Here is a 230,686-nt window from a genome sequence, read left to right as displayed (position 1 = left end):
TCAGACCTGCATGATATCCTTTTCCTTGGCCTCCAACGCCTCGTCGATCGCCTTGACGTGCGCGTCGGTCAGATCCTGGATCTCCTGCTCGTAGACGTGGCGGTCGTCCTGGCTCAGGTCGCCGTCCTTCTCCGCCTTCTTCAGCAGGTCCATGCCGTCGCGGCGCACGTTGCGCACCGCCACCCGGGCGTTCTCGGCATAATTCGCCGCGATGCGGCTGAGCTCCTTGCGGCGCTCCTCCGACAGATCGGGCAGCGGGATGCGGACGAGCTGGCCGTCGGATTGCGGATTCAGGCCGAGGTCGCTGTCGCGAATCGCTTTCTCCACCGCCTTGGTCATGCCGCGGTCCCAGACCTGGACCGACAGCATCCGGGGCTCCGGAACGCTAACCGTGCCGACCTGGTTGATCGGCATTCTGGCGCCGTAGGCCTCGACCATGATCGGATCCAGAAGGCTGACCGACGCCCGGCCGGTCCGCAATCCGCCGAACTCGCTTTTCAGCGAGGTGACGGCGCCGTCCATGCGGCGCTGGATATCGTCGAGATCGGGTTCCGCCATCGTCTGCTACTCCGTAATGATCGTATACCGGCCCCTGCCATGGACCACTTCGGCGAACGCACCGTTATTGTGAATGGAAAAGACCAGGATCGGAATCTCGTTCTCGCGGGCGAGAGAGATCGCCGAGGCATCCATCACCTTAAGGTCGCGCGTCAGTACGTCCATATAGCTTAACCGCTCGTAGCGGGTCGCCGTCGGGACCTTCATCGGGTCGGCATCGTAGACGCCGTCCACCTTGGTGGCCTTCAGAAGCGCGTCGCAGCCCATTTCCGATGCCCGCAGGGCGGCGGCGGTATCGGTCGTGAAGAACGGGTTGCCCGTGCCGGCGGCGAAGATCACCACCCGGCCCTTTTCCATGTGGCGCATGGCGCGCCGGCGGATATAGGGCTCGCAGACCGCCGCGATGGGCAGGGCCGACAGGACCCGGGTCTGGATCTCGCGGCGTTCCAGGGCGCTCTGCATGGCCAGCGAGTTCATCACCGTGGCCAGCATGCCCATGTAATCCCCGGTGGCCCGCTCCATGCCGGCGGCCGCCGCGGAAATGCCGCGGAAGATGTTGCCGCCGCCGATGACGAGGCAGACTTCCGTTCCGGCCTTGGAGACCGACTCGATCTCTCCGGCCACGCGATCGACCATTTCCGGGTCGATACCGTAGGAGAGGCCCCCCATGAGGGCCTCCCCCGAGATTTTCAGCAGGACGCGTTTGTAAGTGGGACCCTCGCCGCCGGTCTCGCCTCCGGCCGTTTCCCCGCTTCCGTCCTCCGCCATGCGTCTCTCCTTGCCGCTATGGCGTTGGGATTAATGGGCGAGCGTGGCGGCAACCTCGGCAGCGAAGTCGCTTTCCTCGCGCTCGATCCCCTCGCCCAGCTGCACGCGGGAGAACGCGGTCAGCTTCACCGGCGCGCCGACGGACTTGGCGGCGTTCTCGACGACCTTGGAGATGCGCGTCTCGCCGTCCACCACGAAGGTCTGCTCGAGCAGAACGACTTCCTGGTAGAACTTGCGCAGGCGGCCGTCGATCATCTTGGCGATGATCTCGTCGGTCTTGCCGCTGTCGCGGGCCTGCTCGACCAGCACCGCACGCTCACGCTCGATGGCGGCCGGATCCAGGTCGTCGGTCGACAGGCTCTGCGGCGCCGCGGCGGCCACATGCATGGCGATCTGCTTGCCCAGCTCGTTGAGCTTGTCCTTGTCGCCGGTGGACTCGAGCGCGACCAGGACGCCGATCTTGCCCAGGCCCGGCACGACCGCGTTGTGGACATACGGGACCACCACGCCGTCGGAGACCGACAGAACCTGCGCCCGGCGCAGGGACATGTTCTCGCCGATGGTCGCGATGTTGTGGGTCAGCTGCTCCTCGACGGTGCGACCGGTTCCCGGATAGGCGACGGTCTTCAGGGTCGCGATATCCTCGCCGTGCTCCAGGGCCATCTTCGTCACGGTCTCGACGAAGTTCTGGAAGGTATCGTTGCGCGCCACGAAGTCGGTCTCGGAGTTCACCTCCATCACCGCACCCTTGGTGCCGGCGACGGCGGTACCGACCAGACCCTCGGCCGCCACTCGGCCGGACTTCTTCGCCGCAGCGGCCAGGCCCTTCGTCCGGAGCCAGTCCACCGCCGCGTCCAGGTCGCCGTTGGTTTCGGTGAGCGCCTTCTTGCAGTCCATCATCCCTGCGCCGGACTTCTCGCGCAGTTCTTTCACCAGAGCAGCCGTGACAGCCATGGTTTGATCCTCGTCGCTGGTAAGGTTCCACGGCGGCGACCCGTTCGGCCGCCGCCTCGACTATGCCGTTGTCTTGCTTCCGCGCCGGACAAGCCGGGCGGTCGTCACCGGATCAGGCGCCGGCCTGCTGCTCGGCCGGTGCGGCGGCCGGGGCTTCCGCTTCGGCCGCCAGGGCCGGCTCGATCGGCGCCTCGACGCTCTCGCCCACATCGCCGCCCGAGGCCATCGCCTCGGCCTGGATGCCGCCGATGACCGCACCGGTCAGCAGCTCGGCATACAGCGCGATGGCGCGCATGGCGTCGTCGTTGCCCGGGATCGGGTAGGTCACGCCGTCCGGATCGCAGTTGCTGTCGAGGATCGCCACAACCGGGATGCCCAGGGTGTTGGCTTCCTGAATGGCCAGGGATTCCTTGTTGGTGTCGATCACCACCATGATGTCCGGCAGGCCGCCCATTTCCTTGATGCCGCCCAGCGCGCGCTCCAGCTTGTCGCGCTCGCGGGTCAGGCCCAGGGTCTCCTTCTTGGTCAGGCCGCCGACGCCAGCGTCCAGACGCTCTTCCAACTCCCGCAGGCGGCGGATCGAGTTGGAGATGGTCTTCCAGTTGGTCAGCATGCCGCCGAGCCAGCGGTGGTTCACGTAGTACTGGCCGGACTTCTTCGCCGCCTCGGCGACCATGTCGGCCGCCTGGCGCTTGGTGCCGACGAACAGCACGCGGCCGTTATTGGCGACCACGTCGCGCACGGCCTCCAGGGCGCGGTGCAGCAGTGGAACGGTCTGGCGCAGGTCCAGGATGTGGACGTTGTTGCGCACGCCGAAGATGTACGGCTCCATCTTCGGGTTCCAGCGACGGGTGTGGTGGCCGAAGTGGACACCAGCCTCGAGCAGCTGGCGCATGGTAAACGAAGGGACGGTCATGTCTTTCCTCGGGTTTTCCGGTTCAACCTCCACGAGCGATAGCCAAGACACGGTCTCGGCACCGGAGCGTGCCGTCCGATCCGGCAGAAACCGGGGTCGGGGGAACGCGTGCTCGTGTGCGGATTTAAGCGGGCGTCTCTCTACAGGCTGCAGACCGGTTTTGCAAGGACGCAGCGCGGCTCTTTTCCTGGCGGCGTCGCTTGCGGCGGGCGTCTTCCACCCCGGCTCTGCCGCCCGCGCCGAGCCTTTGGGCGACCGGATCGCCGAGGCCCTGTGCTACCCGCCCAGCGCCGAGACCCTGGACCTCACCGCCGGGGACCGCAAGCGGCTGCTCTCCGCCCCGCCGCTGGAGGGTGCCTACCGCGACATCCAGGGCAGCGAGGCCCGCGCCTGGTTCGAGGTGCTGCCCGACGGCAGCGCCCGGTGCCGCACGCCCGCCAACTCGACGATGACGGTGTATTTCTGCGCCGCCGTGAGCCTGGACGAAACCGGCCTGCGGCGGGCGCGGCGCCGGCTATGTAAATCACCGTAAATAAAGTATCTAAGGTGCCGGTTGGGGCCGGGTCGAGGGGATCGCCGGAATGCAGGAGGTGATGATCGCGCAAGCGCTCTCCGGGGAGCGCATGCAGTCGCCGATTGTGCGCGATGCCTATGCCTATTGGGCCGGCAAGCGGCGGGGCTGCCTGCTGCCCGCCCGTGCCGATATCGATCCGGTCGACATCCCCCGGCTCCTGCCCCATGTCTCGCTGGTCGAGCGCGAGGCCGCGACCGGCCGCTACCGCTATCGTCTGTTCGGCTCCGCCCTGGTGGAGATCCTGGGCCGGGAGCCGACCGGGAAATATCTGGACGAGATCTATCCGGACTTCGAGTCGAGCGAGAGCCGGCGGTATCGCGACCAGGTCTTCGAGATGGGCAAGCCGAGCCACCGGATCGGCAGGCCGTCCCTACGCTTCCCGAAGGATTTCGTCTCCGTCGAGCGGCTGTATCTCCCGCTGGCCGAGGACGGCCGGCGGGTCAACATGGTGATGGGCGTGCTGGTGTCCAGCATGGACACGCTGGACGACTGAGCGCGCCGCTCCATCGCCCAGAAGAGCCCCTACGACGGCGCAGTCCAGGTGGTGTCCGGATCCAGCGGATAGACCGGGCGCGGCAGGCCCTTCCAGTCGAAATTCGCCAGATTCGGCGAGGTCAGGCCCGGCACGTCCACCTCGATGATCCGCTCCGGCGGGAACAGGTGCTGGAAGCCCGCGCGGAAATGCCCGCGCGACTTCACCACGATCGAGCGCGCGCCGACCACGTCCAGCCCGAGTTCCTCGATGAAATCGGTGGAGAGGCACTGCTGGCGCTTGGTGATGACGATCAGGGTGATGCCGTCCAGCGCCAGGATCGCGGTGTCGCCCAGGCTGACGCTCTTGCCCTCGACCATGCCGTAGCGGCCGACGAACTCGCCGTCATGCAGGCGCACCACGCGGGCGTCCCATTCCAGCGGATCGGAATAGTTCGCGGTCTCCTCGGTATTCATTTTCGCCCGAAAGGTACCGCCCTCGCCGGCGGCTTGAGCCTGCTTCACCAGAGCCGGGTCGTAGAACACCGCGAAGACCGCGCCGTGGACGCCGGCCTCCAGGAAGGCCTTCAGGATGTAGGTGGTGTTGCCGCGTCCGCCGCCACCGGGATTGTCGGCCGGATCGGCGAAGAGGAGCGACGGCAAGACTTCGTCCGCCCCGACCGCCTTGGCCTTCGCCACCGCATCGTTCAGCGGCATCATGTTGGTCTGATAGCGCTCATGCTCGGCCCAGCCGGCCTTGGCCAGCTCGATCGCCAGCGCCTTGGCGTGGGCCGGATCGTTGCGGGTGGTCACGATCACCGTCATGCCGTTCTTCGGGGTGTCGGCGAAGGCGAAGCCGGAGACGATGGAGATGTTCATCACCCGGTCGTCCAGCTTGGTCTGGCCGAGCCGGATCAGGTCGCCATAGGGATGGCCCTCGGCGGTGAGCTGGGTGACCGACGGGGCGACCAGCGGCAGACGCACGCGATAGGCGGTCGGCTTGACCCCGGTGGTCAGCATCTCGTCCATGAGGATCGCCGCCTCGGCGCCGCGCTCGTAGATGTCCACATGCGGGTTCTCGCGGTAGCCGATCAGGATGTCCGCACTGTCCATCATCACCTCGGAGATGTTGCAGTGCAGGTCCAGGGTCGCCACCACGGCCACGTCCGGCCCGACGCAGCGCCGCACCAGGGCGAAGACCTCGCCGTCGGGATCGTGAGTATGGGTCGCAGTCGCCCCGCCATGCTCGGCGATGTAGACGCCGTCGAGCTTTCCGGCGGCTTTCAGGCCTTCCTCGAACTCGGCGAGCAGCTCGTTGAAGAAGCCCTCCTCCACCGGCCCCGCCGGCTGCGAGGCGGCATGGGTGATCGGCACCGGCTCCCAGCCGTCCGCCCCGTATTTATCGTCCATGACCGCGTAGAAGCCACGCACGCCGTTATAGAGCGGCGATGGCTCCTTGCGCGCCAGCTCGGTGATCTCCGCCCCCCGGTAATAGCCGCGCTGCTCGAAGTCCCAGCGCTTGCAGGGCGGCGCGAAGGCGTTGCTTTCCAGCGAGAATCCGAGAATGGCGATACGTTTCATGGTGGGCCCTTGGGTACGTGAGGTTTATCCCGACCTCATCACCGAAACGCCGCCAGGGCAATCCACGGAAACCGCCTAAAGATCCTTCACGTAGTCGATCCCCGGCAGTGCCTTCACCGCGCCGCGCAGGCGGCTCGACACCTGGTAAGCCTCCGGCAGCTTGATGCGGACGTCGCCGCGGGCGGTCGGGACCACCACGTGGATGCGGCCGCGGCCCCTGCCCTCGTTCTGGATCAGGCTCTTCAGCGTCTCCAGGGGCGAGGTGTCGTGCAGGAAGATCTCCAGCCCGGCGGCGGTGCGCTCCACCGCCTTGTCCAGCGGCTCCACCGAGGAGGCCAGCAGGCGCAGGTTGTCGTCCTCGATCCTCGCGTCGGCGCGGACCAGCAGCGGCTCGCCCGAATCCAGCAGATCCCGGGACGCGGCCAGCACCTCGGAGAACATGGTGACCTCGAACACGCCGGTGCGGTCGGTGAGCTGGGCGAAGGCGAAGCGGTTGCCGGACTTGGAGGTCCGGATCTGCCGGCCGACCACAATGCCGGCCAGCACCAGCCGTGTCTGTCCGCCCTTGCGCGCCGCCGCCGCCTGGGCCTCGGTGGAGGAGACCACCTCCAGCCGCGCCAGGCTCTCGGCATAGGCGTCGAGCGGATGGGCGGAGAGGTAGAAGCCGAGGGCGTCGAACTCCTCCTTCAGCCGGTCCATCTGCGGCCATTCCGGACGGCGCTTCAGTCGGATGTCCTGTTCCTGCGGAGTGCCGCCGTCGACGGCGAAGAGGCTCACCTGGTTGGACTTGCGCTCGCTCGCCGCGAGGCTGACGTGACGCACGACTGTCTCAAGGCTTTCAAATAGTTCCGCGCGGTTCTTATGAAGTTGATCGAAGGCACCGGCGCGGACCAGATTCTCCAGCAGACGTTTGTTGACCTGGGTCGGGTCGGCCCGGTCGGCGAAGTCGGACAGGCTCTTGAACGGGCCGTCCGCCTCGCGCATCTCCACCAGCGCGTCCATGGCCGAGCCGCCGACATTCTTCACGGCGGCAAGGGCATAGCGGATGCCGTAGCGGCCGTCCTCCAGCTTCTCGACCGCGAAATCGCGGCGCGACTTGTTGATGTCCGGCGGCAGGAGTTCGATCTTAAGCTTCTGCAATTCCTGACGGAACACGTTCAGCTTGTCGGTGTTCCCCATGTCATAGGTCATCGACGCGGCCAGGAACTCGACCGGGTAGTTCGCCTTCAGATAGGCGGTGTGATAGCTGACCAGGGCATAGGCGGCGGCGTGGGACTTGTTGAAGCCGTAACCGGCGAAGGCGGCGATCTGGTCGAAGATGCCGCTGGCCTGACCCTTATCCACGCCCTGCTCGACGGCGCCGTTCACGAATTTCTCGCGCTGGGCGTCCATCTCCTCCTTGATCTTCTTACCCATGGCCCGGCGCAGCAGGTCGGCGCCGCCCAGCGTGTAGCCCGAGAGCCGCTGGGCCGCCTGCTGCACCTGCTCCTGGTAAATCATGATGCCGAAGGTCTCCTTCAGCACCGGCTCCAGAACCGGGTGCATGTAGTCCGGCTGCTCCTCGCCGTGCTTGCAGGCGATGTATTTCGGGATGTTGGCCATCGGGCCCGGCCGGTACAGGGCCACGAGCGCGATGATGTCCTCGAAGCGGTCAGGGCGCAGGCGGCGCAGCACGTCGCGCATGCCCGAACTTTCCAACTGGAACACGCCGGTGCTCTCGCCCTTGGCCAGCATGGCGTAGGTCGGCCCGTCGTCGAGCGGCACCTGGGACAGGTCGATCTCGATCCCCCGCTCCTTCAGGTGATCGACGGCCCGCTGCAGCACGGTCAGCGTCTTCAGGCCCAGGAAGTCGAACTTCACCAGCCCCGCCTGCTCGACCCATTTCATGTTGAACTGGGTGACCGGCATGTCGGAGCGCGGGTCGCGGTAGAGCGGCACCAGATGGTCGAGCGGCCGGTCGCCGATCACCACGCCGGCGGCGTGGGTCGAGGAGTTTCTGTACAGCCCCTCCAGCTTGAGCGCGGTCTTGATCAGGTTGGCGACGTTTTCGTCGGCGTCGCGCTGCGCCCGCAGCTCCTGCTCGGTCTGCAGCGCCTGTTCCAGGGTGACCGGATTGGCCGGATTGTTCGGCACCAGCTTGCAGATCCGGTCGACCTGGCCGTAGGGCATTTCCAGGACCCGGCCGACGTCGCGCAGGGCGGCACGGGCCTGGAGCTTACCGAAGGTGATGATCTGGGCGACCCGGTCGCGGCCGTATTTCTCCTGCACGTAGCGGATCACCTCGTCGCGGCGGTCCTGGCAGAAGTCGATGTCGAAGTCGGGCATGGACACGCGTTCGGGGTTCAGGAAGCGCTCGAACAGCAGCCCCCAGCGCAGCGGGTCCAGATCGGTGATCAGCAGCGAATACGCGACGAGCGAGCCGGCACCCGATCCGCGGCCCGGCCCGACCGGGATGTTCTTGGCCTTCGCCCATTTGATGAAGTCCGACACGATCAGGAAGTAGCCGGGGAAGCCCATCTGCTCGATGATCCCGAGCTCCATCGCCAGCCGCTCGCGATACGGCTTCGCCGCCTCCTCGCGGGCCGCCGCGTCCATCTCGGGGGTATAGACATGCGCGGCGAGCCGGCCTTCCAGCCCCCCCTCGGCCTGGGCGCGCAGTTCCTCGGCCTCGGTGCGGCCGCCCTCGGTGTCGAAGCGCGGTAGAATCGGCGCCAGCTTCTCCGGCATCACCGCGCAGCGCCGGGCAATGACGAGAGTGTTGTCGAGCGCCTCCGGCAGGTCGGCGAACAGCTCGCGCATTTCCTCCGCCGTCTTGAAGCGGTGATGCGGGGTCACGCGCCAGCGCTTGGGATTGCCGATGGTCGTGCTCTGGGCGATGCACAGCAGCACGTCCTGGGGCTCGTGCATGCCCGGATCGGCGAAGAACACGTCGTTGGTCGCCACCAGCGGCAGATCGCGGGCATAGGCGAGGTCGATCAGCGGTCCCTCGATCCGGTTCTCGTCCTCCAGGAAGTGGCGCTGCAGCTCGATATAGAGCCGCCCCGGGAACAGGGCCTCCAGCCGCGTCAGCATGGCCTCCGCGTCGGTGCGGCGCCCCTCCAGCAGCAACCGGCCCAGGCCGCCCTTCAGGCCGCCCGTGAGGGCGATCAGGCCGTCGGTGCGCCCCTCCATGTCGTCCAGGGAGATCTGCGGCGCCTCCTCCCCCGTGCCGTCGAGGAAGGCCCGGCTGACCAGGCTCATCAGGTTGCGGTAGCCGGCCTCGTTCTGGGCGATCAGCGGGAGCTGGTCCGGCAGCACGTCGCGGCCGCCGACGACCCGCAGGCCGCGCTGTTCGGTGTCGACCGGCCGGCGGATGTTGAGCTGCACGCCGACGATCGGCTGCACCCCCTCGCCCGACGCCGTCACCGCGAATTCCAGCGCGCCGAACATGTTGCCGCTGTCGGTCATGGCGACGGCGGGCATGTTGTTCTGCTTTGCCAGCTTCACGAGCTGCTTGGCGTGAATCGCCCCTTCCGCCAGGGAATAGGCGGAATGCACACGGAGATGGACGAAATCGGCGTGGGTCATGCGGGGGCCTCCGGAGGGAACACCGATCTTCCCATACCGCCCGGCGCGGTGTCACGGCGAACGTCGAAACCGACGGCGGACGGGTCCGCCGGGATCCCGCCACCGCACAACCGGGCTCGGGAATCGCCGGAGGCCCGCAGGCCTAACCCCTTGCTGCCGCGGCGTTGTACGCTCGCTCAGTCTGTCGAGAATATAGTTAAAATACGCGCTAAATCACTATAATTGAATTGATTTTTTGACGAGTCAGGCGGCCAAGTTAAGACAGTTTTAAGTCTGTTCGGGCAAGGTACACGTCCTGACTAGGGAGGTGTTTGCCGACATGTCCGTCGCAGAGCAATTGGAACCGTCCACCACACCGAACGATATCCAGTCGGTTTTTCGCGCCCATGTCGCGTACCTGCGCGGCGAGCCGGGCGGGCGCCGCTGCATGATCAAGTCGGCGAAGCTGGACGGCCGCGACCTGGCAGGGCTCAACCTGCACCAGGCGACCCTGTTCGGCTCGACCATGACGCGGGCGTCCCTGGAGGACACGGACCTCTCCCAGGCCGACCTGTTCGCGTGCGATTTCTCCGCCGCCAACCTGCGCAATGCCTGCCTGAACAAGGCCGACCTGCGCGGCGCGAATTTCACCCTGGCCAACCTGACGGGTGCGAAACTGCGCGCGGCCGATCTGCGGCCCGGCCACATCCTGCAATGGGGCGAGGAGGTCAAGCGCAACGCCAGCCTCGCCGACGCCACGCTCGACGGCGCGGACCTGTCCGAGGCCAACATCTCCGAAGCCAATATGGCCATGGCCAGCGCCAAGGGCGCGGTGTTCCACGACGTGGTGCTGCACGCTGTCAATCTGGCGGGCGCGGATCTGTCCGGCGCGGACCTGACCGGCTGCAACCTGAAGAACGCCAACCTGACCGGAACGAACCTGGACGGCGCGGATCTGTCCGGGGCCAACCTGACCGACGCCAACCTGCGCAATGTCGACCTGTCGAAGGCGAATATCGAGACCGCGAACATGATGGGCGCGATCCACCGCGACAGTCAGCGGCCGTTGCCCGGCGAGATCGAGGTCATGCTGCGCGAGCACAGCAAGTGGATCGCCAGCAACGGCGCCATGGGCTCCCGCGCCAACTTCAAGGATTTCGATCTGGAGGAGCTGGACTTCTCGAGCTGCGACGTGCGCGGCGTCTGCTTCGACGGCGCCAATCTTCGGGGTGCCGCCTTCGTGCGATCCGAGCTTTTCCTCAGCTCGTTCCAGGGCGCCAACCTGGAGGAGACCGATTTCTCCTTCGCCCGCGCCTCGGGCACCAACTTCGCCGGCGCCGTGATGGCCGGTGCGGTCTTCATCAGCACGCGGGTGGAAGACGCCGAGATCATCGGCCCCGAGGGCATCAAGACCGGCCGCAGCCTGTTCGCACGGTTTCGGGGCGCGAAGCTGAATGGCGTCAACTTTGCCGGATGCGTGTTCGACGGCGCCGACTTCTCCGATGCCGACCTGACCGGGGCGAAACTCGAATTCGCCAAGATCAAGCGGGCCAACGGCCTCGGCTGAGCCCGCTCAGAGCGTCCGCTCGACCAGGCGCCCGTCGCGGAGTTCCACCACCCGGTCCATCTGGGCCGCCAGATCCAGGTTATGGGTGGCGATCAGCGCGGACAGGCCCGTCCCCTTCACGATGTGGGTGAGCTGGGCAAACACGTCCGCCGCCGTCTGGGGATCCAGATTTCCGGTGGGCTCGTCCGCCAGAAGAACGCGCGGCACATTGGCGATGCCGCGGACGATCGCCACCCGCTGCTGCTCGCCGCCCGACAGCCGGGCCGGACGATGGCTCGCCCGCTCGCTCAGCCCCACCATGTTCAGAAGCTGATCCGCCCGCTCCCGCGCCTCGCGCCTGGACAGGCCGGCGATCATCTGCGGGATCATGACGTTCTCGCGGGCCGAGAACTCGGGCAGCAGGTGATGGAACTGGTAGACGAAACCGATCGTGCGCTGGCGGAAGCGGGTGCGCTCGCTGTCGCCGAGCTCGGCGCAGTTGCGCCCGCCGACGATCACCTTGCCGCTGGTCGGCTGCTCCAGAAGGCCGGCGATGTGCAGCAGGGTCGACTTGCCCGCACCCGAGGGGCCGACCAGGGCGACCATCTGACCCTCGTTCAGGGTGAGATCGATGCCGCGCAGCACCCGCAGGGACTGGTCGCCCATGCCGAAGACACGGGTCACCCCTTCCAGTACCAGCGCCTTGCCGTCCTTGGACTGGGGACGAGGCGACGACGGCGGCGGCATCAGCGGCTCATTCATAGCGCAGGGCCTCGACCGGATCGACGCGGGCCGCGCGCCACGCCGGGTAGATCGTCGCGGCGAAGCTGAGGCCCAGGGCCATGGCGATCACCAGGATCACCTCGGTCGGATCCATCTTGGCCGGCACGTTGGTCAGGAAGTAGACCTCCGGCGGGAAGACCGAGGTGCCGAACAGGGCTTCCACCCAGTCCTGGATCGCTTCGATGTTCAGGATGAACACCAGCCCCAGGGCGGCGCCGACGAGGGTTCCGAGCACGCCGATGCTGGCGCCGGTCATGAAGAAGATCCGGGTGATCATGCCGCGCGACGCGCCCATGGTCCGCAGCACGGCGATGTCCCTGCCCTTGTCCTTCACCAGCATGATCATCGAGCTGATGATGTTGAAGGCGGCGACCAGGATGATCAGCGTCAGGATCAGGAACATGACGTTGCGTTCGACCTGCAACGCGTTGAAGAAGCTGCTGTTCTGCTGCTGCCAGTCGCGGAAATACACTTCCGCCGGCAGCGCCTGGACCATGTTCAGCCGGACCTCCTTGAGGGAATCCGGATCGACGGTGAAGATCTCCAGCGCGTTCACCGAATCGCCCTTCTGGAAGAACACCTGGGCGGCCTCTAGCGGCATGTAGACGAAGCTGTTGTCGTATTCGTACATCCCGACCTCGAACAGCGCGACGACCTGATAGGCCTTCATGCGCGGCACGCTGCCGACGACGGTGACGGCGGAGCTCGGGGAGATCAGGGTGACCCGGTCGTCGAGTCGCAGCCCCATCCGATTGGCCAGCCGGGTGCCCAACACCACCGCGTCCTTGCCCTCGAAATCATCGAGGCTCCCGGCGGTGATGTTGTCGGCGATCAGCGGCTTGGCCTTGAGGTCGCTGGGCCGCATGCCGCGCACGGCACCGCCCGAGGCGACGCCGTTGGCGGTCAGCATCGCCTGGCCTTCGACCTGGGGCGTGACGCTGAACACGCCCGGCACGGAGGCCGCCTCGACCACGAGCTGGTCGTAGTTCTCGATGGAGCCGTCCACGGCATAGATCCCGGCATGGCCGTTCAGACCCAGGATCCGGCCGATCAGCTCGGCCCGGAACCCGTTCATAACGCTCATGACGATGATCAGGGTCGCGACCCCGAGCCCGATACCGAGAAGGGAGAACCCGGCGATGACCGAGATGAATCCCTCCTGGCGGCGCGCCCGCAGATAGCGCATCGCCACCATTCGCTCGAAAGCCCCGAAAATCATGCCCGCCCTCTGTGTGAGGCGCGCACTGTCGGCGCCATATGCGGCGAGATCGTGGCGCGCGCCATGGTCTCCGGGCCTCCGCTCAGCCGGCGAACCGGTTCAGCGCGGCCTCCGGCGACATCTCCTCGCGCTCGCCCGACTTGCGGTTCTTAACCTCGACCACGCCGTTGGCGAGTCCGCGCGGCCCGACGACGATCTGCCAGGGCAGTCCGATCAGGTCCATGGTGGCCAGCTTGGCGCCCGGCCGGTCGTTGCTGTCGTCCATCAGCACCTCGACCCCGGCCTTGCCGAGCTTGGCATACAGGTCTTCGGTGGCGGCGTCGCAGGCGGCGTCGCCGACCTTCAGGTTGACCAGGCCGATGTGGAACGGTGCCACCTCTTCCGGCCAGACGATGCCGTTCTCGTCGTGGCACGCCTCGATGATGCCGCCGACCAGACGGGAGACGCCGACGCCGTAGGAGCCCATATGGACCACGGTGTCCTTGCCGTCCGGTCCCGCCACCTTGGCGCCCATCGGATCGGAATACTTGGTGCCGAAATAGAAGATGTGGCCGACCTCGATGCCGCGGGTGTTCACCAGATCCGCCGCTTCGACCGGACAGGCGGCCGCATCGTGCTTCTCGTCGGTGGCGGCATAGCGCGCCAGGCAGGCGTCGACGATCGGCTGCAGGTCTCCCTCGTAGTCGACATCGGCCGGCACCGCGTCGGTGGTCAGCCAGTCCTTATGGCAGAACACCTCGCTCTCGCCGGTCTCGGCCAGGATGATGAACTCGTGGCTCATGTCGCCGCCGATCGGGCCGCTGTCGGCCGCCATCGGGATCGCCTTCAGGCCGAGCCGGTCGAACGTGCGCAGATAGGCGACGAACTGGCGATTGTAATTGGCCTTGGCCGTCTCGAGATCCAGGTCGAAGGAATAGGCGTCCTTCATCAGGAACTCGCGGCCGCGCATCACGCCGAAACGGGGACGCACCTCATCGCGGAACTTCCACTGGATGTGATAGAGCCGGCCCGGCAGCTCCTTGTAGCTGCGCACATGGGTGCGGAAGATGTCGGTGATCTGCTCCTCGTTGGTCGGCCCGTAGAGCATGTCGCGCTCGTGCCGGTCGGTGATGCGGAGCATCTCCTTGCCGTAATCGTCGTAACGGCCGCTTTCGCGCCACAGGTCCGCTGGCTGGATGGTCGGCATGAGGACCTCGTTCCAGCCCGCGGCGTTCTGCTCCTCGCGCACGATCTGCTCGATCCGCTTCAGCACCTTGAAGCCGAGCGGGAGCCAGGAATAGATGCCGGCGCTGGACTGCTGCATCATTCCCGCCCGCAGCATGAGGCGGTGCGACACGATCTCCGCCTCGCGGGGCGTGTCCTTCATGGTCGGCAGGAAATAGCGGGACAGGCGCATCGAGTTCCTCGGCTACAACAGGTGACGCGCCGGCCGGCGCGGATCCGCGCGTCCCTGGCAACAGAGCCCAGGGCGCGATGCGGCGCACTCTAGAAAAGCGCCCAAGCCCTGTCCAAGAGAAAACCGGCCAAAGGGCTCTCGCCCGGCCGGGTCTCGGAAAGTGTCAGGCAACTGGCAGACTGGAAGAGGCCTGAACGGCCGGAAAGTCTCAGACGCCGCGCAGGCCGAAATTCAGCAGCGAGATCCAGAACCGCTCGAGATCGCGGTAGGACGTGCTGGCGACCTTAAGGTTGCCCGCCTCGACCGGCACGCCCGGCAGCGCCTTGGCATGGCGCTCGAACATGGCGTCGATCTCCTTGCACAGCGCCAGGCCCTTGTCGGACAGACGCACGCGGATCGAACGGCGGTCATGGGTGGAGCGCTCCTGCACCAGATAGCCGTTCTCGACCATCTTGCGCACGTTGTACGACACGTTGGAGCCCAGGTAGTAGCCGCGGTTCGTGAGTTCGCCGACCGTCAGCTCTTCGTCGCTGATATTGAACAGGATCAGCGCCTGAATGTTATTGATGTCCTCGACGCCGATACGATCCAGCTCGGTCTTCACCACTTCCAGAAACTGGCGGTGAAGACGTTCGATCAGCTTGATCGCATCCAAATACTCGCGGCGAAGGTCCGTCACATCATCCGTCATTGTCATCGCCATAATCCCGCCGCTACTCGCCCCTGCAACCGGTACCATCGGAGACGCGCATCCACCAACGGGTCTAGACCAACACGTCTACACACGCAACTCGTTTCAGTTAATTAGAAATCACCATCGCCCCGGATCATGTTGATGATGCCCGAGAAATCGACATCGGCGTTGCCCCGGTCGACAAAGTCCCGGAACAATTGCAGGGCTTCCGCACCGAGCGGAGTCTGGGCATGCACCTGCTCGGCCGCGTCCTGAGACAGGCCCAGATCCTTGAGCATCATCGCCGCCGAGAACCCCGGCTTGAAGCCACGGTTGGACGCCGCGGTCTCGACGAGGCCCGGCACCGGACAGTAGGTGGTCATGGCCCAGCTCTGACCGGAGGATTTGGCGCTGATGGCGAACAGCTTGGCGGTGTCCAAGCCCAGCTTTTCCGCCATTGCGAAGGCCTCGCACTGGCCGATCATGTTGATCGCCAGCATCATGTTGTTGCAGACCTTGGCGGCCTGGCCGGTGCCGCTGTCGCCGGTCAGCACGATGGTCTTGCCCATCGCCTCAAGGATCGGCTTGGCCCGCTCGAACGCCGCTTCGGATCCGCCGACCATGAAGGTCAGGGTCCCGGCCTCGGCCCCGGTCGTGCCGCCGGAGACCGGCGCGTCGATCATCTCCAGCCCCTTTTCGGCGGCCTGCCCGGCGACCTCGCGGGCGGTCGCCACATCGATCGTCGAGCAATCGATAAGCAGCGTCCCCTCCGCTACCTTTGCGAGAATCGACTCGCCGTAGACGGCCTTCACCTGGGGGCCGGCGGGGAGCATCGTGACGACCACCTCCACCGACTCGGCACATTCCGCCGCCGAACCCGCGATCTCTCCGCCCGAGTCCTTGAGGGCGTTCATCTGATCCGATGACAGATCGAAGCCGCGCACCGCGTGCCCCGCCTTGACCAGATTGATGGCCATGGGCAGGCCCATGTTGCCGAGCCCGATGAAACCGATCGTCGCCATGTCGTCCCTCCCAAGGACCCAAGTGTTCTTGTCGCTACTGCGTGCCGGCCATGCTCAAGGCTCCCCGGCGCGCGGTCAAGCCAGGGACCAGTCCCCTTGCGCGGGCGCTTTGAAATGCGCCGCCACGATGTCGTCTCCGACCTCCGCCAGGGTGGCCGGCTGCCATTTCGGATCGTGGTCCTTGTCGACCAGCACCGATCGGATGCCCTCGTAATAATCGTGCCCGGCCATGCAGGCCTGGGACAGCCGGTATTCCAGCAGCAGCACGTCGGCGAGGTTCGAGGCCTCCCGGCCGCGGCGCATCAGTTCCAGGCTGATCTTCAGGCTGGTCGGCGACTTGTGCAGCAGGCTGTCGCGGGTCTCGATGGCGAAGTCGGATCCGTCCGCCGACAGGGCGTCGATGATCTCCTCGACGGAGTTCGGCTTGAAGCACGCGTCGATCAGCGCCCGGTGCGGCGCCAGCGGGTCCTCGCCGGCCGGCTCCGACAGCCGCTCCAGCACGTCGTTCACCGCGGTACGGCCCTGGGCGCCGATGGCCAGGGCGGAGGCGAGTTGGGCCTCGAACCCTTCCAGGCGGCTCGACGGAACGTAGTGCGTGGCGATGCCCAGCGCGCAGGCGCCGGCAGCATCCAGACGCGCCCCGGTCAGCGCCAGATAGGTTCCGGTCTCGCCCGGCAGGCGCGGCAGGAACCAGCCGCCGCCCACATCCGGGAACAGGCCGATCGCCGTCTCCGGCATGGCGAACATCAGCCGCTCGGTGGCGATGCGGTGCGAGCCGTGGATCGACACCCCGACGCCGCCGCCCATGGTCACGCCGTCCAGCAGCGCCACGAAGGGCTTTGAGAAGGCGTGGATCTGGTGGTTCAGCCGGTACTCGTCGAAGAAGAACCACTTGGAGAGTTCCGACGGCTCGCCGCCGTTGTCTTCCTTCACCGACCGCCACACCGCGCGGACGTCGCCGCCGGCGCAGAACGCCTTCTCGCCCTCGCCCTTGATCACCACGGCGCCGATGGCGTCGTCATGCTCCCAGTCCTCGAGCTTGGCCGCCATCTCCTTGACCATGCCATGGGTCAGGGCGTTCAGCGCCTTGGGACGGGTCATCTCGACGGTCGCGAGGCCGCCATCGGTGGAAAACTTGATCTCGTCGCTCACGTCCGTCTCCGGCAGGGGTCAGATATGGGTGGTCTCAATTGGCCAGCAGCTTGCGGGCGATGATGACCCGCATGATCTCGTTGGTCCCTTCCAGGATCCGATGCACGCGCAGGTCCCGCAGCAGCCGCTCGATCGGGTAGTCCTTCAGGTACCCGTAACCGCCATGAAGCTGCAATGCCTCGTCGACGATGCGGTAGCCGATATCGGTGGCGAAGCGCTTGGCCATGGCGGCGTGCTGGGTGGCCTCGGGAGATTTCGCGTCGAGACTCGCCGCGGCCCGGTGCACCATCAGCCGGGCGGCCTCCAGCTCGGTCGCCATGTCGGCGAGGCGGAACTGGGTCGCCTGGAAGTCGGCGATCGCCTGGCCGAAGGCCTTGCGGTCCTTCACGTAAGCCAGGGAAGCGTCCAGCGCCGCCCGCGCGCCGCCCAGCGAACAGGCGGCGATGTTGATTCGCCCGCCGTCCAGTCCGGCCATGGCGATGCGGAACCCCTGCCCCTCGGCCCCGACCAGATTCTCCGCCGGCACCTTGCAGTCGTCGAAATTGACCATGGCGGTCGGCTGGCTGTTCCAGCCGAGCTTCTTCTCGTTCTCGCCGAACGAAAGTCCCGGCGTGTCCTTCTCCACCAGAATGCAGGAGATGCCCTTGGGTCCCTCCTCGCCGGTACGGCACATCACGGCATAGACGTCGCTGGTGCCGCCGCCGGAGATGAAGGCCTTGCCGCCGTTCAGCACGTAGTGGGAATTGCCGACCTTCTCCGCCCGGGTCTTCAGCGCCGCCGCGTCGGACCCGGCCCCCGGCTCGGTCAGGCAGTAGCTGGCGATCTGCTCCATGGACGCGAGCTTCGGCAAGAAGCGCTGGCGGATCTCATCGCTGCCGTAGCTGTCGACCATCCAGGCGACCATGTTGTGGATCGACAGGAATGCCGCGGTGGACACGCAGCCGGCCGACAGTTCCTCGAAGGCGATCGCCGCGTCGAGCCGGCCGAGCCCCGAGCCGCCGACATCGTCGCGCACATAGATCGCGCCGAGGCCCAACTCCGCCAGTTCCTTCAGCACATCGACCGGGAAATGGGCCTTTTCGTCCCATTCGGCCGCGTTCGGCGCCAGCCGCTCGGCGGCAAAGGAGCGGGCCATATCCTGGATCGCGCGCTGCTCTTCGCTGAGTTGGAAGTCCATCTGAGTCCCTCCTGCGGGGTTGCGCCGGGGTTGTTTCCGAGCGGCTGTCGGGCCGGGCATGCGGTGCGTGGCTTACCGACCGGGGCGGCGCGGGATATTCTGAACCGCGCCGCGGCAAGTCAACGGTGCCCCAAGGTCAACCGGGCGTCGGCGCCGTTGCATCGCTAGATGGGACGCTTACACTCAGGCGCAACAACAAGACGAACGAGGACGCCATGCCCTTCAACGGCCGCCCCAAGACCCTGATCGCGCCGTCCACCGGCTATCCGACCACCCGCCTGCGCCGGCCGCGCCAGGCCGACTGGTCGCGCCGGATGGTGGCGGAGAACGCGCTGAGTGTGAACGACCTGATCTGGCCGGTCTTCGTCCATGCCGGCGACCAACCGCGGATTCCCGTGGAGAGCATGCCGGGCGTGATGCGCTATTCCGTGTCGGAGCTGGCCGAGGTGGCACGCGAGGCGGCCGATCTCGGCATCCCGGTCATGGGCGTGTTCCCCTATGTGGAAGGCGAGCTGAAGGACGCCCAGGGCAGCTACGCCGTGGCCGACAACAACGTGGTCTGCCAGGCGGTCGAGGCGGTGAAGAACGCCGTGCCGACCCTCGGCGTGATGTGCGACGCCGCCCTCGACCCGTTCACCAGCCACGGCCATGACGGGCTGCTGGAGGACGGCTCCATCCTGAACGACGAGACGGTGGAGATCCTGGTCCGCCAGTCGGTGCTGCAGGCCAGTGCCGGCTGCGACATCATCTCGCCGTCGGACATGATGGACGGCCGGGTCGGCGCGATCCGCAAGGGGCTCGACGAGGCCGGGTTCCAGAACGTGCTGATCATGTCCTACGCGGCGAAGTACGCCTCGGGCTTCTACGCGCCGTTCCGCGCGGCGGTGGGGTCGGCCTCGACCCTGGGCTCGGCGTCGAAATCGACCTACCAGATGGATCCGGCCAATTCCGACGAGGCCCTGCGCGAGGTGGCGCTGGACATCGCCGAGGGTGCGGACATGGTGATGGTGAAGCCGGGCATGCCCTATCTCGACATCGTGCGCCGGGTGAAGGACACGTTCGGGGTGCCGACCTACGCCTATCAGGTATCGGGAGAGTATTCGATGATCATGGCCGCGGCCGAGCGCGGCTGGATCGACGGCGAGCGGGCGATGATGGAGAGCCTGATGGGCTTCAAGCGCGCCGGCGCCGACGGGATTCTCACCTACTTCGCCGTCGAGGCGGCCAAGCGGCTGAAATAGGGGGGAGCGCTCTCCCCCTTTCCTCCCTCACCTCACTCCCCGGCCTTGTGCCGGGGCAAGGTGTCAGCAGGCGTGGTTCAGGGGAGAAACCTTCGACGCCCGTCCGGTCCCCCGCCTCGCCCCGGCACAAGGCCGGGGAGTGTTCTTGTGTTAGGTTCAGAGACCCGCAAGAAACCGCACGGCCTCCGCATCCGACCAGACGCCCTGCTGCCCGTGGAAGCCCACATGGCCGCCGTGGCGGGTCAGGGTGGCGTGCACCGCGGGGCAGCGCTCCCAATCCACCGCGCGATACATCTCCGGCGGGATCCACGGATCGTCCAGGGCGTGGATCACCCGGGTCGGCACTGCGATCCGCGCCAGGAAGCCGCTCGCCGAATTCCGCGCGTAATAGTCCGCCGCATCGGCGAACCCGTTGCGCGGCGCGGTGAACGCGTCGTCGAAGGCGATCACCGACCGAACCGCCGCCAGCCGCGCCCGATCGCTCTGCGCCAGCCCGCCCGGGACCGCCGCCATCTCCGCCCGCATCGCGGCCAGCAGATGGCGGTGATAGACGGTGTTGCGGCGCGCGGTGAAATGCCGGGCCGTGGCCGCCAAGTCGATCGGCGCGGAGATCGCCACCGCGCCCCGCACCCGCTTCCCGGCTCCGAACTCCGCCACGGCCTTGAGCAGCATGTTCGCGCCCAGGGACCAGCCGACCAGGGTCACCCCCTCCGCCGCGATGCCGTCCGGCCCCTGGAGCCGGTCGATCACCGCCGCAAGGTCGGCGCTGCGGCCGGAATGGTACTGCTGACGGCAGAGCGGCCGGCTCGTGCCGGCGCCGCGCAGGTTGAGGCGCAGGGTGACGAACCCCGCCTCCAGGAAAGACCGCGCCGAGCGCCGCACATAGGTGCTCTCCGCCGAACCGGTGAGACCGTGGATCAGCACCACCAGAGGCAGCCCGTCCACCGGACGTGCCGGCCGGTCGAGAACTCCGGTCAGGGTATCGCCGGTCCCGTCCGGCATCTCGAAGCGCTGCGCCTCGGTATGCGCCGCCGGTACCGGCTCGCTACCGCCGACGATCACATCCCGCAGGGTCTGAAGATCCCCACCGATCCAGGGAAAACGCTGGCGGAACGGCTGGACGCCGATCTCAACCGGCATCGGCGAGGTCGTCCTCCTCGTCTTTCTCGTCGAACGAGCGCAGCCAGTCGTGGACGACCTTGATCTGCTCCTCGGTCATCAGCGACGGCGCATGGCCGACGCCGGGAAACTCCACGACCTCGGCCTTTGGGCCGGACCGCGTCATCCGCTCGGCGGTCTCGCGGGTCAGGATCTCGGAGTGCTCGCCGCGCAGCACCAGGGTCGGGCAGCGCACGTTGTCCCAGATGTCCCAAAGCTTCACGTCGGGCATGTCCTCGGTGAACACGTCGCCGATGGCCGGATCGTAATGCAGCGCGTAGGTGCCGTTCTCCTGGCGGATCGCAGAATGCAGGGTCAGGTCGGACCAGGCGAGGTCGTCGGGGATCCCGAAATCCGCATAGACCTCCTTGAAGTAGGCGGCCGCCTCCTGGAGGTTCTTGAAGCGTGGGTCCTCGCCCACATGGGTGCCCAGCCGGCTCAGCGCCTCGCCGGAGATCACCGGCCCCACATCGTTGAGGATCAGCCGGCGGATCGGCGACTCCTCGCGGGCGGCCAGCATCATGCCGATGATCCCGCCCATGGAGGTGCCGATGAAGTCGCATTCCTCCAGGCCGCGATACTGGAAGAACGCATCCATGTGCTTCAGGTAGGTGGTGTAGTTGTACTCGGTCTTGTCGGCCAGCCAGCCGGATCGGCCACGGCCGGCGATGTCGACCTCGACCACCCGGTAATCCTTGGCCATGGCGATGGCCAGCCGGTCGAAGTCCCGGCCGTTGCGGGTCAGACCGTGGACGCAGACCACCACACGCTCGCGCGAGCGCTCGCCGAAATCCTGGAATGCGAGCCAGACCGTGCCGTTGTGGTCGGTGAAGGGAAAGCTGCCAGCGCTAGGACGCATGGTCGGAAACCCAATAGACTTTAAGATCGTTAGGCAGTGTCCGGCGGTTCGTCGCCGAGTTCAACCTGCGCGTCGGCGAAGAAGCCGTTAAATCGTGTCGCAAGGGCCGCTCCATAGGCTCCGATCTGACCAACCTCGATCCAATCGCCCTCCGCCACGTCCGCCGGTAGCCGGAACGGGGTGGGCAGAAGGTCGTTGCCGTCGCAGGTCGGACCGAAGATCGTGAAGTCCTGCATCGGCGCATCGCTGGGCCCGCCGTTGATACCGTCCGGCCGGATCAGTCGTGCCGGTAAACGCACCCGCGACCAGTACGGTTCCGACAGATTGCCGTAGACGCCGTCGTTCAGATAGAGCCGGTCGCCCTTGCGCAGATGCACCTGGCACAGCATCGAGCAGCCGTCGGCCACCAGCGCGCGGCCGGGCTCGCACAGCAGGGCGACATCCTCGTCGATCCCCGCCTCGCGTCGTCCCTCGACGATCTCGGTGACGAAATCCTCCAGCGGCGGCACCGGCTGGCCGGCATAGGCGACGGGAAAACCGCCGCCCACGTCGATCTCGCGCACATCCGCCTTGGTGCCGCGCCATACCTCGGCGATGACGGCGAAGGCGGTGCGGAAGGCGCGCGGGTTCAGGCATTGCGAGCCGATATGGAAGGCGATGCCGGCCTGCAGCCCCTCCTCCGCCACCCGGTCGAGGATCTCCACCGCCTCGGCCTGGGTGGCGCCGAACTTGATCGACAGCTCGAACGCCGCCCCGCCACCGGGGGTGGCGACGCGCACGAAGATCTTCAGGTCGCGGCGCCGGGCGACCTGCAGCACCTTCTCCAGCTCGGCCATGGAATCGACGCAGTAGGTCGACACATCGTAGACCCGGTCGGCGGCCAGGATGGCGGCACGGCTCTTCACCGGGTGCATGAACAGGGCGTCGGCATCGGGCAGCCGCTCCCGCACCGCGGCGATCTCGGTCAGGGAGGCGGTGTCGAAGGCGGTCACCCCGGCCTCGGCCAGCCAGCCGAGCACACGCGGCTCGATATTGCACTTCACCGCGTAGACGACCTTGCCCGGAAAGGTCGCCACAAAATGCCGGGCGACGGCCCGGACCTTGTGCGGCCGGAAGCAATAGACCGGATAGCTCGGCCGCAGGGCGGCGGCCAGGGCGGTCGCATCGCTGAAGCGGCGGCGGCTGCGGGCCTCCGGTGCGGGTGTGTCGGCCATGATCGGCTCCTGTTGCGTCATCTTGCCCGCCACACAAACCGATAAGACTATCGATCAGCATACACGAACTTGGGATTCCTTCAGGGACATCGTCCCCAACATGAAACCGATGGGCGGCTGAAACGTTCCCTTGTCAGCTTTCACCCAATCAGGAGCATCCACGATGTCTCAAGCGAGTCAATCGGCCCAAGCCGCTAAGGCGTCCGAAGCAAATGTCGAGGAGCAGCTCCGCGTGCTGCGAGAGGACCTCAAAGGGCTGACCGACGCCGTCTCCTCCCTTGCCACCCACGGCTCCGCGGCCGTGCGGGACGGCGTACGCCAGAAGGCGTACGAGACCGCCGACCGCGCCCGCGCCGCCGCCGGCGAGGTCCGCGACCAGGCCGAGGAAGCCCACGAGAAGGTCAACGGCGTGATCGTCGCCAACCCGACCACCTCCGTTCTGGCGGCCTTCGGCGTCGGCATGCTGCTCGGCATGTGGTCGCGCCGCTAGGCGGTTCCCGATGCTCTCCGGGCTCACAGCCATCGCCCGCGCCGAAGCCGCTCTGGCTTTTCGGCGCGGGCTCATCGCGTTTGCGGGCACGACTCTGCTGCTGGGAGCCGCCGGTCTCGGCCTCTCGGCGGCGGTGATCGAAACCGCCAACCATGTCGGTCTGGCGGCGTCTCTGGGGATCTGGGCCGCGGTGACGTTTATCGTCGCCGTGGGCGTGCTGATGATCGCCACCAGCCGGCGACGCTACGTCCACCCGACCGCGACCGGCACGGCGTGGCGGAACGTGGCGGGCACACCCCCGCCGACCGGTGCGGGCCCCGTCCCGGGCTCCGCCTCCTCCGCTGCCGTACAGGACGCCTATCGTCTGGGCGAGCAGCTCGGCAGCTCGGTATCGCCGCTGCTGCTGATCGGCGGTCTGGTCGCCATCGGCATCCTCACCGGCCGACGCCGCTAGAGATCGGTCGCTCCCCGGACCACGGGCCGCCACCACGTCTCGACCCCGATATCTGACAGAAACGCCCCCCGGTCACTGCGTGGCCGGGGGTTCTTTCGTTGGGTCGCCTCGAACGAGGTTACGGTTCCGCACGGACCGGACGCTTTCCCGTACAGAATTCTTCCCGTCGGGGGAGCGGCGGCGAGAGTTCTTCTCCCACCACCGCTCACCCCCTGCCGGATCAGTCGTCGACCTCGTCGGAGTTCAGGTCCTCCTCGACCTCCTCGGTCTCGCGCCAGCGGCGCAGGGCCGACAGCACGATGACAGCGGACGGCACCGCCAGCACGCCGCCGATCGTTCCCCACATCCAGGCGCCGAACAGGACCGCCAGGATGATCACGACCGGGCTGGTGTAGAATCGGCTGCTCATGACCATGGGAATGACGACGTTCTCCTCCACCGCATTGACGGCGAAGACGATCGCCGGCGGCAGGAAGCACATCTGCAGCGTGTCGAAGGTGGCCAGGCCGCCGACGAAGGACATCACGGCGATCAGGAACGGGCCGATGAACGGCACGAAGTTGGCCACGGCGATGGCGCCGCCCCATGTGGCCGGCGCGGGCATGCCGATGGCCCAGAAACTCAGCGCGGTCACCAGGCCCACGCCCGAGGAGATGGCGATCTGGATGAGAAAATAGCTGCCCACGTTGCGCCGGATTTCCCGGGCGATCTGGGCCATCCGATAGCGTTCCTTGTAGGTGGCGAAGAAGGCGATGCCGCTGCGCAGCAGCCAGCGCCGCTCGCGCAGGAAGAAGAACGAGACGATCGCGGTGGTCAGGATCTGGATGACGGCGAACGGCGCGCCGCCGAGAACCTGACTGAGATAACTGCCGTCGGTATCGACCACGATTCTCTGCTGGTCGCCATTGGACAGATGCGCGGCCTCGCCGACCTTTTCCGTCGCCTTCTTCACCTCGTCGATCGTGTTGCTGATCGGGAACAGCTTGCGTTCCGCCTGCTCCGCCAGATCGGCAAGCCTGTCCTGCCAGTTATCGGCGGCCGGGATCAGGATCCACAGCGCCGCCGCCACCACGCCGGCGGCGAGCACCATGGAGATCAGAGCGGCGAACCCCCGGCCCAGGCCCACGCTGCGCTCCAGGAAGCGGGTGATCGGGCTCAGCGCGATGGCAAGCACCGCACTGCCCAGGACAGGTGCCAGAAACGGCTCGGCCTCGCGGAAGAAGAAGACGGTGGCCACAGCGGCCAGCAGCCACAGCGGCACGAGCAGGCGGCGGTCTCCCACGACCGAACTGATCGCATGACCGAAATGTTCCTGAACAGCCTTCGGGGTGGGCGGGTTGGTATCTGGCAATGGCGGCTCCAATGTCCTGTCGGACGGGTGAGCCAACGGGCGCCCTCCGAGTGAATGATCGATCAGGGCGCCCCAAGCCGCTAGCATGCGGCCTGGACCCCGCCCATGAGAGGCAACGCAAAATGACGATGACGGTTCTCCTAGCCCTCCATATTGTTGCCGCGACCGTCTGGGTCGGCGGTATGTTCTTCGCCTACGTGGTCTTGCGACCGGCGGTCGGCGGCATCGAGCCGGCACCCGAACGCCCCCGGCTCTGGCGCCGGGTGTTCGACCGGTTCTTCCTGTTCGTGTCGATCAGCGTGCTCACCCTGCTGGCGACGGGATACGCGATGCTGTTTGTCGTCCTGGGCGGGTTCGCCAATGCCGGCATCCACATTCACATCATGAACGGTGTCGGCCTCCTGATGATGCTGATGTACGGCCATCTGCGCTTCGCCGTCTGGCCGAAGTTCCGCAACGCGGTCGATGCCGGCGATTTCGAGCAGGCCGGAACGCGGCTCGTCCTGATCCGCAAGATCGTCCACGTGAACCTTGGCCTTGGCATGATCACCATGATCGTGGCCGCGACGGGGCGGTACTGGCCGTAAGATATCCACTCTCCGGGACCACAACTGCGGTCTCGGAGCGCTTCTGCACCAGCTGTTCGAAAAAACAGATCGTTTTTCGAATCCGTTCTATAATCCGACCATGGATCGGATGAACTATCACCATCTCAGGTACTTCCACGAAGTCGCGACGGTCGGAAACCTGACCCAGGCGGCGAGCCGTCTGAACGTGTCCCAATCGGCTCTGTCGACCCAGATCCGCCAGTTGGAGGAACGGCTGGGCCATCCGCTGTTCGAGCGGGTCGGCCGTCGGCTGGTCCTCACGGAGGCCGGCGGCATCGCCCTCGACCACGCCAGCCGGATCTTCCAGGCGGGCGACGAACTCGTCGCCGCCCTCGAGCAGCGCGACGGTGCCGTGCGTCCCCTGCGCCTGGGCGCCCAATCGACGCTGTCGCGCAACTTCCAGCTCCGCTTCCTGCGCCCGATCGTCGCCGCGGGCGAGATCGACCTGATCCTGTCCTCCGGCAACAACGCGGCGCTGCTGGAGGCCCTGCAGGCCCTGGCGCTGGATATCGTGCTGACAACCCAGGCCCCGCCGGCGGACCGGTTCGCCGATCTCGTGGCCCATCGGATCGCCGGACAGCCGGTCGGCCTGTACGCCGTGCCCGGACGGCTGCAGCATGCCAGCCTGAGGGACGTCCTGGCGCGGGAACCGATGATCCTGCCGACCGAAAGCTCGGTGCGGACCGGATTCGACAGTCTCGTCTCCCGCCTCGCGGTGACGCCGAGGATCGCCGCCGAGGTGGACGACATGGCGATGGTCCGCCTGCTCGCCCGCGAGGGCGTCGGCGTCGCCGCGGCCCCCGCCGTGGTGCTGGCAGACGAGATCGAGCAGGGCATCGTGCGCCCTGCGCCCTTCCCGCTCGACATCACCGAGAGCTTCTACGCGATCGTTGCCCGGCGCAGCTTTCCCCACCCGTCGATCGCCCCGCTGCTCGCCGCGACCGAGGCCGGCGGGAAGCTGGCCGAGACCGGCGGCAGCGATTGAGTCGGGCCGCCGCCCCTGGCAGAGGGCGGGTCCAAATGCTATGTCCGTACCCATGCGGCGGCGAGCCGACCCTCACTCCCACTTCCCATGGATTGCCCGATGGCCCTAGAGCAGCCGAAATCCGTTGATGCCACCCTCGAGCTTCTGGGCGCCGGCAGATATGTCGCCGACCGGTCGCTCGCCACGGCTCTGCACCTGGCGCTGAGCCTGGGCCGGCCGCTGTTCCTGGAGGGCGAGGCCGGCGTCGGCAAGACCGAGATCGCCAAGGTGCTGAGCGAGACCCTCGGGCGAAAGCTGATTCGCCTGCAGTGCTACGAAGGCCTCGACGTCTCCTCCGCCGTCTACGAATGGAACTACGCCCGCCAGATGGTGGAGATCCGCCTGGCCGAGGCCGCCGGCGGTGCGGACCGCGATGCCCTGGCCAAGGACATCTTCGACGAGCGCTTCCTGATCAAGCGTCCGATCCTCCAGGCCCTGGAGGAAGACGAAGCCGGCGCGCCGGTCCTACTGATCGACGAGCTGGACCGCACCGACGAGCCGTTCGAGGCCTTCCTGCTGGAGGTGCTGTCCGACTTCCAGGTGACGATCCCCGAACTCGGCCCGCAGGTCGCCAAGACCCCGCCGATCGTGATCATCACCTCCAACCGGACCCGCGAGATCCACGACGCGCTGAAGCGCCGCTGCTTCTACTACTGGGTCGACTATCCCTCGGCCGCCCGCGAGCTGGAGATCCTCAAGGTGAAGGCGCCGGGCGCGCCGGAAGACCTGTCCAAGCAGGTCGTCGCCTTCGTCCACGAGCTGCGCAAGCTCGACCTGTTCAAGGTGCCGGGCGTGGCCGAGACCATCGACTGGGTGCATGCGCTGGTGCAGCTCGACCATCTGGCGCTGAGCCCGGAGGCGATCGAGAACTCCCTGGGCGTCCTGCTGAAGTACCAGGACGACATCGCCAAGATCCAGGGTCACGAAGCGACCCGCATCCTGAACCAGATCAAGGCCGAGCTGGCGGGTGCGGCGGCGGTCGCGTAAGGGGCCGGACATGCCCGACGATCTGAGCCCGCCCGACTATTCCCTCCCCGATGCCGGGGCCGAGGGCGGCGGCAAGCTGATCCAGAACATCATGCATTTCGGCCGCACCCTGCGCGCGGCCGGCCTGCCCGTGGGACCCGGCAAGGTGCTGGACGCGGTCGAGGCGGTGCGCGTGGCCGGCATCACCAACCGGCGCGACTTCTACTGGACCCTGCACGCGGTCTTCGTGAACCGCCGCGACCAGCGCGAGATCTTCGACCAGGCGTTCCACGTGTTCTGGCGCAATCCGCGCCTGCTGGAGCGCATGCTGCAGATGATCCTGCCCGAGTTCCGCGGCGATGCCGACGAGGACAAGGAGAAGGGCCAGGAGATGAACCGGCGCCTGGCCGAGGCGCTGAAATCCGAGAACCCCGGCAATGCGGACCCGCAGGAGCCGGAGGAAGAGGAGATCGAGCTCGACGCGGCGATGACCTGGTCGGACCGGGAACTGCTGCGCGAGATGGATTTCGAGAAGATGACGGCGGAGGAAATCCTGCGCGCCAAGCAGGTGATCCGCGACATGCGCCTGCCCATCGCCGAGATCAAGACCCGCCGTTTCCGCCCCTCCCCGCACGGCCTGCGCCTCGACCTGCGCCGCACCATGTCGGCAACCATGCGCTCGGGCGGCGACGAGATCGCCCTGCAGCGCCGCAAGCAGCGCACACGCCGGCCGCCGCTGGTGGTGCTGTGCGACATCTCCGGCTCCATGAGCCGCTACTCGCGGATGCTGCTGCATTTCATGCACGCCATCACCAACGACCGCGACCGGGTGCACACCTTCCTGTTCGGCACACGGCTGACCAACGTCACCCGCTACCTGAAGCACACGGATGTGGACGAGGCGCTGGTCCAGGTCGGCGACGTGGTCAACGACTGGTCCGGCGGTACCCGCATCGGCCACTGCCTGCACGAGTTCAACCGGTTCTGGGGCCGCCGGGTGCTGACCCAGGGCGCCATTGTCGTGCTGATCACCGACGGGCTCGACCGGGAGGTCGGCGCCGGACTGGCCGGGGAAATGGACCGACTCCATAAGTCGTGCAGACGGCTGATTTGGCTCAATCCCTTGTTGCGCTACGACGGTTTCGCCCCCAAATCTCAGGGTGTGCGGGCTATCCTTCCCCATGTCGACGACTTCCGGCCGGTGCATTCTCTCGATAGCCTGGAGCAACTGGCGGAAGCCATCGGCCGGCCGTCCCTGCGCCGGCGCGAGGGGATGGACGACTGGCTCGCCAACCTGCGCCGGGTCGAAGAAGAGGTTCGACAGTCTCAATCTCACTAGATCCGGGCGCATCTGACCGTGGAGGGCGTGGAGCCATGACCGATCCGACACCGTTCGCCAGCATCGACGACGTATTGGGCACCGCCGAAGGGTGGCTGTCCGAAGGCCGCAAGGTGGCGCTCGCCACCGTGGTGAAGACCTGGGGCAGCTCGCCCCGACCCGTGGGCTCGCGCCTGGTGATCGACGGCGACGGCGCCATGGTCGGCTCCGTCTCCGGCGGCTGCATCGAGGGCGCGGTCATCAAGGAGGCCTTCGAGATTATGGAAGGCGGCGATGCGCGGCTGATGGATTTCGGCGTCAGCGACGAGCAGGCCTGGGATGTGGGCCTCGCCTGCGGCGGCAACGTCCAGGTCTGGGTCGAGCGGATGGAGGCCTGAGCCATGCGCGCCGACATATTCTCCAAGCTGCAGACCGCCCGCCGCTCGAAGACCCCGGTGACCCTGGTCGACGGCCTCGACGGCAAGACCCAGGCCCTGGTCTATGCCGACAAGGTGGACGGCGATCTGCCGGACGCCGTCGTGAAGGAAGCCCGCGACCGGCTGCGCGACAACAAGAGCGGCGTGGCAGAGCTGGGCAATACCCGCTGGTTCTTCGACTGCCACAACCCGCCGCTGCGGCTGATCGTCGTCGGTGCGGTGCATATCACCCAGACCCTGGTGCCGATGGCCTCTATTGCCGGCTACGAGGTCATCGTGGTCGATCCGCGCGCCAGCTTCGCCACGGCGGAACGCTTTCCCGGCGTCACCCTGATGGACGACTGGCCTGACGAGGCGATGGAAGCCCTGAAGCCGGACAACCGCACGGCCATCGTGACGCTGACCCACGACCCGAAGCTGGACGACCCGGCCCTAGAGGTCGCACTCAAGTCGGACGCCTTTTACATCACCTGTCTGGGCTCCCGACGTACCCATGCCAAGCGGGTCGAGCGGCTGAAGGAGATGGGATTCGACAACGCCACCATCGGCCGGATCCACGCCCCCGCCGGGCTGGATATCGGCGCCGTCTCGCCGGCCGAGATCGCCATCTCGGTGCTGGCCGAGCTGACCGCCGTGCTGCACGCCAAGCCGATCGTGGCGGCCGCCGCCTGACCTCGGCGCTTTTGGAGAGCATCGACCGTGATATTCGGTGACACCCCGCTGGAGCAGGCCGAGGGGGCCGTGCTGGCCCATTCCCGCCGCCTGGAGAAGCGCAGCCTGAAGAAAGGCCGCGTGCTCGACGCCGACGACGTCGCCCTGCTGCGCGAGGCCGGCTTCACCAGCGTGATCGCCGCCCGGCTGGAAGACGGCGACGTGGCCGAGGATGCCGCCGCCGACCGGCTGGTTGCCGCCCTGGCCGGCGAGGGCACGACCGTCAGCGCCGCCTTCACCGGCCGCGCCAATCTCTATGCCAAGACCGCCGGCGTCGTGCTCTACGACCCGGTGCGGCTCGAAGCCTTCAACCTGGTGGACGAGGCGATCACCCTGGCCCTGGTGCCGCCCTATCAGGCGGTGGAGGAAGGCCAGATGATCGGCACCCTGAAGATCATCTCCTTCGCCGTCGCCGGCGACCGGGTGCTGCTGACCGAGGAGATCGGCCGCCGCGACCAGCCGATGGTCCGTCTGAAGCCCTACGAGTCGACGCCGGTGGGGCTGGTGCAGTCCCGCCTGCCCGGCACCAAGGAGAGCGTGCTCGACAGCACCATGGAGGTCACCCGGGCGCGGCTGCACGGCATGGCCAGCGAGATCTGCCACGAGGTGCGCTGCGACCACGCCACCGAGGCCCTGGCCAAGGCGATCGACGAGACGATGAACAAGGGCGCCCGGCTGGTCCTGGTCTCCGGCGCCTCCGCCGTGGTCGACCGGCGCGATGTGGTCCCCGCCGCCATCGAGCAGGCCGGCGGGATCGTCGAGCATTTCGGCATGCCGGTGGATCCAGGCAACCTGATGCTGATCGGCCGGATCGGCGACGTGCCTGTGGTCGGCCTGCCCGGCTGCGCCCGCTCGCCCAAGCTGAACGGCTTCGACTGGGTGCTGCAGCGGCTGATCGCCGACGTGCCCGTGGGCCGGGCCGAGATCGGCCGGATGGGGGTCGGCGGTTTGCTGAAGGACATTCCGACCCGGCCGATGCCGCGCTCGCGCCGGCGCTCCAGCAGCGGCGAGGGCGACACCGCGACGGCGCGGGCGCCGAAGATCGCCGCCATCGTGCTCGCCGCCGGCCAGTCCCGGCGGATGGGGGCGGAGAACAAGCTGCTGGCCGAGTTGGACGGCAAGCCCCTGGTGCGTCACGTGGCCGAGGCGGTCGCCGGGTCCAAGGCGGCGTCGATGACCGTGGTGCTGGGCCACGAGGCCGACACGGTGCGGGCGTGCCTTGCCGACCTGAAGCCGTCCTACGCCTACAACCCGGATTATGCCGAGGGGCTGTCCACCTCCATGAAGACCGGTCTCAACGCGGTCGGCGAGGATCTGGACGGGGTCATCATCTGCCTCGGCGACATGCCGATGGTCAGCACCGCCATCATCGACCGGATGATCGCCGCCTTCGACCCGGTGGAGGGCCGTGCCATCGTCGTGCCGACCCGGCGCGGCAAGCGCGGCAATCCGGTGTTGTTCGCCAAGCGGTTCTTCGAGGAGATGGCCCGGGTGTCCGGCGATGTCGGCGCACGCCACCTGATCGGCAATCACGAGGACCTGATGGTGGAGATCGAGGTCGACGACGAGTCGGTGCTGACCGATATCGACACGCCGGAAGCGCTGGCGAAGGCCCGGGGAACGACCGGAGAGGCCGGGGAATGAGCGACGCGCTGTATCAGGACGAGATCGTCGCCCTGGCCCGGTCCGGCCGCGCCCTGCCCCGGCTGGAGGCGCCGACCGTCACCGCCCGGGTCGACAACCCGGTCTGCGGCGACCGCATCACGGTGGACCTGACCCTGGAGGGCGGCACGGTGACGGCCGTCGGCGCCAAGGTGCAGGGCTGCGCCCTGTGCCAGGCGTCGATTGCGATGATCGCCGACAACGTAATCGGCCAGGATGCCGGCGCCCTGCCCGACGTGGCCAAGGCGGTGGAGGCCTATCTGGCCGGCGGATCGGAAACCCTTCCCTGGACGGCGCTCTCGGCCTTCTCTCCGGTGCGGGCGGCAAAGTCGCGCTGGGAATGCGTGATGCTCCCCTTCCGCGCGGCGAACAAAGCGCTGGCGGAGAAGGGTTGAGCGGGGTTCGCTTCCGTTTTCTCCTCCTACCCCCAACCGACGTCCTGGACGGCCCGCAGGGTCGATCCAGGATCGTGTTCGGGCGCCCTTCATAGGGTCCTGGATCGTCCCTGCGGGCCGTCCAGGAAGTCGGATATTTTTTAGAGAAAGCTAAACCCGTCCGGGCCTTAACCCAGGATATCCAGCGTGGACTCGAACAGCTCGTCGGCGGTCCTGATCGTGGCCAGGTTCGCCTCGAACTGCTTCTGCGCGGCGATCTGGTCGACCACCTCGTTCTCCAGGGAGACGTTCGGCCGGTTCACCAGGCCCTCGCCATCGGCGTCCGGCGCGTCCGGATCGTAGCGCTGGACCGAGGTCGGATCGACGAGCTGCTGGGTCGAGCGCACGCCGCCGGTGGTCGTCGTGCTGTCCACGCTCCGCTGCGGACGGAACAGCGGGTTGCCCGCCGCATCCACGGATGCGGTGGAGCCGTTCGGCGCCGAAACGCTCTCCAGATTCGCGACATTGGCCGCCGAATTGTCGAACCGCCGGGTTGCCGCCGTGGCACCGCTGAGCGCGCTGTAGATGCCGTTGGTGATCGCCATGTCCGTATCCTACCAGCCGGAAGCCTGTCACGCTACCGTACCGGCGGTTTAGATCGGGTTAACGCCGGCACCGGAGCCCGGTCGGAAAGATCGTCAGACCCGGTGCGGCCCGCTATCATGGCGCCAGCCTTCTCCCTCCCACGGCACGCGGAGCGCCGGACACATGCCCCTGGCGAGGATCTTCCTCATCCTTCTGGCGGTTCTCGCCGCCCTGCCCGCCCTCGGCGCGCGCGAGGCGCAGGCCCAGCGCATCCAGTGGTACGTGGAGGTGATCGAGGACCCGCTCGCCACCCGGCCGATCCTGGAGGCGCGGATCCTGACCCGCGACGGCTACCGTTTCAAGCTGATGCGGATGAAGGACAACTCGATCTGGGGACAGTTCTCCCTGCCGCGCTCGTCCCAGGCGCAGCTCACCCCCGACCACCTGCCGACCTACCGTATCGACGAGAACGATCCGATCGACCTGGAAGAGCTGAAGGCGCTGGAGGTGAGCAGCGAGCCGACCCTGTACCGAGTGGGCGGACGGGACGTGCAGTTCATCATCTGGGGCGATGCACGCGAGGGCTTCATTCCGCCGGTCCTGCGCCAGATGATGCTGGGCGAGACCATCCACGTGACCTACTTCACCCTGCTCGGCGAGCGCCAGACGGCGGAGCTGACCCTGAACCGCGCGAACCAGGCGATCGCCCAGTTCCTGCGGGTCCGGGCGCTCAATCCGGAGAAGGATTCCGTCGAGGACCAGACCGAGAGCTTCTCACTGATCGCCCGGCGGTTCTCCGAGCTGTGCGACGACCTGCGGTTCAGCGGGACCGAGACCGACTACACCGCCTGCCGCAATACGTTCTACACCTGCTCCGAGGCGCCGGAGCAGACGGCGGACAGCTTCAAGGAGTGTCTGGGTTTCGATCCCACGATGCTGGAACCCCGGGATCCGGCAGCGACGGAAGAAGCCGAGAAGAAGACGCAGTAGCGTCTCCGATCGGCGTTCGTTCTCTCCCCCACTCCCCTTCTCTCCCCATTACCGACTTCCTGGACGGTCCCGAAGGGCCGATCCAGGACCCTGGGACGGGCGCCCGAACACGATCCTGGATCGGCCCTTCGGGACCGTCCAGGAAGTCGGATGGGGGGAAGGGAGAAAAAAGGACGCGCCTGTCCGTCAGACCGAGATGGAGACGAGCTGCGGGGCCGGAGTGCGGTTGTCGAACCCGGTGGAGGCCCGGCTGACCAGCCCCGCGAGATCGTAGGGTGAGGATTGACGCGGCCCCACGGGCGCGTCGTCGTCCCCGTCCGTGCCGCCAGAGAATCCGAAAGCCGGAGTGGTGTCGCCCTGCGACGACGGTCCCGACGCGGCGCCCAGACCCTGGGTCTGGCCCGACTGTTCCGAGGCAACGCCGTCCGCGCCCTCGGCGGCAGCCGCGCCACCGACGTCCGGCGTGGCGTCGACGGTCCGGCTTTCCGTCGCCGGCTCGGCCGTCCCCTCCTCGCCCTCTCCGGTCTGCTCGGCGCGGCGCTCGGCGGAGATCTCAGCCTGGGCCTGGCGTTCCAGGGCCGAGGCCGCGGAGGCGACCGACTTGTCCTGCCCCGAGGGGTCGGCCGGCGCCAGGGCGGCGGCGCGAATCTGCCGGGCCTTCTGCAGGGTCGCTTCCGGGTCGCCCTTCACCGGCGAGGTGTCGATGGAGACGGAACCTCCGACCGCATACTGCCGGCCGTCCGGCCCGCGCTGATAGGTGTAGGTCGGCGACCCTGCATGTGCGCCGCCGGCCGCCGCATGCGCCGCCTCGTGCCGGCGCACTTCCTGGTCGCGCTGCTGAAGCTCGCGGACGACCTTCTGCTCTTCCTCGGAAAGCTGGTTGGCGCCGGCCGCATCCTGTCCGGCGGAGGACTGCGCGGCGATCTCGGCCGCCTGGGCCGGACTGTCGGCGCTGGCCGCGGTCGCGGTCTGCGACTGCTGGTCGGCCTGCAGCCCGAAGGCAACCGCCAGGGTGAACGGTCCGCCGCCGATCAGCGGCCGGCCAGGTCGCAGCGGTTCGGCGCGGCCGTCGGCGCCCTGCGCACCGGAAGGGCCGGCGCTGGATCCGGCGATGCGCGCGCCGGTCGTCCCCCGTCCCGGGTCGGTGCCCTGACCGGTCCCGCCCGTCACCCGCGCGGAATCGTCATCGCGCGACCGCGAACCGATGCCCGAAGGCGGTCCGAGGGGCGGCAAGTTCCCGGTTCCGATGGGGGTAAGAGGGGCGGTCGAGGTCATTCTGACCAGGCACTCCACAGTTTACGGCCGACCTTCGCGGCCTGACTTACTCCGAATTTGACCCACTCTCCCACGGAACTCATAGCACGACGGGGCGGAAGATGCGAGAACACCGTTCCTCGCGCCCAGCTCCGGCGACTTCCCATCCTGCACGGCTGCATGACCGCTCTCAGATACATCGCCCCGCCGATCTTCGTGCTGCTGTGGAGTTCCGCCTTCGTCGGCGCCAAGTTCGGCCTGCCCCATGCGGAGCCGATGACGTTTCTGGCGATCCGATTCGCCTTCGTCACCCTGCTGTTCGTGCTGATCGCCCGGGCTCTGTCGGCCCCCTGGCCGTCGAGCTGGCGCCAGACCGGGCATATCGCGGTGGTCGGTGCGCTGGTCCAGGGCGTCTATCTCGGCGGCGTGTTCGTGGCGATCCATCGCGGCGTGCCGGCGGGCCTCGCCTCGCTGATCGTCGGGCTGCAGCCGATCCTGACCGCCGTGCTGGCCGGCCGCCTGCTGGGCGAGCGGACCTCCGCGCGGCAATGGGTCGGGCTCGCCCTGGGCCTCGCCGGCGTCGCCATGGTGCTGGAGGAGCGGCTGCACGCGGCGCATATCGACCCGATCGGCTTGGCGACCTGCATCGCCGGCCTGATCGCGATCAGCGTCGGCACCCTCCATCAGAAGCGCTACGCCAGCACCATGCACGTGGCATCGGGCAGCGCCATCCAGAACCTGACGGCGGCCGGGCTCACCATCCTCGGCGCCCTGGCCTTCGAGACGATGGAGGTGGAGTGGGTCCCCTCCTTCACCCTGTCGCTGGCCTGGCTGAGCGTGGTGGTGTCGATCGGCGCCTTCTCCCTGCTCATGGTGATGATCCGCCTGGGCGAGGCGGTGAAGGTGGTCAGCCTGTTCTACATGGTGCCGCCCACCACCGCCGTGCTCGCCTGGCTCGCCTTCGACGAACGGATCGGTCTGCTGGGGGCCGCCGGCATCGCCGTGACCGCCATCGGCGTCGCCCTGGTGGTGCGGCCGGCGGCACGGACTGATCCGACCAAGAGCACTGGTCGAACCTGAAATCGGCGTTAAGTTAGGCGTCCACCCTCGCCCAAAAGGCATCATGTCAGACAAACCGCTTCCCCCGCCGATCTGGATCCTGATCGTGGCGACCGCCACGGGTCCGCTCGCGCTGAACATCTTCGTGCCCTCGATGCCGGGTCTGGTGGACGTGTTCCAGACCGACTACGCGATGGTGCAGCTGGCGCTGACCTCCTACCTGGTGGCGGTCGGCGTGGCGCAGCTCGTCTACGGTCCGATCTCCGACCGGTTCGGCCGGCGTCCGGCGCTGCTCGGCGGATTGATGGTCTATGCCGTCGCCAATATCGCCTGCATGTTCGCCTGGTCGATCGAGAGCCTGATCCTCGCCCGGGTGCTGCAGGCCATCGGCGGCTGCGCCGGGATGGTGCTGGGGCGCGCCATCGTGCGCGACGTGTACGACCGCGACCGGGCGGCCAGCGCCATCGCCATCATCACCATGGCCATGGCCGTCGCACCGGCCATGGGCCCCGCCATCGGCGGCCTCATCGATGCCCAGTTCGGCTGGCAGGCGACCTTCGTGGTGCCGCTGATCGTCGGGCTGGTGGTGTTCTGCGGCGCCTGGTTCCGGCTGAACGAAACCAATGTACGGCCGATCCCGAGCATCGACGTGACCGCCATGCTGCGGAACTACGGCAGCCTGCTGCGCTCGCGCGCCTATATCGGCTACGCAGCCAACACCGCCATGTCCGTCGGTGCCTTCTTCTCCTTCATCGCCGGCGCGCCCTACGTGATGATCGAGGTGCTGCACCAGGGGCCCGAGGTCTACGGCTTCTATTTCGTGCTGATCTCGATCGGCTACATGACGGGCAATTTCCTGGCGAGCCGCCTGTCGAGCAAGCTCGGCGTCGACCGGATGATCCCGCTGGGCGTGGGTGTATCGCTGGTCGGCTCGGTGACCGGCTTCGCCCTGATGATGATGGGGCTGGTGACCCCGATGGTGGTGTTCCTGCCCATGTGCGTGGTCGCCATCGGCAACGGGCTGAGCCAGCCGAACGGCATCTCCGGCGCGGTCAGCGTGAACCCGTCCATCGCCGGAGCGGCCTCCGGGCTGATGGGCTTCGGCCAGATGGTGATCGGCGCCTGCTTCACCGTCGCGGTGGGCTACTTCCAGAGCGACCACGACCATGCGGCCATGTCGACCATGATCCTGTTCGCAACGGTGTGCTCGTTGCTGTTCTTCATCCTGGCCCGCACGGCGCCGCGCAAGGAATGACGGCGGCGCCACCCGACGATCTGGAGGCCCTGGCGGCGCATATCGCGGCCCGGCTGACGGCGGCGGCGGAGACCCGCCGGGGCGCTTGGCGCACGCCGGTGCTGGCGACGTCGACGCCCCATGGGCCGAGCGCCCGGGTGGTGGTCGTCCGCTCGGTCGAGGCCGCGCGGCGGCGGCTGGAGATCTACACCGACGCCCGCTCCGCCAAGCCCGGCGAGATCGCCGCGGATCCCCGGGTGGCGCTGACCTTCTGGGACGACGCGGCCGCCGAGCAGCTCCGCATGACGGGCAGCGCCGGGGCGGTCGAGGATGCGGGCGCGGTCGCGGCGCGCTGGCGCGCGATCGGCCCGTCGGGGCAGGCGCTCTACGGCGGGGATCCGGAGCGGTTAGTGGTGCTGGAGATGCGCTGGGACGCCTGGGACTGGCTGTGGATCGGCGCCGAGCCGCACCGGCGGGCGCGATTCACCTGGGCACCGGACGGGACCCACCGCGCGGATTGGGTCGATCCCTGAATAGGATGCCGGAACACTCTCTCCTTTCCGACTTCCCGGATCGTCCTCCGGACCCGATCCGGAGGACGATCCGGGACCCTGTGATCGACGCTGGTGCACGGTCCTGGATCGCCCCCGGCCAGCGGCCGCGGGCGTCCAGGAAGTCGGTAAATATTCCGAGCCCCCCTACCCGGCCGCGTCGGACAGTTTCGCCAGGCGGAAGGCCCGTTGGCCTTTGACCGCCCGGTGGTTCGGCATGACCAGGATGCAGTCGTCATAGGGCGTGACGATCTCCTCGCCGCCATCCACGGCAACGACCGTGCCCGCCTTGGCGAACCGCTCCAGCCCCTTGAAGTACTCGGCGAAGAAGAAGTCGTCGGTGCGGATCGCATAGCCGTGAGTCACGTCGGCCATGGTCACCTGGGTGACCGGCGCGGTGCGGCGGTGCGCGGCGAGGGTCTCGGCGTCGATCATGTCGAGGGCGTGCAGGTATTCCAGCGCCGTGTCGATCGCCACGTCGGCGCTCGATGCCGCCCAGTGCTGGCCGCACTCGACCAGGCAGGCGATCCGGTCGGAGGCCGGGTCGTTGAACGGCGCGTATTCGATCAGCCGCAGCCCGTCCACATGGCCGGAGCCGCAGGCGATCATCGCCGGATAGCCGATCTCGCGGGTGAAGCGGCGCTCCTTCTCCAGCCCGTGGATCAGCATGATCGGATCGGAATAGGTGCCCATGGAATGGATGTCGAGCAGCCGCTCGACCCGGTCGTAGAGCGGCCGCAGCTCGCGGGCCCGGCGCAGTTCGACCGAGCTGTCCGGACCGTTCAGGCGCTCCTGGGTCCAGACCCGGTTCATGTCCTCGTCGACGAAGCGGGTCTTGGCCGGCTCCGCGGGATCGAAGCGCAGATAGGCCTCGGGATTGACGAAGGCGACGGTGAGCTTGCCGCGGGTCGGCCGGATGTCCTGCTTCATGAGGTAATCCAGCGCGATCGCCCCGCACAGCTCGTTGCCGTGGATGACCGCGTTGATCATCGCGTCGGGACCCGGCTTACCGGAGTCGAAGGTATGGACGTAGTCGATGCCGGTATTGCCGTTCCGGTGGGCGGAAATATCGGGAGCCTCCAGCTCCACCGGATAGGCGTTCGTCGCGGACATAGGGGCCTCCTGGGATTGGGGCGCCAGTCTGCGTCGGCCCGCCGGGCCAGGTAAACACCGATAATACCGGCTCAGAAAACGAAGATGTCCAGGCTGTTCAGGGAGGTCGCCGAATAGTTCGACAGGGTCACCGTGTTGCCGGCACCAAGGTCGATCACCACGTCGGCGCCGATCTGACTGGCCCGGGCGATCACATCAGCGGCCGACCCGATGCCGCTGCCGTTGACGTTCGACTGCACGGCCACGTAATCGACCAGATAGGTGAAGTCCGTGATCGTGTCGTTGCCGCTGTTGCCGGTGAAATAGAACCGGTCGTAGCCGTCGCCGCCGGACAGTACGTCGTTGCCGATATTGCCGTAGATCGTATCGTTGCCGTCATTGCCGAAGATCGAATCGTTGTCCTGACCGCCGAAGATCTTGTCGGCGCCGGCCCCGCCGACCAGAAAATCGCCGCCGTGGTTGCCGTAGATCATGTCGGCGCCCTGGCCGCCGGAGATCGTGTCCGATCCCTCGCGATAGGCCAGCGTGGTGCCCGAGCCGTAGGTCTGGGTCGCGCCGCCGTTCTGGCCGCCGTAGATCGTGTCGTCGCCGTCGCCGGCCAGCACCAGGTCGGTGCCGATATTGCCATAGAGCAGGTCGCTGCCGGCGCCGCCGCTGAGCGTGTCCTCGCCGTTGCCGGCCATCACACCGTCATTGCCCGCACCGAGCAGGAACAGATCGCTGCCGCCGTTGCCGATGAAGTAGTTGATGCCCGAATCGCCGGTAAAGGTCTCCGCCCCGTCACCGCCCCAGGTGACGTTGCCGATCGAGCCGGCGGAACTGGTGCCGTACAGGTAGCGCACGGCTATCACGTCGAGCCAGCCAAGGTTGGAGGCGTAGGTGGCCGTGCCGTCGTAATAGGACATCACCGTCGTATCGGTGTTGTCGATCGATCCCGGCAGGAACGGTCCCTCCGAGCCGGCGCTGTAATTGCCGGGATGCTTCAGCCCCAGGGCATGGCCGACCTCGTGCAGCATGGTGAGATAGCCATAGCTGCCGGCCGTGGGGTTGAGGTTGTAGGAGAAGTTGTTGGCGATCAGCACGTCGCCGCCGATCTCGTTGGTGGACGGGTAATAGGCGTAGCCGGACGACCCGGACTGGCTGTTCGCGCCGAACCGGATCTGGCCGCCGGCGCCGGCGTCGGAGACCTCCACGAAGGAGATGTTCGCCACTGCCGACCACGCTGCCAGCGCACTGCGCGCGGCGGTCTCCATGGCGGCGTTGAACACGGAGAAGGTCGGATCCGATCCGTGATAGCTCGGCAGGCTGGTCATGAAGGAGTAGGTCACCGTGGTGCCGACCCCCATCATGCCGATGCCCCATTTGCTGGAGGTTCCGACGACGACGGCGTCCAGGTTGCCGTCGCCGGAGCTTTCCGCCGTTCCGAGCGTCTGCCGGCCGTCGGTGGACAGCGCCGCGCCCTCCATCGACGCGGCGGCGCTGCCACTGCTGTGGCCGAAACATCCGCAGGAACCGCAGGAACAGGCGGCCGGGATCTGGGAAGGCGCATAGGCGTTCATGGATTACTCCGTTTTTCCTGTCCGGCCGTGGCCGACGGCAGGTGCAGACAGCCGCCACGGTGCAATGACCCGCTCGGCAAGCTCCGCCCTGAGCGCTTCTCCGACTATCTCGGGAGCGGTTACCAAACCCTTAGCCGGGACCAGTACCGGCGGCGCGCCGAACAGCTGACCGTCGGTCATGTCCTTGCGCAGAAGGTCGATGTCGATGGCGAGCAGCGGGCCGTTCGGCCCCTCCATCGGATAGCCGTTGACCAGAACCGTGATCGCGGCGGGATCCGACAGGCCTCCGGTGCCGAGCTCGATCTCCCGCCCCGCGAGCCCGCTGAGCACGTCCCGCGCGACCGTGCACAGGGCCGTCCGCTGATCGGCGTCGAGCGGCCGGCCGCAGAACAGCACCAGGCGGTCGACCCCGCTGAAGAACGGCTGCGGAGACAGGGCCAGAGCCTCGGGACACGCCGCGAGCAGCGTGGATGCGACGGCCGCTATCGAAAGGGACAGCAATGGCCGTTTTTTGGCCGGCCATCGAGCCGTGTCTGTCATCGCCTCGACCCCATCGTCGCGCCGCCCGCCGATCGCCCATGCCATCGTCAGAGCATAATAATACTCTAGGGTAAGGTGCCTTTGAGGGAAATACGGATGATCTGTGAGACTTTGCACAATCGCCATCGACGGCGGCCGGAAACTCGGCGCCGGATCGGCTGAACGGAGATTGTGCTTGGAAAGCCTTTGGCGACCCCTACGGGATTCGAACCCGTGTTGCCGCCGTGAGAGGGCGGTGTCCTAGGCCTCTAGACGAAGGGGTCGCAGAGGAGAGCGGGTTGATATCAATCCGCCGACAGCTTTGCAAGCGCGTTCGCAACCCTGGTCGAAAAATCGGCGGCTGCGAAGCGCCTGTAGAATGGCGACCCCTACGGGATTCGAACCCGTGTCGCCGCCGTGAAAGGGCGGTGTCCTAGGCCTCTAGACGAAGGGGTCATCCGAGGAGGGTGGAGATACAGGCCCCCGATCCTGAAATCAAGCCCGAACCGCACCGAGGGGACACTCCTTTTCGCCGCCGGCCGAAATGGCAAATCGTCAATCGCTACCGCCTGTTGGGAACCCGCCCGGAACAGCGCCGTTGCTGGCTGGCGTGGGGCGCGGGCCTGTCCCCCGCTCCACGCACCAGTGACGTCCCTTCCCACCCCCCGAGGGAGACACCCCATGTCCATGAAGACCCTTGAAGACCTGTTCAAGCACTTCCTGCGTGACATGTATTACGCCGAGAAGCAGGTCCTGAAGACGCTGCCGAAGATGGCCCGCAAGGCCGGTTCCGACGACCTGCGCGCCGCCTTCGAGGACCACCGCGAGGAAACCGAGGAGCAGATCGAGAATCTGGAGAAGATCTTCGAGATGCTCGACCTGAAGCCGCGCGGCGTCACCTGCGACGCCATTCTGGGCATTCTCGACGAAGGCAAGGAGATCATGGAGGAGGCCGAAGAGCCCCAGGCCCGCGATGCGGGCATGATCGCCGGCGCCCAGGCGGTCGAGCATTACGAGATCAACCGCTACGGCACCATGATCGCCTGGGCCAAGCAGTTGGGCATGGCCGACGCCGCGGCGCTGCTCAAGGCCAATCTCGACCAGGAGACCGCCGCCGACAAGAAGCTGACTACACTCGCGGTCGGCAACCTGAACCGGAAGGCCGCCTGATCCCGTTTCGGGTCAGGCCCGTTCCCAATAAACGGGCCGCCGGAAACCGGCGGCCCGCACGGTCGAGATGTCTGCTCAGGTGATCGCGATCGGCGAGCCGGCCGAGCCCGTGGCGCCTTTCACCGGCATCGGCGCGAAGACATAAACGAACCGGTATTTTCCGTCGGCGATCAGCTCGTCGAAGAACAGGTTCTCGTGGTTGAAGATGCCGTTCTTGGTGATCAGTTCGGCATGCACCGGGAAGGCGAGGTTCGGATCGGGGTTCGGAACGACCTCGGTCGGCCAGGTATCGGCGCCGGTGATGGCGATCTCCTTGCCGATGAGCCAGCGCGCGACTTCCAGGCCGATGCCCGGGCAGCCTGAATTGAAGCGGTCGTTGTTCTTCATCCACAGCGAGCCCCAGCCCGTGTTGAAGAACACCGCGTCGCCCGACTTGATGTCCGCCTCCGACATGCCCTGCTTGGACAGCGCACCCTGCACGTCGGCCATGGTGATCTCGTACCCGGCATCCTTCATTTCTCCGAGGGAGCCGTGCACGTCGATCAGATGGGCCGGGGTGAAGAATGGCTTCACGTTCTCCACGCCCAGCTTGCCGAGCCCGTAGGACCCGCTGACGATGCTGCCGTCGAAGCCGTTGTAGTATTTCTGGTCCTTCTTGTTCGCGGCGTCGCCGGTCACCAGACCGATATGGCCGAGCCCGTCGAACTGGGTGCCCACCTGCCCGATCTCGGTCGCCAGGAACTCGTCGTTGTAGATCAGGTTGTTGCCGCCGAACGGGCCGCCGGTCGGCGCGCCGGGAATGCGCACCGCGAAGACCCGGGCACCGAACATCGGCATGCCCGCCTCGTAGGTCCGGCCGATCTTGTAGACCTTGCCGTCCTTGATCTTGGAGGCGGCCTCCAGGGTCTTTTCCGGGGTCATCCAGTTCGACGCGCCGGCCTGATCCTCGGCCCCCCAGCGCGACGGCCACCAAGGCTCGGTCGACGGCGTCTGCGCCTGGGCGAGCTGGTCGGAGCCGCCGCTGCCGACGAACGCCGCGCCGCCGGCCGCGGCACCGATCGCGGCGGTCTTCATGAAGTCCCGTCTGCTCGGCGACTGCGGATCCGTCCCGTCGCCCGCCTCGAACTTGCTCTTGCGCATCCCCGTCTCCTCCCGAATGAACCGGTGTTCTTGTTTCCGTTGACGGCCCTGCCTTCGGCCATAGGTAGAATGGTGACGACCAGTGCGACAAAGTGTCAAGCTGGGGTGATCACAAGAGCGGCTCAAGCCGCCTCCGGATCAACGACTCGGCTTGGGAGGGCCTTCCTCAAAATGTCTCTGTTCGAACTGGACAGGTCTGCCGACAGGATTCCCGTCTCCGTCCTGACGGGATTCCTGGGGAGCGGCAAGACCACCCTGCTGAACGCGCTGCTCCAGGACCCGGCGCTCGCAGATACCGCGGTCATCGTGAACGAATTCGGCGAGGTCGGCCTCGATCACCTGCTCATGGAGTCGGTGGACGGCGAGATGACCGTGATGGCGTCGGGCTGCATCTGCTGCACCATCCGCTCCGACCTGGAGACCACCCTGCGGGATCTGCTGGCCCGCGCCCGGGCCGGCACCGTGCCCCGGTTCCGCCGGGTCGTGGTCGAGACAACCGGCCTGGCGGATCCGGCACCCATCGTGCAGATGCTGCTGAACAATCCGCTGGTGTCCGGCTTCTTCCGGCTGGACGCCGTGGTCACCACCGTCGACGCGATCCACGGCACCGCACAGCTCGACGCCCAGCCCGAGGCGGTGAAGCAGGTGGCCATGGCCGACCGGCTGATCGTGACCAAGACCGACCTCGCCGCGCCGGAGACGGCGAAGGCGCTGGAGCGCCGGCTGGCCGCCCTCAATCCGACGGCCGCCCGGATCCGCGCGGTCAGCGGCGCGGTGGAAGCCGCCCGGCTGTTCGATGCCGGATGGTTCGACCCGCTCACCAAGACGCCCGACGTGCAGCGCTGGCTGCGCGACGAGGCGCTGGCTGCGGACGGGGCCCATGGCGATCATCACCACCATCACGACACCAACCGGCATGACGGCGGCATCGTCGCCTTCGCCCTCACCTTCTCCGAACCGCTCACTTGGAGCCGGGTCAACCTGTGGCTGGCCGCCCTGCGCGAGCAGCACGGCGACCGGCTGCTGCGGGTGAAGGGGATTCTGAACCTGGACGACGAAACGACGCCGGTGGTGATCCACGGGGTGCATCACGTGTTCCACTCCCCTGCCCGGCTGGCCGACTGGCCCGACGGGGACCGGCGCTCGCGCATCGTCTTCATCACCCGCGGGCTCAACGAGGCGACGGTGCGCAGCTTCTGGGAGGATGTGTCGGCGGCGGCGTGAGAGGTACCCCAAGCTTCACCACCAAAATCGACTTCCTGGACGCCTCCGGATCTCGATCCGGGGGCGGTCCAGGACCCTGTGCCCGGCGACGGAGCACAGACCTGGATCACCTCGGGCTGCGGCCGCGGCGCCAGGAAGTCGGATTGAGAAAGGCTCAGTAGGCCGGCGCGGCGTCGTCGATGACGAGCTGGACGTTGTCACCGCCGCGGAAATCGTCGAGCCGCAGATGGCCGGCCACATGGATCGGCAACTGCCCGGCCTGCAGAAGGCCGGGGCCGAGATCGCCGGTCATGGCGCGGAAGGCGATCGCGTTCACCCGGCCGCCGTCGCCGCCCGACAGGGTGCACCGCACGTGGTTCTCGCCGACCACGCCGCTGGACACCACCTTCGCCCCCGACAGCACGAAGCGCGGCTCGGAATTGCCGGTGCCGAACGGGCCGACGCGGGAGACCGAGCGCACCAGATCCGCCGTCGCCCCCCGCGGCGACAGCGCCCCGTCGACCGACAGCTCCGCCACCAGGGGCATGCCCGCCAGCGCCGCGCTGACCCGCTCCGACAGGAAGGCGCGGAAAGCGTCGATCCGGTCGGCGGCGACGGTAAAGCCGGCCGCCATGGCATGGCCCCCGCCCTTCTCCAGCACCCCGGCCTGATGGGCGGCGATGACGGCAGCGCCCAGGTCGACCCCCGGCACCGAGCGGCCGGACCCCTTGCCGACTCCCGCCTCGTCCACCCCGACGACGCAGGCCGGACGGTTGAACCGGTCCTTCAGGCGGCTGGCGACGATGCCGACCACCCCCGGATGCCAGCCCTGTCCCGAGACCACCAACACCGGCGCGTCGCCGGCGGCCTCCGCCTGGGCGATGGCACTGTCCAGCACCTCGGCCTCGATGGCCCGGCGCTCGTCGTTGTAGCGGTCGAGCTCGCCGGCGATCTGCCGCGCCTCGGCAGGGTCGTCGGTGGAGAGCAGTCGGGCGCCGAGATCGGCCCGGCCGACCCGGCCACCGGCATTGATCCGCGGCCCCAGAACGAAGCCCAGATGATAGGGATCGGGCTTGCGGTCGAGCCCGGCCACATCGGCCAGCGCCGCCAGGCCGACCGTCGACCGCCCGGCCATGACCTTCAACCCTTGGGCGATGAAGGCCCGGTTCAATCCGGTGAGCGGGACCACGTCGCAGACGGTGCCGAGCGCGGTGAGGTCGAGGATCCCCCGCAGGTCCGGCTCCGCCTTCCCGGCGAACCAGCCCCTGGCCCGCAGCGTCCGGTTGACGGCGACCAGGGTGACGAAGGTCACGCCGCAGGCTGCCAGATGGCCGAAGCCCGGCTCTTCGTCCAGGCGGTTCGGATTGACCACGGCGACGGCGGCCGGCAAGTCCGGCTCGGCGATATGGTGGTCGACGACGATGACGTCGATCCCGGCGGCCCTGGCCTGCCCCAGGGTCTCGATCGCCAGGATCCCGCAGTCGAGGCACACCACCACGCCGGCACCCTGGGCGACCAGCCCCTGGATCGCCGGCAGGTTCGGACCGTAGCCCTCGTCGATGCGGTCGGGGATGTGCAGGACGACGCGGGCGCCCGCCGCCTGGAAATACCGGGCCATGCTGGCCGCCGACGTGGCGCCGTCCACGTCGTAATCGGCGAACAGGCCGATGGTCTGGCCGGACATGACCGCATGGGCCAGCCGCTCGGCGGCGGCATCCATGTCGCGGAAGCGGCTGGGATCGGGCAGTTCGGCGCGCAGGGTCGGCTCCAGGAACCGCTCCACCGCATCCAGGTCGATGCCGCGCTGGGCCATGATGCGGCCGACGATCTCCGGCACGGCGAAGCGCTGGGAGATGGCCAGGCCGAGCCGGTCCACCTCCACACCGCTGCCGCCGCGCAGCGTCCAGCGCCGCGCGGTCATCGATCGTTCTATGCCGAGGAACGCGGCGGCTTGCGGCACGCGTCCTGCCCCCTGTTCCGGTTGGCGCCCTGCCCCGGTCGAGCCGTCAGTCGACCGACGGCTTGCGGGTGAAGTCGTGGGTCGCTTCCACCGTGCGCACCGTGCCGGTCTTCGACCGCATGATGATCGAGTGGGTGGTGGCACCGCCGGCATAGCGGCGCACGCCGCGCAGCATGGCGCCGTTGGTCACGCCGGTGGCCGCGAACATGACGTCGCCGCCGGCCAGGCCCATGATGTCGTACTTCTTGTCGAGATCGGTGATGCCCCAGCGCTTGGCGCGGCCCTTCTCGTCGTCGTTGCGGAACAGCAGACGGCCCTGGATCTGGCCGCCGATGCAGCGCAGGGCCGCGGCCGCCAGCACGCCTTCCGGCGCGCCGCCCGAGCCCATGTAGATGTCGACGCCGCTGGTCGGCTGCGAGGTGGCGATGACGCCGGACACGTCGCCGTCGGAGATCAGCATGATCCGGGCGCCGGCATCGCGCACCTGGGCGATCAGGTCGGCGTGACGCGGACGGTCGAGGATGCAGGCGACGATGTCGGCGACGTCGACACCCTTCTCCTTGGCCAGGTTCTTCAGGTTCTCCTCGACGCTGTTGTCCAGGTCGACGATGCCCTGGGGCAGACCGCCGCCGACGGCGATCTTGTCCATGTAGACGTCCGGCGCGTTCAGGAAGCCGCCTTCCGACGCCAGCGCGATCACGGCGAGCGCGTTCTGGCCGCCCTTGGCGGTGATGGTGGTGCCTTCCAGCGGATCGAGCGCGATGTCGATCTTGGTGCCGCCGCGGCCGACCTTCTCGCCGATATAGAGCATCGGCGCCTCGTCGCGCTCACCCTCGCCGATGACGACGGTGCCGTCGATCTCGAGGTTGTTCAGCGCGGTGCGCATGGCGTCGACCGCTGCCTGATCGGCCATCTTCTCGTCGCCCCGGCCCATGAGCCGGGAGGCCGCCAGCGCCGCCGCCTCGGTGACCCGCACGGCCTCCAGGGCGAGGTTGCGGTCCATGGTGAAGACTTCGGCGGTGTCAGACATTCTTTTTTCTCCCGGTATTTCCTGGCTGCGCCCGGCCGGAAACGTCCGTCGGTGCGCGATCAATCCCGTTGCGCCGGGTTCTTAACCGATCCGGGGCGGGTTCGCGAGTGCCTTATGGGCCGTCACAGGTCGACGATGCGGATCATCGCCGGCGGTTCCTGCACCGCGTCGAGCCTGGCGATCTCCGCCAGGGCCTTGCGCATGGCGGCCTCATCCACCTCGTGGGTGGTCAGCGCCACCGGCACCTTCTCCAGCGGATCGCGGCCGCGCTGGACCATCGATTCCAGGGAGATGTTCTGGTCGCGCATGATCGCCGTCACATCCGCCAGCACGCCGGGCCGGTCGATCACCATCAGCCGCACGTAGTAGCCGCCGCGCATTGATTCCCACGGCGCTTCCCGGTTGGCGGTCAGGTCGTCGGCCGGCACGCCGAACACCGGCGCGCCGCGGCCCGAGGCGATGTCGACGATATCGCCGATCACCGCCGACGCGGTCGGCCCGGCGCCGGCACCCCGGCCGTAATGCAGGGTGGTGCCGACGGCGTCGCCCTCGGCCACGACGGCGTTGAACACACCTTCCACTTGGGCGATCGGCGCCGCCTTGGCCACCATGCAGGGATGCACCCGCTGGCGGATGCCTTCCGGCGTGCGCTCGGCGATGCCCAGCAGCTTGATGCGGTAGCCGAACTCCTCGGCATAGGCGATGTCGAGCGCGGAGATCGAGCGGATGCCTTCGGTATGGACGGCGTCGAAATCGACCGCGTGGCCGAAGGCGAGCGCCGACAGCAGCGACAGCTTGTGGGCGGCGTCGATGCCGTCCACGTCGAAGGTCGGGTCGGCCTCGGCGTAGCCCAGCTCCTGGGCCTCGGCGAGCACGTCGTCGAACGCCCGGCCGCTCTCGCGCATGGCCGTCAGGATGTAGTTGCAGGTCCCGTTGAGGATGCCGTAGACGCGGCTGACCTCGTTGACCACCAGCCCCTCGCGCAGGGCGCGGATGATCGGGATGCCGCCGGCCACCGCCGCCTCGTAAGCCAGGGTCACGCCAGCCGTCTCCGCCTTGCGGGCGAGGTCGGAGCCGTGATGGGCGAGCAGCGCCTTGTTCGCCGTGACCACCGACTTGCCCGCCGCCATGGCGGTTTCCACGAGGGTCTTGGCCACTCCGTCGGAGCCGCCGATCAGCTCGCAGACCACGTCCACGTCGTCGCGGGTCGCCAGCGCCAGGGGATCGTCGGCCCAGGCGATGCCGGACAGGTCCAGCCCCCGGTCCTTGTCCTTGCTGCGGGCGGAGACCGCCACCACCTCGACCGGCCGGCCGGCATGGGACGCGATCACGTCCCGCCGCTTCGCCAGCAGGCGCACCGTCTCCGCGCCAACCGTTCCCAATCCCGCAACGGCCACCCGCAGCGCCTCGCCCATCTTCTCACCCATCAGATTAGATAATGTCTACAGCGTATTGATATTGCTGGATTGATTTGCTCAGTACTGGAACAGGATCTCGGCCCGGCGGTTGCCCGCCTCGCCCGAGGGCATGCTCTCGTAATACAGCGGCTGGCTGGCGCTCATCGCCTCCACCAGCACCCGCTCCCGCGGGACGCCGGCGGCGATCAGGGCGTCGGCCACGGTCTGTGCCCGGTCCATGGATTCCTGGAAGTTCACCAGCTCGTGGGACGCCAGCGCCATCTCCGCGGTCCGCGACGAGGCATGGCCGATCACCCGGATGAAGGCGTCCGTCTCCTGCGCAGCGGACGCGATCGAGCGGACCATGTCCAGGTCGTCGGCGTTCAGCGCCGCCGAGCCATGAGCGAAGTTCACGGTGCCCACGAGATAGGCCGGACCGGTGAAACCCATCTGATACTGGTCGAGCGCCGGACCGTCGACGATCACCGAGGGCGACTGGTCGACGGCGCTATCGGCCGTCGGCATGGGCGCCGACGGCGGCGCCGAAGCCTGCTGCTGATAGCTGGGAGCCGAGGGGACGGGCGACGGAGCCGTCGGCGCGGTCGCCGAGGGTGCTGCAGCCGACGTCGTTGCAGCCGACGGGGCGGACGCGACAGGGGCCGGCGCCTCGCCCGGCCGGCGGACGGTCTCGTGGGCGATGTCGCCGTCGGCGGTCCGATGCACGGTGCGGGTCTCGATCAGGGTCCGGGTGATCTCCGGCCCGTCCTCGGACTTGGCACTCGGCGGCGGCGTCACCCGGGCGGTGGGCTGGTTGCCGGCGGAATCGAGGCTGCGCCCGGTCGCGGCGGGCGCCGGCGTGCCGGTCGCCTCGGCGCGGGTGCCGGCACCGGACGCGGTGGCGGCCATGCGCGGCTCGGCGGCAAGCGCCCGGGTCGGCGCGCTCTGGTTCTCGACGACCGTGGACTGGATGTCGCTCACCCGGCCGGAGGTGGCCGGCGTCACGCTCTTGGAGTCCGGGGCCGGCCGGCGCGGCCAGAGGCCCGAATTCTCGCCGCTGGCAGGAGCCGGAGCGGGTTCGGGCGCGCGGGTGGCCGGTGCCGCCGGGGCCGGAACCGGCGCGGGCGTGGCGACGGTCGGCGCTGCGGGCGGCGGCGTGCTCTTCATGACCGCCGCCTGGTTCGGCGCCGGCGCGGTGTCGGGCGCCCTGACCGTCGGGCTCGGCGGCGGCGAGGCCGGCAGGGACGCGGTCTGCTGACCGGAACCGCTGCGGGATGTCGGCGGCGCGGCCGGGGCCGAGACGTCGGTACTGTCGGTGTAGCGGGCGCTGTCGCGGTCGGCGACCAGACCCTGCTGGATCGCCGCACGCTCCTCCGCCGTCGTGGTGGGGGTCGGACGCTGCGGCACGCTGGCGAGGTTCGGGAACGGCTTGTCGGCGCTGGACGCATCGGCGGGGGCCGAGGCCTGCGGCTCGTCGTCGGACAACCAGCCGCCCACGGTGTCGGTGGTGCCCTCGTACCACTCCACCGGGTTCAGCGCGTCCGGCACCGACGAACACCCGGACAGCGCCAGGGCGGCGGCCAGGCCGATGAGCGGCGACGCCGGAAGCCGACGCCGTGTCGCGCCGCGCGTCCCCACGAATCCGGAACCGATCTTTTTCGTGGTTTCGACCATGCTTCTCTCCCCCATCGCTGCCGCCGACCCTCGTTTCAGGCCGGCGGAGTTTACGTGGCCTAGCGTCTCAACACCAGCACTGCAAGGGCCTAGAACCACAGGCGTTTCCCAGGCCCGATCCGATGGATCCCCCGTAAGGCCGACCCGCTCCCCATGCCCGCGGAGAGGTTTAATCCCATTCGCCACGTCGGGATAGGGGGCGGCTTGCCAGCAATACCGGTCCGACGCCCGGGCTTCGCATTGGCCACAGCCCCACCGTTTCTGGTAAAAGTCGCAGTGAGCGCCCCCGCTTTCCGACGACCGGAACGAAAGCAGTCTCCATGACCGACAGCAGCGACAAGAAGATCTCGGCCCCCGATCCGGTCGAGATTTCCCAGGCCATGACCCATATCGCCGAGCGCAGCCAGCGGCTGGTGATGGAGTTCCTGGAGCATCAGGATCCCAACGCCCTGGGCCTCTCCGATCCGCTGAACATCGGCAAGGCGTTCACGGACATGACGTCGAAAATGATGGCCGACCCGGCGAAGATCATGAAGGCGCAGATGGATCTGTGGCAGTCCTATATGGCGCTGTGGCAGACCACCACCTCGCGCATGCTCGGCGGCACCGCCGGGCCCGTGATCGATGCCAACGGCGACCGCCGGTTCAAGGACGCCGCCTGGAACGAGAACGTCGTCTTCGACTACATCAAGCAGAGCTACCTGCTGACCGCCGAATGGATGCAGCGCACGGTCCACGAGGTCGAGGGGCTGGACGACAAGACCCGGCGCAAGGTCGATTTTTACACCAAGCAGTTCGCCGACGCCGTCGCCCCCTCGAACTTCGTGATGACCAATCCCGAGGTGCTGCGCGAGACCATCGAAAGCGGCGGCGAGAACCTGCTGAAGGGCCTGGAGAACCTGCTCGAGGATCTGGAGCGGGGCAAGGGCAAGCTGTCGATCAAGATGGTTGACGAGGACGCCTTCAAGGTCGGCGAGAACGTCGCCACCACCCCGGGCAAGGTGGTGTTCCAGAACGACCTGATGCAGCTCATCCAGTACAGCCCGACGACCGAGACGGTGCACCGACGGCCGCTGCTGATCGTGCCGCCGTGGATCAACAAGTTCTACATCCTGGACCTGCGCGAGAAGAACTCGTTCATCAAATGGGCGGTCGGCCAGGGCATCACCGTGTTCGTGGTCTCCTGGGTGAACCCGGATGCCCACCTCGCGGCCAAGACCTTCGAGGATTACATGCTGGAGGGCCCGTTGGCGGCCCTGGACGCCATCGAGAAGGCGACAGGCGAGCGTGAGGTCAACGCCATCGGCTACTGCATCGGCGGCACGCTGATGGCCAGCACGCTGGCCTACATGACCGCCAAGAAGGACGACCGGATCAAATCCATCACCTTCTTCACCACCATGGTGGACTTCACCGAAGCCGGCGAGCTGTCGGTCTTCATCGACGAGGAGCAGCTCGGCGCCCTGGAAGACCGGATGAACAAGGACGGCTATCTCGACGGCCGGGCCATGGCGACGACCTTCAACATGCTGCGGGCCAACGACCTGATCTGGTCCTTCGTGGTCAACAACTACCTGATGGGCAAGGAGCCCTTCCCGTTCGACCTGCTGTACTGGAACTCCGACAGCACCCGCATGCCGGCGGCGATGCACAGCTTCTACCTGCGCCGGATGTATCAGGAGAACAAGCTGGTCGAACCGGGCGGCATCACGCTCTGCGGCGTGCCGATCGACCTCACCACGGTCAAGCTGCCGACCTTCATGCTGTCCACCCGCGAGGACCATATCGCGCCGTGGAAATCGACCTATGCGGCGACCCAGCTCTACAAGGGACCGGTCAAGTTCGTGCTCGCCATGTCGGGGCATATCGCCGGGGTCGTGAACCCGCCCACGGACAAGCCGAAATACGGCTACTGGACCAAGACCGGCCGGGCGCCGAAGGATCCGGAGAAGTGGCTGGCCGGCGCCACCGCCCATGAAGGCTCCTGGTGGCCGGAATGGAAGGCCTGGCTGGACAAGCATGGCGGCGGCCAAGTGCCCGCTCGGGTGCCCGGCGACGGCAAGCTGAAGGCGCTGGAAGACGCGCCGGGCAGCTATGTCGCGGTGAAGGCCGGGGACTGATCCGGCCGCGATGACGACGACGCAGATCTTCGCCCGCCGGGCGCGGCTGGAGCATGGCTGGGCCGCGAACGCGACCCTGCGCGTCGAGAACGGTCGGATATCGCAGATCGTCCGCGACAGCGCGCCGGCGGCCGAGGCGCGACGGGTCGACACCCTGCTCCCGGCCCTGGGCAACCTGCACAGCCACGCCTTCCAGCGCGCCATGGCCGGGATGACCGAGCGGCGGCGGGCGGGCCAGGACAGTTTCTGGACCTGGCGGACCCTCATGTACGCCTTCCTGGAGCGCATCACGCCGGAGCAGGTCGAGGTGATCGCCGCCCAGGTCTATCTGGAGATGCTGGAGGCGGGATACGCGAGCGTCGGGGAGTTCCACTACCTGCATCACCAGCCAGACGGCACGCCCTTCGCCGATCTGGCGGAAATGAGCGGCCGGATCGCGGCGGCGGCGGACCGGACCGGGATCGGCCTGACCCTGCTGCCGGTGCTGTACACCTATGGCGCCGCCGGACAGCAGCCGGTGGCCGGCGGCCAGCGCCGCTTCGCCAACGATCCGGAGCGCTATGCCCGGCTGGTGGAGGCGGCGAAAGCGGCGACCGTCCCCCTGCCCGCCGATACGGTGGTGGGCATCGCCCCGCACTCCTTGCGCGCCACGGCCCCGGACGAGCTTGCCGCCACGGTGGCCACCCATCCGGACGGCCCGGTGCATATCCACATCGCCGAGCAGACGGCGGAGATCGACCAGATCGAAGGCTGGCTGGGGTCCCGGCCGGTCGCCTGGCTGCTGGACAACCAGCCGGTCGACAGCCGCTGGTGCCTGATCCACGCCACCCACATGATTCCGGAAGAGACGGAAGGTGCCGCGCGCTCCGGCGCGGTGGCCGGCCTGTGTCCGATCACCGAGGCCAATCTGGGCGACGGCATTTTCGACGGGCCGCGCTATCTGGCGGCGGGCGGGGCCTTCGGCGTCGGCTCCGACAGCAACGTCCGCATCGCGCTGGGCGAGGAACTGCGGATGCTGGAATACTCCCAGCGGCTGCGCGACCGAGCCCGCAACGTGCTCGTCCCAGGAGAGGGATCGGTCGGCGAGACCCTGTATCTCGGGGCGGCGACTGGCGGAGCGACGGCGCTCGGCCGCGACGCCGGATCGATCCGCGAGGGCGCGCTGGCGGATCTGGTGGCGATCGACACGTCGGACCCGACCCTCTGCACCCTCACCGACGGGCAGCTGCTCGACGGTCTCTGCTTCGCCGCCGGCGACAGGGTGGTCACCGATGTCTGGTCGGCCGGCCGGCACGTGGTCAGCGGCGGCCGGCATCCCAGGCGCGACGAGATCCGCGCCGCCTACGCCCGGGCAGTGTCCGACCTGCTCACCGGGTGACCGAGACCGGCTGCAAATCCTCGTCCAGCGGGAAGATCGGCCGTCGCACGGTCTCGAAGTTCAGCATCGAATAGTCCGAGGTGCAGACCCCGACCCCGGCGCATTCCACCGTCTCGGCGGCGAGGTCGCGGAAGCCGGCGCGCCAGTGGATGCGGCTCTTCAGCATCAGATACTTCTTCGCCGTGGGATCGATGCCCAGCGAGGTGAAGGCGGCGGTGTCGTTCGGCTCCTGCTGGGTCGAGGTGACGACGATCTCCACCTTCCCGGTGTCGAGCACCACGGTCGGTCCCATCGAATTCATCACGCCCCGGCTCATCGGCCCGACATTGCGGAACCGGCCGTCGGAGATCAGCTTCACCCGGCCGCTCACCTCCAGCGGCTCGCCGGTGCGGCCGATGGAGGGCATGTCGGTCTTGCCGCCGAGCGACACCGTCACCTCGTTGCCGATACCGGCGGCGATCATCGTCTCCACCGCGGCCGGATCGCAGATTGCGAAGGCGGCCACGTCCTCCAGCCCCGCGTCCAGGATGCCCTTCAGCACCGCCATTGTGTCCATCGACCCGCCGGAGGCCGCGTTGTCGTAGTGGTCCAGCAGCACGATCGGCCCGTCGGCCTTCAGCTCCTGCGCCCGCTTGAGCGACTCCTCCAGCGGCTCGATCTCGTAGACGAAGGCCCGGCGCTCCTTCCAGGCGAGGTCGAGCAACTCGTCGACCATGCGCTGGGCTGCTTCCGGATCGTTGTCCGTCACAACCACCGCGCTGACCCCGGCCAGCCGGATATCGGCGTGCGGGAAGCCGGTGAAGAAGCTGGCGCAGAGCGCACCCTGGCCTTCCATCTTCTGCGCCAGTTCCTGGATCTGCTTGTTCGGGAAGTCGTGGGTGCCCTGGCGCATCACGTGGGGCAGCATCGGCCGGTTGCCCCAGGCCATGGTCGGCTTCGCCGCCCCGCGCAGCATGGCCAGGATCGGCAGCGCGGTGCGCCGGCCGGTCTCGTAGATGTCCACATGCGGATAGGTCTGGTAGCCGGCGACCACGTCGGCATTCTCGACGATGGCCGGATACATGTTGGTGTGCATGTCCAGGGTGACGCCGATGGGCGTGTCCGGCGCCAGCTCGCGCACCCGGGCGACCAGCGGCCCCTCCCCGTCCTCGAGGCTCTCGGTGACCATGGCGCCGTGCAGGTGCAGCAGGATCGCGTCCGGCTTCTCGGCGCCGACGGCGGCGCAGATCTTGTCGGTCATGTAGTCGTAGGCGGCATCCTCGACCGGCCCGCTCGGCCAGGCCCCGGCGGCCAGCGCCAGCACGAAGTCGAGCCCTTCGGCCTCGCACAGCTCGATATAGGCGCCCAGCGCCGAGCCGGTGCCCTTGAACGCCTTCACCGCGTCCGCCCCCTCCAGCGGCAATCCCGTGCTGCTGCCCCGGCAGAAGCGGCTCAACGGGGTGGGCACCGTGGAGAAGGTGTTGGTCTCGTGCTGCATCATGGCCATCAGGATCTTCATCGCCGCCTCCTCCGCGCGTTCGGTTACGGGAAGCCTAGCGTGCGCAGGGATCGGGGAGCCAGATGGCGAATGCGGAGCGCGCCCTACAGCGGCCAGAACAGCAGCAGCGCGCCCGCCACCATAAGCCCGGCCCGCAGCGCGTAGTGTCGCGGGGCGATCACCGCGAAGGACACCGCCGTCAGGCCGAGGCCGATCTTCACCGCCGCCAGGATCGCCCAGACCGGGTCGGTCGCCAGGGCGATCAGGTCCGGATTGGCGATCATCGCCAGCGGGATCAGGTACAGCCCGATGCCCAGCGCCATGGCGTGGCCGGCGACCTTCAGCCAGTTCTCCTCCACCATGCCGGCGGCGATGAACACCGCACCGCAGACCGGCGGGGTGATGGTGCTGAGCAGGGCGAACCAGAACACGAACAGATGCGCCTGCAGCGGTGTGAGGCCGAGCTCGGTCAGGGCCGGTCCCGCCACCGAGACGCAGATCACATAGGCAGCCGTCGTCGGCACCTCCATGCCCAGGACCAGACAGGCGAGTGCAGTCAGGATCAGCGCCGGCCACAGGGCGCCGCCGGAGCCGGACAGGATCAGCGAGGTGATCTTCACCCCCAGCCCGGTGATGCCGAGCACGCCGATGATGATCGACGCGCACAGGATGATGGAGGCGATGGTGGCGATCTGCTTGCCCGCCCCCATGCAGGTCTGCTCGATCCGGTCGACGGTGCGGCGCCAGTCGAAACTCAGCCTGCCGTCCACCAGCAGGAGCAGCGCGCCGGCCAGGATCGCCAGGCAGGCGGCGTATTGCGGCGTGTAGCCGGCGCCGAACATGCCCCAGAGCAGGACGGTGAACGGCACCAGGAAGAAGGCCGAGGTGATCAGCACGTCGCGGGTCGCCGGGCGCGCGTCGGCGGCCAGGCCGCGCAGATCGTGCCGCAGAGAGAAGCCGTCGATCCCGACCCAGACGGCGACGAAATACAGGATCGCCGGCAGCAGGGCGGCGGCCATGATCGAGGTGTAGGGCGTGCCGGTCAGCTCGACCATCACGAAGGCCCCCGCCCCCATCAGCGGCGGCATGATCTGCCCGCCGGAAGACGCCACGGCTTCCACTGCCGCCGCCAGCGAGCGCGGATACCCGAGCTTCAGCATGGTCGGCAGGGTGATCGCGCCGGTGGAGGCGACATTGGCGGAGGCCGATCCGGAGATCGAGCCGAACAGCGCCGACGAGATGACCGAGACCTTGGCGGCACCGGCCCGCAGCCGGCCGGCCGCGGCGGCGGCCACGTTCATGAACCCCTGCCCCGCCTCGCCGGCGTTCAGCACCGCGCCGAAGATCACGAAGATGGCGACGATGTTCACCGACACGGCGGTCAGGCTGCCCCACAACCCGCCCTCGGCGATGGTGAGCGTGCCCAGGAAACTGTTCAGCGGCGTGCCCGGATGGCCGAACTCGCCGGGGATATGCTCGCCGAACAGGCCGTAGAGCAGCGCCAGGGACGCCACCAGCGGCAGCGGCCAGCCGATGGACCGCCGGGCCATTTCCAGCACCACCACGAGCAGCGTGACGGCGACGGCGAACTGGAAATCGCCGTCGAGGAATCCGTACTGGTCCGACAGGGCGTCGGCATTCACCGCCAGCCAGAGGCAGGCCGCCAGCCCCGCCGCGCCCAGCACCACGCCGCTGACCCGCTCCGCCCGGGTGCGGGCGACGAACAGCATCGCCCACGGCAGCGCCAGCGCCATGTGCAGCGGCCGGCTGACCAGGTTCGGCACCAGACCGGAGAAGATCAGCCAGAGGTGAAACGCGATCGAGGCGGCGCCGAGGGCGCTCCAGATCAGGCGGGCGGTGGGGGTCATACGGTGTCTCGAATACGAAACCGGCCCGAACGGGGATCGTTCGGGCCGGTCGGATCAGGAGGGACGGATCACATCTGCGCGTCGGTCAGCGCGAAGCCCTTCTCCTTGTAGAACTTCACAGCACCCGGGTGGATCTTGCCGGCGATATTGGCCATCAGATCCTGGTTCACGCCGTTCCACCAGGCCGCGTCCTTGCCCATCTTCTCCTTCTGCTCCCAGAAGGTCTTGGTGAGCTGGTAGGCGGTCTCGTCGTCCATGTCGGTCGTGGTATAGGCGACCACCGGCAGCGAGGTGGTGACGATGTCGCTGTCCTGGCCGGCATAGGTGCCCGCCGGAATCACCAGCTTGGAGCGCTTGGTCTGGGCGATCTGGTCGTCGGTCAGCGACAGCACGGTCACGCCGGTGCCGGCAGCGGCCTCGATCACGTTCGGCGCCGGGTAGGAACCGGCGGTCACGAAGCCGTCGATCTGTCCGTTCTTCAGCGCCGGCACGGCGTTGGACAGCTCGACGTCGGCGAGCGTCACCTTGCCTTCCAGGCCGAACAGCTTCAGGTACTTCTCGCCTTCGGTGGCGCCGAAGGAGCCCTTACCCAGCAGGATGGTCTTGCCGGCTAGGTCCTCCAGGCTCGACACGCCGGCATCGGCGCGCATGACGAAATGCATGGTGAGCGACGGGATCGGGAACAGGGCGCGGATCTCGTCGAAGCGCGGGTTGCCCTTGCCCTCGAACATCGCCTTGCCGCCCTGGGCCAGGCCGACCAGGGCCGGCGGGGTGGTGAAGACGTAGTTGCCCTTGCGGCCCATGACCTCCATCACGTTCTGGACGGAGCCCTGGCTCTCCTCGACGGTGACGATGACGGCGCCGTCGGTCCCGGCCTTCATGGCCTCGGCGATCTGCACGCCCATCTGGTAGTAGGACGAGCTGGACTTGGCGGATTTATAGGTCACGCGGGTCTCGGCCGAGGCGGCGGTGGCCGACACGGCGAGAACGAGGCCGGCCACGGCCAGCGATTTCACGAACTTCATGGCGTTCTCCCGAACTGACGAAGGCGACCGGCATTCTGGGCCGACCGATTGGTATCGGAAGTCCTACACGAGGCGTGCGGCGGCGAAAAGCTGTCAGGAGCGAGCGCCTGGCAACGCTTCGGGCCGGGCCGAACCGATGCCGCCTCCTTCCCTGTAGGGTCCCTGGCTCACAGAGAGAGGACGGCCCCCGATGGGAAAGACTGAGATGGAGCCTGCTGCATTGACCTTCGCCGATCTGACGACGGGCTGCGCGGTCGCGATCGAGATCGTCGCCAAGGACGGCGAGGAGGAGGCCGTCGGCCAGGCGCTGGAGGCCCTGATTGCCCCGTCCATGGCGGAACCGGGTATGAAGCTCTTCCTACCGTGCCGGTCGCCGACCGACCCGAAGAGCTTCTTCATCTTCGAGCTGTATCAGGATGAGACCGGCCGGGCGGCGCACGAGGCGACCACCCATTTCGCGGCCTTCGTCGAGACGACCCTGCCGCGCATCGCGGCCCGCAGGCTGGTCCCGTACATGCCCTTCATCACGTCCGGGGCCTAGGGGAAGTCGCCTATCACAAATGCGGCCCACCCCCGCGCCTTGAGAGACACGGGGGTGGGTCCTGATCCTTAGTCTATTCGGCTCCTCAGGCGGAGCGGGCCATCCCGCGGATTTCTCCGACGACCGCTTCCACCGTGGTGCGCAGGGTGGACGACAGCCGGTCGAGCTCGCCGCCCAGGGCCGAGACCTCCTCGGTCGCTTCGGCGCCGCGACGGGAGCCCTCGGCCACCTCGCGCAGTTTCCGGCCGACCTCCTGGGACGCGCCGGCGACCTGCTGGACGCTGCCGGCGATCTCGCCGAGGGCGGCGTTCTGCTCCTCGACGGCGCTGGCGATCGACGTCGCGGTCTCGCGCACCCGGCCGATGATTTCGTTGATGCGGGAGATCGCGGTGACGGTCTCGCGGATCATCGCCTGGTTGTTGGCGATCTGGCCGGAGATCTCCTCGGTGGCCTTGGCGGTCTGGGTCGCCAGGCTCTTCACTTCCGAGGCGACAACGGCAAAACCCTTGCCGGCATCGCCGGCCCGGGCCGCCTCGATCGTGGCGTTGAGGGCCAGCAGGTTGGTCTGCTCGGCAATCTCGGTGATCAGGCCGACGACCTGGCCGATCTTGTCGGCGGAGTCCGACAGCCGCGCCACCTGCTCCGCCGCCGCCGAGGCGGTCTCGCCGGCCTCGCCGACCACTTCGGTCGACATCGTCACCTGACGGCTGATCTCGGCCGCCGTGGAGCTCATCTCGTCGGAAGCGGCCGCCACCGACTGCATGTTGGCGGAGGTCTGCTCGGTTGCCGCCGCCACGTCCTGGCTCATGGTCCGTGCGTTGTCGGTCACCCCACGCAGGGTGGAGATCCGGCCGGTCATGCCGCTCACGCCCTTGCCCAGATCCTGAACGATGACGGAGACCTTGGCGTCCAGTCCGTCGGCCAGCTCGGCCAGCAGGGTCGCCCGCTTGGTCACGGCCTCCCGCTCCATTTCGGCCTGGCGGCGCTCGGCCGCGTCCTTCTGGATAGCGTTCTCGCGGAACACCTCGACCGTGCGGGCCATGGCGCCGATCTCGTCGCGGCGATCGGTGCCCGGCACCTCGACCTTGAGGTCGCCGCCGGCCAGCGCCGTCATCGACCGGCCGAGGCCACCGATGGCGCGGCGCAGATCGACCACGGTGAAGCCGGTGAGCAGCAGGGCGACGGCGAGCACCGCGGCGCTGACGAGACCGAGTTGGATCGCCTGCTCGATAAAGGCGGCGTTCAGGTCGTCGGCATAGGCGCCGGAGCCGAAGAACATGTCGCCGCGCGGGAACCCTACGGCATAGCTCAGCTTCAGCACGTCGCCGTCTACCCCAGGCTTCGGCCAATAATACTCGACCACCGCGTCGCCATCGGCCCGGATGCTGTCGATCATCTCCTTGATGATGTGCGTGCCGTTCTTGTCCTTCACGCCCATGAGCGACTTGCCTTCGATGCCCGGATTGATCGGGTGGATCAGGCCGATGCCGTCCATCGAATAGGCGAACAGGTAGTCCTCGCCGTTGAAGCGCACGCCGCTGATGAAGCCACGCAGCAACGCGAAGGCCTCATCCTCGGTGATCTCGCCCGCATCCGCTTTCGCATAGACGCTTTCGGCAAAGGATTTTGTTGAGTCGACCACCGCCTTGACCATCTCGATACGGTCCTGACGGAGCTGCTGATAGCTGTTGTAGAGGGACATGGCGGACAGGCCGAGCACGGCCAGCGCCGTCACACCGGCGAGCGCGGTGAGCTTGGCCGCGACGGATAGACGCGACAGAAAACGGGTCATCGAGAAGGTCTCCAGCAAGGAAGGTTTTGCTGGAACGTAATGAATGCACCGTAAACAAAGAGTAAAAACGGTTTATTTTCAGTATTTTATCTAAATTTTTAACCAATTTCTGCCGGACGGCCGGTCACTCCGAGGCGCATCAGGTCGAGCACATGGTGCAACGTCTCGGCGACATGCAGGCACTTCTCGTGCATCTCCTCGGTCGGATCGAGCAGGTCCGGCACCATGACCGTCATCATCCCCGCCGCATGGGCCGCACGCACGCCGTTATGGGAATCCTCCAGCGCCAGGCAGTCGGTCGGATCGATGCCGAGCCGGGCGGCCGCGGTAAGGAACGGATCGGGATTGGGCTTCGGGCGCGGGTAGTCCCCCTTGGTCACGATGGCGTCGAACCGCTCCTCCATGCCGCGCGGCCCGAGATAGCGGGTCACCGCCTCCCGGGGCGAGGATGTGGCGATCGCCCGGGGAATGCGCATCTCGTCCAGATGGTCGAGCAGTTCCGCCACCCCCGCCTTCAGAATGGTGCTCACATCCAGGGAGTCGTGAAACCGCAGCCAGCAGGCGTCGAACATGCCCTGGGCGTCGAAATCGGGGCCGAAATGGGCCTTCAAAGCAGCCAGGGCGGAGGCATTCGGCACGCCGATAAGCTGCTGGAAGACCGGCATCGGGACCTCGTGCCCGCGCTCGGCGGCAACGGCGAAGAACACGTCGCGGAAGCCGGTCTCGGTATCGACCAGCAGGCCGTCCATGTCGAACACGACGGCGCGAATCTCTCGGGGAAAAGCCATGCCCTCGTGTAGCGGGATTCCCCCGTCCGCGAAAGCGGGTTTGCGCCCTGGGTCATCCCCAATCACCGGCTTTCCGGACCTGGGAACGAACATCCCACTTTCTCAGCCGCGCACGAGCGCCCAATGAATTGCCCCAATTTTGGGCAGCCTTTTGTGCATTGCAAAAATATGAAGCACGAATAAGTAGATTTTTTGTACGGCCATTACGCCAAACCATATGAAATACCTCACTAATTCTTCCGATCTCGACACCCGTCACAGTGGCACAGCTCTTGCGCTTGTTCCCCGTTGTCGCGGGCGTCTGCCCGCCCAAAGAGGGGCTTCATCGATGAAAATGACGAAGATGTTGAGGGGATCGGCGCTCGGGCTGGCAGCCGGTCTGCTGCTGTCCACGGCCGTTCAGGCGCAGGAAACGATCAAGGTCGGCATTCTGCACTCGCTGTCGGGCACCATGGCGATCAGCGAGACCACGCTGAAGGACGCCATGCTGATGCTGATCGAGCAGCAGAACGCCAAGGGCGGTCTTCTGGGCAAGAAGCTCGAGCCTGTGGTGGTGGATCCGGCGTCCGACTGGCCGCTGTTCGCCGAGAAGGCCCGCGAGCTGATCACCGGCTCCAAGGTCGCCGCCGTGTTCGGCTGCTGGACCTCGGTGTCGCGCAAGTCCGTGCTGCCGGTGTTCGAGGAGCTGAACAGCATCCTGTTCTATCCGGTGCAGTACGAGGGCGAGGAGAGCCAGCGCAACGTGTTCTACACCGGTGCGGCGCCGAACCAGCAGGCGATCCCGGCCGTCGACTACCTGGCGCAGACCGAGGGCGTGGAGCGCTGGGTGCTCGCCGGCACCGACTACGTCTATCCGCGCACGACCAACAAGATCCTCGAGACCTACCTGCTCGACAAGGGCGTGAAGCCCGAGGACATCATGATCAACTACACGCCGTTCGGTCATTCCGACTGGCAGACCATCGTCGCCGAGATCAAGGCGTTCGGGTCGGCCGGCAAGAAGACCGCGGTGGTGTCGACGATCAACGGCGACGCCAACGTGCCGTTCTACAAGGAACTGGCCAACCAGGGCATCAAGGCCGAGGACATCCCGGTCGTGGCCTTCTCGGTCGGCGAAGAGGAACTGGCCGGCATCGACACCGGCCCGCTGGTCGGTCACCTGGCCGCGTGGAACTACTTCATGTCCGCCGCGACCCCGGAGAACGACGAGTTCATCGCCGCCTGGCACAAGTTCATCGGCGACGAGAAGCGGGTGACCAACGACCCGATGGAGGCCCATTACATCGGCTTCAACATGTGGATCAAGGCGGTCGAGAAGGCCGGCACCACCGACGCGGATGCGGTCATCGACAGCATCGTCGGTGTGGCCGTGCCGAACCTGACCGGCGGCTACTCGGCGATGATGCCGAACCACCACATCACCAAGCCGGTGCTGATCGGCGAGATCCAGGCCGACGGCCAGTTCGAGACCGTCTTCGAGACCCCGGGTCTGGTGGTCGGCGATGCGTGGTCCGACTTCCTGCCGGACTCCAAGCCGCTGATCTCCGATTGGCGCAAGCCGATGAGCTGCGGCAACTTCAACACCACCACCGGCAAGTGCGGCGGCAAGGGCAATTGACCCTGCCCTCATGACACCGGGAGCTCCGCCGAACCCTCGGCGGGGCTCCTCCCGGCCCTCCCCGCCTCAGCCAAGCGAGTACCCCGCGAGATGGCACGCCCTCTCCTTCTGATCCTGCAGCGGATCGCGCTTGTGCTTGTCCTGGCGACCGCCGCCATCGGCGCGCCAGCACAAGCCCAATCCGGATCCCCCCAGGACGTCTCGATCCGCGATCTGGTCTCCCGGCTCGCCGGTGCCGATTTCGACGAGACCGAGCGCGTGGTGGCCGACCTGGCCGCCACCGGCGACGCCAAGCTCGCTCCCCTGCTGGAAGCGCTGGGCAACGGCGATCTGTATTTCCGCCCCGCCGACAAGGCGGTGTTCATCGCCACCCGCGGCGGCTCCGGCTACCTGCTGACCGACCCGCTGACCGGCACCTCGGCCGGCGAGGTCGGACGGCGCGAGGTCACCAAGATCCGGGTGAACAACAGCCTGCGCCGGGCCGTGCGCGCCGCCATCGGCACCCTCACCCTGCGCAGCCCCGACGCCTCCATCCGCATCTCCGCCGCCCAGTCGGTGCTCAAGAGCCGCGATCCCGAAGCGATCGAACCGCTGACCGACGCCATCGCCGCCGAGCAGAACGACAGCGTGCGCACCGTCATGGAACGCGCCCGCGCCGCCGCCATACTGAACAGCGATGCTCCCGACGCGGTCAAGATCGAGGCGGTGCAGACCATCGCCAAGAAAAGCGACCAGGAAGCCCGATCCATCCTGCTGTCCGCCTCCAACGGCGCCAGCGAGGCGCTCGGCTCCGCCATCGCCGACGCGGTGCGCAAGGTCGAAGCCGACCTCGCCCTGTGGTCTGCCGCGCAGAATGTTTGGTACGGGCTGTCGCTCGGCTCGGTGCTGCTGCTGGCCGCCATCGGGCTCGCCATCACCTTCGGCGTGATGGGCGTCATCAACATGGCCCATGGCGAGATGGTCATGATCGGCGCCTACGTGACCTTCGTGGTGCAGGAGATCATCCGCAACCACGCCCCCTACCTGTTCGACGTCTCCCTGCTGATCGCCCTGCCGGTGGCCTTCGCCATCGCCGGAGCGGTGGGCATGGCGATCGAGCGCGGCATCATCCGCTTCCTCTACGGCCGGCCGCTGGAGACCCTGCTGGCCACCTGGGGCCTGTCACTGATCCTGCAGCAGGTGGTGCGCAGCCTGTTCGGCCCGACCAATCAGGAGGTCGGCGCGCCGAGCTGGATGAGCGGCGCCTTCGAGCTGGGCGGCCTGACCCTCACCTACGGCCGGGTCTGGATCATCGTCTTCGCGCTGGCGGTCTTCGCCGTCCTGGTGCTGGTGCTGCGCCACACCTCCTTCGGGCTGCAGATGCGCGCCGTCACCCAGAACCGGCGCATGGCCAGCTCCATGGGTATCCGCACCAACTGGACCGACGCCCTTACCTTCGGCCTCGGCTCCGGCATCGCCGGGGTGGCGGGCGTGGCGCTGTCGCAGATCGACAACGTGAGCCCGAACCTGGGCCAGTCCTACATCATCGACAGCTTCCTGGTGGTGGTGTTCGGCGGGGTCGGCAATCTCTGGGGCACCCTGGTGGGCGCCCTCTCGTTGGGTGTGCTGAACAAGTTCCTGGAGCCCTATGCCGGCGCGGTGCTCGGCAAGATCCTGGTGCTGGTGTTCATCATCCTGTTCATCCAGAAGCGCCCGCGCGGGTTGTTCGCGCTCAAGGGCCGGGCGGTGGAATCATGATAACCGGCCGTTTCCTGCGCCTGACCGGCACGTCCGGGCTGATCCTGCTGGTCTGCCTGCTGACCGCGGCGATCTACGTGCCGGTCGCCAACCTGTTCATCGAGCCCGGCTCGCCGTTCCATGTGAACACCGCCTCAGTGGTGGTGTTCGGCAAGTATCTCTGCTTCGCCATGCTGGCCCTGTCGATCGATCTGGTCTGGGGGTATTGCGGGATCCTGTCACTCGGCCACGGCGCGTTCTTCGCGCTCGGCGGCTACGCCATGGGCATGCATCTGATGCGCGAGATCGGGCCGCGCGGCGTCTACGGCAACCCGATCCTGCCGGATTTCATGGTGTTCCTGAACTGGGAGTCCCTGCCCTGGTTCTGGCACGGCTTCGACATGTTCTGGTTCGCCATGGTGATGGTGCTGCTGGTGCCGGGGCTGCTGGCCTTCGTCTTCGGCTTCCTCGCGTTCCGCTCACGGGTGACCGGCGTCTATCTCTCGATCATCACCCAGGCCATGACCTTCGCCCTGATGCTCGCCTTCTTCCGCAACGAGATGGGCTTCGGCGGCAATAACGGGCTGACCGACTTCAAGGACGTGCTCGGCTTCGACCTGCAGGCCGACAGCACCCGCATCGGGCTCTACCTGCTCTCCATCGCCGCCCTGGCGGTCATGCTCCTGATCTGCCGGGCCATCGTCCTGTCGCGGCTGGGCAAGGTTCTGATCGCCGTGCGCGACGCCGAGAGCCGCACCCGCTTCATCGGCTACCGGGTGGAGCACTACAAGCTGTTCGTCTTTACCGTCTCGGCGATGATGGCCGGGGTGGCCGGCGCCCTCTACGTGCCCCAGGTCGGCATCATCAACCCGGGCGAATTCGCCCCGGCTAACTCCATCGAGGCCGTCATCTGGGTCGCCGTCGGCGGCCGCGGCACCCTGGTGGGCGCCGTGATCGGAGGCATCGGCGTCAACCTCGCCAAGAGCTACTTCACCGGCGCCCTGCCCGAGATCTGGCTGTTCGCGCTGGGCGGTCTGTTCGTGGTCGTCACCCTGTTCATGCCGAAGGGCATCCTCGGCCTGATCTCTCAGTGGCGCCGTCGTCAGCCTCCGCCCGAACCCGCGGCCGAGACCGGTCCAACCACCTCCACCGGGGCGGAGGAACGGGCATGAACACGCTGCACAAGGAACTGACCCGCACCGTCCTGTATCTCGACGGGATCAGCGTGTCCTTCGACGGGTTCAAGGCGCTGAACGACCTGTCCTTCGTGGTCGAGCCGGGCGAGATGCGGGCCATCATCGGCCCGAACGGCGCCGGCAAGACCACCATGATGGACGTGATCACTGGCAAGACCCGCCCGGATGTCGGCACCGCCCTGTTCGCCGGCCATCACGACCTCACCAAGCTGGACGAGGCCGACATCGCCCAGCTCGGCATCGGCCGCAAGTTCCAGCGCCCGACCGTGTTCGAGAGCCACACGGTGAGGGACAACATCGTGCTGGCGCTGGCCGGCAAGCGCAGCGTGTTCGACACCCTGTTCGCCCGCGCCACCGAGGAGGAGGCCGACAAGATCGACCGGGTGCTCGACACCATCCGCCTCGCCGACCGCGCCGGGATGATGGCCGCCGACCTCAGCCACGGGCAGAAGCAGTGGCTGGAGATCGGCATGCTGCTGGCCCAGGACCCGTCCCTCCTGCTGGTGGACGAGCCGGTCGCCGGCATGACCGATGCGGAGACGGTGCAGACCGCGACCCTGCTGAAGGAAATCGCCAGGGACCACTCTGTGGTGGTGGTCGAGCACGACATGAGCTTCGTGCAGGATCTGGGCGTGATGGTCACCGTGCTGCACGAGGGCTCGGTCCTGGCGGAAGGCTCGCTCGACCATGTGAGCGCCGACGAGCGCGTCATCGACGTCTATCTCGGCCGGTGAGGAACGCATCATGCTGACGATCAAGGACCTCACCCTGCATTACGGCGCCGCCCAGATCCTCTGGGGCATCGACCTGCAGGCGGAAATCGGCAAGGTGACCTGCGTGCTCGGCCGCAACGGCGTGGGCAAGACCAGCCTGCTGCGCGGCATCGTCGGGCATCATCCGGTGAGCGGCGGCACCCTGGCCTGGGACGCCACCGACCTGACCGCCCTGCCGTCCTTCGAACGGGCGCGGTCCGGCATCGCCTATGTGCCCCAGGGCCGCGAGATCTTCCCGCTGCTGACGGTGAAGGAGAACCTGCACACGGGCTACGCCTGCCTGCCCTCCTCCGAGCGCAAGGTGCCGGACGAGATCTTCGAGCTGTTCCCGGTGCTGAAGTCCATGCTGGACCGGCGCGGCGGCGACCTGTCCGGCGGCCAGCAGCAGCAGCTCGCCATCGCCCGGGCGCTGGTGACGAAGCCGAAGCTGCTGATCCTCGACGAGCCGACCGAGGGCATCCAGCCGTCGATCATCAAGGATATCGGCCGGGCCATCGAAATCCTGCGCGACCGGGGCGAAATGGCGATCCTGCTGGTCGAGCAGTATCTCGACTTCGCCAAGGCGCTGGCCGACACAGTGCTGGTGATGAGCCGCGGCCGGGTGGTGTTCCACGGCCGCCCCGACGGTCCGGACAGCGGCGAGATCGACCGGCTGATGGGGCTGACATAGGGCGGGACGGATTTGTAGCGCGCCTCTCTCACCCGCCAGAAAAATCATTTCCCGGACCTGTTCCGGGATCCACGGTTCCGTCTCCCCAGCGCCCTGCGATTTTGCCGGCCGGTCACAGACCCTCTACCCTCCCGCCATGCTGCACCGACTGAAACACTGGGCCCGGCGGATCAAGCGGGATGCCGTCACCCTGTACCTCGCCGCCCGCGATCCGTGCACGCCCTGGTACGCCAAGGCGCTCGCCGCCGTGGTGGTGGCCTATGCCCTGTCGCCAATCGACCTGATCCCGGATTTCATTCCGGTGCTGGGCTATCTCGACGACATCGTGATCGTCCCGCTCGGACTGCTGCTCGTCCTGCGGATGATCCCGCCCGAGGTGATCGAGGAGTGCCGAGCCCGCGCGGAGGACATGACGGAGCGACCGACCAGCCGGACGGCAGCCGTGGTGGTGGTGCTGATCTGGGTGGCGCTGGCGATCTGGGCGGGCTGGGCGGTCTATGGCGCCTATGCGGTGACGGCGGGGGCTTAGGAGCGGCCTCTTCAGCCTCCCAATGAGACACTTCCCGGCCTTGTGCCGGGATCCACCGCTCCGCCGGCACGGGCGCCGGAGAGAGATATCCTCTTTCACGCCTCGCTCACCGGTAGGCCCCGGCACAAGACCGGGGAGTGAGTGGGAGCGAGAATGGAGGGCAGCTCGCCCCCTACCCTTTCCCCTCGCCCAACGACACAAGCCGTTCCAGCAGCGAGTCCCGCGTGACCATGCCAACGGTCTCGTCCCCGTCGCGGACCAGCACTGGGTTTGGATCGCGCAGGATGCACCCCATGACGTCCTCGATTTCGGCGTCGCGGTCGACGGTCACCTCGGAGACCGCCCCCGAGACCGGCACCATCACGTCTCCCGCGGTCAGCACGCCGAGCGGATTCATGTTGTGCACGAACTCCGCCACGTAATCATTTGCGGGATTTGAATAAATATCCCGCGGCGTTCCGCATTGGACGATCCGCCCGCCGTCCATGATGGCGATCCGATCGCCCAGCTTGAACGCCTCGTCCAGGTCGTGGCTGACGAAGACGATCGTGCGCTGCAGACTCTTCTGCAGGTCGAGCAACTCGTTCTGCAGGTGGGTGCGGATCAGCGGGTCCAGGGCTGAGAACGGCTCGTCCATCAGCAGGATCGGCGCCTTGGTCGCGAAGGCCCGGGCGAGGCCGACCCGCTGCTGCATGCCGCCGGACAGCTCGGCCACCTTGCGGTCGGCCCAGTCGGACAGGCCCACCAGCGCCAGCTGCTCGGTCACCTGCTCTGCCCGCTCAGCGGCACCCATGCCGGCCAGCTCCAGGCCGAGGCCCACATTCTCGGCCACGCTGCGCCAGGGCAGCAGGCCGAACTGCTGGAACACCATGGCGACCCGCTGCTGCCGCAGCCGGCGCAGGGTCGCCGGATCGGCCTCGGAGATGTTCACCATCCCGTCGCCGTCATTGACCATCACGCAGCCGCGGGTCACCGGGTTCAACGCGTTCACCGCCCGCAGCAGGGTCGACTTGCCGGAGCCGGACAGGCCCATCAGCACCAGGATCTCGCCCTCGGCCACGGTCAGGGAGCAGTCGTGCACGCCGAGGACCTGGCCGGTCTCGGCCTGGATCTCGCCGCGCGTCTGGCCGGCATCCATCAGCGGCAGCGCGGTCTGCGGCGTGTCGCCGAAGACGATGGAGACGTTCCGGAATTCGACGGCGGTGCTCTCTCCGGTATTCATTCCCCCGCTCATTCTTTCGTCACCCGAAGCATCCGGTCGAGCATGATGGCGACCACCACGATGATGAAGCCGCTCTCGAAGCCGAGCGCGGTGTTGACCTGGTTCAGCGCCCGGACCACCGGCACGCCGAGCCCGTCGGCCCCCACCAGGGCGGCGATCACGACCATGGACAGGGACAGCATGATGGTCTGGTTCAGCCCGGCCATGATCTGCGGGAAGGCGTAGGGCAGTTCCACCTTCCACAGCTTCTGCGACGGCGTGGCGCCGAACGCCTCCGCCGCCTCCAGCAGGTGGGTCGGGGTCGAGACCACGCCGAGATGGGTCAGCCGGATCGGGGCCGGCAGCACGAAGATCACCGTGGCGATCAGCCCCGGGACCATGCCGATGCCGAAGAACACGATGGCCGGGATCAGGTAGACGAAGGTCGGCAGGGTCTGCATCAGGTCGAGCACCGGCCGCAGCACCCGGTAGAGGCGCGGACGGTGGGCGACGGCGATGCCGATCGGCACCCCGATGCCCATGCACACCACGCAGGCCGACAGGACCAGGGTCAGAGACTCCGTGGTCTCCTCCCAATAGCCCTGGTTCAGGATGAACAGGAAGCCGAGCACGATGAAGGCGGCGGTCTTCCAGTTGCGCTGCAGCGCGTAGGTCAGCCCGGCGAAGATCGCGATGATCACCAGCGGGTGCGGCCCCTGCAGCACCGTCAGGATCGCGTCGATCATCCATTCGAGCGCGTCCGACAGGGTCCAGAAGAACCAGCCGCCGTTGGTCTGCAGCCAGTCGAACAGCTCCCCCGCCGTCCGGCCGACCGGGATCTTGGTCTCGGTCAACCACTCCATGTCCTACCCCCGCCCGTTGGAGCGGGAGGGGCGCGGTGCCCCTCCCCCATACCCGCTGTCGCTCAGAGCCCGAGCGCCGATTTCACCGCCGCCTTGGCGTCGCCGCCATCCTTGGTGGTCACGCCGTCGAGCCAGCCCATGACCACATCCGGATTGGCCTTCATCCAGGCGGTCGCCGCCTTGTCGGGCGCGGTGCCGTCATCCAGGATCGCGCCCATGATCTCGTTCTCCATGGCGAGCGAGAACTTCAGGTTCTTCAGCAGCGCGCCGACATTCTTGCACTCGTCCACATAGCCGGCGCGGGTATTGGTGTAGACGGTCGCCCCGCCCAGATCCGGGCCGAAATAGTCGTCGCCGCCGGTCAGGTAGGTCAGGTCGAAATTGGCGTTCATCGGGTGCGGCTCCCAGCCGAGGAAGACCACCGGCTCGCCGCGCTGATCGGCCCGCTTCACCTGGGCCAGCATGCCCTGCTCGGAGCTCTCCTTGACGTCGAAGCCCTTCAGGCCGAAGGCGTCCTTCTCGATCATGTCGAGGATCAGGCGGTTGCCGTCATTGCCCGGCTCGATGCCGTAGATCGTCTCGTCCAGGGCGTCGGCATGCTTGGCGATGTCGGCGAAGCTCTTGATGCCGAGCTTGGCGCCGGCGGCGTTGGTCGCCAGGGTGTATTTCGCCCCTTCCAGGTTCTCGCGCACGGTGTCGACGGTGCCCTTCTCGCGATACGGCGCGATGTCCCCTTCCATGGTCGGCATCCAATTGCCGAGGAACACGTCGATATCGCCCTGGGCCATGGAGGTGTACGTCACCGGCACGGACAGGACCTTGATGTCGGTCTCGTAGCCCAGCGCCTGCAGCACCTCGGTGGTGGCGGCGGTGGTGGCGGTGATGTCGGTCCAGCCCACATCGGAGAAGGTGACGGTCTCGCAGCTCGCGTAAGCGGTGCCGGCGGAAAGGCTCAACGCCAGGGCAAGCGCGGCGGTTCTGGTTTTCATCGCGAAAACTCTCCCGTTTCTGTTCGATGGCTTGGATCGCCCGCCGGTTGCGGACGATCATGGCGCCTATCACAGCACAGATCCGGGAGAGGTCAACCGAAGCGCCTGAACGGCCGTTCAGCGGGGCGCCTCAGTCCTGCGCGTCCAACTGCCGGTAGCGGACCAGGGCGGCCTGGGCGAGACGGCCGAGCGAACTCACCAACGGCATCGGCTCGATCTCCATCTTCGGCAGGCCGAGCGCGTCGTCCGGCTTGCCCTGGGTCCAGTCGGCCAGCTCCTTGCCCATGGCCACGCCCAGCGCCATGCCGCGGCCGTTATAGGCGATCGGCGTGATGGCGCCCGGCCCAATCGAATGCACCCGCGGCAGCCGGTTCGGCGTCATGGCGATGCGGCCGTTCCAGACATATTCCAGCCGCCGGTCACGTACCTGCGGGAAGGCATTGCCGATCCGCTCGGCGATCCAGGGGCGGATGCGGGCATCCATGTTCAGCGGCAGGGCCAGGGTCGCACCGGTGACCAGCCGCCCCGCCCGGTCCTTGCGGAACGGATAGAGGTCGCGGCGGGTGTCCGAGGAGGAGATGTCGCTGGGGATCACGCTGGCGGCGATGTCCGACGGCATCGGATGGGTGGAGACCTGGTAGTTGATGATCCGCACCAGGGTCTTGGCCAGCGCCGGGATCAGCGCGCCGGTATAGGCGTTGGTGGCGATCACCAGCCGGTCGGCGGTCACCTGCCCCTGCGGCGTGGTCACCCGCCATTCCGTGCCCTCGCGGGTGACGGTCAGCGCCGGCGAGCCGGTGAACACCTTGGCCCCCTGCGCCATCGCCGCCTTGGCGAGGCCCTGGGCCAGGGCCAGCGGGTTCACATGGCCGCCCGAATGCATGAACAGCGCGCCGTGATAGATGTCGGTGCCGAGCTTGTCCGCGATCTGGCCGGCATCGAGCAGGTCGGACCGCGCCTGGCGCCGGGTCCATTCGCCGTAGCGCTTCTCCAGCAGCTTCATGCGCGAGGCCCGGTGCGCCGGCTGGGCCCAGCCGTTCTGCACCGCATCGCAGTCGATGGCGTATTTTCGGATCAAATCGAAGGTCAGGGACGCGCTGTCCCGCAGGAAGGCGACCATCCGCTCGCCCGCATCGGCGCCGAACTTCGCCACCAGCGCGTCGGGATCGCCGGCGGCCAAGGTCGGGATGATGTGCCCGCTGTTGCGCCCGGAGCCTCCGAAGCCGGCCCGGGCCGCCTCCAGCACCACCGCGGAGATGCCGCGCTCGGCCATGTGCAACGCCGCCGACAGGCCGGTGACGCCGCCGCCGACGATGACCACATCGGCCTTCACCGAGTCCCGCAGTTCCGAGGTCTGCGGCGGTGGCGGAGCGGTGGCCGCCCACAGGGACGGCGCGTGGGCGGGCAGGCTCTTCGATGTGGAGTCCGACACTATTCCCCCGGCTGCGGCCTCGGTTGCGCGGTCGGGCCGCCGCCGTCGGTGCGCCTGTCGAACATCTCGATCACCCGCCCGACGACGCCACGCGGCATGTAGATGATGAACAGCACCAGCATCGCCCCGTAGATCATGACGTCCAGGCCGTGGACGTCATGGCCCACAGTCTGACGCAGCCCTTCGGTCAGGAGCAACGTGATAACCGCACCGACGGTGGGGCCGAGCTGCACGAACATGCCGCCGGCGATGGCCGCGAACACGATCTGCAGCGAGATCGCGATGCCCGAGGTGGTCTCCGGGTTGATGTAGAGCTGGTACTGGCCGTAGACCGCGCCGCCCACCGCCGTCATCGCCGCCGAGATCATGGTGACGATGAGCTTGGTGCGGGTGACGTGAACGCCGACCGAGGCGGCCGCGTCCTCCTCCTGGCTGATCGCCTCCATGGCGTACCGGATCATCGAGCGGTCCACCATGCGCCAGACCAGCAGGCCGATCACCCAGACCGCGACGACGATGTAGAACCAGGTCACCTTGTCGGAGAACTGCATGGCGATGAACGAATTCGGCGTATCCGCCGAGATCACGCTGTTCGGGGTGACGCCAAGCGAGCCGCCGGTGTAGTCGCGCAGGGCCACGATCAGCAGCCGCGCCACCTCCGACAGGGCCAGGGTGACCAGGGCGAAATAGTGCCCGGTGATGCGGAAGCGGAAGCACGGGAAGCCGATCATGAAGCCGACCGCGGCCGAGACCACGACGGCGACCGGAATGCCGATCCAGGGGGTGATGCCGGCATGGTTCCACAGCATGGTCACCCCGTAGGCGCCGATGCCCATGAAGGCGCCGTGGCCGAGCGACACAAGCCCGAACCGGCCCATCACCGACCAGCCGGTATAGATGAAACCCCAGAGCAGGATCGAGATGGCGATGTGCAGGACGTAGTCGCTGAAGCCCAGCGTCGGGATGCTGAGGATGGCGAGGAATCCGACCGCCTTGATGATCATGGGAATGTTCATGCCCGCCCCCTCAGTTCTTCGATCCGAGAATGCCCTGCGGGCGGATGAACATCATGACGATGAAGAAGGCGAAGGCGATCACGTAGCCCCACTCGATCTCGGCATAGAAGCCTCCCAGCGCGATGAACTCGGCAAAGATGAAGGCGGCGATGAACCCGCCGATCATGTTGCCGAGCCCGCCCATGACGCAGACCATGAAGGTGATCGGCCCGAAGGTCAGCCCGATCGCCGGGTGGATGTCGTAGAGCAGCACCAGCAGGCACGCCCCGAGCCCGGCGAGCCCGCCGCCCAAGGCCGAGGTCACCAGATAGATCTTGCCCGGGCTCACCCCCATCAGCGGCATTACGTCCCGATCCTGGCTGATCGCCCGGATCGCGGTGCCGAGATAGGTGCGTTTCAGGAACAGCCAGAGGCCGACCACCGCCACCAGACTGATCACGAAGGCCAGCAGGCGGGTGATCGGGATATACATGTCCCCGGCCTCGATGCTGCCGAAGGTGACGCCCAGGTTGCGGAACTCGACGGAGAAGGCGAGCGTGGCGAAGCCCTGCAGGAAAAACAGCACGCCGCCGGTCACCAGAAGCTGGTTGATCGGTTCGGTATGCAGGATCGGCCGGATGATGAAGTGGTGCAGGATCGCCCCCAGCAGCGCCACCACCAGGATCCCGGCGATCATCGCCAGCGGCAGCGGCACGCCGTAATCGCTGTACAGGAAGTAGATCGTGTACATGCCGAGCATGATCAGCTCGGCGTAGCAGATCCACACCACGTCGATGACGCCGAAGATGATGTTGAGCCCGAGGGACAGCAGGGCCAGGACACCGCCGAACAGCAGGCCCTGGATGACGGTCTCCCAGAAGAACGGGTCGGTGAGCGGGAAATCCACGGCGCTTCTCCTTCAGAGACCGATATAGGCGCGGCGGACATCGTCGTTTTCCAGGAGGTCCTGGGACGATCCGCTCATCTTGATCTGGCCGACCTCGAGCAGGTAGGCGCGGTCCACGACCTTCAGAACCTGCTGGATGTTCTGCTCGACGATCAGCACGGTGTAGCCCTCCTGCCGGATGCGCCGGACCAGGTCGAACACCTGCTGCACGATCACCGGCGCCAGACCGGCCGACGGCTCGTCCAGCAGCAGCAGCTTCGGTCCCGACATCAGCCCGCGGCCGATGGCGCACATCTGCTGCTCGCCGCCGGACATGGTCCCGGCGAGCTGGTGCCGCCGCTCCTTCATGCGCGGGAACAGCTCGTAGACATAGGCGAGCCGGTCCTCGAAATGCGATCGGGCCGACGCGATGAAGCCGCCCATCTTCAGGTTCTCCTCGACCGTCAGCCGGGGGAACAGGCGCCGGTGTTCCGGCACATGGGCGATGCCCATCTCGATGATCCGGTGCGCCGGCACATCGTTCAGCGACACCCCCTCCATGGCGATCTCGCCGCCGTTCAGGTCGATGACCTTGGAGATCACCCGCAGCAGCGAGGTCTTGCCCGCGCCATTGGGGCCGATCACCGCCACCGCCTCGCCGGCCCGGACCTCCAGACTGACGTCGAACAGCGCCTGGAAAGTGCCGTAACCGGCGGAAACGTTCTTCAATTCAAGCATACGCCGTCCCCCGTCACGCGCCGACTGTCTCGCCGGTCGCCTGCCCGGCGACCTGCGTCTGCACGGCTTCCGCATCGGAGCCGAGATAGACCTCGACCACCTTGGGATCGTGCGCCACCTCGTGCGGCAGTCCGGCGGCGATGATCTCGCCATGGTCCAGCACGATGCAGCGGTCCACGACGCGCATCAGCACGCCCATGATGTGTTCCACCCAGATGATGGTGATGCCCCGCTGCTCGCGGATATGGCTGAGCATGTCCGCGGCCTGCTCCATCTCCTTCTCGTCGAGGCCGCCCAGGCTCTCGTCGGCGAGGAGAAGGCGCGGTTGGGTGGCCAGCGCCCGGGCCAACTCGAGCTTCTTCAAGCCCGCTGCCCCCAGCCCGTCGACCCGGGCGCGGCCGTCCACCGGGAGCTGCGTGAGTTCCAGCGCGTCCTCGGCCCGGCGCCACGCCTCCTCGCGGGAGATCGAGCCGTCGGAGCCGAAATACGCGGCGAGCGCCACGTTCTCCAGGATCGTCAGTTTCCGGAAGGGGCGCGGGATCTGGTAGGTGCGCCCCACCCCCTTGTGACAGACCTGGGTGGGGGCGAGACCCGTGATGTCCCGCCCCTCCAGGGTGATGGTGCCGGCGGTCGGCGGAAGCGCCCCGGCGATCAGGTTGAAGGTGGTGCTCTTGCCCGAGCCGTTCGGTCCGATCAGGCCGAGGATCTCCCCCTCGCCCAGATCGAACGCGACCTCGTTGACGGCGGTGAAGCCGCCGAACTTCTTGGTCAGGCCGCGGACCTGCAACATCTCTCCCATCGCCGAACCTCTTGTGCTGACGTGACCGGTATCTGAACGCTTAAGTCTGCGTCAGCGCGCGTAGGTGTGGCCGTCCGGGAGCGGAAGCACCGGATCCATGGTCTGGATCGGGGTCGGCCAGACGATCTTCGTCGCGCCGTCCACGTACTGCATGACCACCGGCGAGGAGCGCTCGTTCTGGCCGGCCATCTGATGGCCCGGCGGGTTGAACTTCACGCCATAGCCCTGGACCGTGCCGCCCACCGGGATGTCGGTGTCGAGCGCGGCCTTGCGCAGGGCTTCCGGATCGTACCCGCCATACTGCTTGATGGCGCGCGGCAGCACGTCGCTGAAGAAGATCCAGGCCTGGTTGAAGCCCATGGAGGTGTGCGGCGGCACTTCGGTGGCGCCGGTCTTCTCCTTGTAGCGCTTCACCATCTCGGCCGTCAGATCGCCGAGGCCGGGGGCCAGGGTCTTCGGGTCGAGAAGCTGTGCGGCCACCGGATCCGTGTTGTAGATGTAGTTGGCGTCCTCGCCGAAGGCCTCGGTCAGCTTGTCGATCTGGCCGTAGCCGGCGCCGTGGCCGATCAGCGCCTTCCACTTCAGGCCCTGCTCCTTGGCCTGACGCAGGAACAGCGTGATGTCCGGGTTGTATCCGGTGTGCAGGATGACGTCGGCCCGGGCCCGGCGCAGCTTGGTGATCAGGCTGGACAGGTCGGGGGCGGTGGCGGAGTAGCCCTCCTTCAGGGTCACGTCCATGCCGTAGCCCTTGCAGGTCTCCTCGTTGCCCGACGCGACGCCGGACCCATAGGGGCCGTCCTCATAGATGATCGCGACCTTGAGGTCCGACGGCTTCATGCCGAGCTTCTTCTCGGCGTACTCGTTCAGGAAGGTGCAGGACGCCCAGCCGAACTGGTCGGAGTGGACCTGGCCTCGGAACACGTATTTCAGGTTCTTGTCCTTGAACACCGCCGACGACACGCAGACGTTCGCCCACATGAACTTCTGCTGCGCGTCGACCTTCTGGGCCATCGGCACGCAATGCGCCGAGGAGAACACGCCCATGATCAGGTCGACCTTCTCCTGGTCGAGCAGACGGGTGGCTTCGTTGATCGCGACCTCGGCCTTGGACTGGGCGTCCGCCACGATGGTCTCGATCTTGTGGCCCTCAACGCCCCCCTGTTCGTTGATGAGCTCCACGGCGATCTCGTTGCCGACGGCGGCGGCCGTCGACCCGCCGGCCGCGAACGGCCCGGTGAAGTCGTAGATCACGCCGATCCGGATCGGATCGGCCGCCTGTGCCGTCGCCGGCATCAGGGAGAGGATCGGGAGGGCGAGTGCGGCCGCGCCAAGCGCGGACATCGCCGCCCGACGGGCGACCTTGGTTGAATTCATGACGTTTCCTCCGGCTCTTATGAGCATGCACGTCCGGTGAGCCCGGATCGCTGATTGGACGCCAAGTGTCGAAACGGCGGCTGTTGAGAGTCAAGATGGTAAACCGGCGTCAATCACCCGGTTTGCATGCGCAGCCGTTCGCGGAGTGCACGCGCGTCTCCGCGACCACCCTTTCCAAGCTGGCAATTCCAAGCGGCGGCCGCATGGTCTAGGAAGGAGCCTCGTTCAACAGGGAGGAACACAATGACCGACATTCCGGGGACCGACATTCCGGCGACGATGACGGCGATCGAGATCGAAGGCGCGGGCGGTCCGCCCGAGGTGCTGAAGCCGACCACCCGCGACGTGCCCGCCCCCCAGGCCGGCGAGGTTCTCGTGAAGGTCGCCTATGCCGGCGTGAACCGGCCGGACTGCATCCAGCGTTCGGGCGGCTATCCGCCGCCGCCGGGTGCCTCCGACATTCCGGGCCTGGAAATCGCCGGCGAGGTGGTGTCGATCGCTCCGGACGTGACCCGCTGGAAGGTGGGCGACAAGGTCTGCGCCCTGGTGCCGGGCGGCGGCTATGCCGAGTACTGCACGGCGGCCTCGGATACCTGCTCGCCGATCCCCGAGGGCTATTCCCTGGAGGAGGCCGCGGCGATCCCGGAGAACTACTACACGGTCTGGACCAACGTGTTCGAGCGCGGCCGCCTGCAGAAGGGCGAGACCATCCTCATTCACGGCGGCTCGTCCGGAATCGGCACGACGGCGATCCAGCTCGCCCATCATTTCGGCGCGACGGTCTACGCCACCGCCGGCTCGGCCGAGAAGTGCAAGGTCTGCACCGATCTGGGCGCCGACCAGGCGATCAACTACCGCGAGGAGGATTTCCAGGCGGTGATGAAGGAGGCCGGCGGCGCCGACGTGATCCTCGACATGGTCGGCGGGCCGTACATCCAGAAGAACGTGGACAGCCTGAAGCTGGAGGGCCGGCTGGTGCAGATCGCCTTCCTGCAGCCGCCCCAGGTCGACGGCTTCAACTTCCTGAAGGTGATGACCAACCGGCTGACGATCACCGGCTCGACCCTGCGGCCGCGCACGGTGGCCCAGAAGGCGGCGATCGCCCGTCAGCTCGAAGAGAAGGTCTGGCCGCTGCTGGCCGCCCGCACGGTGAAGCCGATCATGTACAAGACCTTCCCGCTGAAGCAGGCGGCCGAGGCGCATGCGCTGATGGAATCGAGCCAGCATATCGGCAAGATCATGCTGAAGGCATAACGGGGGAGATGGCCATGGCCGAAGAGGTAACGCTGGAGCAGCTCAGGGCGGCGGTGAACATGCGGGCCTCCGCCTATGGCCACATCTTCGACGTGCTCAAGGAGAAATTCGGCGCCGAGGAGGCGGTCGAACTCCTCGGCGAGGCGACCCGCCGGCTGGGCACCGACATGGGCGCGCATTTCACGGCGTACGGGCCGGCCGATACGGTCGGCCTGTGCGACGCCTTCCTGGGCGGTATCCCCGGCCGCGACGCGATGTTCGCGCCCGAGGTGATCGAACGCAGCGACGCGCGGATCGAGATCCAGTTCCACCGGTGTCCGCTGAAGGATTTCTGGGTCGCCGACGGGCGGTCGGAAGAGGATGTGGAACGGCTCTGCCGGGCGGCGGGCCGGATCGATAGCGGCCTGTTCGAGACCGCCGGCTTCGTCTTCAAAGGCCGCACCTGGCAGCCGGGCCAGGACGGCTGCTGCCGCCTGATCGTGGAGCCGGGGACGGAGGGGTGAGAGTTCGGCCCGCTGGAGCGTTCGAGACAGTCCGCCGACGCTCCAGCACGCTGCCGCCGAGGTGCCGGATCAAGCCCGGGATGACGACTTTGCGGGCTGGGAACTTACCCTTCTCCTCTCACACTCCCCGGATTTATTCCGGGGCGAGCGGCAAGGAGTGAGCGGAAAGAGTCGCTCAAGGCCGTCCTTGGAAGCGATCCCAGGCGTGGCCCCGGAATAAATCCGGGGAGTGATCAGAGGTAAGGGGAGAGGAAGCCCCCCTACCGCTGCGGCACCAGGTCGAACAGGGTGTCCGCCCCCAAACCATACCGCGCGCTGGAGAAGCGGCGGGCCTCGTCCATCGTCTCCACCTCGTCCAGCAGAAAACCCTGGCGGCCGGAGCCCAGGATGATCGGCGCCACCATCACATGCAGCCGGTCGAGACACCCGGCCCGCAGGAAATGCGACAGGGTCGCCGCCCCGCCCTCGACCAGCACCACGTCATGGCCGATGGCCGACAGGCTGTCGAGCACACCGCAGGGATCGACGATGCCGCTCTCGTCCGGCTCGCAGGGCAGGTCGACACCGGTCACCATGGTCGGCGCCTCGTCGTCGGTGAACAGCTTGCGGTCCTGCGGCACGCTGCCGTTGCCGGACAGCACCACCCGGGTCGGGTTCTCGCCGGCGCAGCGCCGAACGGTCAGCGACGGATCGTCCGCCCGCAGGGTCCCCGACCCGATGATCACCACATCGACCAGCGCCCGCAGCCGATGCAGGTGGTCGAGCGCCTCCGGTCCGTTGACGTAATGGGAATGGCCGCGTGCCGTGGCGATGCGGCCATCCAGGGTCTGGCCGCTCTGGGCGATCGCCACCCGGCCACGCGCCGCCGCCTCCACCAGGTCGAGCAGCGCCGGCGCGCCGGGAATGTCGGAGCCCTCCTCGCGCATCCGGCCGATCTCGGCGATCAGCGGCCGGGCGTCGCCCTCCAGCCGCCGGACCTGCCGGGCATGCAGCATGGTCTCGCGGATCGTCTCCCAGGTAATGCTCACGCCAGTCCCCCGAACCCTGCCAGATCGTCCAGTACCGCCGCGAGCCGGCCGGCCATCGCGTCGATGATGCGGTGGCCCAGCTCCGCCGAGGCGGCCGCCGCGTTGCCGGTCACCCCGGCCGGGTTGAGGTCCTGGGCCATCCAGCCGAGACCCGTCGCCCCCTCCCCCTCCAGCGCGGCGAAGCCCTTTTCCCACGCCTGGGCGCTGGAGGCAAAGTCGGCCGCCGCCGCCTGTCGCACCAGCTCGGGCGCCGTGGCGAGCATCATGGAGGTCTCCAGCATGCCGCCATGCAGGCCGTAACGTTCCTCGTCGGGGCCGAGCTCGACCGCATCGCCCAGCAGCCGGAAGGTCGTCGCCCGCACCACCGTCATGCCATGGGCGACCCGCAACCGCGTGGCGACCACGTCGACCAGCCCGGTCTGGCCGCCATGACCGTTCAGGATCACCAGCTTGCGCAGCCCCGCGCGGGCGACCGAGGCGCCGATGGCGGTCCAGGCGGCGATCACCGTCTCCGCCTCCAGGGACAGGGTGCCGGGAAAGGCCAGATGCTCCGGGCTGAGACCGACGCGCTGGGTCGGCAGGCGCAGCACGGTGGCGACCGTCGACCCTTTCGCGCGCGCGGCGGCAACCACCGCGTCGGTCAGGATCGCGTCGGTGCCGAGCGGCAGGTGCGGGCCATGCTGCTCCACCGCCGCCACCGGCAGCAACGCTACCGCATGCTCCGGCACGCCGCCGGCCAGGTCGGCGGTGGTCAGATGTTCCCAGTCGATCCAGGTCGGGGTCTGAAGGTCCATCCCCAGAACCAACGCCAGCGGGACGCCGGCGTCAACTCTCCGGCTTCAGCGGCACGGGGACCCGGTTGGCCAGCGCCGGCGCCACGGGGCCGCCGGACGGCAGGATCTCCACGATGTCCTGCTCCACCGGCGCCAGGGCGGCGGCGATTTCCGCCGGGGTGTCGAACTCCTCCGGCACCGCGCAGAGCCGCCAGCGCTGCAGCGCCCGGCCGAGGCGCGGCGCCGCCGAGCCGACGGCGAAGGGAACGGCGAGCAGCCAGGCGAGCACGATGGGTGCGGCCCAAGGCAGCATCGACGGAGCATGGAGCGCCAGACCCGTCGCCATGGCGAGACCGATCAGGGTCTGCGGCCACAGGGTCGACAGCGCCTGGCCCCAGCGCACCTCGCGCGGGTCGCGCATCTGGGCGTTCCAGGTGATCCGCCGGCCGATCTTCAGCCCGCCGATGAAGATGGTCTGGGCCACCGCCACCACCGGGGCGACCAACATGCCGAACACCAGTTCGACCATCGCGCCGGCCAGGATGCGCATCCCGCCGCCGTAGAGCCGCCGCTTGGCAGCCGACAGCAGGATGTCGAGCACGCCCATGATCTTCGGCGCGAAGGTGATGGTCATCATGGTGGCGAACAGGGCGACGCCCTCACCCCACTGCACCGCCGACCACAGGGCCTCAGAAAAGGCCACGTCGCTGGCCGGAGCGAAGCCGCCGGCGAACAAGCGGGTCATACCCAGCGCGATGAAGCCGAGCCACATGGGCGCGGACAGGTACATCAGGATGGCGAGCGCGAGCTGCACCCGGCCGAGCGGCCGCCAGACCGGCCAGCCGATCAGCTTGAAATACTGCAGGTTGCCCTGGCACCAGCGCAGGTCGCGCTTGATGAAGTCGAGCAGGCTCGGCGGGTTCTCCTCGTAGGAGCCGCCTTCCACCGGCAGCACCCGCACCTCGTAGCCGGCCGCGCGCATCAGCGCCGCCTCGACCTGGTCGTGGCTGAGGATCTCGCCGCCCAGCGGCGGGGTGCCCGGCAGGCGCGGCAGATGGCAATGGGCGCGGAACGGCGCCAGCCGAAGGATCGCGTTGTGACCCCAATAGGGTCCGCTGTCGGCCTGCCACCAGGCGCTGCCGGTGGTGTAGGCGCGCATGCCGTGGCGCATGCCGAACTGGAAGATCCGGGCGAAGGCGCTGGAGGACGGCAGCCCGACCGCCAGGGTCTGCAGGATGCCGAGCGACGGGTTGCGCTGCATCAGCCGGACCAGCCGCAGAATCGCCTCGCCGGTCATCAGGCTGTCGGCGTCGAGCACGATCATATGCTCGAACCGGTCGCCCCAGGTGGCGCAGAATTCCTCGATATTGCCGACCTTCTGGCGGGTGTTGTCGGTGCGCCGGCGATAGTGGATGCGGGCCGGCCGGGCCGAGACCGCCTGCCAGGCGGCGAAGCGGCGCTCCTCCTCGGCGGCGATGGCGGGATCGGTGGTGTCGGACAGCAGGAATATCTCGAAGGCCTCGTCCTGGCCGGTGCGGGTCAGCGAGGTCTCGACCACGCGCAGGTGACGGAACACCCGGCCCGGATCCTCGTTGAACACCGGCATGACGATGGCGGTCGGCGCGGTGACGGCGGAGGTGTCGTCCTCCAGCCCGTCCAGCGGCAGGACCGACGACAGCCAGTCCCGGCGCAGATGGATCAGCGCGACGCCGATCACCGCGTTCCATAGACCGATGATCACCCAGGGCAGCGTGCCGGCGTATAGCGCCAGCATGGCGACGTCCAGACCGTCGATGCCGTCGGCACCGAGCAGCCGGGTCATCCAGGCGAACAGTCCCAGGGAGGTGACGGCGACCAGCGCCATAAACACCGCGCGCCTGCGGGCCACCGCCCGCACCTGCCGGTTGACGGGCCGCTGCTGCGCGGCCACGCCGAAGTCACTCACCGTCATTCCGACCTTCCGAACCGAGAGGGTATCCGTGTCTCACATCGAGCCGGCGTCATCGCCGGGATTGCGCCGCACAATATGTGACGACGGCGCTGCCGTTCCATAGGCATGAGCGGCCGCTGACTTAATCGTGAGGTCGGACGACCCGGCGGCGTTCACGAACCCGTGGGCCAGCCATTACGGGGGTTTGATTGGTCTTGATCCGGCCAAACCCCTATTTCTTATCCAGACCGATCCCGCCGTTCCCCGAGGGACCTCAGATGAGCCTTCCCGGCCGCACCCCGCGCGACCCCCGCCTGGACTTCTTCCGCGGCATCGCGATGCTGATCATCTTCATCGCGCATGTACCGGAAAACCTGTGGGCGAACTACATTCCGGCGCGGTTCGGGTGGTCGGACGCGACCGAGATGTTCGTGTTCTGCTCCGGCTTCGCGGCGGCGCTGGCTTTCGGCTCGACCTTCACCAAGGCGAACTTCGCCTACGGCACGATGCGGATCGGCTATCGGGTCTGGCAGATCTACGTCGCCCATATCGCGATGTTCATCTTCATCGCCACCCTGGTCCTGGCGATGACCGCCTGGCTGGACGGCGGGACGGACTATGTCGCCCAGCTCAATCTCCACTGGTTCTTCGACAATCCGGGACAGGCGCTGCTCGGGCTGTTCACCCTGACCTATGTGCCGAACTATTTCGACATCCTGCCAATGTATATCGGCGCGCTGGTCCTGGTGCCGGCGGTCATGGCGCTCGCCCGCGTCCATCCCTGGGCGGCGATGGGGTTCGTGGCGGCGGTCTACGCCAGCGTGCACATCTTCGGGCTGTCGCTGCCGGGCCATCCCGAGGATGCCTCGGTGCGCTGGTTCTTCGACCCGCTGGCTTGGCAGCTTCTGTTCTTCACCGGCTTCGCCTTCGCGCTCGGCTGGATCCCGGCCCCGCGGATCTCGCGCCCCTGGGTGATCGCCGCGGCCGCCTTCGTGCTGCTCTCCGCCCCGGCGGCGAACTGGGAGATCGCCAAGGATTTCGAGGTCCTGCGCTGGGTACGCGAGGTGATCTGGGACCTGCAGGAGAAGACCGATTTCGGCCTGCTGCGCTACGTCCACTTCCTGGCGCTCGCCTATCTCGCCATCGCCATCGTCAATCCGCGGATCGAGCTGCTGCGCGGCGACTGGGCCAAGCCCATCGTCACCGTTGGCCAGAACTCCCTGGCGGTGTTCCTGCTCTCCATGGGTCTGTCGCGGGTGGCGGGCATGGTGCTGGACCAGATCGGCCGCGCGCCGCCGGCCGTCGCCCTGGTCAATGTCGCCGGCCTGGCGATCATCGTCGGGTTCGCCTATTGGTGCACGATGCTGAAGAAACAGCCCTGGCGGAAACTGGCCGCCGACCACGACGCGCGGGCGGCACAGGCGGCACCGGCGCGCCGTCCGCGGCCGGAGGTTCAGGCGCCGGCGGCGAACCGGACCTATACCGCGCCCGCCGAGTGAGCCGAAATCTTCCTCTCCTGGTGGCGGCGCTGGCCTGGCTCCTGGCCGTGGCGCCGGCCGCCGCCGGCACGCTCGACCGCCACGCGATCCCGAGCCCGATCCTCGGCCAGTCCATCGATGTCCGGGTCTATCGACCGGCGAATGCGGCCGGGCCGCTGCCGGTGGTCTATCTGCTGCACGGCTATGGCGGCGGGGCGGAGGATTGGACCGGCGGCGGGGACGCGCAGGCCACCGCCGAGGCGGTCTTCGCCGCACCGGACGCGGTGCCGATGCTGCTGGTCATGCCGGGGGTCGGCAATTCCTGGTATGTGGAGTCGGAAAAATACGGGGCGTGGAGCAGCGCCCTGGTGCAGGACCTGATCCCGGCCATCGACCGGCTCTACGAGACCCGGACCGACCGGTCCCAGCGCTTCGTTGCCGGACTGTCCATGGGCGGGTACGGCGCGCTTCGTCTGGCGACGCACTACCCGGCGCTGTTCCGGGCCGCGGCCGCCTTCAGCCCGGCGGTGTTCGAGGACGTGGCGTCAGCCGCCGACTTCCCCGAGTTCCAGCTCCGGTTCTTCGCCGACGCCTTCGGCGAGCCCTTCGAAGCCGCCCGCTTCAATCGGGCCAACGTCTTCGCGCCGCTGAAGGCGATCCCGCCGGAGCTGGCGGTCGATTTCTACATCATGACCGGCGACCATGACGCTCTGGGTCTCTGGGACGGCGCGCTGAAGTTCTTCAGGGCCGCCCGCGGTGCCGGTCATGCGGTGGAACTGCGGGTGCGCGACGGCGACCACGAGTGGCGCCTGTGGCGCGAGGAACTGGCGCCGGCTCTGCACTGGTTCGCCGGTCTCTCCCGGAGCGCCGATCGCCGCTGACGCCGATCGAACGTCCCTCAGAGGTTTCCCAGCAGGTCCAGTTCCTGGGCGTCCTCCAGCGACCAGTCGTCGCCGATGGCATCCAGCATCTCGTCCATGTCGGCTGACAGGATGGCCGCTTCCGCAAGATCGGTCGGAGCAAGGCCGTAATCGTCGGAAAACTTCGGCACGTGACGCATCTTTCCATCCTCCGTTGCGAGGGCGACACCGCCCTCAATTACTGAGAAGCAATCCTTGTGCCAGGAACGCCGGTCGGGCCGGTGGGTTCCCGGGTTAGTTAACGATCTTCCACTGGCCGTTCGGACGGCGGCAGGCGGTGCCGACCATGGTGGTGGTCTCGCCGTTCACGTAGCTCTGGCCGGTGTAGTCGCGGCAGTACTCGTTGCCGCCGACCGCGAAGCTGTCCTGGGCGGTGAAGGCGAAATGCTGGCCGTATTCCGGGCTGATCCAGGACACGGTCTGTCCGTTGCGGGCCGTCTCCAGCGCATACTGGGCGCAGGCCGCGTCGGCCGGCACGACCCGGTCGATATAGGACTCGTTGGCCAGCACGCCGATCAGCACGCCGCCGGCGGTCGCCGACATGTTGCGGGCTCCCTGGCCCACCGGCGTGTTGGCGAGATCGCCATTGGCCGAGCCGAGAATCTGGCCGACCAGCGGCGCGTTGTTGTCGAGCAACGGGCGGTTACAGGTCAGGCTCGCCTGATCGGCGGACGGAACCAGCACGGCCGACGGCGGAACATAGGCAACCGTCTCCTGCTGCTGGGCCTGCCAGCGATAGGTCGGGGAAGGAAGCAGCGGATCGGCCGCGGCGGTCTGGGCCATCGCCAGGGACAGAACGGTCGCAAAAGAAGCGCCGGTGAGCGTCGTCTTGGTGGTCATGGACATAGCCGTCTCCCTCGTCACGCTTGGGTGTCACACTGTTCAGCGCGGCGCGGAGGAAGAGACCTGCGTGGGTCGGGTGGGTTCCGTGCCGCCACACCACTGATGTGAGGAGCCGGCTGTGATATGGCTGTGACCGGCCGGGGGTAAATGCGGGCCCGGCGGGGGCGAAAGGGGGGCGGAATGCGCTCGACCACCATGATTCAGATCGTCGGGTGTCACGCCGAGGGCGAGGTCGGCGACGTCATCACCGGCGGCGTGGCACCGCCGCCCGGCGACACCCTGTGGGAGCAGTCGCGCTTCATCGCCGCCGACGAGACATTGCGCAACCTGGTGCTGAACGAGCCGCGCGGCGGCGTCTTCCGCCATGTGAACCTGCTGGTCCCGCCCAAGGATCCGCGCGCCGCCATGGGCTTCATCATCATGGAGCCGGCCGACACCCCGCCGATGTCCGGCTCCAACAGCCTGTGCGTCGCCACCGTGCTGCTGGAGACCGGCATCCTGCCCATGTCCGAGCCGGAAACGGTGATAACTCTGGAGGCGCCGGGCGGGCTGGTGCAGGCGACCGCGACCTGCCGCGACGGCAAGGTGGAGCGGGTGCGGATGCGCAACCTGCCCTCCTTCGCCGACAAGCTGGATGCCGCCCTGGAGGTGGAGGGCGTCGGCACGCTGACCGTCGACACCGCCTTCGGCGGCGACAGTTTCGTCATCGTGTCGGCCGAGGCGCTCGGCTTCGCCCTCACCCCGGACGAGGCGCGGGACATCGCCGTACTGGGCACGAAGATCATCGCGGCCGCCGACGAGCAGCTCGGATTCGCCCATCCCGACCTGCCGGACTGGCGTCACTTCTCCTTCTGCCAGGTCGCCGCCGCCCCGCGCCCGGACGGCGACGGTCTGATCGGCCGCAACGCGGTGGCGATCCGGCCGGGCAAGATCGACCGCTCGCCCTGCGGCACCGGCTGCTCCGCCCGCATGGCGGTGCTGTATGCCAGGGGCCAACTCGCGGTGGGACAGCGCTTCACCGGGACCTCGTTGATCGACAGCCGGTTCGACTGCCGCATCGAGGCGGTGGAGGAACGGGCTGGCCGGACCTGGATCACCCCGAGCCTCGAGGGGCGCGCCTGGCTCACCGATACGCGCCAGATCCTGCTCGATCCGACCGACCCCTGGCAGGCCGGCTACCGGCTCAGCGATACCTGGCCGGGCGCGAAAGGTTGATCCGGCGTCGTTTCTTGCTACCTCTAAACGGCACCTCCCGCCCGGCGTGTGGCTGCCCTCACACCTGCGACCCAAAGCTAGACACACGGTAGGCATGTCCGATTCCAATGAGGTTGTGTCCCTGATCGACGCGGTCATGGTCGAAGGCGAGACCTGCGCCACCATCGCCCGTGCCGACCGGGCGGCGCTGATGGTCGACGGCGAGGAGTATTTCGGCGCCCTGCGCAACGCCATGCTCCAGGCCAGACGCACCATCGTCATGGTCGGCTGGGATCTCGACAGCCAGATGGACCTGGCCCCGCAGCTTCACGACGGCTCGGGCGAGGATCCGGATGGCGTGCCGACGAAGCTGAAGCCGCTGCTGGAGTTCCTGACCGGACGCAACCCGGAGCTGGAGGTCTGGCTGCTGCTCTGGGACTTCACCCCGCTCTTCGTGCGCGACCGCGAGGCGTTGCCGATGGTCAATCTGGGGCTGACCACCTCGGCGCGCATCCATGTGCACCTGGACGACGCCCTGCCGTTCGGCGCCTGCCATCACCAGAAGCTGGTGGTGATCGACGACGCGTTGGGCTTCTGCGGCGGGCTGGACGTCACCCGCGAGCGCTGGGACACCAGCGAACACATCCCCGACGATCCCCGCCGCGTCTCGCCCAAGGGCGGGCTCTACACCCCGTTCCACGACACCCACATGGCGGTGACCGGCCCGGCGGCCCGCGCGCTCGGCGATCTGACCGCGCGCCGCTGGAAGGCCGTCGATCCGGACGGCATCCACCGGGTGGAGACGCCGGAGCCGATCTGGCCCGAGGGGCTGGAGCCGCATTTCACCGATATCGACGTGGCGCTCTCCCTCACCGAGCCGTCGCTGAACGACAGCCCGGCGCTGCGGCAGATCGAGACCCTGTACTGCCGGGCGATCCTGCAGGCCGAGGAGCTGGTCTTCATCGAGAACCAGTTCCTCACCGCCCCGAAGATCGCCGAGGCACTGACCCGCCGCCTGCAGGAACGGCCGGACCTGGAAGCGGTGATCGTGACCCCCGCCGTGCAGAACACCTGGCTGGAGACCAAGTCCATGGGCGGCGGCCGGCGCATGTTCCGCGCCCAGCTCGAGGAAGCGGGTGTGCTCGACCGGGTGACCCTGGTCGCCCCGGTGACCCGCGCCCAGGACGGCAAGCGCGCCTCGGTCATGGTCCATTCCAAGCTGATGATCGTCGACGACCGGTTCCTCACCGTCGGATCGGCCAACCTGAACCGCCGCTCCATGCGCTTCGACACCGAGGCCAACCTGCACCTGATCGGCGACACCGGGGAGCGCCGCGCGGTGATCGCCGGCCTGCGCCACCGGCTGCTGGGCGAGCATCTGGGGATGGAGCCGGCGGTCCTGGCGGAGCGCGCGGCCGACGCCAAGAGCCTGGGCGACCTGCTGCGCGCCGAGGCCGAGCGGTTCCGCGCCGGTACCGGCAAGGACCGCAGCCTGCTGCCGATCAAGGAGCCGGCGGCGTTCGAGCTCGATCCGGCGACCTCGGTGCTGCTGGACGTGGCCGACCCGGAGAGCCAGCTCAAGTCGGACGTGCTCGGCTTCCTCAACGTGGACTCGGTGCCCGCCTTCAGGCCGCGGCTGCAGAAGCTGGTGCTCGGCGTCACCATTCTCTGTCTGATCGTGCTGGCGGCCGTGTGGACCATGACCCCGCTGGCCGAGTTCGCCAATGTCGACCGGCTCGGCCCGCTGTTCGAGCGTCTGACCGGAAGCGTCTGGACGCCGCTGCTGGTCGCCGCCGTCTACGCCGTCGCCAGCCTGACCATGTTCCCGATCACCCTGCTGCTGGTGCTGACCGCGATCAGCTTCGAGCCGGTGGTGGCGATGCTCTACGCGGTGTTCGGCACCACCCTGGGGGCGATCCTGACCTACGGGCTCGGCCGCTGGGGCGGGCGCCGGCTGGTCCACCGGCTGATGGGGCACCGGCTCAAGGCGCTGTCCGGCAAGGTCGGCCGCCAGGGCATCGTCGCGGTGCTCGCCCTGCGCATGACGCCGATCGCGCCGTTCACCCTGATCAACATCCTGGCCGGCGCCACCCATATCCGCCCCTGGGACTTCGTGATCGGCACCGCGCTCGGCCTGCTGCCCAGCGTCATCGCCCTGACGGCGGTGGGCGAGAGCCTGTGGCAGCTCATCGCCGAGCCGACCGTCGCCAAGGTGGCGATCCTGATCGGCGTCGTGCTCGGCTGGCTCGCCCTCAGCATCGCCCTGCAGCGGCTGGTGAACGCCTTCCACTCCGACGATTCAGACGACGACTAGCCTGCCGATGCCCCTCACCGTCGCGACCTACAACATCCACGACGCGGTCGGCACGGACGGGATCCGGGACATCGACCGGGTCGCCCGGACCATCGCCGAGATCGGCGCCGGGATCGTCGCCCTGCAGGAGGTTTCCGGCCCGGGCGACGGCGGCACCGGCCGTCCCGACCATTTCGCCGCCCTCGCCGCCGCCTTCGACGGCCATGCGGTGGAAGGTCCGGCCCTGCAGGACGGCGACCGGCGCTACGGCAACATGCTGCTGTCGCGCTGGCCGGTCTCCGACTGGGTGGTCGCCGATCTCGCCCATCCCGAACGGGAACCGCGCAACGCGATCATGGCGACGGTCGCAACGCCCGACGGCCCGCTGCGGGTGGTGGCCAGCCATTTCGGCCTGGACCGCCGCGAGCGCCGGGCCCAGGCCGAGCTGATCGCCGCCCTGGCGGCCCAGGAAGGCGACCTGCCGACGGTCATCCTCGGCGACTTCAACGACTGGCTGCCGTTCTCGCCGGTGGTGCGGCTGCTGAGCCGCTCGCTCGGCCGGCATATCGGCGCGGTCCGGCGAATCCCGACCTTCCCCAGCCGCCTGCCGCTGCTGGCGCTGGACCGCATTCTGGTGAACGAGCGGGCGCGGCTGTGCCGGGTGTGGGTCCCCGCCACCCCGCTGGCCCGCACCGCCTCCGACCACCGCCCGCTGGTGGCGGAGGTGGAGATCGCCGCCGCGCAGACCTGATCGCGCGCCCTCACCCGATCCCGGCGACCACCGTCTCGGTGGACAGGACCTTGCCATAGGACATGGCGAGCGGGGCCATGATCGCCGCGTGCACGTCGGCGGCGGCCACGGTCCGCCCGTCGAAGACCTGGTCCTTGGCGCCACAGGCATCCGACGCCACGGTCACCGCATAGCCGAAATCGGCCGCCGCCCGCGCCCCGGCATCGATGCACATCTGGCTCATGGCGCCGCAGATCACGACATCGGTTACGCCCGCCGCATCCAAGGTCTCCTTAAGCGCCGTATCGCGGAAGCTGTTGGCCTTGTGCTTGACGATCACCGGCTCGCCGTCCGCCGGCGCGACGGAGGGATGGATCTCCGCACCCGGCGTGCCGGCGACGAAGAACGGCGCGGAGGCCGATTGCATCTCGTGGCGGACATGGACGACCGGCAGGCCGGCCTCCCGGAACCGGGCGAGCAGCAGGGCGGCGTTGGCCGCGACGGCGTCCATCTCGGCCACCGGCCAGCGGCCGTCGGCGAAATAGTCGTTCTGGATATCGATCAGGATTAGAGCGGTCTTGGACATGGAGGTCTCCTTTCAACGCCGGAAAGCCTGCCGGAGCACCGGCCCCGATAGAATTGGCGAAAAAGACATTCTCTATGCCATATTCGCCAAACCATGAGCGCCGACCCCGCCATCCGCATCGCTATCGTCGCCTATCCCGGCGCCCAGGAAGCGGCGGTTCTCGGCCTGGCCGACCTGTTCACGGTCGCCAACCAATACGTCCGGCAGGCCGGACGCCGGCCGTTCTCCGTCGACCGGCTCGAAGCCGACGGTCTCGACGCGTCCGCCCCACCCGACTCCGTCATTCTCCCGCCCAACCTCAGCGGCAAACGCGGCGCCGACGCTCCGCAGATGCACGCCTGGCTGCGCGACTGCCGGGCGGCCGGAACGGTCGTCTGCTCGGCCTGCGCCGGTGCGTTCTGGCTCGGCCATGCCGGGTTGCTGGAGGGGCGCGCGGCGACCACCCACTGGGCCCTGGAGGGGGAGTTCCGGGCGGCCTTCCCCGGGGTCGAGCTGCTGCCGGATCAGCTCCTCGTGGACGGCCATGACATCGTCACCGCCGGCGGGGTGATGGCCTGGATCGATCTCGGCCTGCACCTGGTGCAGCGCTGGCTCGGCCCGGAGATCATGTCGGCGACGGCGCGGCATCTGCTGGTCGACCCGGCGGGCCGCGAGCAGCGCAACTACCGTACCTTCCGCCCGGTCCTGTCCCATGGCGACGCGCCGGTGCTGGCGGTCCAGCACTGGCTGGAGGCGCGGGTCCGGGAGGATCTGACCGTCGGCGATATGGCGGCACAGGCGGGGCTCACCGGCCGCACCTTCCTGCGCCGGTTCCGCAGCGCCACCGGCCTGGCGCCGCTCGCCTATCTGCAGAACCTGCGGATCGAGAAGGCGCGGGGTCTGCTGGAGCGCACACGGCTGCCGGTGGACGAGATCGCCTGGCAGGTCGGGTATGCGGATGTGTCGGCCTTCACCCGCCTGTTCCGAACCCTGACCGGCCTGCCGCCCGGCACCTACCGGCGGCGGTTCCGGACGGAGACAGGTGTCTGACTCACCCCATCCCGTCATCCCGAATTCGTTTCGGGACCTTATGGGCGGTGGGCAAAGGTAAGGTCCCGAAACGAGTTCGGGATGACGGGGTGGGTCGGTCCGGAAGCTAAACCCGCTCCAGCCGCACGTGCGGCTCCGGCGGCAGGGTCACCGTGATCGCATCCCCGGGCCGGATCTCGCCGCCTGCAAGCACGATCCCCATGACCCCGGCCTTCAGGATCGGGCTGCCGTCTTCCGCCCGGTCCAGCACAGCCTTCAGCAGGCCGCTCTGGAACTTCTCGATCTGACTGCACGGGTTGCGCAGGCCGGTGATCTCCACCTCCGCCTCGGCCCCGATCCGCAGCACGGTGCCGCGCGGCAGGGACAGCAGGTCGAGGCCTCGGGTCGTCACGTTCTCGCCCATCGCCCCCGGCGCCACGTCGAAGCCCTTGGCCACCAGCTCGTCATGCAGCTCGCCCGGGATCAGATGCACCTGGCGCAGGTTCGGCTGGGTCGGATCGGCCCGCACCCGCGAGCGGTGCTTCACCGTCACCCCGCGGTGGGCATCGCCCTCCACCCCCTCGCCTGCAATCAGCCGGATCGCGTCCAGGGTCTGTTTGGAAAACCGGTGGCGGCGGTCGGCGGCCACATGGGTGACGGTCGCGGAGAGATCATGGGTCATGGATTTCCTGTCGCATGGCCCGGACACCTCGACAAGCCGCCGAGAAGTCCACAAGATCGCCGGGTTGTCTAAGCGCCCCCCTCTCCAACCTTCCCGGAGCCGTCCCCATGCGCCTGCTCGTTGCCATGATGAAGCACGAGACGAACACCTTCTCCCCCGTGGTCACCGACCTGGACCGGTTCATGGCCTGGGGCGGGTATGTCGGCGAGGAGGCGTACAAGGCCTATAAGGGTACCGGCATGCCGTTCGGCGCCTATCTCGACATCGCCGAGGCCGCCGGCCACGAGGTGGTGACACCGGTGGCCGCCGAGGCCATGCCGTCCGGTCCGGTCAAGGCCGAAGCCTACGATTTCCTCACCGGCAAGATTCTGGACGCGGTGCGCGAGGGCGTGGACGCCTGCCTGCTCGACCTGCACGGCGCCATGGTGGCCGAGACCACCGACGATGGCGAAGGCACCCTGCTGGAGAACATCCGCAAGATCGCGCCGGGCATTCCGATCGCGGTGACCTACGACCTGCACACCAACCTGACCCAGAAGATGGTCGACAACTGCACCTGCCTGATCGGCTACAAGACCTATCCGCACATCGACATGGTCGAGGTCGGCAGCCAGATCGCCCATGTGCTCATGCGCACCATCGCCGGCGAGGTGACACCGGTCATGGCCTGGGGTCAGCCCGCCCTGCTCGCCCAGACCCTGCGGATGGGCCATGACGACGAGCCGATGAAGACCCTGCTGGCGCTGGCCCGCGAGGCCGAGGAGGATCCCAAGGTGCTGGCCGCCACCGTGTTCGGCGGCTTCCCGCTGGCCGATTTCCAGGATGCCGGCTCCAGCGTCGTCGTCGTCACCGACGGCGACCAGGCGCTCGCCGACAAGTGGCGCGACCGGCTGGTGAAGGAGATGTGGCAGCGGCGCGAGGAGTTCGTCTACCAGCACGAGCCGCTGGTGGACGCCGTCGCCCGCGCCAAGGAATTCGACACCCTGAAGACCGACGGCGGGCCGACCCTGCTGCTCGACCATGCCGACAATACCGGCTCCGGCGGCACCCAGGACGTCATGACCGTGATCGAAGAGGTGCTGAACCAGGGGCTGGAGGATGTGGCGGTCGCCGCCGTCTACGATCCCGAGGCGGTGAAGCAGATGCAGAAGGTCGGCATCGGCGCCAAGGTGACCCTGAAGCTCGGCGGCAAGACCGACATGCCGTCGATCGGCTTGAAGGGCCGGCCGCTGGAGGTGACCGGGACGGTGAAGACCCTGACCGACGGCCGCTGGACCGTGCGCGGACCGATGTATACCGGCGTGCAGGTCTCCATGGGCCACAGCGCCGTGCTCGACACCGGCAAGGTGGAGATCGTCGTCACCTCCAACCACCACGAACCCTGGGACGTGGGGGTGTTCACCTCGGTCGGCATCCAGCCGCAGCACAAGCGCTACCTGCTGCTGAAGTCGCGGATCCACTACCGGGCGGGCTTCGGGAACCTCGGCAAGGCGACGATCACCCTCGACGGCGAGGGCGTGACCACCTCGGACAACTCGATCCTGGACTTCAAGAAGGTCCGCCGCCCGATCTACCCGCTCGACCGGGTCAACGAGCCCTGAGGGAACCACGACCGGCCCTTCGACCCGCCCCGGCGGGGCCGCTCAGGGCGGGGTCCTTTAATACCTCAACCAATGACCGTCATCCCGGACGCCCCCGGACCTAATCCGGGGGCGTCCGGGACCTCGCTTCTGAGGCTTGGGCCAGGTCCCGGCCGACCTCCGGGTCGAGCCCGGAGATCGCCGGGATGACGGTTATTGGTAGAGGTTTTAAAGGGCCTCACCCCGAGCAGTCCGGACCTTGGTCCGGGACAGGGCATGTCGACGGGTCGCCCGCCTACGCCCCAAGCAGGGTCCCCTTGATGGTGCGCGAGTGGCCGCGGAACTCCGCCACCACGCGGCCGGTCTGGTCGGCGACGGTGACGTCGTAGATCCCGCTGCGGCCGGCCACTGCCCGTTCCACCGCAGTCGCGGTCAGCCGGTCGCCGGCGGCGGCCGGGGCCAGGTAGGTGATGCTGCAGTGCTGGGCCACGCTGCGCTGGTTGCTGCCGTTGCAGGCATAGGCGAAGGCGGAATCCGCCAGGGCGAAGATGAAGCCGCCATGGGCGGTGCCGTGGCCGTTGGTCATCTCCTCGCGCACCGTCATCGACATCACCGCCTCGCCCGGGCCCACCCGGTCCAGCGCGATGCCCATCTCCCGCGAGGCGCGATCGTCGGCCCACAGCGCAGCGGCGCAGGCCTCGGCCAGCTCCTGGGGTGGCGTGTCGTCGGTGATGTCCATGTGTGCTCTCTCCCGGGCCGTCGCTGCCCGGATGATGAGCGCTGGGCGGGGGAAGGTGAAGAGGCAAGCGTGGCGACGCGGCGGCCCTTCGACACGCCCCGGCGCAACGCCGGGGCTGCTCAGGGCGAGGTCACCCAAATTACAGAGAGGTCACCAAAATTACAGATACGACCGCGCCCTGAGCAGCGGTGGTCCCGGAGTTATCCGGGGCCGGCGCGTGTCGAAGGGCCGGAAGACAGGACGCGACGCGTGCTACTCCTGCACGTTGGGGAAGCCCTCGATCGGGCCCAGGCCCTTGGTGTCGCGGGCGACCACCGGCGGGGAGGCCATGTAGACCGCCACCAGCCGCGCGACGGCGACCAGGCTGTCGATATGCACCCGCTCCCAGCCGTGGCTGCCGTCCAGGCCGAAGGCGATCAGCGCGGTGCGAATGTCGTTGCCGGCCTCGATCGCCGAGGCGGCATCGCAGCGGTAATGCTTGAAGACGTCGCGGCTGTGCTCGATCCCGTGCCGCTCCGCCAGACCGATCAGCCCGTGGGACAGGTGATAGTCGAACGGCCCGGTCATATCGCCCATGGCGATGGTCACGCCGTATTCCGACGAGTTCTGGCCCGGCGCCACGGTGGCGTTGTCTACCGACAGCAGCTCCGAGACGTCGCCATGGAGGATCGACGACGCGCCGGAGCCGGTCTCCTCGGAGATGGTGAACAGGAAGTGGCAGTCCACCGGCAGCGGTAGCTCCTCGGCCAGCACCGCCTCCAGCGCGGCGAACATGGCGGCGACCCCGGCCTTGTCGTCCAGATGGCGGCTGTTGATGAAGCCGGCCGCCGTGACCTCCGGCTGCGGGTCGACCGACACCATGTCGCCCACATTGAACCGTGCGCCGACCAGGTCGCCATAGGAGGACACCCGCTCGTCCAGCCGGATCTCCAGGTTCTCCCAGTCCGAGGGCTGGGTGTCGATCTGGGTGTCGTAGGTGTGGCCCGAGGCCTTCAGCGGCAGGATCGTGCCGCGGCGCGGCCCCACATCGGTGAAGACCGTGACCCGCGCGCCCTCGGCGAAGCGGGCGGCCCAGGTGCCGACCGGGCGCACCGACAAGCGGCCGTTCTCCTTCAGCGCGGTGACCTGGGCGCCGAGGGTGTCCAGGTGCGAGACCACCGCCCGGTCCGGGCTGTAGACCTTGCCCGGCAGGTTCACGCGGATCGCGCCGCGCCGGGTGATCTCGTAGGAGACGCCCAGATCCTTCAGCAGACCGCAGACATGATGCACGATCGTGTCCGTATAGCCGGTCGGGCTCGGGATGCCCTGAAGCTCGAGCAGCAGTTCGATGATCCGCTCGCCGTCGATCCGCCGCATGACGCGGGATATCGGATCGGGGGTCTCGACGCTGCGAAGATGGCCATGGTCAGCCGGTGGCATTGCGGGGTTCCTTCATTTCGAGAAATCGGTCGGTGGTCTGCGGGAACAGCAGATCGACGAACGCCTCCGCCGTGGGCTGGGGCTCGTGATTGGCCAGACCCGGCCGCTCGTTCGCTTCGATGATCACGTAGTCCTCGCCGGAGACGTCGGGTACCAGCAGGTCGAAGCCGACAACCGGGATGTCGAGGATGCGCGCACCCTCCTCCGCCACCTCGCGCAGATGCGGGTTGAGCTGGTCGGTGACGTCGTGGATCGTGCCGCCGGTATGCAGGTTGGCGGTCTTGCGCACGGCCAGCGACGTGCCCTTGGGCAGGATCACGTCGAAATCGTACCCGGCCGCCTTCACGCAGCGCTCGGTCTCTGAATCCACCGGGATCCGGCTCTCGCCGCCGGTGGCCGAGGCGCGACGCCGGCTCTGCCGGTCGATCAGGCTGCGCACGTCGCTGACCCCGTCGCCGACGACGGTGGCCGGAATCCGAACGGCGGCGGCGATCACCTTGAAGCCGATGACGATGATGCGCAGGTCGGCGCCCTCGCAGAACTCCTCCAGCAGCACGCGGTCGCAGACGATCTCCGCATCCTCGATGGCGCGGACCATGTCGACCGGATCGCTGATGTCGACCGAGATGCCCCGCCCCTGCTCGCCGCGCGCCGGCTTCACGACGATGCGGCCGTATTTCCGCAGGAAGGCGCGGGCGTCGGTCTCGTCGTCGACCTCGTGCTGGGCCGGGACCCGCAAGCCGTGGCGTGCCAGCAGCCGGTGGGTCAGCGCCTTGTCGTCGCAGCGGCTGAGCGCCACCGCGCTGGTCAGCTCCGACAGGGATTCCCGGCAGGACACCCGGCGCCCGCCATGGGACAGGGCGAACAGGCCGCCCTCCGCATCCTCGATCTCGACGGTTACGCCGCGGCGCCGGGCCTCGTTGATCAGGATCCGGGCATAGGGGTTCAGCTTCGCCTCGGGCATCGGCGCGCTGTAGAGCTTCTCGTTGATCGGGTTCTTGTACTTCAGGCTGAACAGCGGAATGCGCTGAAAGCCCAGCTTCTCGTAGAGCTTAATCGCCGGGGCGTTGTCATGCATGACCGACAGGTCGATATGTGCGAGACCCCGGGTCTGGAACGTCTCGATCAGATGGCGCAACAGCACCTCGCCGACACCTGGCAGCGGCGCCTGGGGATCAACCGCCAGGCACCACAGACTGGAGCCGCCCTCCGGATCGTCGTAGACCCGCTCATGGTCGACACCTGTGATGGTGCCGACGACCTGATCGGTCGTCTCATCGACCGCCACCAGATGGACGATCCGCCGCGAGCCGCGGTGGGCGAGCAGGAAATCCCGCCCCACCGGCACCATGCCGACCTTGGCATAGATCCGGTTCACCGCCTCCGCATCGGCCGCAGAGCGCAGGCGGCGGACATAGACGCCCACCAGCCGGTCGGTGCGCGGGCGGTAATGCTCGAACTCCAGCCGGAAGGTGTGCGACGGGTCGAGGAAGAAGGCCTCCGGCGCCTGGGCCAGGACCACATGCGGATTGTTGACGTTTATGGTGATGTCGCGCTCGTCCGGCGCTTCCTGCCGCATGACATCGGCCAGCCCTTCGGCGGTCTCGAACGTCTCCGCGAAGATGAGCCGGCCCCAGCCGACATTCACCACCGCATTCGGCTGTCCCCGATCCTGCGGCGGCCCGTCGCCCGGAAGGCGCGGCCAGCCCCGACGCGAACGGCCGCGCGCCCGGGCGCGGCGCTGCTTGAATTCACGCTGTGCGCGGTCCTTCATCCCGATCATTCCTCCGGGTCTTCTAAAGTCCGTTGGCCTGCAGCCACGCTTCCAGAAGCGTGACCTGCCAAAGCTTGGAGCCGCCGAGCGGGGTGATCTGGTCCTCGGGACGCTCCAGCAACTGGTCAACGTAGCCCCGGTCGAACAGTTCCCGCTCCCGCGCCTTGCGGCTGTCCAGCACGCCGCGCACATAGTCCAGCGTGTCGCCCTGGATGTACTTGAGCGCCGGCACCGGGAAATAGCCCTTCGGCCGGTCGATCACCTCCGACGGGACGATCTTGCGGGCCGCCTCCTTCAGGATGTGCTTGCCGCCATGGCCGGCCTTCAGCTCCGGCGGGACCTTGGCGGCCAATTCGACCAACTCGTGGTCGAGGAACGGCACGCGCGCCTCCAGGCTCCAGGCCATGGTCATATTGTCGACGCGCTTCACCGGGTCGTCCACCAGCATCACCGTGGTGTCGAGGCGCAGCGCCTTGTCGACCGCGCTGGACGCGCCCGGCTTGTCGAACATCTCCTCGATGAACTGGCCGGCATGGTCGCCGTTGCGGTAGCGCGGATGGACGGCCTCCAGGAACTCCTCATGGGTGCGGTCGCGGAACAGCCGCGCGTAGTCGGCGGCACCGGTCCCCTTCTCCATCAGCGGCGGATACCAGTGATAGCCGCCGAACACCTCGTCCGCGCCCTGGCCGGACTGGACCACCTTCACGTTCTTGGCGACCTCCTGGGACAGCAGGTAGAAGCCGATGCAGTCGTGGCTGACCATCGGCTCCGACATGGCGGCGATGCAGCCCGGCAGGCTCGGCAGCAGCCGCTCGCGGCTGTTCACCTGGATCTTGTGGTGGCGGGTGCCGAACTTCTCGGCGATCACGTCGGAATAGCGGAACTCGTCGCCCTGCTCGTTGCCGACGGTCTCGAAACCGACGCTGAACGTGTCGAGATTGCCGCCGGTCTGCTCGGCCACCAGGGCGGTGATCATCGAGCTGTCGACGCCGCCGGACAGCAGCACGCCAACCGGCACGTCGGCGACCAGCCGGCGCTGCACCGCCACGCGCAGGGCGTCGAGCACCCGGTCGCGCCACTCGTCCTCGGAGACGCGGGCCTCGTCGTCCGGGGTGCCGTAGACCGGCTCCCAGTAGCGGCGCTGGGTCTGCTTGCCGTCGGCGGTGACCGTCATCGTGGTCGCCGGCGGCAGCTTGCGAACGCCCGACACGATCGTGTAGGGCGACGGCACCACGGCGTGGAAGTTCATGTAGTGGTTCAGCGCCACCGGATCGATCTCGGTATCGACCCCGCCGGCCGCCAGAACGGCCTGCATGTTGGAGGCGAAACGCAGGCCGCCCTCGATCGGCGCGATATACATCGGCTTGATGCCCAGCCGGTCGCGCGCCAGGGTCAGGGTGCGCTCGCCGCGGTCCCAGATGGCGAAGGCGAACATGCCGTGGAACCGCTCCACGCAGGCCTCGCCCCAGGCGTGGAACGCCTTCAGGATCACCTCGGTATCGCCGTCGCTGTAGAACTTGTAGCCCTTGGCTTCCAGCTCCGGGCGCAGTTCCTTGTAGTTGTAGATCGCGCCGTTGAACACGATCGTCAGCCCCAGGGCCGGGTCGTGCATGGGCTGCTGCGCGCGGTCGGACAGGTCGATGATCGACAGTCGCCGGTGCGCCAGTCCGATACCGCTCTGAACGTAGGTGCCTTGAGCATCAGGTCCGCGGGCCGCCATGGCATCGGCCATGGAGGACAGACCATCGAACGTAACAAAGCCTCCGTCGAACTTTAGCTCGCCGGCTAAACCGCACATAAGCGCCTCTCTATAATGTCGCGTTTCCGACAAGATGACGTTTGGAAAATAAATTTCAAGGGTAGGGTCTTTGGGTAGACGGGGACCACCCACGTCCTATATCGAAGGGAACCGATAAAATTTTTGCGCGTATCCGACGGTGTCCAGCGACGCCGATGAGCGGAGCGCTAACCATTTGGGGAAGGCATCATGGTCCACATGAAGATCGCACGTACCCTGGCGAGTCTGGCGTTGGGCGCCGGCGCGGTTTTCGGCGCGCAACTGGCCGCCGCACCGGGCGCCTCCGCCCAGGCGCTGTCGATTTCCTGCGGCGCCATCGGCGTCGAGCTGGAGCTCTGCAAGTCCGGGGTGGACGCCTGGTCCAAGGACAGGGGTGTGGAGGTGGAGATCGTCTCCACCCCGAATTCCTCCACCGAGCGTCTGGCGCTGTATCAGCAGATCCTGGCCGCCCAGGGCGACGATATCGACATCCTGCAGGTCGACGTGGTCTGGCCCGGCGTGCTCGCCCCGCATCTGGTGGACCTGAGTTCCGTGAACGCGGATGCCGGCAAGGGCCATTTCGAGGCGCTGATCGAGAACAACACGGTCGACGGCAAGCTGCTCGCCCTGCCCTGGTGGACCGATGCGGGCGTGCTCTACTACCGCGCCGATCTTCTGGAAAAACACGGTTTCGAGCCGCCCACCACCTGGGCGCAGATGACCGAGGCCGCCAAGACGATCATGGAGAAGGAGCGCGCGGCGGGCGACGACGACCTCTGGGGCTATGTCTGGCAGGGCAAGTCCTACGAAGGCCTGACCTGCGACGCGCTGGAATGGGTCGACAGCTTCGGCGGCGGCGCCATCGTCGATGCCGAGGGCGAGGTCACGATCAACAATCCCAACGCCGTCGCGGCGCTGGAGACCGCCGCCGCCTGGGTCGGGGACATAACGCCCCAGGGCGTGCTGAACTACGACGAAGAAGCCTCGCGCGGCGTGTTCCAGTCGGGCAACGCGGTGTTCATGCGCAACTGGCCCTATGCCTGGGCGCTGGCCCAGGGCGACGACAGCCCGATCAAGGGCAAGGTCGGCGTGGTCGCCCTGCCCAAGGGCGGCGAGGACGGCGGCCATACCGGTACGCTCGGCGGCTGGAACCTGGCGGTATCCAAGTATTCCAAGAACCCGGAGCTGGCGGTCGATCTCGCCATGTTCCTGACCAGCCAGGCCCAGCAGAAGCAGCGGGCGATCTCGTCGTCCTACAACCCGACCTATCCCGATCTGTACGAGGACGAGGAGGTGCTGGCCGCCAACCCGTTCTTCGGGACGCTGGAGGAAACCTTCACCAATGCCGTGGCCCGGCCCTCGGCCATCGTCGGCGACAAGTACAACCGGGTGTCGTCGCAGTTCTGGTCGGCGGTCCACGGCGTGCTCTCGGGCGAGCAGGAGGCCGGTCCGGCCCTGGCCGAGCTGGAGCACGGCCTGAACCGGCTCAGCCGGCGCGGCCGCTGGTAACGACGGCTCCGGCGGCGTGATGGCAGAAGCGAAGACCTCCTCGCACCGCAGGCGCCGGGTGCGCACGGCCTGGCTGTTCCTGTCGCCCATGTTGGCGGGATTGCTGGTGGTGGCGATCTGGCCGCTGGCGCGCACCGTGTTCTACGCCTTCACCGACGCCTCGCTCTCCGCCCCCGGCGACTACGCCTTCCTCGGCTTCGAGAATTTCGCGGTCGAGGACGGCGGCTACTGGTACGGGCTGCTTACCGATCCGCTGTGGTGGAACGCGGTCTGGAACACCCTGATCTTCGCGGCCGGATCGGTCGCCATCGAGGTGGTGCTGGGGGTGATCCTCGCCCTGGTGATGAATGCCGAGTTCCCCGGCCGCGCCCTGTTCCGCGCCGCCGTGCTGATCCCCTGGGCGATCCCCACGGTGGTCTCCGCCAAGATGTGGGCATGGATGCTGCACGACCAGTTCGGCGTGGTGAACCACACGCTGATGACGCTCGGCCTCATCTCTACGCCGATCGCCTGGCTGGCCGACCCCGATCTCACCATGCTGTCGGTCATCCTGGTGGACGCCTGGAAGACCACGCCCTTCGTGGCTCTGCTGGTCCTGGCGGCGCTGCAGATGCTGCCCAAGGACTGCTACGAGGCCGCCCGGGTCGACGGGGTGCATCCGCTGAAGGTGTTCTTCGGCGTCACCCTGCCGCTGATCCGCCCGGCCCTGACCGTGGCGATCATCTTCCGCCTGCTGGACGCGCTGCGGGTGTTCGACGTGGTCTACATCATGACCGGCAACGCCGAGTCGACCATGACCATGTCGGTCTATGCCCGCCAGCAGCTCGTGGATTTCCAGGATGTGGGCTACGGCTCCGCCGCCTCGACCCTGCTGTTCATGGTCATCGCCTTCATGACCGCGCTGTACCTGACGGCCATGCGGGCCGATGTGATGAAGGAGGGCCGCTGATGGCCCGCCGCCGAACCTCGCTCGCCACGAAGATCGGCTTCTGGCTGCTGCTGGCGGTGCTGCTGGTAATCCTGCTGTTCCCGTTCTACTACGCGGTCATCACCTCGTTTAAGTCCGGCTCGTCCATCTTCGAGGTCGACTACCTACCGGCTGAGCTGTCCGTCGGCAACTACACCTCGATCTTCGCCGAGCAGCCGTTCGGCCGGAACATCCTCAACTCGCTGATCGTCTCGGTCGCGGTGGTCGCGATCTCGCTGTTCCTGGGACTGACCGCCGCGCTGGCGCTCGGCCGGTTCCGCTTCAAGGGCCGGCGGATGATGCTGCTGGCGGTGCTCAGCGTGTCCATGTTCCCGCAGGTCGCCGTGCTGTCCGGCATGTTCGAGCTGATCCGGGTGCTCGGCCTGTTCAACAATGCGGGCGGGCTGATCCTGTCCTATCTGATCTTCACCCTGCCCTTCACCGTCTGGGTGCTGACCAGCTTCATCCGCGACCTGCCGGCGGAGGTCGAGGAAGCGGCGATCATGGACGGGGCCAAACCCTGGACCCTGCTGACCCGGATCTTCCTGCCGATGATGTGGCCGGCCATGGTCACCACCGGCCTGCTCGCCTTCATCGTCGCCTGGAACGAGTTCCTGTTCGCCCTCACCTTCACGCTCAGCAACGACCAGCGCACCGTGCCGGTCGCGATCGCGCTGATCACCGGCGGCAGCGAGTTCGAGGTGCCCTGGGGCCGGATCATGGCCGCCTCCGTCATCGTCACCGTGCCGCTGATCGCACTGGTGCTGATCTTCCAGCGCCGCATCGTGTCCGGTCTCACCGCCGGCGCCGTGAAAGGATAAGCCATGGCAACCGTCACCCTGAGCGGCCTGCGCAAGAGCTTCGGCGATACCGAAGTGATCAAGGGCATCGACCTGGAGATCGAGGACGGCAAGTTCTGCGTGCTGGTCGGCCCGTCCGGCTGCGGCAAGTCCACCCTGCTGCGGATGATCGCCGGGCTGGAGGACATCGACGCGGGCGAGCTTTCCATCGGCGGCGAGGTAATGAACGACATCGCGCCGGCCGAGCGCGTCGTGTCCATGGTGTTCCAGAGCTACGCGCTCTACCCGCACATGACGGTCTATCAGAACATGAGCTTCGGGCTGAAGCTGGCCAAGACCGCCGACGATACGGTCGAGGAGCGGGTCCGCAACGCGGCGGAGATCCTGCAGATCACCGATCTGCTCGACCGCAAGCCGAAGGCGCTCTCCGGCGGCCAGCGCCAGCGCGTCGCGATCGGCCGGGCCATCGTGCGCGATCCGAAGGTCTTCCTGTTCGACGAGCCGCTGTCCAACTTGGACGCCGCCCTGCGGGTGCAGATGCGCCTGGAGATCAGCCGCCTGCACCGCCGCCTCGGCACGACCATGATCCACGTCACCCACGATCAGGTGGAGGCGATGACGCTGGCGGATCAGATCGTGGTCCTGAATCAGGGTGTGGTCGCCCAGGCCGGCACCCCGCGGGATCTGTACGACCGGCCCGCCAACACCTTCGTCGCGGGCTTCATCGGCTCTCCCGCCATGAACCTGCTGGACGCGCGGGTCGAGGGCGGATCGGTCGTGCTGGAGTGCACGGAGGCGCGGATCGACGGCGTCGAGGCGGCGCAGCGAACGGACGGCCCGGTGACGCTGGGCTTCCGGCCGGAGCATGTGGAGCTGCGCGAGGACGGCGACGGCCTGCCCTTCGAAGTGGAAGTGATGGAGGACCTGGGCGACACCTGCGTCCTGCACGGGGTGCTCGCCGGTGGCCCGCAGGCGACGGTCCGCGTGCCGGCCGAGGTGGCCCTGCCCTCGCGGGGTGACAGACTCAGCGTGATGCCGGGAGACGGCCGCTGTCACCTTTTCGAGCGCGAGAGCGGGGAGAGGATTTAGCGCGAGCGCCGGCCCTTCGACACGTCCCCCGGCGTGATGCCGGGGTCCTGCTCAGGGCGAGGTCAAGCAGCAACCATCGTCCCGAATTCGGTTCGGGATCTCCTCGGCCGCATTCGACAGCCCGAAGGTCCCGAAACGAGTTCGGGACGACAGGTATTGTGTTGATGACCTCGCCCTGAGCAGCCCCCTGTCCCGGATTTAATCCGGGATTGATCCAGGGGGCGTGTCGAAGGGCCTCCATCACAGCGTCCATCACTCCCCGGATTTAGTCCGGGGCGATCGGATGGAGCCGTGCCGGGCCTGCCAGGGTTCGCGCATCTGACGTCTCACCCCGGAATGAATCCGGGGAGTGAAGAGAGCGGGAGGCGGGAGAGCGGGCCACCGGATTCTCCCCTCATTCGTCATCCCGAACTTGTTTCGGGATGACGGAGAAGAGGGATTTAGAGAGCAGCCCCTTAAGGCCGAACCGCGCGCTCCAGCACCGCCACGAAGAACCCGTCGGTGCCCTCGCGATGGGGAGACAGCGTCAGATAAGGCCCGGTCGCCGGGCACGGTGCCTCGCCGATCGTCTGCGCCCACACGCCCGCCACCGGGAGCACCGAGAACCGGTCGCTCTCCGCCAGGAAGCCCTCCACCACGTCCTCGTTCTCCGCCCGCAGGACGGAGCAGGTCACGTAGATCACCCGGCCGCCCGGCTTCACCAGGCTCGCGGCGCGCTCCAGGATCGACCGCTGGGTCTTGGTCAGCTCCGCCAGGTCCTGCTCGCCGTAGCGCCACTTGGCGTCCGGGTTGCGCCGCCAGGTGCCCGTCCCGGAGCACGGCGCGTCGACCAGCACCCGGTCGGCCTTGCCGGCCATCCGCTTCACCGACTTGTCGCCCTCGGCCAGGACCTTGCGCTCGGCATTGTGGATGCCCGCCCGGCGCAGCCGCACCGCCGCCCGGTCGAGCCGGCCCTTGGAGACGTCGAACAGCACCAGCCGGCCCTTGTTCTCCATCCCCGCCGCCAGCGCCAGGGCCTTGCCCCCGGCCCCGGCGCAGTAATCGACAACCAGCATCCCCGGCCCGGCGCCGACCAGCAGGGCCGCGAGCTGGGAGCCCTCGTCCTGCACCTCGATCGCGCCCGACTTGAACGTCGCCATGGCGTCCACCGGGCGGCGACGATCGAGCCGCAGCCCGAACGGCGACAGCGCCGTCGGCACCGCCGGCACCTGCTCGGATGCCAGCGCGGCGATCACCGCCTCGCGGCTCATCCCGGCCAAGGGGTTCACCCGCAGATCGAACGGCGCCTCATGGCCGAGCGCCCCCACGGCGGGGCCGACCTCGGCGCCGAAGCGCGCCTCCATATGCGGCCAGAGCCAGTTCGGACATTCGGCGTGCACCGCATCCGGCATCTCGGGGCTGTCGAGATCGCCGCCGACGATCTTGCGCAGCGCCTCGCTCTCGGACTTCGCCAGAGTGCCCGGTGCATGGCGCGAGCCGTCGAACATCTCGGCGATGCCGGCGACGTCCTGGCGGTCGTGCAGCACCAGATCCGCCAGTACCCGTCCCCGGGCGTCCCGGCCGATGCCCTTGCCCGCCTTCTTGATCCACCAGTCCAGCCGGGCGCGGCGTCGGAAGATGCCCCAGACCCGGGCGGCGATGGCCGAGCGGTCGCCGCCGCCGATGAACCGCCGGTCGCGGACATAGCGGTCCAGCACGCGGTCGGCAGGGCGATCGGTTGCGTCGATCGCTTCGAGAATCTCGATTGCTGCCGCCAGGCGGCCCGCGGGTTTCATGGCGCTACGCTTTCCGGCCTACATGCCCGGCCGGTAGTTCGGCGCCTCGCGGGTGATGGTGACGTCGTGCACATGGCTCTCCCGCAGGCCGGCGTTGGAGATCCGCAGGAACTTGGCGTTGGCCTGCATGTCCTGGATCGAAGCGCTGCCGGTATAGCCCATGGCCGCCCGCAGGCCGCCGACGAGCTGGTGGACCACGGCGCCGACCGGGCCCTTGTAGGGCACCTGACCCTCGATGCCTTCCGGCACCAGCTTCAGGGTGTCGCTGACCTCCTCCTGGAAATAGCGGTCGGCCGAACCGCGGGCCATCGCCCCCATGGAGCCCATGCCGCGATACGCCTTATAGGAGCGGCCCTGGTACAGGTAGACCTCGCCCGGGCTCTCGTCGGTGCCGGCCAGCAGCGAGCCGATCATGGCGCAGTCGGCGCCGGCGGCGATCGCCTTGGCCAGGTCGCCGGAATACTTGATGCCGCCATCGGCGATGCAGGGCACGCCCGCCTCGCGGCAGACCTTGGAGGCGTCGACGATGGCGGTGAGCTGCGGCACGCCGACGCCGGCGACCATGCGGGTGGTGCAGATCGAGCCCGGGCCGATGCCGACCTTCACCGCGTCGGCACCGGCGTCGATCAGCGCCTGCGCACCCTCGGCGGTGGCGACGTTGCCGGCGATGATCTGGGTGTAATTGGCCCGCTTGCGGATCTCCTGCACCGCGCCCAGCACGCCCTCGCTATGGCCGTGGGCGGTGTCGATCACCACGATGTCCACCCCGGCATCGATCAGCGCCTCGGCCCGGGCGATGCCCTCGGTGCCGACACCGGTCGCCGCCGCGACGCGCAGGCGGCCCTTGTCGTCCTTGGCGGCGTTCGGGTGGTTGTGCGCCTTCTCCATGTCCTTGACGGTGATCAGGCCGATGCAGCGCTTGTCGCCGTCGACCACCAGCAGCTTCTCGATGCGGTGCTTGTGCAGCAGCGCCCGCGCCTCGCCCGGCCGCACGTCGTCGCCGACGGTGATCAGGCGCTTGGTCATGAGCTCCTTGATCGGCTGGCTCTCGTCGGTGGCGAAGCGCACGTCGCGGTGGGTCAGGATGCCGACCAGCTTGCCGGTGCGGGTCTGCACCACCGGCACGCCGTTGATGCCGTGCCGCTTCATCAGGTCGAGCGCCTCGGCCAGGGTGGCCTCCGGGTGGATGGTCACCGGGTTGATGACCATGCCGGCCTCGAACTTCTTGACCGCCCGGACCTCGTTGGCCTGGGCTTCGATGTCGAGATTCTTGTGCACCACGCCGATGCCGCCGGCCTGGGCCATGGCGATGGCCAGCCTGTGCTCGGTCACGGTATCCATCGCGCTGGAGAGCAGCGGGATGCCGAGTTCGATGGTGCGGGTGACCCGGGTTCGGGTGTCGACCTTTGCCGGAAGGACATTCGAGCGGGCGGGTTCGAGAAGTACGTCGTCGAAAGTCAGCGCGTCGCGGATGTCCATGGTGCCTCCGGTTGGTCGGTGGCGGCGCAATATACACTGCGGCACTCACATGCCAAGCGGCATAATCCGGGCGGGCGGAATGGACGCACCCCCCGCCTCCCCGGCAGGGCGCGGAGCCGCCTCAACCCTCCTCGGAGGCCTCTCCGTCGGGTGCCGCATCCGGGTCGCCGTGGCCCTTCGGCCGGCCGCGGAAGCCGGTGGCGATGACATAGGTCTCCGCCGACTCGGATCGGCTCGACGGCGGCTTGAAGTGGCGCACGGTCCGGAACGCCTGGCGCATCGGGTTCAGCAGATCGCGCTCGCTGCCGCCCAGGAACACCTTGGCGACGAACACCCCGTCGGGTGCCAGGACCTCGAAGGCGAAGTCGAGCGCCAGCTCGGCCAGCATGACGATACGGATATGGTCGGTCTTCTTATGGCCGGTCGACGAGGCCGCCATGTCGGACAGCACCACGTCCACCGGACCGCCCAGCGTCGCCTTCAGCAGGTCGGGCGCCGACGCCTCGGTGAAATCGGCCAGCAGCAGTTCGGCCCCGGCGATCGGGTCCAGCGGCAGGATGTCGAGCCCGACCACCTGGCCCCGTTGCGGCGCGCCCACCCGCTGCACGGCGATCTGGGTCCAGCCGCCGGGGGCGCAGCCCAGGTCGACCACCCGCTGACCCTTTTTCAGGAGTTTGAAGCGGTCGTCGATCTCGATCAGCTTGAACGCGGCGCGCGACCGGTAGCCCAGACGCTTGGACTCGGCCACATAGGGGTCGTTCAGCTGGCGCTGCAGCCAGCGCTGGGACGACGGCGTGCGCCCGCGGGCGGTGCGCAGCTTGACCGTGGCCTGACGGCTGCCGGATCCCCGGCGGTCGCCGCCTCCCGAACTCTTGTTCGCCATGTTCCGTCGCCGCTCCCTGCAAGCCTGCGGGGGTCAGGACGCCCCCGCGATCAGTCCGAACAGGATGCCCTCGCGCACCCCCCGATCGGCAACCCTCATCCGCGTCACCGGCCATTGGCGGCAGATCGCCTCCAGGATGGCGCATCCGGCCACCACCAGATCGGCACGCTCGCGGCCGATGCAGGGATGGGCGGCGCGCCCCTCGAAACTCTGGTCCGCCAGCCGCCGGCCGATGGCCAGGGTGTCTGCCACATTCAGGAACAGCCCGTCCACCCGGTCGCGCACGTAGCGCGGCAGGTTCAGATGCACCCCGGCCAGGGTCGTCACGGTGCCGGAGGTGCCGACCACCTGGACCCGGCCCGCCTCCACCTCCGCGGCGATGGCATGTTCGCGCTCATAGGCGCGCAGCCAGATCGCCACGTCCTCGATCATCCGTTCGTAGACGCCGGGCCCGTAGCGGTCGCCGCCATAGGTCTCCGCCAGGGTCACCACGCCGATCGGGATCGAGGTCACCGCCGCCGGCTCGACGCCGAGCCGTCCGCGCGACCAGGCGAGTTCCGTCGAGCCGCCGCCGATATCGAAGACCAGGGAGCCCGGCACCCGCGGATCGAGCAGCGGCGCGCAGCCGGCCAGCGCGAGGCCGGCCTCCTCCGTGGTGGAGATCACCTCCAGGGCGATGCCGGTCTCCTGCTCCACCCGGCGCAGGAATTCCGGCCCGTTGCGGGCCCGCCGGCAGGCCTCGGTGGCGACCGCCCGGAACCGGGTGACCCGGCGCCGGCGGATCTTCGCGCCGCACACCTTCAGCGCCTCCAGCGTGCGTTCGATGGCCCCGTCCGCCAGCTGTCCGGAGGCCCCCACGCCCTCGCCCAGTCGGACGATCCGCGAGAACGCGTCGATCACCCGGAAGCCGCCGCGATCGGTGGGCCGCGCCACCAGGAGACGGCAATTGTTGGTGCCGAGGTCCAGGGCGGCGAGGATGTCGCCTCCCTTGGCGATCCCGTGGGCGTTCCCCGATCCGCTGCGCCCCGCGTAGCCCGAAGCGGCGCCCTCGCTCCGCCCCTGTGCATTGCCGGGTCGGTCGGCCAGCCCGTCGACCGGACCGGCGTCGATGCGGGTCTCCGAGCCTGGCGACGCGCCGTTTTCCCCGCCTGCGGTCCGTTCCCGGCCGATGCCGTCGGCGGCGCCGTCCGCGCATGCGTTCTGTCGGCGCGTGGCCGGCCCTGTGGTGCCGTCGCCGATCCCGTCCCGTAAAGCTGCACCCGTCGCCCGGTCGTCCCACGACCGCTGCAGCGAATCACGCGGGCGGGAACGGCCGGCACGATGCGTACCGGTCTCCATTCCCTGACGTCCTTCCCTGTTCGTCGCGCCGGTGTTGTGTGCCCCGGGCGCTTTGTTCCCCGCCAGTCTAGCCGCCCGCCCCCTCCGCCACCAGCCTTACGGCAGGCCGCCGGCGACGGCCGGCATTCGGGCGCCGATCAGGCGCCCTGCGGATGGCGCGAAACCGGCGGCAAACGGCGGATGACGAGGCGTTTCAAAATCTGCGCTTCAAGGGTTTGCATCCTGGGCCCGGGCTGTGTTAGAAGCGCCGCTCACCGCGAGGGAGCGCCTTGGTCCACGGACACGAGGCAATCCCGGTCCTGCTGGGGGATCGTCTAGCGGTAGGACTACGGACTCTGACTCCGTCAACCCTGGTTCGAATCCAGGTCCCCCAGCCATTCTTCCTCTGACAGGTCGGTCTCTGTGTAACGTCTTCGGGCGAGCGGGGAATTGCGCCCTCGTTTCCGTCAGTTACGGTAACGGGCAAAGTTTAACCGTAAGTCGGAGACCGTCGAGGTGACGGTTTCCAGGCGGCCAGAACCCAAAAGTCTCTCGTCGCCATTTTCGGGGTTACGATTGTATTTTAGATAAATATCGCTGCTGCGTGCAAAGCGTCCAGGGACGGCCGGCGACTAGCTCACGAACCCGAGCATAACCTTCTGCTCGGCCCAGGAGTTTGGAAGAGCTGCACACTGAAGCAGCCGCTTTGACGTTAGGGACTCAGACTGCTCTCCCCGAACGACCGCTTCTGCGATCACAGGCGCGAGGAACGCAAACCGAACGACAGCAGAGAAGTATGGCCGGCTGACCCCTTATCGGTCAGCCATGGCCTGGATCGATTCCAATTCGCCATCGAGAAGCATCGCGCGATACCGACAGGCCCGTTGGAGCAACCGTATAAGAACCGGATCTTGGACAGAGATGTCCACCGCTGCCCTCGCCACTCGTATCCGCCCTCGACCACCAGGACATCGTGGGTCTCACCACCCCAAGCGCGAACAAGGCGCGAGCCGGGCTTCACGATGAGGAAGGGTCTTCGTTCGGGCGCACCTCCTGACGTATCTGCCGAGCTGGCGGTTGGTTGCGATACAGGCGTTTCCACTCTGCTCGCAACGCGGAGACCTCCATGCCCGTTAGGGCATGAAGGCGCTCGCTCAGGTCATCCCGGTTCATCGTCAAGCCGCCCCTCCGGCGACCCGGTAAACCCTACGGTCGTCAATCGTCGTTAGCTTGGCGTCGATCCCCCGCTGCCGGAGACGGGTCAGGGCTGCTCGGACTGTGTGAGGCTGCCATCCGGTTGTCTCGGTCAACTCGCCGATCGTGGCGCCCCGAGGTGTTGAGACCGCGGTCGCGATCGCCCCCAGCTTACCGGCAATCGGCTTTTCCGAAGCCGCGCGGATGGACGCCGCACTCACCGACGGCTCGAGCGCGGAGGGCTTATTGGACTTCGGGATCGACGTCCGACGTTTGCGCGTTTTGGTCGCCGGAGACGGTGTCGTCATTTCACCGGCGATCGCAACGCTGGCATCGGAAACAGCGTCGATGAGGGTGGTGACAGCGTTCTTCGTCTTGCGGGGCATGTTGGGTCCTCCAAATAGGCGTCACGCGGATCGCGACGCTCCCACCACCGCAAGCCCGGAGTTTCACCGAGCTTCAGCGATCAGGCGGGCTGGAGGCCCCTGGTCCTGTCAGAACACAGCAATGCTTGCCACGCTAAGACAGTCCAGTTCGATCTTCGCGGACCCCAGCGAATGACCATAAAGTCAGTCATCATCCCCGCTGGGCGCTGGAAGCTCAGGTCGCAATTGGTTGATTCTGGGTAGCCTGGCGAGGAAGTCTGCTCATGTCCGGCGTCGACCCAAAGCGGACATTGGCGATCTACGAGTCGCAGGCCCCATAGCGGACGTTAGGCTTCCGTTGAGTAGTGCCCCAAACTCCGCCGAAAATTCTTTCTCCGTATTGCAACTGATGCCATTGATCACCCTTACGGCTGTTTCGTCGAAGAACTATGTGATCTTCATCCAATTGGTTCTCCAATGAGAATAGCAGGATATTTCCCATTCGGACGCGATCGCCTGAAGACCGACCCAGGGGGATGGCTAGTAGCGCTCTGCAATACAGGAGGAGACGTCGAACAGCGTTGATGTTATTGCATGGCTATAATACGACTCTGATAATAGAGATTCGAGATGAATGTTCCGCATCAGTTTATATTTATGGAACGACCTTTCTATGGGCCCAACCTCGCCGTATCTGGAGTGATTGGCTTGGCCCCTGATACATCTTTGCTTGGTCACCTTAAACCGGTGTGCGTACGGAGCAGGTTGCCCAACTTCGTTGAAAACCTAATATTTACTCTGCCAGAGCCAGCACGTCGCGGCGACGTTGAACAGAATTTTTTCATCCACAGTACGTTCTTTATTATGACTGAAGATATATTGAATTTCTTCATTGAACTGGCGAACTGCAGCCTCGACATTCAGAAAGTGACCACTCTTCGCTACGATGGGACGCGCACGCACAGCACTTACTATGCAATTTGCCCAACGACAGTAGTAGATTGCATAGACCCAGACCGATCTCTATTTGGCCGATTTCATCCAGATATAAGCAAGAAAGAACCATTTTCCGAGGGAATTACTCAATATACTCTTGACCCCATATTATCTGAAGAATTTTCGAACTCTAGCAACAATACATACATTTCATATCCAAGATTATATCAAGGCGTCAGCACAGTACACATCCTCGATGAAAAAATTCCTCGGGACACACAAATATTTCAACCAAAACATTGGCCCGGAGTAATTATAGCAACAAAAGCGTTCGCGAATAAATTAGAATCAATATGTAAAGGCGGAACTCCAGGGTGCTATTTTTGGGCGCTAGACCTAGAGGATTTAAATAAATCGCACGCGCAATATTTACATGATTTTCGATAACGGTTGTGTCGTTCGACCCATAGCGGACGCTCGCCCTTACTGGCGCCCCGCCTCAAAGCGGTCATAGGAATGGCGTTCGCACTGAGAGGAATCTGACTCATTCTTGGAAGAGATTGCGGGGCTCAGGTCACCCAGCTTGTCGCGGGTGATCGCGCCCGGCACCCGGATCGCTAGGCCCGGCCCCGGGAACGGGTGGCGGCTGGCGTCGTCGTGCGACTTGATGGTCACCGACGGACCGCCGGCGAACGACACGCTCTCGATCACGTCCGAGTACCGGATGCCCTCGGCGCGCGGCTCCTGCGCCGCAAAGGCCCCGGCCTCGGTCCGCTTCGACGCCTCTCAGCCCGGATGGAGCCCCGGCGCCTCCTGCCCCGTGCGCGCCACGTAATCCGTATACCCGCCGCCGAACTGATGCACGCCCTCGGGCGTCAGTTCCAGCACCCGGTTCGACAGCGCCGCCAGGAAATGGCGATCGTGGCTGACGAACAGCATGGTGCCCTCGAATTCCGACAATGCCGCGACCAGCATGTCCTTGGTCGCCATGTCCAGGTGGTTCGTCGGCTCGTCCAGCACCAGGAAGTTAGGCGGGTCGAACAGCATCATCGCCATCACGAGGCGCGCCTTCTCGCCGCCGGAGAGCACCCGGCAGGTCTTCTCGACATCGTCGCCGGAGAAGCCGAAGCAACCGGCGAGCGTGCGCAGCGCCCCCTGCCCCGCCAGCGGAAACGCCGTCTCCAGCGTCTCGAAGATCGTGTCGTCGCCGTCCAGCAGGTCCATGGAGTGCTGCGCGAAATAGCCCAGGCGAACGCTGGCGCCGAGCGCCACGCTGCCCCGGTCCGGGGCGATCTCGCCCGCCGCCATCTTCAGCAGCGTCGACTTGCCCGCGCCGTTCGCGCCCAGCACGCACCACCGTTCCTTGCGCCGCACCTGGAAATCCAGTCCGGCATAGATCGGCTGGCTGCCATAGCCCTTGTGCACGTCCCTGAAGCTGGCCACGTCGTCGCCGGAGCGCGGGGGCACGCGGAAATCGAACTGCACGGACTGGCGGCGCCGGGGCGGTTCCACCCGTTCGATCTTGTCCAGCTTCTTCACCCGGCTCTGCACTTGCGCTGCATGCGAGGCCCGCGCCTTGAAGCGCTCGATGAACTTGATCTCCTTGGCCAGCATCGCCTGCTGGCGCTCGAACTGCGCCTGGCGCTGCTTCTCGTTCAGCGCGCGCTGCTGGTCGTAGAAATCGTAGTTGCCGGAATAGGTGGTAAGCGTGCCGCCGTCGATCTCCACGATCTTGCCGACGATGCGGTTCATGAACGCGCGGTCGTGCGAGGTCATCAGCAGTGCGCCGTCGTAGGCCTTCAGGAAGGCTTCCAGCCAGATCAGGCTCTCCAGGTCCAGATGGTTGCTCGGCTCGTCCAACAGCATCCCGTCGGGCCGCATGAGCAGGATGCGGGCGAGTGCCACGCGCATCTTCCAACCGCCCGAGAGCAGGCCGACATCGCCGTCCATGCGCTCCTGGCTGAAGCTCGGCCCGGCCAGCACCTCGCGCGCGCGGGCGTCCAGCGCATAGCCGTCCAGCTCCTGGAACCGGGTCTGCACCTCGCCATAGCGCTCGACGATCGCGTCCATTTCGCCGGCCCGGTCGGGATCGACCATCGCGGCCTCCAGCGCGGCCATCTCGGCCGACAGCGCGCTGACCGGGCCGACGCCGTCCATCACCGCGGCGACGGCGCTCTGGCCCGCCATCTCGCCGACATCCTGGCTGAAATAGCCGATGGTCATGCCGGTCTCGACCGTCACCTGACCGTCGTCCGGCTTCTCCTCGCCGGCGATCATGCGGAACAGCGTGGTCTTGCCTGCGCCGTTCGGCCCGACCAGCCCGACCTTCTCCCCCTTCTGCAGGCCCATCGAGGCGGCGACGAACAGGATCCGATGGCCGTTCTGCTTGACGATATTGTCGAGACGAATCATGAGGCCTGCGCTGCAAAGAGTGGGTGCCGGGGCGGGGTTATAGACGGCGGGCCGCCCGCGCGTCGTCGCAAATTTGCCGTGCCAGGGCAAAGCGGGTGCGGTCTGGCGAGTGCCTTCAGCCGGTCGAACCGTCAGAAGACCGCATCGGACTGATCGCGAGACGGTTCAAGGTCGCACAACAGGACGACGAGATCCGCCATGGCAAAGTAGGAGGCAGGCTGGCTGGAGGCGACCCAAAGCGGTATCTCAACTCCGTTGCACTCTGAGCGGTCACTTGAGCTCGATCGGAAGACTTCAAATCCAAATCCAAATCAAAACTAACGGCTAAAGGAGGACATCACGGAGAGCGGGCGAGATCCGGCGTATCCCACCGTGACAGCACCGATCATCCATTGATGAGCCGCTGCTTGAAGGTCGTTAATCAGCGACACTGTTAAATTATTTTAGCTCGAATCCCATGTTTCGGGGAATTTTGGAGATTATCGTCCGTCGTCACTCGGATTTCGAAACTCAACGTCTTCTGCTGAAACACTCTAAAACTATGTTTTTCCAGGGATACTTCATCGAGAACCCAAACCGTCCGAATGATTATTTCGAGACAATTTGAAATCACAGATTTTTCAAATGCAAGCCCACAGAAGCTCGGGCACCATCGCTCTCGGTGGAGGAGTCCAATCAGCCGGCCGCGGCCATCCGCGGCGGTCGGTGATCCTGTAGGGAACACGCGATCATGGACACTCCAGCCGCTCGTTCCGGCCGACAGACGGCCAGGGGCCTTCGCCCGAGTGGAGACAACCATCCCGCGCCGACCCGGTTGCGGGACGTGGCGGCGGAGACCACGGTCGGTGCGGTCGTCGTCATCGACGACCGGGTGCCGGAATCCGAGGCGATCCTCGCGGCTCTGACAGTCCCGGCGCGGGTCGTGCGGGTTCCCGCCAAGGCCGACGGTCTGGACCTGATCCAGGCGGCGGCGCAGGCCGCGCCGGGCCGGCGGCTCGTGGTGATCTGCCACGGCCGGCCGGGCGCACTTTTCCTGGGGAGCCGCCTGCTGACCGCCCGCACGCTCTCCGTGCGTCGGGACACGCTGGCGGCGATCGGGGCGGCGCTGGCCGGCGCGGCGATCGAGCTCTACGCCTGTTCGGTGGCCGAAGGGGAGACCGGCCGGGCCTTCGTGGCGGCGCTGGACGCCGCGACCGGCAGCCCGGTGGCGGCGGCGCGCGGCCCGGTCGGCGGCGCCGTCCTCGGCGGGTTCTGGACGCTCGACCATGGCCGCCCGGCGACCAAACCCCAAGTTCATCCCCAGGCGCTCGACGCCGCCGCGCTGGCCGCCCTGCCGGTGCTTCTCGCGACCATCAACTGGAACGTCGGCACGGGCGACTGGAACACCGCCGGCAGCTGGAACCCGGTGGCCGTGCCGGGCAGCGCGGATGTCGCCATCATCGACAACGGCGGCACCGCGCAGCTCACGGGGGCCGCCCCGAATACGGGTAACATCATCGTCGGCGATTCCGGCACGGGGACGCTGCAGGTGACGGGCGGCGGCTCCGTGACGAGTTCCGGCAGGCTGGGGATCGGCGTCGACGCCGGCAGCTCGGGGACCGTGCTGGTGGACGGCGCGGGCTCCTCCATGACCTTCCAATCATCCGCGGGGAACAACCTCGTGTCGTCCAGCGGCACCGGATCGCTGACCATCTCGAACGGCGCCACCGCCACCTTCTCGGACAACATAATTGTCGGCAACTCGGCCACGGGCAACGGGACGCTGACCGTCTCCGGCGGCGGCCGGCTCATCAACTCCGCAAACCTAGCGCTCGGGTCGTTGGCGAGCACCGGGACGCTGAATATCGGCAGCGGCGGTGCCGCCGGCATCGTCAACGTGGGCCAGATAGTCGGCCAGTCTGGCACGGCCACCGTCAACTTCAACCACACCGATACCGGCCACGTCTTCAGCAGCGACGGCACCGGCAGCGGCACGGCGGTTGCCATCACCGGCACCACGGCGGTGAACCAGACCGGCACCGGCACCACCATCCTGATCGCCACCAACACCTATACCGGCGGCACGACGCTCAGCGCCGGCACCCTGCAGGTCGGCAATGGCGGCACGGCGGGCTCGATCACCGGCAACGTCACCAACAACGCCACGCTGGCCTTCAACCGCTCCGACGCGATGACCTTCTCCGGCGTGGTCTCCGGCACCGGCAACCTGACCAAGGCCGGGGCCGGCACCCTGACCCTGTCCGGGACCAACACCTACAGCGGCACCACAACGGTCACCGGCGGCACCGTCTCGGTCGCCGGCGACGGCAATCTCGGCGCGGGGGCGGTCACCCTGAACGGCGGCGGCCTGGCGGTGACCGGCTCCACCACCATCGACAACGCGGTCGCGGTCGGCTCGGGCAACGGCAGCCTCGCCCTGTCGGCCGACGCGACCTTCTCCGGGGTGATCTCCGGCACCGGCGGGCTGACCAAGACCGGGACCGGCGTGCTGACACTCTCCGGCACCAACACCCATACCGGCACCACCACGATCAGTGCCGGAACCGTGCGGCTCGCGAACGGCAACGCCATCGCCGACACCGCCACCGTCAACGTGGCGGCCGGCGCCACCCTCGACCTGAACGGCACCAACGAGACCATCGGCACCCTGACCGGGTCCGGTACCGTGACCCTGGGGGCCGCGTCCCTCACCCTGACCAACGCGGCGGCCAGCAGCTTCACCGGCACCCTGACAGGGACCGGCACCTTCACCGTCGCCTCCGGCGTCACCCTGCGCGGCACCGGCACCTACTCCACCCCGGTGGAGGTACAGAACGGCGCCACCATCGCCCCCGGCAACAGTCCGGGCACGATCGCCACCGGCAACCTGACCCTGGCGTCGGGCTCGACGGCCTCCATGGAGATCGACGGCACCACCGCCGGCACCGGCTACGACCAGATCAGCGTCACCGGGACGGTCACCATCAACGGCGCCACGCTCACCACCACCTTCGGCTACACCTCGTCCACCGGGCACAGCTACGTGCTGATCGCCAATGACGGGGCCGACGCGGTGACCGGCACATTCAGCGGCCTGGCCGAGGCGGCCACCTTCACCAGTGGGACGCGCCAATACCGGATCAGCTATGCCAGCGGCGACGGTAACGACGTCACCCTGACCGATATCGGCGCCGCGCCGTCCGGCGGCGGCGGGAGCAGTGGCGGCGGGGGCAGCGGCGCCGCCGCCCAGGCGTCATCCGGCAACGACACGCTCACCGGCAGCGCGCTGTCCGAGACGCTCTCCGGCGGCGCCGGCGACGACGTGCTCCGCGGCGCGGCCGGGCTCGACCTGCTCTACGGCAATACCGGCGCCGATACCCTGTCGGGCGGGGCAGACGGCGACACCCTGTACGGCGGCCAGGGCGCCGACCTGCTCTACGGCAACCAGGCCGACGATGGGCTGTTCGGCAACAACGGTGTCGACATCCTGTTCGGCGGTCAGGGCGACGACGTGCTCTACGGCAACCTCGACGCCGACCGGCTCATCGGCAATATCGGCGCCGACACGCTCTATGGCGGCCAGGGCGCCGATACCCTGTCCGGCGGTGCCGGGGATGACTGGCTGGCCGGCGGGCTCGGCGCCGACCGGCTGGTCTTCGAGGCGGCCGGCGGCGCGGACACGGTGAGCGGCTTCTCGGCGGCCGAGGGCGATGTGATCCAGATCGCCGCCGGGCTCAACGGCACCGCCATCGCCAGCGCCGCCGACCTGCTCAGCCGGCTCTCCGCCGACGCGTCGGGCAACACCCTGATCGACCTGGGCGCCGGCAACACCGTCACCCTGATCGGCGCCGACCCCTCCGCCGCCACCGCCGACTGGTTCCTCGTCGGTTGACACGCCGATCAAAACCTTCGCAGGGCATTCCGTGGCAAACCGCTTTGTCAGAGCCCTATGAGGCGTCCGACCCATAGCGGGGTTCGAAGTCATTGATCTGCCAACCCCAAAGCGGTCGTACGTGCCAGACTCACCTCCAAGTCGGAGCAATTTTCCAGCATTCAGCCAAAAAATCAGGCCTTACTCTTGCGTTATGACGCCGCGCACCGTCCGGGAGCGGATCACCAGGATCACCACCAGAAGGGCCGCGGCCAGACAGCCGAGCGAAACCGGGTTGGTCACGAAGACCGTCAGCGACCCTTCCGACGCGGTCAGGGCCTGGCGGACCGCCTCCTCGAAGGGCGGGGTGATGATGAAGGAGATCAGCAGCGGCGTGACGGGGATCTTCGCCCGGTTGAACAGGAAGCCGAGCACGCCGGCCAGCAGCATCACGATCACGTCGATGAAGTTGTTGCGCACCACGTAGCTGCCGGCCACGCAGGTCAGCGAGACCAGCGGCAGCAGATAGACCTTGGGCAGGCGCAGCACCAGGGAGAGCGGCCGCGTCGCCACCAGGCCGATCAGCAGCATCAGCAGGGTCGACATGCAGAGCACGATGTAGATCGTGTACACTACGTCCGGGTTGGTGACGAACAGCAGCGGCCCCGGCGTCACCCCCAGCATCACCATGGCGCCCAGCAGGATCGCCGTCACCGCGTCGCCCGGAATGCCGAGCGCCAGGGTCGGAATGAAGGTGGCCCCGCCGACCGCGTTGTTGGAACTTTCCGGCGCCGCGATGCCGCGGATGTCGCCCTCGCCGAACCGCCCGGACTTGCCGGCCGCCCGCTTGGAATCCGCATAGGCCAGGAAGGCGGCGATGGTGGAGCCGATGCCCGGCAGCAACCCGATGAACGAGCCGATCAGCGAGCCCCGCACCATCGGCATGGCGATCTGCCGGATATCGGCCAGGCGGATGCGGTTCTTCTCGCGATCCTCGCCGCCGACCTCGATGCGCTGGACGTCCTGCTTGAAGCCGCCGACCGCCTGCTCGATGACCTCGGCGAGCGCGAACAGGCCGACCAGCAGCGGAATATAGGTCAGTCCGTCCAGCAGCTCGGTCATGCCGTAGGTGAAGCGCGGGGTTCCGATCATCGGGTCGCTGCCCACCGTGGCCAGCACCATGCCCACCGCGGCCGAGAACAGGCCCTTGGTCATCGACGGGCCGGAGATCGTGCCGATGATGGTGAAGGTGAAGAGCAGGATCGACGCCATCTCGACCGGGCCGAAGCGCAACGCGAAATTCGCCAGGACCGGTGCCACGGTGATCAGCAGCACGATGCTGAACACCGAGCCGAAGGTGGAGGCGATGAGGGAGATGCGCAGCGCCTTGGTCGCCATGCCCGCCCGCGCCATCGGGAAGCCGTCGAATACCGTGGCCGCCGAGGCCGGGGTGCCCGGGGCGCTGAGCAGGATCGCCGACACGCTGCCGCCATAGACCCCGGCGCCGTACAGGCTGACCAGCATGGCCAGCGCGATCTCCGTCGGCATGAAGATGGCGATCGGCACCGCCAGGGCCACGGCGATGCTGACCGTCAGCCCCGGAATGGCGCCGATGATCATGCCCGCGACGACGCAGCACACCAGGGTCAGGAGGACCGCCGGCTGCATCTGGGCGGCCAGGGCGTTCAGCAGGATGTCCATGTCGTCCTCATCGCGTGCGGTCTGTCAGGAGGCGGCGTGCCGGGGGCCGGCCAGGGCCGGCACCCCGACCGAGGCGGCGGCCTGCGCCAATTCGTCGAGCACGTTCGCCGCCAGAGCGATGCCGTCGGCCAATGCCGCGGCGGCCTGCGCCGCTTCCGGCTCGCCGGGCAGCCGGATGGCGGACACCCCCTCGGCCAGCGGGCTGTCGCGCATCTCGGCGATGAGCCTGTCCATGCGCGCCGGAAAGGCGCCGCCGCCGGGAAGCGACTGCGGGGCGATGACCAGGAAGAAATGGCCGACATCCTGCGGTGTCTCGAAGTCGGAATAGAGGTTGCCGAGGCTGCCGGCAAAGCGCCCGCCGGACAGCACCCCGGACAGGATCTCCACCATCAGGGCAAGCCCGGAACCCTTGGCACCGGCCATCGGCAGCACCACCCCCTTCTCCGCCGTGGCGGCGTCGGTCGTCGGCCGGCCGTCGCTGTCCAGCGCCCAGCCGGCTGGGACCTGTTCTCCCCGTTTCGCCGCCTCCACGATCTTGCCGCGCGCGACCACGGAGGTGGCCATGTCCAGCAGGATCGCCGGCGCCCCCTCCCCGCCGCCCGCGGGTGCGCCGAAGGAGATCGGGTTGGTGCCGATCACCGCCCCCCGTCCGCCATGCACCGCCATGGAGGGCGGCGCGTTGGTCAGCGCGACCGCGAGACAGCCATTCGCCAGCGCCCGCTCCACATAGTAGGAGCCGGAGCCGTTGTGATTGCTATGGGCGACCGCGGCGACGCAGACGCCCTGCTCCCGCGCGGTCTCGATGGCGGCGTCCACCGCCCGCAGGCTGACCACCGGCCCGGGACCGTTGTCGCCGTCGACGGCGAGCAGCCCGGGGGCGGGTCTACAGATGGCGATGGAAGGCCGGGCCTTCACCGCCCCGCGGCGGATCCGTTCCAGATAGATCGGAATGCGCGTCAGCCCGTGCGAGGCATGGCCGCGCAGGTCGGCATGGATCAGCACGTCGGTGACCGTGGCCGCGTCCTCGGGGCTGAGGCCGCCGGCGGCGAAGACCTGTTCGGAGAACGCCCGTACCCGGGCGACCGGGAAGCGGGAGGCGCTCATCGCCGGGCCCCTGCGGCGGCACCGTTCAGCCGATCGTACAGCAGGCCCAGCGCGGCGCTGTCCAGCCCGCCCATGCCGTCAGCGCACAGCGCCTGCATCATCTGCTGGGCGAGGGTCGTGGCGGGCTGCGCCAGCCCGGAATGCCGCCCGACCGAGCAGGCGATCCCCAGATCCTTGTTCATCAGTTCGGCACGGAACCCGCCCTCGAGAGCACCGTCGAGGTAGCGCAGGGCATGGGCCTCCAGCACCCCGCTGCGGGCGGCACCGCTGGACAGGACCTCGCGCATCTGCCGGGGATCGACCCCGGCGGCGCGGACCAGGGCGATCGCCTCGCACACCCCCATGAGGTTCACCGCCACCATGAGCTGGTTGGCGGCCTTCACCGCCTGGCCGGAGCCGAGCGGTCCGAGATGATGGATGTGCCGGCCCATGGCCTCCAGAACCGGCCGCGCCCGCTCGATATCGGCGCTCTCGCCGCCGGTCATGATCGTCAGCGTACCCTCGGCGGCCCCCTTCGCACCGCCGCTGACCGGCGCGTCGACGATGCGCGCTCCGACCGCCGCCAGAACGGGAGCGAGGTCGCGGGCCTCGGCCGGGGCGATCGTGCTGCAATCGATCAGCAGCCCGTCGGTCCAGGGCCCGGCGGCGAGACCGTCAGGCCCCTCGACGACGCTGCGCAAGGCCGAGGCGTCCGGCAGACAGGTGACGACGATCTTGGCCAGACCCGCCAGGGCACGCGGATGTTCGCAGATCGTGGCGCCGGCGGCGCGGAACGCTCCGGCCGTGTCGGCGCGACGCACCACCGCGGCAAGCTCGAAGCCGGCCTTCAGGACGTTGCGGGCCATCCCGCCGCCCATCACTCCAAGGCCGATGAAGCCAATCGTTTCAGGCATCGCGTTGCTTTCTGAGGGTGCCGTCGCCGCCCTGGGACGACCGGGAAGCGGGCGGCTAGTTGAGGAAGGGTGCCGTGGGCAGGGGAACCATCAGGACCTTGCGCAGCAGCAGGTCGATGCCGACCGGCGCAGCGACGGCGATCGCCGCCGAGAGCACCGGGCGACCGGCGCGGAAGCAGGCGAAGGTCGCCGCCAGGAACAGGATCGCGGCGATCATGAACCCGATCTCGCGCAGGCCGAGGACGAAGGCCACGAGCAGCGCCATGAACAGCAGCGCGCGGCCCGGACCGGTCCTGTCCTCCGCCGGCCCGCTCCCGCCAGCGCCGGGCGCCACCGTCAGCATCACGCTGAACAGCAGCATCAGGGCGCCGGAGAAGTAGGGCACGAAGGTCGGGCCGACCGTGTAGAACTGGGCCCCGCCGCCGGTGAAGCGGTTCTCCTCCACTCCCGGTACCATCACCGCGAGGAAGACGGCGGAGGCGAGGCAGCCGACGATGCCGGCGATGCGGGTCCCGTTCATGGTCCTGGCCTCAGCTTCCCAGAGCCGCCGCGATCGAGGCGGACATGGACTGCATGGCCTTCTCGAAATCGGCGCCGTTCAGGTAGCCCGGGACGATCTTCGCCCGGCCGGCCAGGCTGGCGAAGGTCTCGCTCTCCATCGCCTTCTTGAAGCGCTCGTGCAGGTAGGCAACCACCTCGTCCGGCGTCGCCGCCGGCGCGACCAGGCCCTTCATGTTCTCCAGGTTCACGTTGTAGCCGAGCTCGCTCAGCGACTTCACGTCCGGGAGCTGTGCCGCCCGGTCGGAGGTGGTGGCCAGCGCGTTGACGTTGCCCGCCTCGCTCTGGGTCTGGGCATCGGCCGGGGTGAGGATCGTCATGTCCACATGGCCGCCCAGCAGGGCCGCCAGCGCCGGCGCGCCACCCTTGTAGGGGACGTGGGTCATCTTGATGCCCGCGTCCTTCTCCAGGACGAGGAAGGAGGAATGCAGAATACTGGCGGGGCCCGACGACCCGTAGGTCAGGGTGCCCGGCGCGATTTTCGCCTGCTCGACCACCTTGTCGATGCTGTCGAGACCGCTGCCCTTCTTGGTGACGATGACCATGTGCTCGCGGTTGACCCGGATGACGCCGCGGAACTGGTCGAGCTTGTAGTTGGTCTTCAGGTGGTTCGGCACCGAGGTGCTCTCGCTCCCGCCGGCGACCAGCAGGGTGTAGCCGTCGGGCTCCGCATTGGCGACCAGTTCGGCCGCGAGCGTGCCGGATGCGCCGGGGCGGTTCACCACCACCAGCGGCACCGGGAAGAATTCCTGGGCGGCCGACGCGATCAGCCGCGCGGTGGCGTCGGTGCCGCCGCCGGGGGCGAAGCCGACGACGATCTGGATCGGCCGTTCGGGCGTCCACTCGGCCTGGGCCGGGACGGCCAGGGCGACGGCCATCACCGCGGCACTGGCTGCCATGATCATTGTCTTGATACGCATCGATTTTCCTCCCTTGTATCACCGTCGCTCTTGGTGGCGCGGCGTCGTGAAGCGGCCGATCGGTGTCGCCGCGTGTGGACGGAGGAAATCGCCCCCGTCGAGAGCTCTGATCCGCGCGTCTGCTCCGGTCCCGGCCACCGCGCGCCGTTAGTCGGTGAAGCCGTTGGCGCGCAGGGTCGCGTCGACCCAGCTCCGGTCCCAGGTGCCGGCCTCGATATCCTTCAGAATGGCGGCCTCCTTGGCCTGCTGGGCCTGGGCGGCGGCGAGCAGCGCCTGTGCGCCGTCGGCCGGAATGGCCAGCACCCCGTCCATGTCGCCGACGACGATGTCGCCGGGATTGACCACCATGCCGCCGACCGAAATCGGCACGTTGATCTCGCCCGGACCGTCCTTGTACGGCCCGCGATGGGACACGCCGGCGGCGTAGACCGGAAAGCTGCCGGCCGACAGGGCGTCGAGGTCGCGCGCCGCACCGTCGACCACCATGCCGACCACGCCCCGGCTGCGGGCGTAGGACACCAGGAGTTCGCCGATGATCGCGTTGGTCAGGTCGCCACCGGCATCGACCACGATCACGTCCCCCTCGCGGGCCAGGTCGGCCGCCTTGTGGACCATCAGGTTGTCGCCGGGCCGGGCGCGCACGGTCAGCGCGTTGCCGGCCATGCCGCCGGATCGGTGCAGCGGCCGCAGACCGGCACCGCCGGCGAACATGCGGCCCATGTTGTCGCTGATGATCGCGGTCGGAATGCGCGAGAACGCGTCGACGAGGGTGCGGTCTGCCCGCCCGCAGTCGCGGACGATGCGGTAGCCCAACTTCATGAGGTCCTCCCAGGGACAAGGCGGTGTTCTTATCGTTGGGGAAACGCTAGGAGGTTGCCGGGCTATAGGTCCAATATATAATTTGACCTCTTATGATATCGAAATTGATATTATTGGTGGCGGGATTTGAAGGGACAGGGCGATGACGACCGTGCGGCTGCTCCGGGATTTCGTCGCCGTGGCCACCGACCTGCATTTCACCCGCGCGGCGGAACGGTTGCGGGTCCCCCAACCTGCGCTGAGCCGTAACATCCGGTTGTTGGAGGAGCAGTTGGAGGTGCGGCTGCTCGAGCGCACCCAGCGCAGCGTGAAGCTGACCACCGCAGGGCGCCTCTATCTGGATCGGGCTCTGCGGATCCTGGAGGAACTGGACCGCGCCGGGGTCGACGCGCGCCGGGCCAGCCTCGGCCATGCCGGGCGACTCAGCATCGGGTTCATCCACTCCTCGACCTACAGCGTGACCCCGATCATCCTGCAGCATTACCGCGCGCGGTATCCGGACGTAGAGCTGGTACTGAACGAGTTCACGATCTGGGACCAGATCCCGGCGCTGATCGACAACGTGATCGACGTGGGCATCCTGCGCCCGCCGGTGGACGACCCGCGGCTGGACACGATGGTGGTCCGCGACGAACGGTTCCTGATCGTGGTGCCGGTGCATCATCGGTTGTCCGGGGCCGGGTCGGCCTCGGTGCGGGATCTGCGGGCCGACGACTGGGTGTTCTTCTCGCAGCAGCGCAGCCCGTTGTTCCACTCCCGCATCACCGCCATGTGCGAGCGGGTCGGGTTCGCGCCGCGGGTCAAGCAGTATGCCACGCAGATCCACACGGTTCTCGGCCTGGTGCGCGCCGGGATCGGCATCGCCGTCATCCCCTCGGTGGCGCGCAATCTGATGATCCCGGATGTGGATTTCCTGGAGATCGAGGAACAGCCGGCGCCGGTTCAGGTGGCGCTGGCCTGGCGCCGCGACGATCAGTCCCAAATCGTACAGGCCTTCCGCGAGATCATTGCAGACCTCATCACCGGAGCACTGACACAAGAAAACTAGCGTCTGGTTGCGACGCTCGCCTCAGAAGAAGCCGAAATGGGTCTCCGTCAGGTCGGAGGTGTGGACACCGACCAGGCGGACGTAGTGGCCGCCCAGGTCGATCTCGACATCGCCATCGGCATTGTCGCTGGCCCGGGCGATGACGTCGGCCGCACTGGTGATGGCCTGGCCGTTGACGTTGGCCTGGATCATCAGCCGGTCGCCCTCGGCGACGTTGAAGTCGGCGACCACGTCGAAGCCGTTCAGGTCCTCGATATAGATCCGGTCGGCTCCGGCACCGGTATAGATCCAGTCGATGCCCTCGCCGCCGTAGAACGCGTCGTCCCCGGTGCCGCCCTCCAGCACGTCGAACGACCCGTCGTTGGTCCCGTCCTCGCTGGAGCGCCCGCCAGACAGGGTGTCGTCCCCCGCACCGCCGATCAGCGTGTCGGCCCCGTCGCCGCCCGACAGGGCGTCGTTGCCCGCACCGCCATACAGGGTGTCCTGGCCCTTGTTGCCGTTGAGCACGTCGTTACCGAGATTGCCGTACAGCAGGTCCTGGTGCTGGCCGCCATACAGGGTATCTGAGTCCTGACCGCCATAGAGCGTGTCGTAGCCCGCGTTGCCGTAGACCAAGTCGGCCGCCTGGTTGCCGTAGACGACATCCTGGTCCTGACCGCCATAGACCGTGTCCTCCTCGGTGCCCCCGAACACCCGGTCGTTGCTCTGGTTCCCGTAGAGGATGTCCTTGCCGCTGCCGGACCCGATGGTGTCGGCCCCGGCCCCGCCGAACAGGGTGTCGTCGCCGACGCCCAGCGAGATGAACTGGCTGCTCTCGTCGCCGGTGACGTAGTTGTCCCCGGCGCCGCCGGTGACCGTCGTCGAGCCCAGGACCGAGGCGAACTCGATATTGTCGAGCTGCAGGGTGGAGCCCGCCGGCATCTCGCGCATGTCGATGACGAAAGCCTCGGACTGCGGCGTACCGTCGGTCGGCTCGGTGCCGGCGATGACGATCGGCTCCGAGGTCGAGCCGGAGGTCGTGGTCGGGACGATCGTGCGCACGTCCAGGGACGTGTTTGTGCTCAGGTTGTTGAGGAAGGCCCGGGCACCGGTCGTCAATTGCGGGGTCGAGGGCGACCCGCGGCCCTCCACCGCCTGGACCAGGGTGTCCACGGCGTTGGCGCCGGACTGGGCGGTCGACGGACCTTCGGAGGTGAGGCTGGTCCCGGCCGGCAGGGTCGCGGTGACCACATTGCCGTTGTTGTTGGTGTTCTGCACGATCGGCGCCGAGCCGGTGCCGGAGCCCGTGTTGGTGATGGTCTCCGCGGTGGTCGTCCCGGGCCCGCCGGTGCCAGTGGTGGGGGTCGTCGGAGTGACGACGACATTGGGGGTACCGCCGCCTCCCGACGACCCGCCACCACCGCTCCCCCCGGAGCAGCCGCCCCCGGAATCGCCGCCGCCGGAGGACGGGGCGACCAGGGTGATGATGGTATCGGTGCCGTCGTAGCTGGCACTCCAGGTGCCGCTGGCGGCGCTGATGCCGGTGAGAGACAGGGTGTCGGAGCCGCCAAGGGACATGGTCGCGGATGCGGCATTCCCGTTGAGGGCGCTGAGATCGGCATCCTTGACGACAAGGCTGTCGCCGACCGCGAAGTCGGCGATCGTGTCGCCGCCGAGTTCGTCGGCCTTGCCGGAGAAGGTGTCGTTCCCGGCGCCGCCGCTCAGGAGGTTGTCATTGTCTCCGCTACCCAGCCCAGACGGGCGGGTCACAAACAGAAGATCGTCGCCCGCGCCGCCGATGAGCGTATCGTTGTCATGGCCCGCATACAGCGTATCCGCATCGTCGCCCCCGAAGAGGACGTTGTTGTCTTCATTGCCGTACAGGATATCCCTGCCGGCACCGCCCGACAGGGTGTCGTCGCCGATTTCGCCGGAGAGAACATCATTGCCGGCCCCACCCTTCAGGACGTCATTGCCATTGCCGCCGCTGAACGTATCGTTCCCGGCGCCGCCATACATCGTGTCCGCGCCGAGGTAGCCGATCAGGCTGTCGTCGCCGATGCCGCCCGACAGGATGTCGTCGCCACTACCGCCGGAAAGCCGGTCATCGCCTGCGCCGCCCCTGAGGGTATCTGCACCCACGCCGCCGATTACGGTGTCGTTATCGGCGCCGCCGGTGAAGTCGAAGGTGCCGTCGCGCTCGTTCATGCCGTTCCAATTGACCGCATCGTCGCTGCCCGAGGCGTCTACCGTCAGGGTCTTGCCGGCACCGACCGTGGCGTTGTGGGTGGTGATCTTCTGCACACCGCCGGTGATCGTGATCGTCTCGACGTTGGTTAGGGTGGTGGCGCTGAAGGTCACCTCTTGCCCCGCCGAGAGGGTCAGCGTGTCGTCGCCGTCCCCGCCATCGATCGTATCGTTGGCACCTAGCGCATTTTCTGCCCCCGCGGTGATCCGATCGTCGCCTGCCGTCAGCGTGGGGGCGTCGACACCGGCCGTCAGGGCGACCGGCGGTGCGAGCAGGGTGATGGTGGTGTTGCCGGTGCCGTCGTCATAGACGGCGGCGAAATCGCCGATGGCGTCGGTGATCCCGGTCAGCGTCAGCACGCCGCCATCCACCGCGATCGTGCCCGCCGCATCTTGTCCGTTGAGGGAGGAGAGGTTCGCGCCGGTGACGACGATGCTGTCGCCGGCGGCGAAGTCCTGGATCGTGTCGCCTTTGAGTTCGCCCGCCGAACCGGAGAACACGTCGCTTCCGGCGCCGCCGTTCAGCGTGTCGACATCGGCACCGCCATACAGCGTGTCGGCACCGGCACCGCCGGAGAGCGTGTCGGCCCCGTTGCCGCCGGACAGCACGTCCGCTCCGCCCTGAGCGACAAGGAAGTCATTTCCGATGCCTCCATCAAGCGTGTCGGCTTCGCCGCCGGCGATGAGCGTATCGTCATCGGCGCCGCCGGAGAGCGTGCTGCTGCCGGAACCGCCCTGGAGGTTGTCCGAACCCGCGCCGCCCAGCAGCAGGCCCCCGCCGTCATCGCCAGAAAGAGTGTCGTTGCCGATGCCCCCATCGAGCGTGTCGGCGCCCGCGCCGCCGGAGAGCAGGTCCGCACCCGCGCCGCCGGAGAGCAGGTCCGCCTCCGTCCCGCCGAAGAACGTGTCGTTGCCGGTGCCGCCGAGCAGCGTGTCGGCGCCGGCGCCGCCATACGCCAGGTCCGCCCCCGTCTTGCCGTTCACCACGTCGTCGCCGGCGCCGCCTGAGAGCGTGTCGGCGGCCGCACCGCCGATCAGGGTATCGGCGGCCTGGCTGCCGGTGATGACGAAGCTGCCGTCGGTTTCCGCGCTGCCGTCCCAGGTGACCGAGTCCGAGCTGGCCGAGGCGTTCACGGTCAGGGTCTCGCCGTCGGCGACCGTGGCGTCGTTGGTGGTGATGTTCTGGGTGCCGGCGGTGATGGTCACCGTCTCGACATTGGTCAGGGTGGTGGCGGTGAACGTCACGTCCTGCGTCGCCGAGAGGATCAGCATGTCGTTGCCGTCCCCGCCGTCAATCGTATCGTCGGCTTTCAGGGTACCGTCGCCTGCCGCGATCCGATCGTCGCCTGCCGTCAGCGTCGGGTTGTCCGGACCAGTCGTCAGGGCGACCGGCGCGACCAGGGTGACCGTGGTCCTGTTGCCGTCGTAGCTGGCACTCCAGGTGCCGCTGGCATCGCTGATGCCGGTGAGAGACAGGGTGTAGGAGCCGCCAAGGGAGATCGTTGCCGCGGCTGCCTTGCCGTTCAGCGACTCGCTGAAATCGAGGCCCGTGACGACAAGTCTGTCGCCGACCGCGAAGTCGGCGATCGTGTCGCCGTCTAAATCGAAGGTAGAGCCGGTGAAGGTGTCGTTACCGGCGCCGCCGCTCAGGAGATTGTCATTGTCTCCACTAGACGGACTCCTGGTGCTTACGATGAGAAGATCGTCGCCCGCACCACCGACGAGCGTATCGTTCCCGTAATCGGCATACAGCGTATCCATGCCGGCCCCACCCGAGAGGTGGTCGTCACCGTCGTTTCCGTAGAGTAGATCGCTGTCCGCGCCCCCCTTCAGGACGTCATTATCCTTGCCGCCGCTGAGCGTGTCGGCACCGGCGCCGCCAGACAGCTCGTCCGCCTCGTCGTTGCCTTGAAGACTGTCGTTGCCGTCACCGCCGGAGAGCGTGTCCGCACCTCTGCCGCCGCTGAGCGTGTCGGCACCGGCGCCGCCCTCCAAGAGGTCCGCATCGTTGCCGCCGTCCAAGCTGTCATCGCCTGCGCCACCCCTGAGGGTATCTGCACCCACGCCGCCGATTAGGGTGTCGTTATCAGCGCCGCCCTCCAGGAGGTCCGCACCGTGACCACCGTGCAAGCTATCATCGCCTGTGCCGCCGCTCAGGGTCTCGGCACCGGCGCCGCCGAGCAGGGTATCGGCACCGTCGCCGCCCTCCAGGCGGGCCGAACCGTCACCGCCCTCCAAGCGATCATCGCCTGCGCCACCGATCAGGGTATCGGCATCCGCGCCGCCGACCAGAGTATCCGCACCGTCGCCGCCCTCCAGGAGGTCCGCGCCGTCGTTACCTTGCAAGCTATCATTACCTGCGCCGCCCCTGAGGGTATCGGCACCGGTGCCGCCGCGCAGGGTGTCGTTATCGGCGCCACCCTCCAAGAGGTCCGAACCGTCACCACCGAACAGGCTGTCGTTGCCGGCGCCGCCGATCAAGGTATCGGCGGCCTGGCTGCCGGTGATGGAGAATGTGCCGTCGAGTTCCGCGCTGCCGTCCCAGGTGACCGAGGCCGTGCTGGCCGAGGCATTCACGGTCAGGGTCTCGCCATCGGCGACCGTGGCATCGTTGGTGGTGATGTTCTGGGTGCCGGCGGTGATGGTCACCGTCTCGACATTGGTCAGGGTGGTGGCGGTGAACGTCACGTCCTGCGCCGCCGAGAGGGTCAGCACATCGTTGCCGTCGCCGCCGTCGATCGTATCGTCGGCTTTCAGGGTACCGTCGCCTGCCGTGATCCGATCGTCGCCTGCCGTCAGCGTCGGGTTGTCCGGACCAGTCGTCAGGGCGACCGGCGCGACCAGGGTGATGACGGTTGCGTCGGCGACGCTGTAATAGACCGCTGCAAACGTGCCACTGGCGGAGGAGATGCCGGTCAGCGTCAGCACGCCGCCATCCACCGCGATCGTGCCCGCCGCCGCCTGTCCGTTGAGGGAAGAGAGGTCCGTGTAGTTGACGTAGATGCTGTCGCCGACGGCGAAGTCGGCGATCGTGTCCCCTTTCAGCTCACCCACAATGCCGGAGAACCTGTCGTTGCCGGCACCGCCCTCCAGAAGGTCCGAACCGGCGCCGCCGGAGAGCGCGTCGTCGCCAACCCCGCCGTACAGGGCGTCGTCGCCGCCGCCGCCAGAGAGCGTGTCGTTGCCGCCAAGGCCGTTCAAGGTGTCGTTGTCTGCGGCCCCCCACATGAGGTCGGCATCGCTAGTGCCGGTCAGCTCGTCTTCGCCGGGAAAACCCGGAAAGCTCGCCAGCACACCCGGATACGCCGCCCGCGCCTCGGAGGCGAAGATCGGTGCCGCCGCGACACCGCTCAGGGTCCGCAGATCCCACGCGCCGCCCAGCTCTGCCGCCCCGACCGGACCGGCCGAGGCCGCGACCGGCACGCCGAGCGCCAGTTCCAGCGCCTCGACGAAGGCACGGCCGGCCGTCCCCTCGGCCACCGAGCAGCCGTAGAGCACGACCTCGGCCTCCGGTGCCAGGCGATCGGCGATCGCCGCCAGGGCGTCGGCGTCCCGCGCCAGGGTCCCGCGGCTCACGCTCTCGCCGGCAAGCAGCAGGGCACCGGCCGTACCGTGGCTCAACAGATGGAGGGCGGCGATCCCGGTCCTCCCGCGCAGGGCCTCGGCGATCTGCGCGAGCCCGGACCGGCCGGCGGCCAGACGAACGACCGGCATCTCCTCCAGCCCCGTCAGCAGCAGGTCGGCATGGTCGACGGCGGCATCGACGATCAGCACCTGGGACGGCTGGAACGGAACGGGGTTCAGGTGCTCGGAGCGAGAACGTGCGGTCATGACGTCAGCCTTCAATGCCGGCTCGCCCCAGCCTCGGGGACAGCATCCCCGGTGCCGATCCGCACAGGGCAAATCGGCTTGAAGCGAGCAAAAATGGGTTTATCCGGGCCAGTCGAGACCAAGGCCCCTACATAGTGACAATGAAGTAATATCCTTCATATAAATAAGCAAATATCTTTGTGGCGATTATATCCTATGGAAGTAAAATGTCACAAAGTGTCACATCAATAGAGTTGACACGGAAAATTTAAATACATTGTTATTTAATATTATCAATTAATGAGAAAATACAAATTTCATCATTGTATAGGGGATTGGGTGATGTTTTTATTTTACACCACTTAATAACTACGAGTTAATATTATCGAGGTCTTGCGCCCAGGAAACAAGCCGCCGGCGCGGCCCGCCTTATAGAGGCCCCGTGGGCTCGCCCAGGCGATGAAACGATCCTGGAACGAAATAGCCCTCGCCCTGGGCCGAGCCGATCGGCGCCTCCCAGCCGAGTTCGGTAATCACCTTGCGCCGCAGCCTGCTCACAAGTTGATCCACATACCGGTGATCGCGAAGCTGGTCGCTCTTGCCCATATGCCTGCCGATGAGATGACGCATCACCGGCGCGCCGGGCGTCCGGGACAGCAGGTCCATAACCTTCATCTCCGCCCGCGTGAGGCGCATGGCCGCCCCCGTCGGGGTCATCAGCCGCCACGTCGCCAGATCGAGCTGCCAGGCCATCTCCGCCGGCCCCTGGTCCGCGGCCGGCCGCTGGTCCCGGTGCCGTTTCAGCGCGGCGATCACGGCGGCCAGTTCGGCGTAGTTCACCGGCTTGACCAGATAGACGTCCGCCCCGGTCTCGTAGCCCAGGATCCGGTCCTCGACGCGGGACCGGGCCGTGGTGACGACGATGCCGATGGAGATCCGTTGCCGGCGGAGCCGCTTTGCGATCTCGATCCCGTCCTCGTGCGGCAGGCCGAGATCGAGGACGATCACGTCGGCCGGCGCGTCCTGCAGCATCCGTTCAAGGCCGCCGCCATCGGCGACGCCGCGCACGGAAAACCCGTGACGGGACAGGTAATCGCAGACCTCCTCGCGGATCGCGTCCTCGTCTTCCACGACGATCACGGCCAGGCCGGTATCCTTGTGGTCGTCCATCATGCGGTCATGCTGCTCCTCACTCCTGGTCCGGTCCGACATCGGGAAACCAAAGGGTAAACCGACTGCCCCTGGGCAGGATCGGGTCGTAGGTGACCGAGCCGCCATGGCCCTCCATGATCATGCGGACGAGATGGAGCCCGAGACCGGCGCCCGGCAGGCCGGCGATGTTCGAGGCGCGATAATACTTGTCGAACACCCGGTCGCGTTCCTTCTCGGGCACGCCCGGACCGAGATCGGACACTGAAACGGCAATCCCCCCCTCTTCCGTGGCCGTCACCTCGACCGCTACCGGCTCCTGTTCTGGCCCATACTTCAAGGCGTTGTCGATGACGTTCGTGATCGCGATCTGAACCAGCCCTTCGTCCACGGCCGTGAACAGCGGCTCGCCGGCGACCGCAAGTCGAAGCCGGCCGTCCTTGGGGTCGAGGCCGTCGATGACGTCGCCGACCAGGACCGCCAGATCGAGATCCTCCGTTTCCACCGACAGCTCGCCATCCTGGATGCGGGCATCGGTGAGGCAGATGTCGATCATCCGCAGCAGTCGGATGACGGCGGCGCGGATGCGGTCCAGCCGCGGCGTGTCCCGCGCGTCGGACAGCTCCAGGTTCTGCACCGCGCCGTCGATCACGGCGAGCGGCGTCCTGAACTCGTGACTGACCATGGCGACGAACTGCTGCTGCAGATGGCGGGCGGCTCGTTCGCGTTGGGCCGTCTGCATCTCCAGTTCCGCCGTGTCCCGCAGATCCTGCTCGAGGGACTTCATCCGGGTCACGTCGTTGAACGCCGTCAGCCGGATATTCCTGCCGTCCAGGACCAGCGGGACCATCCACAGCAGAACCCAGCGCAGATCGCCCCCGGCGCTTCGGAATTCGACTTCCCGCTCACGCAGGACGCCCAGACGGTCCATTTCAGAGATCGCCGATGCCCGAGCGTCGGGATGGGCGAACACGTCGGGCATGGGCCGGCCCGCGAGCGCCCCCGGGGACAGGCCCAGGAATTCGGTAGCCTTGTCGTTGGCGAACAGCACGGTGCCGCTATCGACATCCGACAAGGTGAGCGGAAACGGTGCGGCCCCGACGACGGTCCTCAGAAGGGTGTTGGCCGCATTGAGCTCGGCCGTCCGGTCGGCGACCCGACGCTCGAGGACCCGTTCCTGCTCCCGGGCGGCGACCAGGGCCTGGCGCTGCATCTCCTCCTTCTCGCGCTGGGCGCTCGCCCAGCGGGCCATGAGCATGTAGCCGAACACCAGCATCTCGATCAGCGAGCCGAGCTGGGGTGCTGCCAGAACCCAGATGTTGCTGACGATCAGACCGTTATCCCTCATCACTCCCACGGATATCGCGCAGATCAGAGCGACGCAGGCCAGGGCCAACGGCCGCGAGGAGCGGGCGCCCAGAAAGAAGGCGACGGCGGTCGGAACCATCATGGCGATCATCGCCGGGAAGACGAAAAGCGCGATGGCGGAGTTCACATAGGCGGTATAGCGCAACGGCGACAGGAGCGAGGCCGCCGCCAGCGCCAGGGCGATGAAGGCGCAGATCTTCATCAGGCGGAGCAGGATCGCCGGCACCCGTGCGGCGGACAGGAAGGCATGGGCGAACAGGATCAGTCCGGCCAGCGCCGCGATGATGAAGACAAGGGGATCGATGTAGACCCGACCGGCAAGCGCCGGCCAGAGATGGCCCGGGCCGGTCCCGAGGACGGTCACCCAATAGATCGCCTGTGCGGCAAGTGTCCCGCAGTAGAGCAGATAGATCCGCTCTCCGCTGAACCCGAACGTCACCACAGTGGAGAGCAGCAGGATCGCCACGATCCCCAGATAGAAAGTCTGCAGGCCGAAGAACGCCTGTTCCTCCCGTAGGAGCGGGGTGATCTGGCGCAGGGAGAGATCGGGCGTCATGGAGCCTGTGGTCCGGCCGCGGAACAACAGCGTCGTCGTGCCCGCCGTCAGCTCCATCGGCGCGATGTGGAACCGGGAGGCGATGTCGCTCACCGGCGGCGTGCGGTCGCCCAGCGTGAACAGCCGTTCCGGCGGCACCGACCGGGTCGGATCGACCCGGTAGACCTCCAGCCAGTCGAAGTTCGGCACCTCCAGCGTCAGATACCAGCGGCCGGCCGCCGCCGGGGCGACGTCGAGCGTCGTTCGCGACCAGAGCACGTCCGCCGTATAGCCGAAGCTGCGCACGCTGGTCTCGATCATGGCGCCAGACTGCGACAAAAGCGCGTCGGCGGCCTGCGGCGTCAGGGTGCCTTCGGGGACCAGGAGCGAGGCGCGCGGCAGCAGGGCGATACGGGCCACCAGACGGTCGACTGCCACGACGGTGTCGTCGGCCCTGACGCTGCCCACCGACAGCAGAGCGATCGCCGATAGCGCCACGGCAAGCAGCACGTTTATTGAATGGCGCAGCCTTCGCGACCCGCACGCTTCCGATGATGGCTCCGACATCGCTTTCCACAGCCCAAACACGCCTCGGGAACCGTTGTTCACCGGTATAGACGGCGACTATAGGGGTTGCCGTACCAGATTCCCCCAAAGTAGCGGGGACTGATTGGAACGTGGGGGTCAGGCCGCTTGCCGGTTTGTCGTTGGCGTCTCGTGCGAGGCTTGGTTCATTAAGTTCGCGCGTACGGTGACGACGGCGTGTGCGCGGGCGGTTGACCAGCGCATCTGCTGCAGTTTGTCCATGCGCCGGTTCACCAGTGCATTCGCCAAGCCCTCCGCGGTCGACGTGCCGACCGGGCGCCCAGCCCGCTGGCGCTGGGCGTAGTCAACGAGATAGGAGCTCTGGCCATTGATGTAGTCTGCGAGATTGCCGATGGCTGTGCGCAGTCGCCGATCTGGCCACGTCGTTCGACCGGACCGCGCCCGACCGGCATCGGAGGCGTGCAGCCGGCGCTCGATCTGCGCAAGCGCATCGCGGGCCCTGTCCGTCTGGCCGTTCCAAAGCCGCCAGTGCAGGCTGTCGAGCAGACGCCCGATCGCTGGCCGGTACTCTCGTTCGGTGAGGACGCGCAGTCCTTTGGCCGTGGTTTTCGCGACTTTCACGCGCCGGGGTTTCAGTACCAAATTCCCCCAAAGTAGCGGGCATTTGTCGCAGTGTTTTCAATGACTTAAGCGGGGCATGAGAATCGTGTTTTTAGTGTTTCCAGCAGCTTAGCGGCCATTTGTGTTCTTGCGCCCTCCAGCGTGGGCCAACCGGCCATATTCCTCGATCGCAAACCTGATCCGGCCGTTCATATTGATGTGTCGATGGGCGACCGGCGCGATATGCGTCAAGTGCGGCTCGGGCAGGGTGCCGGCCGGCAGCCTGTCGATGACCGTTTGCATCGCCCGGGTGTTCCGCGCCATGACGATGTTGGTGAGCAGCGTAAGTGCGCCGGAGATCGCGGTCGCCTGGGCAAGCGTGCGCCCATCCTTGGCCTCGATCCGTCCTGCCATCAATGCACGCTGCAGCAGACGGACCGACTCACCCTGGGACAGCAGTCGATGTACCTCGCGCCGGAAGTCCGGCTTGATCAGATAATCGAGCAGGAACAGGCTGCGCAGCACCTTACCGAGACACGTACCGCACTCGTAGACAGGCATGCCTTGGGCGGCACTTCCGTACCGTTCGATGATTGTCGCCGGCGAACCGTAGCCGGCCTCGAGCGAGGCGACCATATGCAGGAAGCCGTCCCAGCCCTTGCGCGCCATGCGGCTCGGTGTGATGCGCTCAATCCGGGGCTCGAGTTGTTCGGGAACCCGGACGGATGCTGGCAGATACAGTTTCCGGCTGGCGAGGTCGGCCAGCCGCGGCGACAGATCAAAGCCCAGCAGTTTGGCCGTCGCCAGGGCGAAGTGCGTAAATCCATGCGTGTCGACGGCCAATCGCTGCAGATCGACTACCTTCTGTTTCAGCGCGCCCTCGATTGCGGCACCGGCCTGCCGCCGATTAAGGACGATCGGCTGGTCATAGGCGATCGCCCACCGATCCAGCACATGGGTGTAGGTGCCGATCGCCTGCGTACGTCTCCGCGGCTCGATGCGCGCGGTGGCGGTCGCGACTTCATAGGCCGCAAGCCTTGCCTCGTCACTGCTCGCAGCCAAGACTAAGCTACTCCCCGGAAATTGGACAGTGACGGCAGGTACAGCGTTCGGTCTGCTGATTTTAAAGAAAAGGGATCAGAGAGGTCGAAGCGCAAGCAGTACAACGCGGACTTCAAGGCCGGTTTCGCTCCGGATGCGGTGAAGAGCGGGCAGAAGATCGCGGACCTGGCGAACCGGTTCAGCCTGTATCCGACGATGATCGATCAGTGGAATCGGGCGCTGCTGGACGGGGCATCGAACAGCTTAGCCCCTGTGATGGCCCGATCCAATTTGATCTGGATCGACGAGAACAGGCGCTGCCGTGCGGGCTGCCCCCCCCTGCTCCGGTGCCAGGATATCTCAAGTCTGATGATCGCATAGCTCACCGCTTCAGCCTGAAGAACAGCACCGCCGGCGCGATCAAAGCCGGTACGATCGCCAGCAGGTTGAAGGCATTGATGTAACCGATCATCGCGGCTTGACGCCGGATCTCCTCCACAAGACGCGCATGCAGCAGCGGCGTGCCGAGGTCGCCGAACCGCTGGATCCAGAGCGACAGGGAGCGGGCATCGAACAGGGTTATGAAGGTGACGAGACTAGCGTGCGCTTCGGCAGCGGAACGGACGAACACCACCAACGTGACCGCGATGAACAGGCTGCTGCCGAGCATCCGCAGCAAACTGAATATCGCATTGCCCTGGGTGAGGAGCCGGGGCTCGAGCGTGGAGAACGCCAGCACCGTCATCGGCGTGTAGGCGAGCCCGAAGCCGAACCCGTGAAGCAGATTGGTCCAGAGGACTTGCTCGAACGTCATGTTCATGTCGAGCACGCCCATCCAGGCCGCCGCTCCGGCCTGGATCAGCAAACCTGCCGCCAGTGTCGCCTGCGGATTCCAACGGGTGAGCGGCGCGACCACAAGGAAACTCAGGAAATTACCGACGCCGCGCATGGCGATCAGGTAGCCGACGATGGATTCCGGATAGCCCCGCAGGTCCTGCAGAAGCGGTGGGAACAGCACCATCGGGGTAAACTGGAGCATCCCCATGACCAAGGCGAACCCGACGCCCAGAACGAAGTTCCGGTCCTGCAACGTGGCGGCCTCGAACAGCGGCGCCCTGGATGTTCCGGCGTGGGCAAAGAAGAGATAGAGGCACCCTGCCGCCAGCGCGGATTCCACGATGATCTCCGGAGACTCGAACCAGTCCAAGCGCTGGCCGCGATCGAACATTAGCTGCAGGGACCCGATCGCGACGGCGATGAAGACGAAGCCGACAAAGTCGAACCGGCGCGCGGTTCCCCGCTCCTCATCCCCCAGCGCGAGCACCGTCGGCACGCAGGCGGCGAGGCCGAGCGGCAGGATCATGAAGAACGACCAGCGCCAATCCAGGGTGTCGGCGACCAATCCGCCGAAAGTCGGCCCCAGGATCGGGCCCATCACCCCGCCGACACCCCACATCATGATCGCCATCGGGTGAAGTCGGCGTTCGAACTTCGCCAGGATGATGGCCTGACCCATCGGGAAGATGGGCGCACCCAGGGCCCCCTGGATGACCCGGAAGACAAGCAGCGTCTCCAGCGACGTCGCCGTCCCGCAAGCGACCGACGCACCGGTAAACCCGAGCACCGAACCGATCATCAACCGGCGCCATCCCAGTTTCGAGGCCAGCCAACCGGTCAGCGGCGTCGCCGCAGCCGTCGCGACGAGGTTGAGCGTCAGGATCCAAGCCACCTGATCCTGCGTCGCGGACAGCGCGCCTTTGATCTGCGGAAGGATCACCGCGACGCTGGTGACGGTGACGCCGAACAGGATCGTGCAAAGTTGAACGCAAAGCAGCGTCAGCCATTGTTTCGAGGTGATCTGACTGGGCACGCGGTCGACCTGGAATTGACAGTCCTCACCCCGGCGGGATGAAGGGGGCGATCATAGTCCGGGGATCCGGTAGTTGGATCCCCATAAACCGCAGCCGCACCCGGAACCCCATCGGGACCGAGGCCGACGAGCGACCTCGCGCGCATCAGCGGACGGGACAGGTTCTCGCCGGGCGGCACACCGGTGCGGGGGCCGGCCCTACTCCCGTCATCGGACGTCTGCCACAGTGTTCCGGCCAAGCGTCCGGGACGCCCGTTTCTTGGAGGGTTCAATGTCGGTTATCACGGTGACACTGAGGGACGGCCGCGATGCGTCGGTGCGCCGGACCGTCGGCGAACGCCTGACCGAAGCGGTCACGAAGACGGTCGCCGCCCCGCTGGACCACCTCACCGGTGGCATCCGCCAGACCCCGACGACGCACCGCATGGGGGATCGCCGGGAGCGGCTGACCAGAGCGGCGAAGAACGCCCGGACATGACGCTCGAAAGAACGGGACGGCGCCCGGCCCGGAATCGTCGGGCATGAAACGTCTCCCGGAGTTGCTCGCCAACCGTCTGCCCTTCTTCTACGGCTGGGTCGTCCTCGGCGTGGTCTGCTGTGTCAGCTTCGCGCGTCAGGGACCGGCCGTCGCCACGCTCTCGATCTTCGTCGATCCGATGACGAGCGAACTCGGCTGGTCCCGGACAGCGATCTCGGCGGCCGTGTCAGTCGGGGGGCTGCTGGCGGCCGTCGTCTCGCCGGGCCTCGGCCCCCTGGTCGATCGGCATGGCGCTCGCAGCCTTCTGGCCTGGGCCGTGGCGATCACCGGGATCTGCTGCATCGCGCTCGCCGGCATCGAAACGCTTGTCGCCTTCTATCTGCTGTTCTGCGTCGCCCGTATGAACTTCGCGGGTCCGTTCGATCTCGGAATCTACGGCGCGATCAACAACTGGTTCGTCCGCTTGCGGCCGATCGCGACGTCGATCTCCACGCTGTGGCTCATGATCGGCCTGACGTCGATGCCCCTGATCGCCCACGCCGCCATGACTCTCGGAGGCGACTGGCGCTGGGGATGGATCGCCGTCGGCACGACCGTCCTGGTCGTCGGCTTTCTGCCGACAGTCCTCCTTCTCGCCCGCCGGCCGGAGGACGTGGGGCAGGAACCCGATGGAGGCGTGGCCGAGAGGGTCGGAGCGACGGGGTCCGGTGGCGCCGCCGCGGTTCCGCCGCCCTCCTTTACCAGGGCCGAGGCGATGCGCGAGCCGGCGTTCTGGCTGCTCCTGCTCTTCACATTCCTGGCCTATCCGGTACAGGCCGGCGTCAGCCTGCACCAAGCTCCGCACCTGGTCGAACGGGGCTTGGACCCCACGACGGCCGCGTTCGTGGTCAGCACGTTCTCCGCAACATCCGGGCTGGTCGGATTCCTTATCGGCCCCCTCGTCCGCCCGCTCGGCACCCGGGTCGTGCTCTTCGCCGTCGGCGGGTTCCTGGCGGCGGGAAGCTGGCTGATGACCGCGGTCGACGGACCGGCGATCGCCTTTCTGGCGTCGGCCTTGTTCGGATGCGGCATCGGCGGACTTCTTACCGTCCCGCCGATCGCGTGGGCCGACACGTTCGGTCGCCATAGCTTCGGTGCGATCCGCGGTGTCGCGCTGTCCGTGCAGGTGACGGGACAGGCGGTCGGACCGGTTCTGTCCGGCGCCCTGCGGGATTGGACGGGCAGTTATCAGGTCTCGCTTCAGGTCTTCATGACCCTGGCGATCTGCGCAGCCACGTGCGCCGTGTTTCTGACACAAGCCGGGCGCAGGCGCACGTGACCTGAACCCCGAGTCTCCTCCAGCTATTGGTCGATCCCGTGCATCAATTGGTTTGTTCCCGAAGCTGCCCCCAGCCGTGGCTAGAGTCTTGGGGCCTCGGTCAGCATCACCGCCTGGCAGCGTGTGCTGATTTCATGAGCGCTGCCGGGATCTTCGCGTGCCCCACCTACGAAGATGTGAAAATGCCGTCGCGGCGCCTTTATCTACTTTCACAAGACTGCCAGCCCCTGTAAGCATCGCAATCTTCGCAGTTCTAGGACAAATCATGGCGCAAAATGCCACCATCTACAAAGTTGAGCTTTCGGTCTCTGATATGGATCGTCACTATTACGAGACTCATAAATTGACCGTGGCAAAACATCCATCTGAGACAGATGAACGGCTGATGGTGCGCATTGTCGCCTTTGCGCTAAATGCCGATGAAAATCTGGAAATGACTAGGGGACTGTCAACGGATGATGAGCCCGATATTTGGCAGAAAACCTTGACCGGTGCGCTTGATGTGTGGGTGGCTCTGGGGCTTCCCAGCGAGAAGGTGATGCGTCAATCCTGTGGCAAGGCCGGCAAGGTGATTGTCTATCCCTATGGCGGCAGAACGGCCGAGATCTGGTGGGACAAGATCAAGAAAAACTCCACCCGTTTTCAGAACCTTCAAGTGGTAAACTTCCCCGAGAAAGACACAGCCGAACTGGCAAAACTGGCAAGCCGTGCAATGAAACTGCAGATCAGTATTCAGGATGGCGATGTGATGGTCAGCGTCGGTGATCACACCGTCTACATGACCCCGCTAAAATGGAAGACTGCCGCGTAATTCACCGAGGCCCGCCGCAAAGCCGGGCTTGAGCTTGTCGGTGAGGCCCACTTCCTTGTCAATGTGCGCACCGATAAAGATGCGCCGTAGCGCAGAGCCGTAACGCAGACTAGCATTCTCTCGGGTCGGCAAACGACCATCGGGATTGAAAAGACACTAGGATGAGGAGCTCCCTTCGCAACTAGCCTGGGCAAGGCCTGGACCGAAGTTGGGGTCCGGACCAATCACCTATGCGCCGGTATTCAAATCCGACCAATCGACATAGGTAGATCATAATCGTGGCGCATTTAAACCCAAATGAATTTCAGGAGTTTTTGTTCGGGAAAACGCTGAATAGTTACGACCCCGAAAGCCGCCTCCACATTGCGACAGCGTATTATGGACAAGACGGCGTTTGTCGAATGACGTTTACGGACGGAGCCGAAGACACGGGGGTGTTTGGTCTTACCAACGACATCTACTGGACACAGTACAATCAGTTCCGGTCGGGAACGTTAAACCAGTTTTATCTTGAGAGCGTCTCACCGCAGATAGCACAAGCGTTCCACACCGACGGACGCCGTGAGATGCCGAGGTGGACCCGGCCCATGCCGATATCGACCGAGCCCTCGCCCTCAACCGGGAAGCGATCGGCGCGTATGGCCTGAAAAACTCCGTGTTCATGGAGCCCGGTCGTTGCCACGACGCCCTGGCGCTCACCGCCGAATGCATATCCGTCCGACCGTCGGCCGTCGCCTTTGAGATGCGGGGGATCAAGCGGATACCGACGGGCAACGTCGCCGGCGGCCAGAGCGACTATGGCTAGGCAACCTTCCTCGCCGCGAGCCAGGACCAAAAGGCCATGGTCAGCAGGAGCTACCGCGGATATCTGGCCAAGACACCGGCCGCGAGGGGAGGCCAGCATGCCTGTGTTCCACTCGGATCCTGCACTGACATGCTGGCGCTGGCGGAGGCACTACCCAGCACGGGCATAAGCCTGGTCGTCATCGGTGCATGAAGGCCGGCCGGCAGATAGCTGCAGATTTCTGAGCCACTCCCGACGCGCTGCGGATGGTGGCCGCACCCGCCAATCGTGATCAATCTCACATATACAACCTTATCCCGAACTTCCAATATGGCCAGGGGATGTGCCGGGGTGGGGGAAAACTATGGCAAACGTCGCGGATCCGTCGGAGCAGAATTTCGGCGGCGAAGAGGATGAGTTCGACAGCGAGACCGCAGAACTCCAGCGCTGGCCCTATGTCGTCAACCTGATCGACGGCACGCTCGACACGCCACTCATTGAAAGCAAGGGTAAGCAGCTTCTCTTTCAGGCGCTCAGCAACAAGAACCTTCTCGCCTTCGTCGGATCGGGTCTTTCGGCCGCCTATGGCCGATTGAGCTGGACCGAATGGCAGGAGCGGCAGGTCAGCCGGCTGGAAGAGATCGCTGAGGCCTACATCGCCTGCTGCGAGAAATCAAAAAATCTTATTGGCGCCGTGGAAGACCTCCTCCGTCTGTCGGAGAAGATTGTGGATCCCGACGTCGTTGGGCTTTCGGGGGACGAAGCGAAGAGCGAAGCGGCGGTCCAGCGGATGCTGACCACCCTGAAATTGGCCCCCTCCTCCAGCGGGGACGACGACCGCAGGTCTGCGGCTTCGAAGATAAAGCATCTGGGTGCGTTCCTGGCGATCAAGCAGAACGAAATCCGCTTCAGGTCCCAGGAAGTCGCGCGTCTGTCGAACACCCTAATGTTGCTGAAAAACGCCGATGCCATCCCCGGAGGCGAGCCTGCCCCGGTCGTCTTCCAGGCCGCGGAAAAGCTGAAAGAGGCTCTGGAGAGGAACGACGGCCTTTTCGCCGGAAACTGGAGGACAGATCCGGACTGGAATCCCGCAGCCACAGCCCCTAAGGACTTGGTTGCAGCCATCGCCAAACACGCCCTTCCGGGCTTCAATGTGAAGGCGTCGGCCGGCCCCGCGCCTGATATTGAGGCCATCATAGAGCATCTGGAGTCTTTTAAAGTCCACTCCGGGCACGACGCCGATTTTCTCAAGAAGAAGCTCGAGCGATTTGCCAACGCGCGGCGTGATTATGATCGGACCCTGCGTGATCTCCTGCGAAAGATACTGGTTGAAGAGGCGGCGCTCTCTTTCTCGGATCTCACCAAGGTCCTCATGGTCGACGAATGCGCGCAGGCGGAAACCTATCTCTGGCGCGCCACCCTCTATGAACGGGACGCGGGGCGAAAAGCCTGGGATACTGCCAACCGATCCAACGCCATTAAAGAAATCAATAGTCAGATCCGTTGGAAGCGACCGGCCATACGGCCCGACAACCTACGGCGGAAAGTCCGCGGCATTCGCGAATTTCCCGAGCGATTCTGGTCTCTCGGCTACTTCAGGTCCGACACGATAAAGTCATTATCGTCTTACATCCTATCTAACATCACGCCCAGCGAAGAAAATCCAAAACCTTTAAAATATACTCACTTAGGCCATTGGAAGAATTTATTATACTGGGTCGATAAATTTTCTATTGGAAACAATAATCCAAAGGACGGTCAGCGCCGAGAACATAGTCGCGAAATTGTTTCTCCAACTCATCGGTTTGTCTTGGAGATGATGCTAGATTTAGTCGAAGATCCCTATCGAGAACTGACCGGTTGGAAGGACGATAAGAGAAAGCCGAAACTCCTGCAATATCGGGATATCGAGGACACAGATTTTCGCTCTCGTCATTCCGTCATAGACACGGATCTCGACCCCATACAGTCGCTTGTGATGAATATGGGGATCCGGCGGTACCTCACCACCAATTACGACATGGAGATCGAGCGGTTCTTTCACGACCGCGGCTATCGAAAATACGAGAGCGACGACGAAGACGCGTCGGAGGCCGGCACCACTCCCCGGAAAGACAAATCCGGTGTCTATCGTGTCGACGAACTCGGCGGAGTCTTCAAGGATCATACCTTCGAGCGCGACAGCGCCGGCGACCTGGTGCAGTTCTCCGTCGACGACGCGGACGCCGACGGACATGTCTTCCACCTGCATGGCCGGGCCACCGAAGGCTCGAAGATCGTGGTCACCGAGCGCGACTACATGGACCTGTATTTGCGCAACGACATGAACCGGGACTCGGTCGACGAAGGCATTCGTTTGGCTTTTTCAGGCAACCCCCTGTTCTTCGTCGGCCTGGGGATGCAGGAGGCGGACGTTCTGCGACCATTGCGGCAGTTCATGAGCGATCGGGACCGGGCGATCGACCGCACGGCGATCGTGCTCTCCCCTGCGGAGAAGCCTCTGGCCGCGCGCGCAAGATTCGCGACCGGCCTGTATCTCCGATATGGGGTCCACACGATCTTCTACGGCTCAGGCAGGATCATTTCGCAGAACGGCGTCCCTTTCGAAGACGCGCCGACCGTCGACTGGCTGCACTATACGATGTCGCTGATCGGGGAGTTGAGAACGATCAATACCGAGCTTCAGGAGCTTCTGCGCTACGCGCTGGCCCTGAAGGATGGAAAAGCTCCGAACCAGCCGATCAAGCTGCTGAATTCCAAGTGGTCCGGTAAGGCTCTGCTGAAGCGTGTGATCGACGGTTTGGCCGAACGCGACCCGGAGTTCACCGGGGGCCATCCGGCCGCCATCCTCAACACGCTTCTCGGACGTGCTAAAGACGCCGACCTTGACACCCCGTCGGATCTCGACAAGCCGGACGGCTCGGATGGTAAAGGACGGCTTGCGCCGGTGAGTTTCATTCCCAGGGACGACTACGCGCAGAAAGACGTCCTCACTCCACAGCAGGCTGCCACACGCGCTGACCGATTCCTGGAGTTCGAAAGCTTCGCGATTTTCGAGCTCCTGAGGATCACGGTCCAGGCCAACGGGCCTATTAGCCGCATCATGAAGAAGCTGCAGGCAATCGACGCGGACGCCAAGGACGCCACGTTGCCGTCCGATCGTGTTCTGCTGGCAGGCATTCGAGAGGTCCGCGCCAGGCTGGTCGCCCTTAACGGATTGCAGACCGCCGTCTTGACCGGAACGCTTTGCGCCACACTGGATGCGTTGACGGTGGAGTGGCAGACATGGTGGACCCACTGGCGGCAAAGCCCGCCGCACCGGATCGCCCGCTTCGAACGGCGGCTGCCCTCCAATTTTCGTGATGAAGCGACCGGCGAACCGATCGTCCATCCGCCGCTCCGCTACGTGCGGCACCTTCTCAGGAACAGGATCTCGGAGCTCGATCAGGCGGACGGGTATTCCTCCAAACTCCCCCTGTTGAACCTGGCCGCCATCGCTCCGGGCGCCCCCACGACCGACCTTAAACAGGCTCGGCTGAACTCGCTGCCGGAGACCGGCGTCCGAGCGTTCGACACGTTCCTGGACGCCGTCTTCGCCGAGCAGCACCGGCAGCCGTGGTTCAATGCCGCTACGACCACAGTGAGCACGGAAGGCAGCTTCGCCCACCGCGCCGAGTTGCTCAGCACGAAGCAACCCATGAGCGTCAGCCACACCCGCATGGGCGCCAACCCGCTGGACATGCGCCGGACCTATCTCGTGGCCGCCAAGCGGGGGCTCGGAAAGGGGACGTTCTTCTCAGCCTTTTTCAGCAGCCTCGGCCTTAGCTCCTACATTCGGGCTGCGTGGCCGATCAATCACCGGACCCGGCACCCGTATTTCATCTCGGCATTCTTCGTCAATTTCAGCTTCTCCAGCGAGATCGCCTCGGCCTACGACATGCTGATCGACGCGCTGATCGAGAGCTGCGTCGCGTTGACGGCCCTACCGGAATGGGAATCACAACGGGCCGATTGCCATATCCGCTCCAACCTGGAAAAGCTGGCGGAGGACCCCGGCTCCCACATCCACGATCTGATCGATGACCATCGCGCCGAGTTCACGGCTTTGCGCGCGGAAGCCATGAGACTGTTCGACCAGGGCCGTGACGACGACGTCGATCTGGCTCGACTGGTCGCCATCCTGCGCGGCGAACGCCAGCCGGAGGGCGGTTTGGAGGTCAGCGCGACCACCCTCCAGCTCTACAAGTATGCGATCCGCGAAAGTCTGGCCGGTCTGCCGCGTCTTGAGTTGCTGACCCATCTGTTCAAGGCGTTCAGCCGACTGTCCAAAGCCGTGCGGATCCACAAGGCCAGCACGACGTACCGCCCGAGGCTCCTTCTCGTGGTGAACGCCCTTGAGTTGCTGCACTACGCCGGAGGATTGCCGAAGAACCGGGAGATAGAGGCGTTTCTGCGCCTGCTCGCCTCCGAACAGTTCGCGCCGTTCCCGCTGGATATCGTCCTGGTCTCCGGCGAGCAGAATCTCGGCGAGATCTTCGTGAAGGAGACGCCCTTCCTCAAAAGCTACCGCAACGCGTTCCAGGCAATGCAGGACAAGGTCAGCGGCACCGAGTTCCGGGACCTGTCAGATGCCGGCATCGACCCGGACCCTTCCGGCTACCGGATGCATTTCGTCTCGATCGAGCGACAGAATCTGCCTGCCACGGGGCGAAGCAATGTCGCGCTGCGTCAGCTGAGCAGCGGGGTCGACTGCCTGCCTCTGTCGGAAGCCGACAATCTGCCCGTCCAGGACCGCTGCTACGTCCATTTCGGCCGGGAAGCGAATTCCGAACGCATTCTCGTCGACAACTTCCGCCTTCTGGCGATCTTTCTCTTCTTGCTGGATGCAGAAAAGAGGGTCAACGCGATCAATTCCAACGATGAGCGCATCGCCTCCTGCAGAACGAAGCTCGGGAACATAAATTCCGACAAAGGGCTGCACCACACCATTTTTACCCAACATACTGCAGACGAAGACATCGCCTCGCTAGAGAAGGCCGTTGTCGACATTCAAGATGAATTCACAGAATCCCTACGCCAGTTGAACTCAGAACTCGATAGTCTAAAAAAGGAAAAAGCAAGTAATTGCAAAAAGATACACCTCGTACAAGAGCTCCATAGCAATCTGCAGCAGATCATCGCCGCCCAAGAGCCTGCCGGTGGGGACGAAGCCACGACCCAAGTCAAAGCACTGCTCCTGGCCCGGTACGATGCCGACCACGTGTCCGCCAACATGCAGGCCATCCGCGAGTGGAAGGGGATCAGACAGAGCCTGCGGAGCAACCGCTACTGCATGACCATCCTCCTCGCCGCGGCGCAGCGCATCGCCCTCGGCGAGCGCACCATCCGCGACGGTGCGGAGAAAGCCGAAGCCTTCATCCGCCGGGTTTCCGACGAAGCCGCGATCGCCAGTTCGAGCCGCGTGGAACAGGTAGTGCTCGACAAGGTCCTGGATGCCCACGAGCGATTTCATATCCTCGGAGAGCCGCGCTACGACCTGGAACTCCAGATGCTGATCATGCGGCACCTCGCTGTGATCGGCGCGCCCTGCAGTGTCGACGTTCTTGTGCGGATGCCGGAGATCCGTCGGTACTTCGACGACGTTCTGCGCACGCGCCAGAACTCGCGCCAGGAGATGCTGACCGAGGCCCTCAAATGCATGGCCGGCCACGGTCTGGTCTTCGAACTGCACCCGCATCCACGGCTGGTGCAGTTGCACGACCGGCTATCGGCCCCGAGTGAAAGCAGGAAATCTTCCGAGCAGACGCAAACTCATGATGCAGGGTCGGAAAAGGACAGGCAGGACAAGATTGCCGAAAACGCCAAACGTCTCGCCAAGTACTACAGCCGGCCCGCTAAAGACGAGGCTCGCTATACCCTCCATCGCCTGACTCAGCGTCATGTGATCCAGAAGATGGGGAGCGGGCCGCATGAATATATCGAGATCAACAGCTTCGCGCCCTCGACCTACGCGTCGATGCCGTCGGAGCTCCCGCGGCTGACCCATGAGGCCTATACCTTTCTGAACTCGCTGGTAGCAGCCCTCAGCCAGTATCCGGACCATGCCCGTACGGAAGGGTCCACGGAGAGCTGGCATCTTGGCGCGGCCCCGCTGTCCACCCGTGTTCAGTCGCTGCGGGCGGCGCTGTGCATCGTGCGGTCGACCTTCTCGGTGGCCGTTGTGTCCCGTTTCGAGGACTACAAGCACCTGGGGAGCGTCGATGACGAGGCCGAGCGGGGGTATTTCGAAGCCTATCGTGTCCAGGTCCGATGGATCATCCGCAAGGCCTGGGAACTGCTGGACAAGGACAAGGTCCCCGCTGACTACGATGCGGCCAGCGAATGGCGGCACATCAATGCCCTGTACCGCGACGAGATCGTCTGGCTGTACAACGAGTGCGGCCTGATCTGTCTCGTGCAGGGCAATCTGATCGATGCGGTGGCGCTCCTGCGCCAGGCAATCCGCTTCAACCGCGTCATCGAAGGCCCGATCGACGGCGGCGCGCAACACAACCGGGTTTCACTCAACCTGGCCATCGTTCAGATCGAGCGCGGCCGGCTCACAACCGCACGGCGTCGGCTGGAAGCGATCCAAGCCACCGAGGTCCAGGCCTCCGGGCGACGCGGGCGGTTGTGGTTCATCGTCCATGGCTATCTCGGCTTCATCAGCCATCTGAGCGGCGACCGGGAGGCCGCCGCCCGGCGGTACCGCGAGGCGCTGGCGATCCTGGAGGTCTACAACGACCGGCGGGCCTGCTCGATCTTCTCGCGCCACCTCGGCGATCTGGAAAGAACCCAGGGCAACCTCGAACAGGCTCGGCGGCACGTGAACGAGGCGATCAGCTTCGCCGAGGCCGGCGGCCACGAAGATCTCCACAAGAAGGCGCGACTCGCCCTGATCCGGCTCGACATCGCCGAATTGCGGGACCGCAGCACCGGCGTCCGGCCGCACTCCCACAACCATTCCCAATCGCTGGTCGCGCGGATCGGCGTCATTGAGGACTATGCCCAGGTGATGGATATGCCCGCCCTACTCTGCGAGGCTCTCCATACCCGGGCGGCGTTCCTGGCGGATCACGGCGAGACCGCCCTCGCCGGCACCCTGCTCACGCGGGCGATGGCGATCGCCAAACGCAACGGCATGGAGCTCCGCCTCAACCACTCGATGACCCTCTATGCCAGCGTCCTGTCCGCCAGGGGCCTGCCCTCCCAGGCGCGCAAGCTGCTGTTCGGCTGCCTGGAAATGGCCAAGCGGCACGGCAACCAGATCCAGATCGAGCGCATCGAATCCCTGTTCGACCAGATCTGACGCGACGGCCGTCTCCAGGAAAGCTGCATCCCCCAAACGGAGGATGCAGCCCCCAGCTGGACCGCCGCAGACTGCCCCTGCCGCTCAGCCGGATGGGCACCGAGGCGGCGTCAGGGCGGCCGGTGTCGAGATGCCGCCAGCAACCAGGAGGACGGAATGCGCTTCGATCCCTTCGGCATCGACGAACACCACGCCAATATCCGGGACCGCATCAGCCGGGGCGATCCGGGTCTCGCCCAGAGCATCGTCGGAGACGTTCTGGTCTCTTACGAGGTCGGCCAGTCCATCACCCACGGTCCGGTCCTCGACCGCACGATCCAATCGATCCTCGACGAGATGATCGTCGATGTCGCCCGCGGCGAGGGGATCGCCAGCCCCCAGACCTTCTCGCGGACCCGCATCCGCTTCGCCATCGACGATCGTCGGGAGTATCCCGCCCACTGGACCAAGAAGCACGCCGAGGCCGACCTTCTGGAGCGCTTCTATTTCAGCGGTGAGGGCGAGCGCCTGCTGCGCTGACCGGCGGAGACGCGCCGCGTTTCATCGACGCATCTGGCCGGGCGGAAGTCCTCTGCCCGGCTCCGACGTCTCGGGGGTGTCAATGCCGCCCGTAATTTCCCCAGAAGCGCCGAAGTAAATTTCCCCAGTTTCGCCGGTCAGGTTGTCGCGGTGATGTGGTCGTTTTTGGGCGGCCGTCCCCTTGGCCGTCGTAGCGGTGCTGGGGTCGGCGGTGTGATGGTAGCCTTGGAGCGGACGTGCTCGGGCATGAGGTCGGCGTGCTGGCGCAACCGGTAGCTGGAGCCTTCGATCTGGATGACCAGAGCATGATGCAGCAGGCGGTCGAGGAGTGCGGTGGCGACGACCGGGTCTCCGAACACCTCGCCCCATTCGGCAAAGCCGCGGTTGGAGGTCAGGACCATCGCACCACGCTCGTATCGGGCGTTGACCAGCTGGAAGAACAGGTTGCCACCCCCAGGAACGACGGGCAGGTAGCCGATCTCGTCAACGATCAGCAGAGCCGGTCGACAGAAGAAGCGTATGCGTTCCGTCAGCCGTCCCTCGCGCTCGGCGCGGGCGAGTTGCCCGAGCAGGTCGGCGAGTGTGCAAAAGTAGACACTGCGCCCTGCCTTCACCGCCTCGACGCCGAGGGCGATGGCCAGATGGCTCTTGCCGGTGCCGGGCGGGCCGAGGAAGTGGACGACCTCGCAGCGACCGATAAAGCCGAGTTGTGCGAGGGTGAGGATACGATCGCGGTCGAGCGACGGCTGGAAGGAGAAGTCGAACCCTGAGAGCGTCTTGATGGTCGCCAGTCGGCCCATGCGCAGGGCCGTCTTGATGCGGCTGTTCTCGCGCAGGGTCAGTTCCTCGGCGAGCAGCATGTCGATGGCCTCCAGAGCACCGATCTCCCCGTGCTCGAGGCGGCGCACGACCTGATCGAGGGCTTCCAGGGCGCGTGGCATTTTCAGACCGACCAGATCGTGGCGGATCCGCTCCAGGGTCGACGGGGTCAGATCACCTGGAGCGCTCATGACCGGCACTCCCGGGCAAGACGGCGAGCGACAGCGTCGTAGAACTCCAGGGAGCGCTGAGCGACCACGTCGCCGGTTCGGCTGACGACCACATCTCCGTCGGCTCCACGTCTTCGTCCTGTGGAGCCCCCTCCTTTTCGGTGTCCAGGAGCCACCCGGCGCTGGTGGCGGCCTTCCAGGACCGGATGGGTCGCGATCAACGTGCCGTCCTCGAAGATCCTGATCTCCTGGGCGAGCGTGTGCACCTCGACCGTGCGCCGCCGGGTGGCATCCGGAACGCTGTAGAAGTTGCCACCGACGCTTACCATCCCTTCCCGGGAGATCCGTCGCTCCAGACGTAGTACGGAGCGGAACGGCGCCAGAGGCAGAACCAGCAGGTGCGGCTTCTCCTCGGCGAACGCCTCGTTCACGACCCGCCGGGTTGTGGCATGCACCCTGGGATTGGCGACACTGTCCAGCCAGCGCCGCAGCTGCTCGTTCAGATCGTCCAGGTTGCGGAACGAACGGGCCAAGAAGAAGTCCTCGCGGATGTATCGGAACGGCCGCTCGACCTTGCCCTTGGTCTTGGCCCGGTAGGGCTGGCACGCGCGCGGGTGGAAGCCATAGTGGCGGGCCAGATCCACAAGGGCCCTGTTGTAGACGATGCCGCGCGGCTCCCCGTCAGCAGCTTCGCCGATCACCGCCGTCTTCATGCGGTCGTAGAGAAGCTCGCGTGGCACGCCGCCGATCGCGTCGAAGGCGGCGACGTGGCAGCGCAGCACTGTCGCTAGGTCCTGATGGGCGACGAACCGTGCCCAGATCAGGCGGCTATGCCCCAGGACCAGCGAGAACAGCCACACGATCCGCGGCTGTTCCGGCTCATCGGTGAACACCACCTGGAACTGAGCAAAGTCGACCTGTCCTTGCTGACCGGGAGGTGTCTCGAAGCGGATCTCATAACCCGGTGTCGGCGCGGGACGGATATCACGCAGATAATCCGTCACCGCCGTATAGCCGCCGCTATAGCCGAGGTCCCGCAATTCTCGCAGCAGCCGGGCGCCGGTCAGGCCAGGCCACGTCATCACGCGTTCGCGCAGATAGGGGGTGTACGGATCCAGCAGACGTGACCGTGGCCTGCGTGGGCCATAGCTCGGTGGCTCCAGGCCGCGCTCGATGTAGCGACGAACGGTCTTGCGGTCGAACCCGCTCTCCCGTGCGATCGCCGATATAGACAGCCCCTGCCGATGCAGTTCCAAGATCATGAGCATCTCTCCCAGTTTGATCACCGCCGAACTCCTCTCGCCGACCGAGAGGAGCATCGGCAACTCGCCGCCGCCGGTCATCCGGGGCGCGCCCCGGATGACCGGCGACACGCCAACTGGGGAATTTTCAAACGGCGGTTCTGGGGAGATTCACTCCGGTATCAACACGGGGGAGATCCATGACATTACCATCTATCATACAGGCATCGCTTACGCCGCTCGGGCTGCCGGATCCGGAAGCCGGACTCTTCGGTTTTCTCAAGAGGCTGAAGGAGACGATCCTCTGGACGCCCCCACCCGGCTACCATGTGCTGGAGGGGTTCCTCGACGGCGCCCGCGAGCAGGAACAGACGAAATGGTGCTGGGCGGCCGTAGCGGTCGCGGTGAACGAATACTGGCTCAGAAGCCGGCCGCATCACCCATCCCGCCAGCGGTGGACCCAGTGCGAGGTGGCCTGCGGACAGCACCCGGATGGCGACTGCTGCGGCGCCGGAGCCAGCCGCGACAGCCGCTGCAACAAGTGGGGCTATCTGTCGGCGGCTTTGGAAACCGTCCGCCTGCCGTACCGGCACGTGCCGACCAAGCAACCTGTCTGGGAGGAGTGCACGAGGGAAATCGACCATCGACGCCCGCTCCCGGTACGCGTGGAGTTGGGGAAGCTGAGGCACTTTGTGGTTGTCTTCGGCTACGGCTCGCTGAACCGGATTGCCGTATGGGATCCCGCACGCGGCGTCGGAGCCAAGGAACTGCACATCAACGACTGGCGGAAGAAGGTCGGGAAAGGTCTCGATCGCTATTTTCTAGCCGAGCAGGCAAATGGAGAGTGAAGCAATGCCACTCCAACTTACTCAACCGCCGACTACAATTCTGGATGACTTACGCCGGGACCTCAAGGACAGGGCCGAGCAGCGTACCTTTCTTCTGCCGGCGATGCGCGGTGCTGCACCCTCCTCTCTTGCCGTGTCGACCTGGCACGCTCTCTACAGTGTCGACGAAGATGAACTATCGGCCTCGGCCTCCCTGCGCAAAGCGGCCGCCTTCGCGGGCTGGCGCGGGCTGATCCACGGTGCCGGCAGCAGGCCGATCGCCATGGCAGTGCAATCGGCGCCGGACGGAGAAGGCAGCGCGCGTTTCACCCTGTCGGAAGGCGACGAGGTAAATGACTTCGTTTCCGCCATTGCGCTGGCGGAGTCCGCGCTCGCGGACGAGGAAACCGGGTTCGACCTGACCGCTGTCGAAATCAGGTCACTTTACCTGACGGCGCTCTGGATCCAGGCGGCTGCGCCCCCCGACGACCGGTTAATGGTCTACAGCGCCGGATACGGCCTTGATGAGCTGGCGCCCCTAGCTTTCTTAGATCCGCCAACATTTTTGTCATCTGTCAGACGAATGCTGGCGCTGCTTCCCGACGAGGATTACGTCTGACACAGACGAATTCCAGAGGCGCTCCCCATTACCCGGCCAACATACGAATGGAGCGCGCCTCCGAGCGACAAGTGATCACTGCCCCGCCTTCATCGGATTGGGATGCCGGACCGCGGTGGGCCATTCCAATCTGGCCTCCTTCAACAGCGCGTCATACCCTTCGACACCGTTCAGGAGTTCCGCAACCTTGGCGGCGACGTGAATGCCGGCCGCAGTGTCGCTCGGATAGTGCAAGCCAGCGACCTCCCGCAACAATCCGATCCGAGCCGCAAGCTTGTCACAGTTAACCCGACAGGCTTCGACCGCAGCGGAAACGCAGTTCGCAGCCAGATGAGCCTGCAGCGAATGATTGCTGGGATAGGACGGATGTGCGGGCGTCGCAACGTCCGAGGCCAGCGTCGTCAGCAGCTGTGCCGGACGGGCCCGTTTGTACTTTCCCTTGTAATACTGGCCGACCAGAGCTCCGAGTTCGATGCCCAACAGAACCAGGGTCCAGGTTGCCGGCCTCGACGTCGGAGAACAACCAAGCAGGCAGGCGAAATATCCGGAAAAGTCGTTCTTCTGGGCATTTATCTCATCAATCCAGTTACCGCGATTTCCATACAAATCACTACCTGCGAGCGCTTTGAGCTCGGCGCGGATCGCCGCCTCACCCAAATCAGGTTGTCCCGGATCACAACTTAGCTTCCACTCCCGGGACGACAAAAAGTCTGCGGCAATCGCAGTGGCCCGATAGGACGGATGCCATGCTGCGATGGGAAACTCTCCCACATCGACGAAATCGGTTTCCTCGTCCGCGTATATGTCATGCCATCCCGGAGGTTTCTTCGAGATCAACTCATAGGGGGGCAGAAAACCGCCGCCTTCACCGCCGCCTTCACCGCCGCCTTCGCTCCCGAAATCCCTTCTGCGCATAGCCCCCTCCTCGCACCAGAAAACTCCCGCATAGAGAGTGTATCCACAGTTTTGGAAAAATCGATAAACTAATTCATATTCACCATCACTCCGGGAATCCGGCGGCACGCAGGAAGTCGCCATATTGCCTGCGCAGCCGGTCGTCGCGATAGGGATGGTTCGCTACGACATCCCGGACCCGGCGCTCCGGCCATACCGCCATGATGCCGGCGGCAACCGTGCGGGCGTCGTCCAGGTATCCAGCCGCCGCCAGGGAGGCGGCCGCCCAGCCGGCCATGCCGCGCAGCACGGGACGCTCGGCCAGGGCCCGGCGCCCCCATTCGGCCGCAGCGGAGAAGTCCCCGGCAGTGAAATACGCCACGCAGAGCGCGAAATAAAAGGTGCCTGCATCGCGATCGCACGGCGAGAGCTCCATCGCCCGAAACGCCCGCCGCAGCGCCTCGTCGGCGTCGCCGTCATAAGAATAGGTGAAGCTGCTCCAGCGCATGGCCAGCGCGGAATTGGGCGCGACGTCCAACGCCCGCCGGAACATGGATTTGGCGCCTGCGTAGTCGCGGTGGTGCAGAGCGCGGCGATGACCGTAGAAGACCAACGCCCTCACATTGTCCCGGTCGAGGGCAAGAGCCGTCGTCGAATGCGTCTCGAGCCGGGCGACGTCTCCCTTCCGATCGGTTGACCAGCCCTCCCCGACAAGGAGCCCATAGCAATCCGCCAGCAGCGCATGAGCCTCGGCATAGCCAGGCTCCACCTGGATCACCTCGCCCAGGATCCCGATGGCTTCTCTGAAGGTCTCCAGTTCCCGCGTTTCGAGCAGCTGGCGCGCCAGCAGGGTCTTCTCGTAGACGGTCAGACTGAGCGGACGGCGGCCCCGGATCCGGCGCAACTCTTCCTCCTGGACCCGGGGCGTCAGGGTGTTCACGAGTTGACTGACGATCCGGTCCTGCTCAGCAAAGGAGGGCATGCTGCGGAAATCGTCGATATGCGACCAGATCGCCGACCCGCTGGCCACGGACACCAGCTCCTTGGTCAGCCGCACGACTGTTCCGTCGCTGCGGACGATGCCCCGCAGGATATAGCTAGCGCCGAGCCTGAGCCCCACCTCCCGCGGTTCGGCGCTGTCCGACAGGGTCATGGTGGACCCATAGGAGATCACGCTCAACTCGTGCAGCCCGGTCAATTGCGCGATGATGTCGGCCACCATCCCGTTCACCAGATGCGGCGGCACCTGGACGGGGCCGAGCTGCTGGAACGGCAGCACAGCGACGACCGGCGCACCGCCCTGAGAAGGCGCCGCGGGAGCAGCGGTCGCCCGCACATCCAGCGATTGTCGGATCCCGTCCGCCAGCGTGACCGTCTCCGGCGACGGCGCGATCTGCAACTCGCGGTGCAGGAGTTCCTGGATGCTCCGGAAGAATCTCAGGGCATCGCTGCGCCGTCCCGCCTGCGCCAATGCCGAGAGCAGCAGGCGGTGCACGTCCTCGCGCAACGGATCGACCCCCATCATCCGCTCCGCCAGTTCGACGGCCCGCGGGGCGTCACCGCCGGCAAGGGCGTGGCCGGCCAGACGGTGCAGTGCCCGCAGCGTCCGGTCCTCCAGGCTGGTCCGCATCACGCCGAGCCAATCGTCGAAGCCCGGAGAGACCGGCACGAAATCCTTGAGCAGCGGGCCCGTATAGAGCGTGGTCACCGCGCGCAACCGGTCGAGCGGCATGGCGTCGTCGCTCTCCGCCACCTCGCGCGCATCGCAGGCGACCACATCCGGTAAGAGTAGTGGGATGCCCTGATGCAAGGCGATCCGCCCACCCCTGGGGTTCAGGTGTTGCCGGATTACGAACAGCGCTTGCCTGAGGCTGTCGCGCATCTGGGTCGGCGCTGCGGCCGGCCAGAAAAGATCGCCCAGCACTTCCCGGGCCGGCGGGCGGCCGCCCTCCAAGACAAGATACGCCAGCATGGCCTTCGCCTTGCGGGGAAGACGGGGCACGGGTTCGCCGTCGACCTGAAGGTCGAAGCCGCCAAGGAGTCTAAGTCGTATCGGCGGATCCATGAGACGCGTCGCTCCCCACCTAGCGACTGCACTGTTCCAGGACGTCCGGATCGATGACCCGTCGCCAGAGGACTTGCCCAGGTCAATTTTTACATAATTAATCCCGATTTGCGGGTAATTTTAACACTGCTTTCACGCTGGCCTTCATGCCGACCCCGTTCAATGCAACCAGCGACGGTCGGAACGGCGCCGAACTGCCGTTCCGCCGCTGGGTGGATAAATGGGGGAACGATCATGAATGCGCATGCGACGATGACGACGGCAGCGGCACCCGGTCCAGCCGGGCCCGAGGACCTGCAGCGGAGCCTGCCGGATATCCTGCTTACCCTGTGCCTGGGGATCGCCGTGCTCGACAGGGATGCCCGGACGGTGGCCGCTGACCGGGCGTTCCGGCAGATTCTGGAGGCAGGCGACCCGCTGGACCTGCGCCGGGGCCACATCCGAGCCGTGTGTCCGTTGGAGGACTCGCGCCTTCAAGGCGCCATCGCCGCCGTGCGCCATCACGGGACGATCCGGCCGACGCCGGCAACGGTGCCCCTGTGGGGCGGGCGAGATCACGCGCTCCTCGTCTCGGTGCACGCCGTCGACATGGCCGACGGCACCGACGGCCGGGCGCTGATGCTCATGGCGGTCGATACCGCCCCATCGGTCCACCTGGACCATCGGTTTCTCAAACAGGCCTTCCAACTCACCGACGCCGAGGCCTATGTCTGCCGGCGTCTCGTCCGTGGCGACACCCTGGCCAAGGTCGCCGGCACCAAGGGAATCTCCATCCACACCGTCCGCACCCAGCTGAAATCGATCATGCAGAAGGTCGGCGTCTGCCGGCAGAGCGATCTGGTCAGTCTGCTGTCCCGGTGCGACACAGCTCAGCGGGTAGCCCCGCCTCTCGGCCGCAGCGTCGCTTAGCGCCCGCATGACCCCGGCCTCAATCGACCGTCCCGGCTACAGGCGCCGGCGCCGGAGCGGCCCGGCCGTCCGACGAGCCGCCATGCAGCACGCTTGCCCAGATCGACGCCGGCATGGTGGTCTATGATGCGCCAGTGCCAGGCGGCGCCACACGCGGCGGAAGCCGCACCGACGGGAGGGCTGCGGCATGATCGACCTGACGAACGGCGCCGTGCCGGCAAACCCTTCCTTCGGCGCGGCGCTGCGGGTGTGGCTGCGGATCGGGCTGCTGTCCTTCGGCGGGCCGACGGCACAGATCGCCCTGATGCACCGGGAGGTGGTTGAGGAGCGCGGCTGGCTCAGCGAGGATCAGTTTCTCAACGGCCTGAACTTCTGCATGCTCCTGCCCGGCCCGGAGGCGATGCAGCTCGCGACCTACAGCGGATGGCGGCTGCACGGTTTCGCCGGCGGGCTGGCGGCGGGGCTGCTCTTCGTGCTGCCCGGCGCCGCCGTGATGCTGGCGCTGGCGGCGCTCTATGCCGCCTTCGGCGAGGTGCCGCTGGTCGACGCCCTGTTTCTCGGCGTGAAGGCGGCGGTCGTCGTGATCGTGATCGAGGCGCTGCTGCGGGTCGCCCGGCGCACGCTCAAATCGGCTCTGCACTGGTGGGTGGCGGGCCTCGCCTTCGTGGCGATCTTCGTCCTCGCGCTGCCCTATCCGCTGATCATCCTGGCCGCCGCCCTGCTCGGCCTGGCGCAGCCGGTGGGGCCGGACGCCTCCCCCGTGCCCACCACGACCGCGCCGCGGCTCGGCGGGACGCTCGCCACCGTCTCGGTGTGGTTCGTCCTGTGGTGGACGCCCGTGCTGGCCGCCGCTCTGCTCGATCCGGGCGGGATGATGCAGCAGATCGGCGTGTTCGTCTCCAAGCTCGCGGTGGTCACCTTCGGCGGCGCCTATGCGGTGCTCGCCTATATGGCCCAGGACGTGGTGGCGCAGCAGGGCTGGCTGACCACCGGCGAGATGATGGACGGGCTAGGCCTGGCCGAGACCACGCCGGGACCGCTGATCCTGGTGACCGAATTCGTCGGCTTCCTCGCCGCCTGGAAGGTCGGCGGGCTGGCCGGCGGGGTAGCGGGGGCGGCCATGGCCCTGTGGGTCACCTTCGCCCCGTGCTTCCTGTGGATTTTCGCCGGCGCCCCCTATATCGACTGGCTGTCAGGCCGCCGCCGGCTGCGCCAGGCGCTGTCCATGGTCACCGCCGCAGTGGTGGGCGTGATCCTGAACCTGTCCCTTTGGTTCGCGATGCACGTGTTCTTCGACCGGGTAGGTCAGCTCGAATTTCTGGGGCTGCGTGTCGCCTGGCCGGATCCGGCCAGCCTGAACATCCCGGCCGTGCTGCTCTTCGCCGTGGCGGCGGTGCTGGCCTTCCGCTTCCATTTCGGCATCGCCAAGGTGCTCGCCGTCGCCGCGATCGGCGGCGTGGCGATCCAGGCAGTGGGCTTATAGAACGACCTCACATCCGCCTCTCGTCCCGGCGCAGGGTGAGGATTTCCACGCCGGTCGCCGTCACCGCGACCGTGTGCTCGAACTGGGCGGACAGCTTGCCGTCGAGGGTCACGACGGTCCATCCGTCGGCCTCGGTGGCGACCTGGCGGGTGCCCTGGTTCACCATCGGCTCCACGGTGAAGACCATCCCCTCGCGCAGCGTTACGCCCCGGCCCGGCTGGCCGAAGTTCAGCACCTGCGGTTCCTCATGCATCTCGCGGCCTATTCCGTGGCCGCAATACTCGCGCACCACCGAACAGCCGTTGCGCTTGGCGTGGCGTTCGATGGCATAGCCGACATCGCCCAGGGTGGCGCCTGGCCGGACCTGCGCGATGCCCTTCCACATGGTGGCCTGGGCCAGCCGCACCAGGCGGCGGGCGGCGGGGGTGGCGTCGCCGACCACGTAGGTCTTGCTGGAATCGGCGATGAAGCCGTCCTTCTCCAGGGTGATGTCCAGGTTGACGATATCGCCGTCGGCGATGATCTCCCCGGCACTCGGGACCCCGTGGCAGACGACGTGGTTGCGCGAGCAGTTCAGCACGTATTCATAGCCGTACTGCCCCTTGCTGGCGGGGCGGGCGGCCAGGTCCTCCGTAATGAAGCGGTCGACCAGATCGTTGACCTGCAGGGTGGACATCCCCGCCAGGTCCAGGCCGTCCAGCATCTCGAAGACCGAGGCCAGAAGCCGGCCGGATACCCGCAGCAGGGCCAGTTCGTCGGGCGTCTTCACCATATCGCGCACCCGCCGTCACTCACTCGTCGCCGGGAACGGTCCGGCCTGGGCGGCTTCCAACTGCATGCGGACGATGTCGTTGAACGAGGCCGTCGGATTGGCCTCGGCCAGCATGCCGATCTTCATCCAGAACTCGGCCTGGGCGTTGATCGAGCGGCACATGACGGTACTGGCGCGCCGCACCTCCGCGTGCAGCTCGTCGCCGATCTTCACGATGCCCATCGGGAACTCTCTGAGGTATTTATACGAAACATATACGGTTCATATATATACTCCCTGCGCCGATCAAGTGCCCCGTGGCGCTAGTTTTCCGGTATTTTCCCGGATCTTCGCCGGCAGCGGGGACGCCCCCGAAGACCCCGGGCCCGAGCGGGGCATCTCGGCTATCGACACGCTCGCCATCTCTGCCTATTACGCCGACGGACGCACCGTGAAAGCGACACTCAGGTACACTTGGTGACGAATTCTGCCGATCGGCGGGCAGCGAAATCCTTTGGGCGGCGCGCGGTTTCCTCGCGCCGTTCCTTCCTGACCGGCCTGGTGGCCGCCGCAACCGCCTCGTTCCAGGCTCCTGCAGCGGCGGCCGACGACCTCACGTTCAAGCATGCCTTCGGGACGACCGCGCTGCCGCGACCGGCACGCCGGGTGGTCTCGCTCGGCTACACCACCCAGGACCCGCTGCTGGCCCTGGGCGTGCGGCCCGTCGCGGTACGCCACTGGTTCGGCGCGTTCCCCCACAGCATCTGGCCCTGGGCCCGCCCCTATCTGGGCGACGCCGCCCCCGACGTGCTGATCGGCGAGGTCTCGATGGAGCGGGTCGCGGCCACGGACCCGGACCTGATCGTCGCCATCGGTGCCGGTCTCTCGCAGGCCGAATACACGGTTCTCTCCCGCATCGCGCCGGTGCTGGTACACGACCCGGCCGACAGCGCCTACGGCACGCCGTGGGACCGCATGACGCTGATCCTCGGCCGGGCGACCGGACGCCTCGCCGAGGCGCGGGAACTGGTTGCCTCCGTGCGCGCCGGGTTCGCCGCGGCCCGCCGGCGCCACCCCGGCTGGGCCGGCAGGACCGGCGTCGCCGCCTATCACTGGAGCGGAGAGACCGGGGCGTTCGCCGGTGCCGACACCCGCGCCCGGTTCCTGATCGAGCTCGGCTTCCAGCCCACCGACGCCGTCGCCGCCCTGTCCGGCGCCGACGACTTCTATGCCCGTCTGTCGCCGGAGGATCTGTCGCCGCTGGACGCCGATATCCTGCTCTGGGTGTCGAGTTTCGACACCAGCCCCGACCTCGCCGCCCTGCCGATGCGCCGGACCCTGACCGCCCACGCGGAAGGCCGCGAGGTGTTCGCCGGCGGGCTGGTGTCGGCCGCCTTGTCCTTCGGCAGCGTCCTGTCCCTCCCCTTCGCGCTGGAGGCGCTGGAGGCCGACATCGCCGCGGCCTGCGACGGCGATCCCGCCACCCCCGTCGCCAGCGCCGTGAAGGCCGGGCTCGCGCCATGAAACGCTGGGCGCCACTGGTCGGCCTGCTGATCCTGGCGGTGCTGGCAAGCCTGCTGCTGGGCTACCGGCCGATCACGCCGGTCGACCTGTGGCAGGCGCTGACCGCACCCGATCCGACCGACGCCGCCCATGTCACCATCCGGTCCATCCGGTTTCCGCGGACCGTCGCCGGCCTGGCCTGCGGCGGCGCCCTGGGGGCGGCCGGCCTCGCGATCCAGGCGCTGACCCGCAACCCGCTCGCCGATCCGGGGGTGCTGGGGATCAATGCGGGCGCCGCGTTCGCGGTCGTCCTCGGGTCGCTGGTCCTGGGCCAGGCCGATGCCGGGCTGCTGGCGGTGCTGGCCTTTCCGGGCGCGGCCCTGGCCGCCGCGGCGGTCTTCGCGCTGGGCGGCGGGCTGCGGGGCAATGTCAGCCCCGTGCGTCTGACCCTCGCCGGCGCGGCGCTGAACGCGCTGCTGCTGTCCCTGGTCACCGCGGCAGTGCTGATGCGCGGCGAGACCCTGGACGTTGTGCGGTTCTGGATCGTCGGCTCCCTGGCGGAGGCGCGGGCCCGGCCGCTGACGGAGATGGCGCTGGCCGCGGGCGCCGGCGCGCTGCTCATCCTGGCGCTGGCGCCGAAGCTCGAGGCGCTGTCCCTCGGCGACGCCCTGTCCCGCGGTCTCGGCACGCGTCCCGGCCGGGTCCAGGCGGGCGCGCTCGTCTGCATCTCGCTGCTGACCGGCGCCGCCGTCGCCATCGCCGGGCCGATCGCCTTTCTCGGCCTGATGGTGCCGCCTATCGCCCGCCGGCTGGTCGGCGCCCCGCTGCGGCCGGGACTCATCGCCGCCGCACTGCTCGGAGCCTCCATTCTGCTGCTGGCCGACACCGCCGGGCGACTGCTCTTCGCCCCGGCGGAGATCCGCGCGGGCGTGATGACGGCGCTGCTCGGCGGGCCGATCTTTGTGCTGATCGCCCGGCGGATCCGCCCCGGAGCGGTCGGATGATCCGCACCGCCGCCCTCGCCCTGCTGCTGGCCGCCGCCGCCGCGCTGGCCCTGCTGGTCGGCCAGATCCACCTGAGCCCGGCAGTGCTGTGGGACGGGCTGACCGGCGGAGACGGGCCCGGCGCGCTGACGATCTCCATCCTGCGCGGCCCCCGGGTCGCGGTCGCCCTGCTGTCGGGCGCTGCCTTCGGACTTGCCGGTGCCGTCTTCCAGATCCTGCTGCGCAACCCTCTCGCCTCGCCGGACGTGATGGGGTTCACCGGCGGATCCGGCCTGGCGATCCTGACCGCCGTCGCCTTCGGCCTGACCCTGCCGCTGCCGGTCGTCGCCGCCGTCGGCGGACTGATCGCCGGGGCCGCCGTCCTGATCCTGTCGCGCCCGGCCGGCGGCCATGGCGGCGTCGACGGCGCCTCGCCGGTCACCCTCGTCCTGGTCGGCATCGGCATCGGATTCGCCGCCACTGCCTTCGGGTCCTTCCTGATGACGCGTCTGTCGGGTCCGCAGGCGGCGGAAGCCCAGCGCTGGCTGGTCGGCTCGCTCTCCGCCCGCGACTGGGGCGATGCCGGGCTGCTCGCCGCAGGCGGCGGGGCGCTCGCCCTGTGCCTGGCGGTGCAGGCGCGGTCGCTGCGGTCGCTGGAACTGGGCGCGGAACTGGCGACCGGGCTCGGTCTGAATGTCGGACGGGCCCGGCTGCTGCTCGCGACGACCGCAATCGGGTTGTGCGCCCTCACCGTCGCCGTGGTCGGCCCGGTCGCCTTCGTCGCTCTGATGGCGCCGCCCGTCGGCGCCCGTCTTGCCGGGGCGACCGATGCCGGCGCGCGGCTTGCTGCGGCGGCGCTGGCCGGCGCTGTCATCATGGTGCTGGCCGACCTGGTCGCCCGGGCCAGCCTGCCCGGCCTGCAACTGCCGATCGGCGTGACCACGGGCATTCTCGGCGCGCCCTACCTGCTGTGGCGCCTGTCCCGCGAAATGGAAAGGGGCGAGCTGTGAGCCAGACCGGTCTGCGTACCGAAGCCCTGTCGGTCGGCTATCAGGACCGGCAGGTGATCCGCGGCCTCGACCTCGCCTTCCCGGTCGGCCGGAGCACGGCCATCCTTGGGCCGAACGGCTGTGGGAAGTCCACCCTGCTGCGGGCGCTCGCCCGGCTGCTGAAGCCGGCCGCCGGACGGGTGCTGCTGGGCGACACCGATATCCATGCCGCCGACACACGGGACCTGGCCCGCCGACTCGCCATCCTGCCCCAGTTCCCGCTGGCGCCGGACGCCATCAATGTGGGGGAACTGGTGCGGCGCGGGCGGACTCCGTGGCGCGGGATGCTGTCGCCCTGGACCCAGGAGGACAGTGCTGCCTGCACGGACGCCCTCGGCGCCGTCGGCCTGACCGACATGGCCGACCGCCCCTTGGCGGAACTGTCCGGCGGCCAGCGCCAGCGCGCCTGGCTGGCGTTGGTTCTGGCTCAGCAGACCCCGCTGCTCTTGCTCGACGAACCGACCTCGCATCTGGACCTGGCGCAGCAGATCGATATGCTGAAACTGCTGCAGCAGCGGGTACTCGATACCGGCATGACGGTGATCAGCGTGCTGCACGACCTGAACCTCGCGGCCCGCTTCAGCGACCATCTGGTGCTGCTGAGCCCGCAGGGGCTGGTCGCGGAGGGGACGCCCGAGGCGGTGATGACCGCTGGGCACCTGCAACGGGCCTTCGGCCTGGCGGCGCAGGTCATGACCGATCCGCTCACCGGACGGCCGTGGATCCTGCCGCATTGAGTCGAGCCCCGGTTGCGTCAGCCATTCGGACACTGACGCATATATTTTGTGCTTGGGTCACGTCCGAGACCACGATAATGCTGATGTCACAAAACTGTAATGTTCGGTCATGCCGCAGGTGGGCCGACGATAACGACCTGTAGGGAGAATCACATGATTCGCAGAAATTTGATGCTGTCGGCCCTCGCCGGTCTGGTCGGCGCGGTCTCGCTGAGCTGGGCGGCCCCGGCCTATGCGCTCGACTCCCGGTTCAAGGACGACAACGGCGACCTGGTCGCCGACACGCCGACCGATCCGAGCCAGCAGGTTGACCCGGACACCCTCATCTTCGCCTATACCCCGGTCGAGGATCCGGCGGTCTACGCCAAGGTGTGGGACGGCTTCCTGCGCCACATGGAAAAGGTCACCGGCAAGAAGGTCCAGTTCTTCCCGGTCCAGTCCAACGCCGCCCAGATCGAGGCGATGCGCGCCGGCCGCCTGCACGTCGCGGGCTTCAACACCGGGTCCAACCCGCTGGCGGTGAACTGCGCCGGTTTCGTGTCCTTCACCATCATGGCCTCGAAGGACGGCGATTTCGGCTACAACATGGAAATCATCACCTATCCGGGCAGCGGCATCGAGAAGGTCGAGGACATCAAGGGGAAGAAGATGGCCTTCACCTCGCAGACGTCGAATTCCGGCTTCAAGGCGCCGTCGGCGATCCTGAAGGCCGATTACGGCCTGGAGCCCGAGAAGGATTTCGAGCCGGTGTTCTCCGGCAAGCACGACAACTCGATCCTGGGCGTCGCGAACAAGGACTACCCGGCCGCCGCCATCGCGAACTCGGTGCTGCACCGCATGGTCGCCCGCGACGTGATCAAGGCCGACCAGGTCGTCTCGATCTACAAGTCGCAGAAGTTCCCGACCACCGGTTTCGGCTACGTCTACAACCTGAAGCCGGAGCTGCAGGAGAAGATCAAGGAATCCTTCTTCACCTTCGACTGGGAAGGCTCGGCCCTGAAGGAAGAGTTCGCCCGCTCCGGCGAGGAGCAGTTCATCCCGATCACCTACAAGTCCCACTGGGAAGTGATCCGGAAGATCGACGCGGCGAACGGCGTTTCCTACGAGTGCAAGTGACCGTTCCGCCCCGTCTCAATACTTGACCACGACATATAGGAGAGCGGCCGAATGCTGCGCTTGAAGGACCTCTCGAAGGTCTATGCAACCGGAGATCGGGCGCTCACCGACGTGAGCATTACGGTCGAGCCCGGTCAGGTGATTGGCCTGATCGGGCCGTCCGGGGCGGGGAAATCCACCCTGATCCGCTGTATCAACCGCCTGGTGGAGCCGACCTCCGGCCAGGTCTATCTCGGTGACATGGACATCACCGGCCTGAGCCGCGGCGGTCTGCGCCGGGCGCGCCGGCGGATCGGCATGATCTTCCAGGAATACGCCCTGGTCGAACGCCTCACCGTCATGGAGAACGTGCTGTCCGGACGCCTCGGCTATGTCGGCTTCTGGCGCAGCTTCTTCCGCAAGTTTCCCCCGGAATCCATCGAGAACGCCTATCGGCTGCTCGACCGGGTCGGCCTGTCGGCCCATGTGAACAAGCGCGCCGACGCCCTGTCCGGCGGCCAGCGCCAGCGGGTCGGCATCGCCCGCGCGCTGGAGCAGGACCCCGACCTGCTGCTGATCGACGAGCCGACCGCCTCGCTCGATCCGAAGACCTCGCGGCAGATCATGCGGCTCATCGTGGAGATCTGCGACGAGCGCGGCCTGCCCGCCATCATCAACATCCACGACGTCGCCCTGGCGCAGCAGTTCGTGCGCCGGATCATCGGCCTGCAGAACGGCCGCGTCGTGTTCGACGGCGCCCCCGACGAGCTCACTCCCGAGGTCCTCACCCAGATCTACGGCGAGGAAGACTGGTCCGCCACGATCCGCAAGGCGGACGAGGACGGCGAGGAGACGGACGAAGAGGCCGATCACCCGGCCTCCGTGCCGGTCGATCGCGAGCGCCTGGCGGGCCTCACATGACCCACGCTGACATGTCTGGTGCGGTTGATCATCGGCACTGGAAGCGGCCGCCCTTCATCAAGCGGGCCTGGCTGCGCTGGGTGCTGTACGGCGGCGGCCTGCTGTATCTCGTGCTTGCCATCGCCTCGGTCGAGGTGAACTGGATCCGCGTCTGGGAAGGCCTGGAGCGCGGCCAGCGCTTCATCGAGGGCTTCCTGGTGCCCGACTTCACCAGCCGCTGGGAGGACATCCTCCAGGGCATGGAGGAGAGCCTCACCATGTCGGTGACGGCGACCGTGGTCGGCGTGCTGATCTCCATCCCGATCGGGATCGGCGCCGCCCGCAACATCGCGCCGCTGCCGATCTATGCGGTGTGCCGGGCCATCGTCGCCCTGTCGCGCAGCTTCCAGGAGATCATCGTCGCCATCCTGTTCGTGGCGATGTTCGGCTTCGGGCCCTTCGCCGGCTTCCTGACCCTGTCCTTCGCCACCATCGGCTTCCTGGCGAAGCTGCTGGCCGAGGACATCGAGGATATCGACGAGGCCCAGGCGGAAGCGGTGCGGGCGACCGGTGCGGGCTGGTGGCAGATCGTGAACTACGCGATCCAGCCCCAGGTCATGCCGCGGCTGATCGGCCTCAGCCTGTACCGGCTGGACATCAATTTCCGGGAGTCGGCGGTGATCGGCATCGTCGGCGCGGGCGGCATCGGCGCCACGCTGAACACGGCGATGGACCGCTACGAATACGATTCCGCCGCCGCCATCCTGATCCTGATCATCCTGATCGTCATGGCCGCCGAGTACCTGTCGGGCTACGTGCGGAAGTGGGTGCAATAATGACGATGACCGACCTCGCCCACCGGACCTGGCGCCGGCGTTCGACCAAGAAGGAACTGGCCCTCTGGCTCGGCTGGCTGGTGCTGGTGGCGCTGTTCATCTTCTGCTGGCAGGTGATGACGGAGAGCACGATCTGGGCCTTCGTCACCGACGCCCCGCGCCAGGCGGCCGATATCGGCTCGCGCATGTTCCCGCCGCGCTGGGAATATATCCCGGCCCTGCTGGAGCCGCTCTGGGACACCCTCAACATCGCCACCCTGGGCACCCTCCTGGCGCTGTTCATGGCGGTGCCGGTGGCCTTCATGGCAGCCCGCAACACCACACCCAGCACCCGTTTCGTGCGACCGATCGCCTTGCTGATCATCGTCGCCAGCCGCTCGATCAACTCGCTGATCTGGGCCCTGCTGCTGGTCGCGGTGATCGGACCGGGCGTGATGGCCGGCATCGTCGCCATCGCGCTGCGCTCCATCGGCTTCGTCGCCAAGCTGCTCTACGAGGCGATCGAGGAGATCGACGCGGTGCAGGTCGAGGCGGTGGCCGCGACCGGTGCCAGCAAGGCGCAGGTCATGGACTACGCCGTGGTGCCGCAGATCCTGCCGGCCTTCGCCGGGATCACGGTGTTCCGCTGGGACATCAACATCCGCGAGTCCACGGTTCTCGGCCTGGTGGGCGCCGGAGGCCTCGGGCTGCGGCTGCAGGAATCCCTGAACGTTCTGGCCTGGCCCCAGGTGACGGTGATCTTCATCCTGATCCTGATCACGGTCCTGGTCAGCGAGTGGGTCTCGGCCAAGGTCCGCCATGCCATCATCTGAGGAACCGTCGCGGCCGCCCCGGTCGTGACCGCGGGAAACCCGAATGCATCTGCTCATTGAAATCGCCGGCGGCGTCGCCCTGCTCCTGTGGGGCGTGCGCATGGTGCGGACCGGAATCACCCGGGCCTTCGGCTCGGCGATCCGGCGCGGCATCGCGGCGGCGACCCGGAACCGGCTGACCTCGTTCTTCACCGGGTTCGCGGTCACCGGTTTCCTGCAGAGCAGTACGGCCACCGCCCTGATCGTCGGCTCCTTCGGCGGCCGCAAGATGATCGCGGTGCCGGCCGGCCTGGCGATCATGCTGGGCGCCGATGTGGGCAGCACGGTCGTGGTCCAGGTGCTCGCCTTCGACGTCTCCTGGATCTCGCCCCTCTTCCTGTTCGTCGGCGTGACGGTCTTCCTGTCGTCAGACGATTCTCGCCGCCGGGCGATGGCCCGGGTGCTGATCGGCCTCGGCCTGATGCTGCTGGCGATCAAGATGGTGATGCTGGCCTCGGTGCCGCTGCGCGAGGGGCCGACCCTGTCGGTCCTGCTGGCGCCGATGGTGAACGAGCCGGTTCTGGCCATCCTGCTCGGCGCGGCGCTGGCCTGGCTCGCCCATTCCAGCCTGACCGTGATCGTCCTGGTCATGACCCTCGTGTCGCTGCATGTGGTGGAGGTGCAGCTCGCCATGGCGCTGGTGCTGGGCGCCAATATCGGAAGCTCCATCACGCCGGTGGCGATGAACTGGCGCGCCGACCCCTCGGCCCGGCGCATTCCGCTGGGCAACCTGATGATGCGGACCGCCGGCGTCGCGCTGGTGTTCTGGATGGTCCCGTGGATCATCCCCTATCTGCGCGACGTGTCCGACGATCCGGCCCGGATGATCGCCAACTTCCATACCGGCTTCAACCTGGCGGTGGCGCTGCTGTTCCTGCCGTTTGTCGGCATCGTCGCCTCGCTGGTGACGCGGATGCTGCCCGACCGACCGACGGTGGAGGACGCCAAGGCGCCGAAGCATCTGGAGGAGTCCGACCTCGATTCCCCCGGGGTCGCCCTGTCCAGCGCCGCCCGCGAGACCCTGCGGATCGGCGACACGGTGGAGTCGATGCTCGAGCGCACCATGGAGGTGTTCAAGAACGGCCGCACCGACCTGATCAAGGAGATCGAGCGCGACGACGACGTGGTCGACGTGCTGCACGAGGCGGTCAAGCTCTACCTAACCCGGCTGTCGCGCCAGGAGCTGGACCCCAAGGAGAGCCGGCGCGTGGTCGAGATCCTGACCTTCACCACGAACCTGGAACATATCGGCGATATCATCGACAAGAACCTGCTGGAGCTGGCCGCCAAGAAGATCAAGGACGGCACCCGCTTCTCCGAGGCCGGAATGTCCGAGCTGCAGGCCATGCATGGCGAGGTCGTCGCCAATCTGAAGCTGGCGCTCAGCGTGTTCATGACCGGCGATGCCCTGCTGGCCCGCCGGCTGATGGAGCAGAAGGTCCATATCCGCGAGCTGGAGCAGAAATTCGCCGAAGCCCACTACGCCCGCATCCGCGACGGTCGCCCAGACTCCCTGGGCAGCTCGTCGCTGCACCTGGACGTGCTGCGGGACTTGAAGCGGATCAACAGCCACATCACCTCGGTGGCCTATCCGATCCTGGAATCGACCGGCCAGATCGCCGAAAGCCGCCTGATCGATGCCTAAACCGGCGGAGACCCCATGACCCATCCGATCGACCAGCTCTTCGAGATGGTCCAGACCTCCCGCGCGGATACCAAGGTGGGAAACCGGACCGCCCAGCTCCTGCGCGACGGCAACCCGAAGATCGCCAAGAAGGTGGTCGAGGAAGCCGCGGAGGTGGCGCTCGACGCCGCCGTCGCCGACCGCGACGGGGTGATCCGGGAGTCCGCCGACCTGCTCTACAATCTGACGGTGCTGTGGGTCTGGATGGGCATCACGCCGGCGGAGGTCTGGCACGAGATGCAGGAACGCGAGCGCGATCTCGGCATCGCGGGGAAATGGCCGAAGTGACCTCCCAAAACAAACCTCGTCATCCCGGGAGCGTCCGGGCCCGACCCGGAGGCTGCCCGGGACCGTGGCCATATGCGCGACTGGGTCCCGGCCCGGTCCCGGATCAAGTCCGGGCCTGTCCGGGATGACGATCGGGGGGACTATTCAAGCGCACGCCCTGTCCAATCGGGCACAGACCGCGTCGAGTTCCTCCCGGCCGCCCGTCGAGATCAGTACCAGCGTCGGATCGACCGGACCCTCGTGAGGCGTGATTTCGCAGCGCCGCCCGACCGCCTGCACCAGCCTGCCCTCCCCGCTCTCCCGATCCACCACCAGCCCCTTGGCCCGATGCACCGTATCCGGCAAGTCGGCAAGCAGGTGCGACAGCAGCGCGACATCGACCGATCCCGCCGGCCGCCAGCAGGCCGTGGCGTGATGGGCGTGGGGATGCGCCTCCTCCCCCGCCTCCAGCCGCAGCCCGTCGCCCTTGCGGCCGAACACGATGCCGGCCGGCACGCACCCGTGGACCGCCTCGACCCGGCTCGCCTGCGGCGCCTGGCAGGCGATCCAGCGTCGGACCTCGTCCACTGACTCCGGCGCCACCAGATCCGTCTTGGTCAGCGCCACGATATCCGCACTGCGGAGCTGGCTGCGCACCAAGGTCCCCACGAACTTGTCCCCGGCGCGGTCCTGAACCGTCTCCGCATCTGCGGCGACGATCACCGCGTCCAGCTCGAACCCCGGCCAGTAGCCGGCAGCGCGGGCGATGCGGGCCGGTTCGGCCACCCCGCTCGCCTCCACCAGCACATGGTCCGGCGGCTCCAGCCACTCCGAAACCGCGGTCAGCGCCTCGCCCATGTCGTCGCCGATGGTGCAGCACACGCAGCCGTTGGTCAGCTCGATGGTCGTCGCGTCCCGCGAGCCGATCAGCCGGGCATCGATGTTGATCGGACCGAAATCGTTGACCAGCACCGCCACCCGCCGGCCATGGGGCTCCGCCAGCACGTGGTTGATGAGGGTCGTCTTCCCCGCCCCCAGATAGCCGGACAGGACCGTGACCGGGATCCGCCGCGTCATGGCGTAATCGGGAACGGGGTGCCCTCGAACACGGTGCCCCAGATCGGGATGTCCTTGAGCGATTCCGGCGCCACCTCGAAGGGATCGGCCTCCAGCACGGTGAAGTCGGCCTTCTTGCCGGCGCGGATGGACCCGATGCTGTCCTCCAGCCCCAGCACATAGGCGGCGTCGATGGTGATCGCCCGCATGGCGGCCTCGACCGAGGTCCGTTCCTCGGCGCAGAGCACGGCCCCGGATTCCGCGATCCGGTTCACCGCCACCCAGGCCGAGTTCAGCGGCATCGCCGGGGCCATGGTGAAGTCGGAATGCACCGCGAAGGTCACCCCTTCCCGCTCCAGCGTGCCGAGCCGCGCCATCTGCGAGGCCCGCTCATAGCCGATGGAGTTGATCCAATACGCCTCGCCCAGCTCGTGCACGTAATAGACATTGGCCGAGACGATGGCGCCGAGATCCGTCATGCGGCGGACCTGCTCCGGGTTGGAGACGCCGAAATGCTCGATGGTGAAGCGGTGGTTGAAGCGCGGCTTCTCCGCCTGCAGCTTCTCCAGCACGTCCAGGGCCAGTTCCACGCCCATGTCGCCGGTGCAGTGGACGTGGAGCTGCTTGCCCTGCAGCCAGAACGCCCGGGCCAGCGCCTCGAAATTGGCCGGCTCGGTGAGCCATTCGCCGTGGTGGCCGTCGATGAAGCCGGGATCGCGCATCTGCATCAGCTCGGCGAAGAAGCCGCCATCGGCGAACAGCTTCACCGCATTGCCGAAGAACAGCCGGTGGGTACCGCGCGTCGCATAGGCCTCCACCCGCGCCAGGTCCTGGCTCACATCGCCGCCCCAGGTGCCGCGCAGGGCCGCCCGCGGGATCAGCTTCATGCGGAACGGCACATCGTCGCGCTCCAGGCTGTTCACCAGCACGTCCCATTCCCGCGCGTCGTCGGCCAGCGGATAGGCCAGCTCGCCGATGGTGGTGTGGCCGCCGAGATGGACCGTGCGCTTCACCAGCTCCAGCCCTTGAGCGAAGCGGGTCGGCTCCAGCACGATGCGGTTCACCGCCTTCATGGCGACGGCGAGCCCGGTCTCGTAGAACCGGCCGGAGGCCAGGTCGATCTGCGGATGACGCTCCAGATCGGCCCGGTCGATGCCCATCCAGTCGATCGCCGCGTCATTGGCGATGATCTCGTGGAACGAGCGCTGCCACACGAAGATCGGCCGCGTGCCGGAGACCCGGTTCAGCGCCTCGCGGTCGACATTGCCGTGCCAGATCCGGTGGAAGCCCCAGGTGATCAGCACCTCGTCGGCATCGGCCATGCCGGCCTCGATCTCCTCGAGCCGAGCCAGATAGGCCGCATGGCTGGTGACGGCGGGGCAGGTCCGGTCCGGCAGCACCCACTCCATAGCGGTGATGAAATGGCAGGGCATCAGGATCGCGCCCAGGGTCGGGTGCAGGTGCGGGTCGATGAAACCCGGCATCAACACATGGTTCTCGAAGGTCCGGTCGGTCCGGTGCGGATGGGCGTCGAGCCAGGGCTTCAGGCTCTCCAGCGAACCGACCTCCACGATCCGGCCGTCAGCGACCGCCACGGCCGTCGCCTGCGGCATGGATGCGTTCATCGTGCGGATAGAGCGGGCGACGAAGACCGTCAGGTCCATGATGCGGTGACCTTTCGTCAGAAATTGCCGTGGCTGAACGACCAGACGATGACCGCATCGTCCGGGCCGGGGTTGTGGCACCAGTGGCGGCCGTTGCCGGTGAGCTGGAAGCTGTCGCCGGCCTTGAGCAGGATGGTCTCGCGGTCGTCGACCTTGAGTTCCAGGGTGCCGGACAGGACCAGCCCGCCCTCGTCGCCCTTGCGCTGGCGCCCGCCCTCGCCGGTGCCGGCACCGGGAGAGAAGGTCGTCAGCACCATTTCCAACTGGCCGGTCAGGTGCGGCGACAGAAGCTCTTCGCGGACGCCCGATTGGCGGAGGTTGATCTCGCGGCGCTGCGCCTTGCGCACGACGATCTCGCTCTCCGGATTCTCCGTCGGGTCCGGGGCGGAGAAGAAGTAGCTGATCGAGACATCCAGGGCGCGGGAGATCCGGTCGAGCACGTCCAGCCGGATCCGGCCCCCGCCCCGTTCCAGCTCGCTCAGATGCCCGACCGAACAGCCGACCGTCGAGGACAGGTCGGTCAGGGTCAGCCCGCGCGCCTTGCGAAGGTCGCGGATCTGCTTGCCGATCTGCTCGCTCGGCCCGCCGATGCCCTCCGGGTCGATCCCAGGAGAAGAGTTTTCAAATTCCGGCATTTTGTTCCAGGTAATTTCATGTCTGTGAAAAAAGCGTTGCATTTTTTCACGCCACCTACAACGCTTCACGGAACAGGCGCGCTTCTCCGCGACTATGACGTCAAAGGGACGGGGGTGTCCAAAGCCCTTTGCGACCAGACCGCAGCAGCGCCAAAGCCTCGAATTCAATCACGAATTCCGCCGGAAACCGGCACTGGGACAGGAGCGATAGCATGGGATTGACGTTCATGAAGGGACTGGCCGGCATGAAGGGACTGGCCGGCCTCGCCCCCATGGCGGTGGCCGCCGTTTTGGCGCTGGCGCCCGCCGCACATGCCGAGCCGAAGGCCGGGGGGACGCTGACCTCCTTCACCTCGGGCTTCCGCAGCCTCAACCCGGCGGTGCAGTCCGGGTCGGCCACGGGCATGCCCGGCTCGCAAATCTTCGCCGGCCTGATCCAGGTGGGCGCCGACTACACGATCGAGCCGTACCTGGCGACATCCTGGTCGGTCGCCGACGACCAGCTCTCGGTCACCTTCACCCTGGTGGAGGGCGCGGCGTTCCATGACGGCCAGCCGATCACCTCGGAGGACGTGAAGTTCTCCCTGGAAACGACGAAGGCGAACCACCCCTTCGGCAAGGCCATGTTCGGCCATGTCGCCGCGGTCGAAACCCCGGACGCGGCCACGGTGGTGTTCAAGCTGGACCAGCCGGTGCCGGGCCTGCTGCTGTCGCTGCAGCCCTTGCTGATGCCGATCCTGCCGAAGCATGTCTATGGCGACGGCCAGGAACTGAAGCAGCACCCACGCAACATGGAGAACGTGGTCGGCTCCGGCCCGTTCAAGGTCGAGGAAAACAACCCGGCTGAACGTCTGGTGCTGGTGAAGAACGAAAATTTCTTCGTCAAGGACAGGCCGTATCTCGACCGCATCGTCTTCCCGGTGGTGAAGGACCCGCTGACCCGCGTCCTGATGCTCGAGAAGGGTGAAATCGACCTCGCCCCCTTCTCCGGCGTGCGCCCGACCGACGCCAAGCGTCTCGAAGCCGCCAGGGGCGTGAACATCACGACCGACGGCTACGGCGCCATCGGCTATATCCACTATCTTGAGCTCAACCTGCGCAACAAGCCGTTCAGCGATCCGAAGGTCCGCCACGCGCTGGCGCTCGCCATCGACACCGACTTCCTGGCCAAGGTGATCTTCGGCGGCCGCACGGTGCCGGGCACGGGTCCACTGCATACGGGCAACCCGTTCTACTCGCCGGACGTCCCGGGCTTCGCCCGCGACATGGAGAAGGCCGGGGCCATGCTGGACGAGGCGGGATATCCCGTCGGCGCCGACGGCACCCGCTTCTCCTTCACCCTGGACGTGCCGAGCTGGGCGATCCAGGCGCATGTGCCGATGGCCGAGTACATCCAGGCGACCCTGAAGAAGCTGAACATCGGCGTCGAGCTGCGCCGGGCTCCCGACTTCGGCACCTGGGTGAAGCGCATCGCCGCGTTCGACTACGAGGCGACCATGAACGGCTCGTTCAACTACCCGGACCCGACCATCGGCGTGCACCGGCACTTCGCCTGCGACAACATCCGGAACGTGATCTGGGCGAATACCCAGGGCTATTGCGACCCGGCGATGGACGAGATGCTGGCGGCGGCCGCGGTGGAGACCGATATCGAGGCGCGCAAGGCGGTCTATGCCAAGATCCAGCGCAAGGCCGTGGAGGATCTGGTGTTCATCTACATGCCGCAGGATTTCACCGCGACGGTGTATTCCGACCGGGTCGGCAACCTGCCCAGCACGCCGTTCGGTGCCCTGGCGCCCTGGTACGACGTCTACCTGAACGACTGATCCATCTGTCCCGGCCGGCCCTCCCCCATGAGCGGGAGGGCCGGTTCCATGCCACGCAACCCCGACGAGGACCGGCCGTGCTGCTGCAGACCCTGAGAAAGAGCGCGAATGCCGCCGCCCTTCTCCTGGCGGTGCTGGTGCTCAACTTCGCCATGATCCACCTCGCACCGGGCGATCCGGTGGAGACGCTGGTGGGCGAGATGGGCGGGTCGACGCCGGAACTGATCGCGCAGCTGCGCCAGTCCATGGGCCTCGACCGGCCGCTCTACGTCCAGATCGCGCTCTATGTCGGCAACGTGCTGCAGGGCGATTTCGGCCATTCCTACTATTACGACCAGCCGGTGCTCGACCTGATCCTCGCCCGGATCGGCCCGACCCTCCTGCTCGTCGTCACCGCCCTGTTTTCCGCCACGGTGATCGGCACCCTGCTCGGCGTGTTCTCCGCCCAGCGCCGGTCGTCCTGGCTGAGCCATCTGGTCACCGTCCTGTCCCTCGCCGGGTTTTCCGCACCGGTGTTCTGGGTCGGGATCATGCTGATCCTGCTGCTGTCGGTAGCGGTCCCAATCTTTCCCATCGCCGGGATGTCCGACGCCCTGGGCTCTGAGAGCACGCTGGGCTATGTCCTGGATGTCGCCCGCCACCTGGTGCTGCCGGCGCTGACCCTGGGGCTGATCTACCTCGCCTTCTACAGCCGGCTGTCGCGCGCCAGCATGCTGGAGGTGCTGGGCTCCGACTACGTGCGCACGGCGCGGGCCAAGGGCCTGCCGCGCCGCCTGGTGATCTACAAGCACGCCCTGCGCAATGCGATCCTGCCGGTGGTGACCTTCGCCGGGCTGCAGTTCGGTCAGGTGATCTCGGGCGCGGTGCTGGTGGAGACGGTCTTCGCCTGGCCCGGCCTCGGCACGCTGGCCTTCGACAGCATCCTGCGCCGGGACACGCCGACGCTGCTCGGCATCCTGTTCTTCTCAGCGCTGATGGTCGTCGTGATGAACTTGGCTACCGACCTCGTGTATCGCCGTATCGACCCGAGGATCAAAACCCGATGAGCGACGCCCAGCCCCTCGCCGTCGCCGCGATCCCCGAGCCGGTCTCGCCCTCGCGCCAAGCCTGGCGGATGTTCCGCCAGAACCATGCAGCAGTATTCGGCCTGCTGGTGCTGATCGTTATCCTGCTGGTCTCGGCGGTCGGCCCCTCCCTCTACACCGTGGCGCCGGACGAGATGGTCTGGATGCCGCTGACCCCGCCGGGCGAGTCCGAGTACCTGCTCGGCACCGATTATCTGGGCCGCGATCTGCTGGCCGGGCTGATCAATGGCGGGCGGGTGACGATTTCCGTCGGTCTCGCCGCCGCCGTGATCACCATCGTCATCGGCGTCACCATCGGCGCGATGGCCGGGTTCTTCGGCGGCTGGGTCGACACCCTACTGATGCGCATCACCGAGTTCTTCCAGGTGCTGCCGAACCTGCTCTTCGCCATGGTCGTGGTGATGTTGTTCTCCCCGACCCTGCTGAACATCTCCATCGCCATCGGCGTGGTGTCCTGGACCTCGACCGCCCGCCTCGCCCGGGCGGAGTTCCTGCGGCTGCGCGAAATGGAGTTCGTGCGGGCCGAGCGCTCGATCGGCGCCGGCAACGCAAGGCTGATCTGGAAGGTGATCCTGCCCAACGCCGCCCCGCCGCTGATCGTGGTGGCCGCCCTCAGCACCGGCACCGCCATCCTGTTCGAGGCGGGCCTGTCCTTCCTCGGCCTGAGCGATCCGAACTCCATGAGCTGGGGCCGGATGATCGGCGACAACCGGCCCTACATCCTCGACAGCTCCTGGGGCGTTGCCATTCCGGGAGCCGCCATCTTCCTCACCGTGCTGGCGATCAGCCTGATCGGCGACGGGCTGAACGACGCCTTCAACCCGAAGCTGAGGCAGCGCTGATCATGACCAGCCCCCTGCTCTCCGTCCGCGACTTGGAGATCGTCTTCCGCATCGACGGCCAGGACGTGCCGGTGGTGCGCGACCTGTCCTTCGATCTGGAGGCGGGCGAGACCCTGGGCATCGTCGGCGAGTCCGGCTGTGGGAAGAGCATCACCGCCCTCTCCCTGCTCGGCCTGGTACCGAACCCGCCGGGCCGGGTCTCCAAGGGTCAAATCCTGCTCAACGGCGAGGATCTGACCCAGGCAAGCGAGCGGCGGCTGAACGAGATCCGCGGCAACGAGATCTCCATGGTCTTCCAGGAACCGATGACCTCGCTGAACCCGGTCTTCACCATCGGCGAGCAGATCGCCGAGACCGCCCGGGTGCATTTCGGCCTGTCGCGCAAGGCGGCCTGGGGCCGGGCGGTGGAGATGCTGACCCAGGTCGGGATCCCCTCGCCGGAGAAACGGGCGCACGACTATCCGCACCAGCTTTCCGGCGGCATGCGCCAGCGGGTGATGATCGCCATGGCCCTGGTCTGCGAGCCGAAGATCCTGATCGCCGACGAGCCGACCACCGCCCTCGACGTGACCGTGCAGGCGCAGATCTTCGACCTGTTCCAGGCGCTGCAGGAGACCTTCGGCGCGGCCATCATCCTGATCACCCACGATATCGGCGTGGTGGCGCAGATGACCGACCGGGTCATGGTCATGTATGCCGGGCGCAAGATCGAGGAAGGTCCGGTCTCTAGCTTCATCCGCGACCCCCGCCATCCCTATACGCGCGGGCTGATCTCCTGCATCCCGCACCTCGTCCTGCCGCCGCCGGAGGTGCCGGAGCCGCTGTTCGAGATTCCCGGCGTGGTCCCGAGCGCCCGTGAGCTGGGCATGGCCGGCTGCGCCTTCGCCCCGCGCTGCGCCCAGGCGCACGACCGCTGCACCGCCGAAACACCCGCGCTGTTCCCGGTCGCCCCCGAGCGCGCCGCCGCCTGCTGGCTGGAAGCGGAGGGCGGACGATGAGCGCCAACGTGCTGGAGGCCCGCGATCTGAAGGTCCATTTCCCGCTCGCCGGCGGACAGGCGGTGCACGCGGTGGACGGCGTGGATCTCGATATCGCGCTGGGCGTCGCCTTCGGGCTGGTCGGCGAGAGCGGGTCGGGCAAGACCACCGTCGCCATGGCCTGCGCCCGCCTTACCGACATCACCGAGGGCAGCGTGAGTCTGGCCGGGCGGGATATCACCCGTCTCGGGGGCCGCGCCCTGAAGGAAGCCCGCCGGGATATCCAGGTGGTGTTCCAGGACCCCTACGCCTCCCTCAACCCGCGCGAACGGGCCCGGGACATCGTGCGCCGGCCGATGGATCTGATGGGCATCGGCAGCCCCGCCGAACGCGCCGACCGAGTCGACGCGCTGTTCGCCACGGTCGGGCTTCGGCCGGAGCAGAAGGACCTGTTCCCGCACCAGTTTTCCGGCGGCCAGCGCCAGCGCATCGGCATCGCCCGGGCCTTGGCAACATCGCCCAAGCTTCTGGTCTGCGACGAGCCGGTCTCCGCCCTCGACGTGGCGATCCAGGCGCAGATCCTGAATCTGTTGGGTCGGCTGAAGGCCGAACTCGGCCTCTCCTACCTGTTCATCAGCCACGACCTTGCCGTGGTCCAGCACCTCTGCGACCGGATCGCGGTGATGTATCTGGGCCGGATCGTGGAGACCGGCTCTCGGTCCCAGCTCTTCTCCCGGCCGATGCATCCCTATACCCACGCGCTGATCTCCGCCGTGCCGTCGCCGCATAGCATCGGCGCCTCCACGCGCATCCGGCTGAAGGGCGACCCGCCCAGCCCGATCTCCCCGCCGGACGGCTGCCGCTTCGCCGGCCGATGTGCTTTCGCGCTGGAGCACTGCCGCACCGTCACGCCGACCCTGACCGACGCCGGCGGTGGCCACGCCGTCGCCTGCCACCGCGCCGGCGATCCGGAGGTGGTCGCCGCGCGCGAAATGCTGCTGAATCCGGCTCCGGCCGTTTAAAACCAAGACATTCCAGACTGCCGCGGCAGGGAGACACCGAGATGAGCAAGACCCTTCCCCAGCATGCCAGCGCCGTCATCATCGGCGGCGGCATCGCCGGGTGCTCCGTGGCCTATCACCTGGCCAAGGCCGGCTGGAAGGACGTGGTCCTGCTGGAGCGCAAGCAGCTCACCAGCGGCACCACCTGGCACGCGGCGGGCCTGATCGCCCAGCTCCGCGCCACGAAGAACATGACGCGGCTCTCGAAATACTCCCAGGAGCTCTATTACGGGCTGGAGGCGGAGACCGGGGCCGCCACCGGCTTCCGGCGCAACGGTTCCATTACCGTCGCGCTGACCGAAGAGCGCCGCGAGGAGATCTTCCGCCAAGCCTCCATGGCCAATGCCTTCGGCGTCGAGGTCGAGCAGATCGACACTGTCCGGCTGGGCGAGCTGTACCCCCACCTGAACCTCGACGGGGTGACCGGTGCCGTCCATCTGCCGAAGGACGGCCAGGGCGATCCGGGCAACATCGCGCTGGCGCTGGCCAAGGGCGCGCGGATGAACGGTGCCGCGATCTTCGAGCATGTGAAGGTCACCGCCGTCACCGAGACCACCTCCGGAGGCCGCCGGGCGGTCTCCGGCGTGACCTGGAAGGATGCCGAGGGCGAGACCGGCACGATCGCCACCGACCATGTCGTGAACTGCGCCGGCATGTGGGCCTGCGAGGTCGGGCGCATGAGCGGGGTCAACGTGCCCCTGCAGGCCTGCGAGCATTTCTACATCGTCACCGACACCATCCCGCAGCTCGGCCAGCTCCCGACCCTGCGGGTGCCGGACGAATGCTCCTATTTCAAGGAGGATGCGGGCAAGCTGCTGCTCGGCGCCTTTGAGCCGGTGGCCAAGCCCTGGGGCATGGCGGGCATCCCGGAAGACTTCTGCTTCGACCAGCTCGCCGAGGATTTCGACCATTTCGAGCCGATCCTGGAAAAGGCGGTCGCCCGCGTCCCGCTGCTGGAGAGCGCCGGCATCCATACCTTCTTCAACGGGCCGGAGAGCTTCACCCCGGATGACATGTACCACCTCGGGGCCGCTCCCGAGATCCGCGGCTATTTCGTCGCCGCCGGGTTCAATTCCATCGGCATCCAGTCGGCCGGCGGCGCCGGCATGGCGCTGGCCCATTGGATGGAACACGGCCACCCGCCCTTCGATCTCTCCGATGTCGATATCCGGCGGATGCAGCCCTTCACCAACAACCGGACCTATCTCTATGAGCGGGCGAAGGAGACCCTGGGCCTGCTCTATGCCGACCACTTCCCCTACCGGCAGAAGGCGACGGCCCGCGGCCTACGCCGCTCGCCGTTCCATGACGCCCTGGTGGCGCGCGGCGCGGTGATGGGCGAGTTCAGCGGGTGGGAGCGCGCCAACTGGTTCGCCACCCCGAGTCAGGAGCAGGAATACCGCTACTCCTGGGGCCGGCAGAACTGGTTCAACAACGCTGCCGCCGAACACAAGGCGATCCGCGAGCATGTCGGGCTCTACGACATGACCTCCTTCGGCAAGATCGTGGTCGACGGCCGCGATGCCGAGGCCTTTCTCAATCACGTCTGCGGCGGCGACATGTCGGTGCCGGTCGGGCGCATCGTCTACACACAGTTCCTCAACGAGCGCGGCGGGATCGAGGCGGACGTGACGGTCAACCGGCTGTCGGAGCGGCGCTATCTGGTCGTCACCCCGGCCGCAACCCTGATCCGCGAGCTGGACTGGCTGGCCCGACATCAGGGCGACTACGCGGTGTCCTGCGTCGACGTGACGGCGTCCGAGGCGGTGCTGGCGGTGATGGGACCGAAGGCGCGCGACCTGATGCGGACCCTCTGCCCGTCCCATAACTGGTCGAACGACGCCCACCCGTTCGGCACCGCGCACACGGTCGAACTGGGCCTCGGCCATGCCCGCGCCCACCGGGTCTCCTATGTCGGCGAACTGGGCTGGGAGCTGTACACCCCGACCGACCAGGCCGCCCATGCCTTCGAGCGCATCCGGGATGTGGCTGACGGCTTCGACGCGAAGCTCTGCGGCCTGCACGCCATGGACTCTCTGCGCATCGAGAAGGCGTTCCGCCATTTCGGTCACGACATCACCGAGGAGGATCATGTGGTCGAGGCCGGGCTCGGCTTCGCGGTGAAGACGGCCAAACCCGCCTTCATCGGTCGAGACGCGGTGCTGAAGCGCAAGGAGGACGGGCTGCGATCCCGGCTGGTCCAGTTCCGCCTGACCGACCCGGAGCCGTTGCTGCACCATGCGGAGCCGATCCTGCGGGACGGCGAACTGGCCGGCTACCTGACCTCTGGCAATTACGGCCATACCCTGGGTGCGGCCATCGGCCTCGGCTATGTCGCATGCCCAGGGGAGGACGCCGCCTCGGTTCTGGCCTCACGCTACGAGATCGAGATCGCCGGACGACGGGTGCCGGCAGAAGCCTCGCTGAAGCCGATGTACGACCCGAAATCGGAGCGCATGAAGGCCTAACCGGCCTCTGCGAACCGCCTACAGGCCTCGACAGTATAGGCTTTCAGGATCTCCGCCGCCGGGGACAGTTCCGCACCCCGTCGCTGAACCAGCACGATGGTGCGCCGCATGTCCGGCGCCACCAGGGGACGCTGCAGCAGGCCGCCCTCCTCCTGCCCCGCCATGGCGAGCGTCGGCACGATCCCCACGCCCAGCCCGGCCCGCACCAGGCCGAGCAGCGTCGACAGGTGCTGCACCTCGTATCTCCACTTGCCGGTGCGCGGCAGGCCGGCGAGCCGGTCGTGCATCAGCCGATTGGTGCCGCTGCGCGCGCCATAGGTCACCAGCGGCAGCTCCGCGAGGTCAGCCCAAGCCACGGCCCCGTCCGGCACGCCGGGATAGTCCGGGTGGAAGACCAGCACGTAGCGGTCCTCCAACAGTGGGGTCACCTCGATTTCCGGATCCCGCTCGGCCGTCTCCATGTCGATGCCGAACTCCGCCTCGCCCCGACGCACCCGTCCGACGATCTCCTGCTCCGGATCGTCGAAGATCCGCACGCTGACATTGGGATGCGCCTCGCTGAACCGTTTCAGCGCGCCGGGCAGCACATAGGTCGCCACCGAGATCAGGCTGGCGATGGTCACCTGGCCGGTCCGCGCCCGGATCAGGGTGTTGAGGTCCTCCATGGACTGCTCGAACTGCACCAGCATGCGCTTGGCCACCGGCAGGAAGCTTGAACCCACCACAGTCGGCGCCACCGTGCGGGTGGTGCGTTCGATCAGCCGCACCCCCACCGCCTCCTCCAGCTTCTTCAGCCGCTGGGTCAAGGCCGACTGGGTCAGGTTCAGATCCTCGGCCGCCGCCCGGAAGCTGCCGAGCTCGATGATCCGGACGAAGACGGCGATTTCCTTGAGCAGATAATCCATCGGTAATTCAGAATATCTTATCAATCGTCAAGAATGTTTCAATTTACTGTCGAAATCCCGCCTGTCAATCTCGCTGCAACAGCCATGGGAGGAAAGTATGGCGGAGTATGATGTGGTCGTGGTCGGCGCCGGCAATGCGGCGCTGTCGGCGGCGATGGCGGCGCGCGAGAATGGCGCCAGCGTCCTGATCCTGGAAAAAGCCCGGGAGGAGGAGAAAGGCGGCAACTCCTACTTCACCGCCGGCGGATTCCGCTTCTGCCATACCGGCATCGACGATGCGGCCACCGACGTGCTGGTCGACCTGTCGGAGGCCGAGCGCGAGCAGATCGTCCTGCCATCGCATGACCGCCAGACCTTCTACGACAACCTCATGAAGGTCACCCGGCACCAGTCCGACGAGGACATGGCGTGGATCCTGATCGACGGCTCCCGCCCGGCCATGGCCTGGCTGCGCGAGCACCGCATTCGGTTCATCCCGATGTTCGGCCGCCAGTCCTTCATGGTCGACGGCAAGCATCACTTCTACGGCGGCGTGAACATCGAGGCGGTCGGCGGCGGCGCCGGCCTGATCGAGATGGAACTGGCCGAGGTCGCGCGCATGGGCTGCGAGATCCGCTACGGCACCGGCGCCACCAAGCTGATCCACGACAAACACCGCAAGATCACCGGCATCGAAGTGTTCGGCCCGAACGGCTACGAGGAGATCACCACCGACGCGGTGATCCTGGCCTGTGGCGGTTTCGAGTCCAATCCGGAGATGCGCGTGCGTTATCTCGGCCCGGGATGGGACCTCTGCCGGGTCCGCGGCACCCGCCACAACATGGGCGATGGCATCCGCATGGCGCTCGACATGGGCGCCCGCCCCTACGGCAACTGGTCGGGCTGCCACTCGGTCGGCTGGGACATTTCCGCCCCGCCCTATGGCGACTACTCGGTGCTCGACAACTTCCAGAAGCACTCCTACCCCTGGGGCATCATGGTCAACATGAACGGCGAGCGCTTCGTCAACGAGGGCGAGGACGTGCGCAACCACACCTATGTGAAGTTCGGCCGCGCCATCATGAGCCAGCCCTATCGCACGGCGGTGCAGATCTTCGACCAGAAGACCATCCCGCTGCTGCGCGACGAGTACCGGATCCGCGAGGTCACCAAGGTGACCGCCGACACCATCGAGGATCTGGCGAAACAGCTCGAGATCGCGCCGGACGCGCTGAAGAAGACGGTCGACGAGTTCAACGCCGCCTGCAAGCCGGGCAAGTTCAATCCGTCGGTGCTGGACGGCGTGACGACCGAGGGTCTGGCGATCAACAAGACCAACTGGGCCCTGCCGATCAACGAGGGGCCGTTCGAGGCCTACGTCACGACGACGGGCATCACCTTCACCTTCGGCGGCCTGAAGATCAACGACAAGGGCGAGGTCCAGGACATGCAGGACCAGACCATCCCCGGCCTCTACGCGGCGGGCGAGCTGGTCGGCGGTCTGTTCGTGGAGAACTACCCGGGCGGCAGCGGGCTGATGGCCGGCACCGTCTTCGGCCGCCTCGCCGGCAACAGTGCCGCCGCCTATACCGGCGCCGGCGCCTCGGCCGCGGCGGCCGAGTAAGCGCTCACGTCCTGTCCCGGAGCGGTCCGCCGCTCCGGGCGCCTCTTGGTCGAGAGCTCAGTCGATCCACTCCACCTCCCCCGGTCCGCGCCAGCCGACCGAAAGATGGTGATGCTCCCCCAGGATCCGGTGCTCGAACCGCCACTCGTCCGCCTGCCCCGCGTCCTCGTCGCGGAAGCCGATGCGGATCGGGATCTGGCTGGGATCGGCGAACCAGAACCGGTCGAGCTCCTGGGAGAGCCCTTTCCCCGTCGCCTTGATGAACGCCTCTTTCAACGTCCACAGGGTGGTGAACGCCCGCCGCCGGTCCGGCTCGGCTTTGGCCATCAGCCAGGCAGTTTCGATCGGCGCGAAATAGCTCTCGGCGATGGAAAGATCGACCGCACGCTCCCCGTTCTCCACGTCCACGCCGAGCGCCATATCGGCGGGCCCGACGGCGACCGCCACCATGCCGGCGGTATGCGACAGATTGAAGGAGACCGGCGCCGGCGCGCCGTCCAGCCACACGGCCGGCTTGCCATAGGCCTGTGCCACGAAGCGGAGGGCCCGCGGGTCGGCGCCCAGTTCCCTGCCGAGGAGTGTACGGACCAGCGCATGGACGGCGGTAAATTCCACCCGCCCGGATTCGAACACGAACCGGCCGGCACGCTCGCGCTCCGCCTCGTCCAGCAACGCCCGCTCGGCTTCCAGATCCGCTTCCCGCAGACCGGCGATGCTGCGGCTATGGACCCGGATCCGCGGCATGGGCGCTAGGAGGCGTCCGCCCCGTCGCCGTCCTTGCAGGCGTCCTGGAAGTAGGACAGGCCGATGATCAGCGACTGGACCAGGCTGATGGAGCCGGCGATGGGACGGAACCGGTGGATGTCCGCGTCGTCGACGCAGAAATAAAGGTCGCTGTGGCGGGCCAGGGGACTGGTCGGCACGTCGGTCAGGGTGATCGACGGAATGCCGCGGATATGGACGTCGCGCACGGCTTCCACCACGGCGGGTGTGTATTCGGCGAAGGCGATGGCGATCAGCAGGTCGCTCTGCCGCAGGGTGGCGATCTGCTGCGGAACCATGCCGCCGACGAAATCGAGGAGCTGGCACCGGCGCTCCAGCCGGATCAATCCGTAGGCGAGGTAGGAGGCGATCGGAAAGGCTCGGCGCTGACCGATCACGTAGATGGTGTCGGCCGCGTCCATCATCGCGAGGGCCTTGGCCAGCGTCTCCGGCTGCACCGTGTCGCGCAGCCTCTCAAGGCACATGATGGAGGCGTCGGTGAACTCGTTCAGGATGGCCGCCGGATCGTCCTTGGCGGCGTGCTCCAGGGAGTCGCGATGGCGGTAGATCCGCTCTCGATAAGCCGGCGCCCCTTCGATCAGACGCAGCTTGAAGATCTTCTGCATGTCCGAGAAGCCGGAATAGCCGAGCTCCTTGGCGAAGCGGATCAGGGTGGAGGGCTGCACCTCCGCCACGTCGGCGAGCCGCGTCACCGTCTCCAGGGCGAAGGCGTTGGGATCGTCCAGCGCGAAGCGCGCCAGCCGCTGCAGGTGCGGGCTGAGCTCGTCGTAGCGCTCCTGCAACGCGTGCCGCAGGGCGTCGAAGGATTGCGGGCTGCCCGAGGTATCCACGCTCATGCGGGTCGCTTTCCGTCGTTCCGGCCTGTCCCGGCTATACCCGTGCGGGGGCGGCGCAGGCAACAAATTGAACGAATATTCTTTTTGAATCATAGAATCGAAATTTCCGTATTGACCACAAGAACGAATTTTCGTTCATTTTCATCTCGAGAATGAAAATTCGATTCACGAATGCGGGAGACGAGAAAATGGCCGGTTCCGAACAGGGGGACGAGTTCGAGCCGAAGGGCTTCGGCCGTGGCGCCTTCCATGTGCAGCACGAGCGCGATGCCGCCTGGGTGCCGGGCTTTCGCGGCTTCTTCGACTACCGCGACCTTGGCATGGCGGAGAAGACCGGCGGCAAGTTCCGCGCCCACATCCACCGCCCGAACGGCCCATGCCCGGGCAAGGGTGACCTGCACTACCACAAGGTCGATTTCCAGATGGTCTACGTGCTCAAGGGTTGGGCGCGGGTGGAGTTCGAGGGCCAGGGCGAGATCCTGATGGAGCCGGGCACGGCGATGTATCAGGAGCCGGGCATCCTCCACCGGGTCATCGAATATTCAGACGACTACACCGCCATGGAAATCCTGGTCCCCGCGGACCCGGAGACCGTCTCCGTCGAGCCGTAAGAGCCGGCGGAGGACCAACGCACCGGCCGATCAACGGGACCGGGCGAAAAAATCAAAACAGGAGGAAACACCCATGTCCAACAAGGCAGTGAATCGACGCAGTTTCCTGAAGACCTCTCTCCTCGGCGGTGCGGCGGGCGGCGCCGCCCTGTTCGGCCCCTGGACCCACAACCGGGTCTATGCCGCCGCCTCCGACAAGCCGATCCGCATCGGCCTCACCCACGACGCCAGCGGCCAGTTCGCCAATTCCGGCCAGGCCGAGAAGCGCGGCTCGGAAATGGCGGTCGCCGAGTTCAACGCGAAGGGGGGCGTGCTCGGCCGCAAGGTCGAGACGGTCTGGATGGACACCGAGACCAACCCGCAGACCGGCACCCGCGTCGCCGAACGCATGATCACCCGCGAGAACGTTCATTTCCTTGTCGGGGCGGTGCAGTCGGGTGCTGCCAACGCCATCAGCCAGGTGGCGCAGAAATACGGCTGCGTCTACTTCAACACCAATTCCAGCTCGCCGACCGAGAGCGGCGCGAACTGCCACCGGGTCAAGTTCGTGTGGGACGGCAACGGGGAGAACTTCTCCAAGGCCGCCGCGCGCAACGCCATCAACAGCTTCGGCAAGAACTGGCTGCTGATCTACAACGACTATGTCTGGGGCCAGAACACCAACGCCGCGACCAAGAAGGTGGCCACCGAATACGGCGCCACGGTCATGGACGAGATCGCCATCCCGGTCGGCACCCGCGACTGGTCGAGCGTGCTGCTGAAGATCCAGCAGATGAAGCCGGACGTGGTGGCCGCTGCCGTCGGCGGCGACGACTTCAAGGTGATGCGCCAGCAGGTCCACGACATGGGCCTCGACCGCAAGCCGGCCTGGATCAACAACCAGCAGGACTGGCCGGATATCTTCGGTCTCGGCGCAGACGCCGCCTTCGGCGTGTTCGGCACCACCTGGTACCACTATCTCGACCTGCCGGGCGTTCCGGAATTCGTGAAGCAGTACCAGGAGATGTACCCGACCACGCGGATCAGCGTGCCCGGCAACGTCACCTATAACGGCTATGTCGCCATGCGCGAGCTGCTGCGGGTGGTCGAGGAGGTCGGCTCCACCGACAACATGAAGATCATCAAGGCCCTGGAAGGCCGGGTGATGACCGCAAAAGACCGGATGCAGCACTTCGATGCGGTGATCGATGCGAACTCCCACCAGGTGCAGCAGACGATCTACCTGGCGGAAGGCAACGCCAAGCCGCGCGACGACACCGACTACTTCAACATCCTGAGCTGGTCGGATCCGGAGTCGATCCGCTCCTCCGCCGGCGACGAGTGCAAGCTGGAGAGCTACGCGGACACGCCCAACTACGATCAGGGCTGACCGCGCAGAGGCGGTTCCCCGCCTCCATCCCTGCGGGGGAGACCCGATCGCGGGCTCCCCCGGCCTTTTCCCGAACCCCAGTCATCGGCGGCGGCTCCAGACCCATGCTCTATGACCTGATTCCGCACATCATCAACGGCCTGGCGCTGGGCCTCCTGTTCGCGCTGCTGGCCCTGGGCTTCATGCTGATCATCGGCGTAATGGAGGTGATCAACCTCGCCCACGGCTCGCTCTTCGCGCTCGGCGCCTATGTCGCGCTGGCGGTCATGGTGCCGGATGGCGGCCTGCCCTTCGCCTTCATGGAGCCGTACTACGCGCTGCCGGACGTCCCGCGCTACGTCATCGCCCTGATCGTCGGGCCGCTGGTCGTGGCCGCGGTCGGCGCCGGGCTGGAGCTCTGCCTGCGCCGGACCTACGGCCAGGACCCGCTCTACGGCCTGCTGCTGACCTTCGGTGCCGCGCTGGTGCTGGAAGAGGGCATCCGCGAGATCTGGGGGAGCAGTGAATACTACCTGCCGATCCCGCGCGGCATTTCCGGCGGCTTCATCGCCGGCGACCTGATCTATTCGACCTACCGGATCTACGCCGCGATCTTCGCCGCCGCCATGATCGGGCTGCTGTGGCTGTTCCTGAACCGCACCCCCTACGGCGCGATCATCAAGGCCGGCGCCCATGACGGCGAGATGGTGCGCGCGCTCGGCCACAACCTGTCGCGGCTGCGGCTGTTCGTCTTCGCCTTCGGCGCGGCACTCGCCGCCATCGCCGGCATCATCATGGCCCCGATCTGGGGCATCCGGCCGGTGGTCGGCGTCGATGCGGTGGTACCGGCCTTCGTGGTGATCGTGCTGGGCGGCGTCGGCAGCTTCTGGGGCGCGGTCAGCGCCGGGCTGCTGGTCGGCCTCGTCGTCGGCCTGACCGCCGCCTTCGCCACCGACTGGTCGCTTTTGTCCATGTATCTGCTGCTGCTGGCGGTGGTGACGTTCCGCTCGCGCGGGCTGGCCGGCAAGGCCAGCGTGCTCGAGTCCTGAGGAGCCTGATATGCCCCTGCCCGCGATGCAGTACGACCGGCGCGAGACCACCGCGTGGATCACCAAGCCGATCCTGGTCATGGCCGTGGTTTTCGCCACCCTGCCCCTGTGGATCGAGACCGTCGGCCTGTACCAGTATCTCGGCGTCGAGGTGCTGATCTGGATCGTCTTCGCCCTCGGCTTCAACCTGCTGCTCGGCTACACCGGCCTGCCGTCCTTCGGCCATGGCGCGTTCTTTGGCATCGGCGCCTATGCCTTCGGGCTGGCGCAGTTCGAGGTCTGGGCCAATCTCTGGTTCTGCCTCGCCGCCGCGATCGTCGTGACCGGGGCGTTCGGGGCCGTCACCGCCCTGTTCCTGGCCCATCGCCGCGGCATCTATTTCGCGCTGATGAGCATCGCCTTCGGGCAGATCTTCTACTTCATCGCCAGCAAGTGGACCGACGTCACCAAAGGCGAGGACGGGCTGCTGAACATCGCCCGCCTGCCGGCCGATTTCGGCGTGGTCGAACTCTCCACCCAATCCAATACCGCGCTCTACTACCTCTGCTACGCGGTGATGATGGGGCTGATCGTGCTGCTGTGGCGGCTGACCAATTCGCCCTTCGGCCGCACCCTGCGGGCGATCAAGCAGAACGAGACCCGCGTGGCGTTCATCGGCTATCCGGTCCGGCTCTACAAATGGGCGGCCTTCACCCTGTCCTGTGGCATCGCCGGGCTGGCCGGCGGGCTCTTCGCCATGGCCCAGGAAGGCGCCTACATCAACATCATGACCCTGCAATGGTCCGGCACGATCGTGCTGATCGTGCTGATCGGCGGTGGCTTTGTGAGCTTCTGGGGGCCGGTGCTCGGGGTGATCCTGTACTTCGTCGCCCGCGACATTCTCGGCGCATACACCGAGACTTGGCTGCTGTGGTTCGGGCTGATGTTCGTTGTGCTGGTGATGTTCAAGCCCGACGGGATTGCCGGCATGTGGCGCGACTGGATCGCCCCGCGCCTGGGCGGGCGCCCCGAACCCAGTCCGCGCCCGGCAGAGTCGAGGAGCTGAGCCATGGCCCTGTTCGAAGCCACCCATCTGCACAAGCGGTTCGGCGATCAGGTCGTGCTGGAGGATATCAGCCTCACTTTCGAGGAAGGTCAGGTCTCCGGGATCATGGGGCCGAACGGCGCCGGCAAGACCACCTGCTTCAACGTGCTGACCGGCCGCTACAAGCCGGACCGGGGCCGCGTCGTGTTCGACGGCGAGGACATCACCGGCGCGGCGCCCCATCGGATCGTCGCCAAGGGAATCTCGCGCTCATTCCAGATCATGACCCTGTTCGACGAGTTCACCGCCCTGGACAATGTGGTCATGGCCCTGCCCTCCACGCGGCGGCGCGGGTTCGACGGGCTGTACGCGCTGGACGCCGACAGCGAAGCCCAGGACCGGGCGTCGGAGATCATGGGCCGGGTCGGCCTGAAGGGCCGCGAGGGCGTGAACGCCAAATCGCTGTCCTATGGCGAACGCCGGGCCCTGGAAATCGGCGTGGCGCTGGCCACCGAGCCTCGGCTGCTGTTCGTGGACGAGCCCACCGCCGGCCTCGGCACCGAGGCGACGGCGCGGCTGACCGACCTGATGCGCGAGCTGAAGCGCTACACCACCATCGTGGTGATCGAGCACGACATGCGCTTCCTGTTCGCGCTGGCCGACAAGATCTCGGTCATCCACTGGGGCCAGGTCATCGCCCAGGGCACGCCGGACGAGCTGCGTACGAACCGCTGGGTCCGGCGCTCCACGATCGGGGAGTTGGCCGCCATGGGAGCCGCAAATGCTTGAGATCCGCAACGTCAACACCTTCTACGGCGAGACCCAGGCGCTGTTCGACGTCTCCCTCGACGTGGCGGAGGGCGAGGTGCTGGCCGTGCTCGGCGCCAACGGGGTCGGCAAGACGACGACCATCCGCACCATCCTCGGCCTCACCCCGGCGCGGTCCGGCGAGATCCGGTTCGATGGGGCCGACATCACCCGGCTGAACACCCACGACATCGCCCGTCGCGGGGTCGGCTGGGTGCCCGACGACCGCCGCATCTTCCCGACCTTGAGCGTGGCCCAGAACCTGGCCATCGCCCGCAAGTCGACCCGTTTCCGCTCCTGGCGGCTGGACGAGATGTTCGAGATCTTCTCCGCCCTGGAACACCTGATGGGCCGGGACGCGGAGAACCTGTCCGGCGGCGAGATGCAGATGGTGGCGATTTCCCGTGCCCTACTCGGCTCGCCCGGCCTGGTGCTGTTCGACGAGCCGAGCCAGGGGCTGGCGCCGAAGATCGTGCAGGACGTGATGAAGACCATCCGCCGTCTGAAGAACGAGGGGCTGTCGGTGCTGGTGGTCGAGCAGAACGCGCTCGCCGCTCTGGAGGTCGCCGACCGAGCCGTGGTGCTCGACCGCGGCCGGGTCGTCCATCGCGGCAGTGCCGCCGAGCTGATCGAAGACCACGACCTGCGCCGCAATCTGATCGGGATCTGAGCCATGACCGCGATGCTGAGCGTTCAGCAACTCACGAAGACCTACACCACCGGTTTTCCCAGCCGGAAGCCGACCTTCACGCTCGGCGCCGACTTCACCATCGAGGAGCCGGCCATCGTCGGCCTGATGGGACCGAACGGTTCGGGGAAGACCACCCTGTTCGAGCTGATCACCGGCTCCAACGCGCCGACCGGCGGCCGGGTTCTGGTGCAGGGCCGGGACATCCACCGCATCCGCACCGACGAGCGCGACCGGCTGGCGATCCATTACCACCAGTCCTACCAGGTCCGGCATTTCCGCTCGCTGACGCCCAACTTCATGCTCGAGAAGGCCGGGTCCGACTACCCGATCGTCCATCTGTTCGACGAGCCGCAGTTCAACACCCAGGACGGTTATATCGGCTTCATGCTCGATTTCTTCCGCAAGCTGCGCGCCCAAGGCCGGCTAGTCTTCCTCTGCGTCCACCCGAACGAACGGTTCCACTTGGAGATCCTGCAGGAGATCTGCGAGCGGTTCATCTTCGTGCAGTCCGGCTCGGTGACGCCGATGCCCGACTACGCCTCGCTGGTCGCCCTTCCGCCGGTCCAGGCCTATCTCGGCGACCTGCTGACGGAGCGCGCGGCATGAGGGCGGCCCTGATCGGCGCGGGCATGATCAGCCTGTATCACCTGCGCGCCTGGCAGGCGGCCGGTGTCCCGGTGGCGGCGATCTGCGACCTCGACCGGGCGAAGGCCCAGGCCCGGGCCGACGAATTCGGCATCGACCGGGTCTATGACAGCCCGGAGGCGATGTTCGCCGAGGGCGGGTTCGAGGTCGTGGACATCGCCGCCTCGGTCGGCGGGCACGCGCCGCTGACCCGGCTGGCGGCGGATCATGGCGTCCACGTCCTGCTGCAGAAGCCGATGACCGAGACGGTGGCGGAGGCCGAGGCTCTGGTCGCCGATGTGGGCGACCGCATCCGCTTCATGGTGCATGAGAACTACCGGTTCCGGCCGCATTACATGACCGTGCGCCGCTGGATCGACGAAGGCCGGATCGGCCGGCCGCGTCATGCCGCCATTGCCGTCCGCGGCTCCGGCCTGTGCCCGCGCGAGAGTACCGTGCCGTTCCTGATCGAGCGCCAACCTTATCTGACTGGGTTCCGGCGCAATCTGGTGTTCGAGACCATGATCCATCACCTGGACGTGCTGCGCCTGCTGGTCGGCCCGCTGACCGTGGTCGCCGCAAGGCTGAACCGGCTCGCGGACGGACTGCCGGGGGAGGACACGGCGTCCATCCTGATGGACGGACCGGACGGGCTGATCGCGACGGCCGACGGCTGCATCTGCGCGCCCGGCTACCCGCCGCTGCACGGCGACCGGCTCGAGGTCGTCGGCACAAAGGGCACCGTCGTCATGGACTTCAACCGGGTCTTCCTGGTCGGCGAGGAGGAGGCAGCCGAGGAGGTCGACCTGATCGGGCGCTATCAGGAGGGTTTCGATCATGCTATCGCCGCCTTCGTCGACGGCGTGCGCACCGGCGCGCCGTTCGAGACCGACCGCCTGGACAATCTGGAAACGCTGAAGCTCATGGAATCCGTCTACACCGCCGCCGGGGTGACTGTCTGACATGGAAGCCCCGACCCCCGCCGCCGCCCCCAGCCTGACCCCCGCCATCGATCCCGAGCGGCTCGCCGGCCTGTTCAGCCTGAAAGGCAAGACCGCCCTGGTGCCCGGCGGCTACGGTGCGCTGGGCGAGGCGATCTGCCTGGCGCTCGCCGCCCATGGCGCGTCCGTCGTCGTCGCCGGCCCGAAGCAGGAGAAGGCGCAGGCGCTGGCCGACCAGGTCGCGGGCCAGGGCGGCACCGCCTGGGCACTAGGGCTGGACGCCAGCGACGTGGACGCGATCCGCAGCACGGTGGAGGAGGCCGTCTCCCTTGCCGGCGGCATCGACATCCTGGTGAACTGCGTCGGCATTCAGCGCGAGCAGTCGATCTTCGACGTCACGCCGGAAGCCTTCGACACGATGTACGCCACCAACCTGCGCTCGGCCATGTTCCTGAGCCAGTCGGTGGCCAAGCATCAGGTCGACACCGCGCGCCAGGGCCGGCACATCCACCTGCTGTCGGTGCGCTCCCAGCTCGCCCTGCGCGGCCGCGGCTATTCCGCCTACTGCGCGACCAAGGGTGGGCTTCTCATGCTGGTGAAGCAGCACGCGATGGAGCTGGCCCCCTACGGCATCACGGTGAACGGCGTGGCCCCGACCTTCATCCAGTCGGACCGCATCCGCCCGCATCTGGAGCGCGAGGAGTTCCGGAACTTCATCCTGAACCGCAACCCGCTCGGCCGCATCGGCGAGCCGGTCGAGGTCGCCGGCCAGGTCATCGCCTTCGCCGCCCCGGCCGGCAGCTATATCACCGGTCAGGTGGTCTATATCGACGGCGGCGTGACGGCGAGCCAGTAGCCCCCTCGCCCGCGTCAGCTCCGCAGGTTCTCGCGGAGGGTCCGGCCCCCATAGGCTGTCCGGAACAGACCCCGGCGCTGAAGCTCCGGCACCACGCCCCGGCAGAACTGCTCGAACATCCCCGGGAAGGTGGTCGGCGTCACCACGAAGCCGTCGCAGCAGCCGGCCTCGAACATGTCCTGCAGCCGGTCGGCGACCATGGCGGGCGTGCCGACCAGCTCGCGGCGGCGATGCCGGTTCTGCGCCGCCTGAGCCAGGGTCAGGCCTTCCGCCTTCATCGCCTGCTGCAGCACCTGTTCGGTGCCTTTCATCCCCTGGTTACCCTGCAGTTTCGCAAGCTCGGCCGGATCCTTCAGCTTGGTGAGGTCGACCCCGACGCTGTTCGAGGTCGAGGCGGTGATCAGCTCGGGATCGATCAGGCTGTCCAGATAATCCGCCTTTTCCCTGGCGATGGACTCGGTCTCGCCCAGCACCACCGACACGGCCGGCAGCACCGCGCAGTCGGTAGGCTTGCGGCCGATCGCCTCCAGGCGGGAGTGGAGATCGTCGTAGAACTCCTTCATCTCCTCCTTCCCGCGTTGGACGGTGAAGACCACCTCGGCCCAGCGGGCGGCGAACTCGCGGCCCCGGTCGGAGCTGCCGGCCTGCATGATCACCGGCCGGCCCTGGGGGCTGCGCGGGATCGACAGCGGCCCGCGGGTCTTCACCCAGCGGCCCTGGTAATTGGCGTAATGGACCTTATCGGGATCGGCGAAATACCCCGCCTCCTTGTCCAGCACGAAGGCGTCCTCGTCCCAGGAGTTCCACAGAGCGAAACACGCCTCCAGCACGTCGTCGGCCCGGTCGTAGCGCTCCTCGCGCGGCGGCAGCGCGTCCATGCCGGCGTTCTGCGCCTCCAGGTCGGTGGCCGATGTGACCACGTTCCAGGCGACCCGCCCGCCGCTCATCACGTCCAGCGAGCCGAGCCAGCGGGCCAGGTGGTATGGCGTGTGGAAACTGGTCGAGAGCGTCGCGCCCAGCCCCAGATGGGTGGTCGCCGCCGCCATCACCGGCAGCACCACCGTCGGGTCCAGATAGCTGATCTGCCCGCCCCGGCGCACATAGGGATCGAAGCTGGCGCCGTGAATGTCGTAGAGCCCGAACAGGTCGGCGAAGAAACAGCCATCGAAACATCCGTCCTCCAGCACCCGCGCGATGTGCTGGTAGCGGCTGGGGTGCAGAATATCGTCCAGGGTGGATTCCGGATGGCGCCAGCCGCCGACATGCAGGGCGGTCGGCCCAGTCTTCAGATAGGCGACCAGGTGCATCTGACGGGCGTTCATGCGGGCAGTCTCCTTCGGCATAGGCACAGGGCATGAGTATCGGCATACCCATATCCTTTGCCTGCTGCGATCCGCGGCACGACATCCTGTCCGGTTCGGCACCGCCGGGCGCTGCGCGACGGTGCCGCAGGCGGGCCGCCGCCTGACCGCCATCCTTTGAAGCGGCGGCAGCGTTGAGGCTGGACGCGGCACCGCGCCCATGGCACTCCAGACCGAGGCGATGTCGCCGGTGACAGGGAACGGTAGGGCCGATGGTGGAAGCGTCTCTCCGCAAAACGATCCGCGCCCTGCGCGGTTTTCTGACCATTCCCGGGGCGATCAGCTTCTCCGGCCTGCTGGTGGCGATCGGCGTGTGGTCCCTGGAACTCTACCTGCGGGCCGAGTATCCCGACTTCGTCCCGAAGTTCCTGGTGGTGGAGACGGACACCGCCCGGGCGGTCTTCACGACCTCGGCCAGCGCGTCCATGTCGGCGCTTGTGATGGTCTATTCCATCGTGCTGCTGGTCTACACCATGGCCGCCAGCGCGATCGGCCCGCGTCTGCTCCAGCGCTTCGGCGACGACCGGGTCAGCCAGATCTCGGTCGGCTCCCTGGGCGCCACCTTCCTGTACTCGCTGGAATGCATCTGGTTGAGCCGCGACGGCGTGCCGATGGACCTGACGGTCACGGTCGGCGCGGCGTACATGATCGTGTCGGTGATGCTGCTGCTGGTCTTCGTGCAGCGGGTCTCCACCCGGGTCAGCATCGACCGCGAGGCCGCAGAGATCGCCCTGGCGCTCGACCGCCAGGTCTCCTACGCCATCGACCGCAGCACGCCGCTGATGGCCCGCGACCTGGTGCTGCCCGACGCCAGCGAGCGCACGGTCCTGTCGACGGCGGACGGCTATGTCGACGCCGTGGAGCCGTCGCAGCTCCTGACGGCGACCCAGGCCATCGGGGCGACCGTCTTCTACGACGTGCAGCCCGGCGATTTCGTCATCACCGGCGCGCCGATCGCGACCGTCTTCAACGACCCCGAGAAGGTCCTCGACCAGCATGTGATCGACGCCGTCCCCCTGCTGCTGGTGCGCACGCCGGAGGGCGACCTGCGGTTCTCGGTGAACCTGCTGGTGGAGATCGCACTGCGGGCCCTGTCGCCGGGGGTCAACGACACCTTCACCGCCATCGCCTGCGTCGACCGCCTGTCGGCGGCACTCGCCACCGCCCGCGCCCACGGCCTGTCCATCGGGGTGCATCTGGACACCGAGGGCGTGGCCCGGGTCGTGTCGCCGACCACCACCGCCGACACGCTGTTCAACGAAGCGTTCCCGCCGCTGCGCCGTGCCTCCCGCCGCAACGGGCTGATGAGCCTGGCGCTGGTGCGGGCGGTCGCGCGGATGATCCGCATCGCCGAACCCCAACAGCGCGAGGCCATGTTCGCCGAGCTGCACCTGATCGCTGAGGAAGTCTCGGCCAGCGATCTGCTGGACGCCGACAAGGCCGAACTGCTGTCGCGGATCCAGAAGACCCTGGAGCTCCAGCCTCAGCCGCCGGAATAGGGTTTTCCAGCGCCGGTGGCGGCACGAAGGCCGATTGTCGCGGGATGCGGAAGCCGATAAGGGAGTCGCATCCCCTCACTCAAGGAAGGCCGCCATGAAGACCCTCTCCGTTAACGGCTGCGACATGGCCTATCTCGACCTCGGCCACGGCAAGCCGCTGGTCTGCGTGCACGGCTCGCTCAACGATTTCCGCGCCTGGACGCCGGTGCTGAAGCCGCTGTCGACCGGCCGGCGGATGATCGTGCCGAGCCTGCGCCATTATTTTCCGGGCACGTGCAGCGGAACCGAGGCGACCTTCACCATGGCCCAGCATGTGGAGGACGTGATCGCCTTCATCGAGGCGCTGGAGGTCGGCGCCGTCGACCTGTGCGGGCATTCCCGTGGCGGCCATCTGGCCTTCCGGCTGGCGCTGAAGCGCCCGGACCTGGTGGACCGCCTGGTCCTGGCGGAACCCGGCGGCGCCCTGGACGATACCCTCATGCCGACCGACGGCGTGGATCTGGGCGCCGGCGCCGGCACCCGAGCCCATGTGGCCCAGTCGGCGGAAAAGATCGCCGCCGGCGATCTGGAGGGCGGCCTGCGGGTGTTCATCGAGGGGATCAACGGTCCGGGGGCCTGGGATCGGCTGCCGGCGGCGGACCGGCAGATGCGCGAGGACAACGCCACCACCCTGCTGGCCCAGGTGAACGAGGGCCGCCTGCCGTTCTCCCGCGCCGAGGCGGAAGCGGTGACGCGGCCGACGCTGTTCATCGGCGGGGCCGACACGCCGGGGATGCTGCCGGTCGTCCTGCGGGCGCTGGCCGCCCATGTTCCGGGCGCAAAGACGGCGATCCTGGCGGATGCCGGCCACAGCATGTTCCGTCAGCAGCCCCGGGCGTTCTGCGAGGCGGTACTGGGATTCCTGGGGACCTCCGCCTGAAAAACACCTTAAACGGGAATTATTTGATCATCATTCTCGTTAATATACACTGATGCGGCGTGCTGACCGAGACGAGGACGACGCCCATGCGCTCCCTAACGCCGCCCCTCCTCCTGGCGTTGCTGCTCGCGATGCCGGCCGGCGTTTCGGCCGCCTGTCTGCCGGGGCGGGACGCGGGAAGCTGCGCGCTACAGATCCGGATCGCGACCGCGAAATACGGCTCGGAAGACCAGTGGTGTTCGGGGCTGGGCTGGGTGTCGAGCCAGTGCAACGGGCGATGGATCTGCCCTGTCGCCCTGCCGGAGGTGGCCGGCGACCGGTTCGACGCGGCGGAGCGCTCGCGCATGCGGCGCGAGACGATCTGCGGCCCGGTGAGCGCCGCCGCCAAGTCCCTGTCCATCGGGTGGTATTGCAGCGACGGCGTCACCTTCCTGGGGCAGCCGACCGTCACCCTGCGCGACGGCGAGCTGGCCATGCTCTCCTGCAGCGCGCCGTGACCGGGTCTACCGCCGGCGGGTGAGAAGCAGGAAGATGAAGATGAAGAACGGCGAGAAGATATAGGCGGCTACGAAGGACCCCCAGAAGCCGATCAGCCGGTCGCGGCCGTACAGCCCCACCAGGGCGCAGACCAGGAAATAGATCAGGACGATGGTCGCGAAAGTCAGACGGGGCGGCCAGAAATAGTCCATCGCACAGGGTTCCTCTTTCCCGCCCGGCAAGGCCGGCGGGACGGCGGCGCCCGGACCGCCTGGGTCCGAGCGCGCAGGTCGCCTACGGGGATCAGGCGGCCTTGGCGGCGGTCTCGGCCTGCTTGGGGGAGACCGAGGCCAGCACCTTCTTCACCTGCGCCTTGGTGTCCTCGACATCCAGGTTCTCCAGGTCGCCGTCGCGCTCGAACAGCTCGGTGAAGACCGTGCCGATGGCGTAGGTGACGCTCCAGCAATAGGCCGGCATGGTGACCAGGCCGAGCAGCGGCCCGAACAGCGGCACCGACCGGATCAGGCCGATGGTGCTGACCTTCAGCGAGGTGGGGATCAGGCTGCCCAGGATGGCCGACAGGATCGTGCGGCCGAGATTGCCCGAGTACTTCACCCCATAGGCGTCCGCCAGCTTGCTCAACATGGTGAGCTGGACCGCGGCGAGACCGGCGATATCGATCACCGCGACCGGCACGATGCCGACACCGGCGCTGATGGCGGAATAGGTCGCGACGATCTGGTTGGCCTTCACGCGAGACTGCTGCTTGATCGCGGTCTTGGCATGCTCGTAGTGGACGATCTGATCTTCCACGGCGGGATCGGGTTGAGGGCTCATGGTGCTGTCTTCCTTTCCGGTGACGGGGTTGCTGGTCGGGGAGGCATCGTCGCTCCCCGTCGACTCGGCCGCCAATGGGCTGGTCTTGGCGGCCTCAACCTGCTGCTGGAGCCGGCTGGTCTCTTCCTTCGACATGTCCAACTCCTTGCTCAGATTGTCGGCTTTGGACTGGGCGGCCTTCAGGTCCTGTTCCAGACCTGCAAGCCGCTTCGCCCGATCGGCGGATTCCTTCTTGAACTGCGCCGCGTCGGCCTTCGCCGCCCCGGCTTCGCCCTTCAGCTTTTCGGCATCCCGGTTGCGGGCGGTCTGCGCAGCCTTCACCTCGCGCTTGAGTTTGGTGATCTCGCGCTTCAGTCCCCGAACGTCCTCGGTGTTCTCAGCCACGTCGGGGTCCTCCCTTGCATGAACCGGTGTCCTGTCCGACGGAGGATCACGACCTTAAAGAACATACTGCCCGTCAGAATTACTCTCTATGCGAGAGAATAACATGTTATTCATCGATTACAAATCTTCTTCGCGGCGCCCCTGGTCTCGCACCCGGTCTCGGACGTCGGAACCGAGACGGCGCGGGGCGGCCGGATCGTCGCTCACGGCCTGGCGGGGCCGGATCGGTCCAGGCCGAGATCGGCGGCGTTGGTGTTGGAGAAGACGCCCGGCGCCCGCTCGATCGTCTGATTGGGAGCCGCGGGGGGCCCGGAGGTCGGGCTGGTGCGGAGGTCCGCGTCGATCGACGGCTGTCCGGCGGCCGGGCCGCCGCCCTCTATCGGGCCGAGAATGATCGGCAGCCCGTCCTGGCCGGAACCGATGACCACGATCTTGCTGTTGTTCGACAGCGCGAGCTGCAGGGTGGCGTCGATCCCCTTCCAGCGCAGATAGGCGTCGGTGATCCCGTCATTCACGATGCGCTGGAACTCCTGGATGCCCAGCGCCTCGATCGCCTTGCGCTCGCTCTCCTTGCGCTCGCGCTCGATGCGGAAGTCGTATTCCAGATTGACGTGGTACTGCTCCTCCTTGCGTTCGATCGCGTCGCGCACGAGGGACGGCAGGGCGATGCTGCGGAACATCACATCGTGCAGCTCGATCAGCGTTCCCGGGCCAGCCGCAAGATCCGTCAGCCCTTCCGAGACCCGCTGCCCGCGTTCGGTCGCCGCCACATCCTCGCTCACCTGTTCGAGCTGGCGCCGCGCCAGGACCAGGATCGCCTCCTCCACATCCTCACGGTTGGTCGAGTAGAGCTGGACCGGGGAGTATTTCGCCGCCTCCGCCCGGGCGATGGCGCCGATCTTCGGCATCAGGATGGTGGTCAGGTAGTCCGGCCCGAGATACTTGTGCAGCAGGCCGATCCGCTCGCGGGCGATGCGGTAGCGCACCGTGATGTTCGCCCCGATGGTCAGACCGTTCGACGAGATGATGTCGTAGTTCTCGTTCACCCGCTGCATGCGGGCGTCGTATTTGACGATCTTGTTCCAGGGCAGCACGAAACGGTTGCCCTCCCGGTAGAAGCGGTCGGTGACGGTCCCGCCGTCGAACCGCTTCCACAGCACGCCGACAGAGCCGGCCGGGATCGTGATCACGCTGTTCGGCGCGAAATAGATCGCCAGGAAGGCCAGGATCATGACGGTGACGGTCACTCCCGGCAGATTGCGTAGAAACAGGGCTTTCAGAGCGTTCATGCGGCCGGCTCCGGGCTCCATCACGCCGGCTCAGGCACCAGCCCCCGTGAGAAGTCGAGGGAGTGCCATAAATTGCTTATGAATACCGACCTTCAATCATAGACATATAATAACTGGATACTCAAACCCTATCTCCGGCGCGGTCAGTCGCCTGCCGTCGGCATCTCCACCAGCCGGCCTTCGGTCATGTGGATGCGCCGGTCGGCCACGTCGAAATAATGATCGTCATGGGTGACGGCGAGGATGGTTTTCCCCGCCCGTTTCATCTCCGGCAGGATCTCGCGGTAGAATTTGCGCCGGAACTCGGGATCCTGGTCGGCCGCCCATTCGTCGAAGATGTAAATCGGCCGGTCCTCCAGCAGGCTGACCACCAGGGCCAGCCGTTTGCGCTGGCCGGTAGAGAGTTCGATGGTGGAGAACTCCCCGTCGATCAGCTGGGCCTTGTCCTGGATCTCCATACGCTCCATCAGCGCGCGGACCCTGTCCCGGTCGCTGTGGTCGATGCCGTAGAGCCGTCTGAAGAGATGGAAGTCGGCGAACACGATGGAGATCAGGTTGCGGTAGGCCTCGTAGGTTTCGGGCCCGATATCCTGCCGGTCGATCCGGATGCGGCCGGCGGCAGGGTAGTAGAGACCGGCCAGCAACTTGATCAGGGTCGACTTCCCCGACCCGTTGCCGCCCGTTACGAAGATCATCTCCCCCCGCTTGACCCGCAGGTCCAGGGGGCCGAGGACGAAGGGGCGATCCGCCTTCGGGTCGCTGTAGCGGTAGCTCACGCCGCGCAGCTCCAACTCCTCGAAATCGGGACCGAGCGGGTCCGCCGGCCCGTCGCGGCTGCCACTGACCGCCGCCGAAAGGGTCGTGTCCAATCGCTCGATGTTCTCGGCGGCCGAGTTCGCGTTGGCGAAGATCGACATGAAGTTGACCAGGAAGCTGACCGGCCCGATCAGGAACAGGGTCGCCGTCGCCGTCTGGATCACCACCTCAGGATAGCTGCTGCCCAGGTCGTGAAAGATCTTGCCGACCTGCGGCACCAGGAAGACCATCGCGGCGACCAGGAAATAGAACATCGTCTGCGAGAAGATAAAGCTTCGGGCGATCCCGGACTGGCTCTCCTTCTTCTTTTCCGCCGCATGGGCGGAGATAGCGGCCAGATCCGCGTACAGCGCGTCACTGCGCGCGGCGTTCATCCGGACTTCCTTGAACCCCTCCAGCAGGTCGGTGAGCAGGTCGAACAGCCGATTCTCCTCGGCCGCCGCCAGCTGCAGGTCGGCGTTCAGCCCCCGCAGGTTCTTCATGTAGAGCCACGACGCGACGCCGATGAAGGTGACACAGACCACGAAGGCGATCCGCGACAGCCAGGCGATGTACAGCAGGGTGAACAGCATCAGGATGGCCGATTGCGCACCGACCACCAGAGACTGCGCCGCCTGGGACAGGGTCAGGGTGTCCTTGTTGATGCTGGCATAGATGAAGGACCGGCCGATCCGTTCCAGCGGGCCGAGATCCGCCGTCCTGATCTTCTCGATCAGCCGCATCCGGATCTTGTGGATCATCTCCTCGACCTCCCGGGTGGAGGAGATCATCACGCTGCGCTGGGAGACGATGTAGATGCCGGTGACCGCGAGGAAGATCGAGAGATGATAGGTGCGGCGGTCGTCGTCGATCGCGGCGGCATCGCTCGCCGCCAGATTGATCACCGCCAGGATCAGCGCGTTCGCCAATCCGGATATCGCCGCCAGGAACGCGAAGCCCAGCCACGACGCCTTAGACTCGCGGCGGATGAGTTTCAACAGGTCCATAGGCTGGCCCACCCTCGCCGACACATTAGTATGAGTGGAAAAATCCACTAGCTCATATCCTTATATGAAACCCTGAGGGCCTGGGATAGATCATAAAAGTTGCATCGTGCGGCGATGCTCTAGATCGCAGCCCTGCGCCATCGACCGCCGATTTTCTGCCCTTAACTCAATTTTACTGCGGGCATCAGGGACACTGCGGTCAACTCAGACGATCCACGTTAATACGATCCCGCGAAAAACCCTCTTGTGATGAGGCGCAATCTATACGAGTATGAATAACATGTTATGCGAACCCTTGTCGCGTAACGCCCTTTTCATCTCGGCTCCCGGGTATCCGCATGGCGCGACGACACGTGCAGAAGGCTCTGACCGCCGGCGATACCGCGCTCGGCACCGATCCCGCGACCGGCGCCCAAGCGCCGCGGACCCTCTCTGGCCTGCTTGAGCGCCGTGCCGGCGGAAGTTCGGGGCGCTATTACTTCCTGCAGGACGGCCGCGAGATCGCCGCGAGCCTCGACCACCCCACGCTGCGTCGACGCGCCCGCGCGGTGACGAACGGGCTGCTGGCCAAGCGCGCGCCGGGCAGCCGGGCGCTGCTGCTCTATCCGCCGGGACTGGACGTGCTGCCCGCCTTTTTCGGCTGCCTGGAGGCCGGCATCGTCGCGGTCCCGGTACCGCCGCCGGACGGGGTCCGCCTGAAGCATGCCCTGCCCCGCCTGCAGGCGATCGTCGCCGATGCGGAGGCGGACGCGATCCTGACGACGGCCGCCCTGCAACAGGATCTGGCCGAGCGCATGGCCGACGCCCTGCCCGGCGTCCACTGGCTGGCGACCGATACCCTCGCGCTGGCGGACGTGGAAACCGAGCCGCGGCCGCCTATCGCCGCCGACGACCTGGCCTATCTGCAATACACCTCCGGCTCCACCGGAACGCCGCGCGGGGTCATGCTGACCCACGGCAACGTGCTGGCGAACCTGCGCTATCTGCATGACGGGTTCGACTGCGCCGGCGACAGCGTGTCGGTCACCTGGATGCCCTACTTCCACGATTACGGTCTGGTGGAGGGGCTGCTGCGGCCGCTCTACAGCGGCACCGACTGCTACGTCCTCTCGCCGCTCACCCTGCTGAAGCGTCCCTCGCGCTGGCTGGAGGCGATCTCGCGCTTCGGCGCCACCCACAGCCACGCCCCGAACTTCGCCTACGAGCTCTGCCTGGAGCGGGTCACCGGCACGCAGCGCGAGGATTTGGACCTGTCCCGCTGGCGGGTCGCGGGCAACGGCGCCGAGCCGGTGCGGGCCGAGACCCTGCGCCGGTTCTCCGAGGCGTTCGCTCCCTGCGGCTTTCGGGCCGAGACCTTCTACCCGGCCTATGGGCTGGCGGAGGCGACCCTGTTCGTCAGTGCCAAGACCCATGGCGCGGCACCGACCTATCTGACCCTGCGGGCCGACGCGCTCGAGCGCGACGCGGTCATCCCGGCCGACGCCGACACGCCCGAGAAGGTCCGGCGCGTGTCCGTCGGCTGCGGCCGGATCCGGCCCGGCACCGACCTGCGGATCGTCGATCCGACGACACGCGCCGCCTGTCCGCCCGACCGGGTCGGGGAGATCTGGGTGGCCAGCCCCAGCGTTGCCCTCGGCTACTGGCAGCGCCCGGAGGACACCGAGGCGACGTTCAGGGCCCGTCTCGCAGACGATCCGGCGGCCGGCCCGTTCCTGCGCACTGGCGATCTCGGTTTCCTGCGGGACGGGGAGTTGCACGTCAGCGGCAGACTGAAGGACCTCATCGTGATCGCCGGGGTGAACCACTACCCCCAGGACATCGAATGGACCGTCCTGGATGCCTGCCCCGACCTCCGCCGAGAGCATTGCGCCGCCGTCTCGGTCGACCGCGACGGACAGGAACGTCTCGTAATCCTGGCCGAGGCCGGAACCCGCCGGCACGACTGGTCGCCGGTGTTCGGCGCGCTCCGCGGCGCTCTCTCGGAACGGCACGGACTGGCGGTCTCGGAGATTCAGGTGATTGGCCGCGGGCGGATCTCCAAGACCTCCAGCGGCAAGGTTCAGCGCCGCGCCTGCCGTCAGGCCTTCCTGGACGACAGCCTCGAACCGATCGCCCGGTGGCGGGCCGCCGACCCCGTCGCAGCGCCCGGCCCCTCGGTCCCGGAGGCAGCCAACCTGCAGTCCTGGCTGGCCGGATACATCGCCCGGACGACGGGACGCCCGTTCGGTCAAATCGATCGGCACGCGCCCTTCGCCGACCTCGGCCTGGACTCCCGCGCCGCCGTCGCCCTGGTCGGTGCGCTGGAGGACCGTCTGGGCACCGGACCGCTCAGCCCGACGCTGCTCTGGCGCCATCCGTCCATCGCCGCCCTCTGCGAACACCTGACGGCAGCGGACGCGACACCGGCGCCCCGCGCTGACGGCCCGACCCGGCACGACCCGGTCGCCATCGTCGGCCTGGCCTGCCGTCTGCCCGGCGCGCCCGATGCGGCCGCCTTCTGGGAACTGCTGCGCGAGGGACGCTGCGCGATCCGCGCCGATGCGCGCCTGCCGGGGGTCGAGGCCGGCTTCCTGGAGGATGCCGACTGTTTCGACGCCGGGTTCTTCGGACTGCCCCCGAGCGAGGCCCGGGACATGGACCCGCAGCAGCGCCTGCTCCTGGAAACGGCATGGTCGGCACTGGAACACGCAAGGATTCCGCCGGACCGCCTGAAGGGGTCGCGCACCGGTGTCTACATCGGGATTTCCTCGGCCGATTTCGCCCTGGACCGCGTCAGCCGCGGCGACGCCGAGGGGTTGGTCGGGGCCTATAGCGGTACCGGGATGGCGTTCAGCATGGCCGCCAACCGGCTGTCCTACCAGTTCGACCTGCGCGGCCCGAGCCTGGCCATCGACACCGCCTGTTCGTCGTCCCTCGTGGCCGTCCACCAGGCCTGTCAGAGCCTGCGCAACGGCGACTGCGCGGTGGCCCTGGCCGGCGGGGTCAACCTGATCGGCGGTCCGCATCTCCAGCTGGCGCTGGAACGCGCAGGGATGCTGTCCCCGACCCGTCGCAGCAGGACGTTCGATGCCGCCGCCGATGGATATGTGCGGGGGGAAGGCTGCGCCGTCGTCGTGCTCAAGCACCTGGCGGCGGCCCGGCGCGACGGGGACCGGATCCTCGCCGTCATCCACGGCTCCGCGGTGACCCAGGACGGGCGCAGCAACGGGCTGACCGCGCCCAATCCCGCCGCCCAGCAGGGGGCGATCCGCGATGCGCTCGCGGCTGCCGGGGTCGAGGCGGACACCATCGGTTATGTGGAGGCGCACGGCACCGGCACCCGGCTCGGCGACCCCATCGAGGTCGAGGCGCTTCAGGCGGTCCTCGGTCCCGGCGGACCGGCCGGCCGTCCCTGCCTGATCGGATCCGCGAAGGCGGCTATCGGCCATCTGGAGGCTGCCGCCGGGATCGCGGGGCTGGCGAAGGCCGTGCTGTGCCTGCAGCACCGCAAGATCCCGCCGCAGCCCGGGCTGGATGCGCTCAACCCGCTGATCCGGCTGGACGGAACCCGGTTCTCCGTACCGGCCGAGCTGCAGGACTTCCCCTCGGGTGGGCCGATGCGCGCCGGGGTGAGTTCCTTCGGCTTCGGCGGCACCAACGCCCACGTGATCCTCGAAGAGGCACCGGAAGACGACCTGGCCCAGCCGGAAACGGCAGCCCACCGGTCCCGGTACCTGCTGGCGATGTCCGCCGCACATCCCGATGCCCTGGGCGACCTCGCCCGCCGGTACGGCGCGCTCTGCCGGGAAGCCGCCGATCTGCCGCCCGCCGCCCTGTGCCGGGCGGCGGCGACGGGCCGGGCGCAGTTCCGCCACCGGATCGCCGTGACGGCGCAGACGCTGGACGGGCTGGCGGAGCAGCTCGTCGGTGCCACGGCCGTCGAAGCGCCGTCCCAGGCGCCGGGCGTGGCGTTCCTGTTCACCGGCCAGGGCTCCCAGTATCTCGGCATGGGCCGGACACTCTACGAGAGCGACGGTGGCTTCCGGGACGATCTGGACCGTTGCGACCGGATGCTTGCGACGGAGTTGGACCGCTCGCTGCTGTCGGTGATGTTCGGCGACGACGACCGGCAGCTCAATCAGACCGCCTATACCCAGCCAGCTCTGTTCGCCCTGGAATACGCGCTGGCCCGGCTCTGGCAGCGCTGGGGAGTGCGGCCGTCGATCCTGTTGGGACATAGCGTAGGCGAGTATGTGGCGGCCTGCCTGGCCGGAGTCTTCGACCTGGAGACCGGCCTGCGCCTGATCGCTTCCCGCGCGCGGCTGATCCAGGGACTTCCCCTGGACGGGGCCATGCTGGCGGTACAGGCCGACGAGGCGACGGCGGCCGAACGGATCGGCGCGCGCTCGCAAAGCGTCTCGGTCGCCGCCGTCAACGGGCCGCGCAACACCGTCCTCTCCGGCCGACGCGAGGCTCTGGAGGAGATCCGGCGCGGTCTGGAGGCGGACGGGCTGCGCAGCCGATACCTGCCGGTCTCACACGCGTTCCATTCGCCGCTGCTCGACCCGATCCTGGAGGCGTTCCACGTCGTCGCGCGCCGCTTCGACTTCGCCGCCCCGTCGATACCGCTCATCGGCAACGTCGATGGCGCGGTTCTGAAAACCGCCCCCGACGCGGCGTACTGGACCCGGCATCTGCGCGCCCCGGTCCGGTTCGCCGATGGTCTGCGGTACCTGCGGGCGACCCACCGGGTGTGCCTGGAGATCGGACCGAAGCCGCTGCTCACCGCCCTCGGCACCCAGACCGACGACGTCGGGGACGGGTTATGGCTGGCAAGCCTGCGGGACGGGCAGGACGACTGGACGTCCGTGACCGAGACCATGGCCGCTCTGTACACCGCCGGACTGGACCCGGACTGGGCCGCGTTCCAACCCGCCGTGCCGAGGGCCGAGATTCCGGATCTGCCGGGCTACCCGCTCCGCCGGGAGCGATTCCCGCTGCCGCCCCGTCCGGCGCAATGCGATGCCGCCGCCGGTCTGCGGCGCGCCCTGCTGGATCTCGCGCCCGACCGGGTGCCCGCGGCGGCAGTCGATGTGGCGGACTGGGCCTACGTGCCCTTCTGGGTTGCGGCGCCGGCCGAACCGCCGCTGGAACCCATGGCAGGCGCGTTTCTCGTTCTCGCCGACCGGTCGGGGACCGGTGCCGTGGTGGCGCGGACGCTGACAACCGCCGGGGCCGAGGTCGCGCTCAGGATCGGCGACCTTCCCGAAGCCTTGCCCGAGGGAACAGCCCCCCTGACCGTCCTGTGCTGCTGGCCGCTCGACCTGCCGGATCCGAACGGGCTTTCCGCTGCCGACATCGCCGCGCCGCTGGCCGATCTGCACGGTCGCCTCGCCGCCCTCGCCCGTCTGCTGGCGCGCCAGAACCGGCGCCCGGTCACGCTCCGGTTCGTTACCGGGGACGGCGTCGGCGCGTCGCAGGGCACCGGCGGCGGTCTGCTGCAGGCGACCGTCTGGGGCCTGGGACGGTCGCTGCGCCGGGAGCATCCGGACTGGCGCGTCACTCTTCTCGACGTCGACGGGACCTCGGGATCGGCGGCCGAACAGATCTCCACGGAGATGGCCCTTGCCCTCCCCGGAGACGAAATCATGCGGCGCGGCGCCGAGCGCTTCGCCCTGCGCCTCGATCCGACGCCCCTGCCCGAGGCGAACCAGGCCGATCTCGGCGATACCTGGCTGATCGCCGGCGGTCTCGGCCGGTTGGGGCGCCTGCTCGTCGGCCGGCTTATCGACCTCGGCGTGCGCCATCTCCTGCTGCTGGGTCGCCGCGCGCCGGACGGGACGGCGGCCGCCCGGATCGAGGACTGGCGGGCACGGGGGGTCGAGATCCGGATCGAGCCGGTCGACGTCGCCGACGAGGCCGCGCTTGCCGCCGCCGTCGCGTCCCTGCCCCGCGGTTGGCCGGCGCTGGGGGGGATCGTCCATGCGGCGGGGCATCTCGACGACGGTCTCCTGCACACCCAGTCGCCGGATCGGATCGCGGCGGTGATGGGGCCGAAGGTGCTCGGCGCCTGGGCCCTGCACCGTCTGACCGCCACCCACCCCGTGCGCCATTTCGTGCTCCTATCCTCGGCCAGCGGCCTGCTGGGAAATCCGGGCCAGGCCGCCTATGGGGGAGCCAACAGCTTCCTGGACGCGCTCGCCCTGGTCCGCCGCAGCCGCGGCCTAACGGCGCAGAGCGTGAGCTGGAGCGCCTGGTCCGACGCGTCCGCCGACGCGCGGCTGGCCGGTCGCCTCGCCGAGCACGGGCTCGCCCCGATTGTCGAGGACAGGGGCCTCGATGCGTTCGAACGCGCGCTCGCCCTGGACGTCCCGCATCTCGCCCAGCTGCCCCGGCGCCGGGACAGCCGGCTGACCCATCCGCTGATCGACGGCGGCACCGCCGCCCTGCCGGCGCCGGCGACCCCGGTCGCCCGACTGACGTCGGCGCTCGCAGCACTGCCACCCGCCGATCGGCCGGCCGCCGCGCTGCGCGCGATCCTCGCCCATGTCGCGGCGATGCGCGGGGTCGAGCCCTCCTCCCTCGACCCGGATCGCGGCTTCTTCGACCAGGGCCTCGACTCCATGAACGCGATCGAGCTGCGCAACCGGCTCCAGAGCGATCTCGGCCGCCCGCTCGCCGCCACGCTGGCGTTCGACCACCCGACCCCGGCGCGTCTCGCCGATCAGGTTCTGGCGCTCGCCGACCTGGCCGACGCCGGAGCCGTCCGATCCGACCCGGTGTCGGTGGCCCCGAGCGATGGCATCGCCATCGTCGCCATGGGGTGCCGATTGCCCGGCGGCGTGACGGATCCGCGCGGGTTCTGGGAAATGCTGCGCGACGGGGTGGACGCGATCACCGAAATTCCGGCCAGCCGCTGGGACAACACGCGCTTCTACTCGCCGGACCCGGAGCTCCCCGGGACGATCCAGACCCGCCATGGCGGGTTCGTCGACGGGATCGAGCTGTTCGACCCGGTGTTCTTCGGCATCTCGCCCCGCGAGGCCCGCCACCTGGACCCGCAGCAGCGTCTGCTCCTGGAAGTGTGCTGGCGGGCGCTGGAACAGGGCGGCATTCCGCCGAGCAGCCTGGCCGGCAGCCAGACCGGCGTCTTCATCGGCATCAGCACCAACGACTACCTGCACCGGCTTACCCGGGACCCCGAGGCCATCGACGCCTATCTCGGCACCGGCAACGCGCTGAGCGTGGCGGCGAACCGGCTGTCCTTCTTCCTCGGGCTGGAAGGGCCGAGCCTCGCCATCGACACCGCCTGCTCCTCCTCGCTGGTGGCGATCCACCAGGCCTGCCAGAGCCTGCGGAACGGCGAGTGCGACATGGCGGTCGCCGGCGGCGTGAACCTGCTGCTCGACCCCACGGTCACGCTCAACCATTCCCGCGCCCGGATGCTGGCCCCGGACGGCCGCTGCAAGGCCTTCGGCGCCGCGGCGGACGGCTTCGTGCGCTCCGAGGGCTGCGGGATCGTCGTGCTCAAGCGGCTGGACGAGGCGCGGCGCGACGGCAACCGGATCCTGGCGGTGATCCGCGGCTCGGCGGTCAACCAGGACGGACGCACCAGCGGCCTCACCGTCCCCAACGGACCGGCCCAGGAGCGGGTGATCCGCCGCGCCCTGCGCCAGGCCGATCTGGACCCGGCGGATATCGACTATGTGGAGGCCCACGGCACCGGCACGGCCCTGGGCGACCCGATCGAAGCCGGCGCGCTGCAGGCGGTGTTCGGCGCGGAAGACCGGTCCCGGCCGCTGATGATCGGCTCGGTGAAGAGCAATATCGGCCATCTGGAATCCGCCGCCGGCGTGGTCGGACTGCAGAAGGTCGTGCTGTCCCTGGCCGCGGGGGAGGTTCCCGCCAGCCTGCATTCGGTCCCGCCGTCGCCGCGCATCGACTGGGCGCAGACGGCGATGCGGCTGCCGGCCGGCCGCGAGCCCTGGCCGCGGCCCCACGGTGTGCGGCGGGCCGGCGTGAGTTCCTTCGGCTTCGGCGGCACCAACGCCCATCTCGTGGTCGAACAGGCCCCGCCGCCGGCCGGCCGCGGCATCCTCGCCTTCAGCCGCTACCTTCTGCCGCTCTCGGCGAAAAGCCCGGCGGCGCTGAAGGTGCTGGCCCGCACGACGGCCGATGCCCTGGCCGATAGCGACGACGCCGCCGCCGATCTCTGCTTCACCGCCGCCTGCGGCCGCGATCATTTCGGTCATCGGCTGGCCGTGCTCGGGCGGGACACCGCGGACCTCGCCGCCTCCCTGAACGCCTGGCTGACCGACGGCGACCACGCCGCTGCCCTGGCCGGAACGGCGCCCGCCGCGGCCCGACCCGACCCGACCCCGGCATCCGCAGCCACCGCCAGCGTGCAGGAGTGGGAGGCTGTCGCCCGTCGCTATGTCGATGGTTCGGGCCCGGACTGGCGCGCCCTCTATGCCGGACTGCCGCTGCGCCGGGTCGATCTGCCGGGACATCCGTTCGAGCGCGAGCGCTACTGGGTCGACGCACCCGACTTCGCCCGACCCTCTGCGCTCGGCCGATACGCCCTCGCGTGGCAGCCGGTGCCCGCCCCATTACCCCCGACCTCCAAGCCGACCGGCCATTGGCTGATCCTGTCCGACAACGGCGGGATGGGAGACGCCCTTTGCGCCGCCCTGGAGGCCCAGGGCCAGCGCTGCACGCCGATCTACAAGGCGCCGCTGAACGGTGCCCGCCGGAACCTGCTCCCCGGGGACGAGGCCGCCGCCCGGGCCCTGCTCGACGAGATCGGTCCCTTGGTCGGCGTCGTCCACCTCTGGTGCCTGGACGAGACCGCAGCGTCGGGGTCGGACGGCCTGTCGGACCCGCGCGGCGGCGGACTGGCGAGCGTCCTGGGGCTGTCCAAGGCCCTGCAAGCGCTGCCGCATCCGGCGCCCCTCTGGATCGTCACCCGCGACGCCATGGCCGCGTCGCCGCAGGATCGCCTGGATGGCTTCGCCGACGCCGCTCTCTGGGGGTTCGGCCGCAGCTTGGCGCTGGAGGCGCCGTCCGTCTGGGGCGGATTGCTGGATCTGCCGGGCGAGACGCCCACGGACGCCCTCGCTCCGCTGCTCGCCTCGGTCCTTCTATTGGAGGACGGACCGCGGGAGGCAGCGGTCCGGGACGGCGGCCTCCTGGCGCCGCGTCTGGTCCGTCGGATCTCCGACACGGGCAACACGCCGTCCATCGGCCCGGACGGCAGCTACCTGATCACCGGCGGGTTCGGGAGTCTGGGCCGGGCGATCGGCCTGTGGCTGGCCCGCCGGGGAGCCGGACGGCTGCTGCTGATCGGGCGGCGCGGCCCCTCCACCCCCGAGGCCAGGGCGCATGTTGCGGCGCTGCGGGAGCTGGGCGCCCGCGTGGACGTCGCCGCCCTAGACATCGCCGACGGCCCGGCGCTCGTGCGCCAGATCGACCGCTGGCGGTCCGACGGGCCGCCGCTGCGCGGGGCGGTCCATACGGCCGGACTGGGCGAGCGGCGCAACCTCGCCGACCTCACCTGGCCCGAATGTGAGGAAACCCTGTCGGCCAAGGCGGCCGGAGCCTGGGCGCTTCACGAGGCCACCCTGAACGACCCGCTGGACTTCTTCCTCTGCAGCGCGTCCATCGCCGGCGTCTGGGGCGGTCGCCACCAGATCTCCTACAGCGCGGCCAACGCCTTTCTCGACGGGCTCTGCGCCCATCGCCGGGCGCTCGGCCTTCCAGCAAGCAGCCTCGATCTCGGCCCCCTCGCCGACACCACGCTGGTCGACGCCGATACCGGGCGCGACCTCCGCCGGATCGGTCTCACCCCCCTCCCGGTCGACGGCCTGCTGTCGCACCTGCCGGCCGTCCTGGAAACCGGTGACCCTCAGACCGTGCTGGCGGATGTGGACTGGCCGCGGTTCGCCGCCCTGTACCGCAGCCGGCGGGCGACCGGGCTGTTCGACGGCGTGGCGCCGTCCGAACCGCCTATCTCCCTCGGCCGTCCGGATACCGGACCCGCGGCCTCGCCCCGCGCCTGGCTGATCCAGCGTCTGGGCGAGGTCCTGGGCTTCCCGGCCGACCGGGTGAAGACCGACGCGCCCCTGCCCCTCCTCGGCATCGACTCCCTGCTGGCGATGGAGGTCCGCACCCTCATCGAACGGGAGTTCGGGGTGACCGTGGACCTGCCGGCGCTGCTCGGCACCCAGACCCTCGACGACCTGGCGGTACGGCTGGAAGCCGGCCGCCGGACCGACCCCACCCCCGAGAAACCCGAAACCGCGTGGATCGCAGGCCAGATATGACGATTGCTGAGTTCGTGAAGAGCCTCGCCGACCGGAACGTCGAACTGTCCCTGTCGGAAGGCCAGATCCGCTACCGCGGCCCCAGCGCGGCGCTAGGCGACGAGGTTCTGGCGCAGATCCGCGCCCGCAAGCCGGCGCTGATCGACTATCTGAGCCGGAGCGGCGGTCGCGCCGCCGAGCAGGAGGCGGGCGCCGACGCCCTGTCGCTGGGCCAGGAGGCGCTCTGGTTCATCTACGAGCTCGACCGCGGCAACCTCGCCTACAACACCCTGTACGCCGACCGGCTGCGCCGCGACCTGGACATTGAGGCGCTGCGGCGGGCGCTGCGAGCCCTGACCCGGCGCCACGACGTCCTGCGCACCCGCTTCGCCACCCGCGGCGGCCACCCCTATCGCGACGTGCTGAGCGAGCCGGTCGTCGATCTCACGGTGACCGACGCCATGGGACTGGATCCGAGCGGGCTGGAGGCGGCCATTGCGGCGGTCGGCGATGCGCCCTTCGACCTGGAGGCGGCCCCGCCGGCGCGCTGGCACCTGCTGACCGGTGCGGCCAACGGCACCCTGCCCACGCCGGTCCTCGTCGTCGCCGCGCACCACAGCATCGTCGATTTCCGCTCGCTGGAGATTCTGCTACGCGACCTGTCCGTCCTCTACCTGGCGGAGATCGGCGCGGCGCAGGCCGATCTGCCGGCGCTGCCCTGGTCCTATGGCGACCACGTGGCGGCGTCCCGCGCCTGGGTCCGCTCCGATGCCGGCCGGGACGCCCGGGCGTTCTGGATGCGGGAACTGGACGGCGACCTGCCGGTGCTGGACCTGCCGACCGACCGGCCGCGCCCCGCCAAGCAGAGTTATGTCGGCGCCACCCTGGTCCGCGATCTCGATGCCGACGCGAGCGCCGCGGTCAGGGCCGCGGCCCAGCGCCTCGGCGTCACCCCCTACGTCCTGCTGCTGGGCGCCTTCGGGATCCTGCTGCAGCGCTATAGCGGCCAGCGCGAGATCCTCGTCGGCTCGCCGATGCTCGGCCGGACCCGTCCGGAGACCGCCGACCTCGCCGGGTATTTCGTCAACCCGGTGGTGCTGCGCCTGCGGCCCGGCGAAGGGATTGGCACATCCGACTATCTGGCGGCGCTACGGGACACCGTCCTCGCCGCCCTGGAGCACCAGGACTACCCGTTCCCGCTGCTGGTGGAGGATCTGAAGCCGGAGCGCGACGGCAGCCGCTCGCCCCTGTTCCAGGTCGCCTTCGTCTATGAGCGCGAACGGGGCGAGACGCTGTCGGACCAGGGCCTGTTCACCGGGATGCTCGCTGGCGGACAGCGGGGGGCAGTGTTCGACATCACCCTCACCGTGCTCGACCGCCCGGACGGCCTGCGGTTGACCTGGGAATACGCCAGCGCGCTGTTCGACGACGCCACGGTTGCGCGGATGGCCGGCCATTTCGAGCACCTGCTGGCACACCTGCTCGACCGGAGCGATGGCAGCATCGACGCGCTGCCCCTGCTGTCCGAGGCGGAAGCCGCCCAGATCGCCGCCTGGAACCGGACCGAGGCGCCGCTGCCGCGGGCAAGAAACCTCGCCGACCTCATCGCCCGGCAGGTAATGCGGGACCCGTCCGCCGTCGCAGTGGAAGACGGCGAGCGCCGGCTGACCTATGGCGCGCTGGACATCCGCGCCTGCCGGCTCGCCAATCACCTGCAGGATCTCGGCGTCGGCCCGAACGACGTGGTCGCCCTCGCCCTGCCGCGCGGGACGGAGCAGATGATCGCCCTTCTCGCGGTGCTGCGCGCCGGCGGCGCATGCCTGCCGATCGACCCCCAGGACCCGGCGGAACGGCTGTCCTTCCTGCTGGTCGACAGCGGCGCCAAGGTCGTGCTCGCCGATGCCGCCACCGCCGATGGGCTGCCGCAGACGGCGGCGACGGTGGTCGTCCTCGCACCGGACGCCAGGGTGCTGAACCACGGCAATGCTGACGTGCCCGCCTGCCCGGCCGGACCGGACGATCTGGTCTATCTGCTGTTCACCTCCGGCTCCACCGGCCGGCCCAAGGGCGTGGCCATGCCGCACCGGGCGATGGTCAACCTGATGACCTGGCAGAAGACCCAGCCCGGCCTCTCCGCCCCCGCCCGCACACTGCAATACACCGCCCTCACCTTCGACGTAGCGTTCCAGGAGATCGCCTCAACCTGGTGCGGCGGCGGCACGCTGGTCCTGATCGACGAGGAACGGCGGCGCGACGGACGGGCGCTGCTGAACTGGATCGCGGCCCGGGAGATCGAGCGCGTCTTCATGCCCTTCGTCGCCCTGCAGCATCTGGCCGAAAGCGCTGCGGACGGGGGCCTGCCGCCCTGCCTGCGCGACGTGGTGACCGCCGGCGAGCAGCTTCGCATCACCCCTTCGATCCGCGCCGCCTTCGCCGGGTCGACGTGCCGGCTGCACAACCACTACGGCCCGACGGAAAGCCATGTGGTCACCGCCTATACCCTGCCGGAGACGCCCGAGACCTGGGAGGAGCTGACCCCCATCGGCGCGCCGATCGCCAATACCCGCATCCACCTGCTCGACGACAGCGAACGCCCCGTTCCGATCGGAATCCCCGGCGAGCTCTGCATCGCCGGCGCCGCCCTGGCCCAGGGCTATCTCGGCCGACCCGACCTCACCGCCGAGCGTTTCGTCGACCATCCCGACCATGGGCGGCTTTATCGGACGGGCGATGTGGCCCGCTGGCGCCCGGACGGCCTGCTCGCCTATCTGGGCCGGCGCGACGACCAGGTGAAGCTGCGCGGAATTCGCGTCGAACTGGGCGAGATCGAAGCGGTGCTGAGCGCCCATCCGGCGGTCGGAGAGGCCGCGGTCGCGACGGTCGGATCCGGCGCGGCCCTGCGCCTCGCCGCCTATGTCGCCCCGGCGGACGGCGCGGCGACGGAGGACGCGCTGCGGAGCGACCTCCTGGCCCATCTGCGCGCCACCCTGCCGGCGCCGCTGGTGCCGGGCAGCCTGACCCTGCTGCCGCACCTGCCCCAGACCGCGAGCGGCAAGATCGACCGGCGCGCTCTGCCGAAGCCGGCGCCCGAAGCGGAGGACACGGACGTCCCGCCGCGCACCGAGGACGAGGCTCTGCTGGCAGCGCTCTGGGCCGACGTCCTCGGCCTGGCCCGCGTCGGCGTCACAGCGAGCTTCTTCGATCTGGGCGGCCATTCGCTGATCGCCATGCGGCTGATCGCCCGGATCCGGGAGAGCTTCGCCACCGATCTGCCGCTGAGCGCCCTGTTCGAAGACCCGACCGTCGCCGGTATGGCGCGCCGGATCGCCGAGCTGCGGGGCGGCGAGACCCTGCCGCCGATCGTGGCGCGCCCGACAGCCGACGCCCGGCCGCTCTCCTTCGCCCAGCAGCGTCTGTGGTTCCTCGACCGGCTGGACGGGCCGAGCGCCACCTACAACATGCCCGCGACCCTCGCGCTGCGGGGGGCCCTGGACGTGGACGCCCTGCGCACGGCCGCGTGCCGGCTGGTCGCCCGCCACGGCAGTCTGCGCAGCCGGTTCCCGTCCCGCGACGGAGCACCCGAGGCCCGGCTGCTGGAGCCGTACGATCCCCTGACGGTCACCGACCTCACCGACCGAGGGGACGCGGAGGAGGAGACGGACCGGCTCGCCGAGCGCCACGCCGCCCAGCCCTTCGATCTGGCCGAGGGTCCCCTGTTCCGGCTTCACCTGGTAAGGCTCGGGACCGCCGACCACCGGCTGCTGTTCAACATCCACCACATCGTCAGCGACCGCTGGTCCATCGACCTGCTGGTGCGCGAGTTCGCCGCGCTTTATCGGGCCGCCCTGTCCGGCGAGGCGGCCGACCTGCCGCCGCTCGAGATCGGATTCGCCGACTATGCGGCCTGGCAGCAGGACTGGCTGCAGGGCGAGGTTCTGGAGCGCCAGCTTGCCCATTGGACCGCCGAGCTCGACGGCGCGCCGACCCAACTGGATCTGCCCGCCGACCGCCCGCACCCGCCGGTCCGCAGCCATGCCGGCGGTCTCTGGGAGCACCACCTGGATGCCGGTCTGACCCGCCGCCTGCGGGAGGTGAGCCGCAGCCTCGGCGCCACCGATTTCATGACCGTGCTGTCCGCGTTCGGCCTGCTGCTCTCCCGCTACAGCGGCCAGGACGACATCCTGATCGGCTGTCCGGTGTCGAACCGCCGTCACACGGCCTGCGAGGGCCTGATCGGCATGTTCGTCAACACCCTGGCCCTGCGCTGGTCGGGCGGGGACGTGCCGGATTTCGCTGGGCTGGTGTCGCGCATCCGCCGCCGCAGTCTGCGGGCCCACGCCCATGCCGACCTGCCCTTCGAGCTGCTGGTCGACCACCTTCAGCCGGAGCGGGAGATATCCCGCAGCCCGGTCTTCCAGGTCATGTTCGTGATGCAGAACGCCCCCCTGGAACGCCTGTCCTTCGGCGCGACCGAGGCCCTGCTGATGCCGCCGCCGCTGACGGCCTCCAAGTTCGACCTCACCCTGTATGTCGAGCCGACCGATGACGGGCTCGCCACCCGATGGGAATACAGCCGCGACATCTTCGACGAGGACCGGATCGCCCGGCTGAGCGCCCATTTCGAGCGGCTCCTGCGCGCCGCCCTGGACGCGCCGAGCCTACCGCTCGCCGATCTGCGGATGAGCTCCGACGAGGAACGCCGTCGGCTGAGCGCCTGGGGCCGCGGCCCGGCGGTCGAGCGGCCCTGGGACACCCTGGTCGACGGCTTCCGCGCCCAGGTCGCCCTGCAACCGGACGCGACGGCCCTGGTCGGCCGCCGGGAGACGCTCGACTACGCGACACTGAACCGCCGCGCCAATCGGCTTGCCCACCTGCTGGCCGAGCACGGCATCGGCCGAGGCGCCCTGGTCGGCGTCTGCCTCGCCCCGACGCCGCAGGCGGTGGTCGCCCTGCTCGCGGTCGCCAAGGCCCGCGCCGCCTATCTGCCCCTCGACCCGGCCTACCCGGTCGAGCGCCTGGCCTACATGCTCTCGGAATCCGGAGCCTCGCTGGTGCTCTCCACCTCCGATCTCGCCGACCGCCTGCCCGGCGCGGTGCCCGTCCTGGCGCTGGACACGATCGGCGAGGCTCTGGAAGGCCGGCCCGACACCGACCCTGCCGGCGGGCCGGGGCCGGACGATCCGCTCTACGTCATCTACACCTCCGGGTCGACCGGCCGGCCGAAGGGCGCCGGCGTCACCCATGGCGGTTTCGCGAACCTGCTGAACTGGTACCGCCGGACGCTCGACCTGGGGCCCGGGGATCGGGGGCTCCTGGTCAGCGCCCTGGGATTCGACCTCACCCAGAAGAACCTGTTCGCGCCGCTGCTCTGCGGGGCCGCGCTGCATTTCCCGGAACTGGAGATCGGCTACGACCCGGCCGCCCTGCGCGCCGCCGTGGCGAAGCACGCGATCACCTGGATCAACTGCACGCCGAGCGCGTTCTATCCCCTCCTGGAGGGCCCGCGCCGGTCCGCGCCGGCCGCCCTTGCCTCCCTGCGCCACGTCGTCCTCGGCGGCGAGCCGATCCAGAGGGACCGTCTTGCCGCCTGGCTTGCCGATCCGTCCTGCCATGCCGTCGTGCTGAACAGCTACGGCCCGACCGAATGCACCGACGTGGCGGTCGCCGGCCCGGTCGATCCGGCGGCAGACCTTCCGGCCGTGCCGCTGGGCCGGCCGATCGACAACGTCCGCCTGCTGGTGGTCGATCCGGCGGACACGCCCCAACCGGTCGGGATTCCCGGCGAGCTGCTGATCGGCGGGGCCGGTGTCGGCACCGGGTATCGCGGACGCGACGACCTGAACGCCCGCCACTTCGCGGACCTGACCGTCGACGGCCGGCGGGAGCGTTACTACAGGACCGGCGATATCGTCGCCTGGCGGAGCGACGGCACCCTCGACTATCTCGGCCGGCGCGACGAGCAGGTGAAGCTGCGCGGCTTCCGCATCGAACTCGGCGAGGTGGAGGCGGTGCTGCGCGCCCAGCCGGGCGTGGAGGAGGCCGCCGTTGTCGTGCGCCGGTCCGGCGCCGGGGACCATCTGGCCGCCTATCTGACCGGAGTCGACATCGAGGATCCGGAAGCCCTGCGGCCGGCGCTGCTGCGGCAGCTTCCGGCCTATATGGTGCCCGACACGCTGACGGTTCGCGACCGCCTGCCGCTGACCCCGAACGGCAAGCTGGACCGCCGCGCCCTGGAGGCTCTGCCCGTCGCGTCGACGGCCGCGGACGCGCCAATGGGCGACACCGAAGCCCGGCTCGCGGAGATCTGGATAACCCTGCTGGGGCTCGACACGGTGGATCGGAACGCGAGCTTCTTCGCGCTCGGCGGCCATTCCCTGCTCGCCGTCCAGCTCGTCGCCCGTATCGCCGACGGTTTCGGCACCGACATCGGTCTGCGCGCGCTGTTCGAGGCACCGACCCTGGCCGGGCTCGCCGCCCATCTCGACGCCGGCCGCGCCGCCGCCGGCCCGGCCCTCGTCGCCCTGCCGCAGGACGATCTCGCCGAGCCCTCCTTCGCCCAGCAGCGGCTGATGTTCCTCGACCAGCTGGAAGGGCCGAGCGCGGCCTACAGCATGCCGGCCGCCCTGGAGCTTTCCGGCGGACTGGACGTCGCCGCCCTGCGCGCCGCCCTGAGCGCCCTGGTGGAGCGCCACGAGAGCCTGCGCCTCGCCTTCAATTTCATCGACGGCCGACCGATCGTGCGACGGCTTCCTGGCTACGACCCGCTGGTCCTGCGCGATCTGAGCGACCGGGCGCCGGAGGCCGCCGAGCGGGACGCCGCCCGCCTGGCCGACGACGATGCGGCCCTGCCTTTCGATCTGGCGACGGGGCCGCTGTTCCGGCTGACACTGCTTCGCCTCGCAGCGGGCCGGCACCGGCTGCTGGTCAACCTGCACCACATCATCGCCGACGGCTGGTCGGTCGACCTGCTGATCGCCGATCTGGCACGCCTGTACGGCGCCTGCCTGCGGAATGCGACCGCCGAGCTTCCGGCCCTGGCGCTGACCTACACCGACTACGCCGCCTGGCAGCGCCGCCGGCTGGAAAGCGACGCCCTGGACCGCCAGCGCGCCTTCTGGCGCGACCGGCTGGGCGACGCCCCGGAACTCGCCGCGCTGCCGACAGACCATCCGCGCGGCGCGGTACAGGCGCATGAAGGCGGCGCGGTGCCGCTGCATATCGACCGGGAATGCGCCGACGCCCTGCGCACCCTGGCCCGCAGGCATGACGCAACCCTGTTCATGGTGCTGCTGGCCGCCTTCAAGCTGCTGCTGTTCCGCTACAGCGGCGAGCGCGACCTGTGCGTCGGGGTGCCGGTCGCCAACCGCCCGGACAGCCGGCTCGAGCCGGTGGTCGGCCTGTTCCTCAACACCCTGGTGGTGCGCAGCGCCGTTCCCCGCGACGGCACCCTCGCCGACCTGATCGCAGGTGTGCGCGAGGCGACCCTGTCGGCCTTCGCCCACCAGGATCTGCCCTTCGAGTATCTGGTGGAGGAGCTGCGCCCGACCCGCGCGCTCAGCCACAACCCCCTGTTCCAGGTGATGATCAACCTGGTCAACACCAGGCGCGAGGAGATCGCCCTGGAGGGCCTTTCGGTGACCCGGCTGACGCCCGCCGGCGACGACCTGGTGAAGTTCGACCTCAACCTCACCCTGACGGACAGGGCCGACGGGTCGCTCGACGGGGCACTGCAATACAACGCCGCCCTGTTCGAGGCGGAGACGATCGCCTTCCTCGGCGCGTGCCTGACCGCCCTGCTGGACCGCATCGCGACCCGCCCCGACACGCCCCTGGCCGCGCTGTCGGTGCTGCCCGACCCGCTGCCGCCGCGGCGTCCCATGCCGGTGCCGACCGGCGAGCCGATCCGGTTCGGAGCGATCGAGCGCTCGATTCCTGACCACTTCGCCGATCGGGCGGCCCGGCATCCCGACCGGGTGGCGATCCGCACCCCGCAGACAGCGCTGACCTACGGCGCGCTGGACCGCGCGGCCCGTTCCCTGGCGGCCGAGCTTCTGGACCGGTCGGCCCCGGCGCGGGTCGCCCTGCTGGTGCCGCACGACGAGCGGATGGCGATCGCCATGCTCGGCTGCCTGCAGGCCGGGCGCTGCTACGTTCCGCTCGACCCGGCCCAGCCGCCGGCCCGGTTGCGCGCCATCCTGGAGGATGTCGACACCGACCTGATCGTCGCGGCGGGACCTCTGGCGGATCTTGCCGCCGACCTCGCCGCCGCTCTCCCGGCTCAGAGCGGCACGGTGATCGACCTCGACGGGCTGGACCGCGCCCCGGCGGAGCGTCTTCCGGAGGTGCCGGCCGATGCGGTCGCCTACATCCTCTACACCTCCGGGTCGACCGGCCGCCCCAAGGGCGTGGTGCAGAACCATCGCAACGTGCGGCATTTCATCCGCCGCTACAGCGAGGCCCTGCGGCTGCGCCCGGACGACCGGATCCTGCAGGTCGCCTCCTACGCTTTCGATGCCGCCGTCATGGACATCTACGGCGCCCTACTGACCGGCGCATCGCTGTATCCCGTCGATCTCCGCAACACCGGTCTGTCCCAGGCGGCCGAATGGCTGGCGGAGGAAGCGGTGACGGTGATCCATGCCACGCCCAGCGTGTTCCGCGCCCTGACCGCGGAGCTCGACCGCACCGCCCCGGACCTCCGCCTGCCCGCCGCCCGTCTCGTCGTCCTCGGCGGCGAGGCGGTGACCCGGCACGATCTGGCCGCCTTCCGCGCCCGGTTCGAGCCCGGCTGCCTGTTCGTCAACGGGCTCGGCCCGACCGAATCCACGGTCACCCTGCAGTTCTTCGCCGATCACGACAGCGCCCTGCCGCGCTTCGGCATCCCCGTGGGCTATCCGGTCAAGGGGACCGGCATCGGGCTGCTGGACGACACCGGTGCGCCCGCCGAGCTGTTCGGCGAGATCGCCATCGCCAGCCCCTATGTGGCGCTGGGATACTGGCGCCAGGACTCCGCCGTCTTCGAGGACGATCCCCACCGCCCGGGCTCCCGGCTGTACCGCAGCGGCGATCTCGCCCGTCGACTGCCGGACGGCACGCTGGAGGTGGTCGGGCGCCGGGACCAGCAGGTCAAGCTGCGCGGCTTCCGCGTCGAGCCCGGCGAGGTGGAGGCGGTGCTGCGCGACCATCCGGGCCTGCGCCAGGCGGCCGTGCTGCTCTCGACACCGCCAGGCCGGCCCGACGCCGCCCGCCTGGTCGCCTATATCTGCGGCACCGCCGGCCCGCAGGAGGCGCTGGACTGGTGCCGGGCGCGGCTGCCCGCCTATATGGTTCCGGCCCAGGCGATCCCCGTCGCCGACCTGCCCCTGACCATCACCGGCAAGCTCGACCGGGCCGCGTTGCCGGCGCCGGCCGAGAGCGCCAAGGGTCCAACCGACAACCGGCCGGCAACGCCGCAGGAAGAGCTGCTGGCCGGGCTCTGGGCTGAAGTGCTGGGGCTGGAGCGGGTCGGGAGCGGACAGAGCTTCTTCGATCTTGGCGGCCACTCGCTGCTGGCGACCCAGCTGGTCTCCCGCATCCGCCAGGCTTTCGACGTCGACATCCCCCTGCGCCTGCTGTTCGAGCACCCCGTCCTTGCCGGCCAGGCCGCCGCGATCGAGGCCGCCCGGCGCGGCACGGATGCGCCGCCCCCGCCGGCGATCGTGCCGCGCGCGGATCGCGACAGCCTGCCCCTGTCCTTCGCCCAGCAGCGGCTGTGGTTCCTCAGCCAGATGGATCGGGGCCAGCTGGACGGGTCCGCGTCGAGTGCGGCCTATAACGTCACCGCCGCCCTGGCGCTGGACGGCGCCCTGGACGAGGACGCCCTGCGCCGGGCGCTGGTGGCGCTGACCGGACGCCACGAGAGCCTGCGCCTGTCCCTGCACGAGCAGGCCGGCGAGCCCGTCCTCTCCCTGCGCGACCCCTTCGACCCGCTGCTGGTGGAGGACCTGTCCGGTCTCGACCCGACCGATCACGACGCCGCCGTGCAGGCCCGGGCGACCGAGCATGCCGCCCAGCCCTTCGACCTCGAGAACGACCCGCTGCTGCGCCTGACCCTGCTGCGGCTCTCCCCGGACCGCCACGTGCTGCTGGTGAACCTGCACCACATCGCCGCCGACGGCTGGTCGCTGGGCGTGCTGGTCCGCGACCTCGGCGCGCTCTATGCCGAGGCCCTGGGCCAGGGACCGGGCCTGGCGCCGCCCGCCCTGCACTATGCCGACTACGCCGCCTGGCAGCGCGGCTGGCTGGAGGGTGCCGTCCTGGAGCGCCAGCTCGGCTACTGGCGGTCGCAGCTGGCCGACGCCCCCCTGCTGCTCGACCTGCCCGCCGACCGCAAGCGCCCGGCCGTGAAGACCGCCCGTGGCGCCCAGCTCGCCGTCACAATCGAGCCCGACCTGCTCGCCCGGCTGGAGGCGCTCGGCAGGTCCCGCGGCGCCACCCTGTTCATGACCCTGCTGGCCGGCTTCGCCGCCCTGCTGCACCGCCAGACCGGCGAGAGCGACATCCTGGTCGGCAGCCCCATCGCCAACCGCACCCAGCGCCAGACCGAGGATCTCGTCGGCTTCTTCGTCAACACCCTGGTCCTGCGGACCGCCGTGCAGCGCGACGACCCCTTCGCCGAGCTGCTGGCCCAGGTCCGGGCGACCGCGCTGGACGCCTATGCCCATCAGGACCTGCCCTTCGAGACCCTGGTCTCCGAGCTTCGCCCGGAGCGCTCCTTGTCCCACACGCCGCTGTTCCAGGTCATGTTCGGCCTGCAGAACGCCCCGGAGGAGAACCTGACCCTGGGCGACCTCGCGGTCCGGGCCCTGGCGCCGCAGACCGGCACCGCCAAGTTCGACCTGACCGTCAGCGCCCAGGTGGGACCGGCGGGGCTGACCGTGAGCTGGGAGTACAGCACCGACCTGTTCGACCGGCCGCGCATCGAGCGCCTGGCCCGACAGTATGTCCGCCTGCTGCAGGCGGTAGCCGAGGCGCCGGAGCGGGCCGTCGGCCGTCTGCCGCTGCTCGACGCCGACGAGCAGGCCCGCATCGCATCCTGGAGCGGCGGGGCGAGCCCCTATCCGCGCGACGAAGGCCTGACCGCCCTGTTCGCCGAGCGCGTCGCCGCCGATCCGCAGGCCGTCGCACTGCGCTGGGGCGACCGCACCCTGACCTATGCCGAGCTGGATGCCCGGTCCGACCGGCTGGCGGCGTATCTCTGCGACCAGGCGGCCGATCTCAGTGGGCGGGTGATCGGTCTGTGCCTGGAGCGCGGGCCGGAGCTGATCGTCGCGATGGTCGCGGTTCTGAAGGCCAGGGCCGCCTACCTGCCGCTGGACCCGGACCTGCCCGACGCCCGCCGGCGCTACATGGTGGAAGATGCCGGCACGGCATTGGTTCTCACCGAAGACACCTTCGCCTCGGGGTTGGACGGGTTGCCCTGCCCGGTCCTCCGGCTCGACCGCGAGGCCGAGGCCATCGCCGCCTGCACCGCCTCGGTCCCGGCCGTCACGACCGACGGCTCAAGCCTCGCCTATGTCATGTACACCTCCGGCTCGACCGGCCAGCCCAAGGGCGTGCTGATCCTGCAGCGGGCCGTGACCAGGCTGGTGCGCGATACGGACTATATCGACATCCGCCCCCACCAACGGATCGCCCAGGCGGCCAACACCGCCTTCGACGCCGCCACCTTCGAGATCTGGGGAGCGCTGCTGAACGGGGCTGCCCTCGTCCTGCTGTCCCGCGACGACGTGCTCGACCCCGACCGCTTCGCCAGGCTGCTGCGGGCGCAGACGGTGGACATCCTGTTCCTGACCACCGCCCTGTTCAACCGCCTCGCCCAGATCGATCCGGCCATCTTCGCCGCCCTCGACTCCCTGCTGTTCGGCGGCGAGGCGGTCGATCCCCGCCCGGTCCGCGCCGTGCTGGCCGCCGGCGGTCCCCAGCGCCTGCTGCATGTCTACGGCCCCACCGAGTGCACAACCTTCGCCACCTGGCACCATGTGACCGAGGTGCCGCAGGACGCCGTCACCGTCCCCATCGGCCGGCCGCTCGCCAACACCACCGCCCATATCCTCGACCCCGACGGCCAGCCGGTCCCCGTCGGCGTGGCCGGCGAGCTGCATCTGGGCGGCGACGGGTTGGCCGAGGGCTATCTGGGGCAGCCGGAACTGACGGCGGCCAAGTTCGTCACCCACGAAACCCTCGGCCGGCTCTACCGCACCGGCGACCTGTGCCGCTGGACCGAAGACGGTGCGGTGGAATTCCTCGGCCGCAGCGACCACCAGGTCAAGCTGCGGGGCTTCCGCATCGAGCTGGGCGAAGTGGAAACCGCCCTGCGCCGCTGCCGGGGCGTGGACGATGCCGTCGTCCTGCTGACCGGCGACGGCGAACACCGCCGGCTGGTCGGCTACGCCGCCGGCCCCGGCCTCGACGCCGACGCGATCCGCGCCGAACTCCGCGCCGACCTGCCCGACTACATGGTGCCTAGTCACCTGATCGTGCTGCCCGCCCTGCCGCTCAACGCCAACGGCAAGCTCGACCGGGCTGCCCTGCCGGCGCCAGGAGAAACCTCAGACGGTCCCGCCGACGACCGGCCCGCGACGCCGCAGGAGGACCTGCTGGCGGGGCTCTGGGCCGAGGTGCTCGGGCTGGAGCGGGTCGGCCGCGGGCAGAGCTTCTTCGATTTGGGCGGTCACTCCCTGCTGGCGACCCAGCTGGTCTCCCGCATCCGCCAGGCCTTCGACGTCGACATCCCCCTGCGCCTGCTGTTCGAGCATCCGGCGCTGGGCGACCAGGCCGCCGCCATCGAGGCCGCCCGGCGCGGCACGGATGCGCCGCCCCCGCCGGCGATCGTGCCGCGCGCGGATCGCGACAGCTTGCCGCTCTCCTTCGCCCAGCAGCGCCTGTGGTTCCTCAGCCAGATGGACCGGGGCCAGCTGGACGGGTCCGCGTCGAGTGCGGCCTATAACGTCACCGCCGCGCTGGCCCTGGACGGCACCCTCGACGAGGCCGCCCTGCGCCGGGCGCTGGTCGCGCTGACCGGGCGCCACGAGAGCCTGCGCCTGTCCCTGCACGAGGCGGCAGGCGAGCCCGTCCAGTCCCTGCGCGACCCCTTCGACCCGCTGGTCCTGGAGGACCTGTCCGCCCTGAACCCGGCCGACCACGACGCCGCCGTGGACGCGCGCGCCGCCGCCCATGCGGCCGAACCATTCGACCTGGAGGCCGACCCGCTGTTGCGGCTGACCCTGCTGCGGCTGGGGACCGAGGCGCACGTGCTGCTGGTCAATCTGCACCACATCGCTGCCGACGGCTGGTCTCTCGGCGTGCTGGTTCGCGATCTCGGCGCCCTCTATGCCGAAGCCCTGGGCGAGGGGCCGGGCCTGCCCGCCCCCGCCCTGCACTACACCGACTACGCCGCCTGGCAGCGCGGCTGGCTGGAGGGGACGGTTCTCGACCGCCAGCTCGGCTACTGGCGGTCGCAGCTGGCCGACGCCCCCCTGCTGCTCGACCTGCCCGCCGACCGCAAACGCCCCGCATTCAGGTCCGCCCGCGGCGCCCAGCTCGCCGTCACAATCGACCCCGATCTGCTCGCCCGGCTGGAGGCGCTCGGCAGGGCGCGCGGCGCCACCCTGTTCATGACCCTGCTGGCCGGCTTCGCCGCCCTGCTGCACCGCCAGACCGGCGAGAGCGACATCCTGATCGGCAGCCCCATCGCCAACCGCACCCAGCGTCAGACCGAGGATCTCGTCGGCTTCTTCGTCAACACCCTGGTCCTGCGCACCGCCGTGCACCGCGACGACCCCTTCGCCGAGCTCCTGGCGCAAATCCGCACGACCGCGCTGGACGCCTATGCCCATCAGGACCTGCCCTTCGAGACCCTGGTCTCCGAGCTGCGGCCGGAGCGCTCGCTGTCCCACACGCCGCTGTTCCAGGTCTTGTTCGGCCTGCAGAACGCTCCCGAAGAGGACCTGACCCTGGGCGACCTGACGGTCCGGGCCCTGGCGCCGCAGACCGGCACCGCCAAGTTCGACCTGACCGTCAGCGCCCAGGTGGGACCGGCAGGGCTGAGCGTCAGCTGGGAGTACAGCACCGACCTGTTCGACCGGCCGCGCATCGAGCGCCTGGCCCGGCAGTATGTCCGCCTGCTGGAGGCGGCGGCGCAGGACCCCGAAGCTTCGGTGGGCGCCCTGCCGCTGCTCGACGCCGACGAGCAGGCCCGCATCGCGTCCTGGAGCGGCGGGGCGAGCCCCTATCCGCGCGAGGAGAGCCTGGCCGCCCTGTTCGCCGAGCGCGTCGCCGCCGAACCGCAGGCCGTCGCACTGCGGTGGGACGACCGCACCCTGACCTATGCCGAGCTGGACGCCCGCTCCGACCGGCTGGCGGCCTATCTCTGCAACCAGGCGGGCGATCTCCGCAGCCGGGTGATCGGCCTGTGCCTGGAGCGCGGACCGGAGTTGATCGTCGCGATGCTGGCGACGGTCAAGGCCGGGGCCGCCTACCTGCCGCTGGACCCGGAACTGCCCGACGCCCGTCGGCGCTACATGGTGGAAGATGCCGGCGCCGCGTTGGTCCTGACGGAAGACGCCCTCGCCGCCGGCCTGGACGGGTTGCCCTGCCCGGTCATCCGGCTCGACCGGGAATCCGAGGCGATCGCCGCCTGCACCGCCGCGGTCCCGGCCGTGGCGACCGACGGATCCGGCCTCGCCTATGTCATGTACACGTCCGGCTCCACCGGCCAGCCCAAGGGTGTGCTGATCCCGCAGCGGGCCGTCGCCCGGCTGGTGCGCGATACGGACTATATCGACATCCGCCCCGGCCACCGGATCGCCCAGGCGGCCAACACCGCCTTCGATGCCGCCACCTTCGAGATCTGGGGCGCCCTGCTGAACGGTGCTGCCCTCGTCCTGCTGTCCCGCGACGACGTGCTCGACCCCGACCGGTTTGCGGCGCTACTGCGGGCGAAGACAGTCGACATCCTGTTCCTGACCACCGCCCTGTTCAACCGGCTCGCCCAGATCGATCCAGGCGTGTTCGGTGGGCTGGACACCCTGCTGTTCGGCGGCGAGGCGGTCGATCCCCGCCCGGTCCGCGCCGTGCTGGCCGCCGGCGGACCGACCCGCCTGCTGCATGTCTACGGCCCCACCGAGTGCACAACCTTCGCCACCTGGCACCACGTGACCGAGGTGCCGCAGGACGCCGTCACCGTGCCCATCGGCCGGCCGCTCGCCAACACCACCGTCCATATCCTCGACGCAGACGGCCAGCCGGTGCCCATTGGCGTCGCCGGGGAGCTGCATCTGGGCGGCGATGGCCTCGCCGAGGGTTATCTGGGACAGCCGGAGCTGACGGCGGACCGGTTCATCCCCCACGAAACCCTCGGCCGGCTCTACCGGACCGGCGACCTGTGCCGGTGGACCGAGGACGGCGCCGTAGCGTATCTCGGTCGCAGCGACCACCAGATCAAGCTGCGCGGCTTCCGCATCGAGCTCGGCGAGGTGGAGACCGCCCTGCGCCGCTGCCGCGGCGTCGACGATGCCGTGGTCCTGCTCACCGGCGACGGCGAGCATCGCCGGCTGGTCGGCTATGCCGCCGGCCCCGGCCTCGACGCCGACGCGATCCGGGCCGAACTGCGGGCGGAGCTACCCGACTACATGGTCCCCAGCCACCTGATCGCACTCGACGCGATGCCGCTCAATCCGAACGGCAAGCTCGACCGGGCTGCGTTGCCGGCGCCGGACGAGACTTTGGACGCTGCGACCGACGACCGGCCGGCCACGCCGCAGGAGGACCTGCTGGCGGGGCTCTGGGCCGAGGTGCTCGGGCTGGAGCGGGTCGGCCGTGGGCAGAGCTTCTTCGATCTCGGCGGCCACTCCCTGCTCGCCACCCAGCTGGTCTCCCGCATCCGCCAGGCCTTCGACGTCGACATCCCCCTGCGCCTGCTGTTCGAGCACCCGGTACTTGGCGATCAGGCCGCCGCCATCGAGGCCGCCCGCAGAGGCGCCGACGCTCCCCCGCCGCCGCCGATCGTGCCACGCGCGGATCGCGACAGCCTGCCGCTCTCCTTCGCCCAGCAGAGGCTCTGGTTCCTCAATCAGCTCGAGCCGGACAACCCGTTCTACAACACCCCGCTCGCCCTGCGCCTGGCCGGTCGGCTGGACGCGGCGGCGCTGGAGGCCGCCCTGGCCCTGGTGGTCGACCGGCACGAGGTGCTGCGCACGGCATTCCGCAGCCGTGACGGCGCGCCGGAGCAGGTCGTCCTGGCGCGCGTCGACGTCCCGCTGGAACGGGTCGACCTCGCCGCCCTGCCCGAGGCCGACCGGGAGGCGGAGATGCTCGAGCGGGCCGCGGCGGAGGCCCGCACGCCCTTCGCCGATCTGGGCCGCCCGCCCCTGCTGCGGGCGCGCCTGCTGCGGATGGCGGCGCAGGACCACGTGCTGCTGCTCACCTTCCACCACATCGTCATCGACGGCTGGTCGCTGGACGTGCTGACCCGCGAACTGGCGGAGGCCTATTGCGCCGCGCTGGAGGGCCGTCCGGCCGATCTGCCGGTCCTGGCGATCCAATATGCCGACTACGCCGCCTGGCAGCGCGCGTGGCTGACCGGCGCAGTGCTGGAGCGCCAGCTCGCCTATTGGCGCGGCCAGCTCGCCGAGGCGCCGCCGATGCTGGCCCTGCCGACCGACCGGCCGCGGCCGGCGGTGCAGAGCTTCCGCGGCGCCAGCCTGCGCTTCCGCCTCGACGCCGAGACGCGGGACGGACTGCACCGGCTGTCGCGGGCGCAGGGCGCCACCCTGTTCATGACCCTGCTCGCCGGCTTCGCCGCCCTGCTGCACCGGGTCGGCGGGCAGGACGACCTGGTGATCGGCTCGCCCATCGCCAACCGGCAGCGGGCGGAGACCGAAGGCCTGCTCGGCTTCTTCGTCAACACCCTGGCCCTGCGGGTGCGGATCGAGGACGGTGCCGATTTCCGCAGCCTCCTGGCCCAGGTCCGGCGGACCGCGCTGGACGGCTACGCCCATCAGGATCTGCCCTTCGAGCATCTGGTGGAAGAGGTGCATCCAGAGCGCGACCTGAGCCGGAACCCGGTGTTCCAGGTCATGCTGGCGCTGCAGAACATGCCGCTGGAGCCGCGGAGGATCGAGGGGCTGCGCTTCAGCCCGGTGCATGCGGAGCGCCGGGCCGCGCTGTTCGACCTGGTGCTGGATATCTGGGACCGGCCGGACGGGCTGCAGGGTGTGCTGGAATACAGCCGCGACCTGTTCGAACCGGATACCGCCGCCCGGATGATGGACAGCCTGGCGACCCTGCTGCGTGCCGCGGCGCGCGATCCGTCCATCGCCATCGCCGACCTGCCGCTGCTCGAGCCGGACCAGGAGGCGCGGATCCTCGCCCTGTCGACCGGCCCCACGTTCGCGCATCCGGTCGACCGCAGCTATGCCGCGGCGTTCGAGGCCCAGGTCGCCGCCACGCCGGCCCGGATCGCGGCGGAGGCCGAGGGGCGCCGGATCGACTATGCGGAGCTGAACGGACAGGCAAACCGGCTCGCCCGGCTGCTGCGCGCCATCGGGGTCGAGACAGGCGCGCCGTTGGCGGTGCTGGTGCCGCGCGGCATCGACTACCTCGCGGCCCTGCTCGGAACGATCAAGGCCGGCGCCGTCTTCCTGCCGCTGGACACCGCCTATCCGGCCGACCGGCTGCGCTACATGCTGGAGGACAGCGGGGCCGCGGTGCTGGTGGCCGCCCCGGACGACCTCGCCACCCTGGCGGCGGGGACAATTCCCGCCTCCCTGCGCGATGCCGTGCTGATCGGCCCCGCCTCCTGGAGGCCGGCGGCCCTGCCGATCGGGATCCGGCTGCATCTGGCGGCCGCCCGCGACGGGTTCCCGGCCACCAATCCGCCGGAGGCCAACGTCCCGCAGGATCCGCTCTACCTGCTCTACACCTCCGGGTCGACCGGCCGACCGAAGGGCGCGCTGGTGCGTCATGACGGGGCGCTGAACCACATTTACGCCGAGTTCCGCCAGCTCGGCTTCGGGGCCGAAGACGCGTTCCTGCAGAGCGCGCCGGCCTCGTCGGACATTTCGGTGTGGCAATGCCTCGGCCCGCTGCTGGCAGGCGGACGTGTGGTCTTCGCCGACCGCGAGACGGTCGCCGCCCCCCGGGCGCTGCTGAAACTGATCCGCGATGCCCGCGTCAGCCTGATCGAGCTGGTGCCCGTGGTGCTGGAAGGACTGCTGGCCGAGGCCGAGACGCTGGATGCCGACCGGCGCGCGCTGCCGGATCTCGCGTGCGCCATGGTGACGGGCGAGGCGGTCTCGGTGCCGCTGGTCAACCGCTGGCATGCCCTGTGGCCGGAGATCCCGCTGGTCAACGCCTATGGGCCGACCGAGGCGGCGGACGACATCTGCCAGGCGGTGCTGACCGGTCCCCTGCCGGAGGAGACCGGCACCGTGCCCATCGGCCGGCCGATCGACAACATGTCGGTGCTGGTCCTAGACCCGACC

Annotated in this window: 173 protein-coding genes, 3 tRNA genes and 2 pseudogenes (1 of these 178 only partly in view); 87 read left to right on the top strand and 91 right to left on the bottom strand. The window is 67.7% G+C overall.

Going from position 1 to position 230,686, the window contains the following annotated elements:
• From frr to rpsB, 4 genes are all read right to left on the bottom strand, one after another.
• Entirely contained in the window at positions 1 to 558 is a 558-nt protein-coding gene (gene frr / locus T8K17_RS16545) for a ribosome recycling factor (protein WP_322330839.1), read from the bottom strand.
• Between the two features lie 6 nt (positions 559 to 564).
• A complete protein-coding gene (gene pyrH, locus T8K17_RS16540) occupies positions 565 to 1,326 on the bottom strand; it encodes a UMP kinase (RefSeq protein ID WP_322330838.1) in 762 nt (253 codons plus the stop codon).
• Between the two features lie 30 nt (positions 1,327 to 1,356).
• Entirely contained in the window at positions 1,357 to 2,280 is a 924-nt protein-coding gene (tsf, locus tag T8K17_RS16535; RefSeq protein WP_322330837.1) for a translation elongation factor Ts, read from the bottom strand.
• Between the two features lie 112 nt (positions 2,281 to 2,392).
• Complete coding sequence (gene rpsB, locus T8K17_RS16530) at positions 2,393 to 3,196, bottom strand: 30S ribosomal protein S2 (protein WP_322330836.1); 804 nt, start codon at positions 3,194 to 3,196, stop codon at positions 2,393 to 2,395.
• A 160-nt stretch (positions 3,197 to 3,356) separates the two neighbouring features.
• Here rpsB and T8K17_RS16525 point away from each other — a divergent pair, with 160 nt between their 5' ends.
• Together T8K17_RS16525 and T8K17_RS16520 are read left to right on the top strand one after the other, a co-directional pair.
• Positions 3,357 to 3,728, top strand: coding sequence for a hypothetical protein (locus T8K17_RS16525; RefSeq protein ID WP_322330835.1), 372 nt, complete (start codon positions 3,357 to 3,359; stop codon positions 3,726 to 3,728).
• Between the two features lie 49 nt (positions 3,729 to 3,777).
• Complete coding sequence (locus T8K17_RS16520; protein WP_322330834.1) at positions 3,778 to 4,263, top strand: PAS domain-containing protein; 486 nt, start codon at positions 3,778 to 3,780, stop codon at positions 4,261 to 4,263.
• Between the two features lie 29 nt (positions 4,264 to 4,292).
• Here T8K17_RS16520 and T8K17_RS16515 read toward each other — a convergent pair whose 3' ends face one another.
• Together T8K17_RS16515 and dnaE are read right to left on the bottom strand one after the other, a co-directional pair.
• Positions 4,293 to 5,822 (bottom strand): M81 family metallopeptidase, encoded by a 1,530-nt coding sequence (locus T8K17_RS16515; RefSeq protein ID WP_322330833.1) that lies wholly within the window; start codon positions 5,820 to 5,822, stop codon positions 4,293 to 4,295.
• Positions 5,823 to 5,897: 75 nt separating this feature from the next.
• The gene (gene dnaE, locus T8K17_RS16510; protein ID WP_322330832.1) at positions 5,898 to 9,389 is read right to left on the bottom strand and encodes a DNA polymerase III subunit alpha; all 3,492 of its coding nucleotides are present in this window, start codon (positions 9,387 to 9,389) and stop codon (positions 5,898 to 5,900) included.
• Between the two features lie 319 nt (positions 9,390 to 9,708).
• On the opposite strand from dnaE, the gene T8K17_RS16505 reads away from it, so the two are divergent.
• On the top strand, positions 9,709 to 10,935 hold the full coding sequence (locus tag T8K17_RS16505) for a pentapeptide repeat-containing protein (RefSeq protein ID WP_322330831.1): 1,227 nt from the start codon (positions 9,709 to 9,711) through the stop codon (positions 10,933 to 10,935).
• Positions 10,936 to 10,941: 6 nt separating this feature from the next.
• Here T8K17_RS16505 and T8K17_RS16500 read toward each other — a convergent pair whose 3' ends face one another.
• From T8K17_RS16500 to T8K17_RS16470, 7 genes are all read right to left on the bottom strand, one after another.
• Positions 10,942 to 11,676, bottom strand: coding sequence for an ABC transporter ATP-binding protein (locus T8K17_RS16500; protein ID WP_416153121.1), 735 nt, complete (start codon positions 11,674 to 11,676; stop codon positions 10,942 to 10,944).
• A complete protein-coding gene (locus T8K17_RS16495) occupies positions 11,669 to 12,916 on the bottom strand; it encodes a lipoprotein-releasing ABC transporter permease subunit (RefSeq protein ID WP_322330830.1) in 1,248 nt (415 codons plus the stop codon). The genes T8K17_RS16500 and T8K17_RS16495 overlap by 8 nt, the downstream gene beginning before the upstream one ends.
• A gap of 82 nt (positions 12,917 to 12,998) precedes the next feature.
• The gene (gene proS / locus T8K17_RS16490; RefSeq protein WP_322330829.1) at positions 12,999 to 14,312 is read right to left on the bottom strand and encodes a proline--tRNA ligase; all 1,314 of its coding nucleotides are present in this window, start codon (positions 14,310 to 14,312) and stop codon (positions 12,999 to 13,001) included.
• 208 nt (positions 14,313 to 14,520) lie between these two features.
• Entirely contained in the window at positions 14,521 to 15,009 is a 489-nt protein-coding gene (locus tag T8K17_RS16485; protein ID WP_322330828.1) for a MarR family winged helix-turn-helix transcriptional regulator, read from the bottom strand.
• 107 nt (positions 15,010 to 15,116) lie between these two features.
• The gene (gene mmsB / locus T8K17_RS16480; RefSeq protein ID WP_322330827.1) at positions 15,117 to 16,007 is read right to left on the bottom strand and encodes a 3-hydroxyisobutyrate dehydrogenase; all 891 of its coding nucleotides are present in this window, start codon (positions 16,005 to 16,007) and stop codon (positions 15,117 to 15,119) included.
• 75 nt (positions 16,008 to 16,082) lie between these two features.
• Positions 16,083 to 17,159, bottom strand: coding sequence for an enoyl-CoA hydratase/isomerase family protein (locus T8K17_RS16475; protein ID WP_322330826.1), 1,077 nt, complete (start codon positions 17,157 to 17,159; stop codon positions 16,083 to 16,085).
• 34 nt (positions 17,160 to 17,193) lie between these two features.
• Entirely contained in the window at positions 17,194 to 18,336 is a 1,143-nt protein-coding gene (locus tag T8K17_RS16470; protein WP_322330825.1) for an isobutyryl-CoA dehydrogenase, read from the bottom strand.
• A gap of 215 nt (positions 18,337 to 18,551) precedes the next feature.
• Between T8K17_RS16470 and hemB the strand changes: the two genes are divergently transcribed.
• Positions 18,552 to 19,577, top strand: a complete 1,026-nt coding sequence (gene hemB, locus T8K17_RS16465) for a porphobilinogen synthase (RefSeq protein ID WP_322330824.1) — start codon at positions 18,552 to 18,554, stop codon at positions 19,575 to 19,577.
• Positions 19,578 to 19,733: 156 nt separating this feature from the next.
• Here hemB and T8K17_RS16460 read toward each other — a convergent pair whose 3' ends face one another.
• Genes T8K17_RS16460 through T8K17_RS16450 form a run of 3 tightly spaced genes read right to left on the bottom strand, consistent with a single transcriptional unit; the run spans position 19,734 to position 22,808 of the window.
• Positions 19,734 to 20,717 (bottom strand): YheT family hydrolase, encoded by a 984-nt coding sequence (locus tag T8K17_RS16460; protein ID WP_322330823.1) that lies wholly within the window; start codon positions 20,715 to 20,717, stop codon positions 19,734 to 19,736.
• A complete protein-coding gene (locus T8K17_RS16455; RefSeq protein ID WP_322330822.1) occupies positions 20,707 to 21,594 on the bottom strand; it encodes an alpha/beta hydrolase in 888 nt (295 codons plus the stop codon). The genes T8K17_RS16460 and T8K17_RS16455 overlap by 11 nt, the downstream gene beginning before the upstream one ends.
• 29 nt (positions 21,595 to 21,623) lie before the next feature.
• On the bottom strand, positions 21,624 to 22,808 hold the full coding sequence (locus tag T8K17_RS16450; protein ID WP_322330821.1) for an alanine racemase: 1,185 nt from the start codon (positions 22,806 to 22,808) through the stop codon (positions 21,624 to 21,626).
• 232 nt (positions 22,809 to 23,040) lie between these two features.
• On the opposite strand from T8K17_RS16450, the gene T8K17_RS16445 reads away from it, so the two are divergent.
• Positions 23,041 to 23,298, top strand: a complete 258-nt coding sequence (locus T8K17_RS16445; RefSeq protein ID WP_322330820.1) for a hypothetical protein — start codon at positions 23,041 to 23,043, stop codon at positions 23,296 to 23,298.
• Positions 23,299 to 23,308: 10 nt separating this feature from the next.
• Complete coding sequence (locus tag T8K17_RS16440) at positions 23,309 to 23,752, top strand: hypothetical protein (protein ID WP_322330819.1); 444 nt, start codon at positions 23,309 to 23,311, stop codon at positions 23,750 to 23,752.
• A 220-nt stretch (positions 23,753 to 23,972) separates the two neighbouring features.
• Here the strand turns inward: T8K17_RS16440 and T8K17_RS16435 are convergent, their stop codons facing one another.
• The gene (locus tag T8K17_RS16435; protein ID WP_322330818.1) at positions 23,973 to 25,103 is read right to left on the bottom strand and encodes an AI-2E family transporter; all 1,131 of its coding nucleotides are present in this window, start codon (positions 25,101 to 25,103) and stop codon (positions 23,973 to 23,975) included.
• 122 nt (positions 25,104 to 25,225) lie between these two features.
• Here T8K17_RS16435 and T8K17_RS16430 point away from each other — a divergent pair, with 122 nt between their 5' ends.
• The 8 genes from T8K17_RS16430 (at position 25,226) to T8K17_RS16395 (ending at position 32,224) form a co-directional block, all read left to right on the top strand.
• Complete coding sequence (locus tag T8K17_RS16430) at positions 25,226 to 25,690, top strand: CopD family protein (RefSeq protein WP_322330817.1); 465 nt, start codon at positions 25,226 to 25,228, stop codon at positions 25,688 to 25,690.
• Between the two features lie 100 nt (positions 25,691 to 25,790).
• Complete coding sequence (locus T8K17_RS16425; RefSeq protein ID WP_322330816.1) at positions 25,791 to 26,696, top strand: LysR family transcriptional regulator; 906 nt, start codon at positions 25,791 to 25,793, stop codon at positions 26,694 to 26,696.
• Positions 26,697 to 26,795: 99 nt separating this feature from the next.
• The gene (locus T8K17_RS16420) at positions 26,796 to 27,722 is read left to right on the top strand and encodes a MoxR family ATPase (protein ID WP_322330815.1); all 927 of its coding nucleotides are present in this window, start codon (positions 26,796 to 26,798) and stop codon (positions 27,720 to 27,722) included.
• 10 nt (positions 27,723 to 27,732) lie between these two features.
• Positions 27,733 to 29,040 carry a VWA domain-containing protein gene (locus T8K17_RS16415; protein ID WP_322330814.1) on the top strand — a complete coding sequence of 436 codons (1,308 nt, stop codon included), beginning with the start codon at positions 27,733 to 27,735 and terminating at the stop codon, positions 29,038 to 29,040.
• Between the two features lie 35 nt (positions 29,041 to 29,075).
• On the top strand, positions 29,076 to 29,417 hold the full coding sequence (locus T8K17_RS16410) for an XdhC family protein (RefSeq protein WP_322330813.1): 342 nt from the start codon (positions 29,076 to 29,078) through the stop codon (positions 29,415 to 29,417).
• A gap of 3 nt (positions 29,418 to 29,420) precedes the next feature.
• Positions 29,421 to 30,128 carry an XdhC family protein gene (locus tag T8K17_RS16405; protein ID WP_322330812.1) on the top strand — a complete coding sequence of 236 codons (708 nt, stop codon included), beginning with the start codon at positions 29,421 to 29,423 and terminating at the stop codon, positions 30,126 to 30,128.
• Positions 30,129 to 30,155: 27 nt separating this feature from the next.
• Entirely contained in the window at positions 30,156 to 31,811 is a 1,656-nt protein-coding gene (locus T8K17_RS16400) for a molybdopterin-binding/glycosyltransferase family 2 protein (protein WP_322330811.1), read from the top strand.
• Complete coding sequence (locus tag T8K17_RS16395; protein ID WP_322330810.1) at positions 31,808 to 32,224, top strand: iron-sulfur cluster assembly scaffold protein; 417 nt, start codon at positions 31,808 to 31,810, stop codon at positions 32,222 to 32,224. The genes T8K17_RS16400 and T8K17_RS16395 overlap by 4 nt, the downstream gene beginning before the upstream one ends.
• A gap of 167 nt (positions 32,225 to 32,391) precedes the next feature.
• Here the strand turns inward: T8K17_RS16395 and T8K17_RS16390 are convergent, their stop codons facing one another.
• Entirely contained in the window at positions 32,392 to 32,808 is a 417-nt protein-coding gene (locus T8K17_RS16390; protein ID WP_322330809.1) for a flagellar basal body rod protein FlgC, read from the bottom strand.
• Positions 32,809 to 32,971: 163 nt separating this feature from the next.
• Here T8K17_RS16390 and T8K17_RS16385 point away from each other — a divergent pair, with 163 nt between their 5' ends.
• Positions 32,972 to 33,778, top strand: coding sequence for a hypothetical protein (locus tag T8K17_RS16385; protein ID WP_322330808.1), 807 nt, complete (start codon positions 32,972 to 32,974; stop codon positions 33,776 to 33,778).
• Between the two features lie 186 nt (positions 33,779 to 33,964).
• On the opposite strand, the gene T8K17_RS16380 is transcribed toward T8K17_RS16385, so the two are convergent.
• The gene (locus T8K17_RS16380; RefSeq protein WP_322330807.1) at positions 33,965 to 34,948 is read right to left on the bottom strand and encodes a putative metalloprotease CJM1_0395 family protein; all 984 of its coding nucleotides are present in this window, start codon (positions 34,946 to 34,948) and stop codon (positions 33,965 to 33,967) included.
• Positions 34,949 to 35,212: 264 nt separating this feature from the next.
• Here T8K17_RS16380 and T8K17_RS16375 point away from each other — a divergent pair, with 264 nt between their 5' ends.
• From T8K17_RS16375 to T8K17_RS16365, 3 genes are read left to right on the top strand one after another with little or no spacing between them, the layout of a single operon-like run.
• The gene (locus tag T8K17_RS16375) at positions 35,213 to 36,112 is read left to right on the top strand and encodes a DMT family transporter (protein WP_322330806.1); all 900 of its coding nucleotides are present in this window, start codon (positions 35,213 to 35,215) and stop codon (positions 36,110 to 36,112) included.
• 43 nt (positions 36,113 to 36,155) lie between these two features.
• Complete coding sequence (locus T8K17_RS16370; protein WP_322330805.1) at positions 36,156 to 37,346, top strand: multidrug effflux MFS transporter; 1,191 nt, start codon at positions 36,156 to 36,158, stop codon at positions 37,344 to 37,346.
• The gene (locus T8K17_RS16365) at positions 37,343 to 37,858 is read left to right on the top strand and encodes a pyridoxamine 5'-phosphate oxidase family protein (protein WP_322330804.1); all 516 of its coding nucleotides are present in this window, start codon (positions 37,343 to 37,345) and stop codon (positions 37,856 to 37,858) included. The genes T8K17_RS16370 and T8K17_RS16365 overlap by 4 nt, the downstream gene beginning before the upstream one ends.
• 165 nt (positions 37,859 to 38,023) lie before the next feature.
• On the opposite strand, the gene T8K17_RS16360 is transcribed toward T8K17_RS16365, so the two are convergent.
• From T8K17_RS16360 to T8K17_RS16340, 5 genes are all read right to left on the bottom strand, one after another.
• Complete coding sequence (locus T8K17_RS16360) at positions 38,024 to 38,989, bottom strand: M14 family metallopeptidase (protein WP_322330803.1); 966 nt, start codon at positions 38,987 to 38,989, stop codon at positions 38,024 to 38,026.
• 71 nt (positions 38,990 to 39,060) lie between these two features.
• Positions 39,061 to 40,548 carry a matrixin family metalloprotease gene (locus T8K17_RS16355; RefSeq protein ID WP_322330802.1) on the bottom strand — a complete coding sequence of 496 codons (1,488 nt, stop codon included), beginning with the start codon at positions 40,546 to 40,548 and terminating at the stop codon, positions 39,061 to 39,063.
• A gap of 3 nt (positions 40,549 to 40,551) precedes the next feature.
• Complete coding sequence (locus T8K17_RS16350) at positions 40,552 to 41,133, bottom strand: hypothetical protein (protein ID WP_322330801.1); 582 nt, start codon at positions 41,131 to 41,133, stop codon at positions 40,552 to 40,554.
• A 142-nt stretch (positions 41,134 to 41,275) separates the two neighbouring features.
• A tRNA-Glu gene (locus tag T8K17_RS16345) sits at positions 41,276 to 41,351 on the bottom strand.
• 96 nt (positions 41,352 to 41,447) lie between these two features.
• Positions 41,448 to 41,523 (bottom strand) — tRNA-Glu (locus T8K17_RS16340).
• Positions 41,524 to 41,748: 225 nt separating this feature from the next.
• Between T8K17_RS16340 and T8K17_RS16335 the strand changes: the two genes are divergently transcribed.
• Entirely contained in the window at positions 41,749 to 42,237 is a 489-nt protein-coding gene (locus T8K17_RS16335) for a ferritin-like domain-containing protein (RefSeq protein ID WP_322330800.1), read from the top strand.
• Between the two features lie 75 nt (positions 42,238 to 42,312).
• On the opposite strand, the gene T8K17_RS16330 is transcribed toward T8K17_RS16335, so the two are convergent.
• On the bottom strand, positions 42,313 to 43,377 hold the full coding sequence (locus T8K17_RS16330) for a cyclase family protein (protein WP_322330799.1): 1,065 nt from the start codon (positions 43,375 to 43,377) through the stop codon (positions 42,313 to 42,315).
• 171 nt (positions 43,378 to 43,548) lie between these two features.
• Here T8K17_RS16330 and T8K17_RS16325 point away from each other — a divergent pair, with 171 nt between their 5' ends.
• Positions 43,549 to 44,601, top strand: a complete 1,053-nt coding sequence (locus T8K17_RS16325) for a GTP-binding protein (RefSeq protein WP_322330798.1) — start codon at positions 43,549 to 43,551, stop codon at positions 44,599 to 44,601.
• Between the two features lie 154 nt (positions 44,602 to 44,755).
• On the opposite strand, the gene recJ is transcribed toward T8K17_RS16325, so the two are convergent.
• The 4 genes from recJ to T8K17_RS16305 all read right to left on the bottom strand — a co-directional run bounded on the left by recJ (position 44,756) and on the right by T8K17_RS16305 (position 50,638).
• The gene (gene recJ, locus T8K17_RS16320) at positions 44,756 to 46,501 is read right to left on the bottom strand and encodes a single-stranded-DNA-specific exonuclease RecJ (RefSeq protein ID WP_322330797.1); all 1,746 of its coding nucleotides are present in this window, start codon (positions 46,499 to 46,501) and stop codon (positions 44,756 to 44,758) included.
• An 85-nt stretch (positions 46,502 to 46,586) separates the two neighbouring features.
• Positions 46,587 to 47,543, bottom strand: coding sequence for a class II fructose-bisphosphatase (gene glpX / locus T8K17_RS16315; RefSeq protein WP_322334973.1), 957 nt, complete (start codon positions 47,541 to 47,543; stop codon positions 46,587 to 46,589).
• Between the two features lie 149 nt (positions 47,544 to 47,692).
• Positions 47,693 to 48,985 (bottom strand): homoserine dehydrogenase, encoded by a 1,293-nt coding sequence (locus T8K17_RS16310; protein ID WP_322334972.1) that lies wholly within the window; start codon positions 48,983 to 48,985, stop codon positions 47,693 to 47,695.
• A gap of 60 nt (positions 48,986 to 49,045) precedes the next feature.
• Positions 49,046 to 50,638, bottom strand: coding sequence for an OmpA family protein (locus T8K17_RS16305; RefSeq protein ID WP_322330796.1), 1,593 nt, complete (start codon positions 50,636 to 50,638; stop codon positions 49,046 to 49,048).
• Between the two features lie 320 nt (positions 50,639 to 50,958).
• On the opposite strand from T8K17_RS16305, the gene T8K17_RS16300 reads away from it, so the two are divergent.
• The gene (locus tag T8K17_RS16300) at positions 50,959 to 52,758 is read left to right on the top strand and encodes a class I poly(R)-hydroxyalkanoic acid synthase (protein ID WP_322330795.1); all 1,800 of its coding nucleotides are present in this window, start codon (positions 50,959 to 50,961) and stop codon (positions 52,756 to 52,758) included.
• A 10-nt stretch (positions 52,759 to 52,768) separates the two neighbouring features.
• Positions 52,769 to 54,136: a formimidoylglutamate deiminase gene (locus T8K17_RS16295; protein ID WP_322330794.1), complete on the top strand. Its 1,368-nt coding sequence runs from the start codon at positions 52,769 to 52,771 to the stop codon at positions 54,134 to 54,136.
• On the opposite strand, the gene T8K17_RS16290 is transcribed toward T8K17_RS16295, so the two are convergent.
• The 3 genes from T8K17_RS16290 to T8K17_RS16280 all read right to left on the bottom strand — a co-directional run bounded on the left by T8K17_RS16290 (position 54,126) and on the right by T8K17_RS16280 (position 58,506).
• Positions 54,126 to 55,634 carry a M81 family metallopeptidase gene (locus T8K17_RS16290; protein ID WP_322330793.1) on the bottom strand — a complete coding sequence of 503 codons (1,509 nt, stop codon included), beginning with the start codon at positions 55,632 to 55,634 and terminating at the stop codon, positions 54,126 to 54,128. The two genes, T8K17_RS16295 and T8K17_RS16290, sit on opposite strands and share 11 nt — an antisense overlap.
• Before the next feature lie 83 nt (positions 55,635 to 55,717).
• Entirely contained in the window at positions 55,718 to 57,481 is a 1,764-nt protein-coding gene (locus tag T8K17_RS16285) for a TRAP transporter fused permease subunit (RefSeq protein WP_322330792.1), read from the bottom strand.
• A 68-nt stretch (positions 57,482 to 57,549) separates the two neighbouring features.
• Positions 57,550 to 58,506, bottom strand: a complete 957-nt coding sequence (locus T8K17_RS16280) for a TAXI family TRAP transporter solute-binding subunit (protein ID WP_322330791.1) — start codon at positions 58,504 to 58,506, stop codon at positions 57,550 to 57,552.
• 190 nt (positions 58,507 to 58,696) lie between these two features.
• On the opposite strand from T8K17_RS16280, the gene T8K17_RS16275 reads away from it, so the two are divergent.
• Positions 58,697 to 59,047, top strand: coding sequence for a putative quinol monooxygenase (locus T8K17_RS16275; RefSeq protein WP_322330790.1), 351 nt, complete (start codon positions 58,697 to 58,699; stop codon positions 59,045 to 59,047).
• A gap of 85 nt (positions 59,048 to 59,132) precedes the next feature.
• Here T8K17_RS16275 and T8K17_RS16270 read toward each other — a convergent pair whose 3' ends face one another.
• Both T8K17_RS16270 and T8K17_RS16265 read right to left on the bottom strand, forming a co-directional pair.
• A complete protein-coding gene (locus T8K17_RS16270) occupies positions 59,133 to 60,839 on the bottom strand; it encodes a methyl-accepting chemotaxis protein (protein WP_322330789.1) in 1,707 nt (568 codons plus the stop codon).
• 98 nt (positions 60,840 to 60,937) lie between these two features.
• Complete coding sequence (locus T8K17_RS16265) at positions 60,938 to 61,627, bottom strand: HAD family phosphatase (protein ID WP_322330788.1); 690 nt, start codon at positions 61,625 to 61,627, stop codon at positions 60,938 to 60,940.
• A 328-nt stretch (positions 61,628 to 61,955) separates the two neighbouring features.
• On the opposite strand from T8K17_RS16265, the gene urtA reads away from it, so the two are divergent.
• From urtA to T8K17_RS16235, 6 genes and pseudogenes are all read left to right on the top strand, one after another.
• Complete coding sequence (gene urtA, locus T8K17_RS16260) at positions 61,956 to 63,245, top strand: urea ABC transporter substrate-binding protein (RefSeq protein WP_416153120.1); 1,290 nt, start codon at positions 61,956 to 61,958, stop codon at positions 63,243 to 63,245.
• Positions 63,246 to 63,335: 90 nt separating this feature from the next.
• Positions 63,336 to 64,982: an urea ABC transporter permease subunit UrtB gene (gene urtB, locus T8K17_RS16255; protein ID WP_322330787.1), complete on the top strand. Its 1,647-nt coding sequence runs from the start codon at positions 63,336 to 63,338 to the stop codon at positions 64,980 to 64,982.
• Complete coding sequence (urtC, locus tag T8K17_RS16250; RefSeq protein WP_322330786.1) at positions 64,979 to 66,133, top strand: urea ABC transporter permease subunit UrtC; 1,155 nt, start codon at positions 64,979 to 64,981, stop codon at positions 66,131 to 66,133. The genes urtB and urtC overlap by 4 nt, the downstream gene beginning before the upstream one ends.
• Positions 66,130 to 66,891: an urea ABC transporter ATP-binding protein UrtD gene (gene urtD, locus T8K17_RS16245; RefSeq protein ID WP_322330785.1), complete on the top strand. Its 762-nt coding sequence runs from the start codon at positions 66,130 to 66,132 to the stop codon at positions 66,889 to 66,891. The genes urtC and urtD overlap by 4 nt, the downstream gene beginning before the upstream one ends.
• 10 nt (positions 66,892 to 66,901) lie before the next feature.
• Entirely contained in the window at positions 66,902 to 67,600 is a 699-nt protein-coding gene (urtE, locus tag T8K17_RS16240) for an urea ABC transporter ATP-binding subunit UrtE (RefSeq protein ID WP_322330784.1), read from the top strand.
• Between the two features lie 145 nt (positions 67,601 to 67,745).
• A pseudogene (locus tag T8K17_RS16235) lies at positions 67,746 to 68,129 on the top strand (YkvA family protein); the annotation flags it as partial.
• Between the two features lie 172 nt (positions 68,130 to 68,301).
• Here the strand turns inward: T8K17_RS16235 and choV are convergent.
• From choV to T8K17_RS16190, 9 genes are all read right to left on the bottom strand, one after another.
• A complete protein-coding gene (choV, locus tag T8K17_RS16230; RefSeq protein WP_322330783.1) occupies positions 68,302 to 69,351 on the bottom strand; it encodes a choline ABC transporter ATP-binding protein in 1,050 nt (349 codons plus the stop codon).
• Positions 69,352 to 69,359: 8 nt separating this feature from the next.
• A complete protein-coding gene (choW, locus tag T8K17_RS16225) occupies positions 69,360 to 70,193 on the bottom strand; it encodes a choline ABC transporter permease subunit (protein WP_322330782.1) in 834 nt (277 codons plus the stop codon).
• Between the two features lie 62 nt (positions 70,194 to 70,255).
• Complete coding sequence (locus tag T8K17_RS16220; protein ID WP_322330781.1) at positions 70,256 to 71,182, bottom strand: choline ABC transporter substrate-binding protein; 927 nt, start codon at positions 71,180 to 71,182, stop codon at positions 70,256 to 70,258.
• Positions 71,183 to 71,312: 130 nt separating this feature from the next.
• The gene (locus T8K17_RS16215; RefSeq protein WP_322330780.1) at positions 71,313 to 72,614 is read right to left on the bottom strand and encodes an FAD-binding oxidoreductase; all 1,302 of its coding nucleotides are present in this window, start codon (positions 72,612 to 72,614) and stop codon (positions 71,313 to 71,315) included.
• Entirely contained in the window at positions 72,614 to 73,630 is a 1,017-nt protein-coding gene (locus T8K17_RS16210; protein ID WP_322330779.1) for a branched-chain amino acid ABC transporter permease, read from the bottom strand. Before T8K17_RS16210 ends, T8K17_RS16215 begins: the two co-directional genes overlap by 1 nt.
• Before the next feature lie 10 nt (positions 73,631 to 73,640).
• A complete protein-coding gene (locus T8K17_RS16205; RefSeq protein ID WP_322330778.1) occupies positions 73,641 to 74,516 on the bottom strand; it encodes a branched-chain amino acid ABC transporter permease in 876 nt (291 codons plus the stop codon).
• A 12-nt stretch (positions 74,517 to 74,528) separates the two neighbouring features.
• The gene (locus T8K17_RS16200; RefSeq protein WP_322330777.1) at positions 74,529 to 75,233 is read right to left on the bottom strand and encodes an ABC transporter ATP-binding protein; all 705 of its coding nucleotides are present in this window, start codon (positions 75,231 to 75,233) and stop codon (positions 74,529 to 74,531) included.
• Positions 75,234 to 75,246: 13 nt separating this feature from the next.
• Positions 75,247 to 76,032 (bottom strand): ABC transporter ATP-binding protein, encoded by a 786-nt coding sequence (locus T8K17_RS16195; protein ID WP_322330776.1) that lies wholly within the window; start codon positions 76,030 to 76,032, stop codon positions 75,247 to 75,249.
• Positions 76,033 to 76,083: 51 nt separating this feature from the next.
• A complete protein-coding gene (locus T8K17_RS16190) occupies positions 76,084 to 77,406 on the bottom strand; it encodes an ABC transporter substrate-binding protein (RefSeq protein ID WP_322330775.1) in 1,323 nt (440 codons plus the stop codon).
• A 243-nt stretch (positions 77,407 to 77,649) separates the two neighbouring features.
• On the opposite strand from T8K17_RS16190, the gene T8K17_RS16185 reads away from it, so the two are divergent.
• Positions 77,650 to 78,660, top strand: a complete 1,011-nt coding sequence (locus T8K17_RS16185; RefSeq protein ID WP_322330774.1) for an NAD(P)H-quinone oxidoreductase — start codon at positions 77,650 to 77,652, stop codon at positions 78,658 to 78,660.
• 14 nt (positions 78,661 to 78,674) lie between these two features.
• The gene (locus tag T8K17_RS16180; protein WP_322330773.1) at positions 78,675 to 79,163 is read left to right on the top strand and encodes an L-2-amino-thiazoline-4-carboxylic acid hydrolase; all 489 of its coding nucleotides are present in this window, start codon (positions 78,675 to 78,677) and stop codon (positions 79,161 to 79,163) included.
• Between the two features lie 260 nt (positions 79,164 to 79,423).
• On the opposite strand, the gene T8K17_RS16175 is transcribed toward T8K17_RS16180, so the two are convergent.
• Genes T8K17_RS16175 through mdoH form a run of 3 tightly spaced genes read right to left on the bottom strand, consistent with a single transcriptional unit; the run spans position 79,424 to position 82,915 of the window.
• Entirely contained in the window at positions 79,424 to 80,191 is a 768-nt protein-coding gene (locus tag T8K17_RS16175) for a RibD family protein (protein ID WP_322330772.1), read from the bottom strand.
• Complete coding sequence (locus T8K17_RS16170) at positions 80,188 to 80,985, bottom strand: creatininase family protein (RefSeq protein ID WP_322330771.1); 798 nt, start codon at positions 80,983 to 80,985, stop codon at positions 80,188 to 80,190. Before T8K17_RS16170 ends, T8K17_RS16175 begins: the two co-directional genes overlap by 4 nt.
• A gap of 31 nt (positions 80,986 to 81,016) precedes the next feature.
• On the bottom strand, positions 81,017 to 82,915 hold the full coding sequence (gene mdoH / locus T8K17_RS16165; RefSeq protein WP_322330770.1) for a glucans biosynthesis glucosyltransferase MdoH: 1,899 nt from the start codon (positions 82,913 to 82,915) through the stop codon (positions 81,017 to 81,019).
• 257 nt (positions 82,916 to 83,172) lie between these two features.
• Here mdoH and T8K17_RS16160 point away from each other — a divergent pair, with 257 nt between their 5' ends.
• Complete coding sequence (locus T8K17_RS16160) at positions 83,173 to 84,393, top strand: OpgC domain-containing protein (RefSeq protein WP_322330769.1); 1,221 nt, start codon at positions 83,173 to 83,175, stop codon at positions 84,391 to 84,393.
• Positions 84,390 to 85,253 (top strand): alpha/beta hydrolase family protein, encoded by an 864-nt coding sequence (locus tag T8K17_RS16155; RefSeq protein ID WP_322330768.1) that lies wholly within the window; start codon positions 84,390 to 84,392, stop codon positions 85,251 to 85,253. The genes T8K17_RS16160 and T8K17_RS16155 overlap by 4 nt, the downstream gene beginning before the upstream one ends.
• A 17-nt stretch (positions 85,254 to 85,270) precedes the next feature.
• Here the strand turns inward: T8K17_RS16155 and T8K17_RS16150 are convergent, their stop codons facing one another.
• Both T8K17_RS16150 and T8K17_RS16145 read right to left on the bottom strand, forming a co-directional pair.
• A complete protein-coding gene (locus T8K17_RS16150; RefSeq protein ID WP_322330767.1) occupies positions 85,271 to 85,432 on the bottom strand; it encodes a hypothetical protein in 162 nt (53 codons plus the stop codon).
• Positions 85,433 to 85,526: 94 nt separating this feature from the next.
• Complete coding sequence (locus T8K17_RS16145) at positions 85,527 to 86,132, bottom strand: hypothetical protein (protein WP_322330766.1); 606 nt, start codon at positions 86,130 to 86,132, stop codon at positions 85,527 to 85,529.
• Positions 86,133 to 86,315: 183 nt separating this feature from the next.
• On the opposite strand from T8K17_RS16145, the gene T8K17_RS16140 reads away from it, so the two are divergent.
• The 3 genes from T8K17_RS16140 (at position 86,316) to T8K17_RS16130 (ending at position 90,373) form a co-directional block, all read left to right on the top strand.
• Positions 86,316 to 87,350, top strand: a complete 1,035-nt coding sequence (locus T8K17_RS16140) for a trans-3-hydroxy-L-proline dehydratase (RefSeq protein ID WP_322330765.1) — start codon at positions 86,316 to 86,318, stop codon at positions 87,348 to 87,350.
• Between the two features lie 94 nt (positions 87,351 to 87,444).
• Positions 87,445 to 89,643, top strand: coding sequence for a VTT domain-containing protein (locus tag T8K17_RS16135; RefSeq protein WP_322330764.1), 2,199 nt, complete (start codon positions 87,445 to 87,447; stop codon positions 89,641 to 89,643).
• A 7-nt stretch (positions 89,644 to 89,650) separates the two neighbouring features.
• Positions 89,651 to 90,373, top strand: a complete 723-nt coding sequence (locus T8K17_RS16130; protein WP_322330763.1) for an endonuclease/exonuclease/phosphatase family protein — start codon at positions 89,651 to 89,653, stop codon at positions 90,371 to 90,373.
• Positions 90,374 to 90,383: 10 nt separating this feature from the next.
• Here T8K17_RS16130 and T8K17_RS16125 read toward each other — a convergent pair whose 3' ends face one another.
• Positions 90,384 to 90,938, bottom strand: a complete 555-nt coding sequence (locus tag T8K17_RS16125) for a cysteine hydrolase family protein (RefSeq protein ID WP_322330762.1) — start codon at positions 90,936 to 90,938, stop codon at positions 90,384 to 90,386.
• A gap of 93 nt (positions 90,939 to 91,031) precedes the next feature.
• On the opposite strand from T8K17_RS16125, the gene T8K17_RS16120 reads away from it, so the two are divergent.
• Positions 91,032 to 91,967, top strand: a complete 936-nt coding sequence (locus T8K17_RS16120; protein ID WP_322330761.1) for a GlxA family transcriptional regulator — start codon at positions 91,032 to 91,034, stop codon at positions 91,965 to 91,967.
• Between the two features lie 106 nt (positions 91,968 to 92,073).
• Here T8K17_RS16120 and T8K17_RS16115 read toward each other — a convergent pair whose 3' ends face one another.
• Positions 92,074 to 92,628, bottom strand: a complete 555-nt coding sequence (locus T8K17_RS16115) for an MOSC domain-containing protein (protein WP_322330760.1) — start codon at positions 92,626 to 92,628, stop codon at positions 92,074 to 92,076.
• Positions 92,629 to 92,735: 107 nt separating this feature from the next.
• On the opposite strand from T8K17_RS16115, the gene T8K17_RS16110 reads away from it, so the two are divergent.
• Complete coding sequence (locus tag T8K17_RS16110; RefSeq protein WP_322330759.1) at positions 92,736 to 94,229, top strand: M81 family metallopeptidase; 1,494 nt, start codon at positions 92,736 to 92,738, stop codon at positions 94,227 to 94,229.
• 274 nt (positions 94,230 to 94,503) lie between these two features.
• Here T8K17_RS16110 and paaI read toward each other — a convergent pair whose 3' ends face one another.
• The 4 genes from paaI to T8K17_RS16090 all read right to left on the bottom strand — a co-directional run bounded on the left by paaI (position 94,504) and on the right by T8K17_RS16090 (position 99,938).
• Complete coding sequence (gene paaI, locus T8K17_RS16105) at positions 94,504 to 94,947, bottom strand: hydroxyphenylacetyl-CoA thioesterase PaaI (protein ID WP_322330758.1); 444 nt, start codon at positions 94,945 to 94,947, stop codon at positions 94,504 to 94,506.
• Positions 94,948 to 95,199: 252 nt separating this feature from the next.
• Positions 95,200 to 96,366 (bottom strand): osmoprotectant NAGGN system M42 family peptidase, encoded by a 1,167-nt coding sequence (locus tag T8K17_RS16100; protein WP_322330757.1) that lies wholly within the window; start codon positions 96,364 to 96,366, stop codon positions 95,200 to 95,202.
• Positions 96,353 to 98,140 carry an N-acetylglutaminylglutamine synthetase gene (gene ngg, locus T8K17_RS16095; protein WP_322330756.1) on the bottom strand — a complete coding sequence of 596 codons (1,788 nt, stop codon included), beginning with the start codon at positions 98,138 to 98,140 and terminating at the stop codon, positions 96,353 to 96,355. Before ngg ends, T8K17_RS16100 begins: the two co-directional genes overlap by 14 nt.
• A gap of 22 nt (positions 98,141 to 98,162) precedes the next feature.
• Complete coding sequence (locus T8K17_RS16090) at positions 98,163 to 99,938, bottom strand: N-acetylglutaminylglutamine amidotransferase (RefSeq protein ID WP_322330755.1); 1,776 nt, start codon at positions 99,936 to 99,938, stop codon at positions 98,163 to 98,165.
• Positions 99,939 to 100,136: 198 nt separating this feature from the next.
• Here T8K17_RS16090 and T8K17_RS16085 point away from each other — a divergent pair, with 198 nt between their 5' ends.
• Genes T8K17_RS16085 through T8K17_RS16070 form a run of 4 tightly spaced genes read left to right on the top strand, consistent with a single transcriptional unit; the run spans position 100,137 to position 104,282 of the window.
• Positions 100,137 to 101,426, top strand: coding sequence for an ABC transporter substrate-binding protein (locus tag T8K17_RS16085; RefSeq protein ID WP_322330754.1), 1,290 nt, complete (start codon positions 100,137 to 100,139; stop codon positions 101,424 to 101,426).
• A 19-nt stretch (positions 101,427 to 101,445) separates the two neighbouring features.
• The gene (locus T8K17_RS16080; RefSeq protein WP_322330753.1) at positions 101,446 to 102,375 is read left to right on the top strand and encodes a sugar ABC transporter permease; all 930 of its coding nucleotides are present in this window, start codon (positions 101,446 to 101,448) and stop codon (positions 102,373 to 102,375) included.
• Positions 102,375 to 103,214: a carbohydrate ABC transporter permease gene (locus tag T8K17_RS16075; RefSeq protein WP_322330752.1), complete on the top strand. Its 840-nt coding sequence runs from the start codon at positions 102,375 to 102,377 to the stop codon at positions 103,212 to 103,214. Before T8K17_RS16080 ends, T8K17_RS16075 begins: the two co-directional genes overlap by 1 nt.
• A gap of 3 nt (positions 103,215 to 103,217) precedes the next feature.
• On the top strand, positions 103,218 to 104,282 hold the full coding sequence (locus T8K17_RS16070) for a sn-glycerol-3-phosphate ABC transporter ATP-binding protein UgpC (RefSeq protein ID WP_322330751.1): 1,065 nt from the start codon (positions 103,218 to 103,220) through the stop codon (positions 104,280 to 104,282).
• 455 nt (positions 104,283 to 104,737) lie between these two features.
• On the opposite strand, the gene T8K17_RS16065 is transcribed toward T8K17_RS16070, so the two are convergent.
• From T8K17_RS16065 to T8K17_RS16050, 4 genes are all read right to left on the bottom strand, one after another.
• Entirely contained in the window at positions 104,738 to 106,057 is a 1,320-nt protein-coding gene (locus T8K17_RS16065; protein ID WP_322330750.1) for an RsmB/NOP family class I SAM-dependent RNA methyltransferase, read from the bottom strand.
• Between the two features lie 18 nt (positions 106,058 to 106,075).
• On the bottom strand, positions 106,076 to 107,536 hold the full coding sequence (gene guaB / locus T8K17_RS16060) for an IMP dehydrogenase (RefSeq protein ID WP_322330749.1): 1,461 nt from the start codon (positions 107,534 to 107,536) through the stop codon (positions 106,076 to 106,078).
• 121 nt (positions 107,537 to 107,657) lie between these two features.
• Complete coding sequence (locus T8K17_RS16055) at positions 107,658 to 108,419, bottom strand: RlmE family RNA methyltransferase (RefSeq protein ID WP_322330748.1); 762 nt, start codon at positions 108,417 to 108,419, stop codon at positions 107,658 to 107,660.
• Positions 108,420 to 108,452: 33 nt separating this feature from the next.
• Complete coding sequence (locus T8K17_RS16050; RefSeq protein WP_322330747.1) at positions 108,453 to 109,757, bottom strand: Ppx/GppA phosphatase family protein; 1,305 nt, start codon at positions 109,755 to 109,757, stop codon at positions 108,453 to 108,455.
• A 303-nt stretch (positions 109,758 to 110,060) separates the two neighbouring features.
• On the opposite strand from T8K17_RS16050, the gene T8K17_RS16045 reads away from it, so the two are divergent.
• Positions 110,061 to 110,134: transfer RNA gene (locus T8K17_RS16045), tRNA-Gln, on the top strand.
• Positions 110,135 to 110,490: 356 nt separating this feature from the next.
• Here the strand turns inward: T8K17_RS16045 and T8K17_RS26295 are convergent.
• Together T8K17_RS26295 and T8K17_RS16040 are read right to left on the bottom strand one after the other, a co-directional pair.
• Positions 110,491 to 110,838 (bottom strand): DUF2924 domain-containing protein, encoded by a 348-nt coding sequence (locus T8K17_RS26295; RefSeq protein ID WP_416153119.1) that lies wholly within the window; start codon positions 110,836 to 110,838, stop codon positions 110,491 to 110,493.
• 73 nt (positions 110,839 to 110,911) lie between these two features.
• Positions 110,912 to 111,316 carry a DUF3489 domain-containing protein gene (locus tag T8K17_RS16040; RefSeq protein ID WP_322330746.1) on the bottom strand — a complete coding sequence of 135 codons (405 nt, stop codon included), beginning with the start codon at positions 111,314 to 111,316 and terminating at the stop codon, positions 110,912 to 110,914.
• A gap of 609 nt (positions 111,317 to 111,925) precedes the next feature.
• Here T8K17_RS16040 and T8K17_RS16035 point away from each other — a divergent pair.
• The gene (locus T8K17_RS16035; protein WP_322330745.1) at positions 111,926 to 112,678 is read left to right on the top strand and encodes a hypothetical protein; all 753 of its coding nucleotides are present in this window, start codon (positions 111,926 to 111,928) and stop codon (positions 112,676 to 112,678) included.
• 114 nt (positions 112,679 to 112,792) lie between these two features.
• Here the strand turns inward: T8K17_RS16035 and T8K17_RS16030 are convergent.
• A pseudogene (locus T8K17_RS16030) lies at positions 112,793 to 112,966 on the bottom strand (GMP synthase (glutamine-hydrolyzing)); the annotation flags it as partial.
• A gap of 51 nt (positions 112,967 to 113,017) precedes the next feature.
• Positions 113,018 to 114,643, bottom strand: a complete 1,626-nt coding sequence (locus T8K17_RS16025; protein ID WP_322330743.1) for an ABC-F family ATP-binding cassette domain-containing protein — start codon at positions 114,641 to 114,643, stop codon at positions 113,018 to 113,020.
• Positions 114,644 to 115,466: 823 nt separating this feature from the next.
• Here T8K17_RS16025 and T8K17_RS16020 point away from each other — a divergent pair.
• Complete coding sequence (locus tag T8K17_RS16020) at positions 115,467 to 118,514, top strand: DUF4347 domain-containing protein (RefSeq protein WP_322330742.1); 3,048 nt, start codon at positions 115,467 to 115,469, stop codon at positions 118,512 to 118,514.
• Positions 118,515 to 118,694: 180 nt separating this feature from the next.
• Here T8K17_RS16020 and T8K17_RS16015 read toward each other — a convergent pair whose 3' ends face one another.
• The 6 genes from T8K17_RS16015 to T8K17_RS15990 form a co-directional block, all read right to left on the bottom strand.
• Positions 118,695 to 120,194, bottom strand: a complete 1,500-nt coding sequence (locus T8K17_RS16015; RefSeq protein ID WP_322330741.1) for a tripartite tricarboxylate transporter permease — start codon at positions 120,192 to 120,194, stop codon at positions 118,695 to 118,697.
• 24 nt (positions 120,195 to 120,218) lie between these two features.
• Entirely contained in the window at positions 120,219 to 121,298 is a 1,080-nt protein-coding gene (locus tag T8K17_RS16010) for an Ldh family oxidoreductase (RefSeq protein WP_322330740.1), read from the bottom strand.
• Positions 121,295 to 122,191 (bottom strand): NAD(P)-dependent oxidoreductase, encoded by an 897-nt coding sequence (locus tag T8K17_RS16005; protein ID WP_322330739.1) that lies wholly within the window; start codon positions 122,189 to 122,191, stop codon positions 121,295 to 121,297. Before T8K17_RS16005 ends, T8K17_RS16010 begins: the two co-directional genes overlap by 4 nt.
• Positions 122,192 to 122,246: 55 nt before the next feature.
• Positions 122,247 to 122,711 (bottom strand): tripartite tricarboxylate transporter TctB family protein, encoded by a 465-nt coding sequence (locus T8K17_RS16000; RefSeq protein ID WP_322330738.1) that lies wholly within the window; start codon positions 122,709 to 122,711, stop codon positions 122,247 to 122,249.
• Between the two features lie 10 nt (positions 122,712 to 122,721).
• Positions 122,722 to 123,669, bottom strand: a complete 948-nt coding sequence (locus tag T8K17_RS15995) for a tripartite tricarboxylate transporter substrate binding protein (RefSeq protein ID WP_322330737.1) — start codon at positions 123,667 to 123,669, stop codon at positions 122,722 to 122,724.
• Positions 123,670 to 123,816: 147 nt separating this feature from the next.
• Complete coding sequence (locus T8K17_RS15990) at positions 123,817 to 124,488, bottom strand: RraA family protein (protein ID WP_322330736.1); 672 nt, start codon at positions 124,486 to 124,488, stop codon at positions 123,817 to 123,819.
• A gap of 142 nt (positions 124,489 to 124,630) precedes the next feature.
• Between T8K17_RS15990 and T8K17_RS15985 the strand changes: the two genes are divergently transcribed.
• The gene (locus T8K17_RS15985) at positions 124,631 to 125,536 is read left to right on the top strand and encodes a LysR family transcriptional regulator (RefSeq protein WP_322330735.1); all 906 of its coding nucleotides are present in this window, start codon (positions 124,631 to 124,633) and stop codon (positions 125,534 to 125,536) included.
• Between the two features lie 21 nt (positions 125,537 to 125,557).
• Here T8K17_RS15985 and T8K17_RS15980 read toward each other — a convergent pair whose 3' ends face one another.
• The 6 genes from T8K17_RS15980 to T8K17_RS15955 form a co-directional block, all read right to left on the bottom strand.
• Positions 125,558 to 131,593 carry a DUF4347 domain-containing protein gene (locus T8K17_RS15980; RefSeq protein WP_322330734.1) on the bottom strand — a complete coding sequence of 2,012 codons (6,036 nt, stop codon included), beginning with the start codon at positions 131,591 to 131,593 and terminating at the stop codon, positions 125,558 to 125,560.
• A 408-nt stretch (positions 131,594 to 132,001) separates the two neighbouring features.
• On the bottom strand, positions 132,002 to 132,742 hold the full coding sequence (locus T8K17_RS15975; protein ID WP_322330733.1) for a response regulator transcription factor: 741 nt from the start codon (positions 132,740 to 132,742) through the stop codon (positions 132,002 to 132,004).
• A 19-nt stretch (positions 132,743 to 132,761) separates the two neighbouring features.
• Positions 132,762 to 135,134 carry an ATP-binding protein gene (locus T8K17_RS15970; RefSeq protein WP_322330732.1) on the bottom strand — a complete coding sequence of 791 codons (2,373 nt, stop codon included), beginning with the start codon at positions 135,132 to 135,134 and terminating at the stop codon, positions 132,762 to 132,764.
• Positions 135,135 to 135,308: 174 nt separating this feature from the next.
• The gene (locus tag T8K17_RS15965) at positions 135,309 to 135,791 is read right to left on the bottom strand and encodes a hypothetical protein (protein WP_322330731.1); all 483 of its coding nucleotides are present in this window, start codon (positions 135,789 to 135,791) and stop codon (positions 135,309 to 135,311) included.
• Between the two features lie 108 nt (positions 135,792 to 135,899).
• Positions 135,900 to 136,832 carry a Tn3 family transposase gene (locus T8K17_RS15960; protein WP_322330730.1) on the bottom strand — a complete coding sequence of 311 codons (933 nt, stop codon included), beginning with the start codon at positions 136,830 to 136,832 and terminating at the stop codon, positions 135,900 to 135,902.
• Positions 136,833 to 137,193: 361 nt separating this feature from the next.
• Positions 137,194 to 138,681 (bottom strand): DHA2 family efflux MFS transporter permease subunit, encoded by a 1,488-nt coding sequence (locus T8K17_RS15955; protein WP_322330729.1) that lies wholly within the window; start codon positions 138,679 to 138,681, stop codon positions 137,194 to 137,196.
• Positions 138,682 to 138,952: 271 nt separating this feature from the next.
• Between T8K17_RS15955 and T8K17_RS15950 the strand changes: the two genes are divergently transcribed.
• The 6 genes from T8K17_RS15950 (at position 138,953) to T8K17_RS15925 (ending at position 149,939) form a co-directional block, all read left to right on the top strand.
• Positions 138,953 to 139,159 (top strand): hypothetical protein, encoded by a 207-nt coding sequence (locus tag T8K17_RS15950; protein ID WP_322330728.1) that lies wholly within the window; start codon positions 138,953 to 138,955, stop codon positions 139,157 to 139,159.
• A gap of 43 nt (positions 139,160 to 139,202) precedes the next feature.
• Positions 139,203 to 140,477, top strand: coding sequence for an MFS transporter (locus tag T8K17_RS15945; protein ID WP_322330727.1), 1,275 nt, complete (start codon positions 139,203 to 139,205; stop codon positions 140,475 to 140,477).
• Between the two features lie 265 nt (positions 140,478 to 140,742).
• Positions 140,743 to 141,288, top strand: coding sequence for a YaeQ family protein (locus tag T8K17_RS15940; RefSeq protein WP_322330726.1), 546 nt, complete (start codon positions 140,743 to 140,745; stop codon positions 141,286 to 141,288).
• 574 nt (positions 141,289 to 141,862) lie between these two features.
• On the top strand, positions 141,863 to 142,093 hold the full coding sequence (locus T8K17_RS15935) for a hypothetical protein (protein ID WP_322330725.1): 231 nt from the start codon (positions 141,863 to 141,865) through the stop codon (positions 142,091 to 142,093).
• A 343-nt stretch (positions 142,094 to 142,436) separates the two neighbouring features.
• Complete coding sequence (locus tag T8K17_RS15930) at positions 142,437 to 149,420, top strand: SIR2 family protein (protein WP_322330724.1); 6,984 nt, start codon at positions 142,437 to 142,439, stop codon at positions 149,418 to 149,420.
• 156 nt (positions 149,421 to 149,576) lie between these two features.
• Complete coding sequence (locus T8K17_RS15925; RefSeq protein ID WP_322330723.1) at positions 149,577 to 149,939, top strand: hypothetical protein; 363 nt, start codon at positions 149,577 to 149,579, stop codon at positions 149,937 to 149,939.
• 137 nt (positions 149,940 to 150,076) lie between these two features.
• On the opposite strand, the gene istB is transcribed toward T8K17_RS15925, so the two are convergent.
• Complete coding sequence (gene istB, locus T8K17_RS15920) at positions 150,077 to 150,949, bottom strand: IS21-like element helper ATPase IstB (RefSeq protein ID WP_028793182.1); 873 nt, start codon at positions 150,947 to 150,949, stop codon at positions 150,077 to 150,079.
• Positions 150,946 to 152,214, bottom strand: coding sequence for an IS21 family transposase (gene istA / locus T8K17_RS15915; RefSeq protein ID WP_028793183.1), 1,269 nt, complete (start codon positions 152,212 to 152,214; stop codon positions 150,946 to 150,948). The genes istB and istA overlap by 4 nt, the downstream gene beginning before the upstream one ends.
• A 155-nt stretch (positions 152,215 to 152,369) precedes the next feature.
• On the opposite strand from istA, the gene T8K17_RS15910 reads away from it, so the two are divergent.
• Together T8K17_RS15910 and T8K17_RS15905 are read left to right on the top strand one after the other, a co-directional pair.
• Positions 152,370 to 153,017 (top strand): papain-like cysteine protease family protein, encoded by a 648-nt coding sequence (locus T8K17_RS15910; protein ID WP_322330722.1) that lies wholly within the window; start codon positions 152,370 to 152,372, stop codon positions 153,015 to 153,017.
• Positions 153,018 to 153,021: 4 nt separating this feature from the next.
• A complete protein-coding gene (locus T8K17_RS15905; protein WP_322330721.1) occupies positions 153,022 to 153,615 on the top strand; it encodes a hypothetical protein in 594 nt (197 codons plus the stop codon).
• Positions 153,616 to 153,690: 75 nt separating this feature from the next.
• Here the strand turns inward: T8K17_RS15905 and T8K17_RS15900 are convergent, their stop codons facing one another.
• Both T8K17_RS15900 and T8K17_RS15895 read right to left on the bottom strand, forming a co-directional pair.
• Positions 153,691 to 154,530 carry a phosphatase PAP2 family protein gene (locus tag T8K17_RS15900; RefSeq protein WP_322330720.1) on the bottom strand — a complete coding sequence of 280 codons (840 nt, stop codon included), beginning with the start codon at positions 154,528 to 154,530 and terminating at the stop codon, positions 153,691 to 153,693.
• A gap of 85 nt (positions 154,531 to 154,615) precedes the next feature.
• Positions 154,616 to 156,574, bottom strand: coding sequence for a BTAD domain-containing putative transcriptional regulator (locus T8K17_RS15895; RefSeq protein WP_322330719.1), 1,959 nt, complete (start codon positions 156,572 to 156,574; stop codon positions 154,616 to 154,618).
• 234 nt (positions 156,575 to 156,808) lie between these two features.
• Between T8K17_RS15895 and T8K17_RS15890 the strand changes: the two genes are divergently transcribed.
• Entirely contained in the window at positions 156,809 to 157,483 is a 675-nt protein-coding gene (locus T8K17_RS15890) for a helix-turn-helix transcriptional regulator (protein ID WP_322330718.1), read from the top strand.
• A gap of 187 nt (positions 157,484 to 157,670) precedes the next feature.
• The gene (gene chrA, locus T8K17_RS15885) at positions 157,671 to 158,966 is read left to right on the top strand and encodes a chromate efflux transporter (RefSeq protein WP_322330717.1); all 1,296 of its coding nucleotides are present in this window, start codon (positions 157,671 to 157,673) and stop codon (positions 158,964 to 158,966) included.
• A gap of 7 nt (positions 158,967 to 158,973) precedes the next feature.
• On the opposite strand, the gene map is transcribed toward chrA, so the two are convergent.
• Together map and T8K17_RS15875 are read right to left on the bottom strand one after the other, a co-directional pair.
• Positions 158,974 to 159,738, bottom strand: a complete 765-nt coding sequence (map, locus tag T8K17_RS15880; protein ID WP_322330716.1) for a type I methionyl aminopeptidase — start codon at positions 159,736 to 159,738, stop codon at positions 158,974 to 158,976.
• A gap of 15 nt (positions 159,739 to 159,753) precedes the next feature.
• Positions 159,754 to 159,960: a ParD-like family protein gene (locus T8K17_RS15875; protein ID WP_322330715.1), complete on the bottom strand. Its 207-nt coding sequence runs from the start codon at positions 159,958 to 159,960 to the stop codon at positions 159,754 to 159,756.
• 318 nt (positions 159,961 to 160,278) lie between these two features.
• Here T8K17_RS15875 and T8K17_RS15870 point away from each other — a divergent pair, with 318 nt between their 5' ends.
• The 10 genes from T8K17_RS15870 to hisE all read left to right on the top strand — a co-directional run bounded on the left by T8K17_RS15870 (position 160,279) and on the right by hisE (position 169,643).
• Positions 160,279 to 161,241 (top strand): ABC transporter substrate-binding protein, encoded by a 963-nt coding sequence (locus T8K17_RS15870; protein ID WP_322330714.1) that lies wholly within the window; start codon positions 160,279 to 160,281, stop codon positions 161,239 to 161,241.
• Entirely contained in the window at positions 161,238 to 162,224 is a 987-nt protein-coding gene (locus T8K17_RS15865; RefSeq protein ID WP_322330713.1) for an iron ABC transporter permease, read from the top strand. The genes T8K17_RS15870 and T8K17_RS15865 overlap by 4 nt, the downstream gene beginning before the upstream one ends.
• Positions 162,221 to 163,213 (top strand): iron ABC transporter permease, encoded by a 993-nt coding sequence (locus T8K17_RS15860; RefSeq protein WP_322330712.1) that lies wholly within the window; start codon positions 162,221 to 162,223, stop codon positions 163,211 to 163,213. Before T8K17_RS15865 ends, T8K17_RS15860 begins: the two co-directional genes overlap by 4 nt.
• Positions 163,210 to 163,989 (top strand): ABC transporter ATP-binding protein, encoded by a 780-nt coding sequence (locus tag T8K17_RS15855; protein WP_322330711.1) that lies wholly within the window; start codon positions 163,210 to 163,212, stop codon positions 163,987 to 163,989. The genes T8K17_RS15860 and T8K17_RS15855 overlap by 4 nt, the downstream gene beginning before the upstream one ends.
• Positions 163,990 to 164,142: 153 nt before the next feature.
• Positions 164,143 to 165,105: a phosphate/phosphite/phosphonate ABC transporter substrate-binding protein gene (gene phnD / locus T8K17_RS15850; RefSeq protein WP_322330710.1), complete on the top strand. Its 963-nt coding sequence runs from the start codon at positions 164,143 to 164,145 to the stop codon at positions 165,103 to 165,105.
• Positions 165,106 to 165,156: 51 nt separating this feature from the next.
• Positions 165,157 to 166,005, top strand: coding sequence for a phosphonate ABC transporter ATP-binding protein (gene phnC / locus T8K17_RS15845; protein WP_322330709.1), 849 nt, complete (start codon positions 165,157 to 165,159; stop codon positions 166,003 to 166,005).
• On the top strand, positions 166,002 to 166,820 hold the full coding sequence (gene phnE / locus T8K17_RS15840) for a phosphonate ABC transporter, permease protein PhnE (RefSeq protein WP_322330708.1): 819 nt from the start codon (positions 166,002 to 166,004) through the stop codon (positions 166,818 to 166,820). The genes phnC and phnE (T8K17_RS15840) overlap by 4 nt, the downstream gene beginning before the upstream one ends.
• Entirely contained in the window at positions 166,820 to 167,632 is an 813-nt protein-coding gene (phnE, locus tag T8K17_RS15835; protein ID WP_322330707.1) for a phosphonate ABC transporter, permease protein PhnE, read from the top strand. The genes phnE (T8K17_RS15840) and phnE (T8K17_RS15835) overlap by 1 nt, the downstream gene beginning before the upstream one ends.
• Before the next feature lie 43 nt (positions 167,633 to 167,675).
• A complete protein-coding gene (locus tag T8K17_RS15830) occupies positions 167,676 to 169,316 on the top strand; it encodes a Na/Pi cotransporter family protein (protein WP_322330706.1) in 1,641 nt (546 codons plus the stop codon).
• A gap of 15 nt (positions 169,317 to 169,331) precedes the next feature.
• Positions 169,332 to 169,643 (top strand): phosphoribosyl-ATP diphosphatase, encoded by a 312-nt coding sequence (hisE, locus tag T8K17_RS15825; protein ID WP_322330705.1) that lies wholly within the window; start codon positions 169,332 to 169,334, stop codon positions 169,641 to 169,643.
• Between the two features lie 144 nt (positions 169,644 to 169,787).
• Here hisE and T8K17_RS15820 read toward each other — a convergent pair whose 3' ends face one another.
• From T8K17_RS15820 to T8K17_RS15810, 3 genes are read right to left on the bottom strand one after another with little or no spacing between them, the layout of a single operon-like run.
• Positions 169,788 to 170,699: a CobW family GTP-binding protein gene (locus T8K17_RS15820; RefSeq protein ID WP_322330704.1), complete on the bottom strand. Its 912-nt coding sequence runs from the start codon at positions 170,697 to 170,699 to the stop codon at positions 169,788 to 169,790.
• Entirely contained in the window at positions 170,696 to 172,342 is a 1,647-nt protein-coding gene (locus T8K17_RS15815; RefSeq protein WP_322330703.1) for an amidohydrolase, read from the bottom strand. The genes T8K17_RS15820 and T8K17_RS15815 overlap by 4 nt, the downstream gene beginning before the upstream one ends.
• A 17-nt stretch (positions 172,343 to 172,359) precedes the next feature.
• On the bottom strand, positions 172,360 to 172,977 hold the full coding sequence (locus T8K17_RS15810; RefSeq protein WP_322330702.1) for an XRE family transcriptional regulator: 618 nt from the start codon (positions 172,975 to 172,977) through the stop codon (positions 172,360 to 172,362).
• A 212-nt stretch (positions 172,978 to 173,189) separates the two neighbouring features.
• Here T8K17_RS15810 and T8K17_RS15805 point away from each other — a divergent pair, with 212 nt between their 5' ends.
• From T8K17_RS15805 to T8K17_RS15780, 6 genes are all read left to right on the top strand, one after another.
• On the top strand, positions 173,190 to 174,803 hold the full coding sequence (locus tag T8K17_RS15805; RefSeq protein WP_322330701.1) for an ABC transporter substrate-binding protein: 1,614 nt from the start codon (positions 173,190 to 173,192) through the stop codon (positions 174,801 to 174,803).
• 77 nt (positions 174,804 to 174,880) lie between these two features.
• Positions 174,881 to 175,849 (top strand): ABC transporter permease, encoded by a 969-nt coding sequence (locus tag T8K17_RS15800; RefSeq protein ID WP_322330700.1) that lies wholly within the window; start codon positions 174,881 to 174,883, stop codon positions 175,847 to 175,849.
• A complete protein-coding gene (locus tag T8K17_RS15795) occupies positions 175,846 to 176,730 on the top strand; it encodes an ABC transporter permease (protein WP_322330699.1) in 885 nt (294 codons plus the stop codon). Before T8K17_RS15800 ends, T8K17_RS15795 begins: the two co-directional genes overlap by 4 nt.
• Before the next feature lie 2 nt (positions 176,731 to 176,732).
• Positions 176,733 to 177,728 (top strand): ABC transporter ATP-binding protein, encoded by a 996-nt coding sequence (locus tag T8K17_RS15790; RefSeq protein WP_322330698.1) that lies wholly within the window; start codon positions 176,733 to 176,735, stop codon positions 177,726 to 177,728.
• Positions 177,725 to 178,729, top strand: a complete 1,005-nt coding sequence (locus tag T8K17_RS15785) for an oligopeptide/dipeptide ABC transporter ATP-binding protein (protein ID WP_322330697.1) — start codon at positions 177,725 to 177,727, stop codon at positions 178,727 to 178,729. Before T8K17_RS15790 ends, T8K17_RS15785 begins: the two co-directional genes overlap by 4 nt.
• 41 nt (positions 178,730 to 178,770) lie before the next feature.
• A complete protein-coding gene (locus T8K17_RS15780; RefSeq protein ID WP_322330696.1) occupies positions 178,771 to 181,236 on the top strand; it encodes an FAD-dependent oxidoreductase in 2,466 nt (821 codons plus the stop codon).
• On the opposite strand, the gene T8K17_RS15775 is transcribed toward T8K17_RS15780, so the two are convergent.
• Positions 181,233 to 182,141: a LysR family transcriptional regulator gene (locus T8K17_RS15775; protein ID WP_322330695.1), complete on the bottom strand. Its 909-nt coding sequence runs from the start codon at positions 182,139 to 182,141 to the stop codon at positions 181,233 to 181,235. The genes T8K17_RS15780 and T8K17_RS15775 overlap by 4 nt on opposite strands.
• Before the next feature lie 97 nt (positions 182,142 to 182,238).
• Between T8K17_RS15775 and tcuA the strand changes: the two genes are divergently transcribed.
• Positions 182,239 to 183,744 carry an FAD-dependent tricarballylate dehydrogenase TcuA gene (gene tcuA, locus T8K17_RS15770; RefSeq protein ID WP_322330694.1) on the top strand — a complete coding sequence of 502 codons (1,506 nt, stop codon included), beginning with the start codon at positions 182,239 to 182,241 and terminating at the stop codon, positions 183,742 to 183,744.
• 57 nt (positions 183,745 to 183,801) lie between these two features.
• Here the strand turns inward: tcuA and T8K17_RS15765 are convergent, their stop codons facing one another.
• A complete protein-coding gene (locus tag T8K17_RS15765; protein ID WP_322330693.1) occupies positions 183,802 to 184,488 on the bottom strand; it encodes a 4'-phosphopantetheinyl transferase family protein in 687 nt (228 codons plus the stop codon).
• A gap of 5 nt (positions 184,489 to 184,493) precedes the next feature.
• A complete protein-coding gene (locus T8K17_RS15760) occupies positions 184,494 to 185,363 on the bottom strand; it encodes a MurR/RpiR family transcriptional regulator (RefSeq protein ID WP_322330692.1) in 870 nt (289 codons plus the stop codon).
• A gap of 188 nt (positions 185,364 to 185,551) precedes the next feature.
• On the opposite strand from T8K17_RS15760, the gene T8K17_RS15755 reads away from it, so the two are divergent.
• The 9 genes from T8K17_RS15755 (at position 185,552) to T8K17_RS15715 (ending at position 193,314) form a co-directional block, all read left to right on the top strand.
• A complete protein-coding gene (locus T8K17_RS15755; RefSeq protein ID WP_322330691.1) occupies positions 185,552 to 185,974 on the top strand; it encodes a cupin domain-containing protein in 423 nt (140 codons plus the stop codon).
• A gap of 73 nt (positions 185,975 to 186,047) precedes the next feature.
• Positions 186,048 to 187,343, top strand: a complete 1,296-nt coding sequence (locus tag T8K17_RS15750; RefSeq protein WP_322330690.1) for an ABC transporter substrate-binding protein — start codon at positions 186,048 to 186,050, stop codon at positions 187,341 to 187,343.
• Positions 187,344 to 187,447: 104 nt separating this feature from the next.
• Positions 187,448 to 188,371, top strand: a complete 924-nt coding sequence (locus tag T8K17_RS15745) for a branched-chain amino acid ABC transporter permease (protein ID WP_322330689.1) — start codon at positions 187,448 to 187,450, stop codon at positions 188,369 to 188,371.
• A gap of 10 nt (positions 188,372 to 188,381) precedes the next feature.
• On the top strand, positions 188,382 to 189,416 hold the full coding sequence (locus tag T8K17_RS15740) for a branched-chain amino acid ABC transporter permease (RefSeq protein ID WP_322330688.1): 1,035 nt from the start codon (positions 188,382 to 188,384) through the stop codon (positions 189,414 to 189,416).
• Positions 189,417 to 189,419: 3 nt separating this feature from the next.
• Entirely contained in the window at positions 189,420 to 190,184 is a 765-nt protein-coding gene (locus T8K17_RS15735; protein ID WP_322330687.1) for an ABC transporter ATP-binding protein, read from the top strand.
• Entirely contained in the window at positions 190,177 to 190,872 is a 696-nt protein-coding gene (locus T8K17_RS15730; RefSeq protein WP_322330686.1) for an ABC transporter ATP-binding protein, read from the top strand. The genes T8K17_RS15735 and T8K17_RS15730 overlap by 8 nt, the downstream gene beginning before the upstream one ends.
• A gap of 3 nt (positions 190,873 to 190,875) precedes the next feature.
• Positions 190,876 to 191,499 carry an ATP-binding cassette domain-containing protein gene (locus T8K17_RS15725; RefSeq protein ID WP_322330685.1) on the top strand — a complete coding sequence of 208 codons (624 nt, stop codon included), beginning with the start codon at positions 190,876 to 190,878 and terminating at the stop codon, positions 191,497 to 191,499.
• Entirely contained in the window at positions 191,496 to 192,479 is a 984-nt protein-coding gene (locus T8K17_RS15720) for a Gfo/Idh/MocA family oxidoreductase (protein WP_322330684.1), read from the top strand. Before T8K17_RS15725 ends, T8K17_RS15720 begins: the two co-directional genes overlap by 4 nt.
• 1 nt (position 192,480) lies before the next feature.
• Positions 192,481 to 193,314, top strand: a complete 834-nt coding sequence (locus T8K17_RS15715) for an SDR family NAD(P)-dependent oxidoreductase (RefSeq protein ID WP_322330683.1) — start codon at positions 192,481 to 192,483, stop codon at positions 193,312 to 193,314.
• 14 nt (positions 193,315 to 193,328) lie between these two features.
• On the opposite strand, the gene T8K17_RS15710 is transcribed toward T8K17_RS15715, so the two are convergent.
• On the bottom strand, positions 193,329 to 194,636 hold the full coding sequence (locus tag T8K17_RS15710) for an LLM class flavin-dependent oxidoreductase (RefSeq protein ID WP_322330682.1): 1,308 nt from the start codon (positions 194,634 to 194,636) through the stop codon (positions 193,329 to 193,331).
• Positions 194,637 to 194,890: 254 nt separating this feature from the next.
• On the opposite strand from T8K17_RS15710, the gene T8K17_RS15705 reads away from it, so the two are divergent.
• The 3 genes from T8K17_RS15705 (at position 194,891) to T8K17_RS15695 (ending at position 197,590) form a co-directional block, all read left to right on the top strand.
• Positions 194,891 to 196,174 carry a DUF2254 domain-containing protein gene (locus tag T8K17_RS15705; protein ID WP_322330681.1) on the top strand — a complete coding sequence of 428 codons (1,284 nt, stop codon included), beginning with the start codon at positions 194,891 to 194,893 and terminating at the stop codon, positions 196,172 to 196,174.
• Positions 196,175 to 196,268: 94 nt separating this feature from the next.
• On the top strand, positions 196,269 to 197,093 hold the full coding sequence (locus tag T8K17_RS15700) for an alpha/beta hydrolase (RefSeq protein WP_322330680.1): 825 nt from the start codon (positions 196,269 to 196,271) through the stop codon (positions 197,091 to 197,093).
• A gap of 86 nt (positions 197,094 to 197,179) precedes the next feature.
• On the top strand, positions 197,180 to 197,590 hold the full coding sequence (locus T8K17_RS15695; protein ID WP_322330679.1) for a hypothetical protein: 411 nt from the start codon (positions 197,180 to 197,182) through the stop codon (positions 197,588 to 197,590).
• 6 nt (positions 197,591 to 197,596) lie between these two features.
• Here the strand turns inward: T8K17_RS15695 and T8K17_RS15690 are convergent, their stop codons facing one another.
• From T8K17_RS15690 to T8K17_RS15675, 4 genes are all read right to left on the bottom strand, one after another.
• Entirely contained in the window at positions 197,597 to 197,782 is a 186-nt protein-coding gene (locus tag T8K17_RS15690) for a hypothetical protein (RefSeq protein ID WP_322330678.1), read from the bottom strand.
• Between the two features lie 91 nt (positions 197,783 to 197,873).
• On the bottom strand, positions 197,874 to 198,791 hold the full coding sequence (locus T8K17_RS15685; protein WP_322330677.1) for a DUF697 domain-containing protein: 918 nt from the start codon (positions 198,789 to 198,791) through the stop codon (positions 197,874 to 197,876).
• Positions 198,792 to 198,994: 203 nt separating this feature from the next.
• Positions 198,995 to 200,080, bottom strand: coding sequence for a prohibitin family protein (locus tag T8K17_RS15680; RefSeq protein ID WP_322330676.1), 1,086 nt, complete (start codon positions 200,078 to 200,080; stop codon positions 198,995 to 198,997).
• Between the two features lie 143 nt (positions 200,081 to 200,223).
• Entirely contained in the window at positions 200,224 to 201,882 is a 1,659-nt protein-coding gene (locus T8K17_RS15675) for a cyclic peptide export ABC transporter (protein ID WP_322330675.1), read from the bottom strand.
• Between the two features lie 338 nt (positions 201,883 to 202,220).
• Between T8K17_RS15675 and T8K17_RS15670 the strand changes: the two genes are divergently transcribed.
• Positions 202,221 to 212,183, top strand: coding sequence for an SDR family NAD(P)-dependent oxidoreductase (locus T8K17_RS15670; protein ID WP_322330674.1), 9,963 nt, complete (start codon positions 202,221 to 202,223; stop codon positions 212,181 to 212,183).
• On the top strand, positions 212,180 to 230,686 hold the 5' portion of the coding sequence (locus tag T8K17_RS15665) for a non-ribosomal peptide synthase/polyketide synthase (protein ID WP_322330673.1). The gene runs 5,268 nt beyond the window's last position; 18,507 of the gene's 23,775 nt are visible here — the first part of the coding sequence; the start codon lies at positions 212,180 to 212,182; the stop codon falls past the right edge of the window. The genes T8K17_RS15670 and T8K17_RS15665 overlap by 4 nt, the downstream gene beginning before the upstream one ends.

This window comes from Thalassobaculum sp. OXR-137 (assembly GCF_034377285.1).
Taxonomy (GTDB): domain Bacteria; phylum Pseudomonadota; class Alphaproteobacteria; order Thalassobaculales; family Thalassobaculaceae; genus Thalassobaculum.
The sequence above is the reverse complement of the archived record's forward strand: the minus strand, read 5'-3'. Positions and strand labels throughout refer to the sequence as shown.

Coding starts and splice junctions, on each gene's coding strand:
- frr (WP_322330839.1), bottom strand. CDS start 558: ATGGCGGAACCCGATCTCGACGATATCCAGCGCCGCATGGACGGCGCC.
- pyrH (WP_322330838.1), bottom strand. CDS start 1,326: ATGGCGGAGGACGGAAGCGGGGAAACGGCCGGAGGCGAGACCGGCGGC.
- tsf (WP_322330837.1), bottom strand. CDS start 2,280: ATGGCTGTCACGGCTGCTCTGGTGAAAGAACTGCGCGAGAAGTCCGGC.
- rpsB (WP_322330836.1), bottom strand. CDS start 3,196: ATGACCGTCCCTTCGTTTACCATGCGCCAGCTGCTCGAGGCTGGTGTC.
- T8K17_RS16520 (WP_322330834.1), top strand. CDS start 3,778: ATGCAGGAGGTGATGATCGCGCAAGCGCTCTCCGGGGAGCGCATGCAG.
- T8K17_RS16515 (WP_322330833.1), bottom strand. CDS start 5,822: ATGAAACGTATCGCCATTCTCGGATTCTCGCTGGAAAGCAACGCCTTC.
- dnaE (WP_322330832.1), bottom strand. CDS start 9,389: ATGACCCACGCCGATTTCGTCCATCTCCGTGTGCATTCCGCCTATTCC.
- T8K17_RS16505 (WP_322330831.1), top strand. CDS start 9,709: ATGTCCGTCGCAGAGCAATTGGAACCGTCCACCACACCGAACGATATC.
- T8K17_RS16500 (WP_416153121.1), bottom strand. CDS start 11,676: ATGAATGAGCCGCTGATGCCGCCGCCGTCGTCGCCTCGTCCCCAGTCC.
- T8K17_RS16495 (WP_322330830.1), bottom strand. CDS start 12,916: ATGATTTTCGGGGCTTTCGAGCGAATGGTGGCGATGCGCTATCTGCGG.
- proS (WP_322330829.1), bottom strand. CDS start 14,312: ATGCGCCTGTCCCGCTATTTCCTGCCGACCATGAAGGACACGCCCCGC.
- T8K17_RS16485 (WP_322330828.1), bottom strand. CDS start 15,009: ATGACAATGACGGATGATGTGACGGACCTTCGCCGCGAGTATTTGGAT.
- mmsB (WP_322330827.1), bottom strand. CDS start 16,007: ATGGCGACGATCGGTTTCATCGGGCTCGGCAACATGGGCCTGCCCATG.
- T8K17_RS16470 (WP_322330825.1), bottom strand. CDS start 18,336: ATGGACTTCCAACTCAGCGAAGAGCAGCGCGCGATCCAGGATATGGCC.
- hemB (WP_322330824.1), top strand. CDS start 18,552: ATGCCCTTCAACGGCCGCCCCAAGACCCTGATCGCGCCGTCCACCGGC.
- T8K17_RS16460 (WP_322330823.1), bottom strand. CDS start 20,717: ATGCCGGTTGAGATCGGCGTCCAGCCGTTCCGCCAGCGTTTTCCCTGG.
- T8K17_RS16455 (WP_322330822.1), bottom strand. CDS start 21,594: ATGCGTCCTAGCGCTGGCAGCTTTCCCTTCACCGACCACAACGGCACG.
- T8K17_RS16450 (WP_322330821.1), bottom strand. CDS start 22,808: ATGGCCGACACACCCGCACCGGAGGCCCGCAGCCGCCGCCGCTTCAGC.
- T8K17_RS16440 (WP_322330819.1), top strand. CDS start 23,309: ATGCTCTCCGGGCTCACAGCCATCGCCCGCGCCGAAGCCGCTCTGGCT.
- T8K17_RS16430 (WP_322330817.1), top strand. CDS start 25,226: ATGACGATGACGGTTCTCCTAGCCCTCCATATTGTTGCCGCGACCGTC.
- T8K17_RS16425 (WP_322330816.1), top strand. CDS start 25,791: ATGGATCGGATGAACTATCACCATCTCAGGTACTTCCACGAAGTCGCG.
- T8K17_RS16420 (WP_322330815.1), top strand. CDS start 26,796: ATGGCCCTAGAGCAGCCGAAATCCGTTGATGCCACCCTCGAGCTTCTG.
- T8K17_RS16415 (WP_322330814.1), top strand. CDS start 27,733: ATGCCCGACGATCTGAGCCCGCCCGACTATTCCCTCCCCGATGCCGGG.
- T8K17_RS16410 (WP_322330813.1), top strand. CDS start 29,076: ATGACCGATCCGACACCGTTCGCCAGCATCGACGACGTATTGGGCACC.
- T8K17_RS16405 (WP_322330812.1), top strand. CDS start 29,421: ATGCGCGCCGACATATTCTCCAAGCTGCAGACCGCCCGCCGCTCGAAG.
- T8K17_RS16395 (WP_322330810.1), top strand. CDS start 31,808: ATGAGCGACGCGCTGTATCAGGACGAGATCGTCGCCCTGGCCCGGTCC.
- T8K17_RS16390 (WP_322330809.1), bottom strand. CDS start 32,808: ATGGCGATCACCAACGGCATCTACAGCGCGCTCAGCGGTGCCACGGCG.
- T8K17_RS16385 (WP_322330808.1), top strand. CDS start 32,972: ATGCCCCTGGCGAGGATCTTCCTCATCCTTCTGGCGGTTCTCGCCGCC.
- T8K17_RS16375 (WP_322330806.1), top strand. CDS start 35,213: ATGACCGCTCTCAGATACATCGCCCCGCCGATCTTCGTGCTGCTGTGG.
- T8K17_RS16370 (WP_322330805.1), top strand. CDS start 36,156: ATGTCAGACAAACCGCTTCCCCCGCCGATCTGGATCCTGATCGTGGCG.
- T8K17_RS16365 (WP_322330804.1), top strand. CDS start 37,343: ATGACGGCGGCGCCACCCGACGATCTGGAGGCCCTGGCGGCGCATATC.
- T8K17_RS16360 (WP_322330803.1), bottom strand. CDS start 38,989: ATGTCCGCGACGAACGCCTATCCGGTGGAGCTGGAGGCTCCCGATATT.
- T8K17_RS16355 (WP_322330802.1), bottom strand. CDS start 40,548: ATGAACGCCTATGCGCCTTCCCAGATCCCGGCCGCCTGTTCCTGCGGT.
- T8K17_RS16350 (WP_322330801.1), bottom strand. CDS start 41,133: ATGGCATGGGCGATCGGCGGGCGGCGCGACGATGGGGTCGAGGCGATG.
- T8K17_RS16335 (WP_322330800.1), top strand. CDS start 41,749: ATGTCCATGAAGACCCTTGAAGACCTGTTCAAGCACTTCCTGCGTGAC.
- T8K17_RS16330 (WP_322330799.1), bottom strand. CDS start 43,377: ATGCGCAAGAGCAAGTTCGAGGCGGGCGACGGGACGGATCCGCAGTCG.
- T8K17_RS16325 (WP_322330798.1), top strand. CDS start 43,549: ATGTCTCTGTTCGAACTGGACAGGTCTGCCGACAGGATTCCCGTCTCC.
- recJ (WP_322330797.1), bottom strand. CDS start 46,501: ATGACCGCGCGGCGCTGGACGCTGCGCGGCGGCAGCGGTGTGGAGGTG.
- glpX (WP_322334973.1), bottom strand. CDS start 47,543: ATGGACCGCAACCTCGCCCTGGAGGCCGTGCGGGTCACCGAGGCGGCG.
- T8K17_RS16310 (WP_322334972.1), bottom strand. CDS start 48,985: ATGGGCGAGGCGCTGCGGGTGGCCGTTGCGGGATTGGGAACGGTTGGC.
- T8K17_RS16305 (WP_322330796.1), bottom strand. CDS start 50,638: ATGGTCGAAACCACGAAAAAGATCGGTTCCGGATTCGTGGGGACGCGC.
- T8K17_RS16300 (WP_322330795.1), top strand. CDS start 50,959: ATGACCGACAGCAGCGACAAGAAGATCTCGGCCCCCGATCCGGTCGAG.
- T8K17_RS16295 (WP_322330794.1), top strand. CDS start 52,769: ATGACGACGACGCAGATCTTCGCCCGCCGGGCGCGGCTGGAGCATGGC.
- T8K17_RS16290 (WP_322330793.1), bottom strand. CDS start 55,634: ATGAAGATCCTGATGGCCATGATGCAGCACGAGACCAACACCTTCTCC.
- T8K17_RS16285 (WP_322330792.1), bottom strand. CDS start 57,481: ATGACCCCCACCGCCCGCCTGATCTGGAGCGCCCTCGGCGCCGCCTCG.
- T8K17_RS16280 (WP_322330791.1), bottom strand. CDS start 58,506: ATGAAGTTCGTGAAATCGCTGGCCGTGGCCGGCCTCGTTCTCGCCGTG.
- T8K17_RS16275 (WP_322330790.1), top strand. CDS start 58,697: ATGGGAAAGACTGAGATGGAGCCTGCTGCATTGACCTTCGCCGATCTG.
- T8K17_RS16270 (WP_322330789.1), bottom strand. CDS start 60,839: ATGACCCGTTTTCTGTCGCGTCTATCCGTCGCGGCCAAGCTCACCGCG.
- T8K17_RS16265 (WP_322330788.1), bottom strand. CDS start 61,627: ATGGCTTTTCCCCGAGAGATTCGCGCCGTCGTGTTCGACATGGACGGC.
- urtA (WP_416153120.1), top strand. CDS start 61,956: ATGAAAATGACGAAGATGTTGAGGGGATCGGCGCTCGGGCTGGCAGCC.
- urtB (WP_322330787.1), top strand. CDS start 63,336: ATGGCACGCCCTCTCCTTCTGATCCTGCAGCGGATCGCGCTTGTGCTT.
- urtC (WP_322330786.1), top strand. CDS start 64,979: ATGATAACCGGCCGTTTCCTGCGCCTGACCGGCACGTCCGGGCTGATC.
- urtD (WP_322330785.1), top strand. CDS start 66,130: ATGAACACGCTGCACAAGGAACTGACCCGCACCGTCCTGTATCTCGAC.
- urtE (WP_322330784.1), top strand. CDS start 66,902: ATGCTGACGATCAAGGACCTCACCCTGCATTACGGCGCCGCCCAGATC.
- choV (WP_322330783.1), bottom strand. CDS start 69,351: ATGAATACCGGAGAGAGCACCGCCGTCGAATTCCGGAACGTCTCCATC.
- choW (WP_322330782.1), bottom strand. CDS start 70,193: ATGGAGTGGTTGACCGAGACCAAGATCCCGGTCGGCCGGACGGCGGGG.
- T8K17_RS16220 (WP_322330781.1), bottom strand. CDS start 71,182: ATGAAAACCAGAACCGCCGCGCTTGCCCTGGCGTTGAGCCTTTCCGCC.
- T8K17_RS16210 (WP_322330779.1), bottom strand. CDS start 73,630: ATGAACATTCCCATGATCATCAAGGCGGTCGGATTCCTCGCCATCCTC.
- T8K17_RS16200 (WP_322330777.1), bottom strand. CDS start 75,233: ATGCTTGAATTGAAGAACGTTTCCGCCGGTTACGGCACTTTCCAGGCG.
- T8K17_RS16195 (WP_322330776.1), bottom strand. CDS start 76,032: ATGGGAGAGATGTTGCAGGTCCGCGGCCTGACCAAGAAGTTCGGCGGC.
- T8K17_RS16190 (WP_322330775.1), bottom strand. CDS start 77,406: ATGAATTCAACCAAGGTCGCCCGTCGGGCGGCGATGTCCGCGCTTGGC.
- T8K17_RS16185 (WP_322330774.1), top strand. CDS start 77,650: ATGACCGACATTCCGGGGACCGACATTCCGGCGACGATGACGGCGATC.
- T8K17_RS16180 (WP_322330773.1), top strand. CDS start 78,675: ATGGCCGAAGAGGTAACGCTGGAGCAGCTCAGGGCGGCGGTGAACATG.
- T8K17_RS16170 (WP_322330771.1), bottom strand. CDS start 80,985: ATGGACCTTCAGACCCCGACCTGGATCGACTGGGAACATCTGACCACC.
- mdoH (WP_322330770.1), bottom strand. CDS start 82,915: ATGACGGTGAGTGACTTCGGCGTGGCCGCGCAGCAGCGGCCCGTCAAC.
- T8K17_RS16160 (WP_322330769.1), top strand. CDS start 83,173: ATGAGCCTTCCCGGCCGCACCCCGCGCGACCCCCGCCTGGACTTCTTC.
- T8K17_RS16150 (WP_322330767.1), bottom strand. CDS start 85,432: ATGCGTCACGTGCCGAAGTTTTCCGACGATTACGGCCTTGCTCCGACC.
- T8K17_RS16145 (WP_322330766.1), bottom strand. CDS start 86,132: ATGACCACCAAGACGACGCTCACCGGCGCTTCTTTTGCGACCGTTCTG.
- T8K17_RS16140 (WP_322330765.1), top strand. CDS start 86,316: ATGCGCTCGACCACCATGATTCAGATCGTCGGGTGTCACGCCGAGGGC.
- T8K17_RS16135 (WP_322330764.1), top strand. CDS start 87,445: ATGTCCGATTCCAATGAGGTTGTGTCCCTGATCGACGCGGTCATGGTC.
- T8K17_RS16130 (WP_322330763.1), top strand. CDS start 89,651: ATGCCCCTCACCGTCGCGACCTACAACATCCACGACGCGGTCGGCACG.
- T8K17_RS16125 (WP_322330762.1), bottom strand. CDS start 90,938: ATGTCCAAGACCGCTCTAATCCTGATCGATATCCAGAACGACTATTTC.
- T8K17_RS16120 (WP_322330761.1), top strand. CDS start 91,032: ATGAGCGCCGACCCCGCCATCCGCATCGCTATCGTCGCCTATCCCGGC.
- T8K17_RS16115 (WP_322330760.1), bottom strand. CDS start 92,628: ATGACCCATGATCTCTCCGCGACCGTCACCCATGTGGCCGCCGACCGC.
- T8K17_RS16110 (WP_322330759.1), top strand. CDS start 92,736: ATGCGCCTGCTCGTTGCCATGATGAAGCACGAGACGAACACCTTCTCC.
- paaI (WP_322330758.1), bottom strand. CDS start 94,947: ATGGACATCACCGACGACACGCCACCCCAGGAGCTGGCCGAGGCCTGC.
- T8K17_RS16100 (WP_322330757.1), bottom strand. CDS start 96,366: ATGCCACCGGCTGACCATGGCCATCTTCGCAGCGTCGAGACCCCCGAT.
- ngg (WP_322330756.1), bottom strand. CDS start 98,140: ATGAAGGACCGCGCACAGCGTGAATTCAAGCAGCGCCGCGCCCGGGCG.
- T8K17_RS16090 (WP_322330755.1), bottom strand. CDS start 99,938: ATGTGCGGTTTAGCCGGCGAGCTAAAGTTCGACGGAGGCTTTGTTACG.
- T8K17_RS16085 (WP_322330754.1), top strand. CDS start 100,137: ATGAAGATCGCACGTACCCTGGCGAGTCTGGCGTTGGGCGCCGGCGCG.
- T8K17_RS16080 (WP_322330753.1), top strand. CDS start 101,446: ATGGCAGAAGCGAAGACCTCCTCGCACCGCAGGCGCCGGGTGCGCACG.
- T8K17_RS16075 (WP_322330752.1), top strand. CDS start 102,375: ATGGCCCGCCGCCGAACCTCGCTCGCCACGAAGATCGGCTTCTGGCTG.
- T8K17_RS16070 (WP_322330751.1), top strand. CDS start 103,218: ATGGCAACCGTCACCCTGAGCGGCCTGCGCAAGAGCTTCGGCGATACC.
- T8K17_RS16065 (WP_322330750.1), bottom strand. CDS start 106,057: ATGAAACCCGCGGGCCGCCTGGCGGCAGCAATCGAGATTCTCGAAGCG.
- guaB (WP_322330749.1), bottom strand. CDS start 107,536: ATGGACATCCGCGACGCGCTGACTTTCGACGACGTACTTCTCGAACCC.
- T8K17_RS16055 (WP_322330748.1), bottom strand. CDS start 108,419: ATGGCGAACAAGAGTTCGGGAGGCGGCGACCGCCGGGGATCCGGCAGC.
- T8K17_RS16050 (WP_322330747.1), bottom strand. CDS start 109,757: ATGGAGACCGGTACGCATCGTGCCGGCCGTTCCCGCCCGCGTGATTCG.
- T8K17_RS16040 (WP_322330746.1), bottom strand. CDS start 111,316: ATGCCCCGCAAGACGAAGAACGCTGTCACCACCCTCATCGACGCTGTT.
- T8K17_RS16035 (WP_322330745.1), top strand. CDS start 111,926: ATGAATGTTCCGCATCAGTTTATATTTATGGAACGACCTTTCTATGGG.
- T8K17_RS16025 (WP_322330743.1), bottom strand. CDS start 114,643: ATGATTCGTCTCGACAATATCGTCAAGCAGAACGGCCATCGGATCCTG.
- T8K17_RS16015 (WP_322330741.1), bottom strand. CDS start 120,194: ATGGACATCCTGCTGAACGCCCTGGCCGCCCAGATGCAGCCGGCGGTC.
- T8K17_RS16010 (WP_322330740.1), bottom strand. CDS start 121,298: ATGAGCGCCTCCCGCTTCCCGGTCGCCCGGGTACGGGCGTTCTCCGAA.
- T8K17_RS16005 (WP_322330739.1), bottom strand. CDS start 122,191: ATGCCTGAAACGATTGGCTTCATCGGCCTTGGAGTGATGGGCGGCGGG.
- T8K17_RS16000 (WP_322330738.1), bottom strand. CDS start 122,711: ATGAACGGGACCCGCATCGCCGGCATCGTCGGCTGCCTCGCCTCCGCC.
- T8K17_RS15995 (WP_322330737.1), bottom strand. CDS start 123,669: ATGCGTATCAAGACAATGATCATGGCAGCCAGTGCCGCGGTGATGGCC.
- T8K17_RS15990 (WP_322330736.1), bottom strand. CDS start 124,488: ATGAAGTTGGGCTACCGCATCGTCCGCGACTGCGGGCGGGCAGACCGC.
- T8K17_RS15985 (WP_322330735.1), top strand. CDS start 124,631: ATGACGACCGTGCGGCTGCTCCGGGATTTCGTCGCCGTGGCCACCGAC.
- T8K17_RS15980 (WP_322330734.1), bottom strand. CDS start 131,593: ATGACCGCACGTTCTCGCTCCGAGCACCTGAACCCCGTTCCGTTCCAG.
- T8K17_RS15975 (WP_322330733.1), bottom strand. CDS start 132,742: ATGGACGACCACAAGGATACCGGCCTGGCCGTGATCGTCGTGGAAGAC.
- T8K17_RS15950 (WP_322330728.1), top strand. CDS start 138,953: ATGTCGGTTATCACGGTGACACTGAGGGACGGCCGCGATGCGTCGGTG.
- T8K17_RS15945 (WP_322330727.1), top strand. CDS start 139,203: ATGAAACGTCTCCCGGAGTTGCTCGCCAACCGTCTGCCCTTCTTCTAC.
- T8K17_RS15940 (WP_322330726.1), top strand. CDS start 140,743: ATGGCGCAAAATGCCACCATCTACAAAGTTGAGCTTTCGGTCTCTGAT.
- T8K17_RS15930 (WP_322330724.1), top strand. CDS start 142,437: ATGGCAAACGTCGCGGATCCGTCGGAGCAGAATTTCGGCGGCGAAGAG.
- T8K17_RS15925 (WP_322330723.1), top strand. CDS start 149,577: ATGCGCTTCGATCCCTTCGGCATCGACGAACACCACGCCAATATCCGG.
- istB (WP_028793182.1), bottom strand. CDS start 150,949: ATGAGCGCTCCAGGTGATCTGACCCCGTCGACCCTGGAGCGGATCCGC.
- T8K17_RS15910 (WP_322330722.1), top strand. CDS start 152,370: ATGACATTACCATCTATCATACAGGCATCGCTTACGCCGCTCGGGCTG.
- T8K17_RS15905 (WP_322330721.1), top strand. CDS start 153,022: ATGCCACTCCAACTTACTCAACCGCCGACTACAATTCTGGATGACTTA.
- T8K17_RS15900 (WP_322330720.1), bottom strand. CDS start 154,530: ATGCGCAGAAGGGATTTCGGGAGCGAAGGCGGCGGTGAAGGCGGCGGT.
- T8K17_RS15895 (WP_322330719.1), bottom strand. CDS start 156,574: ATGGATCCGCCGATACGACTTAGACTCCTTGGCGGCTTCGACCTTCAG.
- T8K17_RS15890 (WP_322330718.1), top strand. CDS start 156,809: ATGAATGCGCATGCGACGATGACGACGGCAGCGGCACCCGGTCCAGCC.
- chrA (WP_322330717.1), top strand. CDS start 157,671: ATGATCGACCTGACGAACGGCGCCGTGCCGGCAAACCCTTCCTTCGGC.
- map (WP_322330716.1), bottom strand. CDS start 159,738: ATGGTGAAGACGCCCGACGAACTGGCCCTGCTGCGGGTATCCGGCCGG.
- T8K17_RS15875 (WP_322330715.1), bottom strand. CDS start 159,960: ATGGGCATCGTGAAGATCGGCGACGAGCTGCACGCGGAGGTGCGGCGC.
- T8K17_RS15865 (WP_322330713.1), top strand. CDS start 161,238: ATGAAACGCTGGGCGCCACTGGTCGGCCTGCTGATCCTGGCGGTGCTG.
- T8K17_RS15860 (WP_322330712.1), top strand. CDS start 162,221: ATGATCCGCACCGCCGCCCTCGCCCTGCTGCTGGCCGCCGCCGCCGCG.
- phnD (WP_322330710.1), top strand. CDS start 164,143: ATGATTCGCAGAAATTTGATGCTGTCGGCCCTCGCCGGTCTGGTCGGC.
- phnC (WP_322330709.1), top strand. CDS start 165,157: ATGCTGCGCTTGAAGGACCTCTCGAAGGTCTATGCAACCGGAGATCGG.
- phnE (WP_322330708.1), top strand. CDS start 166,002: ATGACCCACGCTGACATGTCTGGTGCGGTTGATCATCGGCACTGGAAG.
- phnE (WP_322330707.1), top strand. CDS start 166,820: ATGACGATGACCGACCTCGCCCACCGGACCTGGCGCCGGCGTTCGACC.
- T8K17_RS15830 (WP_322330706.1), top strand. CDS start 167,676: ATGCATCTGCTCATTGAAATCGCCGGCGGCGTCGCCCTGCTCCTGTGG.
- hisE (WP_322330705.1), top strand. CDS start 169,332: ATGACCCATCCGATCGACCAGCTCTTCGAGATGGTCCAGACCTCCCGC.
- T8K17_RS15820 (WP_322330704.1), bottom strand. CDS start 170,699: ATGACGCGGCGGATCCCGGTCACGGTCCTGTCCGGCTATCTGGGGGCG.
- T8K17_RS15815 (WP_322330703.1), bottom strand. CDS start 172,342: ATGGACCTGACGGTCTTCGTCGCCCGCTCTATCCGCACGATGAACGCA.
- T8K17_RS15810 (WP_322330702.1), bottom strand. CDS start 172,977: ATGCCGGAATTTGAAAACTCTTCTCCTGGGATCGACCCGGAGGGCATC.
- T8K17_RS15805 (WP_322330701.1), top strand. CDS start 173,190: ATGGGATTGACGTTCATGAAGGGACTGGCCGGCATGAAGGGACTGGCC.
- T8K17_RS15795 (WP_322330699.1), top strand. CDS start 175,846: ATGAGCGACGCCCAGCCCCTCGCCGTCGCCGCGATCCCCGAGCCGGTC.
- T8K17_RS15790 (WP_322330698.1), top strand. CDS start 176,733: ATGACCAGCCCCCTGCTCTCCGTCCGCGACTTGGAGATCGTCTTCCGC.
- T8K17_RS15785 (WP_322330697.1), top strand. CDS start 177,725: ATGAGCGCCAACGTGCTGGAGGCCCGCGATCTGAAGGTCCATTTCCCG.
- T8K17_RS15780 (WP_322330696.1), top strand. CDS start 178,771: ATGAGCAAGACCCTTCCCCAGCATGCCAGCGCCGTCATCATCGGCGGC.
- T8K17_RS15775 (WP_322330695.1), bottom strand. CDS start 182,141: ATGGATTATCTGCTCAAGGAAATCGCCGTCTTCGTCCGGATCATCGAG.
- tcuA (WP_322330694.1), top strand. CDS start 182,239: ATGGCGGAGTATGATGTGGTCGTGGTCGGCGCCGGCAATGCGGCGCTG.
- T8K17_RS15765 (WP_322330693.1), bottom strand. CDS start 184,488: ATGCCGCGGATCCGGGTCCATAGCCGCAGCATCGCCGGTCTGCGGGAA.
- T8K17_RS15760 (WP_322330692.1), bottom strand. CDS start 185,363: ATGAGCGTGGATACCTCGGGCAGCCCGCAATCCTTCGACGCCCTGCGG.
- T8K17_RS15755 (WP_322330691.1), top strand. CDS start 185,552: ATGGCCGGTTCCGAACAGGGGGACGAGTTCGAGCCGAAGGGCTTCGGC.
- T8K17_RS15750 (WP_322330690.1), top strand. CDS start 186,048: ATGTCCAACAAGGCAGTGAATCGACGCAGTTTCCTGAAGACCTCTCTC.
- T8K17_RS15745 (WP_322330689.1), top strand. CDS start 187,448: ATGCTCTATGACCTGATTCCGCACATCATCAACGGCCTGGCGCTGGGC.
- T8K17_RS15740 (WP_322330688.1), top strand. CDS start 188,382: ATGCCCCTGCCCGCGATGCAGTACGACCGGCGCGAGACCACCGCGTGG.
- T8K17_RS15735 (WP_322330687.1), top strand. CDS start 189,420: ATGGCCCTGTTCGAAGCCACCCATCTGCACAAGCGGTTCGGCGATCAG.
- T8K17_RS15730 (WP_322330686.1), top strand. CDS start 190,177: ATGCTTGAGATCCGCAACGTCAACACCTTCTACGGCGAGACCCAGGCG.
- T8K17_RS15725 (WP_322330685.1), top strand. CDS start 190,876: ATGACCGCGATGCTGAGCGTTCAGCAACTCACGAAGACCTACACCACC.
- T8K17_RS15720 (WP_322330684.1), top strand. CDS start 191,496: ATGAGGGCGGCCCTGATCGGCGCGGGCATGATCAGCCTGTATCACCTG.
- T8K17_RS15715 (WP_322330683.1), top strand. CDS start 192,481: ATGGAAGCCCCGACCCCCGCCGCCGCCCCCAGCCTGACCCCCGCCATC.
- T8K17_RS15710 (WP_322330682.1), bottom strand. CDS start 194,636: ATGAACGCCCGTCAGATGCACCTGGTCGCCTATCTGAAGACTGGGCCG.
- T8K17_RS15700 (WP_322330680.1), top strand. CDS start 196,269: ATGAAGACCCTCTCCGTTAACGGCTGCGACATGGCCTATCTCGACCTC.
- T8K17_RS15695 (WP_322330679.1), top strand. CDS start 197,180: ATGCGCTCCCTAACGCCGCCCCTCCTCCTGGCGTTGCTGCTCGCGATG.
- T8K17_RS15690 (WP_322330678.1), bottom strand. CDS start 197,782: ATGGACTATTTCTGGCCGCCCCGTCTGACTTTCGCGACCATCGTCCTG.
- T8K17_RS15680 (WP_322330676.1), bottom strand. CDS start 200,080: ATGAACGCTCTGAAAGCCCTGTTTCTACGCAATCTGCCGGGAGTGACC.
- T8K17_RS15675 (WP_322330675.1), bottom strand. CDS start 201,882: ATGGACCTGTTGAAACTCATCCGCCGCGAGTCTAAGGCGTCGTGGCTG.
- T8K17_RS15670 (WP_322330674.1), top strand. CDS start 202,221: ATGGCGCGACGACACGTGCAGAAGGCTCTGACCGCCGGCGATACCGCG.